We start from the raw sequence: 221,925 nt of genomic DNA, 5'->3' as shown, positions 1-221,925 counted from the left end.
GTCGTCTCGCAGCGATCAGGGCCAGCACGATGACCACCACGGCCACCGCACCACCCGTCGCGGTGCCCGTCTTCGAATCGCCGTCACCGCCCTCTTCCCCGGGTGCCGTCCCGCCACCCCCTCCGTTCGGCGAGGGCGCCTTCCTGCCGCCGCCCTCCACCTCCACGCGCACCACTTCGCTGTGCTCGCCCTCGGAGCCGAACATCATCGCCGAGCCGTCCGCTGTGTAGGTCACCGACTCGGACTGCCCCTGGAGCGGCACGCTCACCGCGTGGTCCTCCCCGAGCCTGCCGTTCTCGAAGGCGTAGCGCCGGGCACTGAAGTAGGAGCGCAGAACCAGTTCCTCGCCGTCCGGCGAGAACGCCCCGTCGGTCACCCACGGCACCTCTCCGACCCGCCGGAACACGTTGGCCCCGCCGGCCGTCAGCTTCTCCGGGCCCTCGTAGAGTCCGCCGCCGTCCTCGTTCTTGGAGGCGATGTAGACCCGGCCCGTCTTCGGGTGGACCATCATGGCCTCGGCGTTGCGCGCCCCGTCCGCGTACGTCACGTCGAACTGTGTCGCCCGTACGGTGGCGTCGGCGAGCCTCTTCGGCTCCGGGAAACGGTAGATCCACACGTGGTCCCAGGAACCGTCGAGGTTGTCGCCGATGTCCCCCACGTACAGAGCGCCGTCGGGGCCGAGCGAGATCGCCTCCACGTCACGGGGCTCCCCGACCCCCTTCATGGTGAGGGTCGCGACGGTCTTCCCGGTCCGGGAGTCGACGGCGTAGACGTAAGGGCCGTCCTCGCTGTCGTTGTGCGTCCAGTAGATCCCCGGGTGGAGCTTGCTGGCGGCGAGACCGCTGGACTCGGTGATCCGGGAGTCCTCGACGGTGAAGGTCCGGTCGGCGCCCTCACCGTCGTCCGCGAGGGCCGGGACCGTCCCGGTCACGAGCAGCAGGGCGGCGGCGGAAAGGGTCAGCAGCGATCTCATGGCACAAGTGTCCACCGTCACGTCGCAGGCCGGAGTGGTGATCGGCCATGATGTCGCCATGCGTTTTCTCTTCGTCGGCGACAGCATGACCGTGGGCAGGGCCGGCGACTTCACCTGGCGCTACCGCATGTGGCAGCACCTGGAAGCGACCCTCGGCGAGGGCGGCTACGTGATCACGGGCCCCCGCACCGAGTTGTACGACGCCGAGGCGAACGCCCCGCTCTCCCACGCCTACGGCGATCCGTCGTTCCCCGCACCCGCGCGCCGGCACCTGTCCGGCTGGGGCGAGGGCTGGCTGCACATGGCCCCCGTCATCGCGGACACGGTCACGGCGACGCGCGCGGACGTCCTGCTGGTGTCACTCGGCCTGATAGACCTCGGCTTCTACACGGACAGCGCGCAGACGGCCGCCAACGTCCGGACGTTCATCGCCGCCGCCCGCACCGCGAATCCTCGGATCAGGATGGTCCTCCTCCCGGTCATCCCGAACATACGGGCGGAGTCCGATCTCCCCTTCGCCGCCGAGTGCGCCGGATTCAACGCGCTCCTGGAACAGGCGGTGGCCGAGCTGGACACTCCAGCGTCCCCGGTCCTGCTGACCTCGCCTCCGGCGGGCTACGACATCCACACGGACACCTACGACGGCACCCACCCCGGCCCCACCGGTGAACACAAGCTGGCCGGCGCCTTCGCGGACGCGATGTACGAGGCCTGGGGCGTGGGCGGCCCGTACGCGGGAGCGCTGGCGGCGGTCTGACCCCCGCGCCCACCGCAACCGGATCGGCGGCCTCCGCGTCCTCGTCACGAGACGAGTGACCTCAGGGAGAGGTGCCCGGAACGGAGCGGGAGCGAGTGACGAGGAAGACGGAGAGACGGCCGGCCGGCTGGAGTCGGAAGCGGGGCCGCGTGACCGCCGCGTTCTGCCTCCTGGTGGCCGTCCTGCTCGTGTTCCCCGGCCTGGTCCCCAACACCCCCGGCCGGGTGGGCAGTCTGCTGGAGACCTTCCTCCCCTGGCTCGGACTGGCCGTACCCGTCCTGCTCGTCCTCGCACTCCTGCGCCGCTCGCCGCTCGCGACGTGCGCGGTGCTGCTGCCCGCCACCGCATGGTGGGGCCTCTTCGGCGGCCTGCTGCTGTCCGGCGGGGCGGCCGGCGAACTCACGGTGATCCAGCACAACATCAGCGACGTGAACCCGGACCCGGCGGCCACCGCACGGGCGCTGGCCGGCACGGACGCCGACCTGATCGCCGTGGAGGAGCTGACGGCCCCGGCCCTGCCCGCCTTCGAAGCGGCCATGGCGGCGGGCCGTCCCCACCACGCGACGAGGGGCACGGTCGGCCTCTGGTCGAAGTACCCTCTCAGCGGCGTACGGCTGGTGGACATCAGGCCGAAGGGTGTCGGTGAGGGCTGGAACCGCGGCCTCCGGGCGACCGCCCGCACCCCGTACGGGGATGTCGCCGTGTACGTCGCCCACCTGCCCTCCGTACGGATCGGTCCGGCCACCGGGCTCTCGTCCGGGCCGCGCGACGAAAGTGCCGGGCTGCTCGCCGAGGCACTGGCCGCCGAGCCGCTGGACCGGGTGATCCTCCTGGGGGACCTGAACAGCACGCTGGACGACCGGGGTCTGGAGCCTGTCACCTCGCTGATGGAAGAGCCGGGACCGGGCTTCGCCTTCAGCTGGCCCGCGAGGCTGCCGGTGGCCCGGATCGACCAGGTCCTGGCCCGCTCGGCGACGGTCACCCGGGTCCGGTCGCTGCCCGCCACCGGGAGCGACCACCTGCCCGTGGCCGCTGACATCAGGCTCTGAGTGCCAGGCCTTCAGGCAACCTTCTCCACACCCAGCATCGCGAGTCCCAGCTTGGTCAGCTCCTCCGACACCTCGTCGGGCCGGGCCCTGCGCGGGCGGCGGGCGTGATGGGCCATGAGCTCGTGGACCGTACCGACCATCACCATCACCACCACGCGGTGGTCGCGCTCCTCCACCTCGCCGCGCACCGCGGCCCGTTCGGCCTCGCCGTTCAGGAAGTCGGCCCACAGGTCACGCCACCGCTTGCAGTGGGCGTCCACGGCCGGGCTCACACCCAGCACCTCGACGAACGTCACCCGCGCCTCGCGCAGGTCCCGCGTCACCGCGGCGACGTACACGTCGAAGAGCCGCCGGAAGCGCTGCTCCAGCGGACAGTCGTCCATCCCCTCGGAGAGCAGGGCCTGTTCGGCCGCCCGCAGACCGCTGGTCGTGATCTGGTTGTGCAGGGCCATCAGCAGCCCCTCGCGGGAGCCGAACTCCTCCCAGAGCACCTCCTCGGGCACTCCGGCCATCACGCACACGGCTTGCTCCGAGGTCTGGGCGTAGCCGTACACGCCGAAGAGCTCCAGGGCCGCGTCGAGGAGTTTCGCGCGGGCCCGCGTACGCGCACCGTCGACCGTATCGATCAGCTGGTCCACCGGGACATCCACCACGGGTCCTCCTTCGTCGGCCACATCTCCGGTGCGTGCGACGGCAGGTGAGCGAGTCGCGAGGGCCGAAGAGGGCTTGGTCGCGTCTGGATGGCGCATGCGCCATTCTCCCGTTTCGTCCTGCCGCACGCGTCCCGCGCCGCGCCGTCGCCGGCACAGACCGCCCGCTCCGGTGACTGCTCGCACAGCCGTGCGGTCACTTCCCGGGGCCCGCCCCGGTGGCTGCTCGCACAGCGATGCGGTCACTTCCCCGGTCGGACGTCCCGGAGCACGGCTGTCACGGCGTACGCACGCCCAGTTCGGCGAGGAGCACCCGGACCCTGCGCTCGATCTCGTCGCGGATCGGCCGGACCGCGTCGGTCCCACGCCCGGCCGGATCGTCGAGCTGCCAGTCGAGGTACCGCTTGCCGGGGAAGACGGGGCAGGTGTCGCCGCAGCCCATGGTGATCACCACGTCGGACGCCTGGACGGCCTCGGCGGTCAGGACCTTCGGCGTCTCGGCGGACATGTCGATGCCGACCTCCGCCATGGCCGACACGGCGGCCGGATTCACGGCGTCCGCAGGGGCGGAGCCCGCCGAGCGGACCTCCACCGCGTCCCCGCCGAGATGGCCGAGGAAGGCGGCGGCCATCTGCGAACGGCCCGCGTTGTGGACGCAGACGAACAGTACGGACGGCACGGACTCAGACACGCGCGGACCCTTCCGGGAGGACGGCGGATTCGCCCGCCGCGACAGGAGGACGAGGGAAGAAGCGGCGTGCGGCCAGGGCGACATGGACCAGGCCGATCAGGACGGGCACCTCGATGAGAGGGCCGACGACTCCGGCGAGCGCCTGCCCCGAGGTCGCGCCGAACGTGGCGATGGCGACCGCGATGGCCAGTTCGAAGTTGTTGCCCGCCGCGGTGAACGCCAGCGTCGTGGCCTTCGGATGGCCCAGCCCGACCGCGCGGCCGACCGCCATGGATCCCGCCCACATCACCGCGAAGTACACCAGCAGCGGCAGGGCGATCCGGGCGACGTCGAAGGGCTTCGAGGCGATGGCCTCACCCTGGAGGGCGAAGAGCAGGACGATCGTGAACAGCAGCCCGTACAGGGCGAACGGACCGATCCTGGGGATGAGTTGCGTCTCGTACCATGTGCGGCCCCTGGCCCTCTCGCCGAGCCGCCGGGTCAGGAAACCGGCCAGCAGCGGGATGCCGAGGAAGATCAGCACGGATCGGGCGATCTCCCAGGCCGAGACGTCGAGGACCGTCTGCTCCAGTCCGAGCCAACCGGGCAGCACGGACAGGTAGAACCAGCCGAGCAGGCCGAAGGCGAGCACCTGGAAGACCGAGTTGATCGCCACGAGGACGGCGGCTGCCTCACGGTCGCCGCACGCGAGGTCGTTCCAGATGACGACCATGGCGATGCAGCGGGCGAGGCCGACGATGATCAGCCCGGTCCGGTATTCGGGCAGGTCGGGCAGGAAGAGCCAGGCGAGCGCGAACATCAGCGCCGGACCGGCGATCCAGTTCAGGGCGAGGGACGGAATCAACAGGCGCCGGTCGCGGGTCACGGTGGTCAGACGGTCGTAGCGGACCTTCGCGAGGACCGGGTACATCATCACGAGCAGGCCCAGCGCGATGGGCAGCGAGATCCCGGTGACGGTGACCTTCGCCAGCGTGTCGCCGAGGCCCGGGACGAGTCGGCCGAGTCCCAGTCCCGCAGCCATCGCGATCAGGATCCACACCGCGAGGAACCGGTCCAGGAAGGAAAGCCGCCCGGGAGCCGGGCGCACGGCGGCATCGGCACTCACAGGGCGATCCCGGTCCCGGTGCCTGCGGGACGGGTGAGCACCGCGGCGAGGCGGTCGGTCGTCTCGGGCAACAACCGGTAGTACACCCAGGTCCCCCTGCGCTCCGAGTCGATGAGCCCGGCCTGCTTGAGCAGCTTGAGGTGGTGGGAGATCGTCGGCTGGGACAGGTCGAAGGCCGGGGTGAGGTCGCAGACGCAGACCTCCCCGCCCGCCCGTGAGGCGATCATCGAGAGCAGCCGCAGCCGCACGGGGTCGCCCAGGGCCTTGAACACCTTGGCCAGCGTCTCGGCGTCATCCTCGCCCAGCGGGGCGGTCAGCAGGCCCGGGCAGCAGCCGTCGCGGCCGTCCTGGCCGAGCACTACCAGCTCTTGTTTCGACATTCCTCTATGTTGACGTTTTTCGATCCAAGGCGCAAGCTTGTATCGAAAGAGATCGATACAGCCTGATCGAGGAGACGGTCATGTCCCGTGCCCAGCTCGCGCTCAACGTCGCCGACCTCGAAGCCTCGGTGACCTTCTATTCCAAGCTCTTCGGCGTGGAACCCGCCAAGCGCCGCCCCGGCTACGCCAACTTCGCCCTCACCACCCCGCCCCTCAAACTCGTCCTCATCGAGGGCGACCCGGGCCAGGAGACCCGCCTGGACCACCTGGGCGTCGAGGTCGGCACGACCGAGGAGGTCGAAGCCGCGACCGCCCGGCTCAAGGACGCGGGCCTCGCGACGTTCGAGGAGAACGACACGTCGTGCTGCTACGCACTCCAGGACAAGGTGTGGGTGCACGGCCCCGGCAAGGAGCCCTGGGAGGTGTACGTCGTCAAGGCCGACGCCGAGCGGATGGGGAAGAGCCCCGCCCTGGACGCCCTCGCTCCGGCCGGCGGGAACTCACCGGCGGGCGCAGCCGACGGGGAACCCGCTGCCGCGGGCTGCGCGTGCGGCAGCCGGTGAGCGCACCGTGGTGACCCGGCAGGCGCCGTGCTGCTGACGGTCGGCGGGCCCGGTCCCGGGACCGCCGGATCGCCGTCGCCCCTCTAGCGGACGGCGATGCCCCTGGCCGCCAGGATCTCCAGCGCGTCCGGGATCATGTGCTTCAGCTCCCACTCCCCCGTGAAGAGTTTGAGATTCGGTACGAGGTCCAGGTCGTCGAGGCTGCGCACGTCGAAGAGGTCGTCCTCGCCGTCCCAGACGGGAGCGCACTCCTGGTAGACCTGGTGCCCTCCGTCGAACGTCAGCTCCTCCACGGTGGCGAGGAGTTCGGCCGGTATCTCCAGCGCCTCGAAGTACGCGCGCGCCTCGTCGAGGACGGTGTACTCCAGCTCGTTGTCCTGGACGTGCGCGTCGAGGTCCTCGACGCCGCGCTCCCGCATGTGCTCCCTCAGATCGAAGGCCGGAGTGAGCGTCTCGTCCCAGTACATGAGCTTCTCGACGACAAGGAGCTTGAAGTTGAAATCACGGAAGACTGTCATGCCGCATGTATACCGGCAGGGTCGGACAGCCCTTCCGTGCGCGGCCCCTTCATACGCGGCCCCTCCCGGCGCGGAAGGGCGGCGCACCACCGTCACGCCCGGGCCCAGCTGGTAGAAGGATGAACGAACGGCGAGCCATGGCCGGTTGGGTCCGGAGGCCCGGGTTTCCGGCTCGGGGACGGCCCGAGTTGCGGGATGGGACGAGGGCGCCAGAGTGGAAATGACGCCCGTGCGCTGTTGAGCTGTGGATCTCCGGTGGTCGTGGTCGTGGGGCGTCACGAGAGAGCCAGGCCCACGAGGGCAGAGCTACGCGTCGCGAGTGCACCTGGAGCCAAGCATGGCCACGTTGTCCCGACGATGGATCTCCCGCACTGTCGGCACGTCCTGCCTGGCCGCCGCGATCGCCCTGCCGGGCGTGGGCTCCGCCTGCGCGGCGCCCACTGCGGACCGCGCCGCAGTGGGCGCCGCGCACGGCACGGACCCTCCACCGAGCCCGGAACCGCCGGGCACGCCAGAACCCCCGGAACAACCGTCGCCTCCGCAGGAGGAGAACACGGACCAGGGCACGGAGTCACCGGGGACGCCCCCACCCTCGGACCGGACGGACCCACCTGACTCGGACCCGCCCTCCGACCCGGGGAAGACCCAGGAGCCGGAGAAGCCCGCCGAACTGAAGAAGGAGGTCCAAGAGGCGGTGGCGAACGCGCCGAAGGAGGTGAAGAAGCAGGTCGAGAAGGCACTGACGCAGATGCTCGACCTCATCGACGACCCGGACACGACACCCGCGGAACGGAAGGCGTACGCGCAGATCGTCACAGGCATGACCGAAACGCTGAAAGCCATCGCGGATCCCGACACGCCACCCGAGGAACGGGCCGCGTACACGAAGATCATGAAAACGATGTCCGAGGCGGTGACCCTGAGCCAGGAGCACCCTCCGGCCGCAGGCACCCAGGAATCCAGGCCGGCCCGCGCCCCGGTCGCGCTGGGACTGCTGGCCTCGTCCGGTGAGGCGCTGGGAGCTCTCCAGGACCCGGGCACGGCCCCGACGGATCCGAAGGACAGGAAGAGGATCCAGCAGATCGTGGCGGAGGCCTGCGAGGCATCGAAGACGATCGCTGATCCGGAGGCCTCGGAGGAGGAGAAGGAGGAGGCGAAGAAGGTACTGGCCAGCCGGGCCGCGGTCTTCAAGAACGCCCAGTACCTGGATCTCATGAAGGAGATCAAGCGCTACAAGGCCCGGGCGGCCTGCGTGGACACGGTGGAGAACCGGACGCGCCAGGCAGGCTGGGCCGATGGGTCCCTCTGGGGTCTCTCCGACCCCGCCTGCGCCGCGTCGGTGGCCGAGGGTGCCCGCCAGGAGAACTCGCAGTGGCACGCCCTCATGGCCTGCGTGCTGCGGGACCCCTTCTCCACCTGCGCGAGTGAGGTGCCCAAGGACTGAGCGCGCGGCCACCGCACCGGGACCACACCGGGAGCCCACCTGCGGACCCCGGCCTCACGACGTCACGACGGCGGCAGCCCGCGGGCGCCCTTCAGCTTCGCTCCCGTGAGGCGCGCGTCGAGCAGGGTCGCTCCGGACAGATTCGCGCCGGTCAGATCGGCGCCCGAGAGGTCCGCGCGCGTCAGGTTCGTGCCGTTCAGTTCGGCGCGGGACAGATCCGCACCTCTCAGGTCCGCGTCGCTCAGATCGGCGACCGTCATCTCCGCGGACCGTAGATCCGCCCCCGACAGGTCCGCCTTCTGGAGGCCGGCATTGGTCAGGTAGGCGCCGGACAGATTCGCGTCGCGGAGGATTGCCCTCTTCATCACCGCCTGGCTCAGCGTGGCACCGCTCAGCTCCGCCCCGTCCAGACGTGCGGCGCCCAGAGACGCGGAGGTGAGGTCCGCGGCGGTCAGCCGCGCACCGGACAGGATCGCCTTCGTCATCGCGGCGCTGGGCAGGGACGCGTGGGCCAGATTCGCACGGCGCAGGATCGCGCCTTCCAGGATGGCGCCGGACAGGTTCGCGCGCGCCAGCTCCGCCCGGCTCAGGTCCGCCTGACGGAAGACCGCGTCGGCGAAGTGGCTCCTCCCCTGCCCTGCCGTCAGACCGCTCAGATCGGTCCGGGCCAGGTCGAGCACAGGCATCCCACCGGCACCGAGCGGCCGTTCGCCCAGGACGTGCATCACCGCTTCGATGTCGGTCGGCGGCTTCCCGTCCGGCGAGGCGGACCGCTCCTCCTCCTCGCCCTTCGCGGGAAAGGGGGCGTGCCGGCGTACGTACGCGGTGAGGACGGAGACGACCGTGGCACGGTCACGGACCGAGTCCTGCATGATGCGCTCCAGGGCGTAGATACCCCCCATGCGCACATCCAGGGAGTCCGATCCCAGGTTGGTGACCGCCGCGTTGAACCGGTTGGTGATCTGCCCCTGCTCACTGATGCGCAGTTCCTTGTTCGCCTGATCCACCTGCATCCAGGTGAACAGCAGTGCGGCCAGCGCCGCCAGTCCCGGCAGACTGACCACCGCCAGCCCGATCCACTCCGCCCGGCTGCGGGCCGGCGGCCCTTCCTTCCCGCTCCGGCGCGTGTTTCCGTGCTCCCGACGCCGCTCCGCGGTCCGGCGCAGCCGTCCGCTGCCAAGCTTCCTCGTCACGCTCCCCATGGCACGCGACGAAGCGGGAGCGGCGCCGACGCCACACCGCCGGGACACACGAACGGGTGTGCACCGTCCGCAGGTGCCACAGGAGTCCTCGTGGTGCCCGAAGCCACCCTGCACTCCCTCGCCGGGTACGGCCGCAGCCGGTGGGACGGGGCGGACGCCGGACGCCGACCGGAGGAGCCTGCGCCGGGCCTGTGCGCACGACGGTCACGGTGTGCAGGGCGCCGCCTCGCCACCGGAGGCGGACGCACCGATGCGTGCGAAGCGTTCCCGCCACGGCAGGGGGTCGGGCTCGGCTTCGGCCAGAGCCCGCTGCCGCTCCCAGAGCTCCCGTGCGGCCTGCCGGCGGCACGGGCCGCACTCGGTCTCGTCCGAGAGCGGCCGGAAGACGTGCTCCTCCTCCCCCGGAGCCGTGCAGACCGTCAGCTCCGCGACAGGCGACGGGGCGGTGGGCTGCGGAGAAGGGCTCACGGGGAGCTCCGGCGGCATCTTGTGCAGCAGCCTGAACCGCAGGAACCCGACCGCCGACCGGACTCCATCGCCCGGTAGTTCGCTGGTCAGTACGCGTCGCAGCTCGCCCTCCGACACCCCGCGCAGCAGCCACCGGGAGGCGAGTTCGGCGAGGCTCCGTGCCTCCTTCACCCCGAGGTACAGCTCCCGCCGCACATGCCGCAACGACAGCAACACGCGCTCTCCGTCCGCGACTTCCGGCGCGAGCTCGATGCCGACCTCGGGGCCGGGCCCGGGCCCGGCCGCCCACCCGGTGCCGGTCGCACACTCGGGTCCCGTCGCGCCCGCAGGCCCTGCCGGGCACGCGGGCCCGGTCGCCGCCACACGTTCGCGCTCGGCTTCGGAGGGTGGGTGGGGAGAGTTCTTCTCCCGTTCTTCCTCCACCGGTAGTTGATGACCGGCCATCCGAACGGCTGGTTCACCGACCGTCGGTTTCGGCACACTCGGAGACGCCGGGGCACACCCCGGGCGCAGGGCTGCGGCCTCCTCACGGGTGAGGGGCACGTTGGACAGCAACTGCTCCGTCACCCAGCGCCCGCGCTCCCCCTGCGCACGCCACTCATGGACGTAACCGTGCGCCACCAGCAGTTCCTTCGCCTTCTGGTACGCCCGCCCGGTGATCCCGAGCTTCCGCGCATGCTCGCTGAGCGGCCGTCCGGCCTGTTCGTCGGGGAGCCCCTGCACGACGAGGAGCAGAATCTTCGCGTCGCTGGTCAGCCGCACATGGCGGACCACGTCGTGCGAAGCCTTCGTGAAGCGCCGGGAGGGCGCGATAGCATGCCGAAGCATCTCGGTGGAGGTCCATCCACTCGTGGGTGAAGGCCCTCGGGCTGGTGTTGGTAGCACCTCCGGGGGCCGCCCGCGCGCTGCGTGCGCACGGAACGTGATGACGCGATTACGGTACCGCACCGCACGGGGTGCCGTTTCGCATATGCCCCGGCTTCCCGATCACCGGCCGACGCCCGGGCCGGGCGCCCAAGGAGCGTGCGAAAGAGGCGGGTTCGGCCCCCGGACGGGCGGCCGGCCGCGGATCCCGCTGAAGATCGCGGTGGCCGACGGAGCGGGTGACGGCACGGGCCTCCCGGGATCATCGCGCGGCTCCCTGAGTGACGCGGCGTCACCACCACCGGGGACGGGCGGCCCGGCCGCGTGCCGGCGCGGACGGGCAGGCGGCCTCGCCGCGAAGTCGGTTCCTCCGCACCGACGTTCACAGCAACAGCACGCACCGTTCCGCCGGACTCCGCGTACCGGCTGCGGAATGGCCGACCGGTCCGGAAGACAAGAACGGGGAGGGCGGATGACGGACGGCGCACAGGAGCTGGAGAACTGCCGGGAGTGCGGCCACCCCCGCTTCCGTCACGCGCACGCTTCGGGCCGTTGCACATGGGAGTCCAGGACGGGCTGCCCGTGCACCGTGTTCCGGCCGGAGCGGGTGACCGACCTGGCGTCCGGCCCCTGCTCCCTGTGCCCGCACGCACGCCACTTCCACCGCGGCGCCCCTGCCAGGAACCGAGCTGCCACTGCGGCCGGACCGAGGACCGCCGTGGGAACGCCAGGACCCCTGGGCCTGACGGCGTCACCCCGTACGGAACAGCGTGGCGTGCCCCGTACCGGGTGCCCTGCTCTACGCCCCCGTGAATCCGGGCCGGCAGCGCTCGCGGAGGACTTCCACCCCGTCACCTCCGAGTGCGTCGCAGTGCCCCGCGCGTCCCGTCATGGCCATCACCAGGGCCAGGGTGGGGCCCGTCACGAGCGGCCCGGAACCCGCAGCGAAGGGACCGTCGTCCGCGACCAGGCGCAGTCCGTCCACGCGCCCCCGGGCGAGGACCACCATGTCCGAGCCCTGGTAGTACTCGGCCACCTGCGTGAGCACCTCTATTGAAAACCTGTGGTGGATGCCCAGCGGACGCCGGATGTCCTCCCCGTGCACGATCACCTCGCCCAGCATGGCCACCACCGGCAGAGGCGGCTTGGTCCTGCTCGGGACCGCACGCCGGAACCGTTCGAGCGTCTCGGCAGGGGATCCGCCCAGTTGCTCAGCCAGCCGCATGGCGACCTGCTTGTCGAAGTCGAACCGGCAGCGGATCACCCCCGCCATCCAGCGTACGGAGTTGAGACTCGCCCCCGCCGTGATGTGGGCGAGCACCTCACGCACCGTCAGTCCGGCGCAGAGCGAGGGGATCTCCCACCGGTCGTCGTCCAACGCCGCGAGGTCGGCAGCGAGCGCCGCCCGCTCGGCGTGGATCGCGGGCCAGTTCCCGGCCCGGTCCCGTCGACCGGGGGCCGCAGGCGTCTCGGGGTTGCTCATGTGGATCGGGTCTCCTGTCACGGGACGGTCTCCTGTCAGAGGCACGCGTCGCACCCCCGCGCCATGGCGGGAGCGTCCGTCGGGCCTGCTGGAACAGACTCCCGCGCCACCACGAAATCATCGCCTCGCGGCACCCGGTCCTTGAGGAGGCGCGGTGGGGACGCGACTCCCCGACGCGGCGCGGTTTACCGGCGCGGCGCGGTGGAGGCGGCTCACCGGTGCGACGGCGTCGTCCACCGTCCTCTGCGCGGCGCGGGACCCCGTCCCCGTGCACCTCACGACGTCCACCCGGCCACGCACAGCGCCATCGCTCTCGCCACCGGGCTCTACCGGGGGCGAGAGCGGGACCACGGCCCGTCAGGACGGTTCACGCGGCCACGGTGACGGCGTCGACGGCCGGCGTACGCAGTGTCCTGCGCGCGGTGCCCAGGCTGGTGCCGAGGGTCACCACCGTGGCGACGGCCATGATGGCCAGCCAGGTCGCCGGCCCCTGGTCGGGGACGACCTGGTCGGTGCGCACGGTCGTGAAGGGGATGATGCCCGCGATGCCCGCCACGGTGCCCAGGAACAGCCCCGTCAGCGTGAGGATCACCGCCTCCAGGCCGACCACCCCGAGGACCTGGCCGGGCGTCGCCCCGGCGAGGCGCTGCTGCCCGAACTCCCGCCGGCGGTAGGAGGTCGCCGCGTACAGGCTGTTGACGAGCATGATGCAGGAGAAGACCACGATGATGCCGACGACGACCAGGTTGAGGGTCTCCAGGTTCTTGTCCTCGACGGTCTTGTCCAGGCCTGACGACGTCACCCAGTCGCTCTCGACGCCCTGCATGTAGAGGGTGGCGGTGGCCATACCGGTGAAGATGATCATCGGCATGAGGATTCCGGCCAGCTCCGCACCGCGCCGGCGCAGGTTACGGGAGCCGAGATAGCCGCCCGCGCCGCCCACCGCGGCCAGCGGCCGGCTCAGGAGTTGCAGCATCCGGCCGAGCAGGGACGGGGCGAGGACGGCGAAGCCGACGGAGAGCAGGATGGCCCCGTAGGCGGGGAACGCCATCAGCATCTCCTCGGTGCTGTCGACGGCGTACGTGGTCAGGACCCCGCCGGCCCCCGCCACCAGCGCCGCGCACCCCGCCAGGGTGCGGCCACGGCCGCGCGACGGCTTACGGGCCCCGGAGGGAGCCCTGGTCGCACGGCGTACGGCGAGGAAAGCGGCGCCGACCGAGGCGAGGAGCGCGATGCCGAAACCGGATCCGAGCGCCATCGCGCCGAAGACGGGATCGATCCTGTCGGCGACCTGACCGCTGTCCTTGAACAGGTCGAGCAGGAGCCGGCCGCCGAGCACGGCGGGCCCGATGGCGAGCAGTGTGCCGACCAGAGCCACCACGGCGGACTCGCCGACGACCATGCGCGTGATCTGGGCGGGGGTCGCTCCGGTACAGCGCAGGAGATGGATCTCCTCGGCACGCTGGCGGACGGAGACGGTCAGGGTCGAGGCGATGGCGAAGAAGACGAGGAGGGAGCCGTAGCCGCCCACGACGCCGGCGGAGATGGTCATGGACTCCGAGCTCACCGCGTCGACCCCGGGGGCCGCAGCCGTGTCGTGCAGGGAGCTGAACGTCATGATGACGACCGCGCCCAGGAACGCGGACAGGAGGGTGGCGAGGAAGCGTCCGGGACGCTTGCGGACCGAGCGCAGGGCGAGGAACAGCATGGCTCACACCTCCATCAACGGGCTGTCGCCCACGTGCCGTGCGGCGACGCGGTCCCCGAGGTGGGTCATCCGTTCGGCGACGGCCTCGGCGGTGGGGGCCGGCAGGCTCCCCGCCAGCCGCCCGTCCGCGAGGAAGAGCACCGTGTCGGCGTAGGAGGCGGCCACCGGGTCGTGGGTGACGAGCACGACGGTGCTTCCGTGGACCCGGACGGTCTCCCTCAGCAGGCCGAGGACATCGCGCGCGCTGCGGGTGTCCAGAGCGCCGGTCGGCTCGTCGGCGAAGACCACGCTCGGCCGGGTGACCAGGGCGCGGGCGATGGCGACGCGCTGACGCTGACCGCCGGAGAGCTGGTCGGGGAGGTGACCGAGCCGGCGTCCGAGCCCCACCTGCGTGAGGATCGCGCGGACCCGCTCCGGGTCGGCCCGGCGGCCGGCGAGCCGCAGCGGCAGCGAGGTGTTCTCCTCGACGGTCAGGGTGGGCAGCAGGTTGTACTGCTGGAAGATGAAGCCGATCCGCTGCCGCCGGAACTTCGTCAGCGCCGCCTCGCTGCCGCCGCCCATCTCCTCACCGTCCACGAGGATGCGCCCCTGGTCGGCGCGGTCCAGACCGGCAGCGCACTGGAGCAGCGTCGACTTGCCCGAACCGGAGGGGCCCATGACCGCGGTGAAGCTGCCGGTCGGCAGGCTCAGGGTCACTCCGTCCAGCGCGGTCACCGCGCCGTCCCCCGCCCCGTACACCTTGGTCACCGATTCCAGCCGGAGCGCCTCGGCTGTCCGGCTCGGGGGCTGCCTCTTGCGATCGAACATGGCCATCACCCTTTGCTCGTCGGACGCACTCTGCGTCACGTAGACGACGCTACGGACACGGGAGGACGAGCACAGTGGCGTGCACACCCGAGTACGGGGTGGGGCTGAGGCCACCCTCGGCCGGGGGGGTACGCCGGGGCTAACATACCCCCTGGGGTATGAGCCACCCGGGTGGTACACGCCGACCCGCAGACGACACCGGAGGAACCGTGCAACTCGACATCGCGGCCGACGAGCTGAAGTCCGTACTCAACCGGCTGCGCCGCGCACAGGGGCAGATCGCCGGGGTGATCAGGATGATCGAGGAGGGCAAGGACTGCGAGGACGTGGTGACCCAGCTCGCCGCCGCCTCCCGGGCCCTGGACCGGGCGGGCTTCTCCATCATCGTGACGGGGCTCGAGCAGTGTCTTGCCGACGAGGCACGGACACCCGCCGACAAGGACCGGATGCGTGCCCGCCTGGAGAAGCTGTTCCTCTCCCTGGCCTGACGCTCCGGCCCGAGTGGGCTGACGAACTGGGCTGACCGGGCTGACGAACCGGGCTGACGAACTCAGCCGACGAGGCGGCCCGGCGAGTCCGGCCCGCCGGGGGTGGCCCGGCAAGCGGGCCGGTACGGCGAGTTGCTCCGACCCGGGCCCGGTCCGACGGACCGCGAACCCGGAACTACCGCTCCGGGAAAGCCTCCCCGCACGCGCTGCAGAACGTGGGTGCCCGGTCCGCCGACAGCCTGCCGCACTCCGGGCACACCAGGTCCAGCATGCAAGGAGCCTCGCCGCCCTCGTACGCGGGAGCCCGTACGGCCGGCTTGACGGTCAGTCCGGGACGGCGGCGGTGGACCGTGAGGTAGGTCAGCCCCTCCGGCCCCGCGAGGAGGGAGCGGCGCGAGGTGCGCGGGAGCCACAGGACCGTGGTCGGTGCGAGGCGCAGCGTGTCACCGGCGCCCGTACGCAAGGTGCCGTCACCCGCGAGGACGACGAACAGCACGTCCAGGACGTCCTCCTGGTGCTCGCCCACCCCGGCGTCCGGCGGCAGGTGGACGACGTTGGCATCCAGCTCGCGCCCCTGCTCGGCGAGATGCCACAGCGCACCGCGGCGATCGGGAGCCACGGAGGCGAGCAGTTCGTCCAGCACCGCCAGTACCTGCGGGGTCGCGTTCACGCCACGGCCTCCTCGTCATAGCGCTCCCGGGCCTCGTGGACCTGGTCGAAATGCGTCTCCGCCCAGGTTTTCACGGCGAACAGCAGGCCGCTCAGGCTGTGGCCGAGCTCGGTCAGTTCGTAGTCGACGCGCACGGGCACGGACGGAGTCACGGTGCGCGTGACGAGGCCGTCCCGCTCCAGGGTCCGCAGCGACTGGGTCAGCATCTTCTGGCTCACCCCGGCGATCTTGCGGCCGAGATCGCTGTACCGCATGGGGCCGTCGCGCAGGGCGCTCACGATCAGGCTGACCCACTTGTCGCCGAGCCGTCCCAGCAGTTGGTTGGTCGGGCACTCCCGGAGGAACGCGTCGTACGCGAATCGGGCTTCCTCGCGGCGCTGGGCCGCGGTGCGGGTCGCCATGGGGTCCTGCCTCCGGTCCTACCTGGGGGTGGCCTACGCACCTGGAGGTACGTACTTACGGAAAGAGAGTAACTCTTCCTAGGTTTGTGGAGGCGGGAGAAACCCGCCCCCCATACCGAGGAGTTGTCGACATGCGTGCTGTTGTGGTCAAGGCGTTCGGTGGTCCCGAGGCAGTGGAGCTCGTGGAGACCGCGGTCCCCGAGCCCGGCCCCGGCCAGGTGCGGATCAAGGTGGCGGCGGCTGCCCTGAACCCGGTGGACGCGGCGTACCGCGCGGGAATCCTCGTCCCGCTGCCCGAGGGCGGCGCGCTGGGGCTCGGCTGGGACGTGGCGGGGACCGTGGACGCGGTGGGTGCGGGGGCGCAGTACGCCGTGGGAACCGAGGTCGTCGCGCTGGCGTACGGCCCCGCGCCGGTGAAGGCGCATGCGGACCACGTGGTGGTGGACGGTTCGGCGGTCGCCGCCGCCCCCTCCTCGGTGGACGCCGTCCACGCGGCGACCGTGCCGCTGAACACCCTGACCGCCGCGCAGGCGCTGGACCTGCTGGACCTGGCACCCGGCTCCACGCTGCTGGTCACCGGCGCGGCGGGTGCGGTCGGCGGATACGCGGTGCAGCTCGCCCACCGGGCAGGGATCACGGTCACCGGGGTGGCCGGCGCGGGCGACGAGGATCTCGTGCGGTCCTTCGGGGCGGACCGGTTCGTGGAGCGCGGCGCGACGGCGGGCGGGTTCGACGCCGTGCTGGACGCCGCCGTGATCGGCGCGGACGCGCTGGCCCATGTGAAGGACGGCGGGGACTACATCGGCGTCATCCCGCACGCGGGCCCGCCGAGCGTGCGGGGCATCCGGGTCCAGGTGGTGGAGGTGGCCGCCGACGGCAACCGGCTCGCGGAGCTGGTGAAGCTGGTCGACCAGGGCGTCCTCTCGCCCCGGGTGGCGGACACCTTCCCGCTGGAGCGGGCCGCCGAGGCGCACAGCCGTCTCGCGGAGGGCGGGGTACGGGGGCGGCTCGTCCTCGTACCGTGAAACGGGCAGGTCAGGGCGGTACGGGCCGGACGGCGAGCCTCCGCAAGTGGAGGCTCGCTCCGTCCGCCCGGAAACCGCCGGACGGGCACGGTGATCGTTGTACGGTCGCCCCCGTGACCCACCCGACGCCTTCGACGCCCTCCACGCCCTCGTCGCCCCGGGCGGCATCCGACGACGCCCTGTGCGCCGCACTCACCCGGAGCCTGCGGCGCAGGGGCACCGTCGTGCTGTCGGTGTTCGCGCTCGTCTGGGTCTTCGCCGGGGCGTCCGGCCTGGCGTCCTCGGGCGCCGCCCTGGCCGCCGAGATCATCGCGGTACCGGTCACCGCGGTGGCGATCGTCCTGGCGTACCGCAAGGGCGCCGCGCCTTCGCCCCGCCTGGTCGACCTGCCCGCGAACTGGGCGCGTTCGGTGGGGGTCGTCAACGTCGTCGAGCTCGCGGCCGTCTTCGGGGTGATCGCGGCGTCCAACGCCTCGGGCCACCCCGGGCTGATCCCTCCGGGCATCGCGCTGGTGGTCGGCCTGCACTTCGTCCCGCTCGCGCGGCTCTACGACCAGTGGCAGTACAAGGGGACGGCCGCGCTGATGAGCGCCGTCGCGGTCCTCGGCTTCGCGCTCGTCGCGGCCGGACTGCCGGATGAGAGCGTGCGCGTCGTGGTGGGGCTGGGCTCTGCGGTGACGCTGTGGGCCTCCGCGTACCACGTGGCCGTCAGGGGCTGACGGCCGTTCCGCATGCCCCTCGCCCCCGTCCCCTACCTGTCCGTCGTGCGCGCGAGCGCCTGCTACGACCTCGTCGTCACCACGGTGCGCGGCTGCTGTGGCTGTTCCTCGTCGTCGAGGTCGCCTTCGGGCTGGCTCAGCTGGTGCCGTGGCTCCGCCGGCCCGCCCGGCCTGCGGTCCCTCGGTAGGGTGGACGAGACAGACCGTCGTGAACCGGACCGAGGAGCAGACGTGAGCGAGTCGGCGAACATCGCCCTGCAACAGGAGATCGCCCGGGAACTGGAGGTCGCGGAGACCTTCGACGCCCAGCAGGAGATCGAGCGGCGTGTGGCCTTCCTCGCCGAACGGCTGACCTCCACGGGACTGCGCTCCCTGGTGCTCGGCATCAGCGGCGGCGTCGACTCCACCGCGGCGGGGCGGCTGTGCCAGCTCGCCGTCGAGCGTGCCCGGGACGCGGGCCACGAGGCGCGGTTCTACGCGATGCGGCTCCCCTACGGGGTGCAGGCCGACGAGCACGACGCGCAGCTCGCGATCTCCTTCATCCGGCCCGACCAGGTGCTGACCGTCGACATCAAGCCCGCGACCGACGCCATGCAGAGCTCCCTGCTCACCGGTGACGTGGCCTTCCGCGACCCCCACCACCAGGACTTCGTGCTCGGCAACGTCAAGGCGCGGCAGCGCATGATCGCCCAGTACGCAGTGGCCGGCGCGCACAACGGTCTCGTCGTCGGCACGGACCACGCCGCCGAGGCGGTCTCCGGCTTCTTCACCAAGTTCGGGGACGGCGCCGCCGACCTCGTTCCCCTGACCGGCCTGACCAAGCGCCGGGTGCGTGCCGTGGCCGACGCCCTGGGCGCCCCGGCGGAGCTGGTGTGGAAGGTGCCGACGGCCGACCTGGAGACACTCGACCCGGGCAAGGCGGACGAGCAGGCCCTCGGCGTCACCTACGACACCATCGACGACTTCCTGGAGGGGAAGCCGGTGGACGAGAAGGCCTTCGACACGATCGTCGGCCGCTACCGCCTCACCGACCACAAGCGCCGGCTGCCCCTCGCCCCGTGACGCGCGGGGGCCCGCGACGGCCGGCCGATTCCCCTCGCACCGGGGGGAATCGGCCGGCGCGCGCCATGTCCCGGTCGGTAGCGTGAGCGGCTTCGGTAGCGTGAGCGGCTTTTCACCCGCCTCCACGAACCCGCCTCGACGAACCCGCCTGGACGAACCCGCCTGGACGAACCCGCAGGGAGAACACCGCCGACACCCCGTTCACGTACACCGAGTAGCTTCACGCGCCATCCACAGGAAGGAATCGACGCAGTGGACAGGCTGCCGGACGAGACGTATCCGCCGATCGAGCCGTACGGCCAGGGGATGCTGGACGTCGGCGACGGCAACCGCGTGTACTGGGAGGTCTGCGGCAACCCCGACGGGAAGCCCGCCCTCGTCGTCCACGGCGGCCCGGGTTCGGGCTGCGGGACCCGGGCCCGGCAGTACTTCGACCCTGAGCTGTACCGCGTCGTGCTCTTCGACCAGCGCAACTGCGGACGCTCCACCCCGCACGCGAGCGACCCCTCCACCGACATGCGCCACAACACGACGGCGCACCTGGTCGCCGACATGGAGCTCCTGCGCGAGCACCTCGGCATCGGGCGGTGGCTGCTGTACGGGGGCTCCTGGGGCTCCACGCTGATCCTCGCGTATGCCGAACAGCACCCGGAGCGGGTCTCGGAGATCGTGATCTCCGCCGTGACGACGACCCGGCGCAGCGAGATCGACTGGCTGTACCGGGGCGCCGGGCAGATCTTCCCCGAGGCCTGGGACCTGTTCCGGGCGGGTGCGCCCGAGGCCGAGGGCCCGGAGGACCTCGTCGCCGCGTACGCGCGCCGGACGGAGAGCCCCGACCCGGAGGTACGGGCGAGGGCCACCGCCGACTGGTGCGCCTGGGAGGACGCGGTGCTCTCCATGGAGCAGTACACCGGACCCTCCCCGTACAGCGGCAGGCCCGGCCGCGACCAGCTGGCCTTCGTGCGGATCTGCGCGCACTACTTCGCGCACGCCGCCTGGCTGGAGGAAGGGCAGCTGATCCGCGACGCCGGACGCCTCGCGGGCATCCCCGGCGTCCTGGTGCACGGCCGCTTCGACCTGGGAGGCCCGCTGATCACCGCCTGGGAGCTGGCGAAGGCCTGGCCGGACGCCGAACTGACGGTGATCGACGGTGCGGGGCACCTCGGCGGGCCGGCGACCTCCCGGGCGGTGCTGTCGGCGCTGGACCGGTTCGCGTGGCACGTCTGAGAGCGGTTCGCTCGGTGCGTCCGAGAGCCGCTTGCGCGGCGCGCGTCCGAGATCATGCTTGCTTCGAGCCCGCTCGAAGGAGTTGGCTTGGGCTCCATGAAGTACACGCAGCTCGGACGCACAGGACTCAAGGTCAGCCGCCTCGTACTGGGGACGATGAACTTCGGCCCCCAGACCAACGAGAGCGACAGCCACGCACTCATGGACGCCGCCCTGGACGCGGGCGTCAACTTCTTCGACACGGCGAACGTCTACGGCTGGGGCGAGAACAAGGGCCGTACCGAGGAGATCCTCGGCACCTGGTTCGCGCAGGGCGGAGACCGTCGTGACAAGGTCGTTCTCGCCACCAAGGTCTACGGCAACATGGGCGCCGACGGCGAGGCCTGGCCCAACCACGACAAGCTGTCCGCCCTCAACATCCGCCGGGCCGTCGACGCCAGCCTCAAGCGGCTCCAGACGGACCACATCGACCTGTACCAGTTCCACCACGTCGACCGGGACACCCCGATCGACGAGATCTGGCAGGCCATCGACGTACTGATCCAGCAGGGCAAGATCCTTTACGCGGGATCGTCCAACTTCTCGGGCTACAAGATCGCCCAGGCCAACGAGCGGGCCGCCCGGCGCGGCAGCTACGGGCTCGTCAGCGAGCAGTGCATCTACAACCTGATGGAGCGCGGCGCCGAGATGGAGGTGATCCCGGCGGCCCAGGAGTACGGCCTCGGTGTCATCCCGTGGTCGCCCCTGCACGGTGGGCTGCTCGGCGGCGCGATCCGCAAGGAGCGTGAGGGCAGCGGCGCCCGGTCCACCTCCGGCCGCTCCGGCGACGCACTGGCCGACCCGAAGGTGCGGGCGCAGATCCAGGCGTACGAGGACCTGCTGGAGAAGCACGGCCTGGAGCCCGGCGAGGCAGGTCTCGCCTGGCTGCTGACCCGGCCCGGCGTCACCGGCCCGATCTCCGGTCCGCGCACGCGCGAGCAGCTCGACTCGGCTCTGCGCGCGGTGGAGCTGGAGCTGTCGGACGAGGTGCTGTCGGCACTGGACGAGATCTTCCCGGGCCCCGGCCCGTCGCCGGAGAACTTCGCCTGGTGACGGCCGGGCGTACGGCTTCCGCTCTCGGGGCTCAGCCTCCGAGGGCGGAAGCCGCCGCCACGACGACGAACATCAACACGAGCACGGCCGCCATGATGCGGTTTCTGGTCTTCGGGTCCACCCGACGAGCGTAACCGCCCCGCTCATCTCCCCAGCGGCCAGGCCCGCACCACCTCGTATCCCGGCTGCTGCCCCGGCACCCCGTCCACGGGCAGGTCGCTGCGTACGAGACTGAGCTCCCCGGCTTCCCAGTGACGGCCCTCGAAGCCCTCCAGCGCCGCCGCGTACGGGGTCAGGTCGGTCGGGACCCGGCTGCGGGCGAGGGTGAGGTGCGGGGTGTAGCGGCGGTGTTCCTCCATCGCCACCCCGGACCTGCGGGCGGCGGCGTGCGCGCGTTCCGCGAGCAGCCGCAGCGTGTCGAGGCCCCCCGCCGCCCCCGCCCAGAGCGCCCGCCCGTCGAACCTGCCGCCGCCGTGGACGCGCAGCGGGAAGGGTTCGGTCCGGTGCGCGGCGCGCTCCAGCCGGGAGTACAGCTCCGGCAGCAGCTCCTCGTCGACGCTCCCGAGGAAGGCCAGCGTGTAGTGCCAGCCGGCCCGCGCGGTCCAGCGGAGGTTCACGGCCCCCGGCAGCCGGTGCAGCGGAGCGACCGCCCGGGCCAGCTCGTCGGCGGCGGGCTCCGGCGGCAGGACGGCGGCGAAGAGTCTCTGGCTGCTCATGCGGCGAGTGTCCCAGCGTCCCCGCGTGTCCGGGGGGCCGGGCCTATCGTTGTACTACGCGGCTGCCCGCGCCCGTGCGGCAGCGGGGAGGAGCGGCACGATGACCGTCGTCGACGACAGGATCGAGATGGCCGACACCAGCGACGAGCGCACCTTGGACATGATGTTCGAGTGGCTTGAGCCCACCCCCGAGGGATTCAAGGTCGAGATCGTCGAGGGGAACGTCTACATGTCGCCGCAACGGGGCACTCACTGGCAGATCATTCTCGACCTCGTCGAGCAGTTGCGCGCCGGGTACCCCCGCAAGCGGCTGATGTCGGACGTCAGGATCGACTTCCCGGGCCGGCTCAACGGCTTCGCCTCGGATGTGGTGGCTCTCGCCGACGGCGCCGCGCCGGACGCCAAGGGCCACTGGCGCTACCAGGACATCGAGTTCGTCGCCGAGGTCATCTCCAAGGACACCGCCGCCAACGACTACGGCTCCAAGAAGTCCACCTACGCCACCGCGGGCGTACCGGCGTACCTCATCGTCGATCCGTACACGGGGACGTGGCACCTGCACACGATCCCCAAGGACGACGAGTACCGCAGCGTGCTCAGCCTGGACTTCGGCACTCCGGTCGACCTCACCGGGACCGTGGTCGGCCTCACCCTGGAGACCTCCGACTTCCCCCGGGACTGAACATGCGGCTGCCCTCCTCCCCGGCCGGGGAGGAGGGCAGCCGCATGTTCACCGGCGCTCAGGCCGCCGTCGCCAGCTGCTCGCGCGGAACTATTCGCACGTGCGGGCGACCCGGCCGCAGGTCGACCTTCAGGCGCAGGCCGCCGACGCGGGTCAGCATGAAGCCGACACCGAGCGCGGCCACCATCGAGATGGCACCGCCGGCCGCCATGCCGGTCCTGGCACCGTAGACGTCGCTGATCCAGCCGACGATCGGTGCGCCCACCGGCGTACCCCCGGCGAAGACCATCATGTAGAGGCTCATCACCCGGCCCCGCATCTCCGGGTCCGAGGCCATCTGGACACTCGTGTTGGCGCTGATGTTGGTCGTCAGGCCGATCATGCCGATCGGGACGAGCAGCAGCGAGAAGAGCCAGACGGACGGGGACAGCGACGCGGCGATCTCCAGGACACCGAACAGCGTGCCCGCGGCCACCAGCATCCGCAGCCGTGAGGAACGGCGGCGGGCGGCGAGCAGGGCTCCGGCCAGGGAGCCGGCCGCCATGAGGATGTTGAAGAACGAGTACATCCCGGCGCCGCCGTGGTAGATCTCGTCCGCGAAGGCGGTCAGCCAGATCGGGAAGTTGAATCCGAAGGTGCCGACGAAGCCGACCAGGACGATCGGCCAGATCAGCTCGGGTCTGCCCGACACGTACCGCAGCCCTTCGCGCAACTGGCCCTTGGCGCGCTTCACGGTGACGGACGCGTGGAGCTCGTCCGTACGCATCATGAGCAGGCCCACCAGCGGGGCGATGAACGACAGCCCGTTGAGCATGAAGGCCCAGCCGCTGCCGACCGTCGTGATCAGGACACCCGCGACGGCGGGGCCGATGAGCCGGGCGGACTGGAAGTTGGCGGAGTTCAGGCTGACCGCGTTACGCAGCTGCGCGGGGCCGACCATCTCGGAGACGAACGACTGGCGCGCCGGGTTGTCGACGACGGTGACCATGCCGAGCAGGAACGCGATCAGGTAGACGTGCCAGACCTCGACGACGCCGGAGAGGGTCAGGGCGGCGAGCGCGATGCCGCACAGGCCGAGCGCTGCCTGGCTGATGAGCAGCAGACGCCGCTTCGGAAGCCGGTCGGCGATGACGCCGCCGTACAGGCCGAAGAGCAGCATGGGGAGGAACTGGAGGGCCGTGGTGATACCGACGGCGGCGGCGGACCCGGTGAGGCTCAGGACGAGCCAGTCCTGCGTGATGCGGGACATCCAGGTACCGGTGTTGGAGATCACGGCGCCCGTGGCGAACAGGCGGTAGTTACGGATCTTCAGCGACGAGAAGGTCCCGCCGGTCTTGCTCTCGTGGGTGGAAGTCGGTGCGGGGGCGGAGTCTGCTCCGGATCCCGTACTCAAAAGGGTTCGCCTCCTCTGGCGTACACGACGTTCGGACTGACGGGGACGTGACTACGGGCGCCGCGAACCGTGGTTCGGCGGGCGCCCGCGGGGTCAGAGGTGGGCGAGCTTCTCCAGCACGGGCGCGGCGGCCCGCAGCTTCTCCCACTCGTCCTCGTCCAGGCCCTCGGCGAGGTTGGCCAGCCAGGCGTTCCGCTTGGAGCGGGACTCGGCGAGCATGGCTTCCGCCTGCTCGGTCCGGCTGACCCTCTTCTGCCGACGGTCATCGGGGTGCGGTTCCAGTCTGACCAGCCCCTTCGCTTCCAGCAGCGCGACGATGCGGGTCATCGACGGAGGCTGCACGTGCTCCTTGCGGGCCAGCTCACCGGGAGTGGCCGAGCCGCAACGGGCGAGAGTCCCGAGCACCGACATCTCGGTGGGGCTCAGCGACTCGTCGACGCGCTGGTGCTTCAGCCGCCGGCCCAGGAGCATCACGGCGGAGCGGAGGGAGCTCACGGCGGCGGCACTGTCACCGTCGTGGATCAGGTCAGGCATGTTCCTTAGCGTAACTCATTAGCTATGCTAAATACCACTCGATGGTACACGCGCGAGAAACTGATCACCCGAACGAGTGAGTATGGGGCGGAAAGAGCCACAGGAAGGCCGTGTGTGCCGCGACCCTGCTTGGCATGGGATCGACAGTGCTCAGCCTGCGCATAGACGGTGAGCTGCTCGACCGGCTCCGCCGGCACGCCGCCAGACGCGGCATGACCGTCCAGGACTACGTGGTCCGGACGCTCGTCCGCGACGATTTCGACGAGCGTTTCCACGCCGCCGTCGACGAGACGGAAAAGTTCTACGGGGCGGACCCCCGTCACGCGGACCCGGCCGACCGGGTCACATGACGGGGATCCGCCCCGTAGGGGTGCGGGCTCCGCGCGTACGCGTACGCGCTTACGTGAGGCCGAGCGCCGGCATCGCGTAGTAGAAGACGAAGACCGCGGACACCACGTACATGGCCACGGGGACCTCCTTGCCCCGGCCGGCCACCAGGCGCATCAGGCTGAAGGCGATGCAGCCGATGCCGATGCCGTTGGTGATCGAGTACGTGAGCGGCATCATCAGCATCGCGAGGAAGGCCGGGACGGCGAGCGTGTAGTCGCTCCAGTCCACGTCCCGCACGTTGCCCGCGAGGATCAGGAAACCGACCGCGATCAGGGCCGGGGTGGCCGCCTGCGAGGGGACCATGGTCGCCAGCGGCGTCAGGAACAGCGCCACCGTGAAGAGCAGCCCGCTCACCACGCTCGCAAGCCCCGTACGGGCGCCCTCACCGACGCCCGCGGTGGACTCCACGAAGCAGGTCGAGGCGGATGAGGAGCTGGCGCCACCCGCGGCGACGGCGACACCGTCGATGAGCAGGACCTTGTTGATGCCCGGGAAGTTGCCGTCCTTGTCCATCAGCTTGGCCTCGTCGCCGACGCCGAGGATGGTGCCCATCGCGTCGAAGAAGCAGGACAGCAGCACGGTGAACACGAAGAGGATGCCGGTCAGGTAGCCGACCTTGCCGAAGCCGCCGAAGAGGCTGACCTCACCGATCAGCCCGAAGTCGGGCGAGGAGACGGGGTTGCCCGGCCACTCCGGGACGGTCAGGCCCCAGGCACCGGCGGGCAGGTCCGCGATCGCGTCGATGGCCACCGCGACGATCGTCATGGCGACGATGGAGAGCAGGATCGCACCCGGCACCTTGCGGACGATCAGCCCGAGGGTCAGCAGCGTGCCCAGGATGAAGACCAGGACGGGCCAGCCGTTGAGGTGGCCGTCGCTGCCGAGCTGGAGCGGCACGGTGGTGTGCGCGGCGTCGGGGATGCGCGAGACGAAGCCGGAGTCGACCAGGCCGACCAGCAGCACGAAGAGACCGATGCCCATCGCGATGCCCTTGCGGAGCGAGCGCGGCACGGCGTTCATCACGCGCTCACGCAGCCCGGTCGCGACCAGCAGCATGACGACGATGCCCGCGAGGACCACCATGCCCATCGCGTCCGCCCAGCTCATCCGGGGGGCGAGCTGGAGGGCGACGACGGTGTTGACGCCGAGACCGGCGGCGAGCGCGATCGGCACGTTGCCGATGACGCCCATCAGGAGCGTGGAGAACGCCGCCGTGAGCACCGTGGCCGTGACGAGCTGCCCGCCGTCGAGCTGGTGCCCGTACATGTCCTTGGCGCTGCCGAGGATGATCGGATTCAGCACGATGATGTACGCCATCGCGAAGAACGTGGCGAACCCGCCGCGGACCTCCCGGGCGACCGTCGACCCCCGCTCGGAGATCTTGAAGTAGCGATCGAGGAATCCGTGCGGCGGCTGCGGCATCGGAGGCTGATCGACCGTGGCGGTGGCCGAGGAGGACATGTATGACCTTCAGTCGTGCATCGGGGGATGAAACCAGACAGACTTTGGATGTTCACACGAATAAATCGAGTCACCCATAAGCAGATTCAGTATGAATACATAAGTGGAAGATCGCTATCTCCGCGCGTAGACCCTTGCGCCGACTGGCCCGCACCACCCCCGGCTAGACTGGCCGCATGGAGAAGTGGACACCGAAGCACGAGGCACCCGAGCCCCTGGAGGGTCCCGTCGTCGCCACCATCACCGGCGGCACGATCCTCTGGTTCGTCCTCTTCCTCGTGCAGGTGCCCTTCTACGGCTGGTTCGACGACCGCGGCCACGCCTGGTGGATCTGGGCCTGCCTGGCCGGAGCCGGACTGGGCCTGATCGGCATCTGGTACGTCCGGGGGCGCGACGCCGCGATCAAGCGGGCCGCGGCACAGGCCGCCGCCGAGGACGCGGGCGCGGCGGCTCCGGGCGCGCGTTCCTGACGTACGACTCCGGTACCGTCCCCGTCCTCCCCCGGTCGGAACTTCCGGCCTCCGGCGGGTGAATCGTCCCTTCCGCCCGTACGGTCGGAACCATGACGCAGCGGGCACTCGACTCCTTCGGCGAGCAGCCGGACCCCCTCCGGCCCCCTCCCCCGCCCGCGCCACCGGGCGGGCTGAGCACCTCCGAGGTGGCCGAACGGGTCGCGCGGGGGGAGATCAACGACGTACCGGTCCGCTCGTCCCGCTCCGTCACCGAGATCATCCGGGCGAACGTCCTCACCCGGTTCAACCTGATCATCGGCGTGCTCTGGGCGATCATGCTGTTCGTCGCGCCGATCCAGGACAGCCTGTTCGGCTTCGTGATCGTCGCCAACACCGGGATCGGCATCGTCCAGGAGTGGCGCGCGAAGAAGACCCTGGACAGCCTCGCGGTGATCGGCGAGGCGAAACCCACGGTGCGGCGCGACGGGGTCTCCGCCGAGGTATCCGTCTCCGAGATCGTCCTCGGTGACCTGATCGAGCTGGGCCCCGGGGACAAGGCGGTCGTCGACGGCACGGTCTCCGAGGCCGACAACCTGGAGATCGACGAGTCGCTCCTGACCGGCGAGGCAGATCCCGTCGTCAAGCGGCCCGGCGACCCCGTGATGTCCGGCAGCTTCGTCGTCGCCGGCGGCGGCGCCTTCACCGCCACCAAGGTCGGGCGCGAGGCGTACGCCGCCCAGCTCGCAGAGGAGGCGTCCCGCTTCACCCTCGTCCAGTCCGAGCTGCGCAGCGGCATCAGCACGATCCTGAAGTACGTGACCTGGATGATGGTGCCGACGGCGATCGGGCTCATCATCAGCCAGCTGGTCGTGAAGGACAACAACTTCAAGGACTCGGTCGCCCGGACCGTCGGGGGCATCGTCCCGATGATCCCCGAGGGCCTGGTGCTGCTCACCTCGGTCGCCTTCGCGATCGGCGTCATCCGGCTCGGCCGCAAGCAGTGCCTGGTACAGGAGCTGCCCGCCATCGAGGGCCTGGCCCGGGTGGACGTCGTCTGCCTGGACAAGACGGGCACCCTCACCGAGGGCGGGATGGACGTCACCGAGGTCCGCCCGCTGAACGGCTCCGACGAGGGTTACGTCCGGCGTGTCCTGGGTGCGCTCGGCGCCTCCGACCCACGGCCCAACGCCAGCCTCCAGGCCATCATCGACGCCCACCCGGACGGCGAGGGCTGGACCGTCACGCAGACGCTGCCGTTCTCCTCTGCCCGCAAGTACAGCGGCGCCGCCTTCACCGAGGGCGACGGCCGCTCCTCCGCGTGGCTGCTGGGCGCCCCCGACGTGCTGCTGGCCTCCGACCACCCGGCCCTCGCCGAGACCGGTCAGCTCAACGAGCAGGGGCTGCGGGTGCTGCTCCTGGCCCGGGCGAGGGACGCGCTGGACGCCCCGGACGCCGCCTCCGGCGCCGAGCCCACCGCGCTCGTGGTCCTGGAGCAGCGGCTGCGGCCGGATGCCGGGGAGACGCTGGCCTACTTCGGCGACCAGAACGTCGCCGCGAAGGTCATCTCGGGCGACAACGCCGTCTCGGTCGGCGCGGTGGCCCAGAAGCTGGGGATGCCGGGCGCGGAACACGCGCTGGACGCCCGCCGGCTGCCCTCGGACCGCGACGACATGGCTTCGCAGATCGAGCGGAACGCGGTGTTCGGCCGGGTCACCCCGCAGCAGAAGCGGGACATGGTCGCGGCACTCCAGTCACGAGGGCACACGGTCGCGATGACCGGCGACGGCGTCAACGACGTGCTCGCGCTGAAGGACGCCGACATCGGGGTGTCGATGGGCTCGGGCTCGGAGGCGACCCGCGCGGTGGCGCAGATCGTGCTGCTGGACAACAGCTTCGCGACACTGCCCTCGGTCGTCGCCGAGGGCCGCCGGGTCATCGGCAACATCACCCGGGTCGCCACCCTGTTCCTGACCAAGACCGTCTACTCGGTGCTGCTGGCGATCCTGGTGGTGTGCTTCCAGGTGGAGTACCCGTTCCTGCCGCGCCACCTCACGCTGCTGTCCACGCTGACGATCGGTGTCCCGGCGTTCTTCCTGGCGCTCGCCCCCAACAAGGAGCGGGCCCAGCCGCACTTCGTACGCCGTGTCATGCGCTACGCGATCCCGTCCGGGGTCATCGCGGCGGCGGCCACCTTCACGACGTATCTGGTGGCCCGCCACCACTACGCCGGTACGGGGGCCCTGGACGCGGAGACCAGCGCGGCGACCCTCACGCTTTTCCTGGTCTCCATGTGGGTCCTGGCGATCATCGCCCGGCCGTACACGTGGTGGCGGATCGCCCTGGTGGCGGCGATGGGCCTGTGCTTCCTGGTCGTCCTCGCGGTGCCCTGGCTCCAGGACTTCTTCGCGCTGAAGCTGGTGGGCTCGGTGATGCCGTGGGCGGCGGTGGGGATCGCGGTGGTCGCGGCGGCCGTCCTGGAACTGACCTGGCGTGCGGTCGGCCGCCGCTTCCGTTCGTGAATCCCCCGTGCCGGAACGGCTACTTCACGTCGACGAAGTCACCCGCGGTCGTGACGGCCGGGGTGGTCGACGTACCGGCGAAGCTGTAGCGCCAGTAGCCGTCCACCGAGGCCTTGACCGTGGTCTTCAGCGCACCGGTGCTGTTCGAGTTGATGGTCTTGGCGGTGGTGTAGGTGCTGCTGGTCTTCTTGCGGAACTGCAGCTTGACGGGCTGCACGGTGTAGCCCTTGTAGGTGCCGGTCTCCCAGTTGGCCCGCGACAGCTTGCCGGTGGCCGTGATGGTCCCGCCCTTCTTGACGGGCTCCGGGGCGGCGTTGACGGTCAGCTTGGAGAGGCGCTGGACGCGAGCGGTGGTCTGGTAGTCGTTCCACGCGAAGTCGCTCCCGTCGCCGGCGAGCGCGCCCGCGGTGACGTGCCAGGTGCCGGCCAGCGCGTTCTTGTACAGGTCGTAGCCGGGGAGGATCGTGATCGTCATCTTGCAGGTCGCGGTCGTGGCGCTGGAGTCCGTGCAGGTGGCCGCCTCCTCGTTCGGGATCAGCACCCCGTCGAGCTCGGATGCCGTGCCGTGCCACAGGTCGATGTAGCCGTCGGCGATGCCGGACGGGTGCGAGGCCGTGACGGAGACGGTGATCTTCTTCGCGGCGGTGGTGCCGACCACGATGTCCTTGCCGCCGTTGATGACGACCTTGGAGATCACGGGGGTCGTCGCCGCCGCGCGCGCGGACGGGCGGGGGGCCTTGACCCCGGTGCCGAAGGCCTCGGCGGCGGTGGGCTTGTCCAGGTTCGGAACCACCTGGTCACCCGCCTGCGCTGCCGGTACGGCAAGGGCGGACAGGGCCAGGGCGCCGGAAACAGCGGCGACTGTGGCACGAATACGCATGAGGTCCCCTGTGGAGCAGGGGACCTGCCGGGGTGTGTTCCTCCCGGCAGGTCCCGTCTGGTCGTCGAGTCTGATGACTCGCACGTTCAGACGGTGTTCGCATGTGAATGGTTGTGCCCCTGGGGCGATCTTTCTGTGAAGATCACACGACTCAGTCGAACCAGCGGTCCCGGGCCAGTTCCTCGGTGCGGGACGGGTCCTCCAGGAGGGCCGCCACCTCGAAGCGGCGCGGCCACTGACCGGCCGCCCAGGCGAGACCGGCCGCGACGCCCTCCACGGTGGACGCGTGGACCACACCATCCGGGGTGCGGCGCCAGTCCAGCTCGACACCTCCCGCGCGCAGCTCCTCGTGCTCGACATAGCTGTCGGGCGTCCCGACCCCGAGCAGGATGCGCACGGACTCCGGCACCTCGTGCTCCTCGCCCGCCGTCGTCACCCCGGCCTCGACGCTCTCGCCGAGCCGCCGCACCTGGAACAGCTCCGCCAGCTCGGCCGCGCGCGCCGGGGCCACCGGAAGCAGCGGGAGCCCGCCGGTCAGCGGCAGCAGGTCGGGGGCGTCGGCGATCACGGCGTCGGCCGCGTCGACCACCCGCACCTCGTCGTCCACGACGGCCCGCAACTCGTCCGGCAGCGTGACCTGTTCGGGGTCGAGCTCGGCGAGCGCCGTGTAGAGGGAGTGCAGCTGTACGGGCCCGACGGGACGCTCCTCGTCCGCGAGCCGGGCCAGCAGCTCGGCCGCGCCGCCCGGCTCGTCCAGGAGTGCCGCCACCGAGGTCCGCACGCCGAGCGCGCGCAGCACCTGCGCGTCGTCGAAGCCCGTCGCGTCGGCCGGGTCGTACAGCCCCGCCAGGCGCGGGTCGCCGCCCGCCGCGCGCAGACCGGCCGGGCGGCGGCCGTCCAGGACGGGGTGGTCGCGCAGCCACCAGGCGGTGTACGGGCGCACCGACTGCGTGGTGCCGTCCGGCAGCAGCACCCGCACCGGCTGGGTCAGCGCGTCGCGCAGCGGGGGGCGGGCGAGCATCGCGAGGGCCTGCGGCCACGCCTCGTCGTCGACGAGGTCCAGATCGCGTACGGCGACGAGCTCCGTGGCGACCGGCGGCACCGGGGTGTCGGGGAGCTGGTCGAGGATGTCCTCGCACCACACGTCGACGGCGTCGAGCAGCCCGGCGTCGTCCGGTTCGGCGAAGTCGCTGTCCTGCGGCTCCAGTTCGTCGGGATCCAGGACGACGTCCGTGGCGCGCACGAGGGCGAAGGTAGCCAGCACCCCGCAGGCCGTCAGGGGCTGTTCGCCCCAGCGCTCGGCCAGTTCCGCGTCGCACAGGGCGAGTTCACCCTCGCGCATCACCTGGGCGAACGGGCTTCCCGGCAGCACGAGTTCGCCGGCGGGCGCGGCCTCGCCGTCCTCGTCGGGCAGGGCGAGGGCACCCAGCCAGGGCTCGTCGCCCGGCTCCAGGTCCGCGTCCCGCACGAGCGTCAGGACGGTGTCGGCGAGCTCGTCACCGTCCAGCCCGTCCTCGTCCCAGATCTCGCCCGCGTCCAGCGAACCGGCGACGGCGGCCCGCACCTGCGGGGTCGTCAGGACCGCGCGCGGAGTCGCGGGCAGGGCGCCCAGCTTCTCCAGCAGCGGATGGGCGGCGTCGGGGTGGGCGACCTTCAGTCCCAGCCGGGCCAGGCGCGCGAGCACCGGAGCCGTCAGCGCGTCCGGCATCGGCAGGAGGACCTGGCGGGGGCCGATGGTGGTGCGGGGCGGCGCGTCCGCCGGCCCCGCGAGGGGCACGGGCAGGCCGGAGAGCCGGTCGGGGTCGACGCCGGCCAGGCTGTCGTACAGCCGGTGCCACCAGTCCGGGTCGCGCTCCAGGCCGGCCAGCCGGTCGATGGCCTCGGTCAGCGGGACACGGGCGACGCCGAGCGTGCGCAGTTCGGCACGGCGCTCCAGTCCCGCGGGCAGCAGACAGGGCAGGACCTCGGCGAGGACCCGCACGGTTTCCGCGCCCGCGCCCTCGACCACCTCGGCCTCGACGGGACGCAGCGCGGTCGTGCCGTGCCCGGAGGTGGCGGGGTCGTCCCACTCGTCCCACTCACCCGTGGTCTCGGCGGGGTCCCTGGGGGCGGCGGGCTCCAGGAACGCCACCCGTGGCAGCCGCTCCAGGATCGCGGCGCGCAGCGCGCCGTCGAGCCGTCCCTTGCCCAGCACGCCGGGCACCAGGCCGATCGTGGCCACGGAGACGGGCTCCCACTCCGCGAGCAGTCCGGCGTACGCCTCGGCCGCCCGCTCCACCAGGAAGTCGGTCAGCGGACCCGGTGCGGGGTGCCGGCGGGTGGTGTCCAGCGGCAGCGAGGCGATCAGCAGCGCGGGGACGCCCAGCGGCTCGTCGGTGGGGGTCGGCGCGTGCACGACGGGTGCCGTACGCGGCTGCTGGGGCGCTCCGGCCTCGTCCACCGGCACGGCCCAGGTGACCGACCAGTGGGGACGCAGCCGCTCCTCCACGGGCCTGTCCGCCAGGAGTCCGGGCTCGACGGGGCCGTCGGCCGCGGCGGTGCGCCAGCGGTGGAGGCCGTGCGCCGAGTCGTCGATGTGCGTGTACGGACCGTGCTGCGAGCGGGTCAACGTCCTTACGCCGCCCGGGGTTTCGATCACGACCTCGTCGAGCCCGGACAGCGTGAGCAGCAGCGCGTCGTCCACCCCGTCGAGCAGCCTGCCGACGAGATCCTCGGCGACGCCGTCGCGGAGAGGCAGGACGACGACCGTGTCGTAGCCGTCGGGTGCGGTGCCCTCGGCCGGCAGCGGAAGCCTCAGCAGCGGTACGTGACCGTCGCGGCGGCGCAGCTCGTCACCGAGACCGGGGCTGCCGACGGCCGCCTGCCGCGCGAGGTCACGGGCCTCGGCGAGGGACCAGCGGACTCCTCCGTGACGGCCGATGACGGCGGGCTCGTCGCTGACGGCCAGCACGGCGGCGAAGCCGACGCCGAAGCGGCCGACGGACGACTCGTGGCCCTCACGCTTGGCGGAGGCCCGCAGCGTGCTCAGCGATTCGACACCCGTCGCGTCGAGCGGGGCCCCGGTGTTGGCGGCGGCGAGCACCGCCGGGCCGCCGGAGTCCGCGTGCAGGGTGAGGCGGAGGCGTCCCGGGACACCGGCCCGCGCGGCGGCGTCGGCCGCGTTCTGCGCCAGCTCGACGACGAGGCGGTCACGGTAGCCGCCCAGGACCAGGTCCTCCTCGGCGTTGGCGTCCTCGCGGAAGCGTGCGGGACCCGCGCCCCAGGCGTCGAGCACGCCGCGCCGCAGTCGCGCCGTCCCGAACGGATCGGCCCCCTCGGTCGCATTCATGCCCACGCTCGTACTCCGCTCTTCCGGTGACCCGTGACGCCCAGTGTGCGCCCGAAGGTACCGCGAGCGGAAAGCCGCCGTTTGCCGCCCCTGGTCAGCCCGGGAAGCGGCCCCCGCCCCTCCGGGCGGCCGGGCGGGAGCGTCAGGAGTGGCCCAGGTCCTCCGTCAGACCGTCCGGCTGGGACGGGACCGAACCGGAGTCGTCCGAGGGGCGCAGCGGGTAGTCGTCCACCTGCATGGTGTCCAGCGCGTGCGGCAGCGGCTTCGGCGGCTTCGGCATGACCGCGGCCTCGGAGTGCCCCCCGCATCCGTAGGAGAGGGAGACCACACGGCCGTCCGCCGGGGCGAACTCGTTCGCGCAGACCCCGAAGGCCTGTTTCAGCGAGCCGGCCATCGGGACGAGGAACGCACAGGTCACGCACGAGGCTGGGGCCGCCTGCGCCATGGGGGTCTTCGCGCCGAACTCCTCGTCCCAGCGGTCCGCGGCCACCCGCAGCCCGTACCGGGACAGCACCCGGGCACGGCGCGTGCCGAGCTCCTCGGCGACCGAGGCGATCGAGCCGCGGCTCGTCGCGGGCAGCGTGGTCAGCTCCGCGTCCTCCGCGTCGGCGAGGGCGGCCAGCTCCTGCGACACCTCGGAGACGGCGGAGTTCGGCAGGGGCTCGTCCTCGCCGGTCCAGCCCGGCTCCAGACGCGGGTCCTCCGCCTCGGTGGGCAGGAGGTCGCCGGGGCCCATGTCGCCGGGCCTCAGCCGCTCGCTCCAGGGCACCCACTCCGGGGCGAGGAGCGCGTCGGGCCCGGGGAGCAGCACCGTTTCGTCAAGGGTGACGTTCTTGGCGCGGGACGCCCTGGCGACCGTCACCGCCCAGCGCCAGCCCCGGTAGCCGGGCTCCTTGGACTCGAAGTAGTGCGTGACGACCCGGTCCCCTTCGGAGACCAGGGCCACGTGTTCACCGACCACCCCGGGCGCGGCAGCTTCCTCCGCCGCCGCGCGGGCGAGGTCTACCGCCTCGGCGCACAGACGGTCGGGGGCGGGGGTACGGGCCGTACGGCTTCGCGTCGTCGCAGCACTCACAGGTCTCGCTTCTCTCCATACGCCGTCTCACGAGCGCGCCAGCGGCTCCATCGATGTCCGATTTCGGCCAAGACGGATGTGAGCGGAGCGGACCTGGGGGCCGCGTCGACGTCCACACCCGTAGTGCCTGCCTCGGGCGCGCCTTCTGCCACCCATTCTGCGGGATCGCGGAGAGGCGCGCGGCCAAGAACAACCGCCGGTGGCGCGTGAGTGCACGCTACCCTCTCCGCCGCCCGGCGCCCACCTGCCCGTCCCAAACAGGACCGTAACGGGTTCGGAAAGGGTCGGATCCATGGCCGGAGCGGCTCGGATTCACGACGGATCCCTGTCGGATCCAAGCCATTTCCGGACCGATGCTGACTCACCCGACGGAGCGTCGGCCGCCGCGTCCCGCCCGATCTTGGGTTCGTGACGCCAGGGGGTGGGGCACTATGACCCCGTGGCCACCGCCAGGTCGTCCGACGGATCCGGCCCGCTCCGCAGGGCGGGCCGGGCGATGGGCCGTGCCCTGCGCGCTCCGTTCACGGGTACCGCCCGGGGGATCCGCAAGGCGACCCACGCCCATGGCGCGGGCGAGTCCGGTCTCGGCAAGCTCATCGAGCTGCACGCGGTGAACGGCGCCGGTGACGTCATGATCACCGTGGCGCTCGCCTCCACGGTCTTCTTCTCCGTACCCACCGACGAGGCGCGCGGGCGCGTCGCCCTCTACCTGGCCATCACGATGGCCCCCTTCACCCTGCTCGCCCCGGTGGTGGGCCCACTCCTGGACCGGCTGCCGCACGGGCGGCGGGCCGCGATGGCGGGTGCGATGTTCGCCCGTGCGGTGCTCGCGATCACGATGTCGTCCGCGGTGGCCACGGGCGGCCTGGAGCTCTATCCGGCCGCCCTCGCGGTCCTGGTCTGCTCGAAGGCGTACGGGGTCGTGCGCAGCGCCGTCGTGCCCCGTCTTCTGCCACCCCGCTTCTCCCTGGTGAAGGCCAATTCCCGGGTCACCCTGGCAGGGCTGCTGGCGACCGGCATCGCGGCGCCGATCGGCGCGGGGCTCCAGACCGTCGGCTCCCCGTGGCCGCTCTACGGCGCCTGCGCGATCTTCCTCGGCGGGACCGTCCTCGCCTTCACGCTGCCGCACAAGGTCGACTCCGCGAAGGGTGAGCGCAAGGCGCGCCTGGTCCTGCCGCACGAGGAGGCGATCCGCCCGCCCGCCCCCGCCGTCCGCAATGGGGGCCGGAGCGGCAGCACCCGGACCACCAGCAAGAACGGACGGGAGAAGCCTCCCGGACTGCGTTCCGTCGGCCCCTCCGTCCTGCACGGCCTCCAGGCCAACGCCTCGCACCGCGCTCTCTCCGGGTTCCTGATCTTCTTCCTGGCCTTCCTGCTGCGGGAGCACCCGCTCGCGGGCCAGAGCGCCGCCGTCTCCCTCGGCATCGTGGGCGTCGCGGCGGGCACCGGGAACGCCTGCGGGACGGCGGTGGGCTCATGGCTCAGGGCGCGCGGCCCCGAGGTGATCGTCGCGACGGTGCTGGGCCTCGCCCTGGCGGCGGCCGTGCTCGCGGCGGTGTTCTTCAGCACGGTGATGGTCGCCGCCCTGGCCGGGGTCGCCGGCTTCACCCAGGCCCTGTCGAAGCTGTCGCTGGACGCGATGATCCAGCGGGACGTGCCGGAGGAGGTGCGCACCTCGGCCTTCGCCCGGTCGGAGACGCTGCTCCAGATGTCCTGGGTGGCCGGCGGCGCGATCGGCATCGCGCTCCCCCTCAACGGCGTACTCGGCATGGCCGTCGCCGCCGGCATCCTCGCCCTCGGCGCCGGGGCCTCCGTACGGGGCCTCCTGGGGGCCGCACGGCGCGGCACACCGCACCCCCGCGTGGCGTGAGCGGCACCGACCGATAACCTTCGGCGCATGACCGTTGCGTTCTTCTCCGGTAAGGGCCGTCGAATCGGCGTCGCTCTCGGTGCCGTGTCCGCGGGACTCCTTGTCCTGTCCGCCTGCGACAAGCCGACGCCGCTCGCCACCGTGACGGTCGGCGACACCTCGGTGAGCACCGAGGCCGCCTGCTACAACGACGGCAAGGCCCTCAAGGAGTCCGAGATCCAGGGCTGCCTCAACAAGAAGGCGGAGAAGTCCGTCAAGGTCGCGATGGACGACAAGGTCCGCTTCGGCGTCGACCCGGAGGTCGCGGAGAAGGGCTGGACGCTCTTCATCAACGGCCAGCAGGCCGAGCAGGAGCCGTACAAGAAGACCTACCGCTCGATCCAGGGCAGCGCCTTCTTCGCGAGCCAGACCGGCGAGACCACGGCGGACAAGACGCAGGTCAGCATCGTCGAGACCAAGGGCCAGAAGCTCACGGGCATCTGGCACTTCCAGCTCAAGAAGACCTCCTGACCCCCTGACCGCGAGGACCACCGCTGTGCGGGTGCTTGTCGTGACCGCTGTCCCGGCCGAACGGGACGCGGTCACGCGTGCGTTCGGCGGTGAGCCGGAGGTCCGTGAGGTGCCCGGCGCGCAGCTGCACGGCGCCGGGCCGTTCGACGTCGTCGCGGGTGGCGCCGGCCCGGCCGCTGCGGCGGCCGTGACCGCCTTCGCCCTCGCCGCCGCCTCCGAGCCGTACGCACTCGTCGTCTCGGCCGGGATCGGCGGCGGTTTCGCGCCCGCCTCACCCGTCGGCTCCCTCGTCGTGGCGACGGACATCGTCGCCGCGGACCTGGGCGCCGAGACCCCGGACGGCTTCGTGCCCGTCACCGGTCTCGGCTTCGGCAGGGACACCTTCCTGCCGCCCGGATCCCTCGTACAGGACGTGGCGGCGGCCACCGGCGCCGTGCCGGGCCCCGTGCTCACCGTCTCCACCGCGACGGGCAGTGCCGCGCGCACCGCCGAGCTGCTGGCCGCCCACCCCGGCGCCGCGGCCGAGGCCATGGAGGGCTTCGGCGTGGCGGAGGCCGCCGCCGGGCTCGGAGTGCCGGCCCTGGAGCTCCGGGCCGTCTCGAACACCGTGGGGCCGCGCGACCGCGCGGCGTGGCGGATCGGGGACGCCCTGGCAGCGCTCACCGAGGCGTTCGGGAAGATCGCACCTGTAGTGGAAAGTTGGAACCGGCATGACCGACACGACCGACACCCTGACTGACACCGCGGCCGGATCCGCCGACGCGGCCCACCCGGCCCTGCGGATCGCCTTCTCGCCGTGCCCGAACGACACCTTCGTCTTCGACGCCTGGGCGCACGGAAGGGTCCCCGGCGCACCGGCCCTCGACGTCACCTTCGCCGACATCGACCTCACCAACGGCATGGCCGAGCGCGGCGAGTTCGACGTGCTGAAGGTGTCGTACGCCGTCCTGCCGTGGGTGCTGGAGGAGTACGCGCTGCTGCCGTGCGGCGGCGCGCTGGGGCGCGGCTGCGGGCCCCTCGTCCTCACCAGGGAGCCGGGCACGGACCTGACGGGGAAGACCGTCGCGGTACCGAGCGAGCGCTCCACCGCGTATCTGCTGTTCCGGCTCTGGGCGGCCGAGACCGTCCCGGGCGGCGTCGGCGAGATCGTCGTGATGCCCTTCGACGAGATCATGCCCGCGGTGCGTGACGGCCGGGTGGACGCGGGGCTCGTGATCCACGAGGCCCGCTTCACGTACCGGAACTACGGACTGCACAGCCTCGCGGACATGGGCGAGCACTGGGAGACGACCACCGGCCTGCCGATCCCGCTGGGCGCGATCATCGCCAAGCGCTCGCTGGGCGAGGAGACGCTGAAGCTGCTCGCGGAGTCGGTCCGTACGTCGGTGCGGATGGCCTGGGACGACCCGGAGCGCTCCCGGCCGTACGTCCTGGAGCACGCGCAGGAGATGGATCCGGCCGTGGCCGACCAGCACATCGGGCTGTACGTCAACGAATTCACCGCGGACCTCGGTGAGCACGGTTACGCGGCGATCCGCGGCCTGCTGACCCGCGCGGCGGCCGAGGGGCTCGTCCCCCCGCTGGCCCCCGACGCGCTGTCGTTCACCGCCGGCTGACCCTTCGGGCCCGCCCGGTGGGGCGGGCCCGGCGGCGTGGCTCAGACGTCGAGCTGGTCGGCGACGGCCCTGAGCAGGCCCGCGATCTTCGCGCCCGCGGCCTTGTCGGGGTAGCGGCCACGCTCCAGCATCGGCGTGATGTTCTCCAGCACCGTCGTCAGGTCCTGCACGATCGAGGCCAGCTCGTCCGGCCTGCGCCGCTGCGCGGCGGCGACGGACGGGGTGGGGTCGAGGATCACCACGGAGAGCGCCTGGTCACCGCGCTGGCCGGCGACCACACCGAACTCGACGCGCTGACCGGGCTTGAGGGCGTCGACGCCTGCCGGGAGCACCGAGGAGTGGACGAAGACGTCGGCGCCGTCGTCGCGCGAAAGAAAGCCGAAGCCTTTTTCCGGATTGAACCATTTGACCTTACCCGTGGGCACGTCTGTCCTCGTCCTCGTACTCGTCGGTGCGCGGGAGAGCCGCCATACGGCTCCGGATAGCAGTACAGCGGGTCACCGACCCGCCAGGTCCCAGGCTAATGGCCCGGAGGCCGGACACAAGACGTCGCCGGACGGTTCCGCCGAGCTGGGAACTACCCTGGCCGGGTGAGTACTACTCCTTCAGGCGCAGGCGACCGGCTCGTACAGGTCGGCGCGATCGTCTTCTTCGTCGGCGCGGTGGCCACTCTGGTCACCGTGGCCCCACTGTTCCTGGGCACCGAACCGTTCCCGTCCGTCGCCTACGCGGTGTGCATGCTGATGGGCGTGGGCTTCCTGATCGCCGCCGCGGGGGTGGTCCGCTCGGTGTGGAAGAACTCCCCGAAGCGCGCCGCCGCGCGGTAGCCGCCCGCCCCGGCCACGGCTGCGCCGGGGCGCCCATGCCGACCGCCGCCGTCGAGTGGTCGGGCAGGGGCCCGACAATGGCGCGAATCCGCTGCTCGGAAGCGGTCCGCGCCGCCCAGGCCCCGAGGGCGGGCGGCACTGCACCCTGTCAGGCTCCCGTGTGGCTCCGCAGCCAGGCGGGGAAGGCGGTGAGGTCCGGCAGGATCACCTCGGCTCCGGCCGCCCGCAGCTCCTCCTCGCCGCACGGGCCGGTGACGACGCCGACCGACATGGCGTTCGCGGCGTGCGCGCCCCGCACGTCCCCGGTGTGGTCGCCGACGTAGATTCCCGCGCCGTATTCGAGGAGCGCCTCCGCCTTGCCCTCGGCCCAGAGTCCGCCGATCAGCACGTCCGCCCCGATGCCGAGGTGTGCCAGGTGGAGCTTGGCGTTCGGCTCGTACTTCGCGGTGACGACCATCGCCCGGCCGCCGAGCGCCTGGACGGCCTCGACCGCCTCCCGGGCGCCGGGGAGCGCGGTCGTCGGCGCGATGGCCTCGTCCGGGTAGAGCGCGCGGTACCGGTCGCAGGCCTCCGCGACCGCGTCGGCGGGGAACCAGTTGGCCATCTCCTCCTCCAGCGGCGGCCCGAGCCGGCTGACGACCAGGTCGGTGTCGATGTACACACCCGTCTCGGAGGCCAGCGTCTCGTAGGCGGCTTTGATGCCGGGCCGGGAGTCGATGAGCGTCATGTCCAGGTCGAAGCCGACCGTCAGGGTGTGTGAAGGCATGGAACCATTGTGCCGACTGCCCCTGCGGGGCCGACCGGGCCGCCCCCGCAGGGCGGGCTCACCGTCCTCCGCCCCGGCGGACGGCTCCGCCGCCCCGACCGAGGACCGCGCCTTGACCCCGTACTCCCTGGCGTTCTACGTCGATGCCGTGCGCACCGGCACCGTGCTCGGCCTGCGCCCTGCCGACTCCCCCGACCGGGTCGCCGAGGTGATGGGGACGGACTTCGCCGAGAACCGGGCCGGGAAGCGGGCGATGTTCCGCGACTACGGGCTGGCGGAGTTCCACTGGCACCGGGCCGCCGGCGGTGACCCCTGGTCCGGGCACCACTTCAGCCTCCAGGTGCACCGGCTCGTCCACGGCGACCGCACCGCACCGGGCGAGGTGCTCCGGGCCCGGTACGGGAGGTTCGCGCCCCGGCTGCCCTTCGACAAGCTGCGGCGCCTTCTCGACAGGCGCGGGGTGCCGCTGGTGGAGATCCCGGAGCCCGCGGCGAACGCACCGCGGTTCCGGACGTTCTGGCAGCCCGGTTCGCTGACGGCCGTCACCTTCATCGGGGCCCAGGACCCTCACCGCACCCCGGGAGAACTGCGGGTCGGCGACGTCTGCCGGATCGAGGCGCCCGTGACGGCCCAGCAGGTGGCGTGGCGCGAGGAGCGCGCCCGGGGACGCGGCACGGGCGGCAGGTGAACGGCCCGCGTGCCGTGACCGGCCCACCGGGTGGCTCGCCGGCGGCGCGGGAAGGCAGAACCCGTGGGGTCCGGGGTCAGGTCCGGACCCCACGGGCAGTCGGGGGTGGCGCCGGGCGCCGGGTCGGGGGCGTCAGGCGCCGGGCGCCGGATCGGGTGCGTCAGGCGCTGGGCTCGGCCACCGTGGTCATCCTTCGTACCGCAAGCCGCGTCAGCTCGCGGTCCTGCGGCTCGGTGTCGAGTGACCGGTGCAGGGCGAGCCCTTCGATCAGCGCGTCCAGCTGACGGGCGGTGTCCGGGTCGAAGTGCTGCTCCAGCAGGCGGCGGCTGCGGTTCATCCAGGCGTGGGTGAGCTCGCGGTACTCGTCGCGTCGCGCGGCCAGCGTGTAGAGCTCCTGCGTGAGGACCAGCTCGCGGCGCGGCCCCTCGGAGAGCAGGTGGATGAGCTCGACGACCGCCTCCCGGGCCTCGTCGGGCGTGCCCGCGCGGCCCAGGTGCAGCTCGAACACGGCCACGATCTGGTCGGCGAACCGGGTGAAGGCCTCGCGCAGCAGATCGTCCATGCCGCCGAAGTGGTACGTCATCGACCCCAGCGGCACATCCGCGCGCAGCGCGATCTTGCGGTGGGAGACGCCGGCGACTCCCTCGTCCGCGATGTGGTCCAGGGTGGCGGCGATGATGCGCTCGCGACGCTGTGGATCCGTGCGCCCGGTGGCCATGACGCGGTCAGATCTCGCGCACGACGCGGGCGGGACTGCCCACGGCGACGACATCGGCCGGGATGTCCTTGGTGACCACGGCACCGGCTCCGATCACGGAGTTGTCACCGATGGTCACTCCGGGGCAGACGATGACGCCGCCGCCGAGCCAGACGTTGTCGCCGATGGTGATGGGGAGGGCGGCCTCCAGCTTGTCCCGCCGGGGGCCGGGCTCCACCGGGTGGGTGGGCGTGAGGAGCTGGACGTTGGGGCCGATCTGGCAGTCCTCGCCGATCGTGATCCGGGCGACGTCCAGCGCGGTCAGGTGGTAGTTGACGAAGGTACGGGCGCCGATGGCGATGTTGCTGCCGTAGTCGACGAACAGCGGCGGGCGCAGGTCGACGCCCTCGCCGACCGAGTCGAGCAGCTCGGCCAGAATCGTCCGGGCCTGGTCTGCGTCCTCGGTGTACGTGGCCTGGTAGCGCGCCGCGAGCTTCATCGCCCGCTGCTGCTGCCGGGCGATCTCCGGGTCGTCGGCGATGTAGAGGTCACCCGCGCGCATGCGCTCCAGGTTGGTACGCGGATCCTGAGCGAAGTAGTCCGTCGTCATGCGTACGATCGTACACCTGGAATGTACGAACGTACACTCCTGCGCTCACCCGGCCAGCCGCCGCGACCGCCACACCAGGTAGAGCGCCGAGGCCACCGCGGCCACCCGCACCACCACCGGCCAGACCTCCGTCATCGCGTCGCCCATCGCGTCCGCGGCCAGGGGCGCGCCCCAGCGGCCCTCCATGCGGCCCCACAGCCAGACGAAGGCCCCGGCCACCACGACGCCCGGCAGGCCCATGGCCACCCACTTCGCCTCCGCGCGCGAGAACCTGCGCGAGCTGTAGGCGAGCAGCCAGCCGCCCGCGAGCGCCAGCCACGATCCGAGCACCGCACCGGCCACCAGCAGCGCGGCGGCCAGCAGCAGCAGCGGGTTCGACAGCCGCACCCTCCCGGCGCCCTCGGCCGCCGCGGGCCCGGGACGCCGCAGCCGGAGCTTGTACCGGGGCCGCGCCTTCGCGCCGTCCTCGCCCTCCGGCCGCTCGGGCGCCGCCTCCTTCGCCTCGGTGGCTCCGGGCCCGTCGCCGTCCTCTTCCACCGGGACGCGCGGCCCAGGGGGCCTGGGCGTGGTCGGCATCCCGAACAGCTCCGGGCTCTCCAGCCCGCCCACGAACCCCGGCACGGCTGTGCCTGGGCCCGCCACGCCCTGTCCGGCCTCGCCGCCGAAGGGCCCCGGCTCGATCCGCCACCACTCGGGCTCACCTCCGGACGGCGCCTGGTCCAGCCCTGCCATGTGCGGCGCCGACGCGGACGGCCAGTCGGCGGCCCGCTCCTCACCCGGCGCCTCCGGCTTCACGCCGGCGGCCTCCGAAGACGCGTCCTTGCGTGGCGCGTCCTTGCGTGGCGCGTCCTTGCGTGGCGCGTCCTTGCGGAGCAGTCCCCGCCGCGCCCGGGGAACGGAGCCCGTGGCCGGACCTTCGGCCCCTGCCTTTCCGGCCCCTGCCCTCGGCGACGGCAGCGGGACCGTGCCGTCGCCCGACTCGGCTGCCGCGGCGACGAGTTCGTCCGGGGCGCCGAGTCTGCCGAGGATGCGCCGGACCGCCGCGGGAGAGTCCGAACCGTCCGTGCCGCGCTGCCGGTCGATCTCGCCCCGTACGGTCGCCACGAGCCTCATCCGGGCGCCCGATGACAGCTGTTGCTGCTGCGCCAGGTCACCGACCCGGCTGAGATAGTCGAAGACAAGCTGGTCGCTCTCGATCCCCACGCGATGGTTCTCCCTCTACCCGCCCTGCTCCGACGGTAGCGCTCCAGGGGCTACCGTGGGACGGATGGGGACGACCACACCACCGCGCACGCTCGCCGAAGCTCTGCGCGCCCGGGGCGACGAATCGCTGGCGGGGCTCCTGCGTGCCCGCCCCGACCTGCTCAGCCCCGTACCGAACGACATCACGCAACTGGCGACGCGCGCCGGTACGCGCGCCTCCGTGGTGCGCGCGCTGGAGCACCTCGACCGCTTCGCCCTGCAGACCGCGGAGGCGCTGGCCGTGGCGCCGGACCCGGCTCCGTACGACACGCTGCTCGCGCTCCTCACCGGTGACGGACAGGACGACGGCGACGCGCGCGACGACGCGGGTGCCGCCGTCACCGCCGCGCTGCCCGGCGCCCTGACGACCCTGCGCGAACAGGCCCTCGTCTGGGGCGAGGACGCCCGGCTGCACCTCGTGCGCACCGCGCGCGAGCTGCTGGCCCCCTCGCCGCAGCACCCCTCCCCCACCGGCCTCGGCCCGACCGTCGCCGAGGCCACGGCCGGCATGTCCCCGGGCCGGCTCCAGGAGATCCTGGCCGCGGCGGGGCTGCACGCCACCCACGACCCGGTGTCCGCCGTCGCCGCGCTGGCCGGGCTCTTCACCGACCGGACCCGGATGGCCGAGCTGCTGGACACCGCGCCGGTGGAGGCGCTGTCCGTGCTCGACCGGCTCGTGTGGGGTCCTCCGTACGGCGAGGTCACCCCCAATCCCACCCCGCCGGTGCAATGGCTGCGCGACCGCGGGCTGTTGCTGCCCGTGTCGACGCGCACGGTCGTCCTGCCGCGCGAGGCCGCGCTGCATCTGCGGGCCGGCCGCGCCCACCGGGTGCCGGAGCCCGTCCCGCCGGAGCTCGTGGCGGCGGCCGAGCGCGATCCCCAGGCTGTGGACAGGGCCGCGGCGGGCCAGGCGTTCACGGCGTTGTCCACCGTCGAGGAACTCCTGAAGCTCTGGAACAACGGCGGGCCGACCATCCTCAGGGCGGGCGGCCTGAGCGTGCGCGAGCTGAAGCGGGCCGCGAGTTCACTCGACGTGTCCGAGCCCGTCGCCGCCTTCTGGATCGAACTCGCCTACGCGGCGGGCCTGCTGGCGTCCGACGGCGAGACCGACGAGCGCTATGCGCCGACGCCCGCGTCCGACGAGTGGCTCGACCTCCCCGCCCAGGACCGCTGGACCCACCTGGCCACCGCCTGGCTCGCCGCCACCCGTACCGCGGGACTGATCGGCGGGCAGGACTCCAAGGGCCGGGCGCTGTCGGCGCTGGGCCCGGACCTGGACCGTTCGGCCGCGCCCGAGGTGCGCCACCGGGTACTGGCCCTGTTCGCCTCGCTCCCGCCCGGTACGGCACCCGATCCGCAGACCCTGCTGGCCCGGCTCCGCTGGGAGAGGCCGCTGCGCACGTCCCGGCCCGGTGAGGCTCCGCCGCCGGGCGAGGCCTCGGACCTGCGCTCGCGGCTCGCGCTGTGGACGGTCAACGAGGCGGAACTCCTCGGCGTCACCGGCCGCGGCGCCCTGTCCTCCCAGGCCCGCGCGCTGCTCGACGAGGACCCCGGGGAGGCTGCCGCCCGGCTCGCCCCGCTCATCCCCGAGCCGCTGGACCACGTGCTGCTCCAGGCAGACCTGACGGCGGTCGCGCCCGGCCCGCTGGAACGCCCGCTCGCCGACACGCTCTCCGTGCTCGCCGACATCGAGTCCAAGGGCGGCGCGACGGTCTACCGCTTCACCCCCGGCTCCGTGCGCCGCGCGCTCGACGCCGGGCGGGCCGCGTCCGACCTGCACGCCTTCCTCGCCACGCACAGCCGCACACCGGTTCCGCAGCCGCTGAGCTACCTCATCGACGACGTCGCCAGACGCCACGGCCATCTGCGGATCGGCGCCGCCTCGGCCTACGTACGCTGCGACGACGAAGCCGTGCTCAACGAGATCCTGGCCGACAAGCGCTCGGCCACCCTGCGGCTGCGCCGGCTCGCGCCGACCGTCCTGGCCGCCCAGAGCGACCCTGGGTCGCTGCTCGAAGGGCTGCGCGAGATGGGTTACGCCCCGGCCGCCGAGTCGGCCGAGGGCGATGTCCTGATCACCCGTGCGGGAGCGCACCGCACCCCGCCCCGGACACCTCCGGCCCCCGTACCCGAGGGCCCGCCGGTCCCGGACGCGACCCTGCTCTCCGCCGCTGTACGGGCCATCAGGGCCGGCGACACGGCCGCCACGGTGGTCCACAAGGACGCCCCGGCGGGCACCACCGCGGGGGGCTCCCTGCCCCGCACCACCCCCGCCGAGACCCTGGCCACGGTGCAGGCCGCCGCGATGACCGGATCGGCGGTCTGGATCGGTTACGTCAACGCCGACGGCGCGGCCAGCCAGCGTGTGATCGCCCCGGTCAAGGTCGAGGGCGGCTTCGTCACGGCGTACGACCACACGGCCGACGAGGTCCGCACGTATCCGCTGCACCGGATCACGGGCGTCGCGGAGCTCGCCGACGAGGAGCCGGCCTGACGCGGCCGGCTCCGGGGCGTCGGGCGCGGCCGGCCACGGGGAGTCAGGCGCGCAACGCTCAGGGGCGTCGGGCGCGTCCGGCATCGAGGGGTCAGGCGGGTTCCATGTCCCGGAAGCGCTCGTAGGTCTCCGTACCGGTCGCGCCCTTGTTCCACTCGACGGCCAGGGTGTTCCCGGTCTGTTCGAGGTTTCCGACGCGGTCCTTGTCCTCGGCCCGCACCCCGTCCTGCTCGCAGAGCAGCGCCACCTCCAGGAAGTCGCCGCTCGCGTCCTTCTGCCACCGGCCCTCGCACTCCAGGCCCTTGCCGTCGCTGAGGATCGCGTTGATCCGCGCCGGCTCGTCGAGGTACTCCTCGCCCAGCGCGAGCATCATCGCGGAGTCGTCGGCCCGCCACACGGCCTGGAGGCCGGTCCCGGTGGCCGAGGGCGCGGCGGAGACCGAGGGGGACCCGTCGGGCGTCTCCCCGCTCTCCCCGGTCTCGTCCGTCCCGCTCGGCTCGGGTGAGACCGCGCTCGGACTCACCTGCGCCACCGGTCCCTTGCCGTCCTCACCGTCACCGCTGCCGGCCGCGAACCACACCCCGCCGCCGATCACCACGAGCACCACGGCAGCGGCGGCGCCCACGATCAGCCCGGTACGCCGCTTCGGGGCCTGCGGAGGCGTTCCCGGGGCCTGCGGATGTGCTCCCGGGCCCTGCCGATGCGTTCCCGGGGCCTGCGGTGCCGGGTAGGTGCCGTACGGCGGGGGCGGGGGCTGCCGGGCGGTGTAGGGGTTGTCCTCCACGGGCTGCCCACCGTACGGATTCCCGAGCCCTGTCCCCGGCTGACCGTACGGCGGCTGGGCAGGCGGCTGGGCGCCGTACGGCTGCTGCGGCGGCCAGGGCGGCGGCTGTGACATGGAGGTCCTCCCCCGGACCGGCGACCTGCCGGCGCGGCCTCCTGTTCTACCAGCCGGTCCTGACCACCCGGCGGCCGAGGGCCGGGCGTTCAGGAAGCGGGGAGCCCGGCCACGGTCGCGGCCTCGCGGAGCACGCCCGCGAGCATCGGCATCGTCAGCCGGCCCGTGAAGGTGTTCCGCTGGCTCGGGTGGTAGGCGCCCAGCAGGTGCAGCTCCGGCCTGCGCGCGGTGGCGGGCAGGACGACGTGCGCGCCGTGGCCGAAGACGGGGCGTGGCCGGGGCAGTTGCCATCCGGCGTCGGCGAGCACCGGCAGCAGCGCCTGCCAGCCGAAGCCGCCGAGGGCCACCACGGCACGCAAACCCGGGCTCAGGAGGTCCAGTTCGGCCGCCAGCCAGGCCCGGCAGGTGTCGCGTTCGCCGGGAGTGGGCCTGTTGGCCGGGGGCGCGCAGTGCACGGGAGACGTGAGCCGTACGCCACGCAGGCTCAGCCCGTCCCCCGCGTGGACGGAGGTGGGCCGCGAGGCGAGGCCCACGGTGTGCAGGGCCGTGAAGAGGAAGTCGCCCGCCGCGTCGCCCGTGAACATCCGGCCGGTCCTGTTCCCGCCGTGCGCCGCGGGCGCGAGGCCGACGACCGCGACGGCTGCGTCCGGGGGCCCGAAGCCGGGGACGGGACGCCCCCAGTACTCCTGGTCCTGGAAGGCCGCGCGCTTCACCTGGGCGACCTCCTCCCGCCAGGCGACCAGCCGGGGGCAGGCCCGGCACCCCGTGAGCCGCGCGTCCAGCTCGGCGAGCCCGGCGCACCGGGGAGCGTGGTGGGCCGGGAAGCCCGGGTCTCCGGGCCCCGGCACCTGACCTGCCGCCGTCGTCGCGTCCATGCCTCCACGCTACGGCCCGGCCCCGGATCCGCCGGTCCGGCGCCGACGTGTGCGGCCTTCGGCGGCCTGCGCGCGCGGTGCCCGCCGGTGGTTCCGGCTCATGCCGCCGACGTAGCCGCCCGGTCCGGGCCCCGATGCGGCACACTGGACGTTTGGCCGTTCACGGCCGTCCCCGGCGGCGGATCCCAGCAGCAGGGCAGAAGCAGAACAGAAAGGGCTGACGCGCGTGCCCGGACCCCTCATCGTCCAGAGTGACAAGACGCTGCTCCTCGAAGTCGACCACGACCAGGCGGAGGCCTGCCGTCGTGCCATCGCGCCCTTCGCCGAGCTGGAGCGTGCGCCCGAGCACATCCACACCTACCGGGTCACCCCGCTGGGCCTGTGGAACGCCCGCGCGGCCGGGCACGACGCCGAGCAGGTCGTCGACGCCCTCGTGGAGTACTCCCGTTACCCCGTGCCGCACGCGCTCCTCGTCGACATCGCCGAGACGATGGCGCGGTACGGCCGCCTCACCCTGTCCAAGCACCCGGTGCACGGACTCGTCCTGACCTCCAACGACCGTCCGGTGCTGGAGGAGATCCTCCGCTCGAAGAAGGTCCAGCCGCTGGTCGGGGCCCGCATCGACCCGGACACCGTGGCCGTGCACCCCTCCGAACGCGGGCAGATCAAGCAGACGCTGCTGAAGCTGGGCTGGCCGGCCGAGGACCTCGCCGGATACGTCGACGGCGAGGCGCACCCGATCGATCTCGACCAGGACGGCTGGGCGCTGCGCCCGTACCAGCGGCAGGCCGTCGACGGCTTCTGGCACGGCGGCTCGGGTGTCGTCGTGCTCCCCTGCGGCGCCGGCAAGACCCTCGTCGGGGCCGGTGCGATGGCCGAGGCCAAGGCGACCACGCTGATCCTGGTCACCAACACGGTCTCGGCGCGGCAGTGGAAGCACGAGCTGGTGAAGCGGACCTCGCTGACCGAGGACGAGATCGGCGAGTACAGCGGTACGCGCAAGGAGATCCGGCCGGTCACGATCGCCACGTACCAGGTGCTGACCACCCGCCGTAAGGGGATCTACCCGCACCTGGAGCTGTTCGACTCCCGCGACTGGGGGCTCGTGATCTACGACGAGGTGCATCTGCTGCCCGCGCCCGTCTTCAAGTTCACCGCCGATCTCCAGGCCCGCCGCCGCCTCGGGCTCACCGCGACGCTCGTGCGCGAGGACGGCCGGGAGTCGGACGTCTTCTCGCTCATCGGGCCCAAGCGCTTCGACGCCCCGTGGAAGGAGATCGAGGCGCAGGGCTACATCGCGCCCGCCGACTGCGTCGAGGTCCGGGTGAATCTCACGGACACCGAACGCCTCGCGTACGCGACGGCCGAGGCCGAGGAGAAGTACCGGTTCTGCGCGACGACGGCGACGAAGCGGAAGGTCACCGAGGCGCTCGTACGCAAGCACCAGGGCGAGCAGACCCTCGTCATCGGGCAGTACATCGACCAGCTCGACGAGCTGGGTGAGCACCTGGACGCCCCGGTGATCAAGGGCGAGACGAGCAACGCGCAGCGCGAGAAGCTGTTCGAGGCGTTCCGCCAGGGTGAGATCAGCGTGCTGGTGGTGTCCAAGGTCGCGAACTTCTCGATCGACCTGCCGGAGGCGACGGTCGCCATCCAGGTGTCCGGGACGTTCGGTTCGCGCCAGGAGGAGGCGCAGCGGCTCGGCCGGGTGCTGCGGCCGAAGGCGGACGGGCACGAGGCCCGGTTCTACTCGGTGGTCGCGCGCGACACGATCGACCAGGACTTCGCGGCGCACCGCCAGCGGTTCCTGGCCGAGCAGGGGTACGCCTACCGGATCGTCGACGCGGACGAACTCCTGACGGAGAGCTGACCGCTCCGGGGTCCGGCGGAGGACGCGCCGGGCCGGGCACGGAGCCGGCCGGTCCGGGTTCAGCGGCGGCGGCGGACGAGGCCCGCCTCCTCCGCGTACTCACCGAGGACGGCCACACCGAACGCGGTGCGCACGAAGACCGACACGGCGCGCACCGCGTCCCCTGTGCGGTGGCTGTGCGGGTGACCGGAGGCCGCGGTCGCGCCGTGCGCGGGCCCGGTCCTGCGGGGGTCCAGATAGAGGGTGCTCATGCACTCCATGGTGCTCCGCCCGCCCGTACCCCGGCATCGGCCTGCGGGCGGAAGCGCGTGCACACGCGGGTATCCCGCAGGGCTGACGCCGTCCCCTACGGGACCGATGCCGCGTCCGGGCCGCGGCTCCCCTGCTCAGACGGTGACGACGATCTTCCCGACCTGATGGCCCTGCTCCAGGTACTCGTGCGCGGCCACGATGTCGTCGAGGCCGAACACCCGGTCGACGGTGGGTCGTAGCGGACGGGCCCGAAGGCCGGTAACCGGCAGCGGCGCCTACCGGGACGGGTCCGAAGACCGGTAGCCCGCAACGGCGCAGGACGGCGGGGACCACGATCTATTCGGTCGCCCCCCGCGGCGGGGGCCTATACAATCGCCGGTCTGCCCGCCTCCCGCACCGTGGTACCGGCCCGCCTCTCTGAGCGGCCGGCAGCCGGGGGAGCGCCGCCGACCGGACGGAAACCGGCCGACAGGAACCGCACGCGCCCACCCGCGTGCGCATCCGTGTGTGAACGTCCCCGAGCGGACCGGGCGGTGCGCCCTGTCCGCCGTCCTGCGTCGAAAAGCCGGAGGCAACACCGTGCCCGCGCACGAAGAATCAAGCAACCCACTGGTCAGGGAGCGGGCGCACCTCGCCGCGTCCCGTGCCGCGCTGCGCGCCATGCGCGAGGACGTGCAGGCGCTCGACATCCGTGACGTCACGGCGAACTGGGTCAACGCCGCCGTCCTGCAAGCCCAGATGGACGACCGCATCAAGGCGCTGGCCGACCTCTCCCACACCCCGCTGTTCTTCGGCCGCCTCGACTATTCGCACGTGGTCGGCGCCGAGAAGGCGGAGGGCTCGGAGGGAGAGCAGTTCTACATCGGGCGCCGACATGTCCACGACGCCCACGGCGATCCCATGGTCATCGACTGGCGCGCCCCCGTCTCCCAGCCGTTCTACCAGGCCTCCCGCACCAACCCCCTGGACGTCGACCGCCGGCGCCGCTTCGGTTACACGGGCGGCGAGCTGACCGCGTACGAGGACGAGCGCCTCACCGACCCGGCGGAGGAGGAGCAGACCAGCAAGCTCCTCCAGGCGGAGATCGAACGGCCCCGTGTCGGACCGATGCGCGACATCGTGGCGACGATCCAGCCGGAGCAGGACGAGATCGTCCGCGGCGACCTCGGCGGGACGGTCTGCGTGCAGGGCGGCCCCGGCACCGGGAAGACGGCCGTGGGCCTGCACCGTGTGGCCTTCCTCCTGTACGCGCACCGCGAGCGGCTGGCCCGTACGGGCACTCTCGTCATCGGCCCGAACCGTTCGTTCCTCCACTACATCGAGCAGGTGCTGCCCGCCCTCGGCGAGCTGGAGGTCAAGCAGGCCACCGTCGAGGACCTGGTGGCCGCACGCGTAGAGGTGCGCGGCACGGACGAGTCGGCCTCCGCCGTGGTCAAGGGCGACGCCCGCATGGCGGAGGTCCTGCGGCGGGCGATCCGCTCCCACGTCACACCCCCCACGGAGCCGGTCGTGGTGGTGCGTGGCTCCCGTCGCTGGCGGGTACCGGCGTACGAGGTCGAGGAGATGGTGAACGAGCTGCTGGCCCGCGACATGCGGTACGGCGCCGCCCACGAGGCCCTTCCGCAGCGCATCGCTCACGCCGTCCTCGTACGGATGGAGGAGGCGGGCGAGGCCCCGGACGACCGGGTGCAGAACTCGGTGGCGCGCAATCCCGCGGTGAAGGCGGCCGTTAAGGCGATCTGGCCGGCCGTGGACCCGGCGAAGCTCGTGCTGCGGCTCCTGACGGACGCGGACTTCCTCGCCACGCACGCGGAGGGACTCCTCACCGACGAGGAGCAGAAGCACGTGCTGATGGCCAAGCCCGCCCGCAGCGTGAAGTCGGCGAAGTGGACGGCGGCGGACGCGGTCCTGATCGACGAGGCGGCCGACCTCGTGGCCCGGACCCACTCGCTGGGCCATGTGGTCGTCGACGAGGCCCAGGATCTGTCCCCCATGCAGTACCGCGCGGTGGGGCGCCGCTGCTCGACCGGCTCGGCGACGGTGCTGGGCGACCTGGCGCAGGGGACGACGCCGTGGTCGACACAGAGCTGGGAGCAGGCGTTGTTCCATCTCGGCAAGGCGGACGCGGTGGTGGAGGAGCTGACGGCGGGCTTCCGCGTGCCGCGCGAGGTGATCGCCTACGCCTCCCGGCTGCTCCCTGCCATCTCCCCCGGTCTCGCCCCGGTGGAGTCGGTGCGTGAGACGCCCGGCTCGCTCTCGGTACGGCAGGTGACCGAGGCGGCCGCGCTGGACGCGGCCGTGGTCGCGGCGTGCGAGGAGTCGCTGCGCCACGAGGGCTCGACCGGCCTGATCGCCGCCGACGCCCGTATCCCCGCCCTGGCTGCGGCTCTCGCCGCGGCGGGCCACACGGTCCTCTCCCCGGGTGAGGAGACGACCGCCGACTCCCGGCTGACTCTCGTCCCGGCCTCGCTGGCGAAGGGCCTGGAGTACGACTACGTGGTCCTGGACGAACCGGCGGCCGTGGTCGACGGCGAGCCCGACGAGCGCACCGGTCTGCGCCGGCTGTACGTGGCGCTGACCCGCGCGGTCTCGGGCCTCGTGGTCCTTCACGCCGCGCCGCTGCCGGAGCAACTCGGCTAGCGGGCGCGCCCGCCTCCGAAGCGAACCGGAGATCCGGACTGGTCACGCCAGGTCAGGTCAGGTCAGGTCAGGCGGTCACCGCCGTGGTGGTGGCGACGGTGACCGCCACCACCACGGCCTGCATGGTGCGGATCGCCGTACGCACGTCTTCGCCCGCCCACTTCCGCCCACTTCCGCCCGCGACCGCCCGGCCCGCCGCCTGCCTGTCCCTCGCCGCTCCGGACTCGTCGTCCAGAGACGAGCGCCACACGCCACTCCCGTACGGCCATCTCAGCCCCCGAGCGCCACACGCCACTCCCGTACGGCCGCCTCGTCCACCGGGCCGTCCCAGCCGCCCGGCCGCGCCGCGCCCCCGATGTGGAAGGCCTCGATGCCCGCGGCGCGCAGGCGCGGCAGGTGGTCCAGGCGCAGGCCGCCGCCGACCATGATCTGCGGCTCGTAACCAGGCAGGTCCGAGCGTTCCGCCTCGGCCAGCAGGGTGTCCATCCCCGCGTCGACACCGTCGGGCGAGCCCGCGGTGAGGTAGGTGTCCAGCCCCGGCAGGTCCGCGAGGTGCTTGCGCAGCACGTCGCGGTCGGCCGCGCGGTCGATGGCGCGGTGGAAGGTCCAGTGGCAGCCGTTCACCTCGGCCACGAGCCGTTCGACGGCCACCAGGTCCGCGTGGCCGTCCTCGTCGAGGAACCCGAGGACGAACTCCTCGGCGCCCGCGGCGCGCATGGCGTGGGCCTTCTCCACCAGGACGCCGATGTCACCGGCGGCGAAGCCGTCCGTGACCCTGAGCATGACCCGCAGCGGGATGTCGACGGCGGCCCTGATCTCCAAGAAGGTCGCCACCGACGGGGTCAGGCCGTCGGCCGCCATGTCGGTGACCAGTTCGAGGCGGTCCGCACCACCCGCCTGCGCCGCGACCGCGTCCTCCGCGTCGAGGGCGATCACCTCCAGGACTGCACGGTTGCTCATGGTGTTCCATTCCCTCGGAGCGGCTACGGACTACAGGTCTAGTCCAATAACCAGACTACGGGCCTGCCCCCCGGCGCGCAGCTTCCCGGGGGAACGCATGCGTGAACATACGCGAGGCCGCGGCGGCATCCGCGGAACGGACACGCCGCGGCCTCATGGGTCACGGGGGTGGGACGTCAGGGCTGGATCGGCATCGACCAGCAGTTGGAGGAGGCCTTCTCGCCGGAGAGCCGGTCGGTCATCCAGGACACGGCGCTGCCCTGGTCGGTGAGGTAGGGGGCGAGGTGGTTGGTGAGGATCTTGTCGCCCAGGTCGGGCAGGTGCACAGCCTCGTACGTCACGCTCGCGCCCTTGCGGCACCAGTCCACCGCGAGCTGCCTCGCCTGCTTGTGGCCCACGATGTCGTCCTGGACGCCGGTCGCCAGCCGGACCGGGGTCGTCGGCTTCAGATTGCCGATGCGCTGCCGGTCCAGGACCGCCTGCAGCTTCGGCTCGGCCGCGATGATCTCGGCGAGGGACGCGCCGTCGGCCGTCCACTTCCTGGAGTTCGTGAACGCGTAGCCGAGGATCGCGTCGCCCACGCACATGGTCGAGATGTCCTTCAGGGCCGCCTTGCCGACGTCGTTGGTGTGCGCGTCGATCACCGGCCGGAGCGAGGGGTCGGTCTGGGCGAAGCCGTTGATGGACCAGCCCAGCGCCCCGGCCAGGGCGCTGCCGTCGATGCCCTTCATGACCTCGGTGAGGTCGGCGGGCGGCGCCCCCGCGTAGGTGCCCACCAGGTTGACGTCGGGGGCGTACGAGGGCTGGAGTTCGGCCGCCGACGCGCTGGCGCCACCGCCCTGGCTGTAGCCGTAGAGGCCGACCCGGGATTCGGGGGTGAGCGAGGTGCCGGCGACCGAACGGGCGGCGCGGGCCGCGTCCAGGAGGGCGTGGCCCTCGTCAACCCGGTTGACGTAGGTGTGGAGCCGGTCGGTGGCACCGAGGCCGGCGTAGTCGGTGACGACGACGGCGGCACCTGCGGCCAGGAAGCGGTAGACCGCGAGGTTGTCGTAGCCGATGGACACCGTGCCCGCGCCGATGATCAAAGGGTGCTGGAGCGAGAGCGAGGGGGCGCACTGGTCGCCCTGCCCCATCGTCCCCGAGGCCAGCGCGACCAGCGGGCGCGGGCCGCCGCCCTTCCAGGCGGCGGACGGCTCGATGTACGCACCGGTGACGGCGACCGGGCCGCCGCCCGCGTCGGTGGACTTGTACATCAGGCGCGTAGCGGTACCGGGCAGCCGACGGCCGTCCAGCCCGGGCAGGCTCAGCCCGAGGGGCAGCGGCTCCGTGCGGACGAGGGTTCCGTCGGTCGCGGGCAGCTGCGCGGGCGGGTTGTAGAAGGCGGGGATGGTCACACCCCGGGACACCACGGACTCCGACCCGGAGGACGAGGACGCGGCAGCCGAGGACGCGGCAGCCGAGGCGGGGAGGGCCGTTGAGGCCAGACAGGCCGCCGCAGCCACGGAAGCGGCGACGAGACGCCCCGCACGGCGTCCCCGCCGAAGGGGTTCCGGAACGTGGGGGGTGTTCTCGGTCGAGCTCGAACGGGTGGTCTTGCGCGGACTCACGGCTCACTCCTCGTTCTGCTCCGATGAAGGTGAGCGCAAGCTAGCACCGAGGAGTTACCCGAGGTAACTCATCGGTAAGTTACGCTTCGGTAACGTGAAATGGGAGGGCGGCCCGGCCCCCCGCACGCGCCCGCCCTCCAGCCCTTCACCGCGGCCGCCGCCCGATCTCGTCTCGGCCATCAGGTCGTCGGCCGTTCCCGTCACGCCCGCACGAATCTCACCGGTGTCCCCGGAACCGCCTGAGCCGCCCCGGCCAGCGCGGATTCCGCGACCACGCCGACCACCGGATAACCCCCCGTCGTCGGATGGTCGTTGAGGAACACCACGGGCAGCCCGTCAGGCGGCACCTGTACGGCGCCCAGCACCATTCCCTCGCTGGGCAGTTCACCGTCCCTGGCGCGCGCCAGGGCGGGACCTTCCGTACGCAGCCCGATGCGGTTGCTCCGCTCCGACACCCGGTAGGCGGCGCTCGTCAGCGTGCGCAGGGCGCCTTCCGTGAACCAGCCGTCACGCGGCCCCTGATGCAGGGGCAGCACCAGTTCGGCGGGCGCGCCCGGCCAGGGCACGGTGTCAGCGGCCGGCGCCCCGCGCGCGGGACCCAGCGGGAGCAGGTCGCCCTCGCGCAGCACCGGCGGGCCGAGTCCGGAGAGCAGATCGGCGGACCTGCTGCCGAGCACCGGCTCGGGCACCAGGCCGCCCGCGAACGCCAGATAGCCGCGCAGCCCGTGCACCGCGGGCCCCGCCTCCAGGACCGCCCCGGGCGGTACGCGCACGGGCGCGCCCCAGGCGACCGGGCGGCCGTCCACGGTCACCCGGCACCCCGCGCCCCCGACGACGGCGAGCACGGCCCGGTCGCCCGTGACCCGGACCGCGCACCCGGTGAGCATGGTCTCCAGGACCGCGGCGTCACGCGCGTTGCCGACGAGCCGGTTGGCCAGCCGCCGGGCGGGCCCGTCCAGGGCCCCCGCCCGGGGTACGCCGAGGTGCGCCCAGCCGCTGCGTCCCTCGTCCTGCACGGTGGTCAGGGCGCCCGCCCGGACCACTTCGATCCCCGCGCTCACCCACGCACCTCCGCCGCCACGAAGCGCACCCGGGCCCCGGGGCCGAGCAGTGCGGCCGGTTCGCGTGCCGGGTCCCACAGGGTGTCGGGCGCGGGCATCCGCCCGATGAGCTGCCAGCCGCCGGGCGACGGCCGTGGATAGACCCCGGTGTACGGCCCGGCCAGAGCCAGCGCCCCGGCCGGCACCCGGGTCCTGGGCGTGGCACGGCGCGGCACGCTCAGATGACCGGGCAGGCCGGTGAGGTATCCGAACCCGGGGGCGAAACCGCAGAAGGCCACCCGGAACTCCGTACGCGCGTGGATGCGCGGCACCTCCTCGACGGCGACGCCCCACGCCTCGGCCACGTCGGTGAGGTCCGGGCCGTCGTAGACGACGGGTATCTCGACGGCCTCGCCCGCCCCACGGCTCAGCGGCGGTACGGTCCACGACTTCAGCCGCGCCGCGAGCGTGCGGTCCTCGACCCCGTCCAGGAGCACCGTCCGGGCGCCGGGGACGATCTCGGCCACGGCAGGGAGCTCGCCGGCGGCCCGGCGGCGCAGCAGCTCCGCGTGGAGGGCCTCGGCGTCCTCGCCCGAGGCAAGTTCGACCAGGAGGGCGCGGGGTCCGGCCTTCAGCACGCGTATGCCGCTCTCGCGGTCCGAGGCCCCGGCGCCGCTCACGCGAACGCCCGTACGCGGACGCCGGCTTCCTCCAGCGCCGTGCGGACCCTCAGGGCGAGCGCCGCGGCACCGGGGGTGTCGCCGTGGACACAGAGGGAACGCGCCCTGACGTCTATCCGGCTCCCGTCCACCCCGGTCACGGCGCCGTCGACCGCCATCCCGACGCTGCGGCGTACGACTTCGTCCGCGTCGTGCACCACCGCGCCCGGTTCACCGCGCGGGACGAGCGTGCCCTGCGGGGTGTACGCACGGTCGGCGAAGGCCTCCTCGACGGCGGTCAGGCCCGCCGCCTCCGCCTGGGCCAGCAGCCGCGACCCGGGCAGCCCGAGCACAGCCGGGCGGCCTCCCGCGAGCAGCACCCCCTCGACGACGGCGGCGGCCTGCTCCTCGTCCCGGACGACGCGGTTGTAGAGGGCGCCGTGCGGTTTCACATACGAGACGGACGCGCCGGCCGCCTCGGCGAAGACCCGCAGGGCCCCGATCTGGTAGGCGATCTCGGCCGTGAGCTCGGACGCCGGTACGTCCATGGCGCGGCGCCCGAAGCCGGCGAGGTCGCGGTAGGACACCTGCGCCCCGATGCGCACACCCCGCTCCGCCGCCGTGTCGCAGACCCTGCGCATCACGGAGGCGTCGCCCGCGTGGAAACCGCAGGCCACGTTGGCGCTGGTGACACAGGTCAGCAGCGCCTCGTCCTCGGTGAGGGTCCAGCGTCCGAACCCTTCACCCAGGTCCGCGTTGAGATCGATGAGGTACGTGGATTCAGCCGGTTCCGTCACGGCCGCACGCTAACGACTGGCCACCCCGCCCGACAAGGCGCGACCGGCTCTACAGTCGCTGCATGACCGATGCCACCGCGCTCCGTGTCCGCTGGCAGGACGCCCTCGTCGCCGCCAGGGGCGGCGCACCGGGCCCCGACCCCCTGCCGTACGCCGACAATCTCCTGGACCGCTGGGCCGAGCCCCAGCGGCGGTACCACACCACCGCCCATCTGGCGCAGGTCCTGGACCGGGTCGACACCCTGGCCGGCCATGCCGCCGACCCGGACCTGGTGCGCCTTGCCGTCTGGTTCCACGACGCGGTCTACCGCCCCGACCGCACCGAGAACGAGGAGCGCAGCGCCGCACTCGCCGAGCGGGCCCTGCCCGAGGCGGGTCTCCCCGACACGGCGACGGCCGAGGTCGCCCGGCTGGTCCGGCTCACCGTCACCCACGACCCCGCGGACGGTGACACCAACGGCGAGGTGCTGTGCGACGCGGACCTCGCCATCCTCGCCGCGGCCCCGAAGGAGTACGCGGCCTACGCGGCGCAGGTCCGGGAGGAGTACGGCTTCGTCCCCGACGACGCCTTCCGCGAGGGACGGTCTGCGGTGCTGCGGCAGCTGCTGGAACTGCCGAGGCTGTTCCGTACGCCCTACGGCGCGGCGGAGTGGGAGCCGAGGGCCCGGCAGAACCTGACGACCGAGCTGGACCTCCTCAGCCACTGAGCGCGACCCCGCGCTGAACGCCACCACCGAATCGCTGCCGGATCGGCTCGCGCACCCACTGAACCACTGCCCCACCGCCCCTCTCACCCAGTGAGACGCGGGAATGACCGGACAACGGCCACTGTTGGGCACTGTCATGCCCGACTCTGCCTCCAGCCGCCGCATGCCGCTGGCCGTCTACATCCTCGGCCTCTCGGTCTTCGCCCTCGGTACCAGTGAGTTCATGCTGTCCGGGCTGCTGCCGCCCATCGCTGCCGACATGGACGTGTCGATCCCGAAGGCCGGACTGCTGATATCCGCCTTCGCGATCGGCATGGTGATCGGCGCCCCCCTGCTCGCCGTCGCGACCCTGCGGCTGCCACGCCGCACGACCCTCATCGCGCTGATCTCGGTCTTCGGGCTGGGGCAGATCGCGGGCGCGCTGGCGCCGACGTACGAGGTGCTGTTCGTCTCCCGGGTGGTGAGTGCGCTGGCGTGCGCCGGTTTCTGGGCGGTCGGCGCGGCCGTGGCCATCGCGATGGTGCCGGTGAACGCGCGTGCCAGGGCGATGGCCGTGATGATCGGCGGACTGTCGATCGCCAACGTGCTGGGCGTGCCGCTCGGCGCGTTCCTCGGCGAGAGCTTCGGCTGGCGCTCGGCGTTCTGGGCGGTCGGCGCGGCGTCCGCCGTGGCCCTGGTAGGTGTCGTCACCCGCATCCCGCGTATCCCGCTGCCGGACGAGAAGCCGCAGCTCAAGCGGGAGCTGGCGATCTACAAGGACCGCCAGGTGTGGCTGTCGATCGTGATCACCGCGCTTGCCGCGGGCGGGGTGTTCTGCGCGTTCAGCTATCTCGCGCCGCTGCTGACGGACGTGGCGGGGCTGAGCTCGGGCTGGGTGCCGTGGGTGCTCGCGCTCTTCGGTGCGGGCGCGCTGATCGGTACGACGATCGGCGGCCGGGTCGCGGACGCGCACCTCTTCGGGGTGCTGCTGAGCGGCATCGCCGCCTCGACCGTCTTCCTGGTGGCGCTGGCCCTGTTCGCGTCGAACCAGGTCGCGGTGGTGGGCCTGGCGTTCCTGCTCGGGCTGTCCGCGTTCTACACGGCTCCGGCGCTCAACGCCCGGATGTTCAACGTGGCGGGCGCGGCCCCCACGCTGGCCGGGGCGACGACCACGGCCGCGTTCAACCTGGGCAACACGAGCGGCCCGTGGCTGGGCGGCACGGTGATCGACGCGGACTTCGGCTTCCAGGCCACCGCCTGGGCGGGCGCCGCGATGCTGGTGGTCGGACTGGCGGCCGTGACGGTCTCCCTGCGGCTGCGCGGCGACGGCACGCCCTCCCGGCGGATCGCCGCGAGCGCGCAGGCGCCCGTCAGCGCGGAGCAGGCCGCCCCTTCGGCCTCCGCAGCCCCGCCTCAGTGAGCAGGCGCACGATCTCCTTCGACCCGACCTCACGCGCACCGGCGCGCACCGCGTCCGCGTATCGCACCTCGGGCACGTCGTAGTGGTCGCGCTCGAAGGCCCGGGGCGGGCAGCCGATCATGGCGGCGAAGGCGTGCAGTTCCTCGAAGGACACGTCGCTGACCAGGTGGGACCACATGCGCCCGTGCCCCGGCCAGGTCGGCGGGTCGATATAGACGGTCACCGGCCGAGCACCCGTGCCAGCGAGCCCACCGGTGCGACGGACACCGTCGCCTTCGTACAGACCCAGTGCGGATCGGGACCGAGCTCCGGCTCGACGTCCAGCGCGTGCGGCCCCTCCTCCGTACACACGGGGCACAGGGGCCAGCGGCCGTACGGCTCCAGCAGGGCGTCCTGGACGTCCTGTGCCACCAGTCCCGTGACGAAGGACACGCCCTCGGGCCACTGCTCGACCCACCACCGCCGGTGGGTCACCGCGTCCTCGACCATCGAGACGATCGTGGCCTCGGCGACGTCACCCGCGACGAGGTCGGCCATCACCAGCGCACGCGCGGTGTGCAGTGCCTGTTCCAGGCGGTTCAACTCCATGCCCCCATTGTCTCCCGCCTTCGGCGGCTCCTGACGTGATCCTTCAGAGGTAGGGACCAAAGGGGGGTTGACGAGGTTTCGTCGTGAAAATATCTTTCATGTGTGACCAATGACGTGAAGGAAAGTTTCAGCGCGGACTCGCCGCCCGCACCCGCCGCCCTGGCCGCCAAGGTGCGGACCCTTGCGCCCTCCATGACCCGCTCGATGCAGCTGGTCGCCGAGGCGGTCGCGGGTGACCCCGCCGGGTGCGCCGCCCTCACCGTCACCGGTCTCGCCGAGCTCACCGGCACCAGCGAGGCGACCGTCGTCCGCACCGCCCGCCTCCTCGGCTATCCCGGCTACCGGGATCTGCGCCTCGCGCTCGCCGGGCTCGCCGCGCACCAGCAGTCCGGCCGGGCGCCCGCCGTCACCGCCGACATCGCGGTCGACGACCCGATCGCGGACGTCGTCGCGAAGCTGGCCTACGACGAGCAGCAGACCCTCGCCGACACCGCCGCAGGTCTCGACACGGTGCAGCTCGGGGCCGCGGTCGCCGCCGCATCGACCGCCCGCCGCATCGACATCTACGGCGTCGGGGCGTCCTCGCTCGTCGGTCAGGACCTGGCGCAGAAGCTGCTCCGCATCGGTCTGATAGCCCACGCCCACATGGATCCGCACCTCGCCGTGACCAACGCGGTGCAGCTCCGCTCCGGTGATGTGGCCATCGCGATCACCCACTCCGGCTCCACGGGCGATGTCATCGAGCCCCTCCGCGTCGCCTTCGACCGCGGCGCGACCACGATCGCGATCACGGGCCGCCCCGACGGACCGGTCTCGCAGTACGCCGACCACCTGCTGACCACCTCCACCGCCCGGGAGAGCGAGCTGCGGCCCGCCGCCATGTCGAGCCGCACGAGCCAGCTCCTCGTCGTGGACTGCCTGTTCATAGGCGTCGCCCAGCGCACGTACGAGACGGCCGCACCGGCCCTCTCCGCGTCGTACGAGGCGCTCGCCCACCGCCACACCCCGCGCAGCCGCTGACCCGGCCCGCACCCACAGCCCCGCACCCACAGCCCCGCACCCGCAGAGCCGTACGAGCACGAGAAAGCAGAGCCGCTGTCCATGTCCTCCACCACCGACGCCGACGCCGCCACCCCCGGCGGCTACGGCGAACTGCGCGCCGAGCTCGCCACCCTCACCACCGAGGCGTTCCGGCCGGAGCTCGCCGAGATCGACCAGCTGCCCACCCAGGAGATAGCCCGCATCATGAACGGCGAGGACACCACCGTCCCCGCCGCCGTCGCGGAGAAGCTGCCCCAGATCTCCGCCGCGATCGACGCCACCGCCGAGCGCATGGCGCGCGGCGGCCGGCTGATCTACGCGGGCGCGGGCACGGCGGGCCGCCTCGGCGTGCTCGACGCCAGCGAGTGCCCTCCCACCTTCAACACGGACCCGTCCGAGGTCGTCGGCCTGATCGCGGGCGGCCCGTCCGCCATGGTCAAGGCCGTCGAGGGCGCCGAGGACAGCAAGGAGCTGGCCGCGGCCGATCTGGACGAACTGGGCCTCACCGCCGAGGACACCGTGGTCGGGATCTCCGCCTCCGGCCGCACTCCGTATGCCATCGGGGCCGTCGAGCACGCCCGCGCGCAGGGCGCGCTCACCATCGGCCTCTCCTGCAACGCCGACTCCGCGCTCGCCGCCGCCGCCGAACACGGCCTGGAGATCGTGGTGGGCCCCGAGCTGCTCACCGGTTCCACCCGCCTCAAGGCGGGCACGGCGCAGAAGCTCGTCCTGAACATGCTCTCGACGATCACGATGATCCGGCTCGGCAAGACGTACGGGAACCTCATGGTCGACGTACGCGCGTCCAACGAGAAGCTGCGTGCCCGCTCCCGCCGGATCGTCTCCCTCGCCACCGGCGCCTCCGACGAGGAGATCGAGGTGGCGCTCGCCGCCACCGACGGTGAGGTGAAGAACGCCATCCTCACCATCCTCGGCGGGGTCGACGGCCCCACCGCCGCCACGCTCCTGGCCGATTCCCACGGCCACCTCCGCGCCGCCCTCGCGGCCGTCCGCACCACCTGACGCACCACTCCCCGCACAGCAAGGCACCACGCACCATGGCTACTGAAGACAAGAACCGCGCCACCGCCGCCGCGATCCTGCCGCTTGTCGGTGGCGCCGCGAACGTCAGCTCGATCGCCCACTGCATGACCCGGCTCCGCCTGGGCCTGCACGACCGCTCCCTCGTCGACGACGAGGCCCTGAAGGCGGTCCCCGCCGTCATGGGCGTGGTCGAGGACGACACCTACCAGATCGTCCTCGGCCCGGGCACCGTCGCCCGGGTCACCCCGGAGTTCGAGCAGCTGGTCGAGGAGGGCCGCGCGTCCGAGGCCCCCGCCGTCCACACCGCCGAGGAGCTGGCCGGCAAGGGCGCGGCGCTGAAGGCACAGCAGAAGGCGAAGAACGCCACCCCCTTCAAGCTCTTCCTGCGCAAGATCGCGAACATCTTCGTCCCGCTGATCCCCGCCCTGATCGGCTGCGGCATCATCGCCGGCCTCAACGGCCTGCTGGTGAACCTCGGCTGGCTCACCTCCGTCACCCCCGCCCTGGCGGCGATGGCCTCCGGCTTCATGGCCCTGATCGCGGTCTTCGTGGGCTACAACACCGCGAAGGAGTTCGGCGGCACACCGATCCTCGGCGGTGCGGTCGCGGCGATCATCGTCTTCCCCGGCGTCGCGAACATCGACGCCTTCGGCCAGACCCTCTCTCCCGGCCAGGGCGGCGTCCTCGGCGCGCTCGGTGCGGCGGTCCTCGCGGTGTACGTCGAGAAGTGGTGCCGCCGCTGGGTGCCCGAGGCGCTGGACGTCCTCGTCACCCCGACGCTCACGGTGCTGATCTCCGGCCTCGTCACGATCTTCGGCCTGATGTACGTGGCCGGTGAGGTCTCCTCCGCCATCGGTACCTTCGCCGACTGGCTGCTCTCCACGGGTGGCGCGGGCGCGGGCTTCCTGCTCGGCGGCTTCTTCCTGCCCCTGGTGATGCTGGGCCTGCACCAGGCCCTGATCCCGATCCACACGACCCTGATCGAACAGCAGGGCTTCACGGTCCTGCTCCCGATCCTCGCCATGGCCGGTGCCGGCCAGGTCGGCGCGGCGGCCGCGGTCTACCTCCGCCTCCCGCGCAACGAGTCGATCCGCAAGACCATCAGGTCCGCCATGCCCGCAGGCCTCCTTGGCGTCGGCGAACCCCTGATCTACGGCGTCTCACTCCCGCTGGGCCGCCCGTTCGTCACGGCCTGTGTGGGCGGCGCGTTCGGCGGCGGCTTCGTGGGCCTGTTCAACCAGCTCGGCGACTCGGTCGGCTCGACCGCCATCGGCCCGTCCGGCTGGGCGCTGTTCCCGCTCCTGGACGGCAACCACGGCCTCGGCTCCACGATCGCCGTCTACGCGGGCGGCCTGCTCGTCGGCTATGTGGCCGGCTTCGTCGCCACGTACTTCTTCGGCTTCAGCAAGGCGCTGCTGACGGAGTTCAACGTCTCCCAGGAACCCGTCCCCTCCACGGTGGCCGCCACCGGACCGGCCGCCGCGTCGGGCGGCACCTCGGCGAAGGAACCCGCAGGGGTCTGAGCGAACGCCTGTTCGTGTTCGTGCGGTCACGGAAAGTCCTAGAAATTTTCCTCACGAACACGTGTGTGTAGGAAAAGGATCGCCGGGCACCAGAGGTCTCGGAGGTTGATAACAATGGTTCCCCTGCTTCTCGTTCTTCTGCTCGCCCTGATCCTTTTCGGTGCCGGTTTCGCACTCAAGGCACTCTGGTGGATCGCCGTGATCGTACTTGTGGTCTGGCTTATCGGGTTCTTCGTCCGCCCGGCGGCCAGCGGTGGTAAGCGCGGCCGGTGGTACCGCTGGTAAACAACTTGACGACCAGCAATAAACGCGGGTGGCGCAGGGCTTTCGAGCCCTGCGCCACCCGCGTTTTCCGCATTTCTCCGAAAGTCCCATGTGTGGACCGAAAAAGCCGGGGCAACCGATGAGTGAGCGGCGAAAAGCCCCCTCACAAGGGGGATTTGCCGCGCCGAATGAACCGTCGAGGAAGGAGCCAGATATGAGTGACAACCTGTGGGGCTACCAGCCTACGAGCGGGCACACCGCGGGCGCCGACCTGACCGGATTCTCGGTCGAGGCGACGGACGGAAGCATCGGCAAGGTCGACAAGCACTCCGACGAGGTGGGCTCCGCCTACATCGTCGTCGACACCGGTGTCTGGATCTTCGGAAAGAGCGTCCTGCTCCCGGCAGGCACGGTCAAGGGGATCGACACGGAGCACCGGACGATATTCGTCGACCTGACCAAGGACCAGATCAAGGACTCCCCGGAGTTCGACAAGCACAAGCATGCGGGTGACCCGGGCTATCACGCCCAGGTCGGCACCTATTACGACAGCTACCGCATCTGAGTACGCGACGCACGCGCACAGAGGCGGGGTCGGCTTCCATCAAGGAGCCGGCCCCGCCGCCATGTGTGCGCTGTGTGTGCCCGGTGCGCTCAGGCCGGGAAATCCGCCGTGGGCAGGGTGACGTCGAAGGGCTCCGGCAGCACGAGCGGCTTTCCGAAGGGCACGGGGTCGGAGCGCTTGTACGTCCCGTCCTCGTTCGGCTCGGTGAACAGCGTCGCCATCGCACCGCGTGTGTCGAACCTGTCCAGCAGCAGATACATCGGGACCCCGGCCCGCGCATACGCGTGGTACTTCTTCGTCCTGTCCTCCCGGGCGTTCCCCTTGGAGGTGATCTCGACGATCAGAAGTCCCTCGGACGCGTCCAGTGGGTCGCTGGTCTCCGGGTCGGCGGCCGCGATCAGCTCTCTCGGCATCACCACCAGGTCCGGGACGTACAGCTTGTCGAGAGGCGCGACGTGCACACCGAGCGTCTGGTAGATCCCCAGCTCATCAGGGAGGCCCCGGTACAGAACACGCTGCACCATCTCGGCGATGCCGTTGTGGTGCGCGTGAGGCGGCGGTACCAAGACGATCTGCCCTTCGTCGATCTCGGCGCGCCACCCCTCGGGCACGTCCAGTTCCTGCCAGGTGCGCAGCAGGTAGTCCCACGGGCGGCCTTCAGAGCCCTGATCGCTTTCGACCATCGCGGCGGTCATCGCAGGTTCCTCCTCCTGTGGCCGTGCGTGGGAGCGTAGATCGACTTCTTCACGGCAGTCCGCCGCTTCACCTCAGCGTCCCACGATCGTGTGACGCTCGCAGGGACCTCTCCGCAGGTGTCCCTGCGGGCTCGGCGCCAGGCCGGCCGAGGAACCGGCCCCCGGCTCCCCCGCATCTCACACCCCAGACGTTGATCTTCGACCGGTGGGCAGGACCCCGGGCAGCGACAGGCGGGCAGACATGACGAACGGCCGGGCGGGTGCCGACGGCCCACACTCAGCGGCCCCGGGCGAGGAGCGGCCGGCCGAAGAGGCGTGCGGGCCGCGACGCGGTGTCGTCCGCACGGCGCTCGCCGTCATGCGCCGCGACGGCGGCCGACTCCACGGCCGGGCGGCCCGCGTCGCCGGCCTGGTCACCCTGGGCGGACTGCTGCTGGCCGTCGTGGGATTCGTCGTCGCCTGGCCCGAGTTCACCGCGATGCGCCAGGGCGCGATACAGGCCCGTATCGACGAGGATTCCTACGCCCCCGACGGCAGCCGCGTGAACACCCTGTGGCTCATCCTCCTCGCCTGCCTCCCGTTCCTCATCCTCCTGCTCCACCTCGGATGCGCCGCGATCCAGACCGCCGCCGTCCGGGCGCACGGCCGCTTCCGCGCGGTCCTGGGCGTGTACGCCCTGCGCGGAGTGTGCGTGTGGGTGCCGGTGGTGCTCGGTGTCCTGGTGGAGGAGACGTTCACCACCACCCTGTTCAGGGAACACACGGTGATCGTGCCGAAGTGGGAGCACCCCGACCTGTTCGTCCTCCTGCGCTACGGTCCGCCTCTGCTGGGCGTACTGACCGCGCTGGTGCTCCGGCTCAGCTGGACCCTGGCCCCGGCAGTCGCGGCGACGGAGGGGCTCGCCCCCGTGGCCGCGCTGCGACGCTCCTGGTCCCTGGTGTGGGGCGGGGCAGCCGCCTGGTTCCGCACCGTGGCCGTCGCGCTCCCCCTGGGTGGGATCACCGTCGCCGTCTGTCTGTTGCTCCATCAGGCCGCCCGGCCCCTGCGCGCCGGCACGGTCTCGCTCTTCCTGGACCGGGGCCCGGACAACACCTACGCCGCGTACGTCGCCGGGCTCCTCGTCCCGATCGCCGTCGCCCTGCTGCTCACAGGTGCCCTGACGCTGCCACCGGCGCACACCACCTTCGCGGCACTCCACCAGCGGCTCGTCGCGGACCGGGAGCGGCGGACGGCGGTCACGGCGGCCTCCCGGTCCTGACTCCGCCGGCACGGCCCCGTCAGGGCAGCCGCCCCTCGCGGTTGATCTCCGTCACCCGCGCCCGGAGGACGAGTCCCGGCGGGGCGGGCCTGACGGCCTCCGGCGGGCAGTCCCACTCCGGGCCGCCACCCGGCGGACGCAGCTGCACGTACGGGCCGACGCGGCCCATCACCCGGCCCACCCTGCCGTCACGTCCGTCCATGGCGAACGTCCCGGGCTCCGGCCTACACGGCTCCAGGCCTTCAACTGTCATGTGCCGCCGCCGCTTCCAGCTGTGCGCTCAGCCGCAGTGCCGTCTCGATCGAGCACCGGCCGAGATCGACGAGCGGGCTGGGCTCGTTCCCCGCGCAGGACACCGGGTCGATGCGCAGCGACGGCAGCTTCACACCGACCCCCGCGAGACCCGCCCGCAGCCGCGCCACCGCATCCTCCGCCGCCCGCACTCTGCCCGCCGCCTCTTTGCGCCGTTCCGTAGCCGTCATCATGATCTTCCCCATTTCCACGCTGAGTAGTGACTATGCCTACTCAGCGTGGCCAATTCGTCGCTACCGTGGAAGAGGTGCAGTTCCAACATCCGCACGTGTGCCACTGGGAGACGCCTTGCCCGGACCCAAGAAGCTCGATCCCTCCTCCTCGCCCCGCGCCCTCCTGGGCGCCGAACTCCGCCACCGCAGGGAGGCGGCGGGCCTCTCGCAGGAGGATCTGGGCACCCCGCTCTTCGTCAGCGGCTCCTTCGTCGGCCAACTCGAATCCGGCACCCGGCGCATGCAGTTGGACCAGGCCCAGAAGCTGGACGAGGTACTGGGCGCGGACGGCTTCTTCGTACGGAACTGCGCGGCCCTGAAGAAGTCGAAGTACCCGGACCACTTCGCGGAGGCGGCGGAGGCGGAACGCCTGGCGATCGCGATCCGGGAGTACGCACCTCTGCTGATCCCCGGGCTGTTGCAGACCGAGGCGTACGCGCGGGCGGTGTTCCGGGCGGGTCGCCCGACAGCCACCGAAGAACTCATCGATGAATTGGTGGCGGCACGGCTGGAGCGAGCGCAGCTCCTCACCAATCCAACCGAGCCCATGTTGTGGGTGGTGCTCGACGAAGCTGTACTCCGCCGAGTCGTTGGCGGACAGCTCGTGATGGCTGAGGCACTGCGCCACGTCTGCAACCTCGCGCGACAGCACAGGATCATCCTTCAGGTCCTGCCATTCTCTGCGGGCGGGCATGCCGCAATGGGTGGAGGTCTCAAGCTGATGGCGTTCGCGGACGCTCCGCCGCTCGCCTACCTGGACAGCCTCGGGTCAGGGCAGCTCCTGGACGAACCACTGACGGTCCACGCACATGAACTGAACTACGATCTGTTGGTGGCCAGCGCGCTATCCCCAGGTGCGTCCCTGGCTCTGGTCCAGTCCGTGGCGGAGGATGAGGCTCATGAAGATCAGCAGCTCTGACTACGACCTCTCCGCTGCCACGTGGCGCAAGTCGTCGTACAGCGACGCAAGCGGCGGCAACTGCCTCGAGGTCGCCACCTGGCGCAAGTCCACCTACAGCGGTGGCAGTGGCGGCGACTGCCTCGAAGTCGCCGACGGCCTCCCCCACATCGTCCCCGTCCGCGACTCCAAGATGACGGACGGCCCGGCGCTCGTGTTCCGGGCGGCAGCCTGGTCCGCGTTCGTCGCCGGCCTCAAGCGGCCGTAGCCGCCCCGCGTCCCGCCGAGGAGGCGTTTCCGTGGCAGAGCTGGAGGGACTCCGCGGTCGACCCGCCGGCCGTGGCCGCGTACGGCGGGCCTGCCGAGCGGCTCCTGATGGTCGCCGCGCACGCCTGGGACCTGCGCGGCGCACAGGCGGTCGGCCTCGGCACCGCCTACGTCGCCCACCCCGCGGGGACCCACCCACCGCGACGGACCGGTTCGACCTGCACGCGCACGGCCTGGCCGACCTGGCGGGGCCACTGGAGTCGGCTTGAGGCTGCCCGGCTGGGCACGTCACACCACCCGCACCACATGCTTCCCCCGCACACCCCCCGCCTCCAGCGCCCGGTGGGCGGCGGCGATGTCGGAGAGTTCGTGGACGGTGTCCACGACGGGGCGGATGGCGCCGCTCTCCACGTAGGTGGCCAGCTTCGCGAAGAGGTCGTGCTTCGGGTTCCCGCTGAAGAAGCGGACCCGGCGCGGTCCGTGGACGGTGGAGGCGAGCAGACAGGAGAGGCTCGCGGCCGGATGGTCGATGTCGAAGGCGATCGAGACCATGCGTCCGCCGGGAGCCAGGAGCCGCCGGAAGGCCCGGTGTTCGGTGCCGACCGTGTCCAGGACGACGTCGAAGGGGCCCAGGTCGTCAGGGACCGTGGTCCTGTAGTCGAATGCCGCGTCGGCTCCCAGCTCCCGTACGAAGTCGAGGTTCTTCCCGCCGGCCAGCCCGGTCACCTGGGCCCCCAGCGCCTTGCCGAGCTGTACGGCGACACTGCCCACCCCTCCGGCGGCGCCGCGCACGAGCAGGCGCTCGCCCGCCTTCAGACGGGCCTTGGTCTCCAGCGCGGTGATGGCTGTCGTCCCGGCGGGCAGCGACGCGGCCTCGACGAGCGAGACGTTCGCCGGTGCGTAGGAGAGCTGACGGGGCCGGACCGCGACGTACTCCGCGGCGCTGCCGAACCTGCGCCCCAGGAGGCCCCACACCCGATCCCCCTCGTGCAGCCCCTTCACCCCGCCGTCCACGCGGGCGATCTCCCCCGCGAAGTCCATTCCCGTACGCAGGGGGAAACGGCTGCCCGTCACCAGGCGGGCGCGTCCGGCCCGGCCGTACAGCTCACCGCCGTTGACGCTCAGCGCGTGGACACGGACCAACACCTCGCCCGGTCGGAGTTCCGGGACGGGGACCCGGGCTTCGTACAGCACCTCGGGAGGGCCGTAGCTGTCGTGGAGCGCTGCGCGCATGTCGTCCATACGTCCCACGCTAAACGGGTAAGTGGATGGCACCGTCCATTTGAAGCGAAGTGAGAAACATGCCTGATCAGACCTCTCGGAAAGCCTCCGGGACACTGCGCTCCGATGCCCGGGAGAACCGCGAGCGCATCCTCGTCGCGGCCCGCGAGGCGTACGCCCTCCATGGGATCGACGTGCCCATGGCGGCGATCGCCCGGCGTGCGAAGGTCGGGGTGGCCACGCTCTACCGGCGCTTCCCGACACGCGCCGCGCTGGTGTCCGAGGCCTTCGCCGAACAGCTCGCCCACTGCGTGGGTGTCCTGCACGAAGGGCTGGCCGATCCGGACCCGTGGCGCGGGTTCTGCTCCGTCGTCGAGGACGTCTGCATGATGCAGGCGACGGAGCGGGGCTTCACCCAGGCGTTCCTCTCCCAGTTCCCGGACCACGCCGAGTACGCCGTGGAGCGTGACCGCGCCGAGGAGGGCCTGGCCCTGCTGATCCGGCGGGCCAAGGAGAGCGGGCGACTGCGCCCGGACTTCGACCTGCGGGACTTCACGCTGCTGATCCTGGCCAACAGCGGGGCCATCGCGGGGGCCGGCGACGACGCACCCGCCGCGTCCCGGAGGCTCGTCGGCTATCTCCTCCAGTCCTTCCGCGCCGAGGCGGCAGCCCCTCTGCCGCCCCCCGCACCGCTCGGACTCGACCGGATGTCCTCGTAGGATCCGCGCCGCCGCACGATGCGGCGCGGGCCCCGTGGCGCAGTTCCAAGGCGAGCCTGCGTCTCGTGGCCGTCATCAGGAAGCAGCAGCGAAAGAAGGCGTCGTGGGCGAGGAGGCTGACCCCCGGAGCTCAAGTCCTGGAGTCCGAGCGCTCTTTCAGAGGATCGGTTGGGAGGGCCTTTTCCCGCCCGCCCTCCCCTCCTCACCACGAACGACTGACGTTTCGTGACCGACTTGCCACGGATCGTGACGACGCTCTAGCGTGCGCAATGACACAGAACGACCCCCGCCGGTGCGCCAACACCGGACAGGGGTCTGACCACCTAGATCGAAAGCCCCGACCTAAATGACTGTCACCCAGCTTAGTGCCGCCCCCTCGCCCCAGCACGGACGCACGCACCCCATGGCCAACCCGGGCTACGGCAAGCGATCCGCCCCGGACCAGCGCCCCCGAGCCGCTGACGATTTCGGGCATCTGCCACCGCGCGAGGCCGCCATCGCGTCGTACATCGACCGACTGCCGGACGGGTCCGACATCTCCGTGAAGACGCTGGCGAAGATCCTCCCGTACGGGCAGTGCGCCCTGCGGACCGCGCTCAACAGGCTCCAGGCAGCCGGGCATCTGCGCCGGGGCAGCGAGTGCGTCGCCACCGACGAGGTGATGCTCTGGGTGACCCGCACGTTCTTCTCACGGACCGCGCGGGACGACGAGTGGTGGGCCGCGTTCGCCCGGGGTGACGTGCCCCCGGAGACGCCCCGCCGGCCCTCACGCTCCCGGGCGTTCGTGCTGCTGGCCGCCCTGGGGCGTACCGCAGCCGCCCTGAGCCTGTCGGCGGCGGAGTGCGCGAGCCTGGAGCCGCAGGTCGCCGAGTGGTTCGAGCGGGGCGCGACGGACGCCGAGCTGCTGCACGCCCTGACCGACGGGCTCCCCGTGCCCGTGCATCACGCGGCCTCACTGATCCGCAGGCGGCTGGCCGACAAGCTGCCGCCGCACCGCCCGGCCCCGGAGAGGCGGACGGCGCTGCTCACGCTGGAATGCGGGGAGTGCCGCGCGCCAGGCAGCCCCGAGGCCCTGGCGGGCGGACTCTGCGCGGGGTGCCGGGGCGAAGCCGCCCATGAGCCCACAGGTCCGCACGGCGCCGTACCCACCGACGGGGTGCAGGAGCGGATGGCCTCGGTTCGGGCGGGCCTGGTGCCCCGCTCGGACAGGACGGCGTGGGCCCGGGGCCGTCGCTGAGCCCAGCCGGGAGGAAACCCTCAGCCCTCCCCGCCCTCACCCTCATCATCGGCGTCGTCATCGGCGTACGGATCGTGGAGGACGACGGGATCTACATCCTCGACGCCCCGCTGAAGGTCAACTCGGAACCGCAGTCGGTCGAGCACCCTTCGCCCAACGGAGCCTGCACGCCGGCCCAGGCGCAGATCGACTTCCGGCCCCTCGTCAGCAGCGACGACATCGCGCGGTGGCCGCTGAGCACGGAGCACGCGAGCTGGACGCCGAAGCAGATGGGGACGCCTACATGGAGTCCTACACGCAGGGCGACTACAGCTGCCCCGCAACATCGCGGGCGAGAACAAGACCTGCGTCATGGGCGGCGTCGACTTCTCCAAGTCCCCCAAGCGCAACATCCCCCGGGTCCACTTCGACCTGGAACACCCACGCCTGGACAAGGACACGGACGTACGACGCCGGCCCCCGGGATTTCTCCCGGGGGCCGGCGTCGTACGCGTACTACGGGTGCAGCCGAGGCTGCGTGGAGCTCCGATCCGAGGATCAGAAGTCCATGTCACCGCCCGGCATGCCGCCCGGAGCGGCCGCGGAGGCCTTCTCCGGCTTGTCGGCGATGACGGCCTCGGTGGTGAGGAAGAGCGCGGCGATGGACGCGGCGTTCTGCAGGGCGGAGCGCGTGACCTTCGCCGGGTCGATGATGCCCTCGGCGATCATGTCGACGTACTCGCCGGTCGCGGCGTTGAGGCCGTGACCGATCGGCAGGTTGCGCACCTTCTCGACGACGACTCCACCCTCGAGACCACCGTTGACGGCGATCTGCTTGAGCGGGGCCTCCAGCGCGAGCTTCACGGCGTTGGCGCCCGTGGCCTCGTCACCGGTCAGGTCGAGCTTCTCGAAGACGGCCGAGGCCTGGAGCAGAGCCACGCCACCACCGGCGACGATGCCCTCCTCGACGGCGGCCTTGGCGTTGCGCACCGCGTCCTCGATGCGGTGCTTGCGCTCCTTGAGCTCCACCTCGGTGGCGGCGCCGGCCTTGATGACGGCCACGCCGCCGGCCAGCTTCGCGAGGCGCTCCTGGAGCTTCTCGCGGTCGTAGTCCGAGTCGGAGTTCTCGATCTCGGCACGGATCTGCTTGACGCGACCCTGAACCTGGTCGCTGTCGCCGCCACCGTCGACGATGGTCGTCTCGTCCTTGGTGATGACGACCTTGCGGGCGGTGCCGAGCAGGTCCAGGCCGGCGTTCTCCAGCTTGAGACCGACCTCCTCGGAGATGACGGTGCCACCGGTGAGGATGGCGATGTCGCCGAGCATGGCCTTGCGGCGGTCACCGAAGCCCGGAGCCTTGACGGCGACGGACTTGAAGGTGCCACGGATCTTGTTGACGACCAGCGTCGACAGAGCCTCGCCCTCGACGTCCTCCGCGATGATCAGCAGGGGCTTGCCCGACTGCATGACCTTCTCCAGCAGCGGAAGGAGGTCCTTCACGTTGCTGATCTTGGAGTTGACGATCAGGATGTACGGGTCGTCGAAGGACGACTCCATGCGCTCCATGTCGGTGGCGAAGTACGCCGAGATGTAGCCCTTGTCGAAGCGCATACCCTCGGTGAGCTCCAGCTCCAGACCGAAGGTCTGGGACTCCTCGACGGTGATGACGCCTTCCTTGCCGACCTTGTCCATCGCCTCGGCGATCTTGGCGCCGATCTCGGTGTCGGCAGCGGAGATGGAGGCGGTCGAAGCGATCTGCTCCTTGGTCTCCACGTCCTTCGCCTGCTCCAGCAGAGCGGCGGAGACGGCCTCGACGGCCTTCTCGATGCCCCGCTTGAGGGCCATCGGGTTGGCACCGGCGGCGACGTTGCGCAGGCCCTCGCGGACGAGCGCCTGGGCGAGAACGGTTGCGGTGGTCGTACCGTCGCCGGCGACGTCGTCCGTCTTCTTGGCGACCTCCTTGACCAGCTCCGCACCGATCTTCTCGTACGGGTCCTCGAGCTCGATCTCCTTGGCGATGGAAACACCATCGTTGGTGATCGTGGGCGCGCCCCACTTCTTCTCGAGGACGACGTTACGGCCCTTGGGGCCGAGGGTGACCTTGACGGCGTCGGCGAGCTGGTTCATCCCGCGCTCGAGACCGCGCCGTGCCTCCTCGTCGAACGCGATGATCTTGGCCATGTGAAGTGGTCCTCCCGGACAGGGGTGGATTTCTCCGGACCGAGAGGCGCCCGCGACGGACGGCCAGCGTGCTCACCGGTTCCTTGCCCCGGCAAGCGTGCGGGCCTCACCGGCCCGGTCCTAAGTTCTGTCACTCTCACCTGGAGAGTGCTAACGCCAATGATTAGCACTCGACCCCTGCGAGTGCAAGCGTGTCTCTCCCGTTGTGGACAACCGCGGGGACCCTGAGCGGTGCACGGGGACGCACGCGGGGCCCGTACCCCGGTGGGAGTACGGGCCCCGCGTGTGTGAGTAGCGTCGTTGGCCGACCGCGCCGAGCTCAGCCGACGGCGAGCTTGACCATGTCCGCCTGCGGCCCCTTCTGGCCCTGCGAGATCTCGAATTCAACTCGCTGACCCTCTTCGAGGGTGCGGTACCCGTCCATCTGGATCGCGCTGTAGTGGACGAAAACATCCGCACCACCGTCGACCGCGATGAAGCCGTACCCCTTCTCCGCGTTGAACCACTTGACGGTGCCCTGAGCCATGCCTAACTCCCCTATTACTGGCCCTTGCACGAGCGCCGCACTTCGCGGGCCCGGGTCAGAACTCACCCTCCGACAGGAGAGGGTGGCGTGCGCCGGAACGCGTCGACCGCGGCCGAATGTATCTGCCCAACTGCCCTCTGCAACAGGTCAATCGGACGAGAATTCTGGGCACACGTGAACGCCCGGAAGGGGGGATTTCGTGAGGATCCTGGGCAACTCGGGCCTGACAAAGGCCACTTATGGCGCAAGGAGCTCACGTACTTTGGCTGCTTCTTGACGCGGCCGGGCGCATTCTCATATGCGGGTGGCACGGGCGGCAGCGGGGGCTTCCCCAACTGTACCGTGCTCAACCATGCAGAATGGCCCCCTCCGCTTCTCTCGCGGAGGGGGCCACCCCGGTCACACATCGCAGTCGGGACCCCCGGCCCCGGTCCGTCAGCCTCCGGCGACGGCCGGGATGATCGAGACGCCGGCGCCGTCCGGCGTGGCCGCGTCCAGACCGCCCTCGAAGCGCACGTCGTCGTCGTTGACGTAGACGTTGACGAAGCGGCGCAGCTTGCCCTGGTCGTCCAGGACACGGGCACCGATCCCCGGGTGGTTCTGCTCCAGGGACGCGATGACCTCGGAGAGGGTCGCCCCCTCCGCCGGGACCTCGGCCTGACCGCCCGTGTAGGTGCGGAGGATGGTGGGGATACGGACCTTGACGCTCATGTGGGTGCCTTCCTTCGGTCTCGGGTGGTCAGTTGGCGGCGGCGAGGCCGGCGTCCCGGAACGCGTCCAGGCTGGGCCGGATCGTCGCCGACAGGCCGGTCGTGGGAGCGACCGCGTCGAGCGTCTTCAGGCCGTCACCGGTGTTGAGGACGACGGTGGTGAGGGACGGGTCGAGCAGGCCGGCGTCGATCAGCTTCTTCGTCACACCGACCGTCACCCCGCCCGCGGTCTCCGCGAAGATGCCCTCGGTGCGGGCCAGCAGCTTGATCGCGTCCACGACCTGCTCGTCGTTCACGTCCTCCACGGCGCCGCCGGTGCGCCGGGCGATGTCCAGGACGTACGGGCCGTCGGCCGGGTTGCCGATCGCCAGCGACTTGGCGATGGTGTTCGGCTTCTGGGGCCGGACGACGTCGTGGCCCGCCTTGAAGGCGGTGGAGACCGGGGAGCAGCCCTCGGCCTGGGCACCGAAGATCTTGTACGGCTTGTCCTCGACGAGGCCGAGCTTGATCAGCTCCTGGAGACCCTTGTCGATCTTCGTGAGCTGGGAGCCGGACGCGATCGGGATGACGAGCTGGTCGGGCAGCTGCCAGCCGAGCTGCTCGCAGATCTCGTACGCCAGGGTCTTGGAGCCCTCGCCGTAGTACGGCCGCAGGTTGACGTTGACGAAGCCCCAGCCCTCGCCGAGGGGGTCCCCGATGAGTTCCGAGCAGAAGCGGTTGACGTCGTCGTAATTGCCCTCGATGCCGACCAGTTCGCCGCCGTACACCGCGGCCATGACGACCTTGCCCTGCTCCAGGTCGTGCGGGATGAACACGCAGGAGCGGAAGCCGGCGCGGGCCGCGGCGGCACCCACCGCACCGGCGAGGTTGCCGGTGGAGGAGCAGGAGAGCGTGGTGAAACCGAAGGCGCGGGCGGCCTCGACGGCGATCGCGACGACACGGTCCTTGAAGGAGTGCGTCGGGTTGCCGGAGTCGTCCTTGACGTACAGACCGCCGGTCACGCCCAGCTCGCGGGCGAGGTTGTCGGCCTTGACCAGCTTCGTGAAGCCGGGGTTGATGTTGGGCTTGTCCGCGACATCGGAGGGGACGGGCAGCAGCGGCGCGTAGCGCCAGATGTTGTTCGGACCCTCGGCAATGCGCTTCTTCAGCTCTTCGGGGGAGCCGCTCGGCAGGTCGTACGCCACTTCGAGCGGCCCGAAACAGGACGCGCAGGCGAAAATCGGACCGAGCTCGAAACGCTCGCCGCATTCGCGGCAGGAAAGCGCGGCGGCGGGACCGAGGTCCACGGCGGAAGAATTGATGTCGGCTGCAACTGTCTGCACGGCCATGATGGCGGAGGCCCTTTCTCCTCATCTTCCTCGCGGCGTATTTCGCCACAAGACGGAATTGGCACCTTCCCCACCGTGACCTCGCGGTCGGCAGGAGGGTTGCCGGGACTTCAACGGGCCGTTCCCTCAGTCCCTCTGGATGAGCGCTATGGCACCGGACCAGTGGGTCCGGGCGTTTATCCGCGGACCGACCCCGAGATGCGAGGGTCCTCCGCGTTGTTCAAGACTGTAACCGAAGCACCGGACGATCGAGGTAGTCGTCCGAACCGCGAGATGGATCACATACAGGGAGTACCGACCGTGCTGGAAGAGGTGGAATGTTGGCTGACCAGGCGTTCCTGGTCCGCCGCCGACCGCCCGCTCGACCGTCTCACGGCGGCGCGGGCGAGCAATCCGCACCGCTCCCGCGTCAGCGTCGTCCTGCCCGCGCTGAACGAGGAGGCGACGGTCGGCGCGATCGTCGAGGAGATCCGGCGCGAGCTGATGGAGAAGGTCCGGCTGGTCGACGAGCTGGTGGTGATCGACTCCGGTTCCACCGACGGCACCGCCGATGCCGCCCGCCGGGCCGGCGCCCGGGTCGTGCACCGGGACTCCGTACTCCCCCGGATACCCGCCGTCCCCGGCAAGGGCGAAGTGCTGTGGCGGTCACTGCTGGTGACCAGCGGGGAGATCGTCTGCTTCGTCGACGCCGACCTCAAGGACTTCTCGGCGGACTTCGTCTCCGGCACCGTCGGCCCCCTGCTGACCGACCCCACGGTGCACTTCGTCAAGGCGATGTACGACCGCCCGCTCGGCGAAGCCGCAGGCCAGGGCGGCCGGGTCACTGAACTGGTGGCACGCCCCCTGCTCAACCTGCACTGGCCGAGCCTGTCCGGCTTCGTCCAGCCGCTGGGCGGCGAATACGCCGTGCGGCGCTCACTGCTGGAGCAGCTCCCCTTCCCGGTCGGTTACGGAGTGGAGCTGGGCCTGCTCGTGGACGCGCTGCACACGGTGGGCCTGGACGCACTGGCCCAGGTCGACGTCGGCGTACGCAAACACCGCCACCAGGACGGCCAGGCCCTCGGCAGGATGGCCGCCACGATCTACCGCACGGCGCAGCAGCGGCTCTCCCGTGGACCCCTCGTACGGCCCGAGATCACCCAGTTCGAGCGGGGGCCCGGCGGATTCGTCGCGCACACCCATGCGGTGGACACGCAGGAGAGGCCGCCGATGCGGGAGATCGCGGAGTACGCCTCACGCAACGCGGCGTAACGGTTCTTCGTGAGCCACTCCGCACACACATCACGTTTGGAGGGTTCCCGAACGGGCTAGGTTCGGGTACATGGTCTCCGAGCACGCTGCCCAGGTACTCGTCGCGTCCAACCGCGGCCCCGTGTCGTACGCACTGCGGGAGGACGGCACGCTCGAATCGAAGCGGGGCGGCGGCGGGCTCGTCTCCGGCCTCAGCGCCGTCGACGACAAGCTGTGGGTGTGCGCCGCCCTCAGCGACGGTGACCGCGAGGCCGTCCGGCGCGGCGTGTCCGAACCCGGCGTCCGGATGCTCGACATCGACGCGGGGGTCCACGCCGACGCGTACAACGGCATCGCGAACTCCGTGCTCTGGTTCGTCCATCACATGATCTACCAGACGCCTGTGGAGCCCGTCTTCGACGCGGAGTTCCGGCGGCAGTGGGCCTCCTACGAGACGTACAACCGGGCCTTCGCCGAGGCGCTCGCCGACGAGGCGGCCGAGGGCGCCGCAGTCCTGGTGCAGGACTACCACCTCTCGCTGGTCCCCGGCATACTGCGCGAGCTGCGCCCCGACCTGCGGATCGGGCACTTCTCGCACACCCCCTGGGCCCCCGTCGACTACTTCCGGCTGCTGCCCGACGACATCGGCGAGCAGTTGCTGAAGGGCATCCTGGGCGCCGACCGGGCCGCCTTCCTGACCCGGCGCTGGGCGGACGCCTTCATCAGCTGCTGCACGGAGATCCTCGGCGGCACGGGCCGCACCCGGATCGGGGCGCACGGGCTCGGCGCCGACGCCGACTTCCTGCGCCGCCGCTCCCACGAGGCTGACGTGGACGAGCGCATGGAGCTCCTCCGGGAGCAGGTGGGCGCGGACCGGCGCACGATCGTGCGGGTGGACCGCACCGAGCTCTCCAAGAACATCGTCCGGGGGCTGCACGCCTACCGGGCGCTGCTGGAGGAGCGGCCCGAATGGCGCGGACGCGTGGTCCACGTCGCCTTCGCCTACCCCTCCCGACAGGACCTCGCGGTCTACCGCGACTACACGGCGGAGGTGCAGCGGGTCGCCGACGCCGTGAACGCGGAGTACGGCACGCCCGACTGGACCCCGGTCCTGCTCCACGTCGACGACGACTTCGCCCGCTCCCTGGCCGCCTACCGGCTGGCGGACGTCGCCCTGGTCAACCCGATCCGAGACGGCATGAACCTCGTCGCCAAGGAGGTGCCCGTCGTCTCCGACAACGGCTGCGCACTGGTGCTGTCCCGTGAGGCGGGGGCCTACGAGGAGCTCGGCGACGACGCGATCGTCGTCAACCCGTACGACGTGTCGGCGACGGCCGCCGCCCTGCACGAGGCGCTGACGATGGACCACGACGAGCGCAGCGCCCGCACGAAGCGCCTCGCCGCCGCCTCGACCGCGCTGCCTCCGCAGCGGTGGTTCCTGGAGCAGCTGGACGCGCTGCGCGGATAGGGCCTCCCGAACGGCTTCCCGTCCGCCGGCCCTCCCCGGCCCCCGCTCCCCGTGGGCCGGGCGGACGTACGGGACGACCCCGTCCCGTCGTCGCGCCGCGTCGGCTCGTCCCGCTGTTCAGGACATCAGTCGGAATCCGGCCGGAGATGCCGGGCCAGGCTCCCCAGGAGATCCGCCACCGCCGCGGGACCGGACAGCAACAGGTCGGCCCGGTCGCCGAGTTCGGGTACCTCGGTGCCGCTGCACACGAGAAGTCCGGCCAGGCCCTGGGTGCGGAGCCTCTCCACAGCGGTGTAGGCGGCGAGGTCGCCGAGGTCGTCGCCTGCGTACAGCACGGTCTCGGCGCCCACCGCCCTCACGTACTCCTCCAACGCCACGCCCTTGTCCACGCCCGGGGGGCGCAGCTCCAGGACCAGGCGGCCCGGTTCGACGATCAGGCCGTGACGGGCGGCCAGGTCGGCCAGCGGGGTGCGCAGGGATTCGAAGGCGGCCTGGGGGTCGGCGGCGCGGCGGGTGTGCACGGCCACCGCCCTGCCGCCCTTCTCCTCGACCCAGGTGCCGCTGTCCGTCCCGGCGCCCCGCTCGTCCAGCACCGCGGGGAGCTCGGCCCGGACGGCCTCGACGCCGGGGTGCGGAGCAGGGGCGCTGACGGCCCCGGTGACGGCGTCCCAGCGTTCGGCACCGTAGTGCCCGAGGACGACGAGGTGATCCAGGCCCGGCGCACCCGCGAAGCCGCCGAACCGCACGGCGGTGCCGGCCGGACGGCCGGTGATCACGGCGACGCCGGCGACCTGCGGTGCGAGCGCGGAGAGAGCCGGGACGACGTCCGGGTGGGCACGGGACTGCTCCGGGTCCGGGACGATGTCGGCGAGCGTGCCGTCGAAGTCCAGCGCGACCACCGCGCGGGAGGGACGGGCGAGGAGTGCGGCGAGGCCTTCGCGGCCGGCCTGGGTGGACGGGGTCGGGAGGGGATGTGCCGGATTGCCCATGCGGGTGAGCGTAGCGGCCGGTCCACGGCGCCGCGCGGCTTCCCCCCGGGCTACGGCGCCGTCCGCCCCCGCTCAGCGGCGCCCGCGTCGCGCGTCCCGCACGCGGCGGAGGCGGTTCACCGTCACCGGGTCCTCCTCCAGCGCGCGGCGGTCGTCCAGGAGCGCGTTGAGCAGCTGGTAGTAGCGCACCGGCGAGATCCCCAGCTGCTCCCTGACCGCCCGCTCCTTCGCGCCGGGGCCCGGCCAGGAGCGCCGCTCCAGCGCCAGCACCGCGCGCTCCTGCCCGGAGAGCGGGGCAGGCGCATCGGGGACCTCGGCATCGGTCCCGGCGGGGCCGGGCTCTTCGGGGTCGTCGGGGTGGGCGGTCATATCAACCAACCTACCTACTTCGTGCTGTCCGCCTGCCGGGCCTCTGCCGCGATCTCCGTGAGCACGCCCTCGGGACTGCCCCCGGGCTCGACCGCGGAGCCGATCTTCTCCTTGATCGTCTCGCTGGCCTGCGCCCACGACGTCTTTCCGAACGGGTAGAGCTGGGAGTTCGGCAGTGCCGAAAGGAACTCGTGCAGCGAGGCGTGCTTGCTGTCGGCCTCCATCGCGGCGGACGCGCTGCTGGTCACCGGCAGGAGGTCGTACCGGTCGGCGAAGGCCAGCACGTTCTCGTCCTTGTAGGTGAAGTCGAGGAACTTGCCTATCTCGGTCCGGTGGCCGTTCTGCTTGAAGCCCATCATCCAGTCGGCCACACCCATCGAGCCCTTGGTCGGCCCGTCGATCCCGGGCAGCGGGACCATGCCCACCTGGACGCCCTTCTTCTCGGCCTCCTGCATGAGCGTCGGGTGGCCGTTCAGCATGCCGACCTCTCCGTCGGTGAACGCCTCGAACGCCTTCGCCCGGTCGAGCTTCCCCGGTGCGACGGGGCCGGTGAGCCCCTTGCCGACGAGGTGGTCCTTCAGCCACTGGAACGTGGCGATGTTGGCCGCCGAGTCGATGTCGTAGTTGCCGACCTCGTCGGTGTAGTTGCCGCCCCCGCTGAGCATCCACATCAGGGTCTCGGCCTGGGACTCCTCCTGGCCGAGCGGCAGGGCGAAGGGGTAGGTCACGCCCTTCCGGTCCAGCGCGGCTGCGTCGCTCTCGATGTCGTCCCAGGTCTGCGGCGCCCCGAGGCCCGCCTTGGCGAAGAGCCCCTTGTTGTAGAAGAGCAGCCGGGTGCTGGCCACGAACGGCAGGCCGTAGAGGTTGCCGTCGACCTCACCCGCGGCGGTCAGGGAAGGCAGGAAGTTGGACCCCGTCCGGATGGCGATCATCTCGTCGGAGGTGTAGAGCTTGCCTGCCGCCGCGTAGTCGGCGTACGCCCCGATCTGAGCGATGTCGGGAGCGTTGCCCGCCTTCACCATCTCGGCGACCTCGCGGTCGACGTCCTTCCAGGAGTAGACGCTCACGTCCACCTTGATGCCGGGGTTCTCCTTCTCGAACTTCCCGGCGACGTCGTCCCAGTACTTCTCGGAGCTGCTCTCGGCGTCGCTTCCGTAGTCCGCCGCGACCAGCTTCAGAGTGACGTCCCCACCTCCGGTGTCCGTCCCGCACCCTGACAACGTTGCCGTCAATCCGAGTGCGGCCACCACCGCGGTCAGTCCCACAAAGCGCCGCTGCACAGCCCGTCCATCCCTACATCTGCCGACTGCCGTCGCCGGGCGACGGAGCCACGTTCCGCCCCGCGTTCACCCACGGAGGTCTACACCACCGGTGCATCCGTCCGGCAATCTAGCAGGGCCGTTTTGTATGGGTGGTCAACAAACCGCGATAGTGGACTAGACCTTTTAGGGGTCGGCGGGCGAAACTGTCTCCCGTGAGACACGTCATCGCCCTCGATGTGGGCGGCACAGGGATGAAGGCCGCACTGGTCGGGGCCGACGGAACGCTGCTCCACGAGGCGCGCCGGGCCACCGGCAGGGAGCGCGGGGCGGCTGCCGTCGTGGAGACGATCCTCGACTTCGCCGCCGACCTGCACGCATACGGCACGGAGCACCTGGGAGAAGGCGCGGCAGCCGCCGGAGTCGCCGTGCCCGGCATCGTCGACGCGGAACGCGGAATCGCCGTCTACGCCGCCAACCTGGGCTGGAGCGACGTCCCGCTGCGCGAGCTGATCGGCGAACGGCTCGGCGGCATACCCGTCGCGCTCGGCCACGACGTCCGCACGGGCGGGCTCGCCGAGGGACGGATCGGCGCGGGCAAGGGCGCGGACCGCTTCCTCTTCGTGCCGCTGGGCACAGGGATCGCAGGCGCCATCGGCATCGCGGGCACCATCGAGGCGGGTGCTCACGGTTACGCCGGCGAGATCGGCCACATCGTGGTCAGGCCGGACGGCCCGGACTGCGGGTGCGGACAGCGCGGCTGTCTGGAGACGCTCGCCTCGGCCGCCGCCGTGTCCCGGGCCTGGGCCGCCGCGTCGGGCGACCCCGAGGCGGACGCCGCGGACTGTGCGAAGGCCGTGGTCTCGGGCGACCCCGCCGCACTGCGCGTGTGGCAGGACGCCGTCGGGGCACTGGCCGCAGGGCTGGTCACCGCGCTCACCCTGCTGGACCCCCGCACGCTCATCATCGGTGGCGGTCTCGCCGAGGCAGGGGAAACCTTGTTCACACCACTGCGTGCGGCCGTAGAGGAACGGGTCACGTTCCAGAAGCTGCCTCACATCGTCCCGGCGGCCCTCGGGGACACCGCCGGATGCCTGGGCGCAGGGCTGCTCGCCTGGGATCTACTCTCCACGGAGGTATCCGCCTGATGGCCGGACGCGCAGACAGCACAGTTCTCGCAGGTGCCCGGGTGGTGCTTCCGACCGGGACCGTCGAGAACGGCCGGGTGATCGTCGAGGGCGACCGGATCGCCGGCAGCACGACGGACGGCGCCCGGACGCTCGACCTGACGGGCCACTGGGTGGTCCCCGGCTTCGTGGACATCCACAACCACGGAGGCGGCGGCGCCTCCTTCGCCACCGGCACCGCCGACGACGTCCTCACCGGCGCGCGGGCCCACCGCGAGCACGGCACGACGACCGTCGTCGCCTCCACCGTCACCGGCGACATGGACTTCCTGGCCCGCCAGGCCGGCCTGCTCTCCGAGCTGGTCGAGCAGGGCGAGCTCGCCGGGATCCACTTCGAGGGCCCCTTCATCTCCCCGTGCCGCAAGGGGGCCCACAGCGAGGGGCTGCTCCGCGACCCCGACCCCGCCGAGGTCCGCAAGCTCCTCGACGCGGCACGCGGCACCGCGAAGATGGTCACCCTCGCCACCGAACTCCCCGGCGGCATCGAGTCGGTACGGCTGCTCGCCGAGCACGGGGTGATCGCCGCCGTCGGCCACACGGACGCGACGTACGAGCAGACCGTCGAGGCGATCGAGGCGGGCGCGACCGTCGCCACACACCTCTTCAACGCGATGCCCGCCCTCGGCCACCGCGCCCCCGGACCGATCGCGGCCCTCCTGGAGGACGAGCGGGTCACCGTCGAGCTGATCAACGACGGCACCCACCTGCACCCCGCCGCCCTGGAGCTCGCCTACCACCACGCGGGCGCCGACCGGGTCGCGCTGATCACGGACGCCATGGACGCGGCCGGAGCGGGTGACGGCCACTACGAGCTCGGACCCCTGGCCGTCGAGGTCAAGGAGGGCGTCGCACGCCTCGTCGAGGGCGGGTCGATCGCAGGCTCCACCCTCACCCTGGACACCGCTTTCCGCCGGGCCGTGACGATCGACAAGATCCCCGTCGAGGACGTCGTACGCTCCATCTCCGCGAACCCGGCCCGGCTCCTCGGCCTGTACGACAGGGTCGGCTCGCTGGACCCGGGCAAGGACGCCGACCTCGTCGTCCTGGACGCGGACTTCACGCTCAAGGGCGTCATGCGCCGCGGCGAGTGGGTCGTGGAACCCCACCTCGGCTGACGGCCCGCCACGCGCGCCCGGCCGGCTGTTGAACACGTAACGAAGAGACGGCGGTTGTCCCGGACCCCTGGGAGGGCCGCCGCCTCTTTGGCATGATCACCAAGGCAGTGCCGCAGGGAGACGGCGCGCGGGAGCGGACTACCAAGGAACCGGGGGCCGGTACAGGTGATACTGACCGTCACGCTGAACACGGCACTCGACCTGACCTACGCCGTCCCCGCCCTCGTCCCGCACACCGGTCACCGCGTCACCGCGGTGACCGAACGCCCCGGCGGCAAGGGCGTCAACGTGGCCCGGGTGCTCGCCGCGCTCGGCCACGACACCGTCGTCACCGGCTTCGCGGGTGGCGCCACCGGAGCCCTCCTGCGCCAGCTGCTCGGCGCGCTCCCCCACGGCCCCGCCGACGCCCTCGTCCCCGTCGCCGGAAACACCCGCCGCACCCTCGCCGTCGTCGACCGGTCCACCGGCGACACGACGCAGCTCAACGAGCCCGGCCCGCACATAACCGCCGACGAGTGGGCGGCCTTCCTGCGGACGTACGGGGAACTCCTCCCCGGGGCCGAGGCCGTAGCCCTGTGCGGCAGCCTGCCGCCCGGCATCCACGTCGGCGCGTACGCGGAACTGATCCGGCTCGCCCGCTCCGCCGGTGTGCCCGTGCTCCTGGACACCGGTGGCGAACCCCTGCGCCGCGGCATCGCCGCCCGCCCCGACCTCGTCAAGCCGAACGCCGAGGAACTCGCCGCACTCACCGGCGCCCGCGAGCCCCTGCGCGCCACCCGTGACGCCCGTCGCCGCGGCGCGCACAGCGTCGTGGCCTCGCTGGGAGCGGAAGGGCTCCTCGCCGTCACCCCGGAGGGCATCTGGCGCGCGGCACCGCCCTCCGCCGTGCGGGGCAACCCGACGGGAGCGGGGGACTCCGCCGTGGCCGGACTGCTCTCCGCCCTCACCGAGGGACTGGGCTGGCGGGACCGGCTGGTCCGTGCGGTGGCCCTGTCGACGGCGACCGTACTGGCCCCGGCGGCCGGGGAGTTCGACCGTGCCGCCTACGAGGACCTGCTGAACCGGGTCGCCGTCGAAGAGCACACCCCGGCCGCCTGAACGACCCGGGAAACACCGCGTCCCGGCTCGCTGGGCGAGGCCGGGACGACGGCGGTGCTGGATTCAGCGGTGGTGGGTCAGTCCTTGACGTGGCCCGACTTCAGCGACAGCTGGTCGAGATTGGCGTCACACGAGTCGCCCTCGTTGCACGACAGCATCAGCGAGTTCGACCCCTTCTTCAGCTCGACCCAGGCGTACGTCCGCGTCCAGCCCTTCTCCAGGTCGCCCTCCGCGGCCTGCGCGAAGTTCTTCATGTTGATGGAGCGGGGGTCCTGGTCGTTGACCGTCAGCGACGTCTTCGCGTCCTTGCCCGGCACGCCGTACGTCACGAACAGCGTGTACGCGCCGTCCTTGGGCACATCGACCGTCCAGGTGGCCGACCGGCCGACCTCGTTGAGGCTGATGTACTGACCGTTGGCGCTCTTGGCACCCTTGACGGTGTTGTCCAGCGAGGCCGTGCCCCCGAGCGTCAGCGTCGCGGCGTCCTGCTCGGGCAGGTCCACGGGCTCCTGGGACGCGTCGGCGGACTTCTCCGGCTTCGGGGACTCCTCGACCTCGTCGGCGGGACCCGCCGACGAGCCGGCCTCGTCCTTCTTGCCCTCGCTGTCGTCGCCCGTCATCAGCGCGGCGCCGATACCGATGAGCACCACCGCGACCACGGCGACGGCCGCGATCAGCAGCGCCTTGGTGTTGGGACCACCACGGCCGGAACCGGAGCCCCTGCCGCCGCCGTATCCCACGGAGCCGGACTGCGCGGTCGGCGCACCGCCCGGATAGGTCTCCGGGGCCGCGTACTGCGGGTTCGGCCGACCGTACTGCTGGGGCTGCTGACCGTACTGCGGCGGAGCCTGCTGGCCGTACGCCTGCTGCGGCGGGACCTGTCCGTACTGGCGCTCGCCGACCGTCCGCACCTGGTTGTACGACGTTCTGGGCACGCCGGGCTGAGCTGCCGGACCCGGGTAGCCGTAGCCGCCCTGCCCGGGGGGCTGTGCGCCCGCCGCCTGCCCGTCCGCGTACAGATAGCCGAACGGATCGTCGTCCTCGGGCTTGCTCGCGCCGTTGTTCCCGGCCGTCATCCCTGGGTCACTCCTCACCATGTCGCCAGCCGTCGCCGACCGGCCGAGCCTACCCCGAACGGAGCACGCGTCGAATTGCACTCGGCCCCCCGGGAAACCCGGCGGGATACGGGAACAGCCGGGGCGTGAACGTCAGCCGGCTCGGCGGTGAACCTTCGACCGGGACCGCTTTTCCACGTACATCCGCTGGTCGGCGGAGTGCAGGACCTCTTCCTCGGTCATGCCGCACTCGGCCCAGCCGATACCGAAACTCGCCCCGACCCTGACCGCCCGGCCGTCCACCCGGATGGGCGGAATGATGGCGTTACGCAAGCGTACGGCCAGATCTGCGGCATCTGCCGCCCCGAGGCCGTCCGCGAGGACGACGAATTCGTCACCCCCGAGCCGCGCGACGGTGTCCCCGTCCCGTACGCAGGTCGTCAGCCGGCGCGCGACCTCGATGAGAACCGCGTCACCCGCGTGGTGCCCGAAGCGGTCGTTGATGGACTTGAAGCCGTCCAGGTCGCAGAACAGCACCGCCAGCCCCTTGGTGCCGTCGTCCCGCTCCGCGTCGGGCGCCACGACGTGCACGTGGTGGTCGTACGGACCGACGCCCGGCACCGCTTCGCCCTCGTAGCCGTCCGCCCGGTAGCCGTGCACGGTGTCCACGTCTCCATAGGCGGCATCCAGTGCCTCGATCGCACTGGACGTGACGGAGTGAGGCCTCTCACAGAGCCGTGCGCCGAGCCGGGAACGGAGCTCCGCGCTGTTGGGCAGACCGGTGAGCGCGTCGTGCGAGGCGCGGTGCGCGAGATGGAGCTCGTTGCGCTTGCGCTCCTCGATGTCCTCGACGTGGGTGAGCAGGAAACGCGGGCCGTCGGTGGTGTCGGCGACGACGGAGTTGCGCAGCGAGACCCAGAGATACGTTCCGTCCCTGCGCGCGAGCCGCAGCTCGGCCCGGCCGCCCTCGGCCGAGGTGCGCAGCAGGGTGCCGATGTCCTCCGGGTGCACGAGATCGGCGAAGGAGTAGCGGCGCAGGACGGAGGCGGGGCGGCCCAGGAGCCGGCAGAGGGCGTCGTTGGTGCGCAGCAGCCTGCCGTGCTGGTCACCGCCCATTTCGGCGATGGCCATGCCGCTGGGGGCGTACTCGAAGGCCTGGCGGAAGGATTCCTCGCTGGCCCTCAGCGCCTGCTGTTCGCGCTCCAGCCGGACCAGCGCGCGCTGCATGTTTGCTCGGAGCCGGGCGTTACTGATCGCAATCGCAGCCTGGGAGGCGTACATCTGGAGGGCCTCACGGCCCCAGGCGCCGGGGCGGCGGCCGTTGCGGGGCCGGTCGACCGAGATGACACCCAGGAGGTCCAGACCTCCGCCGGAGGCGTACATCGGGGCGTAGAGGCGGTCCAGCGGGTGCCACTCGTCCTCGAAGCGGGGCTCCGGCCCGTCGGTGTGCCACTGCGGTACGTCGTCGTCGAGGAGGACCCAGCCCTCGGTGTGGGGTATGAACCGGAGCTCGTCCCAGGCCTCCCCCATCGAGAGCCTGCGCTCCCAGGACTCACGCGAGCCGACACGGCCGGTGATCAGGGATTCCGCGGCGGGGTTGCCGGCGAAAGCGGCGACGACGAGATCGCCGTCGGGGCGCACGAGATTGACGCAGCCCAGTTCGTATCCGAGACCGGTGACGATGCCGTCGGCCACGGACTGAAGCGTGTCCGCCAGGCTCCGCGCCGTGTTGAGATCAGCGACAGCCTTGTGCAGCTGCCGCATCGTCGCAAGGCGGACGTACGGCTCCGACTCGGCCTCCATTGCTCGCACTCCCTGAGACCTCGACAGCAACTCCAGGTTTCATATCGACGTACTTGTTGCACTGTCCCGGCCACTGAATCACAGTGAGCTGTGCACCCGGTACACAGGGTCAACAAATATTGCTCTCTGTGACTCATGTCACAACAGATGGTGAAGGCTTCACGAGCCCTGTCCCGCAACTCCTGTTATTTACCGAACGCAAATCGGCACAGTCGTTCCGGAGTCCTAGGACCCGGCTGGTCCCTCTGCCCGATGCGTCGGCGCGACCGGCGGCACTAGCGTGCCCATGTGCTGCAGAAGACTCCTCCCTCCCCGCGCCCCGAAGCCGTCCCCCATCCTGAAGGGGTGAGCAACGACGAATTCCGTGCCGCCCTGTCACGCCTGGCCGCGGGTGTGGTGCTGGTCACCGCGGAGGAGCCACCACTCGACGAGCACGGCCGCGGCGAGGACGTCGGGATGACGGCCACCGCCTTCGTGTCGGTCTCCCTCGATCCGCCCCTGGTCATGGTGAGCCTGCGCAACGACTCACGGATGGACGACCTGCTGTCCGAACAGCCCTTGTGGGCGGTGTCGGTGCTGGCGGAGAACCAGCGGCAGGTCGCCGGACGGTTCGCCATGAAGGGCCGGATCAGCGACCGGCTGCTGTTCCAGGACCTCCCCTGCATACGGGGCGAGGTCACGGGAGCGCCCCTGATGGGCGGAGCGCTGGCCACCCTGGAGTGCCGTACCGAACAGCGCGTCCTGGCCGGTGACCACACGCTGGTGATCGGCCGGGTGCTTACGGCGTCCCTGCCGAGCGCGGACGGGGAGCCGCTGACGTACTTCAAGGGGCGCTACCGGCAGCTGGGCTGAGCCACTCCCGCGCGGTCCGCGGGCCGCCCGCCGACGGGGAGTCCTCGCCGGCTACCAGTCGCGGCCGGAGCGTCCCCGCTTGGTGTCGCCGCGCTGCTTCTTCTCGCGCAGCCGCCGCTCGTTGATCCCGCGCGGGATCTTCTTCTTGAGCCGCGGCTTGGGCGGCGGCGCAGTCGCCTCGGCCAGGAGTGCGGCCAGCCGAACGGCGGCCGTCTCCCGGTTGCGCCACTGCGAGCGGTGCTCGGACGCCCGTACGGACACCACCCCGCCGACCAGCCGGCCCGCCAGCCGCTCCAGCGCCCGTGCCTTCCACACCTCGGGGAGGGCTTCGGTCGCCGCGAGGTCGAACCGGAGCTCCACCTGCGAGTCGCTGGTGTTGACGTGCTGCCCGCCGGGCCCCGAGGACCGCGAGAAACGCCACATGAGCTCGGCCTCCGGCAGGGAGACCGAACCGCGGATGACATAGGGCCCGGACATGACACCCATGTTCCCCGGCCCCCAGCCGGTTCGTCACCTTGTTTTGCGAGCGTTCGGCCAGAAGTTCGGCAAAGAAAGTAAAGCGAGCAGGAACCTCGTGGTCTCTTGTCTGCGTTAGGACGGGTGACGGTAGCTTTCGTGATGGCACGAAGCCCGCACATGACGAGGAAAGGGACTTCCCATGGCTGTAAGCCTGTCCAAGGGCGGCAACGTCTCGCTCACCAAGGAGGCCCCGGGCCTGACCGCCGTCACGGTCGGCCTCGGCTGGGACGTCCGCACCACCACCGGCACCGACTTCGACCTCGACGCCTCGGCGATCGCGGTCAACAACGCCGGCAAGGTCTACTCCGACGGACACTTCGTCTTCTTCAACAACAAGGCGACCCCGGACCAGACCATCGTCCACACCGGTGACAACGTCACGGGCCAGGGCGAGGGCGACGACGAGCAGATCAACGTCAACCTGGCGGGTCTCCCGGCGGACATCGACAAGATCGTCTTCCCGGTCTCGATCTACGACGCCGAGGCGCGCAGCCAGAACTTCGGCCAGGTGCGGAACGCCTTCATCCGCATCATCAACCAGGCCGGCGGCACCGAGATCGCCCGCTACGACCTCAGCGAGGACGCCGCCACCGAGACCGCCATGGTCTTCGGCGAGCTCTACCGCAACGGCGCCGAGTGGAAGTTCCGCGCGGTCGGCCAGGGTTACGCCTCGGGCCTGCGCGGCATCGCCCAGGACTTCGGCGTCAACCTCTGACGTAACGGCTCGTCCTCCGGGAGCCCCTGTCCGACCTCGGTCGGCCGGGGGCTCCCGCACGTCCGCACCACATAGCGGACACGGATGAACCACAGCCGGACAAGAACTGGTCAGGCCGCCAGAAGGCCTGGCAGATCTGGTACAAGGCCCTGTCGGTCTACATGACGTCGAGCACCGACTACACCGGAGCACGCGTCGCGACCGAGAAGGCGGCCACCGACCTGTTCGGCGCCGGCAGCACCGAACTCGCGGCGGTCGGCGCCGCCTGGACGGGCGTCAACGTCAAGTAACCCCGACGGGGGAGCCGGTCAGCCTCGGGCGGGCCGGCTCCCGCCGTTCAGCCAGGTGTCCCACAGCTCCGTCAGATCCAGACCGGACTCCTCCTCCACGAAGGCGGTGAAGTCGTCGGTCGAGGCGTTGCCGTGCCGGTGCGCCCGCAGCCAGCCCCTGACGAGGGCGAAGAACGCCTCGTCGTCGCCCATCTCCTGCCGGATCCGGTGGACCACCATCGCACCCCTGCCGTACACCGGAGGCCGGGACAGGTCGGCGGGGCCGGGCGGGCGCGCTGCGGGAAAGTCCCAGTTCGCCTCGTCCGCGTACGCCTCCGCGAAGCTCTCCGCGACGGGCACCCCGTCGTGCTCCGCGCTCCAGAGCCACTCCGCGTACGTGGCGAAGCCCTCGCTGAGCCACATGTCCCGCCAGGTCCGGGGCGTGACGGAATCGCCGAACCACTGGTGGGCCAGCTCATGGACGAGCAGCGCGCTGTCCGGCGGGCCGGGGAAGAACGGCCTGTTCTGGGTCTCCAGCGCATATCCCGCGTCGCCCGGCACGCCCACGATCGCCCCGGCCGACGAGAAGGGGTACGGGCCGAAGTGCCTCACCCCCCAGGCGACGACCTCGGAGATCCGGGCCGGAAGCGCCGCTGTCGCCCCGGCCACCTCCGGGTCGGCCGCTGTGACCACCGGCAGGCCGTCGGCGGTGGCGGTGCGCCGCACGCCGTACGGCCCGACCGCGACGGTCGCGAACGAGCTCGCCATCGGTTCGCGCACCCGCCAGTGGAAGGTGGTACGGCCCTCTGCCGTACGACGGGACGTCAGCTCACCGTTGGACACGGCACTCCGCCCCTCGGGCACCGTGATCCGCACGTCGTAGGAGGCCTTGTCGCTCGGGTGGTGGTTGCCGGGGAACCAGACCATCGACCCGGCGGGTTGCCCGAGCGCGACCGTGCCGTGCGCGGTCCTCAGCCAGCCCTCCTCGGAGCCGTCCGCATCGGTGACGGTACGGGGCACGCCGTCGTAGCGGACCACCGTGCGGAAGGTCCGTCCCGCACGGAGCCGGTCCGCGACCGGGGCGTCGGGACGCAGCGTCAGCTCCGAACCCGCCCGGTTCACTGCGGCCGGCCGCCCCTCGACCGTCACCGAACGAACCTCCATCCCGGAGAGGTCCAGATTGAACGCGCTGAGGTCCTGTGTGGCGCGCGCGGTGATCACGGCGGTGCCGCTCAGACGCCCTGCGCGCGGATGCCCCGCACTCGAATGCCCCGCACCCGGATGCCCTGACGCGCCGTCGACGCGGAGGTCCAGGTCGTAGTGCGAGACGTCGTAACCGCCGTTGCCGAGGCGCGGGAAGTACGGATCACGCACTCCCGCCGCGCCCGGAGTTCCCACGACCCCGCCCCGGCCGGGCGTGCAGCCGGCGGCGAGGGTGATCAGGGCCAGCAGCAGGGCGGCGCAGGGCGCGGAGCGGCGAGCCGCCGATCGTGGGTCCACCCCGCCGATCCTAGATACGCGCCGAGGCGCGGGCCGCGCGGTCGGTGCCGGGGGGACCCTGCTTGCCTCGCGTGGACCTACTTGCCGAGGGCCGCGACGCCCGCCGAGGCGAACTTCTCGTCGAGGTCACCGCTCGGCGCGCCCGCCACACCGATACCGGCCACCGGAGCGCCCTTGACCTGCACGGGCGCGCCGCCGGCGAGGAACAGGGTGCCGGGGATGTCCTTCAGGTTCGGAGCCTGCTCCAGGCGCTTGACCAGCTCGGAGGTGGGCGCGTTCCAGGAGACGGCGGTGAACGCCTTCTTCACGGCGGACTCGGGGGACTGCGGGCCCGCGCCGTCGCCGCGCAGGGTGACGACGGTGTTGCCGTTGCGGTCCACGACGGCCACCGAGATGCGCTGGTTCTCCTTCTTCGCGGCGTCCAGAGCGGCCTGCGCGGCCTTGGTGGCGGCGGCGACGGTCAGATGCGTGGACTGCTGGAGGTTCCGGTCGGCGGTGTCGGCCTTCACGGCAGCGGCAGGAGCGGCGGCCGGAGTGGACGCGCTCGCCGACATCGCGCCGAAGGTCCCGGCGCCCAGGGCAGCGGCGGCGACAGCACCGGTCAGGACACGGGTGCGCAGCGACATCTTCTTCATGGGGACTCCTCGAGTGACTTCGGGCCCGGACTCGAATGACTTCGGCCTCGAACCGTTCTGCTTCCGGTATCGATCCTCCGGCCGGATCCGGTCCCGCACGGTCGGCGTTCCGGCTCGAAGCCGCCCCCGGGTCGGCGGACGGCCCTGTCAGCCGATCGGTTGATGCGGAGGGGGGCCCGAGGGGTGACGATGGGATGTCCGCGCAGGTCAGCGGTGACGCGAGGCGACTCGTCGGCGGGGCTTGTGCTCCGGCGGGGCGGGGTGAGTGCTCCGGCGCGGGCATGCGCTCGGGTGGCGCAGGGGCGGGCGCTCCGGACGCGCGGAGGTGGGCGCTCCGGCCCGCCGCGCGCGGCAGGGCGGGACTGCACGGCAGGGTGGCAGAGCAGGGCACAGCAGGACACGGCACGGTCGAGGGAACGCGGGGTCACGAGGTGCGGCGGAACGGAACCGGTCCCGACACGGACCGGACGACGGCGGCCAACACGGCGGCGGGACCGGTCGGGGACCCTGAGCACGACCCGGCCCCGGAGGAGCCGGCCTCCACCGGCTCACGGGCGGCGACGACAGCGGGTGACCCCGACGCCCGCTGGCTGGCCCTCCTCATGCACGCCGCGTTCTTCCTGCTCCTGGGCGCCTCACTCGCCCGTTTCCTGATGCGCCACCCCGGTGAGACCCGTACCCCGTGGATCATCGCGCTCTCAGCCGTGCTCGCCGTGCTCTATCTCCTCGGCCCGGTGTTCGGCTCCCGCCGCACGCCCCGGCGGCTGGCGTGGCTCGGCGTCCTCGTCGTCGTATGGATGATCCTGGTCGTCCTCGCCCCGAGCTTCGCGTGGTGTGCCGTCCCGCTCTTCTACACAGGGCTGCGGATCCTGCCGCCCCGCGCCGCCCTGGGGCTGGTCGCCCTGCTCACCGTGTTCGTCGTCGCGGCCCAGCTGCGGCTCGCCACGGGCTTCGACCCGAATCTCGTCCTGGCCCCGCCCGCCGTCGCGGCGGTCGCCAGCGCCGTCTTCGTCCACATGCAGCGCCAGGCCGTACGCCAGCGCGACCTGGCCGCGCGCCAACGCGAGCTCATCGACGACCTGCTGCGCACCCGGCGGGAACTCGCGGCGACGGAACGCAGGGAGGGCACCCTCGCCGAACGACAGCGGCTCTCCATGGAGATCCACGACACCCTGGCCCAGGGCCTCTCCAGCCAGCAGATGCTGCTCCAGGCCGCCGACCGCTCCTGGGACACCGATCCCGCGACCGCCCGGCGCCACGTCCTGACCGCGACCGGCATCGCCGAACACAATCTCGCCGAGGCCCGCCGCTTCGTGCACGACCTCGCCCCGGCCGACCTGGCGGAGGGCGGTGGTCTGGAGGCGGCGCTGCACGCGCTCGCCGCCCGCGAGACCGCGCAGGGGGCCGCACACCTCACCGTGCGCTGCCACGTCGAGGGCGTGCCGGCCGCGCCCCTTCCCGACCGCGTGCAGTCGGCACTGCTCCGGATCGCGCAGGGCGCCCTCGCGAACATCGCCGAGCACGCCGAGGCCACCATCGCCGCGCTCACCCTGACCCACCTGGACGACCGGGTCGTCCTCGACATCGCCGACAACGGCCGGGGCTTCAGCCCCGCCCACCAGGCGGCCCACCCGTCCGAAGGCGTACGCGGCCACGGGCTGCCGGCGATGCGGGCCCGGGTCCAGCAGCTGGGCGGCACCCTGACCATCGAATCGGCGCCCGGCGAAGGCACGGTCCTGTCCGCCGCCGTTCCCCTCCCCCACACCCCCACCCCCGCCGCCACGGAGGAACGCGCATGAATCCGACCGTACGGACCCTGCTCTGCGACGACCACGCCGTCGTACGGGCCGGACTGCTCGCCCTTCTCGGCGGCGAGCCGGACATCGAGGTCGTCGGCGAGGCGGGCAGCGGCGAGGAGGCCGTCGCCCTCGCCTCCCGGCTCGCCCCTGACGTCGTCCTGATGGACCTCCAGCTGGGCCCTGGTATCGACGGCGTCGAAGCCACCCGCCGCATCGCCGCCGCCGGAAGCGTGCACGTCCTCGTCCTCACCACGTACGACACCGACGCCGACATCACCCGCGCCATCGAGGCCGGGGCCACCGGTTACCTGCTGAAGGCCGAGCGCCCGGAGGAGTTGTTCGCCGCGATCCGCGCGGCGGCCCAGGGACGCACCACGCTCTCCGCTCCGGTGGCCAGCCGCGTCATGGCCCGGATGCGCAGCCCCCGCCCGACCCTGACCGACCGCGAACGCGACATCCTGGGCCAGCTGTCCCAAGGGCTCGGCAACCGTGACATCGCGCGCGCCCTCTTCATCAGCGAGGCCACCGTCAAGACCCACCTGGGCAGGATCTACGAGAAGCTCGGCGTGGACACCCGGGCGGGAGCGGTCGCCGTCGCCAAGGAGCAGCGACTGCTGCCGTAGGGCGGCGGCTCCCGCAGGGCGCAGGCACTTCGCGTGGCATGACACCATCGAACCGTGCTCGACATCGGCTACTCCCTCTCCCGGCGCTTCCCGGACCCCCCGCAGACCGACTACCGCCGCGCGGACGTCCACGCCCTGCGGCACGACCTGTTCTCCGGGGACGTCTACCTCGCCGACACCAAGGCCGACCGCGAAGTGTCCACAGCCTGGGGATGGGTCCCCGTGCTCGACTTCGCCTGGGCCCTCTGCGACATCGTCGAGCAGATCGACCGCGACCCCCGCGGGAACCGCTCGCACCGCCAGCAGTACGCCGAGCTCGACTTCACCGAATCGTCCGACCGCATGCTCTTCGAGCGGCGCTTCGGCTGGGTGGACGTCGAGGCCGACTGGATGCCCGGCGACGAACCCCCGCTGACCTTCAGCCACTCGCTGCTGCGCCGCGAGGCCCGCGACTTCCTGCACGACCTCATCGCCGACCTGGCCGACATGCACGAGGGCCTCGCCGACAACCCCGTCATCTGGGATCTCCAGGCCCGCTTCCCCCGCATCTGAGCACCCGGGCACCTGGTCGCCCGCCTCTGCGCACCGGGCACGTGGTCCCCCGCATCTGAGCACCGGCCGCCCACCTCCCCGCAGACGACGGACGCCGGCCGCCCGCTCCTCACGCCTCCACGCGCACCCCGATCTGCGCCGCGAACGCCGGAGCCAGCTCCATCAGCTGGAGCGGACTGATCACCGCGCCCGCAAGCCGCTCCACACCCCGCGCGATGTCGAGCTCGGCCACCGTCCGCAGATCCACGGAATCCATCCGCGTGGAGCTGAAGTCGGCCCGCTTCAGCACACAGTCCCGGAACTCCACCCGGACCAGCTGCGCCTCCCCGAAATCCGGCTCCGAGAGCACACAGCCCTCGAACACCACGTCCTTCAGCCGCGCCTTGCGCAGATTCAGGTAATCGATCTTCCCGCCCCGCACGAGCACCCGCTCCAGCACCGCCCCGTGCAGCTGTACACCGCCCAGCCGGGCGTCCACGACTTCCACGTCCCGCAGCGATGCCCCCGCGAGATCCGTGCCCACGCCCCGCACGCCCGTCAGCACCGAGTCCATGAACCTGGCCCGCCCCAGCTCCGTACGGTCCAGGACGCAGCCGCTCAGCTCACAGTCCATGAAACGCGCGCCCGGACCCGACGCGTCGGCGAGATCCGTGCCCTCGAACCGCAGACCGTCGTAGTCCCCGTCCGGCTCCAGCTCCGTCCCGTCGAACTCCGTGAGCGGGGGCAGCCGGACCTCCGGCCGACGTGCGGCCGCCACCCCGTCCTTCGCGCCCGCGCCCCCGCTGCTCCTGTTGCCTGTGCGTGCCATGCCCACCATCGTGACGCACAGCACTGACATCGCCTCCCGGCCCGATGTCACAGACCGCCCCACCCGACCGTCCCCTGTGCAGAAGCGCCCACCGCGAGGAGACCAGTCATGCAGCGCATCCACATCGTCGGCGGCGGTCTCGCCGGGCTCACCGCCGCCATCACCGCCGCCGAATCCCGCGTCCAGGTCACCCTCCACGAGGCGCACCACACCCTCGGCGGGCGGGCCAGGACCTCGGACGGCCCCTACCTCACCAACGAAGGACCGCACGCCCTCTACCGGCGCGGCCCGCACCGGACCTGGCTCCATCAGCGAGGGCTCCTGGGCCCGCTGGCCTCCGTACCGCCCCTCGAAGGCGCACGCTTCCTCTTCCACCGCGGCGGCACACTGCGCAGGACCCCGCCCGTGGGCATGCTGCGCCTCGCCCGCCGCGGCACCGCACCCGTGGACAGCGACTTCCTCAGCTGGGCCACCGGCCAGGTCGGCGGAGCGGGGGCCCGCGCGGCGGCCCACTACATGGGCGTGGCGCTCTTCCACCACGACCCCGGATCACTCTCCGCGGCGTTCGTCCAGGAACGGCTCCGCCGCGCCACGGCCCTCCCGCCCGAGGCCCGCTACCCCGTCGGCGGCTGGGCGCAGCTCATCGACCGGATGGCCGCCCGGGCGTGGGATCTCGGCGTACACATCAAGACCGGCACACGCGTCGGCCCCCGCGAACTCGCCGGGCTCCGGCGCGGCGGGCCGGTCATCGTCGCCACCCACCTCGACTCCGCCCGCGCCCTGCTGGAGGACACCACCCTGGCCTGGGACAGCGGCCGGACCGCCCTGCTCGACCTGGCCCTGCGGACCCGGCGCGGAGACCCGTTCATCGTCTCCGACCTCGACGCCCCCGGCTGGATCGAACGGTTCACCGCCCAGGACCCGACGCTCGCCCCGCCCGGCGAACAGCTCATCCAGGCCCAGATCCCCCTCGCCCCGGACGCGGCGCGCGCCGACGCGGTCCGCCGGGCCGAGGACATGCTCGACCTCGGCTTCCCCGGCTGGCGCGACCGCACCACCTGGCGCCGCGAAGCCCTCGCCTCCGGCCGCACGGGCGCCGTCGACAAGCCCGGCACCACCTGGCGCGACCGGCCCGCCGTCGACCGGGGGGACGGAATCCTCCTGGCGGGGGACCAGGTCGCCGCGCCGGGGCTCCTGAGCGAGGTCTCGTTCAACAGCGGCATCGCGGCGGCGGTCCTGGCCATGAAACTCCTCGGCACAGCACGAACCGGAGCCCGCACCACGTGAGCACCTCGGCACGGCACGGCAGCCCCGTACCCGGGCCGCGAACCGCATGAACAGCTTGACCTCAACCGTGCTCGAGGTCGAAAGCTGGTGGCACCAGCCGCGAAACCAGCCCCGGGGAGCCCCGCCATGTACGCCATCCGCCTCCACGCCTTCGGCCCTGCGGAGAATCTCGTCCACGAGTGGACCGAAGACCCCGTCCCCGCTCCCGGCCAGGTGCGGATCGCCGTCGCCGCGGCCGGCGTGCACCTTCTGGACACCCACCTGCGCGAAGGCAGACCCGGCCCCTACCGGTCCACCGCCGACGAACTCCCCACGATCCCGGGCCGCGAGATCGCGGGAACCGTCGAAGCCCTCGGCGAAGGGACCGACCCGGCCTGGCTCGGCCGCGCAGTCGTCGCCCACATCGGCCAGGCCCCCGGCGGCTACGCCGAACTGACCGTCGTCGACGCCGAACGACTCCACCCACTCCCCGAAGGCCTCACCCCGGCCGAGGCCGTGGCCATGATCGGCACCGGCCGCACCACGCTGGGCATCCTCCAGTACACCGAACTCGGCCCCGAATCCGTCGTCCTCGTCACCGCCGCCGCCGGGGCATGGGCACGCTCCTCGTCCAGTACGCCAGGAACGCCGGAGCCACGGTCATCGGCCTCGCCGGCGGGCCCGCCAAGACCGCCCGCGTCACGGCGAACGGAGCAGACCTCGCCGTCGACTACACCCTCTCCGACTGGCCACGCCGCGTCCGTGCCCACCTCGACGCCCTCGGCCGCCGGGCCACCGTGGTCTACGACTCGGTCGGCTCGATCACCGCGCGCGCCGCCGTCGACCTGCTCGGCGAGGGCGGCCTGCACATCGTCTACGGCAGTTCGGGCGGACAGGCTCTCTCCTTCAGCGAGGAGGAACTTGCCGCACGCGGCATCACGTCCCGGAACGTCCTCGGCCCCGCCATGATCGAGAAGGGCGGCGGCATGAGGGCCCTGGAGACCCGGGCCCTGGCCGAGGCCGCCGCGGGCCGCCTCCGCCCTGCCGTCACCCGCTTCCCGCTCGCCGAAGCGGCTGCCGCCCACCGCGCACTGGAGACACGCGGGACGGTGGGCAAGGTCGTCCTCGTCCCGTAGGAACCGCTCCCGTCCAAAACCGCTGCCGCTGACCGCTCCCTTCAGGAAACCCGCCCCAGAGGCCGCTTCCGCCAGGAACCCGCTCAGACCGCCCCGAGCTCCGCCAGCGCCCCGTCCGTCAGCCGGTACACCGTCCACTCGTCCTGCGGACGCGCACCGAGCGACTCGTAGAACGCGATGGACGGGGCGTTCCAGTCCAGCACCGACCACTCCAGCCGCCCGTACCCGCGCTCCACACAGATCCGCGCCAGCTCCGTCAGCAACGCCTTCCCGTGACCGCCGCCGCGCCGCTCCGGGCGTACGTACAGGTCCTCCAGATACACCCCGTGCACCCCGCGCCACGTCGAGAAGTTGAGGAACCACAGCGCGAACCCGACCACCTCGCCGTCCTCGTCCGACACCGCCATGTGCGCGTACGCGGCAGGCCGCTCACCGAACAGCGCCTCGTGGAGCTGCTCCTCGGTGGCGTTGGCCTCGTCGAGGGCCTTCTCGTACTCGGCGAGTTCACGGACCATGGCATGGATGGCAGGGACGTCTTCAGCAGTGGCTGTACGAATCATGGGCGCAGCCTAGACAGACAGGCCCGCCCCGCGCCCTTCAGTTCCGTCCCAGCAACCGCCGGGCGATCTCCGCGTGGTCCGCCGGCAGCCGCCGCGCCCCGCCCCGGATCCCCCAGAGCCCGTTCTGCAGCACCCGCCCCAGCGTCCACGCCCGCGCGCGCTGCCGGTCCAGCCCCAGCACCCCCGTCAGCAGATCGAACCTCCACAGCACCTCGGACGCGTCGAACCGGTTGTCCAGCGCCGGGAACAGCTCGAAACCCGGATCCCCGCTCAGCGGCTTGGGGTCCAGCGCGACCCACTCCCCGGCCCGGCCCTCCTCCGCGCGCCCGGCCAGGATGTTGTCGTAGTGCAGGTCCCAGTGCAGCAACCGGTCCCCCGGCTCCCCCGCCACCTCCCGCACCGCCGCCGCACAGTCCAGGAGCAACCGCCGCTGGTCCACGTCGGCCAGCCGCGCAGCCGCCCCGGGCGCCGCCTCCAGCATCCGCGCGGCCGCGTCCCCGAGCCGTCGCATCCCCGGCGGGGCAGGGACACGGACCAGCCGCGACAAGGACTCCGCGAGCACCCTCACCGCAGCCCGCGCGTCATCCACCCCGGTCAACGGGCGCCGCTCGTCCAGCCGTTCCAGCAGCATCACGCCCGTAGCCGGATCATGGTCGAGCAGACCCACCGCGCCCGCGCCGGCCTCACCCCAGACCCGTAGCGCGACCGGTTCCCCCGCCGTCTCCTCGTTCACCCGTTGCAGCTTCAGCGCCGCCCCGCTGCCGTCCTCCCGCACCACCGGAAGCACCAGCGCGCAGAGCCCGTACATCGCCGGACCGTCCAGCCGCAGACCCCATGCGTCGAGGTACGCGGCAGCCGTCCCTGGCAACGCGTCGGCGAACACCCGGCCCTCCGCACCACCATGGGTGCACAGGCTCACGACCAGCTCGTCCGGAACCTCGATCACAGCCCGAGCGTAGAGGTAACGTCCCTCCAGCGACACGGCTGCACACGGCTGCACACGGACAAGCAGGGGACACATGAGCACCGTCAGTACCGTCAACGGCGGCATATCGTTCTGGTACGCGAGCGAGGGCACCCCAGCCCCCCGCGAACCCCTCCCCGGCGACAGCACCGCCGACGTCTGCATCGTCGGCGGCGGCTACACCGGGCTCTGGACGGCGTACTACCTCAAGAAGGCCGTCCCGTTCCTCAACATCACCGTCCTGGAAGCCAAGTTCTGCGGCTACGGCGCCTCCGGCCGCAACGGCGGCTGGCTCTACAACGGCATCGCGGGACGCGACCGCTACGCCAAGCTGCACGGCCACGACGCCGCCGTCCGCCTCCAGCAGGCCATGAACGACACCGTGGGCGAGGTGATCCGGGTCGCCGGCGAGGAGAACATCGACGCCGACATCCACCACGGCGGCGTGCTCGAAGTCGCCCACACCCCGGCCCAGCTGGCCCGCCTGAAGGACTTCCACTCCGTCGAGATCGCCTTCGGCGAGACCGGCCGCGTCCTGCGCGGCGCCCGCGAGACCGCCGAGCGCATCCGCGTCTCCGGTGCCGTCGGCTCCAGCTGGACCCCGCACGGCGCGCGCCTGCACCCCGCCAAGCTGGTCAAGGGCCTCGCCGACGCCGTGGAGGCCCTCGGCGTCACCATCCACGAGTCGACGCCCGTCACCGAGATCAAGCCCAAGCACGCCGTGACCCCGTACGGCACGGTCCGCGCTCCCTACGTCCTGCGCTGCACCGAGGGCTTCACCGCGGGCCTCAAGGGCCACAGACGCACCTGGCTCCCCATGAACTCCTCGATGATCGTCACCGAGCCCCTGCCCAAGGCGCTCTGGGACACCATCGGCTGGGACGGCCGCGAAACCCTCGGCGACATGGCCCACGCCTACATGTACGCCCAGCGCACCGCAGACGACCGCATCGCCCTCGGCGGCCGGGGCGTCCCGTACCGCTACGGCTCGGTGGCCGCCAACGTCCACGGAACGGCCCGCACCCAGCCCGCCACCATCGAGGCCCTCCGCGACCTGCTCGTCCGCTTCTTCCCCACCACGGCGGGCACCCGCATCGACCACGCCTGGTCCGGCGTACTCGGCGTCCCCCGCGACTGGTGCGCCACCGTCACCCTGGACCGCAGCACGGGCCTCGGCTGGGCCGGAGGTTACGTCGGCTCAGGCGTCGCCACCGCCAACCTCGCGGCCCGCACCCTGCGCGACCTGATCCAGCAGGACTCCGGCCAGGCGGGCCCCACCGAGCTGACCACACTGCCCTGGGTCAACCACAAGGTCCGCCGCTGGGAACCCGAACCCTTCCGCTGGCTCGGGGTCCACACCCTCTACGCCGCCTACCGCACCGCCGACCGCCGCGAGACCACTTCGTCCCGCCCCACCACGGACCCCCTGGCAAGAACGGCGGACCGCATCGCGGGACGCCACTGAGACCGTCGGGCTTTCACGGGCACGTCCGGCTGCCGGGCCGGCGCATGGGCGTGGGTGTACGAAAAGCAGAAAACCCCAGGTCACACCGGAGTGACCTGGGGTTTCTCGGAGCCCCCTGTCGGATTCGAACCGACGACCTACGCATTACAAGTGCGTTGCTCTGGCCGGACTGAGCTAAGGAGGCGTGCGGGAGCAGTGTAACCAACACCGCGGCCGGAAGCCGCGCCATATTCGAGACCTCAGGCCTACTGACAGATCCCAAAACGCCAGGTAGCGTCACCTCAGGTTCACTCCAGTGGACCACACCACTCCCTTACTCGGATCGTCCGGCACGTTCCTGCCGGTTGAGGAGAAGCATCGTCATGGCCAGTGTCACGTTCGACAAGGCGTCCCGCGTCTACCCCGGCTCCACGAAGCCGGCTGTGGACCAGCTCGAGATCGACATCGAGGACGGCGAGTTCCTCGTCCTCGTCGGTCCTTCCGGTTGTGGCAAGTCGACCTCCCTGCGCATGCTCGCGGGTCTCGAGGACGTCAACGGCGGTGCGATCCGCATCGGTGACCGCGACGTCACGCACCTGCCCCCGAAGGACCGGGACATCGCCATGGTGTTCCAGAACTACGCGCTCTACCCGCACATGTCCGTCGCGGACAACATGGGCTTCGCGCTCAAGATCGCCGGTGTGAACAAGACCGAGATCCGCGCGAAGGTCGAAGAGGCCGCCAAGATGCTGGACCTCACCGACTACCTGGACCGCAAGCCGAAGGCGCTCTCCGGTGGTCAGCGTCAGCGTGTGGCGATGGGCCGCGCCATCGTGCGTGAGCCGCAGGTCTTCCTCATGGACGAGCCGCTGTCGAACCTCGACGCCAAGCTCCGTGTGTCGACCCGTACGCAGATCGCCTCGCTGCAGCGCCGCCTCGGCATCACCACCGTGTACGTCACCCACGACCAGGTCGAGGCCCTCACCATGGGTGACCGCGTCGCGGTCCTCAAGGACGGTCTGCTCCAGCAGGTCGACTCGCCGCGCAACATGTACGACCGCCCGGCGAACCTCTTCGTGGCCGGCTTCATCGGCTCCCCGGCGATGAACCTCGTCGAGGTCCCGATCACCGACGGCGGCGTGAAGTTCGGCAACAGCGTCGTCCCGGTCTCCCGCGAGGCGCTCACCGCCGCCGCGAACCGCGGTGACACCACCGTCACCGTCGGCATCCGCCCGGAGCACTTCGACATCGTCGAGCACGGTGGCGCCGCCGCGACCGGCCTCTCCAAGGCCTCCTCCGACGCCCCGGCCGGCCTGGCGGTCTCCGTCAACGTCGTCGAGGAGCTCGGCGCCGACGGCTTCGTCTACGGTGGCGCGCAGGTCGGTGGCGAGCACAAGGACCTGGTCGTCCGCGTCGGCGGCCGCGCCGTCCCGGAGAAGGGCACCGAGCTGCACGTCGTGCCCCGCCCGGAGGAGCTGCACGTCTTCGCGACGTCGACCGGTGAGCGCCTGACGGCCTGACCTCTCGACTGGCCGGCCGCTCCACGGCCCACCGCTCCACCGCTTGATCGCTCGACTTCCTGATCATGCTGCTACGGCCCCGCGTCCTCTCCAGGGCGCGGGGCCGTCTGCGTGGTGCGGGCGGAATCGGGTTTTGGACCGGCGCGGCACCAAATACCCCGACACACCGGTCAATTCGACCCGGCGCGTCAACGCGCGATTCGAAAAGACCTCTCGAACCATCCCCCGCAGGGGTGACGAAATGTCGCCGAGTCATCACTGCCCGCTACGCTCGCCTGCGTGACCCACACCGCGCGCCGAATCGGCCGAACCCTCGCTCTCGTACTGCCCGTCGTCATGGTCCTGTCCGGGACCCTCGCGGTCACCCGCGTGCAGTGGTCGGGGCAGGACACCGAGACCCAGTTGCTGACCGCCGCCTCGGAGACCGTGTCGAAGCAGGCGAAGGCCCGTGCCCCGCAGGACGTCCTGCGCGACAAGCTCCTCCTGGAGCTCCGCGAGAAGGACCCGGGTGCCGCGCTGACGAGCCTGCAGCGCACCGTCGAGGGCCGCCCCTCGCTCGCCAAGCACTGCATGTCGATCGCCAAGGCGCTGGGCAAGGCCGCCGTCGACCAGTACGGCCCGACGCGCGCGCACCGCTTCTCCCGCCCGGTCTGCGACACCTCGTTCGCCTCGGGCGTCGCACAGTTCAGCTGAGCCGGGTGCGTCCGGGCACGGCATATCGTGCCTGGCATGCATACGTATCCGACGCAGGCCGTGATCCTGGCGGGTGGTCAGGGCTCGCGGCTTCGCCCGTACACCGATGACCGCCCCAAGCCGATGGTCGAGATCCCGGGGACCGGGACCCCGATCATCGGCCATCAGCTGTCCTGGCTGGCCGCCGAGGGCGTCACCGACGCTGTGGTCTCGTGCGGCCATCTCGCCGATGTGCTGCAGGACTGGCTGGCCTCCGCCGATCTTCCGTTGCGTGTCACGACCGTCGTCGAGACCGAGCCCTTGGGCCGGGGCGGCGGTCTGAAGCATGCCGCGACGCGGCTGCCCGACCCTTCACAGCCGTGGTACGCGACCAACGGCGACATCTGGACCCGCTTCTCGCTGCGGGAGATGGCCGCCTTCCACGCGGAGCGGGACGCCACAGCGACGCTCGCGCTCGCTCGCCCGCGGATCCCGTGGGGCGCCGTGGAGACGGACGCCTTCGGGCACATCACGGACTTCATCGAGTCGCCGCCCTCGCCGTATCTGATCAACGCGGGGGTGTACGTCTTCGCGCCCGCCTTCACGTCGATGCTGCCGGACCGCGGCGACCACGAGCGGACGACGTTCCCCCGGCTGGCCCGGGAACGCCGACTGGCCGGATACCCGCTTCCCAACGGGGCGTACTGGCGGGCGATCGACACCGCGAAGGACCTCACGGAAGCGGCGAAGGAGCTCGGCGCGCACGCGGGCACCTGAGCGCGCTCGGCGGCCGGAACACCCGTGGGGCTGCCCGAACGCCCGGGGGGCGCTCGGAACACCCGTATGCGGCGGCCCGAGCGCCCGCCGACGTAGCCGAGGGCGGCCACCGGATGTCCGGTGGCCGCCCTCGTGGGGTGCGGTGCGTCCGTCAGCCGAGCAGGCCGCCGATGGGGTTCTGGCCGGCGCCTCCGGAGGAGGAACCGCCGTCGGACTCGCCGCCGTCCGAACCACCGGTGGTGCCACCGGAACCGGTGGACCCGGAGGAGCTGGGACCGGCGTCACCGGTCGGGGGCTCCTGCGGGGCCGGCTCCTGCGGAGGCTCCTGGCCGGTGCCCTGGGTCTGGCTGGGCCCCGCGCTCGCGCCGGCCGTGGGGGCGGACTCACTCGCCGGGCCGGAACCCGGTGTGGACTCCTCGGCCGAGGGGGTGCCGGGGGCGCTGGAGGGGGCCGTCTCCGGGGTGCCGCCTTCCGGGGTCCGGGAGGGCTCGCGCTTCTTGCCCTTGGTCTCGTCGGGGAGCGGCGAGCCGGGCAGCTGGTTGGTCGGGTAGCTGTCGGGGCCCGGCACGGTGACGACCTCGGTGGAGCGGACGGCGCCGCCGAGCATGGAGCCGACCAGCAGGGTCAGGCCGACGACGACCGTGGCGACCACGGCGCCGCGCCGGAGCACCCGCCGGCGGAGGTCCCAGATCTCCGAGCGCGGGCCGAGGGTGCGCCAGGCCTCTCCGGCGAGGCGTCCGTCCAGGGAGTAGACAGGGGCGCCTGCGATGACGAGAGGGCTCCAGGCGGCCAGCAGGATGATGTCGGGCGTGTTGTACGCGGCGGCTGTGCGCCAGCTGACCGTGACCAGGAGGGCGGCGGAGAGCAGGGCCCCGAAGGCCGCCGCGACTCGCTGCCAGAGGCCGAGGACGGTCAGGACGCCGACGATGACCTGGAGGAAGGCGACCGAGAGACCGGCGCCGACGGGGTGGGACAGCGCGAAGTCACGCAGAGGTTCGGCGAGGGCCCAGGGGTGCAGCGAGGTCAGCCACTTGACCATGGAGCCGCGGTCGCCGCCGTCGAAGTAGGCGGGGTCGCAGAGCTTGCCCATCCCGGCGTAGACGGCGAGGAATCCGAGGATGACGCGCAGCGGGAGGAGGACGACGCCGAGGTTCATCCGGCGGCCCGGGTAGTACGCGTGCCGGACGGTGTCGGCCTGGCGTCGCTCGCCGGCGGTGGCGCCGCTCCTCGCCTCGTCGCCGGGGCCTTCGTAGGTGACGTCGTAGGCGTCGTCGCCCGGGGTGTCGACGTCGTAGGCGCCGACGGCCTGTCGCATGGGCGGCAGCAGCGGTCCGTTGCGGCCGCCTCCGGCCTGGTGGGGCGCCCGGATGACGGGGTTGGGCTGGGTCTCGTCGAGGCGCGGGATGACCTGCGTGCCGCCGCCCGCTTCGTCGTAGCCCGTGCCGTAGCCGGCGCCGGGGCGGGTGTCGAGGTGGCCGGCGGTGGAGTTCCGTACGGCCTGCAGGAGTCCGGTCGCTCCGGGGTCGCCCGGCTCGGACCTGCCGCTCCAGACGACGGGGGCCCGCCTCCGTCCGCCCGCACCACTCATGGCGGGGATCCTGACCGGTCCGGCGGGGCCGCCCACCGGGCGCAGCCGGGTGCGCTGACCCGGGGCGAGCTGTACCCGGAAGCTGGCGTGGCTGACGATGACCTGCGCGGGGTCGCTGTCCACCTTTGTCATGCTCAGGGCGGGTTGGTCGTCGAACCGAGGCGTTCTGGTGTCCACACTCATCTAACCGAGTGATGTGTGATTAGGACACTGCCTTGACGCGTCCGAAGTGTCCGAGACCCGTCAATACGTCTCCGTGCGGACGGAGTCCGTGTACGCGGCGCACGCAAAACAAAAGGGACCGTGCCCGCCTCGGCCGCCTCGCGCGGGGCCGGGGCCGCGGAGTCCTTCTCGGACAGCAGCAGGGGGGACGCGACCCGGCCGGTCGATGGCGAGGTCGGGATCCAGGGGGTGGACACCGCGTTCCCGGTCCGGCGCACAGCCCTCGGAGCAGAGGTACCTGACGGTGATGTCGTCCTCGGGCGCCAGGAAAGCGTGACCCGAACCCTCTGCCAGGTACAGGGAGTTCCGGTCGGCCGCGCGCAGTCGGCGCTGCCCAGCGCCCGTACGTGGATGATCCGGTGCGGAGACCGACTGCCACTTCGAGTACGGCGCCCCGCAGACAGCTGACGTACTTCGCCTGGTCGGGCGGCACTTGGGCGTAGTGGATTCCGCGTAGCACCCCGCGCCGGGAGACCATGGGTCTGCTCCGTTGCGGTCGGCCTCGCGCGGGTGTGGTGCTGAGCCCGCACGGCCGTCCTGGGCCGCCGCAACGAGGGCGGCGAGGAGTTTTCCCGCCCTTGACGACGAGTACCGCGCGCCCTGAAGGACTCGGGTGCGGGGCCAATTCCGCGCCGCTCACACCACGACGGCCCCGCTCTCCCCCGAAACCCTCGACTCAGGCCGGTTGGCGTCACCCGTGCATGGCCGTGGAGCACCGCCGTGGGGCCGAACGGCTCCGGCCCCCACGGCGTCCAGGGGGTCACGCCCTGCGGCGTGCCACCTCGTAGAGCACGATGCCCGCGGCGACACCGGCGTTCAGGGACTCCGCGCCGCCCGGCATGGAGATCCGGACCCGGTAGTCGCAGGTCTCGCCGACCAGGCGGCCCAGGCCCTTGCCCTCGCTGCCGATCACGATGACGACCGGACCCGCCAGCTCCTCCAGGTCCTCGACGGTGTGCTCGCCGTCGGCGGCGAGACCGACGACCGTGAGGCCGGCCTTCTGGTAGCCCTCCAGGGCACGCGTGAGGTTGGTGACCCGGGAGACGGGGGTCCGGGCCGCGGTGCCGGCCGAGGACTTCCAGGCCCCGGCCGTCATCCCGGCCGCCCGGCGCTCGGGGACGACGACGCCGTGGCCGCCGAACGCGGACACGGAGCGGACGATCGCGCCGAGGTTGCGGGGGTCGGTGACACCGTCGAGGGCGACGATCAGCGGGTCCTCGTTGTTGTCGTACGCCGCGGCCGTGAGGTCCTCGGGGTGTGCGTACTCGTACGGCGGGACCTGGAGGACGAGGCCCTGGTGGTTCAGGCCGTTCGTCATGCGGTCCAGCTCGGGGCGCGGGGCCTCCATCAGGTGGATGTTGCCGCGCTCACCGGCGAGCTGCAGCGCCTCGCGGACCCGCTCGTCGTTGTCGATGTACTGCTGGACGTACAGGGTGGTCGCGGGGACGCCGTCGCGCAGCGCCTCGAAGACCGGGTTGCGGCCGACGACCATCTCCGACGTGCCCTTGGCGCCGCCACGACGCGGGGCGGGGCGGCGGGCCGCTGCCTGCTTGGCCTGGGCGTTCGCCACCCGGTTCTTCTTGTGTCCCTTACGGGCGGAGGCGGGCGGCGTCGGTCCCTTGCCTTCGAGACCACGGCGTCGCTGGCCACCGCTGCCGACCTGCATGCCCTTCTTGTTGGACGTGCGGCGGTTCCTGCGCTGGCTGTTCCCGGCCATGACCTACCTGTTTCGTTGCTTCAGAAATACGTCGTCAAGTGAAAGTGTGCCGCCCGGACGGCCGGGCGGCACATTTGCGCTGCTCACGCATGGTGCTGGTCCGCTCAGCGCGGCCCGAGGGTCCACCGGGGTCCGCTGGGGCTGTCCTCGATGACGAGGCCGGACTGGTTGAGCTGGTCGCGGATGGCGTCGGCGGCGGGCCAGTCCTTGCGCTCGCGTGCCGACTGGCGCTGGTCGAGGACGAGCCGTACGAGGGTGTCGACGACGCCGTGCAGGTCCTCTCCGCGGTCGCTCTCGCCCGCCCAGTGGGGATCGAGCGGGTCAAGACCCAGGACGCCGAGCATGGCGCGCACCTCGGCGAGGCGGGCGACGGCGGCTTCCTTGTCGTCGGCTGCGAGGGCGGAATTGCCCTGCCGGACGGTGGTGTGGACGATCGCGAGCGCCTGCGGGACGCCGAGGTCGTCGTCCATGGCCTCGGCGAACGCGGGCGGCACCTCGGCGGCGGCCTCGACCGGCCCCCCGGCCTTCTCCACCACGCGCTGGACGAAGCCCTCGATCCGCGCGAACGCGGACTCGGCCTCCCGCAGGGCTTCCTCGCTGTACTCGATCATGGAGCGGTAGTGCGGGGTGCCGAGGTAGTAGCGCAGGACGATGGGCCGCCACTGCTTGACCATCTCGCTGACCAGCACGGAGTTGCCGAGGGACTTCGACATCTTCTCGCCCGCCAGGGTGACCCAGCCGTTGTGCACCCAGTACTTCGCGAAGTCGTCGCCGAAGGCCTTGGCCTGAGCGATCTCGTTCTCGTGGTGCGGGAAGATCAGGTCGATGCCGCCGCCGTGGATGTCGAAGGCGGAGCCGAGGTATTTGTGCGCCATCGCGGAGCACTCGAGGTGCCAGCCGGGACGGCCGCGGCCCCACGGGGTCTCCCAGCTGGGCTCGCCCGGCTTGGTGGCCTTCCACATGGCGAAGTCGCGCTTGTCCCGCTTGCCGGTCTCGTTGTCCCCGGAGGGCTGGCGCAGGTCGTCGAGATCCTGGTTGGACAGCTCGAGGTATCCCTCGTACGAGCGGACGTCGAAGTAGACGTTGCCGTCGGCCTCGTAGGCGTGGCCGCGCTCGATGAGACCGCGCATCATCTCGATCATCTCGGGGACGTGCCCTGTGGCGCGCGGTTCGTACGTGGGCGGGAGGCAGCCCAGGGCGTCGTAGCCGTCGTTGAACGCGCGCTCGTTCTCGTAGCCGATGGACCACCAGGGGCGGTTCTGCTCGGCGGACTTCTTGATGATCTTGTCGTCGATGTCGGTGACATTCCGGATGAACGTCACGTCGTAACCGCGGTATTCGAACCAGCGGCGCATGATGTCGAAGTTCAGTCCGGACCTGATGTGCCCGATGTGCGGAGCGGCCTGGACAGTCGCGCCACAGAGGTAGATCGAGACACAGCCCGCGGTGAGCGGGACGAAGTCACGGATCTGCCGGGCGTTGGTGTCATGCAGGCGAATAGTCACTCCTCAAGGGTAGTGGGCCCGCACCAGTGCCCAGCGCCCCCTGTGGAAAACGTGTCACAACTGATCGGTGTCGGCCCCGGCGGGTCCGGGCGCGCCCCGGCCGGAGGGCAGGGTGAGGGCCAGTCCCGCGCCGGCCAGGGGGACGGCGGCGAGGACCGCCCACAGGACGGGTCCTGGCGTGTCGAGGAGCGTTCCGGTGGCCGCGCTGCCCACGAGGACGGCGAGGCCCGAGACCGAGGAGAGGGCACCCGTGGCGAGCCCGAGCCGACGGTCGTCGACCAGGTCGGGCACCAGTCCCCGCGCGGCCGGGACCAGCAGCATCTGGCCGAGCGTGAGCAGGACGACGAGCGCGGCCCCGGGGAGCAGCCCGGCGGGCCCGCCGGGGGCGAGCGGCACCGCGGCGAATCCGGCGGCCACGACCGCGAGACCGGCGACGAGTGCGGTACGCGGCGCGATGCGGCGCACGGACCAGCGGGTCAGGGGCAGCTGCGCCACCACGACGAGCAGCGAGGAGAGCGCGAACAGCCCGCCGAGCGCCCCCTGCGAGCCGGTGGCGCGCTCCACCTCGACGGGCAGGGCGAGGTACAGCTGGTTGTAGGAGACGAGGTAACAGCTGTAGGCGAGGCACAGGACGAGGAACGGCCGGTCGGACAGGATGCCGAGAGGCGGACGGGGACCCGCTGCGGCGGCCGGGACGCGTCGGGGCCTGCGCGGCATGAGGCGGGCGTGTCCCGCGAGTACGCCGACGAAGACCACGGCCCCGGCGAGACAGGCGGAACGGAATCCGCCGCCCAGGAGCAGCAGCAGACTGCCGAGGAGCGGTCCGATGAAGGCTCCGGCCTGTCCGGCGGCGGAGAACACCGCCAGGACCTGGGCGCGCGGGGTGCCGGAGGCGTGTTCGTGGGCGACGGCGGCCCTGGCGGTCTCGGATTCGACGGCGGGCGAGAAGAGGGCCGCGGCGAAGCCGATGAGCAGGACCGCGCCGGTCACGGTGGGGGTGGAGCCCGCCTGGGCGAGCCAGCAGAAGCCGGCGATGCGCAGGACACAGCCGGTGAGCACGACGGGCCGTGGGCCGTAGCGGTCGGTGAGGGCTCCGCCGACGACGAAGAGGCCCTGCTGGCTGAAGGTGCGCAGGCCCAGCACGAGCCCGACGAGCCACCCCGCCATGCCGAGCCCGTCGCCGAGGTGGGCGGCGAGGTAGGGCAGAACGGCGTAGAAGCCGATGTTGAAGGCGAACTGGGTGGTGGTCAGGAGCCGGATGTAGGGCTTGAGCGCCGGGGCGCCGGTGTCCTTGGTGGCCGTCGTCATCCGCGGCCCCTGCCCCGTACGGACGCCGAGGTCAGCACCGCGAGCGCGCCGAGGGCGGCGAGTGCTGCGGCGGGGGCGAGGACGGCCCAGGGGGCGCGTTCGGCGTAGGCCGTGTTCTCCGAGAGCATGCGGCCCCACTCCGGGGCGGGGGCCGCCGTCCCGAGCCCGAGGAAGCCGAGGGAGGCGAGCGCCAGTGCCATGGCCGGGATCCGCAGCACCGCGTGGCGTACGACCGGCGGGACGACGCCCGGCAGGATGTGGCGGCGCAGCCGGTGCCACCGCCCGGCCCCGAGGGACCGGGCCACGGCGACGTGGGGGGCGGCCCGCTCCTGCGCGGCGAGCGCGGCGGTGTGCGCGGCGAGCGGTGCCCAGGAGACGGCCGCGACGGCGCCTGCCGCGCCCCAGGGTCCGGGGCCCACGACGCCCGCGACGACGAGACCGGCCAGAACGGCGGGCAGCGCGTTGGCCGTCTCGGTGAGGGCGCCGGCGCGGACGGCTCCGGCGAGCAGTCCCAGGAGCAGGGTGACGGCGCTGACGGCGACGGCGGTGAGCACGGTCCTGGCGGCGCCGTGGGCGAGGCGGGCGAGGACGTCGCGGCCCAGGGAGTCGGTGCCCAGCGGATGGGCCGTCGAGGGTGAGGCGAGCCGGGCCGCGGCGTCGGCGTAGAGGGGGTCGCGCGCGAGGCCCGCGAGGACGACGGCGACGAACAGCGCCGCCAGGACCATCGCGGCGACGGTCACCGCGCGGCGCGCGGGGAGGGCCGGTGCGGCCAGTGGAGGCAGGGCGCCGTCGGTACGGGCCGGCCCGAGCAGCGCCCGGGAGCCGATCCGGGCCGCGAGTCCGGCGCCGACGCCGAGCAGGAGCAGCAGCAGCACGCAGGCCTGGAGGACGGGCAGGTCCTGGGCCAGGGCGGCGGACAGGGCCGTCCCGCCGAGCCCGGGAATGGCGTAGAGCGTCTCGACGGCGACCGCGCCTCCGGTGAGCCCGACGGTGACCAGGCCGAGTTGGGGCAGCAGGACGGGCAGTACGCGGCGCAGTGCCTGGACGGCGATCCGGCGGCCGGGCAGCCCGTGCGCGGTGGCCGCGCGCGCCCAGGGTTCGGCGAACGCCGCGGGCAGCGCGTCGTCCAGCAGCCGCCCGAGCAGCGCTCCGGCGGGGACGCCCATGGCGAGGGCGGGCAGGACGATCTGCTGGGGGCCGCCCCAGCCGAGGGCCGGGAACCAGCCCAGCTGCACGGCGAGGACGGTCGCCAGGACCGCGGCCAGGAGGAACTCCGGCAGTGCGGCGAGCACGGCGGCGCCGGCTCCGGCCCGGGTGGTGACGAGCCCGCGGCGGGCCCCGCGACGGAGGGTTCCGCCGGCGAGGGCGAGCGCGAGGAGGACGGCGACGCCGAGCGAGACGCCCATGAGGGTGAGGGAGACTCCGAACGCGGAGGTCACGTCGGGGCCGACCGGCTGCCCGGAGACCCAGGACTCACCCAGGTCGCCGCGGAGAAGCCCGGCGGCCCAGCCGCCGAGTACGTGCAGCGGGCCGCCGTCGAGTCCGGTCTCGGCGCGGATCGCGTCGAGCACCTCGGGTGTCGGCGGCCGGTCCGCGTACCGGGCGTGCAGGATCGTCAGCGCCGGGTCGGTACGGGTGAGCCGGGGCAGCAGCCCGATCACGGCGACGACGGCCAGGAGCGCACCGAGCCGTCCGGCCAGGTACCTCACGCGGGTCAGCCGAGGCGGGTGTCGGCGGTGATGAGCGTGCGTTCCATCGGGTCGAGTGCGACGCCTTCGACGCGGGCGTCGTCGTACCCCTGCACGAAGCGCTCGTGGACGAGCGGTACGAGTGCGTCGCTGCCCAGGACAGCGGCCTCGGCGGTCATCTCGGCGCGGTGGCGGGCGTCGGTTCCGGTCTGCGCCGCGGCCTTGCCGACGGCGGCGTCGACGCGCTCGTCGCAGAGCTGGGAGATGTTGAAGCTGCCGTCACACGTGAAGTCGGAGGCCAGGTAGGAGAGGGGGTCGGCGGTGTCCAGCAGGGTGTTGCGGGCCTGGATGAAGGCGTCGTACTTCCCTGCGAGCGCGTCGGCCTCCAGCTGCGCGTAGTCACGGACGACCTGCTTGACGGTGAAGCCGCGCTTCTCCAGCTGCTGCTGGACGAGCGTCGCGACCTCGGGGAGTTCGGGGCGGTTGGTGTAGGTGGCGAGGACGATCTCCTGCGTCCCGGCCACCTCGTCCCGGCCTGCCGCCTTCGCCCGGTCCGTCGGGGCGGTGCGCTGCTCCGCGGCCCAGGGGACGCCGGGGCCGAGGAGCCCTTGCGCGGTGTCGGCCCGTCCCTCGTACACCCCGTCGACCAGGGCCTTCGAGTCGATGGCCTCGCGGGCGGCGGCGCGCATGGCCGGGTCGGCGAAGACACCGTGCTCGGTGTTGAGCGAGAGGCCGTTGGTCCGGGCGGAGGGGAATTCGTGGACGTATGCGTCGCCGAGCAGCGCCGCCTGCGATATCGGCACGTATTCGGCCACGTCGACGCTCTTCGTCCGGAGCGCGTTCGCACGGGCTGTGCCGTCGGCGACGAAGGTGACGTCGACGCCCGGGGACTCGGCCTTGTCGCCCCAGTAGTCGGCGTTGCGCTCGAGGGTGGCGGCGACCGCGCCCTTGACCTCGGTCAGGGTGAACGGTCCGGTCGCGTGCCCGGCCGGGTTCACCTTGCCGTTCTTGTAGGCGCCGGCGGACAGGATCGTGAGGGAGGGGTTGGCGAGCCGCTGCGGGAGCAGCGGGTCCGCGTCCTCGGTGACGATCCGTACGGTGTCGGGGGCCGTGGCCGTCGCGACCAGGCTGGTGTCGGACAGCACCCGGGGCAGCGGGGACGCCTTGCCCGCCGCGGAGAGTGAGCGGACGACGGCGTCGGCGTCGACCTTCGCGCCGTCCTGGAAGACGGCGTCGCGGAGGGTGAACGTCCAGGTGGTGGGGTTGTTCCGCTTCCAGGACGTGGCGATCGCGGGCTGTGCCGCGCCGTTCTTGTCCAGTGTGGTGAGTCCCTCGATGACGGCGAGCCGGCTGAGGGTGACCGCGTCGTCCCCGTACGGGGACATGGCCTGGGCGGGCGGGAAGGCCATGACGACCCGGAGCCGCTGCGCGTCACCGGAGGCTCCGGAGCCGCTGGACGAGGAACAGGCGGCGAGCGGGAGCAGCAGAGCGGCGGCGATCACCGGCAGCGTGGCGCGGCGGTTTCGGGGCAGAGGCATGACGGAGACCCTATATGGAAACGATTATCATCAGATGTTCGAGGTGGCGTGACCATCGCCGGCATCGGGCATCGGCAGCTCGAAGTGGACGATGCCCTGTCCGCCTCCCGGCAACCGGCGTTCGTCACAGACCTCGTGGGCCAGGGACCGCCAGAACGGCTCGGCGCCCGGCACCGCCGGGTCGGTGTGCAGGTAGAGCGAGGTGTAGCCGCCCACCCGCGCGGCGAAGTCGCCGAGCTCCCGCACCAGCGTGCGGGCCAGGCCGTGCCTGCGGTGCTCGGGACGTACGTAGATCCGGCACAGCTGGGCCGTCGTACCGGAGGGGAAGCGGTCCGCGACCCACTGGGGGTTGGGCGGCGCCTGCGGACCGCGGTCCCGCACCGCACCTGTCGCGACGACCTCGTCGCCGTGCAGCGCGACGAGGAGCGTGCAGCGCCGGGGCAGCAGGTAGGCGCCCTCGAGGTCGATGATGTCGGCGTGCCAGCGCGGCACGTAGCCCGACCGCAGGTCGTGGTACACGGTGTCGAGCATCACGGCCCTTGCGCCGCCGATGTCCTGCGCGGTGGCGGTCCGCAGGACGTATCCGTCCGCCGACGCGTTCGGTTCGGTCCTCGCACCGGCGATCGCACTCAACACTGACGCCACCCTCGCTCCCGGCCCGTACGGCACATCACTTGCCGCATCAGCGTACGTGCAAGTGATGTGCAATAAGGCGGCGGGGTGCGCACCGGGGAGTCATCCGTGTGTCCGGGCCGGAGAGGCGGCCCGGGCACACCGCGCAAGGGCCCCCGCGTCAGCCCTCGGTGCGGTGGACCAGGGCGGTTGCGATGCCCGCGATGCCCTCGCCCCGGCCCGTGAACCCGAGGCCGTCCGACGTCGCCGCGGAGAGCGAGACCGGGGCTCCCACCGCCTCGGACAGCACCTTCTGGGCCTCTTCGCGCCGCTTGCCGATCTTGGGGCGGAGTCCGACGACCTGCACGGCCACGTTGCCGATCTCGAAGCCCTCGGCACGCACGATCCGCGCGGCCTCGGTGAGCAGGGTGACGCCCGACGCACCTGACCACTCGGGCCGGCCGGTGCCGAAGTGCTGTCCCAGGTCACCGAGTCCGGCGGCCGAGAACAGGGCGTTGCAGGCGGCGTGCGCCACGACGTCGGCGTCGGAGTGCCCAGCCAGTCCGGGGCCCTCGCCCTCCCACAGCAGCCCGGCACACCAGAGCTCGCGGCCTTCCTCGAAGGCGTGGATGTCGGTCCCGATGCCGACACGCGGGATCACGGGGGCGGGCTGCCGCCGCACGGTCTCAGAATCCATCGTTCGCCCTCCGGCGTGCGAGAACGGCCTCGGCCAGCACCAGGTCGAGCGGCCGGGTCACCTTGAACGCCTCCTCGTGGCCGGGCACGACGACGACGGGCGAACCCGTCCGCTCGACCATGCCCGCGTCGTCGGTCGCGCCCTCGCCGTCCACGGCCACGCTCTCGTGCGCCAGGACCAGCGCGTCCCGGGCGAAACCCTGAGGAGTCTGCACGGCCCGGAGCCTCGCCCGTACGGGAGTCGAGAGCACCGGTTCCGGACGGCCCGGCTCCCCCGGCTCGACCTCCTTGACGGTGTCGGCGAGCGGAAGCGCGGGGACGACGGCCGGAGCCCCGTCCCGCACGGCCTCGATGACGGCGTCCACGGTGTCGACCGGCACGAGGGGCCGGGCGGCGTCGTGGACGAGCACGACGGAGACGTCGTCGGGCAGGACGTCGAGGCCGAGCTTCACGGACTCCTGGCGGGTCGCGCCACCGGGGACGACGACGTAGTCGGTGCGCTCGGGCAGGGCGTGCCCGTCGATGAGGTTCTTGACCTCCTGCGCGCCGTCCGGCGGAGCGACCACGACGACGAGACTCACGGCGCGGGACGCGGCCATCGCCCGTACGGCGTGGATCAGCATGGGGGTACCGCCGAGCGCGCGGAGCGCCTTGGGGGTACCGGGGCCGAGCCGGACGCCGCGGCCGGCCGCCGGGATCACCGCGGCGGTGCGGGAGCGGCTCGGTTCAGCAGGCGTCGGTGACATCGATGACATCGGTTGCACTCCGAAGCTTCGGCAGGTTTGTTTCCACGGCCGACATGGGTATGGCCTGGGCGTGCCCCCGACCGTAGGTTGGGGGGAGGGCCTGGCGCGACGCCTTGACCTGACCGGGAACCCTTCCGTGACCCCCGGTCGGCCGAGCCGCGCAGGGCTCGGTGGGGCTTGCTGAGGGGGACGGCGCCGAAGGCGACCCGCGCATCCCGGTGGATTCCTTCGAATCCGGCGTCCGGACCCGGGTCCGAAACATGTCCCGGACCGGCTCCGAACATGCCGCGGCGCCCGACGACTTACCGTAGAAACGGCTGGTCAGCGGGCACCGCGGCACAATGTGTTACGACCGGATTCGTCAGCCGGTGGCACCGGTCGCCGGCGTCGTCCGGGTCAGGACGCGAGAACCTCGTCGAGCAGGGCCTCGGCCTTGTCCTCGTTCGTGTTCTCCGCGAGAGCGAGCTCGCTCACCAGGATCTGGCGGGCCTTGGCAAGCATGCGCTTCTCACCTGCGGAGAGTCCGCGCTCGCGCTCACGGCGCCACAGGTCACGCACGACTTCCGCGACCTTGATGACGTCGCCCGAGGCGAGCTTCTCGAGATTTGCCTTGTAACGTCGGGACCAGTTCGTCGGCTCTTCGGCGTACGGCGCGCGCAGCACCTCGAAGACCCGGTCCAGCCCTTCCTGCCCGACGACATCGCGCACGCCGACGAACTCCGCATTGTCCGCCGGTACACGAACCGTCAAGTCGCCCTGGGCGACCTTGAGCACCAAGTAGGTCTTGTCCACGCCTTTGATCTGGCGAGTTTCGATAGCCTCGATCAGCGCGGCCCCGTGATGGGGATAGACCACGGTGTCGCCAACCTTGAACGTCATGTGACAGGTACCCCTTCCGTGGCTATCCAGAGTAACACGAGAACGGCTTCTCCTGAATGGCGTTTTCGCAGGTCAGGGCATATCTCGGGGCTTGACAACTGCGCCACGAACGTGCTGCGCGAGGCTTCCCGAAGGCGATATTCGCAGGTCGGAGCGGGCGTACGGCCGAGCGGAAACACCTGCGTCACACACGCCGGAAGGCCTCCAGAAGGGGCCGAACGTCCCGTTTTGTCGGATTCCGGATGGTGAACTTTCCGTACCCCGTTCGGACATCGATCACCCGTACGGACCTTAGCGTCCGTGGCCATTGAAATTGATCACCGCCCGGACCCCGGGTGGATTATGCGCGGGAAATGCGCCACGGCCGGTAAATCGATCACCCGCCGATCAAGATGCCGGTCACCCGCGTTTTGTGAACGGCGTGCGAAACAGCATGGCCAGGAGGGGTACGGCGCGCCTACGAGAAGCGTCGCGTCCCCGTACGGGAGACGGACGGAGCGCGGCCGGCGGCCCGCCCGGGCGTGGCGGGAGCTTTCGGTCCACAGCTCGGCCGCCCACAGGGGCGGGTCGGGTGCGGACCCGGGAGGGCGGCTCGGTAACCTGAGCCCGCTGACACACACTTAGGGCGGCTTTACGGCCGCTCGGGCCTTCCTGTCCGCAGAGTCCGAAGTCCGCAGTCCGATCGTTCAAGGAGTTGCCGCCGCCGTGAGCCGCAGCCTTCGACACGGCGCCCTCGCCGCCACTGCCCTCGTGTTCTCGATCGCCACGCTGTCGGCCTGCGCCGCCGGCAACAACGCGCAGACGCTTCAGGTCAGGCCGGACAACGCGGCCACCGCCGTCGGCTCCCTCAAGATCCAGAACCTGAACGTCATCACGCAGCCCGGGCACGAAGCCGAGGGCCCGGCCGTCATCGCCGGCACGCTGTTCAACGACAGCGCGAAGCGTGAGGTCCTGGAGAAGATCACGCTGCCCGGCAGCAACGCCACGGTGAAGCTGAACGCCGCCAAGGGCAAGGGGCCGCTCGTGGTCCCGGCCGGCGGACGGGTCATCCTCGGCGGCGCGAACAACGCCTCCGCCGTCATCGAGAACGGCCGCCAGGTCGGGGCCGACGGCAGTGTGCAGACCGTCGTCTTCACGTTCAGCGAGACCGGGGACGTCGAGCTCGGTGCCGCCGTCGTGCCGGCGACCAGCTTCTTCGAGGACTTCGGCCCGGGCACGCTGCCCACCCCGAAGCCCACGCCCACTCCCTCGGAGTCCGAGTCCGGCGCCACGGGTGAGCCGACCGACGGGACCTCCGAGAGTCCCTCGGAGACCGGCTCGGCCTCGCCGGAGGGCGACAGCGCCGCCGCCGACACCCACTGATCACGCGGTTGGGGGGTGTCTCCGGCGGAGACACCCCCCAACTCAGCCCGCGCACCCGCCGCCCAGCGCGCTCAGTTCCGCTGTCTCGCCGCTCTCCGGCACCGGGCCGGTTTACGGCTCGAACTTGTAGCCCAGGCCACGCACCGTCACCAGGTACCTAGGCGCGCCGGGGTCGGGCTCGATCTTGGCGCGGAGCCGCTTGACGTGGACGTCCAGGGTCTTGGTGTCACCCACGTAGTCCGCGCCCCAGACCCGGTCGATCAGCTGCATACGCGTCAGCACGCGCCCCGCGTTGCGCAGGAGCATCTCCAGCAGGTCGAACTCCTTCAGCGGGAGGTCGACCTTGCCGCCGGAGACCGTGACGACGTGGCGGTCCACGTCCATCCGGACCGGTCCGGCCTCCAGCGCTGCCGGAGTGACCTCCTCCGGCTCGCCGCGGCGGCGCAGGACCGCGCGGATGCGGGCGACCAGTTCCCGCGAGGAGAAGGGCTTGGTGACGTAGTCATCGGCTCCTATCTCCAGGCCGACGACCTTGTCGATCTCGCTGTCCTTCGCGGTGACCATGATCACCGGGACGTTGGACCGGACACGCAGCTGCCGGCAGACCTCCGTACCCGGCAGGCCGGGAAGCATCAGGTCGAGCAGGACGAGGTCGGCGCCGTTGCGCTCGAACTCGTCGAGGCCGTCCGGGCCGGTGGCCGCGATGGCCACCTCGAAGCCTTCCTTGCGCAGCATGTAGGAAAGGGCGTCGCTGAAGGATTCCTCATCCTCGACGACAAGCACTCGGGTCACGGAAGAGCCTCCGGGGCAGGAAATGGTTCGTAAGAATCGGTCTCGTACGGTCCCTCGTCGTCAACTGCACCGTTGACGACGAGCGCTCCGCCGGTGGTACGTCCCCGTACGACGCCCGACTCGGGCAGTCGCAGGGTGAAGGTGGAGCCCTGGCCTTCCGAGCTCCATACGGTGACCTCCCCGCCGTGCGAGGCGGCCACATGCTTGACGATGGCGAGGCCGAGACCGGTGCCACCGGTGGCCCGTGAGCGGGCCGGGTCGACTCGGTAGAACCGCTCGAACACGCGCTCGCGGTCCTTCTCGGAGATGCCGATGCCCTGGTCGGTCACGGCTATCTCGATCAGATCCCCGCCGGGCGCGGACAGTTTCCGCGCCGCGATTCCGACGCGCGTGCGTGCGGGGCTGTAGTTGACGGCATTCTCCACGAGATTGCCGAGGGCAGCGGCCAGCTGACTGCGGTTCCCCCAGACCGTGAGGTCCGCCGCGCCGCCCGATGCCATGGTGATCTGCTTGGAACCGGCCTGCTGGCGGCACCGGTCGACGGCCTCGGCGACCAGCTGTTCCACCCGTACGGGTTCGGCGTCCTCCAGCGGGTCGTCGTTCTGCACCCGGGAGAGGTCGATCAGCTCCTGGACGAGGTTGGTCAGCCGGGTCGCCTCGATCTCCATACGGCCGGCGAACCGCTGCACCGCCTCCGGGTCGTCGGACGCGTCCATGACCGCTTCGGAGAGCAGGGAGAGCGCGCCGACCGGGGTCTTGAGCTCATGGCTGACGTTGGCGACGAAGTCGCGCCGTACCGCCTCTATGCGCCGGGCCTCGGTGAGGTCCTCGACCAGCAGCAGAACCAGGCGTGAGCCCAGCGGGGCGACCCTCGCCGAGACGGCGAGCGCCTCGCCCCGGCCCGTGCCGCGGCGCGGGAGGTCCAGTTCCACCTGTCGTATCTCACCGTCACGCCGGGTGTCCCTGGCCATGTGGAGCATCGGCTCGACCGCGAGGCGTCCGCCCCTGACCAGGCCGAGCGCGTAGGCGGCCGAGCTGGCCTTGACCACGCTGTCGCTCTCGTCGAGCACGACGGCCGAGGAGCTGAGCACGGACAGGACCGTGTCCACCCCCGGGGGCAGGGCGGCGTTGCCGTCGGGCCGCAGGGACGTACGCGTGGGGCGCTTCTGCTCGCGTTCGCTCCATCGGAACGCCAGCATGGCGATCACACCGGTGCAGAGCCCGGCGATCGCGGCAGCTGCGGCGACCGCCGCGTTCACGTCCATGCTTCAAGGTTATGCGGGCTCGCCGACACTCTCCCAGCCATCCGGGTGCCTTCTCGAACACTCGTCGCCCAGAGTTCACCAAGGGGATAGTGCCGGTTCACTTGGGTGGTCGGATCCCGACGCGTAGGCCCCGCACCGTGGCACCGTGGGGGTCGGCCCTAGACCCCGGCCTCAGCAAGGATCTGGAGAGGGACTTCCATGCGCGACGCTTACCACGAGGAACTCGATTCGATCGGCGAAGGCCTGGTCGAGATGGCCCGGCTCGTCGGCTCGGCGATCGGACGGGCCACGACCTCCATGCTGGACGCCGATCTCAAGCTCGCGGAGAGCGTGATCGCCGCGGACCAGAAGGTCGACGACCTCCAGCACGACCTGGAGGCACGCGCCATCGCGCTCCTCGCCCGCCAGCAGCCCGTCGCCACCGATCTGCGGATCGTGGTCACCTCGCTGCGCATGAGCGCCGACCTGGAGCGCTCGGGCGACCTCGCCCAGCACGTCGCCAAGCTGGCACGGCTGCGCTTCCCCGCGTCCGCGGTGCCGCACGACCTGCACGCCACCATCCTGGAGATGGGTCAGCTCGCGCAGCGGCTGATGGCCAAGGCCGCCGAGGTCATCATCACGAAGGACGTCGATCTGGCGCTCCAGCTGGAGCAGGACGACGACGAGATGGACCTGCTGCACCGCACGCTGTTCCAGCACCTGATGGACGACCGCTGGAAGCACGGCATCGAGACCGCCGTGGACGTGACGCTGCTGGGCCGCTACTACGAGCGCTTCGCCGACCACGCGGTCTCGGTCGCGAAGCGCGTCGTCTACCTGGTCACCGGCGAACACGCGGACGAGATCCAGGCGGCCACGCCGGTGGAGGGGGCGTAGGGGGGCGCGAGCGCCAGGGTGGTCGTACCTCTGTCCCCACCCTCGTGCGCCGTTGAAGCGCCCTCAGGGCTGGGCATGCAATGGGTGCGGGGGCGGCGCGGCATGCCTGCGGCCCCCGTCGTCGGCATGTGTGGCCCACGCATGTGCCGTACGCCGTCGAGTCGTACGCCCTGAGGAGGGACCATGGCCGATTCCCCCGTGACCGAACCCCAGCAGGAGACCCCGACCGAAGTGGTGCACCTGCCCGTGCTGGGAGCCTGCGGTTGCGGCTCGGGCTGCGGGTGCGGCTGCCAGTCCGGCGCGCCGTGCCAGTGCGGCGGCTGAGCCCGGCCGAATCCTGCGGCGGGGCCCCGTCACGGACGCGTGTCCGTCGCGGGGCCCCGCCGCGGCGCGCTGCTCGGACCGCGGGCGCGACATCTGGGACCGCGGGCTCGGGCCCTCAGACCGCGGGCTCGGGCGCCGTGCGGTCCTCGGGCGCCGCCTGATCCTCGGGCGCCGCCTGATCCTCGGACGCCGTGCGGTCCTCGGACGCCGTCGACGCCGCGACCACCGGCTCGGGCAGTTCCAGGTTCCGCATCAGCAGCCAGTAACCCGCCGCGGTCACCGTGCCGAGCACCGCGCAGGTCCCCCAGAGCCAGGCCGCACCGTAGTGGTCGATCACGAAGCCCGACATCAGGGGCGCGATGAGCGCCGCGACCGACCAGGACATCGTGTACATGCCCTGGTAACGGCCCCTGCCGTGCGCCGGGGCCAGCTGTACGACGAGCCCCGTCTGCGTCGGCGCGTTGACGATCTCGGCGAGGGTCCAGACGCACACCGTCAGCGCGTACACCCCCACCGATCCCGCGAAGGCGGTCAGCCCGAAGCCGTAGCCCGCGAGGGCGGACGAGATGATCAGCAGCCGTCGCGGATCGCGGTGCTGGATGAAGCGGGTGACCGGGATCTGCAGCGCCACGATCAGCACGCCGTTGACGGCGATGGCCGTGCCGAAGTCGGAACTGGACAGCCCGTCCGTACCCATGGCCACCGGCAGACCCACGTATCCCTGCTGGAAGATCAGCGCCACCAGGAAGGACAGGCCGACGACTCCCATGTAGCGCCCGTCACGCAGGACGGTGCTCAGCCGCACATCGTCCGGCGCGGCCTCCCCGGCCTTCCGGGGCTCCTCCTCCGGCCGGGATTCCGGCACCTTGAGGAAGACGACGACGGCGCACAGCAGCGTCAGGAGGGCCTCTCCCAGGAAGCCGGCCATGTAGCTGTACTCCGCGATGAAGCCGGCTCCGGCCGAGGAGACCGCGAACCCGAGGTTCACCGCCCAGTAGTTGAGCGAGAAGGCCCGCACCCGGTCCTCGGGCCGCACGATGTCGGCCATCATCGCCTGCACGGCCGGCCGCGAGGCGTTGCTCGCCATTCCCACGACGAAGGCGACGCCCGCGATCGCGACCGGGTGCACCATGAAGCCGAGCACGGCCACCGACACGGCGGTCGAGAGCTGCGCGATCAGCATGGTGGGCCGACGCCCCAGCCGGTCGGTCATCACCCCGGCACCGAGCGACGAGACGACCCCGCCGAGCCCGTGCAGCGAGGCGACGAGACCGGCGTACGAGGCGGAGTAGCCCCGGTCCAGGGTCAGGTAGAGGGCCATGAAGGTGGCGACGAACGCCCCGAGGCGGTTGACCAGAGTGCTGGTCCACAGCCACCAGAACTCCCTGGGGAGGCCGGCGACCGTCTCGTGTGCCGCCTTTCTGAGACCGGCGACAGACATAGGGCTTCCCCCCGGGGACGTGCGTGTACGGATGGGTGCGGGCGGACTCTGTAAGCGGCCCAACAGCTGTCCGAACATTACGAAAGCGGGTTCCCCGGCCGCCACTGGATTGACGCCGACCGTCAATCGTGGCTTCACCGTCCCGCCCCGTGTCCGCCCTGTGACCGAGCGCGCGGAGCTCGCGCGGGTTCGATTACGCTCGGACCCATGGCCGACGCACCGTACAAGCTGATCCTCCTCCGCCACGGCGAGAGCGAATGGAACGCGAAGAACCTGTTCACCGGATGGGTGGACGTAGACCTCACCGACAAGGGCGAGAAGGAGGCGGTCCGCGGCGGTGAGCTGCTCAAGGACGCCGGCCTGCTCCCCGACGTCGTGCACACCTCCCTCCAGAAGCGCGCGATCCGCACCGCCCAGCTCGGGCTGGAGGCCGCGGACCGCCACTGGATCCCCGTGCACCGCTCCTGGCGCCTGAACGAGCGCCACTACGGCGCCCTCCAGGGCAAGGACAAGGCCCAGACGCTCGCCGAGTTCGGCGAGGAGCAGTTCATGCTCTGGCGCCGCTCGTACGACACCCCGCCGCCCGCCCTCGAGGACGGCACCGAGTTCTCGCAGAGCGCCGACCCGCGCTACGCGACGATCCCGACGGAGCTGCGCCCGCGCACGGAGTGCCTCAAGGACGTCGTCATCCGCATGCTTCCCTACTGGTACGACGGCATCGTCCCGGACCTCCTCGACGGCAAGACCGTCCTGGTCGCCGCCCACGGCAACAGCCTGCGCGGCCTGGTGAAGCACCTGGACGGCATCTCCGACGACGCCATCTCGGGCCTCAACATCCCGACCGGCATCCCGCTCTCCTACGAGCTGGACGCCGACTTCCGCCCCCTGAACCCGGGCGGCACGTACCTCGACCCGGACGCCGCGAAGGCCGCGATCGAGGCCGTGAAGAACCAGGGCAAGAAGAAGTAAGAATAATGATCATGCCCCTGACCTGCGCTCACGGCGCAGATCGGGGGCATTTTCCTTCTCCGGGCCCCCGCTGGGCCCTCAGCACGGAGAGTCGTCCGGCCTCAGGGCCCTGCCGAACGCTCGCCGTGGCAGCACGGTAGGCACCCGGGCTCTCAGATCTCGTCCCGGGCGCGGCATCGGTGTTCAGGGAAGAGGCCACGGCTGCGTGGGCGGGCCGGTGGCCTCCCTTGCCCGGGAACGGCGGTCGGCGGTTGTGCTTTGACGGCCCCAGGGACGGCGTTGGGTGCCCCGTCTCCGTGGAGTTTGACGATTTTCACCGAAGATGACCGGTCAATCCTGATCAGGCGCGGGCGTCGAGCGGCCGGTCCTGTCAGGGGTGGAGGTTAGCCTGCGGCAAAGCCGAGGGTCGGCGACCAGGGAGGGTTGTGCTGTGGGTGGCAACGAGTGGACGGCGACCGGGCCCTACCAGGAGGATCTGGCGGCTGCGTTCCGGCAGGCTCAGGGCCAGGAGTTGGCGAAGGATGATCACGGTTTTCCGGGGCGGGGCATCGTCGAGCTGTGGGAGGACGAGGGCTGGCAGGAGTACATCCTGACCGGAGGCACCTGCACGGTGCTCGACTTCTACGAGCTGATCGACGCCGATGCAGGTGACGAGTTCGCCATGATGCGCCCCTTGACCGAGGACGAGATCCGCAGCTGGGCTCCCGACGGTCGACCCACGCGTGACCAGTGGGATGCCGCGACACGTCGACTGCTCGACCCGATCGGCCGTGGAACAGGCCGGTGCACAGTGCTGTATCGGGATGGCGAACCAGCCGAGGTCGCCTACTGGGGCTGTACCGCGGACTAGCGTCCAATGCTGGTCAGACTCCGCTGGGACTGGACAGTTGACGGCTGGATTTCCGGGCGCGGCAACGCAGGTGTGGGCGGCGACCTCCCCGCGGCTGGCGGGCATGGGCGGGGTGTACTGCGAGGACTGCGACATCGCCGAGCCGGCCGAGGAGGGCTCGGAAGGCGGCGTGCACGCGCACGCGACCGACCCCGAGCAGGCCGCGCGCCTGTGGGCCTGGCCGCCGAGCTCACAGGCGTCGACGCCTTCGCGACGGCGAAGTAGCAGCTGCCCGGCAGGGCCCGGAACTCCCGTGGCGGACCGCCGTCCCGCGAAGCCCGCGCCTCCCGCCTGCGGTCGGACGGCGTTCGCGTCACAGTGGAGGGATGGACGCACAACACGACGCAGATCTTCTGGGCGCCCGGGCGCTCGGCGTGGCGACCCGGCTGCCCGCGCAGGACCTGGAGCGGGCGCGGCGCTTCTATGCCGAGAAGCTCGGACTGGAGCCCGTCGACGAGCGGCCCGGTGGGCTGTTGTACCGGTGCGGGGGCTCGGAGTTCGCCCTGTTCCGGTCGGCGGGCGCCTCGCCCGGCACCTTCACCCAGATGGGCTGGCAGGTGGACGACATCGGAGCCGTCGTGGCGGAACTCGGGCGGCGCGGTGTCGAGTTCGAGGAGGTCGATCTGCCAGGGCTCCGCACCGAAGGTGGCATCGCCGAGATCGAGGGCAACTACCCGAGCAAGGGTGCAAGCGGTGAACGCGGCGCCTGGTTCCGGGACAGCGAGGGGAACATGCTGGGCATCGGCCAGGCCGTCAGTTAGGTGCCGTCCCGTTCGTCCCGCGCACCGGTGGGCACGGCGCCTCACGGGACCTGCGCCCCCGTGGGCACGGCGCCTCGCGGCAGCGTTCCGGTTGCCGCGGACCGGGGAAGAACCCTGGCATGCCGGGAAACGCTGCGGAGCCGCTCGCCGTCGACAGCCGGGGCAATCGCCTGGTCTCGTTCGTACGGGGTGGCGAGGACACGCCCCCGCAGGATGCGCTCGTGCCCCTGTCCCTGACCGCCCTCTGGTGCCGGGGCAGAGTCCTCCTGGTCCACGACCGTCACCGGGACACGTGGGAGCTTCCCGGGGGCAGGATCGAACACGGCGAGAGCCCGCGGCAGGCCGCTGTACGCGAGCTGCTGGAGGAGAGCGGGCACGAGCCGGACGGCGCCCTGGAGTTCGTCGGGCACGCGGAGTTCCTGCTGATGCCCGGCCGGAAGCGCGAGTACGGCGCAATGTTCACGGGCCACACGCTGCGTGTCACCGCCTTTGAGCCCAACGAGGAGATCTCCGCCGTCTGTTGGTGGGATCTGCGTACTCCACCGGATGGGCACGTCGCGCAGCTGGACGTCCACCTCGCCCGGTTGAGCCGTGCGCATGCCACCGGGGCCCGGGGCACCCGCTAACGTGACCTGCACAACAGTCCGTCACCCAGGGACGCACCCCCGCCGTGAGGGGCGGGCAGGGCGCGGAGAGCAAGGGGATCGGGGAGAGCGATCATGGGCGAGTCTCTGAAGACCTTCGTCGGCGGCGCCGAAGTCGAGGTGCCCAACAGCATTCCGGCGATCCGCGCCGCGCTTCCCGAGGAGAGACGCGAGGAGTTCGACCACGCGATCAACGAGGCCGGCGTCCACGAGATCCAGGCCGTCATGCGGCACTGGATGCTCGAATCCGTACCCGATCCCGAGGCCGAACAGATTCTGGACCGGCTGGCGCAGGACGAGGCCGAGAGGCGGAACGTCGCTTGAGTTTCCGCATCTCCTACGCACCGCCCGCCGATGACACCCTGGCCAAGATGCGCGACGGCGACTCGTTCCGGGCCGAGATGGCGCGCACCCTCGGCCTGGACCCCTACGGACACGCCTCCACCGCCGTCAAGCTCGAACGCGACCGGCGTGAGGCGACCGTGGCCGGGGCCATCGTCCTCTACTACGTCTCCAGGACCGTGCTGACGGTCACCGTCGTCAGGCTCGTACCCCTGCCGTGAGCCCGGCCCTCGAACGCGCCTGACCGCCGCCCGGGCCTGACCGTACGGCCGCCCCACACCCAGCGCATCACCGTACGAACCCGTCCACCACGCCGCACCGTGCGTCCGGCTCTCAACCGCGCGTCGCCGTACGCCCCGTGTCGCCCAGGGACTCCAGCAGACCGCGCAGCTCGCCCGCGATACGCCCGCGCTCCTCGCCCGTCAGCCCGGAAAGCATCCGCTCCTGGTTGTCCACATGATCGACCAGGACCCTGTCGATCAGCTCGCGCCCCGCGTCGGTGAGGGCGACGTGCACGCTCCGGGCGTCCTCCTGTCTGCGGATACGGACGACGAGGCCGCGGGCCTCCAGACGGTCGAGCCGCTGGGTGATCGCGCCGGACGTGACCATGGCGGACCGCATCAGATCCGCGGGGGTCAGGCGGTGGGGGGCCGGGCTGCGGCGCAGGGTGGCCAGGACGTCGAAGGCCGCCGCGTCGAGGCCGTGTGCGCCGAAGACGGCACGCTGCTCCGCCTCGACGATCTGTGCCAGCCGCTTGATGCGCCCGAACACCCCCATCGAGGAGGCGTCCAGCTCGGGGTACTGCTCCGCCCACTGGGCCAGCACGCGGTCCACATGGTCACTCATTGCTTCAGTCTACCTATGACTTAGCGTTGAGATACCTACTTGCTTAGCGCTAAGCAAACGCTGTACGTTCTTGCCCATGACGCAGGCTGCTGCTTCCTCGACCGCGCCGCAGGCGATATGTACGCGCTGCGGCTTCCACCCCCGCTCCGTCGGCGGTGCCAGGTGAGTGACCACCGGGTCGCCTCCGACGCCGCCCTCACCGTGCTCGCTCCGCTGATCTGGGGCTCCACCTATTTGGTCACCACGGAACTGCTGCCCCCGGACCGGCCCTTGCTGGCCGCCACGGTCCGCGCCCTGCCGGCGGGCCTGATCCTGCTCGCGTGGGGCCGGAAACTGCCCCGGGGCAGCTGGTGGTGGCGTGCCGCCGCCCTCGGGCTGCTCAACATCGGCGCGTTCTTCTACCTGCTCTTCCTCGCCGCCTACCATCTGCCCGGCGGGGTGGCAGCGCTGGTGATGGCGGTCCAGCCGACGATCGTCCTCGCCCTGTCCTCGCTGCTGCTGAAGACACGGATCACGACAGCGCACGCCGTCGCCTGCGCACTGGGCATCCTCGGTGTCGGCCTGCTGGCGCTGACCTCCCACGCGTCCCTCGACGCCGTGGGAGTCGGCGCGGGGCTTCTGGGCGCCGTGAGCATGGCGAGCGGGATCGTGCTCACCAAGCGCTGGGGGCGTCCGCCCGGCGTGGGACTGCTGACGTTCACCGGGTGGCAACTGACCTTCGGAGGCCTCTTCCTGCTGCCGGCCACCCTGATCGCCGAAGGGCTTCCCGGAGCCGTGGACGGACGGAACGCCGCCGGTTTCGCCTATCTCGGGATCGTCGGGGCGCTGTTCGCCTACACGATGTGGTTCCGCGGCGTGGAGCGACTGCCCGCCCTGGTCGTCTCCGTGCTCGGCTTCGCCTCGCCGCTCGCCGCGACGGCCCTCGGCTATCTCGTACTGGGCGAGACCCTGTCCCCGGCGCAGCTCGCGGGCTCGCTCCTGGTGGTCTGCGCCGTCGTGCTCGTCCGGCCCCGGGCGACGAGCGAGGGGCCGGGCGCAGGCCCGTCCGGCCCGCCCCCGGCCCCTCGCCGTGTGCGGATGATCAGCCGAGCTTCTTGACCTGCGCCGCGACGAGCTCGGTCGGCATCTCGAAGTCCGGGGACGTGCCGCCGGACACACCGAGGTTGAAGGAGAAGAAGGTGGCGACCGTGCCGCCCTGACGGAGGCTCACGAGCTTGAAGGGGACCTGCTCGCCCTCCTCGCCCATCAGCACCGTCCACGCGAGGGCCTCCTCGCCGCCGGTCACCTTCTCCTCGGTCAGCTTGGTGACCTTCTGCTTCGAGCCCTTCATCGTGAGGGTGAACCCGCCCTCGGCGCACGCGGCAGCCGACTCGCGCAGCTCGGCAAGGCTGTCGGCCGCACCCTCCCCCTCGTACGAGGCGAGCGTGACCAGCGAGGACGTGACGTCGAGCATGCCGGCGAGCGCGTCCTCGGGGTCCGCTGCCTCGTCCTTCTTGGGCTCCTGGACGACCTTGCGCCCTGCGTTGCCGACCGGCTCGCCGCGCTTCACACCGTAGAAGGCGTACCCCATGGGCTCGCACTCCTTCTTGTCCACGGTGAGGTCCGTGGCCTTGCCGATGTCCTCCGGGCCGGTCTTCGTGATCTTGTGGCCCGCGAGGTCGCCCTGCTCCAGCGACACCTTCTCCAGCTCGGCCGAGGTCAGCGCCTTGACCGCCGCGGGCTTGGATGCGGCGTCGTCCTTGCCTCCCGAGGTGCCGCCGTCACCCTTGCCACCGGAGTCCGAACCGCTGCATGCGGTGGCGAGCAGCGTCAGGGACGCCACGGTGGCGGCGAGGGCGGTACGGCGTACGGCAGTGGCGCGCATGGTTGTTCATCTCTCCGTCTGAAGGGGCAACAGCCCGCTCCGGGCGCGGATTTCGGCGCCGGCACGCAAGAACTGCCGCAGTGCGTGACACTCTACGATCGGACACCTGTCCGATGATCGGCCCGGACGGTCACGGCATGTGATCGTGACTTCGCTGTGATCACCTTGTGAAGCCGCTGTGGGTCCAGGTGCCCACCGGCCGTGAGCAGGAGAGGAGTCGACGCCGTGCCCGTCGACACGACAGCAGCGGTGCTCGAAGCGGTGGGGATCGAGGGCCACGAGATCACCTCCCGTACATCACTCGCCGGGGGCACCTACAACACCGTCACGCGCGTGACCCTCCAGGACGGCAGCGACTGGGTGGTGAAGGTCCCGCCCGGCCACAGCACCGGCATGAGCTACGAACGGCGGCTGTTGACCAACGAGGTGACCTTCTACGAGGCCGCCTCGGCGCACGGCGTCGAGGCGGTCCCCTCGGTCGTCCACAGCGAGCTCGACCCCGGGGCGCCGGCCGGGGCGTACGTCGTCATGACCGCGCGCCCCGGGCGTCCCTGGCACGAGATCGCAGGCGAGCTGACGGCCGGTGAGACCGCCGCTCTGCGCCATGAGTTCGGGCAGATCGTCGGCTCGTTGCACGACGTGACGGGCAAGGCCGGCTTCGGCTGTCCCGCCGAGCCCCTGGGCCCGCTCACGCGCACCTGGCGTGAGGCCTTCACCGCGATGACGGACGCCGTGCTCGCCGATGCCGAGAGGTACGGGGCGCGCCTGCCGCACCCCGTGGAACGCATCCGCGAGATGCTCCACTCGGCATCGGGCGAGCTGGACGAGGTGACCCGGCCCGCGCTCGTCCACTTCGACCTGTGGCAGGGAAATCTGCTGGTGACCGGGGAGCCGGGCGCCCGCCGCATCGGCGGGATCATCGACGGCGAGCGGATGTTCTGGGGCGACCCGGTCGCCGACCTCGTCTCCACCACCCTGTTCGGCGAGCCGGAGACGGACCTGGACTTCCTCGCCGGATACGCCTCCTCGGCCCGCGGACCACTCGACTTCACCCCGTCCGTACGCCGCCGGCTCAACCTCTACCGCAGCTACCTCTACCTCATCATGCTCACCGAGACGGTGCCCCGCGGCGCCGGACCGGACGCGCGGGCCTGGGCGTGGAAGGAGGTAGCGCCGCGGCTCGTGGCGGCGCTGGAAGAGGTGACCCGGCCGCGGTGACCGTGGCCCTCAGGAGGGGCGCTGCGTCAGATGCGCGAAGGCGTCCAGGTTGCGGGTGGATTCGCCGCGCTCCACCCGCCAGGCGTACTCCTTGCGGATCGCACTCGCGAAGCCCAGTTCCAGCAGCGGGTTGAAAGCGCCGTCCGCCGCCTCCAGGACAACGCCCAGCAACCGGTCGAGCTCCTCGGGCGTGACGACCGAGAGCGGGAGCCTGCCGACGAGATAGATGTCGCCGAGCTGGTCGATCGCGTAACTCACTCCGAACAGCCGGAGGTTGTGCTCCAGGAGCCAGCGGTGCACGGCCGCGTCGTTCTCGTCCGGGTGACGGATGACGAACGCGTTGAGGGAGAGGGAGTGCTGTCCGACGAGCAGGGAACAGGTCGTGGACAGCTTCCGGGTGCCTGGCAGCTTCACGACGTAGTTGCCGGGCTCGGGGCTCTCCCATTCGAGCTCCGCGTCGTTCAGCGTCGTCTCGATGACCTGTGCAGCTGCTGCTTCGTCGGATACGTCAGCCATGGTCCGAGCGTACGACAGCTCGCCCGGCACCTCAGTACGACTACGCCCCCAGGCCCTCAGCCGTGGTGCGAGCGGGCGCGGCGGCGGTGGTCGTTCATCGCCGCCGTGTACACGTCGGCGGTCGCCGACGCCGCCGCGCCCCAGCCGAACGACTGCGCATGCGCGGCGGCGGCCGCGCCCATCCGGCCGGCCAGCTCCGCGCTGTCCGCGAAGCGGCCCAGGGCCTGCGCGTACGCCTCCGGGTCGTGCCCCGGGATCAGGAAACCGCTGATCCCGTCCCGCACCGCCACGGGCAGGCCGCCCACCGCCGCCGCGACCACGGGCGTACCGGCCGCCTGGGCCTCGATGGCGACGAGGCCGAAGGACTCGCTGTACGAGGGCATGACCAGCACGGACGCCGCCCGGAACCAGTCCGCCAGCTGGTCCTGCCCGACCGGCGGGTGGAAGCGCACGACGTCGGCGATGCCGAGCCGGGCGGCCAGCTTCTGCAGCCCTTCCGGCTTGGCGAGCCCGCTGCCGCTGGGGCCGCCCACGACGGGAACGAGCATGCGCGAGCGCAACGAGGGATCGCGGTCCAGGAGCACGGCCACGGCGCGCAGCAGCACGTCCGGGGCCTTCAGCGGCTGGATGCGGCCGGCGAACAGCGGGATCAGGGCGTCCTGAGGCAGGCCCAGGCGCGCCCTCGCCGCCGCACGGCCGTCGGCGGGGCAGAAGCGCTCGAGGTTGACTCCGGGGTGCACGACGGCGACCGAGGCGGGGTCGGCGTCGTAGAAACGGATGAGTTCGTCGGCCTCGCCCGAGGTGTTCGCGATGAGCCGGTCGGCGGCGTGCACGATCTGCGTCTCACCGATGACACGCGCGGCAGGCTCGGGGGTGTCGCCCTCGGCGAGCGCGGCGTTCTTGACCTTCGCCATGGTGTGCATGGCGTGCACGAGAGGCACTCCCCAGCGCTGGGCGGCGAGCCACCCCACCTGGCCGGAGAGCCAGTAGTGCGAGTGGACCAGGTCGTAGTAGCCGGGGCGCTGCCCGGCCCATGCCTGCATCACGCCGTGCGTGAAGGCGCAGAGCTGCGCGGGCAGCTCCTCCTTGGCGAGGCCCTCGTACGGCCCGGCGTCGACGTGGCGGACCAGGACCCCGGGGGCCAGCTCGACCGTCGGGCGCAGCCCGCCCGTGGTGGCCCGGGTGAAGATCTCGACCTCGATGCCGATCGCGGCGAGGCGCGTGGCGAGCTCGACGATGTAGACGTTCATGCCGCCCGCGTCGCCGGTGCCCGGCTGGTGCAGCGGAGAGGTGTGCACGGAGAGCATCGCGACGCGACGCGGCTTGCGGTGTCCCGCGAAACCGCCCGGGAAGCGGAGACGGGGTGTCGCACGGCCGCTGCCGAGCCGGGAGACGTACTGGCTCACGAGTCCGCTCCTCCTCTTCGCTCAGGGCATGACACGCACCGGGCACAGAGACCCTTCGAAGGGCGGGAACAGCGGAACACTGCCTTTCATTTCCGTTTTGCCAAACCATTACGTTGCCTTCGGCGCGTCGACGGCCCTCCCGCACGCACCGTCGTTCTCACGGCCTCCGCCGCCCGTACGAGTGCGCCCCTATGAGTGCCCTTCGCCGCCCCTCCGAGTGCCTTCCGGCCGCCCGCACGACCGCCCTCTCCTGCTCGCACGAGTGCCCTCCAGGGCTTCGCATACGCTTTTCGTCATGCACCAGCGCCCCATCGGCACCGCGACCCGCGGGACCACCAACCCCAACAGGCTGCGCCGGATGGACCGCTGGATCGCCGCGACCCACGGCCCCGCTCTGCGCCGCAGCGACTCCCCGGTGGCGGTGGACCTCGGCTACGGCGCCGCGCCCTGGACCGCCGTGGAACTGCTGGAGCGACTGCGCGCCGTCGAGCCCCGCGCGGCCGTGGTGGGTGTCGAGATCGACCCCGAGCGGGTCGCTGCGGCGCGTCCGTACGAGCGTGAGGGGCTCACCTTCAAGCACGGCGGCTTCGAGATCCCCCTGGCCGTCCGGCCGGCGCTCATCCGGGCGGCGAACGTGCTGCGCCAGTACGACGAGGGTGAGGTCGCAGCGGTCTGGCAGCGGCTGTGCGCCCGTCTGGCCCCGGAGGGGCTGCTGGTCGAGGGCACCTGCGACGAGATCGGCCGCAGGCACGTGTGGGTCGCCCTCGGCCCGGAGGGGCCGCGCACGGTCACGTTCGCGACCCGGCTCGGCTCGCTGGAGCGCCCTTCGGACCTCGCCGAACGCCTCCCGAAGGCACTGATCCACCGCAATGTGCCGGGCGAGCCGGTACACGCCTTCCTGCGGGACCTCGACCGGGCCTGGGCCTCCGCCTCCCCCTACGCCTCCCTCGGGGCACGGCAACGCTGGATCGCCGCCGTACGCGCGGTCTCCGCCGACTGGCCGCTGACGGACGGCGTACGACGGTGGCGGCAGGGCGAGATCACGGTGCGGTGGTCCGCCCTGCGGCCGGGGGCGTAGGTCCGGGGGGGGGACGGGTCCCGGGGGGCGTGGCCCGGAACAGGGGGTACAGAGCGTGGACCCGGGCGCTCGGACAACCGCGCTCCGGACCCGGTGCCGAAAAGTGGCGGATCCGGGAACACAAACGGATCACCGTTCGTCCCCCTGTGTGACAAGACGGGTGACGTGCGCCTCTGTTGCTTTAGGGGACAACATGGCACGATCGCGTCGTCGACCTAACGTTACTGACGGTAAGTCACATGTCCGCGATCTGGCTTTCATCGCCTTTCGCCCGGAGGGGGAGCTTGTGAACCGACGCCACTGTGCCACTGCCGCGATCACTCTGGTCTGCGCACTGGCCCTGCTGACCGCGCCGGTCCAGGCAATGGCCGCCCCGGTCCCCGAGCCCACTCCGGCGGCCACCGCACCCGCCGTGCCCACCGCCGGGAAGAAGAGCCTCGAAGAGGTGCGCGAGGAGATCGACACCCTCTACCGCAAGGCGGGTGCGGCCACCGACGCGTACAACCTCGCCCAGGAGCAGGCCGAGAAGCAGTCCGGAGAGATCGTCAGGCTGACCAAGGCGATCGCCGACGGCCAGGCCCGCATCGCCGAGCTGAAGGATTCCGCGGGCGCGCAGGCTCGCGAGCAGTACCGCTCCGGTGGACTGCCCCCGGGCGCCCAGCTGATGCTGAGCGGCGACCCTGAACTCTTCCTGGACGGCGTCAACCAGGCCCGGCAGAGCCAGCAGGCCACCAAGGGGATGCTCACGGAACTCGAGCAGGCCCAGGACGACTTGGAGACGTACACCCAGGACGCGAGCCTCAACTGGGAGAAGCTCGAAGCCAACCGGGTCAAGCAGGCCAAGGCCAAGAAGAGCATCAATGCCCAGATAGCGGCGGCGAAGAAGCTCGAATCGCAGCTGGAGAAGGAGGAGCGGGCCAGGCTCCTGAAGCTGGAGCAGGACGCGGCGTCCACAGCCCAGGCCGCCTGGCTCTCCTCCGGCGCGCTCCAGGACATCAACCGCGAGGCGAGCGCCGCCGGGAAGCAGGCAGTGGCCTTCGCGACCGCCCAGATCGGCAAACCGTACGTATGGGGGGCCGAGGGCCCTGGTTCCTACGACTGTTCCGGACTGACGTCCCAGGCGTGGGCCGCGGCGAAGCGGCCGATCCCCCGGACCTCCCAGGAACAGTGGCGCCTGCTGCCGCGCATCCCCATCCAGGACATGCGCCCCGGCGACCTGATCATCTACCACAGCGACGCCAGCCACGTCGGCATGTACGTCGGCGACGGATCGATCGTCCACGCCCCGCGGCCGGGCCGCCATGTCACGCTGGCGGGAGCGGGTTCGATGCGGATCCTCGGAGTGGTCCGCCCCGACAAGTAGGGGCGGAGGCCCGGCCGGACGGGCCGGCCGGGACCGGGTGACGTGGGCCACGACGGACCGCGCGGAGAATGTGTGCGGGGCGTGTCCGGCGCGTGATGTTTGTCATGACCCCTTGTCCGTTTCGTGCGCACGCGGCACGTCGGATCCGTGGTGGGACGCGGCTTATGGCCGCGCATACGACACAGGATGATCACCGGGCGCCATTCCGTTCCCCCGCCGCGGACCGCTATCGTCCCCGTCGGCGGGTCGTCGATCGTCGTCCCGCCGCGCCCTCGGGGGGAGGGAAGGAAACCCGAACCGATGCCCGTACCCGTACCGCAGCAACGTGCCGTTCCCGCTGCGGAGACCACTCATGGCGCCGGCCTCACGCTCCTGGTGATCGAGGGCGACCCTTCGGGCACCTTCACCGTTCCCGAGCTGTCGTCCACCACCGGCGCGCGGGTCCGTGTCCGCACCGCCCGCAACCTCACCGAAGCGGGACGCCTGCTCACCGACGACGTCGACTGCATCCTGCTGGACCTCGACCTCGAACTGGCCCCGCCGTCCACCGCCGCACGCGCCGAAGGCCGCGACGAGGGGACGGCGCAGCCGGACGAGCTCGCCACCCTCAAGCACGTCCTGCGCATCGCCCCGCGGCATGCCGTCCTCGCGCTCACCGCCGAGGACGACGCCGAGCGGGCCGCGGAGGCCGTACGGGTAGGAGCCCAGGACTACCTCTTCCGCGACGAGCTGGACGGACGCCTCCTCAGTCGTGCCATCCGGTACGCCGTTGAGCGCAAGCGCGCGGACATCGCCCAGCACCAGCTGACCGAGTCCCGGCTGCGGGCCCAGGAGAACGCGCGGCTGGAACGCGGACTGCTCCCCACGCCCCTTCTCGAAGGCTCGGACCTCGCCTTCGCCGCCCGCTACCGGCCGGGCCGCAGCCGCGCCCTGCTCGGCGGCGACTTCTACGACACGGTCCGCACCCCCGACGGCACGGTCCACGCGATGATCGGCGACGTCTGCGGTCACGGGCCCGACGAGGCGGCACTCGGCGTCGAGCTGCGTATCGCCTGGCGGGCACTGACCCTGGCCGGACTCTGCGGCGACGCCCTGCTCTCCACGCTGCAGCAGGTCCTGGAGCACGAACGGCAGAGCGAGGAGATCTTCGCGACGCTCTGCACCGTCGACATCGCCCCCGACGGCCGCCGCGCGGGACTGTGCATCGCGGGCCACCCCGCGCCGCTCATCGCCCGCCAGGGCCGCGCGGCGCACCTGCTCCCGTACGAGGACGGCGGCCCGGCGCTCGGGCTGCTGCCGCACGCCCGGTGGCCGCGACGCCAGGTCGAGCTGGGCGGCTCGTGGAGCCTCATGATGTACACCGACGGGCTGATCGAAGGCCGCGTCGGCCCCGAGGGCACCCAGCGGCTGGGCCAGGACGGGATGGTCGCGATGATCAACGGCCGGCTGGACCAGGGGCTCGGCGGCGAGGCCCTGCTGGAGGCCGCGGTCGCCCAGGTGCGCGAGCTGAACGGCGGCGAGCTGACCGACGACGTGGCGGTCCTCCTGCTGGAACGTGACGAGGCCCGGATACGCCGAAGGGGCAGGAACGCATCGCGCTCCCGCCCCGGTGCCGCCTCGGCGGCGGGCGCTCAGCGCCCGCCGTTGTAGGGGCCGTACGGCCCGTCGCTGCTGGAGCCGCCCCGACGGCCGCCCCCGCCCGACACGGCCTTGATCGCCGGCCGCACGTCCACCATGAAGACGATGGACGCGATCACGCCCGCGATCTGCAGGAACAGGATCGGGATGACGAGGTTCACGAAGACGGTGATCCCGAGAATGATCAACCAGAACGACTTCTTCTGCTTGTCGGCGGCCCGGTAGGCGTCCTCGCGCGCTGTCACGGCGAAGACCAGCGCGACCACCGCCAGCACGAGCATGGCCAGATACAGCAGCTGGAGGAACGAGCCGAAAGCTTCGAGCAACACGGTGAGCACCGCCTAGTCAGTGGATGAGCGCCTCGCGGCCAAGGTACCGGGACAACGACCCGGGCACCCTCAAAGGTGCCCGGCCCGTTCTTCCGGTAGTCCCCGGACCGCTTCCGCCTACTTCGCGGAGGGCGGGGTGGTCTTCTTGGCAGCCGGCTTGCGCGCGGGAGCGGTCTTCTTCGCGGCGGGCGCGGCCTTGGACTCCACGGGCTTCGGCGCGCTCTTCTTCGCCACCGGGGTGGCCGGCTTCGGGGTGGTCACCGGCTTCACGGGAGTGACCGGCTTCGCGGCGACGTCGGACTTCTGCTTCGGCACGGACTTCGGCTCCGCCTCGACGACCGCGGCGATCTCCACGATCTCGTCGGCGGTCTCGCCGCGCCAGGTCCGCACGGTGTTCTCGCCCCGCTCGGCGACCTTCTCGTACGTCTCCCGGGCCCTGACCGCGTACTCTGCGGCCACACCCACGCCCCGCAGCGCCAGGTCCTGGGCGGTCTCGCCCAGCTTCTTGAGGTCGGTGTCCAGCGCACCGAAGACCTCGCTGACCTTCGCCTGCACGCTGGCCTGCGCCTCCTTGGCCTGCGTGGTGACACGCTCCTGCACGGCCTTGGGGTCGGTGTTGCGCACGGCCTCGATCCGCTCGGGCGCCTCGGCCCGCAGCTGCTCGATCAGCGCCGGCACCTTGCGCGCCTGCTCCACGGCGAGGTCGGCCGTGCCGGCGGCGAAATAGAGGGGGGTGGGGTCGGTGAGGGTCTTACGCAGGTCATCGGTGATGGCCATGACTGGGGTCCTCCCGGATCATCGGTTTCAGTTCAGGGGTGGGTCTGCATCACTGCCGTCGGCCGTGCGGGGGCCGCGAGCACCCGGACCGGCACCGTTCGCTTCTGCGGCACCGCTTTCCGCGTCGGCATCGATTCTGCTCTCCGCGTCCACGGCACCGTGGGACTCGGAGCCGGTGTCGGGCGCGACATCGAAACCGTTCTCCCGGCGGAAGGAGTCGTAGATCTGCAGCAGCACGCTCTTCTGCCGCTCGTTGATCGACGGATCGGCCAATATGACCGCCCGCGTCTCCAGCTCCTCCCGCTCCCGCTCGTCGAGGATCCCGGCCCGCACGTACAGCGTCTCGGCGGAGATGCGCAGGGCCTTGGCGACCTGCTGCAGCACCTCGGCACTCGGCTTGCGCAGACCGCGCTCGATCTGGCTGAGATACGGATTCGACACTCCGGCGGCGTCGGCGAGCTGCCGCAGGGAGAGCTGCGCGGTACGCCGCTGCTCACGCAGGTACTCGCCAAGATTGCCGACGTTGAGTGATGCCATGCCTCGATGGTGCCCCATCCTTGCTAACTTTTGCAAGCGATCGCTTGCAAAAGTGTTCGCACCATGGTGTGACGGAGCGGTGACCTCCAGCGACGTGGGAAGCAGCCATCGACCTGTTTCTGCTCAACAGGGGCAACGCCCATGACGGCCTCGCTCGTCTCTTCGGCAGCGGAACGCGTCGCGGCGTCGGGCACTCAGTCGGCGTGCCGTGAGGCCTTCGGGGCACTCGGTCATCGGTGGGCCCTGCACCGTCGGCGCCATCGTGATCTCTCATCTGGGCTGTGCTCTGCGGGGGTGGTTGATCAGCAGCGGCATTCACCGTGGCACGATCTGGTCGGATGGCCGGGCGGACGACGTCGACCTGGTGCCGCGCCTCGACGATGACGGGAAGCCGGTGACCTTCGCCCGCTGGTACACCGACTGGCTGGAGCAGACCGAGCGTCCGACGCTGCCGTCTCCATCGGATCTCTGAACCCTGTTCTGAAGCTTGCGACGAGCGGCGCAGAACCCTGAGCGCGCTGCTTGGCCTGTGGGGCTGACCAGCGTTCAGCCAGTCACGAACTCGGCTGAGCGTGCGACACCCGGCCGGTAGGGTCTCGTGCATGTGGGTGGGGTTGGATGCGGTCGACTGGGCTCGGCTGAAGCACAACTACGGGTCTGCCGAGGACGTACCCGGCCTGCTCCGCCGATGCGGGGGTCCGGATCCGGACGATGCGGGCGACGCCTCGTCCGAGCTGCTCAACCTGCTGTTCCATCAAGGCGGCTGGGTCTGTTCCGCCGCCTCGGCCGCACTGCCCTTCGTGCTCCGCCTGGCTGCGACACCGCAGGTGCCGAGCCGCTGCGCGATGCTGGAACTGGTGGCGATGCTGGCAGCGGAAGCCGGTCGGATCGAAGCCCGGTTCCTCGATCCCGGCTGGGCCCTGGCTTGGAAACAGGCCCTGCCCGAGTTGCTGAGCCTGCTGGACGATCCCGAGCCGGAGATCCGGCGGGCCGCAGCCGACGTGCTCGCTGTCTGCGACAGCCCCGGTGAGTTGGTTCTGCCTGCGCTGCTGCGGTGCTGGGAGGCGGAGGATGATCTGGCAACCCGCCTTGAGCTGGTCCTCTCCCTGGGCCAGGCGGCCATGCGCGCGCCAGTCGGTGGGCATGGCGTCGAGGTCTTCGACCTGCTCCGTGGTCTGCTCGACTCTCCACAGGCTCAGATACGCCTGGCAGCAGTGCACGCGCTCGCCCCGAGCGACCCGGACCTGCCTGCCCGACGGCTCGACCTCATGCTCGAAGCGGTCCGGGACCCGACCATCGAGCTGTGGCGCCACACCAGCTCGGTACGAACTGGAGTGCTGGGTATCCACCGCTGGGCTGCGGGGCTGATAACCGGCCCCGCCCCCACGTTCACGCTCGGCCTGCTGGCAGACCATCACGACGCCGAACAGCGGATCGGGGCCTTGGCCCAGGCGGGCAGGCTGCTGGCTCAGTGGCGCTCCCCGACCGCCGCCCTTCTGCCACACCTCCTCGCACGATTGGACGATCCCGCCTCCGAAGCCCGCTTCCGGGCGGCCGAGCTGCTGGCCTGCGTCGGCCCGGCCGCCGCCGCCCACGCCGACGAGGTCGCCACGCTCCTCTCCGACACCGCCGCCCGCACCACACGTAAACGGCAGACCGTCGGCGAGGCCGCCCTGTGGGCCCTGGCCCGGATGAACGATCCGCGCTGCCTGCCGGGCCTGATCGAACTGATCGCCGGCACATGCTCCGGCTTCGCATCGACTTCCGCCCACTACCCCGCCACAGACCTCCACCATGTCGTCCTCCCCGCACTCCATGAGGTACTGGGTCATGTCCCGGACCACGCCGAGCTGCTCCTTCCGGCGATCTGCGGCCGGCTCGACACCGCTACGGATGAGCGCCTGCTCAACCGGCTCTGTGACGTACTCGCGGACTGGGGGCCCGTGGCAAAGGCAGCGGTTCCACAGCTGCTCGGCCTGCTGGAGGACGACCGGACCTGGATGGCGGCGGCGAAGGCCCTGGCAGGGATCGGCTTGGCGGGGAACGGAGCACGGGACCTGCTCTTGTCCCGATTGCGTGCCGCCGGGCCGCACACGGAACTCGCGGCTTGGGCGTACTGGAGAGTCGGCGGCGAACCTGGGCCGGTCCTGGAAGTACTCGGACGCAGCGTTGAGGAACGAAGGTTCCGCCATCCCGCCCTGCGCAAGCTCGCCGGCCTCGGATCGCATGCCGCCCCCTACGCGGACCGGCTCAGGGCGCTGACGGCCGACACCGACCCCTGGACTCGCGTCGAGGCAGCGCACGCCCTGTGGGCTGCAACCAGCGACACCGAGACCGCTGTCCCGGTGCTCACGGCGGCCGTGCTGGATCTGACCAAGGGCACTTACCTGCCCGTCATGCTTCCCGCACTGGGCCACCTGGCCGAGCTCGGGCAGGCAGCCCAACCTGTCGCACACCTCTTGCGCGACATACCCGACCGTGACCGGCGGCTGCGTACCAACGGCGGCTGGCGAGGCTTCGTCCAGGACGAGAACATCCGCGCCGCCGTCGGGGAGTTGCTCAGCGCCTCCGGCCCATCCGCGTGAGGTTCAGATGCGGGCCCTGGCCGGACCGTGCGGGAGCAGACTCCTCAGGGATGGCGGGCACCGGTTGTTCAGGCGGATCACGTGGGCGCTGCGGGGGTCCGCCTTCGTCGAGGCTGCGAGGAGCTGTTGTACCCCCTTGGGGGAGCCCCGCCCCCGGCCGGAGCGGTACCGGTCCGCTGCCGTACGACTCGTCCGCCGGACAACGGGCCGCTGTACACGTCTTGTGACGTCGCCGGCGCAGGGCCCCGGCTCGCGCGGCGTTAGCGTCGGACCCATGATCGTATGGCTCAACGGCACCCACGGCGCGGGCAAGACGACGACCGGTGCGCTCGTACAGCCGCTCCTCCGCGACGCCCGGGTGCTCGACGCCGAGAAGGTCGGCGAGACGCTCATGGACATCACCCCCGGGCTGCCGGGGACGGACAACTTCCAGCACTGGCCGCCGTGGCGGCCGCTGGTCGTCGAGACGGCCCGGCGTGTACTCGACTACACCGGCGGCATCCTGGTGATGCCCATGACGGTCCTGGTCGAGGAGTACTGGCGCGAGATCAGCGCGGGTCTCGCCCATCACTCCGTCCCGGTGCGGCACTTCGTCCTGCACGCCGACCAGGACACCCTCCGCCGGCGCATCGCGGGCGACACCGTCCTCGGTCCCGACTCGCCGTTCCGGCTCCGGTATCTGGAGCCCTACGCCGAGGCAGCTCGCACGTGGCTGCACGACGCGGCCGAGGTCGTGGACACCACGCACCTCACACCCGCCCAGGCCGCCCGGCGGATCGCGGAGGCGGTCGACGGCTGAGCGGCTGCCGCCCTTCACCCCGCTGCCCGGGCGGAGTTGCCCACACGCGTGGCTCGTCGGACAGCACCGCGGCCTGCCGCGTGACCACCGGGAGGCGGGGCGTTCCGCACGCCGTGGAAAAGCCGTCGCCGAGAACCGCCCGGACGGCAGACTTGCCCCCATGACGACCACGGACCCCAAGGCCGACCTGCTCTTCTACCTGCAGTCGGCACGCGAAGCCCTGCTGTGGAAGCTCGAAGGGCTCTCGGAGTACGACGCCCGACGCCCGCTGACCCCGACCGGCACCAACCTCCTGGGCCTGGTGAAGCACGTCGCCAGTGTGGAGCTGGGCTACCTCGGCGACACCTTCGGTCGGCCGTCCGGCGAAGCGCTCCCCTGGATCGAGGAGGGGGCCGAGGACAACGCGGACATGTGGGCCACCGCCGACGAGTCGCGTGAGCAGACAGTGGGGCTGTACCGCCGGGCCTGGAGGCACGCGGACGCGACGATCGAAGCCCTGCCGCTGGACACCGTCGGCAGGGTTCCCTGGTGGCCGGCCGAGAGGGCCGGGGTGACCCTGCACCACGCGGTGGTCCGCGTGATCGGGGACACCCACCGGCACGCGGGGCACGCCGACATCGTGCGCGAACTCATCGACGGCGCCGTGGGGATGAACAAGGGCAACGACAGCGTCCCGCCGGGCGACGCGGCGTGGTGGGAGGCCCACCGGAGCCGGGTGGAGCGCGCGGCCCGGGATGCCGGCCGGGAGGCGTGACGCAGTAGGGGAAGGACATCCCGATGGCAGCGGCGCCCGTGCCGGGACAGCAGTGCCGGCGCAGCCCTCCGCCATCGATGACGCCTCACAGAGGTGCCAGGCATGCCGGCCGCCCCTACGCAGGCCCCTCCCCACCCGCACCTCGCAGGTCCGGCCTCCACCACCCGCACCTCACAGGGCGCGCAGGCCCCTGTCGGCGAAGGCGATCAGCCACTCGAAGCTCTCGTCGACGTCCGCGCTCCACCGGAAGCCGCCGGCCGCCTGCAAGGTGGCGAAGCCGTGGCAGAGGCTGCGGAGCATACGCAGGGCGTGGTCCACGTCGGGCTCCGCGATCTCGTAGCCGCGCAGGACCGCCGTGAACGCGCCGAGCAGCCTCTCCCCCGCGACGGCCAGCGGATCGTCAGGGCCGGTGGGTTCCATGCCGACCGTCGCGGCGTACCGGCCGGGGTGCTCCAGGACGAAGGCGCGGAAGGCGCGGGCCGCACCCGCCAGCGCGTCGCGGCCCGCACGTCCCTGGACCGCGCCGCCGACGGCGTCGGCGGCCTCGCTCAACGCCAGGGCCGCGATACGCCGGTTGAGGTCCTCCTGGCCGCGTACGTGCTTGTACAGCGACGGGGTACGCACTCCCACCCGTTCCGCCAGCAGACCCATCGTCAGACGGGCGATGCCCACCTCGTCGGCGAGGGCTGCACCGGCCGCGACCACGGCGGCCGTGTCCAGGCCCGCCCTAGGCACGAGCGGCGTCCGGGCGGAGGAAGGCCAGCACGAGCGCGACCACCTGGTCGGGGAACTGGTCGTGGGGGTAGTGACCGGCGCCCTCGACCATCTCCAGGTGACCGAGCCCGGACGGCAGCGCCCCGACGATCGCCGAGCCCTCGGCATGGGGGTCGGCCCAGTCGGGGTCGAGCGTGCCCATCACGACCAGAACCGGGCAGCGGACGTTGACGAGCTGGGCGCCCGCGTCGGCCGGGGCGCTCCGGCCCATGCCCTGCAGGGCCTTCATCCGGCCCGGCTCGCGGAGCAGGGACTCGATGCGGCCGAGACGTCCGGCCCAGTCGGCCGGTTTCACGCCGGGGTAGGCCACGTCCACGTACGAGCGCCAGAGCGGGACGCTGCCGAACAGGCCCGCCCCGAGCAGTCGCAGCATGCCGCGCCGGAACCGCTTCACCCGCAGATCGCCGAGGGCGATCGACTGCTTGCGGGTGAACGGCGCCAACTCCACGACCGCGGTGACCAGCGAGGGCTCCATCGCCGCGGCGATGGTGGCAGCGCCCCCGGAGAACGAGTGGCCGACGAGCACGGCCGGGCCGCCGAGGTGGCGGACCACGGCGAGCAGATCACGCGCGACGGCGGTACGGCTCCACTCGGGCCAGCCGGTGCTGGACTCGCCGCAGCCACGCATGTCGACCGCGGCGACCTTGTACCCCGCCGCCACCAGCTGCGGGACCATCGCCCGGTACGCGGCACGGCTGTCACCCATGCCGTGTGCGAGGACGATCAGCGGGCCGGAGCCCGTCACCTCGTAGGCGATGGTGCCGCCGTCGACGGCAAGGTGCTCGGTCATGACGTCCTCCAACTGGCTAATGTAATTAGCTAAAAGCTAATGCCAGTAGCCAGGCCTGTCAAGGATGACGCGCGCACGGCTGCTCACCTCCATGACCGAGGTCACCCGCCCGCTGACGGCCTCGACGGTCACGCTGGACGCCGTCGACCCCGACCACCCCGACGCACAGCACTGCCCGCACGCCTACTTCACCGAGCTCCAGGAGCGCTTCGACCCGGGCTTCGACCCGGCCCGCAGCCTGCTGCCCGACGCGGGCGAACTGCGCTCCCCGCACGGCGTGTTCCTCGTCGCACGGCTGCACGGCGAGCCGGCCGGCTGCGCCGGACTGAAGGTGCCGGCCGGGTCCCCGGCCGAGGTCAAACGCATGTGGGTCGCCCCCCGTGCCAGAAATCTCGGTCTCGCCCGCCGCTTCCTGCGCGAACTGGAGACACGGGCGCTCGCCCACGGACGCGACGTGCTGCGCCTGGACACCAACAGGGCGCTCGACGCGGCGATCGGGCTCTACCACTCCGCGGGATTCCAGGAGGTACCCGCCTTCAACGACGAGCCGTACGCCCATCACTGGTTCGAGAAGCGGATCGACGGAGGGACGCGGCCCTCTCAACAGGAAGCCCTCGGCCCCGTAGCGTCGGACTCATGAACGACCTCCTGCCGCTCCTGGTGCTCGCCGGAGCTCTCGCCCTCGTGCTGGGATTCCTCCGGTGGGTGATGAACCGAGTCCGGCGGCGCGGCACCGCCGGCGCGGCCGTCACCGCCGCGATGGCGGCGTACGACGAGGCCTTCAGGGTGACCGCGCACGACGCCCACCACGAGATCAGGGCGCAGGCCGAGCGCAAGGCCCCGCTGCTCTCGCCCGGCCGGCCGTGGGAGACCGGCCGCGGCGCGGCGGCTTCATGGGCCGGCCCCGCCCGGCGGCGGAGGCCGGGACTGCGGAGCCGGACGGTGCGCATGTGGCGCAGGCGGCGCACCGCTGCCGGATGATGCGGCGCGAGCCTGTCCGCAGGGACGGGCCCGCGCGAACCGCGCGAAGACGGTCCGCCCGAAGCCGGACCGCTCGAAGACGGGCCGCGCGAAGAAGACGGGCCGCTCGAAGACGGGCCGCCGCGCGAAGAAGACGGGCCGCTCGAAGCCGGACCGGGCGGGCGAGGCACCACGGACGCGACTGCGCATGTCGGGCGCCGTCGGCGGCGGGAACACAGGACCGAACCACCCCGTGCCGCCCGCGAAAACCGGTCGATCCGTCACCCCGCCGCCGCCTACCCTGGCCGCATGCCCCCCGCCAAGACCTCGTACGTCTGCCTTCCGTGCAGGGCCTCGTACAAGCAGCCCTACGACACGGAGCGGCAGCACCGCGTCTGCCCCCGGTGCACCGGCACGCTGATCCACGCCGGGTCCGCGTTCGCTCCTCCGCGGCGGCGGGACACCTCCGCATGGCGTGCCCTCGCGGTCGTACTGAACGCGGGCGTCCGCTTCCACAAGAGCTGCTGCGGCGGCCCGGGCTACCGCCCGCGCACCCTGCGCGAGGTGAAGGAGCGGATGGCGTACGCGGAGACCTCCGGGGAGCCGTTCGCACGGGCGCTGGTCCGGTGGGAGCTGCCGAATTAACGTCCCCTTCCGGACGATCTGCCACGGTACTAATTGTTACCCTGGCGGGCATGACCGCCCTGACTCCCGCGAACACCGCGCCTGACCTGTCCTTCCTCCTCGACCACACCAGCCATGTCCTGCGGACCCGGATGGCCGCCGCCCTCGCCGAGATCGAGCTGACGGCGCGCATGCACTGCGTCCTGGTCCACGCCCTGGAGGAGGAGCGCACACAGATCCAGCTGGCGGAGATCGGCGACATGGACAAGACCACGATGGTCGTGACGGTGGACGCCCTGGAGAGTGCGGGGCTCGCCGAACGCCGGCCCTCCAGCCGCGACCGGCGCGCCAGGATCATCGCCGTCACCGAGAAGGGGGCCGAGGTCGCCGTACGGAGCCAGGAGATCGTCGACCGGGTGCACAAGGAGACGCTGGGAGCACTCCCCGAAGGCGACCGCGAGGCCCTGGTGCGCATCCTCGGCCTGCTGGCCAAGGGCCACCTGGCCACACCCGTCGAGAACCCGCGCCCGGTACGGCGCGCACGACAGGGACAGAGGTGACCCGGGAGGCACGGGTGAACAAGGGGCTGGAGCAAGCGCCGCGAGAAGATCCGTAAAATATAGTCTGCAACAAAACCATCTGCTACGGTCACTCCTGTGGACCTTCCGACAGGAGAAGACCGATGACCGTCGACGCCCCCTGCGAGATCTCCAGCCCGCCCGGCACGCCCGGCACAGCCGGCCCACCCACCGCACCCGAGCCGACCGCCCGTAACCGCGCCCTCGCCCTCGGGGTGATCGCCGCAGGGGTGCTGACGCTCACCCTCGACGGCTCCATCGTCACGGTGGCGATGCCCGCCATCCAGCGCGATCTGGGGTTCACGTCCGCAGGTCTCAGCTGGGTGGTCAACGCCTACCTGATCGCCTTCGGCAGCCTGCTCCTGCTTGCCGGCCGACTCGGCGACCTGATCGGCCGCACGCGTATGTTCCTGGCCGGGACCACCGTGTTCACGGTCGCCTCCCTGCTGGCAGGCGCCGCCACTACCCCCGCGGTGCTCATCGCAGCCCGCTTCCTCCAGGGCGTCGGCAGCGCGATGGCCTCCGCCGTCGCCCTCGGCATCCTGGTCACGCTGTTCAGCGAGCCACGCGAACGGGCCAGGGCCATCGCCGTGTTCTCGTTCACGGGGGCGGCGGGCGCGTCGATCGGGCAGGTGCTCGGCGGGGTGCTGACCGATGCCCTCAGCTGGCACTGGATCTTCTTCATCAATCTGCCGATCGGTGTGGTGACACTGCTGGTCGCCCGCAGGGCCCTGCCCTCCGACCGGGGCATCGGGCTCGCCGCGGGCGCCGACGCGGTCGGCGCCGCCCTCGTCACGGCCGGCCTGATGCTGGGCATCTACACGGTGGTCAAGGTGGAGGAGCACGACTGGGTCTCCCCGCACACGCTCGGTCTGGGAGCGGTCTCCCTCGCGCTCCTCGCCGCCTTCGCCGTCCGTCAGGCAACCGCCCGGACCCCGCTCATGCCCCTGCGCATCCTGCGGTCCCGCAGCGTCGCCGGAGCCAATCTGGTGCAGGCCCTCATGGTGGCCGCCATGTTCTCGTTCCAGATCATCGTCGCCCTGCACCTGCAGAACGTCCTCGGCTACGGCGCCGCCGCGACCGGGCTCGCCCTGCTCCCGGCCGCCGCCGTCATCGGAGGCGTCTCCCTGGGTGTCTCGGCCCGCCTGAACGCCCGGTTCGGCGAACGCACCGTCCTTCTGACGGGGATCGTCCTGCTGATCGGAGCCCTCGGGTTCCTCACCAGGCTCCCCGTGGACGCCCGGTACGTCACCGACGTGCTCCCCGTGATGCTGCTGGCGGCCGGTTTCGGGCTCGCGCTGCCCGCGCTGACGTCACTCGGCATGTCCGGCGCGGGCGAGGACGACGCCGGACTCGCCTCGGGGCTCTTCAACACCACCCAGCAGATCGGCATGGCCATCGGCGTCGCCGTACTGACCACCCTCGCGGCATCCCGCACCGAGCGGATGCTCACGACCGGCCACAGCCGCGCCGAATCGCTGGCCGGCGGCTACCAGCTCGCCTTCACGGTCGGCACCGGCCTGCTCGTCGCCGCCTTCGCCGTCGCGTTCCTGGTCCTGCGCCCCTCCCCTTCCCGCACCAACTCCTGAAGGAGCACCACGTGAACACCACCGGAGCACAGGGGACGGCCGAGCCGAAGAGCAGGCCCGCGCCCCGCGCCCTCACCGAGCAGGAGGCGTCACAGATCCTCGCCACGCAGCAGTTCGGGGTACTCGCCGCCGTACGCGGCACCGGCCATCCGCACCTGTCGACCGTGCTGTACCGCTGGGACGCCGAGGAAAGGGTCGTACGCGTCTCCACCACCGCCGGACGCCTCAAGACCCGGATGCTGCGCCGCGACCCCCATGCCTCGCTGCACGTGCACGGCGGTGACGTCTGGTCGTTCGCCGTGGCCGAGGGCGAGGCCGAGGTCTCGGAGAAGTCCGTCCGCGCCGGTGACGCGGTGGGCCGTGAACTACTGTCACTGACACCCGGGTTCGATGACCCGGCGGACGAACAGGCCTTTCTCGCGCAGGCGGTGGCCGAGGAACGCGTGGTGCTCCGGATCCGGGTGTCGAGGCTGTACGGCACGGCCCTGGACGTGCCGGCCGAGGAGTGACCGGCCCAGCGGGCCCGACCCCGGCACCCCGGGATCGGCATGAGCGGCGGCGACGAAGCGGGCCCGCGCGGCCGGGACGGGCACCGTCGAGCGGCCTGCCCCACCTCGCGGCGCCGTGCTCCACCGCCGGCTCAGGCCCCTCCCCCGGGAGCCGCGCCGCGCAGGCCGTCCGCCAGCTGCCGGAAGGCGATGCGGGCCGCCGCCACGGCGTCGTCGTGCACCTGGCCGGCGGTCTCGCCCGCGTCGATCCGCCGCCAGTTCTCCATCGCCAGGATCCGCAGTACGGCGATGATCTGACCCGCCGCGAGCTGTGCCGTTACCCGGCTGCCGGGGTCCAGGGCCCGGGCGAGTGCGGCCTCCGACCGGCCCTGGTAGGCGTACATGCGGGCGACGAGCGACGGCGTCCCGTAGAGCAGCCGATGGAAGGCCAGTACCTGCGGGTTGTCACAGAGACCGGTCACCGGGTCGCGGCGGTCCAGGCCGTCCAGGAAGTGGTCACGCAGGGCCTCCAGCGGAGAGAGGCCGTCCGCCCGGCCCGAGACGACGCGCGCCGCCTCGTCCTCGTGGTCGGCGAACCGGTGCAGGACCAGGTCCTCCTTGGCCGGGAAGTAGCGGAACAGGGTCGGCTTGGAGATGTCGGCCGCCGCCGCCACCTCGGCCACCGAGACCTGGTCGAAGCCCCGTTCCAGGAACATCGAGATCGCCGCCTCGGACACCGCCTGGTAGGTCAGCTGCTTCTTGCGCTCACGCAGGCCGGTCCTCCTGTCGCTCATGACGGTGATCCCTTCTCGATGAGCGCCTCGACCCCGTCGAGGATCCGTTCGAGACCGAACACGAACTCGTAGTCGGGCTCGTCCGGTTCGCTCATGATCCCCGTGTCCAGCAGCGCCGCCAGCTCCGGATGCCGTGCCGGGTCGACGAGCCTGCGCACCGTCCGCTCCCACCGCGCCATGAACTCCTCGGCAGACACTCCCTTTTCCTCGACGGTGGTGGCGATGTCACTCATCAGCGTCGCCTCGTTCCGTACGTAACCCGAGACGAGGAGGATGACCGAGATCTTGTCGCCCGGGGACAGGCCGCTGCCCGACAGGGCCTGGAGCCCCTGTTCCCACCACAGCACCATGCGAGGGCTGGCGGGCGGACCACCGATCGGGATGCGCAGGGACCACAGGTTCCGCTGGAACATCCGGCGCTGCGCCCAGGCCCACTGGCTCAGCGCCTCTCGCCAGCCCGCTCCGTCCTCCAGCGCGGGCAGCGGCGAGGGGGCGCCCATGGCGGCCTCCTGCATGAGGACGAACAGCTCCTCCTTGGCGGAGACATAGCGGTAGAGCGCCATCGTGGAGGCGCCGAGTTCCTTGGCGACCCGGCCCATCGAGACGGCCTGGAGACCCTCCGAGGCGGCGACCGTCACGGCCGCGTCGACGATCCGGTCCAGCGTGAGGCCGGGCTTCGGCCCCTTGACCGGGCGCTCCCGCAGCCCCCACGCGGCCTCGATGCTGGCCGGCAGGCCCGTACCGCCCGACCCGCTGTTGTTCTCCGACACCCGAAGCCGCCTTCCGCAGTACTGGCTTGCCACCATCCTAGATTTGCGTAATGCTTACGCAGTAACGCGTATGCCATACGCACAAGGGGGATCATCGTGAACGACGACGTCATGATCGAGGCACACGGCCTCACCAAGTCCTACGGAAAACCCGGCGCCCGGGTCCGCGTCCTGGACGGTGTCGGCCTGCGCGTCGCCCGCGCCGGGATCCACGCCCTGCTCGGCCCCAACGGCGCCGGCAAGACGACGACGGTGCGCATCCTCTCCACCCTCACGACCCCCGACTCCGGGTCGGCGCGCATCGCCGGCCACGACGTCGTCGCGGACCGGCGCCGGGTGCGCCGGGTCATCAGCCTGACCGGGCAGTTCGCCGCCGTCGACGAGACGCTGACGGGCGAGGAGAACCTCCGGATGATGGCCCGGCTGACCGGGCTGAGCCGCCCCCGGGCCCGGCAGCGGGCCGACGAGCTGCTCACCCGCTTCGGCCTCGTCGACGCCGCCCGGCGCCTGGTGCGTACGTACTCCGGTGGGATGCGGCGCCGTCTGGACCTCGCGGCGGGCCTGGTCGGCTCACCGGAACCCGGTGTCTTCTTCCTCGACGAACCCACCACCGGCCTCGATCCGCGCAGCCGCCGCGAGCTGTGGCAGGTGGTCCGCGAGCTCGCGGGCCGAGGCGCGACGGTTCTGCTCACCACCCAGTACCTGGAGGAGGCCGACCAGCTCGCCGACCGCATCGCCGTCCTGGACAAGGGCCGGATCGTCGCCGAGGGCACCCCGGACACTCTGAAGGCGCGGGTCGCCGGACACCGCCTGGACCTTGTCCTCGGCAGCCGCGAGGCCTACCTCCGGCTCGCCACCCGCGCGGTCCACCACTCCCCCGAGACCCTCACGCTCGGCATCCCCACGGACGGGACGGCCGCCCACGCGCGCGCCCTGCTCGACGACATCGACCCGCACCGCACCGACGTGGAGCGCTTCTCCCTGCACAGCGCGACCCTCGACGACGTGTTCCTCGCTCTCACCACCGGCACCACGGAGGCACCGGCCCATGTCTGACGCGCCCGGAATCCTCACGCACGCCACGGTCCTGACCGGCCGCAGCCTCCTCGTCAGCCGTCGCAACGTCGACGCCGTCATCACCTCGATGATGCTGCCGGTCCTGCTGATGCTGATCTTCGTCTACTTCTTCGGCGGGGCGATCGACACCGGCGGCGCATACGACTCGTACGTCATGTACGTCGTCCCCGGCGTCCTGTTCCTCTGCGCCGGCTTCGGCTCGGCCACCACCGCCGTCGCGGTGAGCGAGGACATGAAGGGCGGCATCATCGACCGCTTCCGCTCCCTGGACATCGACGGCACGTCCATCCTGGCCGGGCACGTCGTGGCGAGCACCGTACGCAACCTGGTCTCCACCACGCTGGTGTTCGGCGTCGCCGTGCTCATCGGCTTCCGCCCCGCCGCCACACCGGCCGGCTGGCTCGCCGTCGCCGCGGTGCTGCTCGCGTGCATCGTGGCCCTGTCCTGGCTCTCGGCCGCCATCGGCCTGCTCGCCCGCACTCCGGAGGCCGCCGGCGGGTTCACCTTCTTCATGTCGTTCCTGCCCTACCCGAGCAGCGCGTTCGTCCCCGTCGACACCATGCCGGGCTGGCTCCACGGCTTCGCCGAGCACCAGCCGGTCACCCCGGCCATCGAGTCGCTGCGCGGCCTGCTGCTGGACCAGCCGGTGGGCAACACCCCCTGGCTCGCTCTGACATGGGCGGCCGGGACCCTCGTGGTGGCGGTGGCCCTGTCGCGGGTGCTCTTCAGGACGCGGACCCGCTGACGCCGGAGGACGGGCCCTGGATCCAGCGGGCGTACGCGCCCATGACCCGGCGGAGCGAGGGGACCGCGTCCAGGCCGAGCGGCACCCGGGCCCGCGACAGCACCTCGCGGACCCGGTGCGCGGTCACCGGGAGCCGGCCCAGGACGGGCCCGGCTCCCGGCTGCTCCAGCGCGATGGCTCCGCGGATCACATCGGTGTAGACGGACTGGACGCGCTTGTACGCCAGGAGCGTCGCCAGATCCTCCCGCCAGCCCCTCGCGCACTCCGGCCGTACGCTCTCCACCGCACCGGCCCAGAGGCGGGCGGTCCGGGCGGCCTCCTGGGGGGAGTACCGCATCAGGTGCAGATGCGTGGCGAGGTCGTACAGCGGATCACCGATCACGGCGAGCTCCCAGTCGATGGTCCAGAGATCGTCCGCCGCGTCCACGACGAAGTTCAGCCGGTGCAGATCTCCGTGGACGAGCGTGAACGGCCGGCCGGTGAGAGCACGCGCCCGGCCCCTGAGTGCGTCCAACGCCTCTTCACGGACACCGAGTTCACGGAAGAGCGAGCCGAAGCGTTCCTGGTGGAGGCGGTAGACCCGCTGTTCCGTGAAGGTGATCAGGCTGTCGAGGAAGGCGCCGGTGTCCCCGTCGGCCGGCGGGTCCGCCGGGTCGTGGAGCCGTCTCGCACCGATCGAACCGGTGTCGAGGGCCACCAGCTCGCCGAAGAGCTGCCCGAGCTGAGCGGCATGACGGGCGGAGAGCGTCCCGGCCAGGCTTCTGCCGAGCGTGCGCCCCTCGATGAACCCCTGGAGCAGGACGTGCTCGTCGAGGACCGTGATCTCGGGTATCCGGCTCACCCGGCCCCGCAGGTCCAGGAGCAGCCGGTCCTCGGAGACGAAGCTCGTACGGTCGAACCGGAAGAGCTCCGAACGCGGTTCGTGCACCTTGCACCGCAACGGGCCGCCCGGCAGGGCGAGGACGTACGTCTCGCGGTAGTGCCCTCTGTACGGGCCCTCGATGGCCGTTCCGTCGGAGACCGGGCCGGGGCGGCCCCTCGGACTCCCGCGCATGTCCACCGTGGTGGCGACTGTCACCGCCTGCTCCCTCGACCGTGAACGGGGGCCGCGAGCGGCCACCTGGCCGGTTCCCGCACGGGCAGAAGCTGCCTCTACCCGTGGACCCCGGCCGTCAGCGGCCCCTCTCCCGGCTCCCTCGACCGCACACGCTGCCGGGCCGTCTCCAGCAGACCCCGCAGCGAGCGCACCGAGCACCGGGCACCGACGTCCTCGAGTGCCCGGCGCTTGCGCTCATTCACCGCATAGCCAATGAACGGTACACCGACCGCTGTGGCGGCCAGGCAGTCCGCGGGGGAATCCCCGATCATCACGGCCGCCGCGGCGACCGTGCCGGTCGACTCCAGGGCGCGGACCAGGCAGTGGGGATCGGGTTTGAGGAGCGCGGGGTCGGACGTACGCCCGTGGATGTGCTCGGCCACCAGGACGGAGGATTCGTGCCGCCGGAGGAAACGGGCCACCGCCACGGGAGAGTTGTTGGTCGTGACGGCCTGCTTCCAGCCTCCGGAGCCGAGGGCCCCGATCAGCTCCAGCGCGTGCTCCGTCGGTGTGGCCCCGGCGGCCGCCTCGGCCTCCTCCGCCGTCAGGAGCTGCTCGGCGTGGGCCGTCACCGGGCCGTCGCCGTGGTGCTTGGCGACCTCCTGGAGCAGAGCCAGCGGGTCGTCCGTCCTCGAGGCCAGCACCTCGGGGTCGCATCCGGACGCGCGCAGCTCCTCGGCCAGCCGGGCCGCCACGCCGGCGGCCGGGCGGGCGGCGAACAGACGGCACAGGGGGCCGTCGAAGTCGAAGAGGACGCATTCCGCCGCCGAGAGGAGCGCGGCGGCCCCGGGCGCCTCTGCGGGCATGGCTCCGGGCTCGGCAGTCATGTCGTCGGTCCTCTTCGCGGCGCCCGTCGGCGGGATCGTCGTACCGTGCACGGTCAGAACGTCACCTTCGTGGCGAGGTTGTCCCAGTTGGCGTCGAAGAACTTCCGTGCCGCCCGCACCACCCCGGCCTGCTCGGGCGTGGAGTCGGCCGAGGCCCGGAAGGGATACAGCGTGGCGCCGGTGCCGTACGCGTCGTACGTCGCCACCTCCTCGCCGTCCTCCAGGGTCGCCGTGCCCTCCTCGGGGATGTAGAAGCCCTGGAGCACCACGCGGTTGTTCAGGATGTACAGCTTCATCTGGGGTGCGAAGGGGACCATCCGCACCTGCACCGCCACCTCCTCCACCAGCTTGAGCCGGCGGAGTTCGTAGAGGGCCGAGCGCAGCATCGTCACATGGCTCCGCAGGATGCCGCCGAGCCGCTGACGCACCCGCGGATCGTCCTCCCCCGAGACCTGCCGGGGGATCGCCAGGGCGGACGAGTCGGTGTCGGGGAGCAGCAGCCGCGCCGTGATGCTGCGGGGCGGACTGATCTCACCGGCGACGATGCGGTCCTTCTGGTCGACGACCCGGGCGGCGAGCGACTCGGTGGTCATCGAGAAGACGTCGAGCTTGACCACGTTGGCCTCGAACGCCTCCACCAGATACGGCTTGAGCAGCACGGGCGGCACGCGCTCCGAGACGACGGCCCACACCTTGTTCTCCGGGCTCCTGGAGGGCCCCGGCACATGGGCGGGCTCCCCGGGCTCGGACGCCACGAAGGACCCGCTCCCCTGCCGGGTGACGATCAGCTCCTCCTTGCGCAGGACGGAGAGCGCCTGATTGACCGTCGCGCGTGACACGCCGAAGCGCGTGGCCAGCTCCTCCTGCGTCGGAAGGCGCTCGCCGGGCCTGTGCGCCTCGCTGTTGATCTCCTTGCGCAGCTCGTCTGCGACCCAGAGGTACTGGAACTTGGCATCACGCGGGGCGGAACCATGACTTGTCACACCGCAACCCTACAACTTCCCTACCGACAAGGTCAGATGCCACGCACAACCATGACGCCCGACATCCACAGAACCTACAACTAACCAAATAACCAGACAAGTTTGCGGCGCGTCCCTCAGAGGCATAAGTACGACAAGTCAAAACGGGGGACTTGTACGGCAGTTGTTCGGTTCTTGCGCAGCGTCGCGCGAAGTCGCCGGTCTCCCCCACCCAGAGGCGCGTCCGCGCCTGTCCCGCACCTGGGAAGGAGTGACCACCATGCCCCTGTTCACCCTGGGCCTCGAGCAGATCATTCAGTGGAAGTACGGCGTCATGGGCACCGTCGGTGTCACCCTGCTGAGCTTCGGCCTCAAGGTCGGCAACGCGAACCTCGCCTGCGCCGGAGCACTCGTCCTGGCCCTGCTGTTCGCGCCTGGCGACTGAGACCTGTTTCGCCGGCGGTCCACGCCGGCGAAACAGGTCCCGGCGGCGGAAGGGCCGAAGGCCCGCCGCGCGCCCGAAATGCACCCTGTGTCGCGATGTGGAAGATGGGACGGGGACCCGTGAACGCGCGCCACACCCTGCCCGGCGGCCTCGGTCCGTCGGGTGCGCCCGTCCGACAGGGGCCGCCGCCCGGTGACCGGGCTGCCACAGAGCCGAAAGGTACGCCATGCCGATCTGCACGACCCGCGACGGTGTCGACATCTTCTACAAGGACTGGGGCAACGGCCGCCCCGTAATCTTCATCCACGGCTGGCCGCTGAACGGCGACGCCTGGCAGGACCAGCTCAAGGCGGTGGCCGACGCCGGCTTCCGGGGCATCGCCCACGACCGCCGCGGCCACGGGCGCTCCACGCCGGTCTACGACGGCTACGACTTCGACACCTTCGCCGACGACCTGAACGACCTCGTCACCCGGCTCGACCTCCGGGACGTCACCCTGGTGGCCCACTCCATGGGCGGCGGCGAGCTGGCCCGCTACGTCGGCCGGCACGGCACCGACCGCGTCCGGTCGGCCGTCCTGCTCTCCGCGGTCCCGCCGCTGATGCTCCAGGGCCCGGACAACCCGGAGGGGGTGCCCCAGCAGGTCTTCGACGACATCAAGAAGGGCATCCTGACCGAGCGTTCGCAGTTCTGGAAGGACACCGCCGTCGGCTTCTTCGGCTCGAACCGGGCCGGCAACAAGGTCACCCAGGGCAACCTCGACGCCTTCTGGTACATGGCCATGGCCCAGACCATCGAGGGCGGCGTCGACTGCGTGGACGCCTTCGCCTCGACGGACTTCCACGAGGACCTGAAGAAGTTCGACATCCCCACGCTCGTCGTCCACGGTGACGACGACCAGATCGTGCCCATCGACGCGACCGGCCGCAAGACCGCGAAGCTGGTGCCGGACGCGAAGCTCAAGGTGTACGAGGGCGGCTCCCACGGCATCGCGCTCGTCCCGGGCGACAAGGAGAGGTTCAACAAGGACCTGCTGGACTTCCTCAGGAGCTGACGCGGTCAGGTGTCAGGTGCCCCCGTCACCGGCGCGGGCACCTTCGTACGTCTCAGAAGATGTCCGGACACCACGCCCGCCGCGGCGCGCGGAACAGCGTGTCCGCCAGCACAGCCGCACCCGGCCGGTGCTCGTCGAGCCGTCCCAGCGCCGCCAGCCGCACCGGCGACTCGTCACCCAGGAGCAGTGCGCCCAGTTCCGCGACGTCCAGGGCGAGATCCGCTCCCCGGGTCGTGGGCGTGCAGGAAGCCCCGGACGGGGTCGCCTCCAGCAGGAAACGGCCGCCCGACAGGCCCGACGCGTCCCGCACGTCCAGGACCAGGGCGGCCTCGCTCGCGTACGTACGTGCTTCCAGGGCCCGGCAGACGTCCAGGACACGCAGCCACAGCCAGTCCGCCTGGGTCACGGGACGGGCGGCGCGCGGGTCGGGGAGGAACAGCGGGAGCAGGTCGTCGGGGGCCCGGTAGCCGGTACGGACCGTCGTTATCCAGTCGATGGAGCAGACGAACCGCCACAGGGCGCGCTCCGCCTCCGGACTTGCGGCGATCATGTTGGCGACCCTCGCCGTGTTCAGCGGCTGCTTCCGGTCGCCCCAGTGGTCGTCGGCGCGATAGGTGATCAGGCCGTCCGTCTCTCCGTCCGCCGACCGGTACACCGCGTGGAAGGGTTCCTTCCACCCGTCGGCCGCCGGGACATCCACCCCGGTACCGCGCTGCCACCAGCGCTCGTCGCGGGAGACGACGCCGTGCTGCCGGGCCGCCAGCCGCCCGTGGAGCTCGGGCCCCAGCTTGCGTACGTCAGCTCCGTCGACCAGTTCGATCCGCCCGCCGTCCGCCTCGGAGGGGACCCTCGCGCGCGGGTCCAGACCCGCGCGCGGCACGTCGATCTCCCACTCGGTGGTCCAGGAGGCCGGGCCGAAGCCGTACCGTCCGTAGATCGGGTACTCCGCCGCGATCAGCGAGGCGACCACGTCGCCGCGCTCCTTCGCCGCCGCCAGGTCCGCGGCCATCATCCGGCCGAGCAGCCCGCGGCGGCGGTGCGTGGGGGTCACCGTCACGCCGGTGATCGCGTCGGCCGGCACCGTGGCGCCGCCGACCACGGTCAGCTCCTGCGCGAACGACCGGAAGGTGGCCACGCACCGCCCGGCATCGAACACCCCCTGCACGCGGGACAGATCGACGTGGGCCATCCGCACCGCGATCTCCTCCTCCGGCACCGGATCCGACCTCAGGAACCCGGTGCCCACAGCACGCGTCCAGTCGGGGAACTCGGCGGCGGAGACGGTACGCGGATCAAGGCTCATACGGCCCACGCTAGGCACAGGCGGCCCGGGATGTCGCGCGCTTTTCCGGCCGCCGCCCTTGCCGGGGCCGTCCCTCAGAACGCCGCCCGGACCTCGCCGACCTCAGCCGCGCCGCCCAGCAGCGGCGCGCTTCCGATGCGGGAGACCACCGGGCCCTCGATGCCCAGCAGCCCGAGCGAACGGGCCAGCACCGGCCCCAGGGCGCGCGTCGCACCGTCGTCGATCTTGAAGGCGAGCGCCCTGCCGTCCGGAAGTGCCAGCGCCTGGACCGCCTCCGCACCCATCTTGGAGAGCGCGCCCGGCACCTCCCGCATCAGCCAGGTGTCCGGCCTCCGGGTACCCGCGACGTATTCCGGGTGCGCCCGCATCGCGTCCGCGACCCGGCGCTCCGCCGTGCCCGGCTCGGCCAGCACGAACGAGCGGAACGCCCGGGCCAGGCCCACCAGTCCGATCGCCATCAGCGGCGCCCCGCAACCGTCCGTGCCGACCGCCGCGACCGGCTCGCCGGCCGCCTCCGCGACCACCTCGCCCACCAGCCGCTGCAAGGGGTGCGCCGGGTCGAGATAGCCCTCCGTGTCCCAGCCGTTGCGTACGCAGACGGCGAGCATCGCCGCGTGCTTGCCCGAGCAGTTCATCGTGAGCGGCTCCCGCACTCCCCCTGCCGCGAGGTACGCCTCCGCCTCGACGGGGTCCAGCGGCAGATCGGGCGGCGTCCGCAGGTCGTCCGGCTTCAGACCGTGCTCGGCGAGCATCGTGCGCACCAGCTCCAGGTGGAAGGCCTCGCCCGAGTGGCTCGCGGCCGCCAGCGCCAGCCGCTCCCCCGAGAGCTCCAGCCCGGCGCGCAGGATCGCGGCGGCCTGCATCGGCTTGTTGGACGAGCGGGGGAAGACCGGCGCCGCCGGATCGCCGAGCGCGAGTTCGACGCTCCCGTCCGCGGCCAGTACCACCAGAGAGCCCCGATGGTGGCCCTCGGTGAATCCGGACCGCACCACCTCGGCGAGCACCGGGAGCACTGGCGACGAGGGCGGGCGGGGGGCGGACGACGCTATGGAGGAGGTCATGGGGTGGCGGCCTTCCGGGGACGGGCGTGACCCGCCCCCGGAAGGGTCACTTCAGGCGAGCAGGTCCTCTACTTGTGCTTCTCCGTCACGGTACCTGCGGGCGATCTCCGCGCTGCAATCGTCGACGGTCCGCTGGAGCCGGTGACGGCGCCGGGAGACCTGCTGCTCGTAGCGGACGAGCCGCCCCATGGCGGTGAGCAGCTCTTCGTCCGTACGGGCGTCGAGGTCGGAGAGCCCGACCTCCGCCAGCGTGTCCTCCGCCAGCTGCCGGTACTCGTCGCTGCGCGGTGTGGTGAGGGTGACGTGCCGCACCGAGGAACGGTGCACCGACGGGGTGTCGGCGAGGATCTCCGAGAGCCGGTCCACCACGGGCGACTGGGGACCCCCTCGGCGCGCCAGCTCGGCCCGCAGGATGTCGATCCGGCCCTGGACCAGCCGGCGGACATAGCTGAGGTCCGCCTCGTCACGCTGCGCCTCACGCCGCCGGGTGCGCAGGTCCGGCAGGCCCAGCCCGCCGAACTCCGGCTGCGCGCGCAGGGAGGCCAGGCCCTCCCCCGCTCCGCCACCGGTCTGCCCCGGCACGGACACCGCGCCCGGCAGCTGTACGGGCGGCGCGGAGAGCTGGCCGGGAGCCTCGACGGTCCGCTGCACCGGGGGCCGCGGACTGCCGGATGTACGTGTCACTGGTACGGCACCGGGCGATGGCCCGGTTCCACGTGTCGTCATGATGTTCCGTCCCCTCGACCGGTGCGTCGGCACACCGACATCGTGCATGGTGCCACTACGCAGGGTGTTCACGCAGGTGCTCTGTACCCGTTCAGCCCAAGATAGGTTGGTCTGTATGCGTGCAGTGATACAGAGAGTGGACGGCGCGAGCGTCACCGTCGCGGGCGCCGCGGACGATTCCCCGGGGACCGGGACGGTCGGCGAAATCGTCGGCGAGGGGCTGTGTGTGCTGGTGGGGGTCACTCACGGCGACACGGCGGAGAAGGCGGCGCAGCTCGCCCGCAAGCTGTGGACCCTGCGGATCCTGGAGGGCGAGAAGTCCTGCTCGGACGTGAATGCACCGCTTTTGGTCATTTCGCAGTTCACTCTCTACGGGGACGCCAGGAAGGGCCGCAGGCCCACGTGGAACGCCGCCGCGCCGGGCGAGATCGCGGAGCCGCTGGTCGACGAGGTCGTGACCCAGCTGCGTGCGCTCGGCGCCCAGGTGGAGACGGGCCGGTTCGGAGCGGACATGAGGGTCTCGCTCACGAACCACGGCCCGTTCACCGTGCTGGTCGAGGTCTAGCACCGCGAGCGGTCCGGCTGGACGGCGGTGCGTAGGACTCCTACGGCTCGACGACCGTCTCCTGGGCCGCAGCCGTGTCACCGGCGATGAGTTCCGCGTCCACGGCGACGTTCCGCTTCACCAGCGCCAGGGCGATCGGGCCCAGCTCGTGGTGACGGGCGGACGTGGTGACGAACCCGAGCTGGCGGCCCTCCTCACCGTCGGCCGCGAGCCGGATCGGCGTGCCGTGGCCGGGCAGGTGGACCTCGCTGCCGTCCAGGTGCAGGAAGACGAGGCGGCGCGGCGGCTTCCCCAGGTTGTGGACGCGGGCGACGGTCTCCTGCCCCCGGTAGCAGCCCTTCTGGAGGTGGACGGCGGTGCCGATCCAGCCGAGCTCGTGCGGGATCGTCCGGTGGTCGGTCTCGAAGCCCACACGCGGGCGGTGTGCCTCGATGCGCAGCGCCTCGTAGGCCAGGATCCCGGCCACGGGGCCGTGCGCCGCCGCGTAGGCCTCCAGGTCTCCCCGGGGCAGGAAGAGATCACGGCCGTGCGCCGTCTCCCGTACGGCGATGCCGTCCGGCACCTCGGCGATGGAACCGGCGGGGAGGTGCACGACGGCGAAGTCCTCCGTGCGGTCGGCGACCTCCACCCGGTAGAAGAACTTCATCGACTCCAGATACGCGATCAGCTCGCCCTGGGTCTCCGGCTCGGTGTGCATCCACACCGTCGCGCCGTCGTCGACCAGGTAGAGGGCGTGCTCGATGTGCCCGTTGGCCGAGAGGATCAGCGCCTCGGTCGCCTCGTTCGGCGCAAGGTCGCTGACGTGCTGGGTGAGCAGCAGGTGCAGCCAGGTCAGCCGGTCGTCGCCGGTGACCGTGACGACACCGCGGTGCGAGAGGTCGACCAGGCCACCGCCGTCGGCGAGTGCGCGCTGCTCGCGGAACAGGTCGCCGTAGTGCGCGGCGACGCCTTCGTCGCGCCCCTCGGCGGGGACGGCGCCGGGCAGGGACAGCAAGGGGCTCTTCATGCGACCAGCGTACGACCCGGACCGGCGTACGGACCGGGCCGTCCGGGCCTACCGCTCGCCGGCGGTCTCCCCCGGCGCTGCTGGACCCGCCTCCGCCGCCTTCGCAGCGCAGTCGGCGCAACGCCCGAAGATCGCGAAGTGCTTCATGTCGGTCTCGAAACCGAAGGTGTTCCGCAGCTTCTCGGTGAAGTCGGCGACCACGTCGACATCGGCCTCGATGACGTCCGTGCAGTCACGGCAGACGAGGTGGATGTGGTGGTGGCGGTCGGCCAGGTGGTACGTCGGGGCGCCGTGCCCGAGGTGGGCGTGGCTGACGAGCCCGAGCTCCTCCAGGAGCTCCAGGGTCCGGTAGACGGTGGAGATGTTCACCCCCGACGCCGTCTTGCGCACCTCGCAGAGGATGTCGTCGGGGGTCGCGTGCTCGAGGGCGTCCACGGCCTCCAGGACGAGCTGACGCTGAGGCGTCAGCCGGTAGCCACGCTGCCGAAGATCTGTCTTCCAGTCGGTGCTCACCACAGCCCCAGTGTAGGGCGGGGCGAGCACCGGTCCGCCGGATCCGGCCGGAGCGGCCGGGACGGCCTACTTGAAGAAGGCGATGCCGTCGTCCGGCATGTCCCCGAGGCTCTTCGCCATCGCGGCGACCTCTTCGGGGGTGACGACCTTCTTGAGGTGCGCGGACATGTACGGCCGCAGCTCCACGTCGGGGGTGGCCTTCTCGCCGACCCACATCAGGTCGCTGTTCACGTAGCCGTAGAGCCGCTTGCCGCCGCTGTACGGGCCGGAGGCCGCCGTGCGGGCCACCGCGTCCGTGACCAGGTCGATCTGCGGCTTCTGCTTCGCCAGCTCGCCGTACCAGACCTCGACGATGCCCTGGTCGCGGACCATGACGATCTCGACCTTGCGGTCCTTGTCGATGCGCCAGTAACCGGACTCGGACTCCAGCGGCTTGACCTGCTTGCCCTCGGAGTCCAGGACCCAGGAGTGCGAGACGTACTCCAGGAAGTCACGGCCGTCGTGGCTGAAGGTCACTTCCTGGCCGAAGTTGCACTTCTCGGCACCGGGGAAGTCGGAGACTCCCGCACCCGCCCAGTTACCGAGGAGGAAGGCCAGCGGCACGAGGTCCGGGTGGAGGTCGGACGGAATCTCGATCATGAGCGGCTCAGACGATCTGTGAGGGTGTACGGAAGGTGTTCGGCGAGGGTCAGCGCTGGCCCTGGTACAGCTTCTTCACGGTCACCGCTGCGAAGGCGAGCACGCCGACACACACCAGGACCAGCAGGGCGGAGAAGAAAGCCTCAAGCACGGGAGCTCCTCGGGACGAACGACATGACGGCAGCGGACGGCCGGGCCCCCAGCCTAATGGGTGGGGGCCCGGCACGGCGGCCCGGGGTTTCCCGGGCGCGGTCAGCCGAGCAGCTGGTTCTGGAGGATCAGCGTCTGGTGGAAGGGAACGGCCTCCGTTCCGGCCTCGCCCTTGCGGCTGTGGACGATCAGGGCGACGGTGTCCCCCGCCAGTACGTAGGCGAAGCGGACCTGCTCGGCGCCGTACGGCTCGGGCTCCGAGTAGACATGCGCCGTGGTGAATTCCGCCCCGGCCGTGGCGGTCCAGTCCTCGTCGAACACGGGCTCGGTGGTCCCGGCGAGAGGGAGCGGCAGCGAGTCGAGCGACTCGTGCTCGTAGATCTCGTCGTGGAAGGCCGTGGAGTACGCGACCGAGTTGAACTGGAGCAGATAGACGCGGGACGACGTGCCGTCCGGCATGGTCCAGCCGCGCGCGGCTATGTGCCGCAGGGCGGAGTCCTTCAGGTGCTGGGTGAGAGCGGCCCGGTCGCCCTTGCCGTACTCGGTGACGTACCGGGCGGTGTCCACCCACCCGCCGTCGAGGCCCTTGACCGCGGTGGCACCGGCAGGAGCCGGCACCAGCAGGCGCCGCAGGTCCGCGTGGTGGACCTCCGCGATATTGGAATCGCTGAACGGACGGGGCGCGTCGGCAGGCAGGGCGGGCAGGGTCAGTGCCGGGAAGTCCCACCGCCCGTCGTCGCGGGTGGCGAGGCCCGGTACGTCGGTGCGCTTCATCGACGTGATGCCGGCGACCGTGCCGGCTCCCAGCCCGCCCATGACGAGCACGGCGGCCGTCCACCGGGCCACGGCGCGCAGGACGCGGCGCGGCGGACGGGGTGCGGTGGGCGCGGGGTGCTCCTCCTGCACGGGAGGAGGCGGCGGGCCCTCCGGGACCGGCGGGAGGGTGGTCGTGGCGGGAACGGCCACGTCGGCCGGTGGGGCCGTCTGCTCGGTCATACGTACTCCCCCGGGGACGTGATGTGGTCCAACTGGTCCTTCAGCAGTGCGGCGACGGCGGCCTTGTCCACGGGCTTGATGCCTGTAGCCCGGTAGGTGATGCTCAGCTCGCCGTCGTACGCCGCGCACACCATGTCCTCGATGCCGCTCTTGCTGTCTTTGGGCTGCACGTAACAGGTCGCCTTGCGGGTGTGACCCTTGACCTTCGGGCCGTCGCGGAAGATCCCCAGGAAGTCGAACAGCTCTGTCTGGAAGGTGTAGAAGTTCCGGACGGCGTTCGTGTCCTTCATCCGCACGATCTCGGCGTGCACCTCCAGGTCGTTGGTCGCGGAGACGTACGACCGGAGAGCGAGGCCCTGCACGCGGAGCTTGTCGATCCGCTTCTCGTACTCCCGGCGCTTCTTGCCCGCCAGCCCTCGGCTGGACTCCTTCATCGTGGCGACGGCTCGCCTGCCGTCCACCTCGTCGTCGTTGCCGTACCCGGCGTCGTCCGGACCGAGCCGGTAGCCCTCGGGCACCGGCAGCAGGAGCTTGCTGAGTTCGGTGTCGGAACGGCCCCGGTCGATGGCGCCCGCGGGGTCCTTGCCGGGCTTGCGCTCGGACACCTCCCAGAGCGTGGTCTCCACGGTGCGATCCGCGCCGTCGACCGTGACCTTCGTGTACGCGGCGGCGCCTCCGACTGCGCCCAGCACCAGGACGAAGGGCAGGGCCGTGAGCAGGATCCGCCGGGCCCGGCGGGACCGCGAGGGTGCGACCGGGGTGCCGGCGGCGTCCGGGGTGTCGAGCGGTGCCGTGCCGGAGTGCTCGGGCGGGGTCATGTCGTTCACACGCGCTCCAACTGCCGCTCGGCCAGCGTCCGGATGTCCTTCTTGCTGATCGGCCGGGTGTCGTAGAGATTGACCTCGATCATGATGTCGCCGCGGTGCATGACGGCCCTGGCCCGGTAGAAGGGCAGATAACCGGGTTCCCGGTCGACTCCGTAGACGTAGTAGCGGCCCTCGCCACTCCCCTTGACCGCGTCGCCTTCGTTGCCAGCGCCCCGTTCGGCCCCGGACATGTACGAGCGCTGCCCCTCGGCGAAGTCGGCGGCCCTGGTGTCCGCCCCGGAGGAGAACTGGACGAGACGGATCTCCGCCTCGCCGTGCGCGCCCTTCTTCCAGGCGGCCGCTGCGATGCGGCGTATGTCGGACTCCAGGAAGTACTCGTACGTGGTGTCGTCGCTGGTGAATTCGCGCGCGAGGTCCCCCACGCTCACCCAGCCGTCGTCCAGCCAGTCCGCGTCCTTGTTCTCGCTCCAGCCCGCCGGGCGGTCGATGAGCAGCTTGCGCAGGTCACCGTCCGTCCTGACCTGACGGTCCTGCGATGCGGGCAGCGGGGCCGGCACCTTGTCCGCGGGAAGCGCCTTCGCCGGGTAGGCCAGCACCTTCTGCGACAGTGCGGGCAGCGGCGTCGGGGCCCGCTCGGCCTGGATGCCGTATCCGACCGCCGTACCGCCGGAGATGCCGAGCAGCGCGGCTGCCGCGATCAGCAGGGCCGTTCGCCCGCGTGGACGAGGACGCGCCGGGGCGGCAGGCGCGACGGCCGGCACCTCGGGAATGGTGTCGTTCGCTTCCAAAAGGGTCCCCCCAAGAGACCTGAAGCCCAGGTTCGATCACCTGCGCACACAACTGACTCACAGGTCTCAGGGGAGGTTGCCCGCCCGCGGATTACAGTTCGGTACATGTCGAAGAAGCTCGTGATCAAGGTGACCGCCGGAGCCGATGCCCCCGAGCGCTGCTCGCAGGCCTTCACCGTGGCAGCGGTCGCCGTCGCCAGCGGGGTCGAGGTCTCGCTGTGGCTGACCGGTGAATCCGCCTGGTTCGCCCTGCCGGGCCGTGCCGCCGAGTTCGAACTGCCGCACTCCGCACCGCTGCCCGACCTGCTGGACTCGATCCTGGCGGGCGGACGGCTCACGCTCTGCACCCAGTGCGCGGCGCGGCGCGACATCACGGAGAAGGACGTCCTGGAGGGTGTACGGATCGCGGGCGCCCAGGTCTTCGTACAGGAGGCCATGACGGACGGCACCCAGGCGCTCGTCTACTGAGCCCGCCCTGGGGCTGTCCCGGCAGCCCTCAGCGGCGCTTCCTGCCGTCGAGTTCGTCCCACCAATCGTCCGACTGCGGGTCGCCGGAGGGATCGTCCCACCAGCGGTCGTCCGGCCCCCGCCGGTTGGCGATCACGGCGGCGACAGGCGGCACGACCATGGCGACCACGCACATCGCCACCGCCGCCGGGACGGACCACAGGCGCACGAAGGCCCAGGCGGACACGAAGAGGAAGAGGCATCCGCCCATCATCAGGAAGTAGAGGCGCCTACGCCGGGCGTACATACCTCCAGCGTAGAACTCCCGGGCCCGGAACTCTCCTTGCGCGCGGCACCCGCGCGGCACCCGTCGGCCGCCCGAGCAGCACCCCGCCGACCGCCCGCGCGGCCGGGGCCGGATGCCCGTGGACGGCACGAAGGGCCGCACCCCGGTACAGGTGGCGTCCAACCCCCTGGGGTGCGGCCCTCCGGCCGTTCGTGCGCGTGAACTACACGGCGATGGCGACCTCGGCGAGGCCACCGGTCTGCGCCACGACCGTACGGTCGGCGGTGCCGCCCGGAACCAGGGCGCGCAGCGTCCAGGTGCCCTCGGCCGCGTAGAAGCGGAACTGTCCGGTCGCCGAGGTCGGGACCTCAGCCGTGAACTCACCGGTCGAGTCCAGCAGACGGACGTAGCCGGTGACCGGCTCGCCGTCGCGGGTCACGCTGCCCTGGATCGTGGTCTCGCCCGGCTTGATCGTCGAAGCGTCGGGGCCGCCGGCCTGTGCTCCACACATGGTGTTCTGTCCTTCTGGTCGGGGTCCTGCTGATCGGATCCTGCGGAATTACTTGTTGGCGCCGAGCTCGATCGGCACACCCACGAGGGAGCCGTACTCGGTCCACGAACCGTCGTAGTTCTTGACGTTCTCCTGGCCGAGCAGCTCGTGCAGCACGAACCACGTGAGCGCGGAGCGCTCACCGATGCGGCAGTAGGCGATGGTGTCCTTCGACAGGTCGACCTGCTCGTCCTCGTAGAGGGCCTTGAGCTCGTCGTCCGACTTGAAGGTGCCGTCGTCGTTGGCGTTCTTCGACCACGGGATGTTGCGGGCGCTCGGCACGTGGCCGGGGCGCTGCGACTGCTCCTGCGGGAGGTGCGCCGGGGCGAGCAGCTTGCCGCTGAACTCGTCGGGCGAGCGCACGTCGACGAGGTTCTGGTTGCCGATCGCCTTCACGACGTCGTCGCGGTAGGCGCGGATCGACTCGTCCTGGGGCTTGGCCTTGTACTCGGTGGCCGGGCGGGTCGGGACGGCGTCGGTCAGGTCGCGGGAGTCGAGCTCCCACTTCTTGCGGCCGCCGTCGAGCAGCTTGACGTTCTCGTGGCCGTACAGCTTGAAGTACCAGTACGCGTACGAGGCGAACCAGTTGTTGTTGCCGCCGTAGAGGACGACCAGCGTGTCGTTGCCGATGCCCTTCTCGGACAGGAGCTTCTCGAAGCCGGCCTGGTCGACGAAGTCACGGCGGACCGGGTCCTGGAGGTCCTTGGTCCAGTCGATCCGGATCGCGTTCTTGATGTGGTTCTTCTCGTACGCCGAGGTGTCCTCGTCGACCTCGACGATGGCGACCTGCGGGTCGTCGATGTGGGCCTCGACCCAGTCGGCGTCGACCAGAACGTCTGCGCGGCTCATGTGTTTCTCCTCCGGGGCAGTCTGCGGCGGGGTGGTGCGGTGTGCGGGTGCGGGGTGTACGCGCAGGTGCGTGCTGGAACGCGTACGGAAGGCACGGGCTCGGCCCTGAGAGAGTCGAAGGACCGGGGGGGAAGACGGGAGAGGTCCCGCTCAGAAGGTGCGACAGAGCATGGCGGCGACGCGGCACAGGTCTACTGCCCGCCGCTTCGTGAGGTCCGCCTGTCGCTTCATGCGTCCGATCGTAGGGAGGTACGGGCGGAGATGTCACCGTCGTGTCGCATGATGAGACACGATCGTCCGCCATACGAGACGCGCTGACCCTGAACCCCACCCCCGGCCCGGAGAGGGGCGGCGGGTAGCGACGGATTTCTACGGATCGGACCCGGCCGTCTCATCATCCGGATCGACTGTCCGGTCGCCCGTGCGGTCCCCTACCCCGCCCGTCCGGCCCCTACCCGCCGGGCCGGGGCCGTCCGCGAGGACCGTGGCGCCTGGCCTCAGCCGGCGAGGTCGATGTCGGCGCCCGTCATCGATATCTCCAGTCCGCCGGGCGCCACCTCGATCTTCTCCAGCTTCAGACCGTCCGGGAGGCCGCTGATGCCCCGCTCGAAATCCGTCTTCTGCCTGACCAGACCTTCGAGACCGGGGATTCCCTCGCCCGGCACCTCGTCGGCGTGGACCTTGACGGTGTCGCCGTCGACCAGGGTGACGGTCGACAGCACGCTGCGCGTGAGCTCGCGGTTCAGCAGGGGGATACGGACCGAACCGGTGACCTTGACCTTGCCGTCACCGCCGTAGGCGACCGTGACCCCATCGTCGGCCGCCGCGGTGAGCGCCGCGTACGAGACGACGGCCGTCCCGGTGGCCCGGGAGGCCGTCGCACTGGTGTAGCCGGCGCCCAGGGTGACCTGGTGCAGCTCGGCGCGGATCTCACCGATCCGCAGCTCCCGGCCGGCCGCGCTGGCCCGGATGTCCTTGACCGTGACGTCGACCTGGTCGAGCTCCGAACCCGCCACCTGCGTCAGGAAGGGGAAGCCCTTGATGGACACCTCGGTCGAGCCCGCGTCGGCACCGGCGAAGGCGACCCGGTCCTCGGCCTCCGACTCGGCGAAATACACGGCGGCGCGGTCCACGGCGACGAAGACGCCGCCCAGCACCACAGCGATGATCAGCAGTATTCGCAGTGCGCGCATGCCTGTTGTTCCCCCACTCGGACCGGCCGGACCTCTGGTGCCGTGAGCCTACTGCCGCCACGCGCCGCACCCGGAGTGATCGACGAGCGGAAGGCCCGGCCGGTTCCCGACGAGCGGGAAGGAGGGGAAGCACGGGGGTCAGGCGATCGCACGGCCGATCAGATAGACGGCGGGAGCCGCGGCCGTCAGCGGCAGCGCCACCCCTGCCGTCATGTGCACGAAGCGGGACGGGTAGTCGTAGCTCGCCACCCGCAGCCCGATCAGCGCGCAGCCGCCGGCCGCGAACCCGAGGAACGCCGCCTGCGCGCCGAAGTCCGTGAACGCTCCGGCGGCCAGACCGGCACCCGCCGACGCGAGCAGCGCCACGACGACCGAGACGGGACCGGGCAGCGGAAGGGCCCGCACGAGCACGCCCACGGCGACCGCGATCCCGCCCACCGTCACCGCGTCGGGGACGGCCGCCAGATGCCCCGCGGCCAGGACGGCCAGCGCGGCCGAGGCGACGGTGGCCGTCAGGCCGTACATCCGCTCGTCGGCCCCGGCATGGCTGCGCAGCTGGAGGACGAGCGTCAGCAGCACCCAGACGCCGAGCGTGCCCAGGATGGCCGCAGGGGCGTTGCTCCGGCCCGCCACGAGCAGGACGACGTCCGCCACGAAGCCACCGGCGAAGGCGAGTGCGATGCCCTGCCTGGCCGGCCACATGCCGTTGAGCCGGAACCAGCCGGCTGCGGTCACGGCCTGGAGCAGGATCAGGGGCACGAGCAGGGCGTACGCCCCGATCGCGGCGCCGAGCGCGAGCAGCAGACCGAGGGCGGCGGTGATCGCGGCGGGCTGGAGGCCCGGCGCGATGATCGGCGAACGCCCCTCGGCTCGGGCCCGCTGGGCCGCGGTGAGCCTGTTGCCGCCAAGGGTGGTGGGCGCACCGTAGCCGGACGTGCCGGACTCGCCAGGTGCGGCGGCCGGTGCCTCGGGAGCGGCGGGAACAGCCGGGGCTGCCGGAGCGGCCGGGGCCTCGGGCGGCAGCGGACAGGCGGCCTGCGCGGGAGCGGGTGCCGGTGCGGCGTGCTGGGGCCGGATCGTCGGCTGGTACTGGGTGTCCCAGGTCTGGCCCTGCCAGGTCTGGGCCACTCCCTGGTCGTCCTGTCCACCCTGTGGGACGCCGTGCTCCGGATACACGACCGGCTGCGGCTGCTGCCCGTACTGCTGCCCGCCGTACGCCGGCTGCCCGTACTGCTGGTGCTGCCCGTACGCCGGGTCGTTCACCTGCTGTCCGTTCACCTGCTGCCCGTACTGCTGCGGCTGTCCGTACGCCGGGTCGTACGGCTGCTGCTGCCCGTACGCCGGCTCGTTCGCCTGCTGCCCGTACGCCGGGTCGTACGGCTGCTGCTGCTCGTGGCCCGGGTCGTACGGATACTGCTGATCGCTGTTGCTCATGGTCTGCGGTTCACCCTCCTGCGAACGGCGGGAGCACCTCGACCGTGCCGCCCTCGGCAAGCCGTACGGTCTCATGACCCCGGGTCCCGACGGGATTCCCGTCGATCAGGAACGAGCACCGCAGCAGCACCCGGGTGAGTTCTCCCGGGTGCCGCTCGCGTACCCCGTCGAGCGCCTCGGCGAGCGTCTCCGCCGCGTACGGCTCCTCCGCGGTCCCCGCGGCGGCCTTGGCCGCGGCCCAGTAGCGGATCGTTCCCGCTGCCATGGCGGCACCCCTTTCCTCGTCCGTCGGCTGTCCATCATGAATCACGCCGGCTCCGTCCAGTCGGCGATGCGGGTCAGGAGTTTCTCGTCCGCCGCGTTCTCGGCGTGCCCCATGCCGTGCTCCAGCCAGAAGTCGGCGTGCCCCCGTGAGGCTGCTTCCAGCATGCGGGGGTGGTCGACCGGGAAGTACGGGTCACGGTCGCCGTGCACGATCAGCAGCGGCACGGTGATCAGGGGGACCGCCTCGACCGGGGAGAGCGGGACGGGGTCCCAGTCCTCGCGGTGGATCCGGGTGCGGAAGCCGAGGCGGCCGACGAGCCGGCCCGTGGGGCGGGTGACCACCCAGTGCAGGCGGCGCATCGGAGCCGTGCCCCGGTAGTACCAGCGCGCCGGAGCACTCACAGCGACGACAGCGTCCGTGTGCGCCCCTGTGCGCTCCCCGTGCGCCTCGATGCGCTCTCTGCGCCGCCCCACCCGATCGGCCCCCGGCGTCTCCTCCTTCTCCGTGGACTTCTCCGCCACCTTCCCGGTGGCCCTCTCCGCGACTTTCTCCGTGCCGGGTTCGCCTGCTTCAGGCGCCGTATACAGAGCGGCGTGCCGGAGTACGACGGAGCCGCCCATGGAGAACCCGACCGTAACGATCCGCCGGTGTCCGAGCGACCGCGCCCACGAGACCGCGGCCGCCAGATCCAGTACCTCCCGGTCGCCCACCGTGGACCGCCCCCCGGACCTCCCATGCCCCCGGAAGGAGAAGGTGATCACAGCCGCACGCTGGGCGAACACCTCCGCGGCCCGCAGCACGGCCGGGCGGTCGACCGACCCGGTGAACCCGTGTGCGAGGACCACGGCCGTTCCTCCGGAAGCGGGGCCTCCATCGGCCTCGGCACCTGCCGTACACGGCGTGTACACCGCCTCGATACGGACCCCGTCACCGGTCAGCAACGTGGTGCGCCGGGGGGTGGGCGTGATCGAGGGAACAGAAGAACTCGGGAAACGACCCTCGGACACAGAACTCATGTGGGCTATTCTGCTGCGAAGAGGATCCGGGCAAAGCAGCCCCCGGGTCCTTTTGTGCTTTCCGAGCGTTGTTACAGCAGCGTTTCCACAAGCTCAGCGGTCCCCTGGCGCGGGACCGCACGGTAAAAACCGTATGACGGCCCTCGCAGGTGATGGCCGTACGGCAGTACGAAGCAGTGCCGCATACTCCCCCGGGTCCGACCCGGGAGTGCCCCTCTCGCAGGGAACGAGGAGGACCGATTAATGGGCGAGCCAACCGTGCACGATCGACCGACGACCCAGGCAGGTGGGCGGCGATGAGTTCACTGCTGCTTCTGACGAATGCCCTCCAACCGTCGACGGAGGTGCTCCCCGCCCTCGGCCTTCTGCTGCACAGCGTGCGGGTCGCCCCCGCCGAAGGACCCGCGCTCGTCGACACCCCGGGTGCCGACGTGATCCTCATCGACGGCCGCCGCGACCTCCCGCAGGTGCGCTCGCTGTGCCAGCTGCTGCGGTCCACCGGACCCGGCTGTCCGCTGATCCTCGTGGTGACCGAGGGCGGCCTCGCGGCTGTCACCGCGGACTGGGGCATCGACGACGTCCTGCTGGACACCGCGGGTCCCGCCGAGGTCGAGGCCCGGCTGCGGCTGGCCACCGGCCGCCAGCAGATCACCGCGGACGACTCACCCATGGAGATCCGCAACGGCGACCTGTCGGTCGACGAGGCGACGTACAGCGCCAAGCTCAAGGGCCGGGTCCTCGACCTGACGTTCAAGGAATTCGAACTGCTCAAGTACCTCGCGCAGCACCCGGGCCGGGTCTTCACCCGTGCGCAGCTGCTCCAGGAGGTCTGGGGCTACGACTACTTCGGCGGCACCCGGACGGTCGACGTCCACGTACGGCGGCTGCGCGCCAAACTCGGCCCCGAGCACGAGTCGCTGATCGGCACCGTCCGTAACGTCGGCTACCGCTTCGTCACCCCCGAGAAGGCCGAACGGAACTCCGACGACGCCAAGGCCAAGGCGGCAGCGAAGGCGGCGACGGAGGACGTCACCCGTCCGGAGCAGTCGGCGGAGGCCGAGATCACCGAAGAAGCCCCGGTCCGGCCTGCCTAGCGGCAGGTCGATCCGCGTAGACTGCCGCGCGTGGCCAAGGTGACGCGGGACGATGTGGCGAGACTGGCGGGGACCTCGACAGCGGTCGTCAGCTACGTCATCAACAACGGACCCAGGCCGGTTGCCCCGGCCACGCGCGAGCGGGTGCTCGCCGCGATCAAGGAACTGGGGTACCGGCCCGACCGGGTCGCCCAGGCGATGGCGTCGCGGCGCACCGACCTCATAGGCATGATCGTGCCGGACGCCCGGCAGCCCTTCTTCGCGGAGATGGCCCACGCGGTCGAACAAGCCGCCGCCGAGCGCGGAAAAATGGTGCTCGTCGGCAACTCGGACTACCGCGACGAGCGCGAGGTCCACTACCTGCGGGCCTTCCTCGGCATGCGCGTCTCCGGGCTGATCCTGGTCAGCCAGGGACCCAGCGAGCGGGCGGCGGCCGAGATAGAGGCCTGGGACGCCCGCGTCGTCCTGCTGCACGAACGCCCCGAGGCGATCGACGACGTCGCGGTCGTCACCGACGACATCGGCGGCGCACAGCTCGCCACCCGGCACCTGCTGGAGCACGGGAACGCCTATGTGGCGTGCCTCGGCGGCATGGAGTCGACCCCGGTGGTCGGTGACCCCGTCGCCGACCACATCGAGGGCTGGCGCAGGGCGATGCAGGAGGCCGGACGGCCGACCGAGGGGCGGCTCTTCCACGCCCCCTACAACCGTTACGACGCCTACAAGGTCGCCCTGGACCTGCTCTCCGGTCCTGACAGGCCCCCGGCCATCTTCTGCTCGACGGACGACCAGGCCATCGGGGTGCTGCGGGCCGCGCGCGAGCTCCGCATCGACGTGCCCGGAGAGCTCGCGGTCGCCGGCTTCGACGACGTCAAGGAGGCGGGCCTCACCGATCCGCCGCTGACGACGGTGTTCTCCGACCGGCCCGCGATGGCCCGGGCGGCCGTGGACCTCGTGCTCGACGACTCCCTGCGCGTCTCGGGCTCGCGGCGCGAGCGGCTGAAGCAGTTCCCGTCCGCGCTCGTGGTACGACGGTCGTGCGGCTGCGGTGAACCCACGGTCACCACGCCGTAGCGGGGCGCCCCCTTACATCGGGCATACACGGTTCTGCCGGGCTTCTCAGGGGGCACTCAGGCTGTTCTCATGTTCGCTGTCCACTCTCGTAGACATGACCGACAGCCACCGCCCGAGCGGCGAGTACCCGATGTCCCCCTCGAACGACAACGGTTCGTACGACAACGGTTCGTACGACAGCTCTTCGCACGGCAGCGCCGAGTACGGCAGTGGCGGGGCGGCCTGGCCGCCGCCCCCGGCCTACGAGCCCGGACGGCCGGCCGCCGGGTCCCCCGCCTACGCCTGGCCTGCGCCCGCGCCCGCCCCCGTCGCGGAGGGCCCGGACGACGCGCAGCCCCGGCGGCGGGTCAAGCGGCCGTTCGCCCTGCTGGCGGCCGTGGCCATCGCCGCGGCGGCGGTCGGCGGCGGTACCGCCACCCTCATCGGCGAACTCGCGGGCGGCGACTCCGCCAAAGCCGGTTCCGGCAGCGTCGTCAGCGGCACCACCGTCTCGCAGAGCAGCGCCGGTACCGTCTCCGGTGTGGCCGCGGCCGTGTCGCCGGCGATCGTCGAGATCACCGCGACGTCCTCTGCGGGCGACGCCACCGGTTCAGGCGTCGTCATCACCACGGACGGCGAGATCGTCACGAACAACCACGTCATCTCCGGTGCCTCCGAGATCAAGGTGGCCCTCAGCACCGGCAAGACGTACACGGCCGACGTCGTCGGCACCGACCCCGACAAGGACCTCGCGCTCATCAAGCTCCAGAACGCGAGCGGACTGAAGACGGCCTCGCTCGGCGACTCCTCCTCGGTGAAGGTCGGCGACCAGGTGGTGGCGATCGGATCCCCGGAGGGCCTCACCGGCACGGTCACCAGCGGCATCGTCTCGGCGCTCGACCGCGATGTCACGGTCGCCAAGGACGACGAGCAGGGACAGCAGCAGCAACAGGGCGGGCAGCAGTGGCCGTTCGAGTTCGGCGGCCGGCAGTTCAACGGTGACACCGGCTCGTCCACCACGACGTACAAGGCCATCCAGACCGACGCCTCACTCAACCCCGGCAACTCCGGCGGCGCCCTCATCAACATGAACGGCGAGATCATCGGCATCAACTCCGCGATGTACTCCCCCAGTTCGTCCACCGCCTCCGGCAGCACGTCCGCGGGAAGCGTCGGCCTCGGCTTCGCCATCCCGGTCGACACCCTCAAGGCCGACCTGGACACCCTGCGCTCCGGCGACGGCTCCTGACGAGGAGGGTCCCATGAACCCCACGCCCGGCCCCGTACGCGCGGGCCCGTCCGACCTGGCCCTGCCGCTCGCCCTGGTCGTCGAACTCGCCCTGTCCGCACCCGCCGCGGACGCTCCCCGTCCGCCCGAGATCGGCAGCGGCACGAGCCGTGGGCGCCGCGCCGCGCGACGCCGTGCGCCGGCCGTGCGAGGCTGAGGACGCAAGCCCGCCGCAACCAGCACGAGACGAAGAGGACGAAGCAGCGATGAGCCCCGCCGAAGACGATCCGCAGCGCGTCCTGATCGTCGACGACGAGCCCGCCGTTCGCGAGGCACTGCAACGCAGCCTCGCCTTCGAGGGCTACGGAACCGAGGTGGCCGTGGACGGTTACGACGCCCTGGCCAAGGCCGAGGCGTACGCCCCCGACCTGATCGTCCTGGACATCCAGATGCCCCGCATGGACGGCCTCACCGCGGCCCGGCGCATCCGGGCCACCGGATCGACCACCCCCATCCTGATGCTCACCGCCCGGGACACCGTCGGCGACCGGGTCACCGGTCTCGACGCCGGCGCCGACGACTACCTCGTCAAGCCCTTCGAGCTGGACGAGCTCTTCGCCCGCATCCGGGCCCTGCTGCGCCGTAGCTCGTACGCGGTCGCGGCGGGGGGAACCGCCCCCGACGACGACGTGCTGTCCTTCGCCGACCTGCGCATGGACCTGAACACCCGCGAGGTCACCCGCGGCACCCGCCGCGTCGAGCTGACCCGCACCGAGTTCACCCTGCTGGAGATGTTCCTGTCCCACCCCCGTCAGGTGCTGACCCGCGAGCAGATCCTCAAGGCCGTCTGGGGCTTCGACTTCGAACCCAGCTCCAACTCCCTGGACGTGTACGTGATGTACCTCCGCCGCAAGACGGAGGCCGGCGGCGAGGCGCGCCTCGTCCACACGGTGCGCGGCGTCGGCTACGCCCTGCGCGCCGGCGGCGGTGACGGGTGACCGGGCTGTCCCGCAGGCTGCGCGCCCTCCCGCTGCGCTCACGGCTCGCCCTGCTGGTCGCGGCGGCGGTCGCCATCGCGGTGGCCGCGGTGGCCGCGGCGTGCTGGTTCGTGACGCAGCAGCAGCTGGAGCAGCAGTTGGACAGGACGCTGCGCGGTTCCAAGGTCGACCAGCTCTACCTGTCTCAGCTGTACACGTACTGCCAGGGCGGGACCTCCCAGGAGCCCCGGCCCTTCACCGGCGTGACGGTGCAGCTCATCGACTCCCAGGGCACGGTCTGCATCGCCTCCGAGGCCGCGACTTCGAGGCTTCCGGTGACCCCCGAAGACCTTGAGGTGGCCAAGCGGCAGCGTCCCTACGCCCTGCACACGGAGACGGCCGAGAACGGCGCGGACATGCGGGTCTACACCACGCCGCTGGAAGTCAGGGGCCCCGGGGCGCAGGCCGGGAGCCTCGCGGTCTCCACCGCCCGCCCCATGAGCGAGGTCACCGACCCGTTGTCCACGCTCGCCTGGGTCCTGGTCCTCGTCGCCGGGGTCGGCGTCGTCGGCGCGGGCGCGGCCGGCCTGTGGATCGCCCGTACCGGTCTGCGCCCGGTCGACGACCTCGCGCACGCCGTCGCGCACGTGGCCGAGACCGAGGACCTGACCATCCGGATCCCCGCGGAGGGCGAGGACGAGATCGCGCGCCTCTCCCGCTCCTTCAACTCCATGACCAGCTCGCTGGCCACCTCACGCGACCGCCAGTCCCAGCTCATCGCGGACGCCGGGCACGAGCTGCGCACCCCGCTCACCTCGCTCCGCACGAACATCGAACTGCTCGCCCGCAGCGACGAGACGGGCCGCGCCATCCCGCCCGACGACCGCAAGGCGCTGATGACCTCGGTCAAGGCCCAGATGACGGAACTGGCTGCCCTCATCGGCGACCTCCAGGAGCTCTCCCGCCCCGACGCCGCCCAGCCCGGCCCGCTCCAGGTCGTCGCGCTGCACGAGATCACGCGCACCGCCCTGCGGCGCGCCCGGCTGCGCGGCCCGGAGCTGACCATCACCGCCGAGCTGGCCCCCTGGTACGTCCGCGCCGAACCCGCGGCGCTGGAGCGGGCGGTCGTCAACGTGCTGGACAACGCGGTGAAGTTCAGCCCGGAGCGCGGGACGATCGATGTGGCCCTGCACCGGGGCGAGCTGACCGTGCGGGACCACGGCCCGGGCATCCCGGCCGAGGAGCTCCCGCACGTCTTCGACCGCTTCTGGCGCTCCCCGTCGGCCCGCCAGCTCCCGGGCTCGGGCCTCGGCCTGTCCATCGTGGCCCGCACGGTCCAGCAGGCGGGCGGCGAGATCGCCCTGACCCCGGCGGACGGCGGCGGCACGGTCGCCTCGATCCGGCTGCCGGGGGCACCGCAGCCGCCGCCGGGGCGGTGAGCGGCGCTCAGGCCGCCGGATTGTGCCGGATCAGTGACTCGACCAGGCCCGAGCGGGTCGCCGGGTAGTCCAGTGGGACGATCCCGAGACCGGTCCAGCCCGTGGCCTCCGGCCCGTCGAGGAACGCGTGGACCTGCGGGTTGAGCCGGTCGGAGTTCCAGCGGGGCGGCATCAGGGCCGCGGTGCTCACGTAGTTCATGAACAGCTTCCCGGGCTGCTGCGCGGCCTTGCGGAACTGCGCCTCGATCTTCGGGTACTTCCCGAAGGGCTCCGCCATGTAGTCGTCCTGGATGTCGAAGACCGCCGGATCTGCGTACCGGACGCCGGGCAGGCCGCCGTTGTCGGCGAGCAGCACGACCTTGCCACGCGCGCCCCCGAGGTCCGGCAGCGTGGAGTCCAGGCGCAGGAGCGGGCGCCAGCCCTTGCCGTCGAGGTAGATGTCGAAGATCCGCCGGAACGCGGCGTCGCTCTCCTGGGAGTACTCCTGCTTGACACGCATCAGCACGGTCTCCGAGGGGTGCGCGGCGAGGAAGTCCCGGCAGGCGACCAGCACGTCGCCGAACATCAGGTTCTGGTACGAGGCTCCGTGGTGGATGGCGAACGCGTCGCCGGTGATCCGGCACCGGACATCGAGGAAGCGGATGCCGCTGTCGAGTTGCTGGGCCACCGTCGTGTTCTGGCACTCCGTCCAGGGGCCCCCGTAGCGCGCGCCCGCGTTGTGCGTCCCCGGGATCGTGAGGCGCCCCAGCGCGGTGGCGTCGGGAACGGCGCTCATCCAGTCCTGGGTGCCGATGGCCCTCGCGGGGGCCGCGAGGGCATGGCCGCCGACGACCGCGGTGGCGGAGAGCGCGAGCGCTCCGGTCAGAAAGCCTCTGCGGGTGGTCAGGGGTGTGGACATGCGGGAGCGCCTCCGTCTGCCGTGGGGGGTCAGCCCCCGCAGTATGACGCGCACACGTCACGCCGGGAAGGCCGTCCGGCGTCATCGGGAACCTGAGGACGGTCCGGCCCCCGCCAGGGGCTGTTTCTCCGTCCGTGATCTCCCGATGACGCCTCGGCGCACGGAGCTACTGCACGACCGTGATCCGGCCCGTGGCCGGCGGGGCCAGCGGTGCCGAAGCCGTGGAGTGGGCCGCCAGGTAGGCGTTGAACAGGTCCAGGTCGGACGGGCCGACCAGCTTGTTCGTGCCCTGGCCGAGGGCGGCGAAGCCGTCGCCGCCACCCGCGAGGAACTCGTTCATCGCGACCCGGTAGGTCTTCGCCGGGTCGATCGCCTCACCGTTCAGCAGGATCGAGGAGGCGACCACCCGGTCGGCGCCCGACTTCGTCATGTCCAGCGTGTAGGTGAGGCCCTTCGAGATCTGGAGGATCTTCGGTGACGCCTCGTTGGAGCCGCTGACCTGCTGCTGGAGGGCTGCCACCAGCTGCGCACCGGTGAGGTCGACGACGTTCATCATGTTGGTGAACGGCTGGACCGTGAACGCCTCGCCGTACGTCACCACCCCGTCGCCCTCGCTGCCGGACGCCGTGTACACCAGGTCGGAGCGGATACCACCGGGGTTCATGAACGCGACGACCGCGCCGCCCTTGTCCGCGGGGGCCAGGCCCTCCAGCTGGGCGTCGGCGATCAGGTTGCCGAGCGGCTTCTCGGGGGCCGTGGAGCCACGGCCGTTGATGTCGGCCGAGATGTAGCCCTGCGGGCGGCCCGCGATCGGGGCGGCCAGCGTGTTCCAGCGGGCGATCAGCGCCGTCATGTCCGTGGCCTTGGCCTGGTCACGGCTGACGATGTGGTTCGCCGACTCCACCGACGTACGGACGATGTCCTTGGTGCGGCGGTCGTAGGTGAGGGTCGTGTCCGTGTAGACCTTGCCGAACGACGACGCAGAGGTGACCATGCGCGGCTGACCCGAGGGGTCCGGGACCGTGCAGACGTACGCCTGGTGGGTGTGGCCGGTGACCAGGGCGTCGACCTTGGGCGTGATGCCCTTGGCGATGTCCACGATCGGGCCGGAGATGCCGTCACCGGCGCCCGGGCTGTCGCAGTCGTAGTTGTACGCGGAGGAGGCCGGGGCCCCGCCCTCGTGGATCAGCGCGACGATGGACTTGACGCCCTGACGGTCCAGTTCCTTGGCGTACTTGTTGACCGTCTCGATCTCGTCGTGGAACTTCAGGCCCTTGACGCCGTTGGCCGTGACGATGTTCGGCGTGCCCTCCAGGGTCACACCGATGAAGCCGATCTTGACACCGTTCTTCTTCCACACGGTGTACGGCTTGAGGACCGGCTTGCCGGTCCTCTCGTTCGTCACGTTGGCCGCGAGGTACGGGAAGTCCGCGCCCTCGAACTCCTTGCCCTCCTCGTAGCAGCCCTCGACCGGGTGGCAGCCGCCGTTCTGCAGACGGGCGAGCTCCGTGGCCCCCTCGTCGAACTCGTGGTTGCCCACGGCCGTCACGTCGAGGTCGAGCCCGTTGAGCGCCTCGATGGTGGGCTCGTCGTGGAAAAGCCCCGACAGCAGCGGGCTCGCGCCCACCATGTCACCGCCGGCCGCCGTGACGGAGTACGCGTGCCCCTTGCGCGCGGTGCGCAGCGAGGTCGCGAGGTACTCGACGCCACCGGCCGGGATCGACTTCACCGTGCCGTCGGCCTGCTTCTCGCTGACCGTGCCGGCGGAACCGGCCGGCGGCTCCAGGTTGCCGTGCAGGTCGTTGAAGGAGAGCAGCTGCACATCGACGGTGCGGGGCTGGGGGTGGCCATGGCCGTGGCCCTTGTCCTGGGCGCCCGCCGGCATCGCGGCGACGAGCGCGCCGACGGTGACAATTCCGGCCGTGGCGGCGAGCACCCGCCGGGGCACACGGTTCTTCTGCGGAGTCGCTGACATCGGTCCCCTTGTAAGTGTCTGGATCCTGCTGCGGCAGCCTAGAGTCAACGCGCGTAGCGCGACAGATGTTTGTGGTTACGAACTGGTTGCCGCCCGATCAGAAAGGGGTCGATCACCCGTCGGGCGTACATATCCGAGCAGAAACGTCACCGCGCCCGTACGCGCACCCGCGCCGTTGCCGGCCCCGGTCGGCCGGCCCGGCGCCGTACGCTCGTACTCATGACGACTGACGCACCCCTCCCCTCCCCCGGGCGCGAGATCGAGACCCTCGACGCGCTCACCCCCGAGCAGGCCGACGCCGTTCTCGCGCTCCTCGGTGAGGCGGCCGAGACCGACGGCCGTCAGGCCGTGTCCGAGCAGGGGCGGCTGCAGTTGCGGGGCGGGCACCGCGAGGGCGTCCGGCACTTCCTGCTCCGCGTCGACGGGGTACTGGCCGGATACGCGCAGCTGGAGGACACCGACCCCGTCGAGGCCCCGGCGGCCGAGCTGGTCGTGCACCCCTCCCACCGCGGCCGGGGGCACGGCCGCGCGCTGGGCGCCGCCCTGCTCGCCGCGACCGGGAAGCGGCTGCGGGTCTGGGCGCACGGCGGCAAGTCGGCGGCCCGGCATCTGGCCCAGGTTCTCGGGCTCTCGCTCTTCCGCGAACTGCGTCAACTCCGGCGCCCGTTGACCGGCCTCGACATCGCCGAGCCGGTCCTCCCGGAGGGGGTCACGGTCCGCACCTTCGTGCCGGGCCGGGACGACACCGCCTGGCTCGCCGTGAACAGCGCCGCCTTCGCCCACCACCCCGAGCAGGGCTCCCTCACCCAGCGGGACCTCGACGACCGCAAGGCCGAACCCTGGTTCGACCCGAAGGGCTTCTTCCTGGCCGAGCGCGACGGCGAGATCATCGGCTTCCACTGGACGAAGGTGCACGCCGCGGAGGAGCTCGGCGAGGTGTACGTCGTCGGCATCCGCCCCGACGCGCAGGGCACCGGCCTCGGCAAGGCGCTCACCGCGATCGGGCTGCGCCACCTGGCCTCCCAGGGCCTGCCGACGGCGATGCTCTACGTGGACGCCGACAATCCGGCCGCCCTCTCGGTGTACGAGCGGATGGGCTTCGCCACGCACGAGGTCGACCTGATGTACCGCACGGAGTCCTGAGCACCCCAACCCCTGCCGGGGCGGCGTCACTTGACGCCGCCCCTCTCTTACGCCACCCTTTCACTACTCAATTAGTGAAAGGGTGGTGAACATGGCAGAGTCCGCAGCGGTCGAGTTCCGCATCGACCGGCGCAGCGGCGTCGCCACCTACCTCCAGATCGTGCAGCAGACCAAGCAGGCGCTCCGCCTCGGTGTGCTGGAGCCGGGCGACCGGCTGCCCACGGCACGTGAGGTCGTCGAGGCCACGGCCATCAATCCCAACACGGTGCTCAAGGCCTACCGCGAGCTGGAACGCGAAGGCCTCGTCGAGGCCCGCCGTGGCCTCGGCACCTTCGTCCGCCGCACCCTCGGCAGCGCGGCGGCCACCACCGATCCGCCCCTGCGCGCCGAACTCACCGCGTGGACCCGCAGGGCCCGCGCCGCCGGACTGGACAAGGACGACGTGAGCGCGCTCTTCAACGACGTACTGGACAGCACATTCAAGGGGGACCAGGACTCATGACAGGCGCCGCGATCGAGGCGAACGGCCTCGGTATGACCTACGGGCACAAGAGCGGGTGGGCGCTGCGCGACTGCTCGTTCCGGCTGCCCGCCGGGCGGATATGCGCCCTCGTCGGGCCCAACGGCGCAGGCAAGTCCACGCTGCTCGCCCTCGCCGCCGGCCTGCTCCGGCCCTCCGAGGGCTCGGTGCGGGTGCTCGGCCACACCCCTGCCGAGGCGCGGCCCCGCATCGCGTACGTCTCCCAGGACAAGCCGCTGTACCCGCAGCTCACCGTGGCCGGCACCCTGTGGGCGGGGGCCCGGCTCAACCCCGCCACCTGGGACCGCGAGGCCGCCGCCCGGGTCGCCGGACCGCTCCCGCAGGACGCCAAGGTCAAGGCGCTCTCCGGCGGCCAGCGCACCCGCCTCGCCCTCGCGCTCGCGCTGGGCAAGCGGCCCGAACTGATGCTGCTGGACGAGCCGATGGCCGACCTCGACCCGCTCGCCCGGCACCAGCTGATGGGCGTCCTGATGGCCGAGGCCGCCGAGCACGGGACCACGATCGCCATGTCCTCGCACATCCTCACCGAGCTGGAGGGCGCCTGCGACTACCTCCTGCTCGTCGACGGCGGGCGGGTCCGCCTCGGCGGCGAGAGCGAGGACATCGTGGCCGCGCACGCCGTGGTCACCGGGCAGGTCCGCGACCTCGCCCCGCACACGGTCGTCGAGTCGCGCACGACGGGCCGTCAGCTCACCGCGCTCGTACGGAGGGAGGGCCCGGTGGACACTGCGGCCTGGGACGTCACGGAACCCTCGCTGGAGGAGCTGCTGCTCGCCCACCTCCGCTCGCCGGAGGCACCCGTCCTGCTCACCGCGAGCGCGCACGCGGGACAGGAGGTGGCCGCGATATGAGCACCCTCACCGCGCTGCGCGGGCCCGCCCGCGTCGTCGTACGCCAGCACCGGTGGACGCTGTGGATCGCCGGCGGGCTCGCCCTCGTGGCCGTCGCCGGCATGATCGCCGTCGCTCTCCGGTCGTCCCACGTCGCCGAGGTCTTCGCGGCGAGCGACTGCCCGGTGAACGGAGGCGCGGGCCGGGCCTGTGATGTGACGGCCCGCAGCTACCTGGACAGCATGTTCAAGTACCGCGGCGTCTTCGACGACCTCGCCCTGGGCCTGATGGCCCTGCCCGCGATCGTCAGCGGCTTCGTCGCCGGCCCTCTGATCGCCAGGGAGCTGGAGAACGGCACCTACAAGCTGTCCTGGACCCAGTCGGTGTCACCCGCGCGCTGGCTCACCGCCAAGCTCGCCGTGCCCGCCGTGCTGTTCCTCGCGGGCACCGCCGTGCTGTCGGCGGGCCTCCACTGGGCTCGCTCCGGTTCCGACAATCCCTACGCGTCCGAGTGGTACACCGCGTACGTCTTCGCCACCACGGGACTCGCGCCGGCAGCCCACCTCATCTTCGGCATCTGCGTCGGAGCACTCGCCGGACTGCTGATCCGCCGGACCCTCCTGGCGCTGACCGTCTCCGCGTTCGTCACCGGCGCCGCGGGCGTGACCTTCACCTACCTCCGCGCGGGGCTGTGGCCCCGGAGCACGCTGACCGGCAAGAGCCTGGACGTGAGCTCGAACATCTGGTGGGTGGAGACGGGCCACCTCACCGGCGACGGCGAGCGGCTGTCACAGGGCCTGTGCGACCAGGCCGTGTCCGAAGGCGACCGGACCCGGTGCTTCGCCGACCACGACATCACCGGCCACTACCTCGACTACCACCCCTCCTCCCATTTCTGGCCCCTCCAGCTCGTCGAGACCGGCATCCTGCTCGCCCTGGCCGCCGTGGCCGTCGCCGTCGCCTTCCGGGTGCTGCGCCGCCGCACCGGCTGAGAGCCACCCCTGTCCGGGCCCCGCGGGGAGTCCGGGCAGGGGATTCACCTACGGTGAACGGCGAGGACGGCGAGGACGGCGAGGACGGGGACGGCGCGGACGGGGACGGCACCGCAGTCACACCGCTTCCTGTACGTCATGTCACCGTTACCGGCCATTCAGACAGCCTTGCGACCCTCACGGGATGCAGCCAGCTCTGCCCACCCCCCGCAACGCGAGAGGCCCCGGTCCGGGGACCACGCCCGGATCTTCCGCGCTCTTTGACGGCTCCGACGCGCCTGAGGAGCCGAACGCGCGGAAGAATAGGTCCATGAGCCAGCAGCCCAGCTCCGAGGTCCCGGTCCAGCCCGCCCAGCCGTCGGTGGGCTCCCTCGCCGCACACCGGCCCCACGCCGTGGCCGGCACGGCGCCCGCAGGCCTGTCCACAGCCGCCGATCTCGATCCCGATCTGGACAACGACGCGGACACGTACGAACCCGAGAGCGACGGTGACGAGCTCCCGCACGGCCGTTTCCTGGACCGGGAGCGCAGTTGGCTCGCGTTCAACGAACGGGTTCTGGAACTCGCCGAGGACCCCGCCACACCGCTACTCGAACGGGCTAATTTCCTGGCGATCTTCGCCTCGAACCTGGACGAGTTCTTCATGGTCCGGGTCGCCGGTCTCAAGCGCCGCATCGCGACCGGTGTCGCCACCCGCTCCGCGTCCGGCCTCCAGCCCCGCGAGGTCCTCGACCTGATCTGGACCCGCTCCCGCGAGCTCATGGCCCGGCACGCCGCCTGCTACCAGCAGGACATCGCGCCCGCCCTCTCCGACGAGGGCATCCAGCTGGTCCGCTGGCCCGAACTGACCGAGAAGGAACAGGCCCGCCTGTTCACCTTCTTCCGGCAGCGGGTCTTCCCCGTGCTGACGCCCCTCGCCGTCGACCCCGCGCACCCGTTCCCGTACATCTCCGGGCTGTCGCTCAACCTCGCCGTCGTCGTGCGCAACCCCGTCAGCGGCCACCGCCACTTCGCCCGGGTCAAGGTGCCCCCGCTGCTCACCCGCTTCCTGGAGGCGTCCCCGCAGCGGTACGTCCCGATAGAGGACATCATCGCGGCGCACCTCGAAGAGCTCTTCCCCGGCATGGAGGTCCTCGCCCACCACATGTTCCGGGTCACCCGGAACGAGGACCTGGAGGTCGAGGAGGACGACGCCGAGAACCTCCTCCAGGCCCTGGAGAAGGAGCTCATGCGGCGCCGCTTCGGCCCGCCGGTCCGCCTGGAGGTCGAGGAGTCCATCGACCCGTACGTCCTGGACCTGCTCGTGCGCGAGCTGAAGATCTCCGAGACCGAGCTCTACCCGCTCCCCGGCCCGCTCGACCTCACCGGGCTGTTCGGCATCGCCTCGCTGGACCGGCCCGAGCTGAAGTACCCCAAGTTCATCGCCGGCACCCACCGGGACCTCGCCGAGGTCGAGTCCGCCTCCGCGCCCGACATCTTCGCCGCCCTGCGCGAACGCGACGTGCTGCTGCACCACCCGTACGACTCCTTCTCCACCTCCGTCCAGGCCTTCCTGGAGCAGGCGGCGGGCGACCCCGACGTCCTCGCCATCAAGCAGACCCTGTACCGGACCTCGGGCGACTCCCCCATAGTCGACGCCCTGATCGACGCCGCCGAGTCCGGCAAGCAGGTCCTCGTACTCGTCGAGATCAAGGCACGCTTCGACGAACAGGCCAACATCAAGTGGGCCCGCAAGCTGGAGGAAGCCGGCTGCCACGTCGTCTACGGCCTCGTCGGGCTGAAGACCCACTGCAAGCTGTCGCTCGTCGTCCGCCAGGAGGGCGACACCCTGCGCCGCTACTCCCACGTCGGCACAGGCAACTACCACCCCAAGACGGCCCGGCTGTACGAGGACCTCGGCCTGCTCACCGCCGACCCGCAGGTCGGCGCCGACCTCTCCGACCTCTTCAACCGGCTCTCCGGCTACTCCCGCCGCGAGACCTACCGCCGGCTGCTGGTCGCCCCGAAGTCCCTGCGCGACGGACTGATCGCCCGCATCAACAAGGAGATCACCCACCAGCGCGCCGGCCGCCCCGCCTACGTACGCATCAAGGTCAACTCGATGGTCGACGAAGCGATCATCGACGCCTGTTACCGGGCGGGCCAGGCAGGGGTGCCGGTCGACATCTGGGTGCGCGGCATCTGCGCGATCCGCCCCGGCGTCACCGGTCTCTCCGAGAACGTCCGGGTCCGCTCGATACTGGGCCGCTTCCTCGAACACTCCCGGGTCTTCGCCTTCGGCAACGGCGGCGAGCCCGAAGTCTGGTTCGGCAGCGCCGACATGATGCACCGTAACCTCGACCGCCGGATCGAAGCACTGGTCCGCGTCACCGACCCCGCGCATCGCGCCGCCCTCAGCAGGCTCCTGGAAACAGGCATGTCCGACGCCACCTCCTCCTGGCACCTGGGCCCCGACGGAAACTGGACCCGGCACTCCACGGACGCGGACGGCCAGCCGCTGCGGCACGTACAAGAGATGCTCATCGAAGCCCGGAGGCGCCGGCGTGCGACGCCCTGACCACCAGACGACGGCGCTCCCCGCGGAAGCGGTCCTCGCGCCCTACCTGCGCGAACAGGCCGCCTCCTTCCTCCGGGGCCTGCGCCTGCACAGTGAGCACATCGCCCCGGCCGACGCCGGTACGCAGGGTGCCGACGAGGCGGCCCGCACACTGCGCCAGGCGGCCCGCCGGATCAGCGGCACCCTGCACACCTTCCGCGCGGCGCTCGAACCCGCCTGGGCCGACCAGCTCCGCGCGGAGCTGGCCTGGCTCTCCGGCACCCTGGCCCGCGAACACGCGTACGCCACCCGGCTCGGCCGGCTGCTGGAGGCGCTGCACCAGCTCTCGGGCGCCTCGCTCCCGGCCGCCCGCCCCCCTTCCGGGCAGGTCCAGGACGGGAGCGACAAGGAGCGGGCGGCGCTCGGAGTCGGCGCGGCCCGGGCCGGAGCCCTGCTGGAGCGCCGGCTGACCCTCGCCCGGACCCGGGCCCACTCGGCCGCACTCCAGGCGATGGGTTCCTCCCGCTTCCACGCCGTCGCCGACGGGGTGGCCCTGCTCGCCTCCGAGGTCCCCTTGTCGGCCTCGGCCGCGGAGCCCGCCGCCGAGGTGCTGCACGGCCCCGCCGAGCTCGCCGAGCAGCGGATGCTGGACGCGGTGGCCGCGCTGCCGCCCGACGAGGCGTTCGAGCCGTACAACGAGGCCCACGACGCCCTCTGGCACCAGGCCCGCCTGCTGCTGCGGCTGCACCGCTACGCCCACGAGGTCGTACGGGGCGGCCCCGACCCGGCCCTCGCCGGTCCCGGCCACGCGCTGGACCTGCACCGGGACGCGGCGGAGGCCACGGCAGCGGCGGCGGCAGCGGCCCGCACCCCCCGCATCGCCCCTGCGACGGCGTACGCCCTGGGCGTGCTCCACGCCGACCAGCGGCACGAGGTGGAGGCGGCACGCGGCGTGTTCCGGGAGACCTGGCCGCACGCGGCGGCCGTGACCGCACCGTGAGCGGCCCCGTCCGCGCGGCGGGCTGCGTGCTGTGGCGCCGCGCGGCAGAGGGCGGCGGCCTGGAGATCTGCCTCGTCCACAGGCCGCGCTATGACGACTGGTCCTTCCCGAAGGGCAAGCTGAAACGCGGCGAGACGGCCATGGAGGCCGCCCTGCGCGAGGTGCTGGAGGAGACGGGGCACCACTGCGCGCCGGGGGCCGCCCTGCCGACGGCCCTGTACATGGCGAACGGCCGCCCGAAGGAGGTCAGCTACTGGGCTGCGGAGGCGACGGGGGGAACCTTCGTACCCAATGACGAGGTCGACCGGCTGGCGTGGGTCTCTCCCGACACCGCCCGCCACCGGCTGACGCGCCCGGGCGACCGTGTACAGCTGGACGCCTTCCTGCGGGGCACCGCCGGCGACTGACGACGGGGCCGGGCCGCCCCGCCCCACCGGGCCGTGCGGCATGCGCCGCTGAGCCGCCGCCCGGGACACCCGTGCCGCGCGTGCCGCGCGTGCCGCCCTGTGCCGCACGTCTCGCCTGTGCCGCCCGCGCCAGACGGGGCATCCGTGCCTCCCGCGCACGAGATCTTCCCGCTGCTCACCCGCGCCACGCGGCGGAACCAGCCCGCCCAGCACGGTTCACCTGCCGTTCACTCTGCCCCGTAGGCCGCTTCACCTGTTCTGCCTAATTTCGGACGTACACGGTGCACGGCGCCAAGCCATCGCACCTTTCCTCATCGCACGCCGCCACGAACCAAACCACCGCGGCGGCTCCTGGAAGGAACACCCCGAAAGTGAAGCTTCAGCGCAAGAACCGGCTTCGTGCCACCGCGCTCGGTGCCCTCGCCGTCTCCGGCGCCCTGGTCCTCACGGCGTGCGGTTCGGACGACAACACCGGCACCGAGACCGAGGGCGGCAAGACGAGCGCCGCGGCGTCGGACGTCAAGTGTGACGGCGCCGAGGGCCAGCTTCGCGCCTCCGGGTCCAGCGCCCAGAAGAACGCGATGGACCTCTGGGTCAAGAACTACATGGCCGCCTGCTCCGGCGTGGAGATCAACTACAACTCCTCGTCCTCCGGCGAGGGCATCGTCGCCTTCAACCAGGGCACCGTGGGCTTCGCCGGCTCCGACTCGGCCCTGAAGCCCGAAGAGGTCGCGGACTCCAAGAAGATCTGCAAGACCGGCCAGGGCATCAACCTCCCGATGGTCGGCGGCCCGATCGCGATCGGCTTCCACGTCGAGGGTGTCGACAGCCTGACCCTGGACGCCCCCACCCTCGCCAAGATCTTCGACTCGAAGATCAAGAAGTGGAACGACCCGGCGATCGCCAAGCTCAACGAGGGCGTCAAGCTCCCGGACAAGGCCATCCAGGCCTTCCACCGCTCCGAGGACTCCGGCACCACGCAGAACCTCGGCAAGTACCTGAACGCCGCGGCGCCGAGCGACTGGAAGTACGAGGCCGAGAAGAAGTGGCCCGCCCCCGGTGGCCAGGCCGCGTCCGGCTCCTCCGGTGTCGCCTCCCAGGTCAAGGCCGTAGACGGCTCGATCGGTTACTTCGAGCTCTCCTACGCCGCCTCCCAGGACATCACCACGGTGGACATCAACACCGGTGGCGCCGCCCCGGTGAAGGCCACCTCGGAGAACGCCTCCAAGGCCATCGCCGCCGCCAAGGTCAAGGGCACCGGCAAGGACCTGGCGCTCGACCTCGACTACACCACCAAGGCCGAGGGTGCCTACCCGATCGTCCTGGTGACGTACGAGGTCGTCTGCGACTCCGGCAACAAGGCCGAGACCCTCGGCACGGTCAAGTCCTTCCTCACCTACACCGCCTCCGACGAGGGCCAGAAGGTCCTGACGGACGCCGGTTACGCCCCGATCCCGGCCGAGATCAACGCCAAGGTCCGCGAGACCATCAGCGGCCTCTCGTAACCACTGATCGCACGACACACAGGGCGGGGGCGGTCCGGAACACCCCTCCGGACCGCCCCGGCCGCCAGCCCCATCCGGTGCACCGCCGCCAGGGGAGCCCGCGGCTCCCCCACACAGACCGGAAAGATCATGGCTTCCACCACTCCCATTGACATCCCACCGGCCCCGCCGGTCCAACGACAGCGCCCCGGCTCCAGCGGGCGCGCGGGCGACAAGATCTTCCTGAGCCTCTCGCGGGGTTCGGGCATTCTGCTGCTCGCGCTCATGGCGTCGATCGCCGTGTTCCTCAGCTACCGGGCCGCACTGGCCATCTCGAAGGACGAGGGCAACTTCCTCACCACCTTCGACTGGAACCCGGCCGGCGACCCGCCGGTGTTCGGTATCGCGGTCCTGCTCTTCGGCACCGTCGTCAGCTCGATCATCGCGATGGTCATCGCGGTCCCGATCGCTGTCGGCATCGCCCTCTTCATCTCGCACTACGCGCCGCGCAGGCTGGCCGCACCGCTGGCCTACGTCATCGACCTGCTCGCCGCCGTACCCAGCATCGTCTACGGCATCTGGGGCGCCCTCGTCCTCGTGCCGTACCTGGAGGGCCTGAACCTCTGGCTCGACCAGTTCTTCGGCTGGACCTACATCTTCGAGAAGACCGAGATCGGTGTCGCGCGTTCGCTCTTCACCGTCGGCATCCTGCTCGCGATCATGATTCTCCCGATCGTGACCAGTGTCAGCCGCGAGGTCTTCCTCCAGGTCCCGAAGATGAACGAGGAAGCGGCGCTCGCCCTCGGCGCCACCCGCTGGGAGGTCATCCGCCTCTCGGTACTGCCGTTCGGCCGCTCCGGCATCATCTCCGCCTCGATGCTCGGCCTGGGCCGCGCGCTCGGCGAGACGATGGCCGTCGCCACGGTGCTGTCGCCGAGCTTCCTCATCTCGCTGCACGTGCTCAACCCGGGCGGAGGCACCTTCGCCCAGAACATCGCCGCGAAGTTCGGCGAGGCGGACGCCTTCGGACGTGACGCCCTGATCGCCTCGGGCCTCGTCCTCTTCGTCCTCACCCTGCTGGTCAACGGCGCGGCCCGGCTCATCATCGCCCGCCGCAAGGAGTACTCGGGGGCCAACGCATGAGTCACGCACCCACCACCGTGCAGGACCGGCCCACGCCCGTCCCCACCGGCGTGAAGTCCAGCCTCAGCAGCCGGTCGCTCCCGCGCTGGGCACCCCTCGGCTTCGCCGCGGTCGCGATCGCGCTCGGCGTCGGCACGAGCCTGGCCGCGGGCTGGCAGAGCCGCATCCAGTGGGGCCTGATCTCGGCCCTCCTGTTCGTGATCATCTCGTACGTCGCGACCACCGTCGTCGAGAACCAGCGCCAGGCCAAGGACCGCCTCGCCACCAGCATCGTCTGGGTGTGCTTCCTGGTCGCCGTCGTCCCCCTCGCCTCGCTGCTCTGGACGACGATCAGCCGCGGCTCCGAGCGGCTGGACGGCTACTTCCTCACCCACTCGATGGCCGGAGTCCTCGGCTCCGAGGCCAGCGGCGGCGTCTACCACGCGCTGATCGGCACCCTGGAGCAGGTCGGGATCGCCACGGTGATCTCCGCCCCGCTCGGCCTGCTGACCGCCGTCTACCTGGTCGAGTACGGCAAGGGCGCGCTCGCCCGCGCCGTCACCTTCTTCGTCGACGTGATGACGGGTATCCCGTCCATCGTGGCCGGTCTCTTCATCCTGTCGATCATGCTGATCGCGTCGATCGAGCCCTCCGGCCTGATGGGCGCGCTGGCCCTGACCATCCTGATGATCCCGGTCGTGGTCCGCTCCACCGAGGAGATGCTCAAGCTCGTCCCCAACGAGCTCCGCGAGGCCTCCCTCGCCCTGGGCATCCCCAAGTGGCGCACGATCCTGAAGGTGGTCCTGCCGACCGCGATCGGCGGCATCACGACGGGCGTCATGCTCGCCATCGCCCGTATCGCCGGTGAGACCGCGCCGATCATCCTGCTGGTCTTCGGCAGCCAGCTGATCAACACGAACCCCTTCGAAGGCGCCCAGTCGTCGCTGCCCTTCTACATCTACGAGCAGTACAAGATCGGTGAGGCAGCCTCCTACGACCGTGCCTGGGCCGCCGCCCTGGTCCTGATCGCCTTCGTCATGATCCTCAATCTCGTGGCCCGCGGCATCGCCCGCTGGAAGGCCCCGAAGTCCGGTCGCTGACGCGGCCATCAGCGACCTCCCGAAAGAAGCAGTGATTCACATGGCCAAGCGCATCGACGTCGGCGGGCTCACCGCCTACTACGGCTCCCACAAGGCCATCGAGGACATCTCGATGACCGTCGAACCCCGCTCGGTGACCGCCTTCATCGGCCCGTCCGGCTGCGGCAAGTCCACCTTCCTGCGCACCCTGAACCGCATGCACGAGGTCACCCCCGGTGGCCGCGTCGAGGGCAAGGTGCTGCTGGACGACGAGAACCTCTACGGCACCGGGGTCGACCCCGTGACCGTGCGCCGCACGGTCGGCATGGTCTTCCAGCGTCCGAACCCCTTCCCCACGATGTCGATCTTCGACAACGTCGCGGCGGGACTGCGCCTGAACGGCTCGTACCGGAAGAACCAGCTGTCGGACATCGTCGAGAAGTCCCTCCGCGGCGCCAACCTCTGGAACGAGGTCAAGGACCGCCTCAACAAGCCCGGCTCCGGTCTCTCCGGCGGCCAGCAGCAGCGCCTGTGCATCGCCCGCGCCATCGCGGTCGAGCCCGAGGTCCTGCTGATGGACGAGCCGTGCTCGGCGCTCGACCCGATCTCGACCCTCGCCATCGAGGACCTGATCGGCGAGCTCAAGGAGCGCTTCACGATCGTCATCGTGACGCACAACATGCAGCAGGCGGCACGTGTCTCGGACCGTACGGCGTTCTTCAACCTCGCGGCGGTCGGCAAGCCCGGCCGGCTGATCGAGATCGACGAGACGGAGCGGATCTTCTCCAACCCGTCCGTGCAGGCGACCGAGGACTACATCTCGGGCCGCTTCGGATAACCACAGACGGCCTTGGGGTGCTGCATGGCGGTGCCACCACAAGGCAAAGGGTCCGCCCCCGCTCTCCGGTGGAGAGCAGGGGCGGACCCATTCCCGGACTGTCGCCATCGGATCCGGACGCATGGACCGGGCATCCCGGACCGGCGGTCAGCCGAAGAGCAGCACGACGATCCCATAGCTCGCCGCGGCCACCAGGGCCGCCGCGGGCATCGTGATGAACCACCCCAGGATGATGTTCTTGGCGACCCCCCACCGCACGGCGTTCACCCGCTTCGTCGCGCCGACACCCATGATCGCCGAGGTGATCACGTGAGTCGTGGAGATCGGGGCGTGGAAGAGGAACGCCGAGCCGAACATGATCGAGGCGCCGGTCGTCTCGGCCGCGAACCCCTGCGGCGGGTCCAGCTCGATGATCTTGCGGCCGAGGGTCCGCATGATGCGCCACCCGCCCGCGTACGTCCCGAGGGACAGCATCGTCGCGCAGGCGATCTTCACCCAGACCGGGATCTCGTCGTTCGGACCCTCGACATCGGCGATGACCAGGGCCATCACCACAATGCCCATCGTCTTCTGGGCGTCCTGAAGACCGTGCCCCAGCGCCATACCCGCCGCCGAGACGGTCTGCGCGATACGGAAGCCGCGCTTGGCCTTGTGAGGGTTGGTCTTCCGGAATATCCACATGATCCCGACCATCACCAGATAGCCGACGACCAGGCCGATGACCGGCGACAGGAACATCGGGATGACGATCTTCGAGAGCACGCCGTCCCAGTGCACCATCGTCCCGCCGGCCAGAGCCGCGCCGACCATGCCGCCGAACAGGGCGTGCGAGGAGGAGGACGGCAGGCCGTAGTACCAGGTGACCAGGTTCCAGATGATCGCGCCGACCAGCGCCGCGAAGAGGATGCCCATCCCCTTCTGGCCCTCGGGCGTGGCGATCAGGCCTTCGCTGACGGTCTTGGCGACCCCCTGGCCCAGGAAGGCGCCCGCGAGGTTCATCACGGCAGCCATCGCCAGAGCCGCACGCGGGGTCAGCGCCCGGGTGGAGACCGAGGTGGCGATGGCGTTCGCCGAGTCGTGGAAGCCGTTCGTATACGTGAAGCCGAGCGCGACCCCGATGGTCACGACCAGCGCAAAGGTGTCCACGAGGTTCAGGACTCCTTGACCGCGATGGTCTCCACGGTGTTGGCGACGTGCTCGAACGCGTCAGCCGCCTCTTCCAGCACATCCACGATCTGCTTGAGCTTCAGCACGTCCATGGCGTCGTACTTGCCGTTGAAGAGCTGGGCCAGCAGCTTGCGGTGGATCTGGTCGGCCTGGTTCTCCAGACGGTTGACCTCGATCCAGTACTCGGTGAGGTTGTCCATGGTCCGCAGACTCGGCATGGCTTCGGCGGTCAGTTCCGCCGCCCTGGCCAGCACCTCGATCTGCTGCTCGACACCCTTCGGGAGTTCGTCGATCTGGTACAGCACGACCAGGTCGACGGCCTCCTCCATGAAGTCCATGATGTCGTCGAGCGACGACGCGAGATTGTAGATGTCCTCGCGGTCGAACGGCGTGATGAAGGAGGAGTTCAGCTGGTGGAAGATCGCGTGGGTGGCATCGTCCCCCGCGTGCTCCGCTGCCCGCATACGCTCCGCGATCTCGACTCGGGAGGCAGAATCCGCCCCGAGCAGTTCCATCAGGAGTTTCGAGCCCGTGACGATGTTGTCCGCGGACGCGGAAAACATGTCGTAGAAGCTCGTCTCCCTGGGGGTCAGACGAAAGCGCACGTGGGGTCCTCGGGGTGCTTTGGATTCGGTCAGGCTGATGCTAGGCGCATCATCCGGCCACGGCTAACCGGCATTCTTCAGTGTCGCGCATCAGGCACAGTGATCAGCACGGACCCCCGGTCACGTTTCGGCTGGATTCGTTACGATATACCCGGCAGGGGTATACAGGCGGCACAGAACGGCACGCTCACCGCAGGCCAAGAGGACAACGGGAGGACTCCATGACCACCACCGAGGCCACCGAGCCGGCCGGTACGGATGCGGTCGTCACCGACCACGACCGCGGCATCCACGGCTACCACCACCAGAAGGACGAGCACCTCAAGCGCCTGCGCCGCATCGAGGGCCAGATCCGCGGCCTGCAGCGGATGGTGGACGAGGACGTCTACTGCATCGACATACTCACCCAGGTCTCGGCCTCCACGAAGGCCCTTCAGTCCTTCGCGCTGCAGCTGCTGGAGGAGCATCTGCGCCACTGCGTCGCGGACGCCGCCGTCAAGGGCGGCGACGAGATCGACGCGAAGGTCGAGGAGGCCACGAAGGCGATCGCCCGCCTCCTGCGCACCTGAGGGCGGTGGGGGTCGGAGAGACGAAGCTCACCGGTTCGCCTCCGGTTCCGGCTCCCGGTGACGGGTGCGGCCGGGCATCGCCGGAAGTGGATCACCCCCGGTGTCGGGCCTGGCGCGGAATCGTCGGCGCCGGCTCGGCCGCATCCGTCCCGACGTCGAGCAGGTCGTCCGTGGCATCGAGCGCGTCGGCTCTGACGTTGAGCACCTCATCGATACGGTCCGAACTGAGCCGGTCCTCGATCGCGTCCGCTGCCGCGATCATGAGCTCGCCGCACAGCTCGATCTCGGCGAGGGCCACACAGTCCTGAACGTTCGGAGCGCTGAGCGTCACCACCTGCGTCACCTCTCTCTGCTGTCGCCGACTCCTGGCGCACCGACTCCCTAGCGTAGGGAGCGCGGTACGCACCGCGCATGGCACGGACGGACCATTTCGGCCTCCCCCCCTACGGCGTTTCCGGGCCACCGCGCCCCTGCTGCACCCGCCCCGTGTAGAGGTCGCCCTCGGGCGGCAGCGCCACGGAGACCGGCACCCCGAAGCCGTAGAGCAGCAGCGTCGACACCACCGCCACCCCGGGCCCCTCGGTCGCGAAGGTGAAACGGTGGCGGACCTTGCGCAGCAGACCCTCGTCGTCCAGATACGCCTCGAAGGGCACGGCGTCCGTGCTGAACCCTTTCGCCGCAGCGGTCAGCGTCGCCCGCGAGGACGGTGACGCGGCTCGCGCCGCCCGGCCGATGTCCGCCGTCCCCCGGTAGTGCCGGACCGGCACCCCGGCCAGTTCCGTCCTTCCCACGTACGACACCTCGCCCGCGCCGCGCAGCAACTCGGCGGCGGCCGTCGGGTCGGTCACACCCCCGGTGACCAGATTGCCGTCCTCCAGGGTCGTCGTGTCGATCCGCACCCACTTGTCGTCGGGCACCCCGGCACCGCGGTTCTTCATGTACAGCGCCCCGGGCGCCAGCAGCTCCGTAATCGGCCGGTGCCCGTCGGCCCCGGCCGCGTCCTTGGGCAGGACGACCCTGATCCGGCCGAGCTGCCTGCGGAAGTCGTACGTCCCCTCGCCCCGGATCGTGACCCGGGTCCCGCCGGAGGCCGTCTCCATCGATGTCCGCGTCTCGGCGCTGCCCGCTCCGGCCAGCGCCTGGGCGGCTCCCCGCACCACGGACGCCGGGGAGCCGGCCGGGCCCTCGCGGGCCACCGCCCGCTCACCGGCACCGCCGCCCGCGCCGGAGCATCCCGTACCCGCCGTCATCACGCCGGCGACGGCCAGGGCGCACACAGCCAGTGCCCCGCGTCCGCACCTGTGCTGTCGCGCCACCATCGCCTGCCAACCCCTACGACGTACACCTGACCGAGTTCCCGCCCGTCTCGCCTAACGACGGCCGACGCGCGCCGTCACGCCACAGGGGGCTGAGGGGAAGCCGATCGGCCCACACCCGACCGCCCGCGCACGGGCCCAGTACCGTGTAGGCGTGTATCAGGACCCCATGGACCTCCCCGTCCACAGCCCGTCTCCGGCACACAGCACCACGACCGTCGAGCGGGGCTCGTTCTGTATCGCGCGCTGCGCCTGCGGGTGGTCCGGCCCGGCCCGGCGCTCTCGCGACCGCGCCCGCACCGACGCCGAGGAACACAGCGCGGCCCCGGACCGCTGAGCCACGGCCTGGGCACGGTGGCCTGGCGGGCCGATGGGGTTGGCAGGGGCCAGTGGGGCCTGGGAGAGCTGGTGGCCGTTTCACGCCCCCTGTGCGTCCACCTGGGCGTCCACGGCCCTCAGCGCCTCCTCCAGCTCGCGCACCAGAGGTTCGGCACCCGGGTCCGCGGAGCGCAGGACGTCACGCAGGATCCCGAGGTCGTCCAGCGGGCTCCTGACCCCGTAGAGCTCGGACATCTCCTCCGTGGTCCCACCGTCCGCCTCGGCCGAAAGCAGCCCGATCGCGCGCCGGAAGTGCGCTTCCGCGTCCTGTTCCTCCCCGGCCAGGCGCAGGGAGAAGGCGTACAGCGCCGCGAACCATCCCGCCTCGGGGTGGATCCGGACAGCCCTGACGCAATCGGCGACCGCCTCCTCGTGACGGCCCAGGCACAGATACAGCTGCGCACGGCCGGCGAGCAGCCACGCGGCCTGCTCGTCGTCGTCCAGAGCCAGGCCGTAGTCGGCCAACGCGTCCTCGTACCTGCCCAGACCCCGGTTCATCTCCGCGCGTACGGCGACGAGCTCCAGCGAGGGAGGGGAGATCTCGACCACCCGCGTGCAGTCCGCCACCGCCTCCTCGTCCCTGCCAAGCAGGCGGTACAACAGGCCGCGACAGGTGAGGGCCCAGTCGTACGCGGGGTCGAGCTCGATGGCCCGGGAGTAGTCGGCCAGCGCCTCCTCGTGCCTGCCCAGGGCCCGGTACAGCTCGCCACGGCTGGTGAGCGCCCACTCGTACCGCGGGTTGATCTCGATGGCCCGGGAACAGTCGGCCAGCGCCTCCTCGTACCTGCCCATCGCCACGTACGTGTCCGCCCGGCTCGCCACCGCCCACGCGTAGTCCGGATCGAGTTCGAGGGCACGGGCGAAGTCGGCGAGAGCGTCCTCGTGACACCCCATGAGGTGGTGGACCCGCGCGCGGCTGGCGACGGCCCACTCGTACTGCGGATCGATGTCGATCGCCGCGGTGTAGTCGGCGAGTGCCTCGGTGAGGCGGCCCGAGGTCTGGTGGACGTACGCCCGGCTCCCGAAGGCCCACGCGTACTGCGGATCGAGGCCGATGGCCCGGGTGTAGTCGGCCACGGCGTCATCGGGGCGGCCCAGGGCCTCGTACACCTGGGCACGGCTGCCGAAGGCCCACGCGTACTGCGGGTCGAGCTCGATGGCGCGGGCGAAGTCCGCGAAGGCCTCGTCGTAGCGGCCGAGGCCGCGGTAGGCGTCCCCGCGACTGCCGAAGGCCCACTCGTCGCGCGGGTCGATCTCCACCGCACGGGTGCACGCGGTGACCGCGTCCTCGAAGCGGCCCATGACCCGGTACGTCTCCCCCCGGCCCGCGTACGGGCGTGAGGCGTCCGGATCGATACCGATGGCCACCGCGTAATCCGCGAGGGCGCGTTCGTGATCGCCCGCGACCCGGTACTCCCTCGCCCTGACCGTATGGGCCAAGGCCCGCCCGGGCGAGCTGAGTTCGGGGGCGGTCAGCAGAACGGTCAGCACCGCCGCGCCTGTTCCGTCCTGCTCCGCCGCGGCCTCCAGGCGGTGGCCCCAGGAACCGAGCGCCGGCGCCCCGGTGTCCTGCCCGGCCTGACCCAGGATCTGGGCCCAGCGGCGCAGCGTCGCGACGTCGTGGTCGATGGCGTGAACCGCCCCGTACAGCGCCTCGGGCAACGCCGCACGGGGATCGGCACACAGCCGGTGGTACGTCTCGTTGAGCCGGTGCTCCCGCCAGGTCGCGTCCTCCCAGTGCCTGTCCGCATCCGGCCCGATCCCGGCCTCGACGCCCTCGCGCCACTGCCGGAACAGCTCGGCGAGGCCGAGGTGCGCCCGCTGCCAGCGGGTGGGCGACTGTGTCCTCTGCAGGCGGAGCATCGCCGCCCGGACCACGTCGTGGTAGCGGCACCTTCCCGCCTGGGTGGAGACGAACGCCAGCGCACGCAGCCAGGGATAACCCTCGGCGGCCTCCTCCGGCACAGCGGCACGGTAGACGTCCTCGTTGAGCTGCAACGGAAGCGCGCACGCCAGCGCCGCCTCACGCCGCCCGGCATCCGGTTCCCACTTCAGGAACCTCTCGACGGCCGTCTCCGACGGATCCCCGATGCCGCCCGCGGCGCTCGCGTCGCTACGGGCCAGCATGTCGACCAGGAGCGGCAGGCGCCCCGAGAGCCGCAGGACCAGCTCGACGCTGGGCTCGTCGGTGACCCCGTGGGTGGCGAGCAGCGTGCGGGCCTCCTCCTCGGTGAACACCTCGAGGCACACCTCGGTGACCTGGCCCAGCCGATCGCCCCAGGCCCGGGCGTCCAGACGCAGCTGCCCCGAGAGCACCACCTGCACGTTGACCGGCAGGTTCCCGTGCTCCTCGCCGAAGGTGATGTCGTGCAGCCACACGTCGAGCACGGGCCCGGTCCGCTCGTACACGTCGAAGAACAGCACGACCCGTTCGCACCGCTCCGCGGCATCGGCCAGGTCGTCCAGGAAGAACGGAGCCAGTGCGGCCACCGGATTCATCACCAGCTGCACGTCGTCATGGCTGCGCAGCCGCATGTTCAGAGCCGAGCGCACCCGGTCCGCGCCCAACGCGACCTGCTGCGGATCGACCGCGCCGACGAACGCCCCGACCCCGGGCAGCATGCCCAGGCCGGCCAGGCCCACCTGCGCGGCCACCGTGCTCGACGCCGAAGCCACCGGCGTCGGCGCCGGCTGTTCGCCCCCGGGGCCGGGCTGCGGGGCGGGCGCCGTGCTCTCGGCCTGATGCCGGCGCTGCCGGTAGACCGCGAGCTGCTTGTCGAACTTCTTCAGCGGGTGGCCCTGCTGCGCGAGCCTTGCGCTGACCGCCTCCATGGCCTCGATCGGGTCGTGCACGTCGTCGTCCACGAACGCCGTGACCACGGACGGCTGTTCGCGGGCCATGTTCTCCCACTGGCGCACGAGGGTCGACTTGCCCACGCCGCCGTTGCCCCGTACGTGGAAGAGGAACGGGAAGTCGGGTTCCTCCGGATCGCGGGCGAACGTCTCCCGGAAGACCGCCAGCTCTCCGCGGCGCCCCACGAACCCCGTACGCTCCCGCCGCCGGTTTACTTCCTGCCGTGTCGGCCGCCGCCCAGCCACATGTGCCTCCCCCGGATGCCACGCCACGATGCGGCCATGATGCCCCGTCAGCGGGGCTTCGGGTACGGCCCGATCCAAGTCGGCCAGGAGACGGTGCTGCCCCCGCATGCGTGAGGGGGTGCCCCGTACGGGACACCCCCTCACGCACGTCCTGCCGGCCGCCGCCTACGCGGCCAGATCCTTCTCGCCCGGCGCACCGCCACGGCCGGCACCCGGGCGCGGCTCGGGGATCCCTCGCGTCTCGTCACGTCCGTCGGCGACGGCACCCGCCCGGCGCGAGCGTACGAGCCGGCCGACGGTACCGGCGCGGGCCACGGCCCCCACCAGCGGCGTCAGCATCATCATCGCGAGCGGGGCGAGCAGCAGCGCCACGGCCGTGCCGAGCGCGAAGCCGCCGATCACGTCGGTCGGGTAGTGCACACCCATGTAGACACGGCAGAGACCCTCCAGGAGGGCCAGCGCGATCGCCGCCAGACCGAACTTCTTGTCGGCCACGAAGAGCCCGACCGCGATGGCCATTGCCATCGTGGCGTGATCGCTCACGAAGGAGTAGTCCGTCTTCCCGGCGACCAGGACCTCCAGTCCCTTGTGGTCGAAGAACGGGCGCGGCCTCTCCACGAAGCCCCGGATGGGGATGTTGATGAGCAGCGCGATCCCGGCGGCCAGTGGCGCCCACACGAGCCCGGCAACGGCGGTCACCGAGTCCTCCGGCGTCCCACGCCTGCGCACGCTCCACCAGCACCACAGGCACACCAGGACCAGGCCGAGCATGATCCCGAACTCCCCGACGAACTCCATGACCCGGTCGAACCAGGTCGGAGCGGCCTTCGCCAGCCCATTGATGTCGTAGAGCAGGCTGACGTCGGGGTTCGACCCATCGAGTGCGAGTCCAGCCATCTGCCGCGGCCCCTTGCCTTGTCTTCTGCTGCGACGCACAACGGCGTACGTCGCCTTGGTCTGACCCCCGTGGTCGGTGCGGATTCAGTACCGCGCGACGCCATCATGCCGTCACGCCCGACTGGTCCGGGCAGTCACGCTCGGTCACCAGCGCAGGCTGTCCCAGTCCAGGGAACGGCCTTCGCGCTGCGTACGTTCCGGTCTCCACCGAATGATCACCATGACGTTATCGAAGAGTGACTCATCGTCGCAGCTCAGGGCCCAGGCTTCACGGAGAGTTCCGGCCATCGCCGACTGACCGTCAGCTCTCCGGAAGCGCGGTCGGAAGCGCTGCGGCACCGTCCTTGGTGACGCGGGTCGCACCGAAGTAGTCAGGGGTGTCGATCTTGTCGAAGCGGATCACCGCACCGGTGTAGGGGGCGTTGATCATGTACCCGCCGCCGACGTAGAGCCCCACGTGCCGGATGGCCCGCGAGTTGTTCAGGTCGTCCGAGAAGAACACCAGGTCACCGGGGAGCAGCTCGTCCCGCGAGGGGTGCGGACCGGCGTTGTACTGGTCGTTGGCCACGCGGGGCAGCTCGATGTCCACCGTCCGGTACGCGGCCTGCGTCAGCCCGGAACAGTCGAACCGCCCGCCCTGAGCGGCGGTCCCGTTCCCGCCCCAGAGGTACGGAGTACCGAGCTTCTTCTGCGCGAAGTAGATGGCTCCGGCCGCCTGCTGCGAGGGCTGCACCCGGCCGACCGGCTTGGCGAAGCTCTTCTCCAGGGAACGGATGATCTTGACGTAATTCTGCGTCTCACTGATCGCGGGCACCCCACCGGCCCGGATCACCCGGTAGGCACCGGCGTTGTACGCGGCGAGCATGTTGTCGGTCGGGTCGCCGGGCACCTTCTTGACGTACCCGGCGAGTTCGCAGTCGTACGAGGCGGCAGACGGAATGGCGTCGGCCGGATCCCACACGTCCCGGTCGCCGTCGTTGTCCCCGTCGATGCCGTGCGACGCCCAGGTCCCGGGGATGAACTGCGCGATGCCCTGCGCGGCCGCGTGACTCTGGGCGCGCGGGTTCCAGCCGCTCTCCTGGTACAACTGGGCGGCCAGGAGCGCCGGGTTGATGGCCGGGCACAGGTTGCCCCACTTCTCGACCAACGGCTGGTACCGCGCGGGCACAGCCCCCTTGGCCAGCCCGACGGCCCCACTCGCCCCGGCGATCCCGGCGGCGGCGGAGTACGTACCGACGAGGAGCAGGGCGATGAAGCACAGGCCCAGCCCGATCCCACCGCCGACGAACACCCAGTATTTCCGCACACCCCAACCATCCCCCATTCGGGCGCGGTTCACGATGCGATTCGCTGGTGTGTACGGGTGGATGGAGGCATGAGGGGGCGTCAGGGGCGGCTGCGGGGGGGTCAGGGGGCGCCGGCGGACCAGAAGGGCGAGCGGATGTTGGGGCGGGGGATGGGGTAGACGCCCTCGTACGTCGGACCGTTTGGCTGTGTGGTTGGCTCAGCGACCTCGGACTTGTCCACGCAGGGACTGTCAGCCTCGAAGAAGGCCTGCCCTTCGCCACCGAAGCTCAGACTTACTCCGAAACCATCCCTGGTCTCAGCATAGATTGCCGGGAATTCGGAATCCGCGTTAACCGCCTTAATTCGATAGTCACTCTGCCGCCAAAATCGTTCCACCAGACCAAGAACGTTTCCACGTCGCTCAGCCGCAATGATAGTCATCACTGCACGCATACGGGAAACATCACAGGCGCCTGTACTGGTAGGCCCGTGCGCCCATTCCATGGCAGGCCGAACCTCCTCGAGCACAGAATCGAGAATCTGGTCTGCACGGTTTGCCGCAGCTTGCATGTCCACGCGAGCCTCTCGTTCATCCTTGTTCGATGCACTGTCGCCCATACAGCCAATGAGCGCCCCACAGGCCATGAAGACAGCCGCTACGCGCCAACCCCTGAGCCTCATCGCGGATTCTCCGTCCTAACTCTATTTCCATGCCCCGCAACAACCATCGCAATGTTGTCTGCCGACGCGTTATCGCGTTCCGGCCTAGCATCGAAGTACTGCGAGTGCGCATCGAAGCCGCCTTCCAGCAACGAGGGGCCCTCGTGCGCGTGGAAGCGCCGGGCACCGAATGCCTCACTCGCAGGGTCTTTCCCGAACCACACATCGTCGTCATCGCGATCGAGTAGTTTCCCAGCCACAAAACCAACCGGTCCGGCAACTGCCGTCAAGTTTCCCTGCAATTTAGAAGGTGACTTTGTCACCAAATCATTCTCGGCTGCGCCTACAAAGACATGGCTTCTACCCACTCCTAGCTCGTCCGCGCGATCGACTCCCACCCCCGGACTACCGACGAGAATAATGTCGTCAACCCCCGGGATTCCGTCGCCCTGTTGCGTTGCAGCCCCGACAGTGCGCGAGCCGTAGGAATGCCCAATGGCTGTCATGTGGGGGTCATCATGAGAATTCGTCGCTGCGAGCCCACCCATGAATGAGGTGAAGGCCCTACCGCCATTTTCCGCCCGCTCGTCGCCCATCACGTCAGCACTGTCGAGCCCGTCTGGAAATTGTGGCGCATCATATCCAAGCCATACCATCGCAGCACTGGAATGGTCGTACTTATGTGCGCCCTTGGCGGTGTCCCACGCCCGCTTCAGATCGCCTTCGGCGAACCCCCTGTCAAGCGCCGTCCCCAACCCCGGCACATACGCCGCCACATTCTTCGCAGTGTCAGGGTTGCCGTACGACACGATGGCCCGCCCGTTCCCCTCATCCCCGATGCCGAGCAGGTACATCGGCGGCTGCGTCCCCGCCCCCAACTGCCGGTCGATCTCCCGCAACCCCGCCAGCTGCGTGATGGACTTGTCGTCGTCGCGCCCCTCCAGCTTGCCGATCAGCAGCTGCAGGTTGTCCCGGTTGGCCGCGTCCCGGACCAGTGCCGGGATTCCGTCCAGGTTTCCGATCTGGTCCGGGTACACCGCCAGGTACTCCTCGCGCTGTTCCTGGGTCAGCCCCGCCCACCAGTCGCGCCGCTCCGCAGGCGTCGCGTCGTGCGGGATGGCGTTCTTGAGGTACGTGCGGGCCGCGTCCCGGACCGCAGCCGCATCGCCCGCGGCGTCCTTCCACGTGGCATCGGGGACCTTGAGGCCCTCCTCCGCCTTCAGCTGCCGCAGGATCCCCGCGTACCGCCAGTCGATCTCGCCCGCCGTGCGCACCGCCCCGGTGATCCGATCCGCGATGTCCTGCGCCTTGGCGGTGTGGGGGTTCGGCGCGGTCAGGCCGGAGGGCGGCACCAGTATCCGGGCGGCCACGGACGATGCCGTTCCGCCCTTCAGCGGCGAACCGTCGACCAGTCCTTCGCCCGCCGCCGGGTAGGTGACCGAGCCGTCCGGGTGCACGGTGAACTTCAGGGTGGCCGCGTCCTCCAGGGCCTCGGTGAGCACCCGCTGCTGGGCCTTCATCTCGTGGGCCAGGGAGTTCAGCGTCGTGCGGACGAGCCCGCACTCGGTGTACACGTACTGGAAGTTCCGCCCCAGCTGCCGCAGCCGGGCGACCGCCGCCTGTGCCGCCTCGCCCTCCTGCGAATCGCGGAGGCCCGTCAGCAGGTGCTGCTCGATGCGGTCCCGCGCGGCGTCGGCCCGGTTGCTCGACCGTCCCCAGCCGTCCGCCGCGCCCTCCAGTTCGGCGCACTTCAGGTCACGTAACTGCGCCCAGTTCAAGGTGGTCCTCACCGCACGTCACCGTCCGGAGCGGGCGCCGCCGCCGGGGCGAACGACGAACGCACGGCCTCGTTCGTGGCGCCCTGGGCCCGCGCCACGGCCCGCAGCTTGCCCGCGAGGCTCCCGCACTCCCCCTGCGCGGCCTGGATGCGCCGCTCCCAGGACTCCCGTACGGCCGCCAGCTCCGCGAGCGCCGTCAGCCGGCCCGCGCCCGCCAGCAGGCCTTCGTGCGCCGCAGCCAACTCGCCGCGGACCGGAGCCAGATGGACCACCAGCTCATCCGCGCCCCCGGCGGCCCGCAGCCAGGGGCCGTCGCTGTGCTTCAGCCCTTGCCCGCGGTCACCGCCATCCGATGGCCCCGCAAGATCACTCAGCCTGCGCACCACGGTCATCCCCGCTCACCCCGTTCCTCGATCACGGAGCGGCACTGTGCCAAACCAGGCGTACGCGACACGCCGGGCCCATCTGCCCCCGGCAGCGGGATCCCCGCCCCCGCAAGGACCGCTGCGCCAGGACTTCACCCGAACGCGCGACGCGCGACGCGGAACCGGCCGCAGGGCCACACCGTCCCCACGGGCATCCGTACGACCTGCAGAAAGAGGTCCCATGACCGCGTCAGCCACCCGCTACCTCTACGTCGCCCGGCACGCCGAGGCCTCGCCCGACGAGACCGAACTGACAGAGCGAGGACGCCTCCAGGCGGCCCTGCTGGGCGAGCGGCTCCGGCACACGCCCATATCGGCCGTCCACCACGGCCCGCTCCCCCGCGCCACGCAGACCGCCCGGCTGGTCCACGAGCGGCTGCGCCCGGGCACACCCCTGCGAGCCGAGGAGCCCGCCGGTGACTACGTCCCGTACGTCCCTGGGCCGCAGGAGCTCCCGGAGGACTCGGCCGAGCGGCTGAACGCCTTCGTCGAGCAGGCCCTGGACGGAGACCGCACCCGCGGCCCGGAGCTGGCACGCACCGCCCTCGCGCGGTTCACCGGGCCCGTGGAGGGCGACGAGCCCCGTCACGAACTTGTCGTCACCCACGCGTTCCTGGCCGCGTGGCTGGTACGGGACGCCCTGGACGCGCCCGCATGGCGCTGGCTCGGTCTCAACCACGCGAACGCCGCGCTCACCGTCATCCGGTACACCCCTGGCAGACCCGCGGCCCTGGTCATGGTCAACGACATGGGCCACCTGCCCCCGGAGCTCCGCTGGACCGGATTCCCGCCGGAACTCCGCGTCTGAGCCGGTCACTGTCCCTCGGACGGATGGTTTACGGGGCGCCACCCACGCGGCCCGGCGTGACCCGGCCCGGTTCTCGTGATCATGCAGGACGTGATCGTGAAATCCGTACACCGCTCATCGCGTACCCGCCGGTTGCTGACGGCCGCGGGACTCGCCGCGACCGCCCTCGCCACCTCACTGCCCGCCGCATCGGCGGGAACCCCGTCGGCGGGAGGCGCATCCGCCGCGCCGCCCGCCTCCCGGCCGACGACCGCCGCCGAGGCCCGTACCGCCGCCTGGCTGGAGGCCCATCCGGACGCGACGGCCCGCTTCTTCCGGGATCTGCCCAAGGGAGGTGACCTGCACAATCACCTCTCCGGTGCGGTACGGACCGAGTACCTCATCCAGCTCGCAGCCGATGACGGGCTGTGCATCGACGTCACGATGACCGCCGTCGCGCCGCCCTGCGCCGGCGGCGCCCGGCCGGCCGCCGACGCCCGCACCGACGCGGACTTCCGGCAGGAGATCATCCGGGCGTGGTCGATGCAGGACTTCCCGGAGGGCGAGTCGGGGCACGACCACTTCTTCGCCACGTTCGGGAAGTTCGGGGCGGCGACCTCGCACACCGGGAAGATGCTGGCCGATGTGGCGGGTACCGCGGCGGCGCAGAACCAGTCGTACCTGGAAACCATGGTCACCCCCGCCTCCACCGGGGCCAAGAAGCTGGCGGACGACGTCGGCTGGGACGCGGACCTGGCCGCCCTCCACCGCAAGCTACTCGCGGGCGGCAGGCTGGACCAGCTGGTCGCCGAGGCCGGCCGCTCGGCGGACACGGCGGGCACGGAGTTCCGCGAGACCGCACGCTGCGCGAGTGCACGGCCGGCGCCCGCCTGCCGGATCACGTACCGCTGGATCTCCCAGGTCTCCCGTAACAGCGCCCCGGAGCGCGTCTTCACGCAGATCGCGCTCGGCCTGAGGCTCGCCGAACGGGACCCGCGCTTCGTGGCCGTGAACCTGGTCCAGCCCGAGGACGGCGAGATCTCCCTGCGGGACTACCGCCTGCACATGCGCATGCTGAACTACCTGCACGGCGTCTATCCGCGCGCCCACATCACCCTGCACGCCGGCGAACTCGTCCCCGGCCTGGTCAAGCCCGAGGACCTCACCTTCCACATCGACGACGCCGTACGCACCGGCCAGGCCGAACGCATCGGCCACGGCGTCGACCTGGTGCACGAGGACGACTGGCGGCGCCTGGCACGCGACATGGCCCGCCGCCAGATCGCCGTGGAGGTGCCGCTCACCAGCAACGCGCAGATCCTCCAGGTCGAGGGTGCCGAGCACCCCTTCCCGGTCTACCGGAAGTACGGCGTCCCGGTCGTGCTGTCCACCGACGACCCGGGTGTCTCACGCGGTGACATCGGCCAGGAGTACAACCGCGCTGCCCGCACCTACGGACTCGGCTACCCCGAACTGAAGGACCTGGCCCGCGCGTCCCTGGAGTACGCCTTCCTGCCGGGCCGCAGCCTGTGGCGTCCCGACCCCGTACGCAAGGGCTTCCGTCCCGTCCAGGAATGCGAGGCACCGCAGTCGGCCCGCTGCGCCCGGCTGCTGGAGAACAGCACCAAGGCCCGCCTGGAATGGCGCCAGGAACAGGCCTTCCGCGCCTTCGAGGCGCGCTACACCGGCTGACCCCCTCCCCGCGGGGACGTGGCGCGGTCGGCCGCGCCCCCGCCGACGGACACCGGGCGGGTGCCTGACCGGCTGACGAGCGGACACCGTGACGAAGCTCAGCGGGCAGCAACCGGGACCGGGCCAGCAGGTCGTACAGGCCTTACCCAACCGTTGACACCGGCGAGCGCCGCTTGCTTGGCTGGGGAACCAACGAGCACCACCAGAACCGCAAGAACCACGAGTACGGGTACATGCGCCTGCATCCTGACTCCGGAGCGTGCTGATGGAGCTCTCGCGTCGTTCCGCACTGTCCGTCATACCCGCCGCCGCCCTCTGGGCCCTGGCGCGGACGCCACGGGCCGAGGCGGTGCCCGAGCGCGATCCGGCCGCCGCGACACCTGACGGCGACGCGGCCGCCCTCCTCCGTAACACCGTCGCGGTCTTCGCCGGCACCGCCGAATCCAACGCCCGCCCCGAGGTCGCACCCAAACTCGCCTCCCTCCGGACGACGGCCCACGCCCGGCTCACCGCGATGGACGGCGCCGGGCCGGACGAGCTCTTCGCGGGCGTACCGCTCGGGACGAGCGACCCCAACCTGAGCACCTCGTACCAGTACCTCTACGAGATCGCTCTCGCCACCTGCCTCCCCGGCCCCGGGCCCGGTCCCTCAGTGCCCGCCGAGGACGTGACGGCCGTCCGGCGGCGCGTCGTCGACGGGCTGGCCCGGCTCCACGACCGCTGGTTCGGCGACCAGTCCACGGGTTATTACGGCAACTGGTTCCACTGGGAGATCGGGATCCCGGCCTACGCGACCAAGACCCTGGTGCTCCTCAGGGACGAGCTCGCGGCCCGCCGGCCCGGCCTCACCGCCACGTACATCGCCTCCATGGACGCCTACCTCCGCAACGGCAGGGACGGCGACGTCGATCTCGACTCGCGCTTCCACACCGGCGCCAACCTCGCCGACATCACGACCAACCGCATCCTCCAAGGCGCCCTGCTCGGCGACGAGTCCCGCATCACCAAGGCCATCGCCGACCAGCTGACCGTCTTCTCGACCGTCGACCCCTACCGGCCGCGCCACGGGGTCACCGACGGCTTCTACGAGGACGGCTCCTTCCTCCAGCACGCCTCCGTCGCGTACACCGGCTCCTACGGCAAAGGGCTGCTCACGCGCATCGTCCAGACGGTCAAGATCCTCGACGGCACCGGCTACGTACCCGACAACAGCCTCGTCGAGGTCGTGCTGGGCTGGGTCACCGACGGCTTCGCCCCTCTGATCTTCGAGGGCTGGATGATGGAGATCGTCAAGGGACGCGCGGTCTCACGCACCGGCACCGGCTACGCGGACGTCACCGCCGTGGTGGAAGCCGTCGTCGACCTGTCCGCGCACACGGCCGCAACCGACACCGAGGCGCTCACGGGCTACGTCAAGTACGTCCGGCAGACCTCGAAAGCCGGACTCGATCCGGCCTCCTTCGTCTCCCCGCTCAGCATCGCCCGCTACGCCGACCTCCTGAACTCCCCCGTACCCGCGAAGGATCTCGGCCCAGCCTCCTCGCACACCGCGTTCAACGCGATGGACCGGACCGTCCACCGCCGGCCCGGATACGCCTTCGCCCTGGCCCGCAGCTCCGCACGCATCAGCGCCTACGAATACATGAACGGCGAGAATCTGATGCCGTGGTTCCAAGGGAGCGGCACCCACTACCTCTACCTCTCCGGGGCCGACCAGCGACAGGCGTTCGGCATCGACTACTTCACCGCCGTCCCGCCCCACCGCCTCGCGGGGGTCACCGCCCCCGTCGAGACACGGCGCAGCGTCCCCGAGCTCTACGGCACCCTCTGGTACGACAACCCGGAGCGCGGCTTCACGTCGTCCTCCGAGTCCCAGAACGCCTACGTCTACTTCCCCCGTGCCACCCACGTGTTCTCGGGCGGCGCCCGGCTCGGCACGTACGGGCTGGCCGGCCTCGTACAGTCCGACGACGCCGCGTACGCCGCACAGCAGGCGGGAACGCTCCCCGAGGACTTCGTCGCGTACCGTGCCGCGAGCGCCACCAGGTCGTGGTTCATGTTCGACGACGAGATCCTCGTGCTCTCGGCCGGCGTGAGCGGTCTGGCGGGCCGCGCGGCGACCACCACGGTCGACAGCCGCATCGCCGCCCCCTCCTCAACGGTCACCCTCACCGGCGGGCTCCGCGACGGGACGCCCTGGCAGCGGACCGGAACCGCCCCGCCCGCCTGGCTGAGATACGCCGACGAGGGGCAGCGGACCACGGTCGGATATGTCTTCCTCTCCGGGCCGCCGCCGGTCGTCGCGCTGGACACCGCCACCCGCAGCCGGCGGCTCGTGCGTCTCGCGAACGCGGACACCCCGGTGACCAAGCAGGTCTTCACACTGTCCTACGAACATGCCGCCGGAGCGCCACCCGCGTCCATGGCCCACGCCCTGGTCCCCAACGCCTCCGCGGAACAACTGGCGTCCTACGCCCACGGCCCTCTCTCCGTGCTGTCCAACACGGCCCGCCTCCAGGCAGCGGCACACGCGCACCTGGGCATCACCGCCGCCAACGCCTTCACTCCCGGGAAGCACAGGGCGGGGCGGCTCGCCATCGACGGCCCCGCCTCGGTCGTACTGCGCCGGGGCGAGGGCGGCACGTACTCCCTCGCCGTCTCCGACCCCACGACCATGCGGCACACCGTGTCCGTGACCCTCCACGGACGACACCTCCGGCCCGTCTCGGCCGACTCCGGGGTCCGCGTCCGCCGTGGCCCCGGCGGCACCCGCGTCGATGTCACCACCCACCACTCCTACGGCCGCAGCTTCACGGTGACTCTGACGGAGAGGCCCTGAACACTCACCACGGAGGGTCACAGCTGACGGGGCACAGCTGACGGGTCACCGCGGACAGCAAAGGCCCTGCTCCATTCCCAGGGGCGGTGAAAGAATCCGACGATGTCTTCGTCCTCACCTTCATCTCCGCCACGTGAAACGTCATCCCGAAAGCCATCCGCAGCACCACCATCCGGAACACCATCCGGAACGGTCACCGCATCGGCCTCCGGCACCTGGAAGCTCGGCGACCTGACGGTCAACCGCCTCGGCTTCGGCTCCATGCGCCTCCCCCAGAACGGCACGGCATTCGCCGACAGCGCACCCAGCGACCGGGACCGCGCCCTGCGGGTCCTGCGCCGCGCCGTCGAACTGGGCGTGAACCACATCGACACTGCGGCCTTCTACTTCTCGCGGCTGCGGTCCGCCAACGAGCTCATCAACAGCGCGCTCGCCCCGTACCCCGACGATCTGGTCATCACCACCAAGGTCGGTCCCGGCCGCGACCCTTCCGGCAACTGGGTCTGGGCCACTCCGGACCAGCTCCGCGGCCAGGTCGAGGAGAATCTGCGGCAGCTCGGCCGCGACCATCTGGACGTGGTGAACCTGCGCCTCGCGCAGAGCCAGGCATCGACGTCCGTCGCCGAACTCTTCGGCGCCCTGGCCGACCTCCGCGAAGCCGGCCTCATTCGCCACCTGGGCATCTCCAACACCACACCGGACCAGCTCGCCGAGGCACGGAGCATCGCGCCCGTGGTCTGCGTGCAGAACGCCTACGGCATAGCCGCCCCGGCCGAGGAGCACGCCTTCCTGCGCAGCTGCGGTGAACAGGGCATCGCCTTCGTGCCGTTCTTCGCCATCGTCGGGGCCGGGCGCGAGGAAGGGGTCACCGGCACCGAACCCGATGCGGTCCTCACCGTCGCCCGTCACCACGGCGTGACGCCCGCGCAGATCCGGCTGGCCTGGACGCTTCACCAAGGGGCCCATGTGCTGGCCATCCCCGGTACCGGCAACCCGGACCACCTCGTCGAGAACGTGGCCGCAGGCGCCTTGCGGCTCACCGCCGACGACCTGGCCCTCCTGACGCCATGACCGGGCCCCTGGGCGGCTACGGGGGCGGGGACAGTGGAGAGGGCGGGAGCGGCAAGGAGGGCGGGGGCGGCGACGGGTCCGTTGCGGGGCGGATTCTTCGCTGGAACCTCTTCATCGGCGGCCACCTGAGCAGCTCCGTGCCCGTGCGCCTGGTCGAACGCACAGACGCGGCCCAGTTGGTGTGGCTGGAGACCGGCACCCCGATGTGGCGTACGGAACTGCCTCGCGGGGCCCACCTCCGGGACATCCCGCCCGAGAACCGCCCGGCCCAGGGGTATCCGGCGGTGGCCGACCGGTGGCCCATGGGCAGCGCGCTCATCCACCAGCCGTTCAGCGCGGGGCACGCGGTGTTCTGGTTCTTCGGGCGGAAGCAGAAATTCCGCGGCTGGTACGTGAACCTCGAGCACCGGTCCCACCACGGCGACGACATCGACGTCACCGACCACGAGCTGGACATCACCGTCGCCCCGGACCGCAGATGGCGATGGAAGGACGAGCGGTCGTTCGCCGAGAAGACGGGCCACCCGGCCTACTGGTCGGCGCACGAGGCGGCGGCGATACGCGCCGAGGGCGAACAAGTGGCACGGCTCGCCGAAGCGAAAGCCTTCCCCTTCGACGGCTCCTGGCGCGAATTCAAGCCACCCGCCCACTGGGCGACCCCACCGCTCCCCGCCGCCCCTGCCCGCACGGTGCTCTGACCCCCATCGCGACGAGGCTTCCCCGCGCGCGACCTGATGACGCGTCGAGTGGAAGCCACCGGCGCGCTCACGGCTCTCGAACAGCGCGTACGAACGCCACGCCGGCCGTGAACGCATCAACCGCATCGGGAACCCATGGCCACCGTCGTTGCTAGCGGTCACCCAGCGTGATACACAGAGTAACCATGCATATGCGGGCAGATCTCCACACGAGCCGCAGGTCAGGGCGGCTTCTCCGGTCAAACGTGCGAGATCCGGGTAAAGAGACCCGGGAAGGCGTCGTGCGATGCCGGTTTCATCAGCGAAGATAGAGACCGACTCGTGTCGCACGGCGCGGGCGGCGAACTACCCAACAGGGGCGGTGACTTACATGATCCTGGCAGCGGAAAAGGGCGACATCACCACCATCATCGGCGGAATCGCCCCGAACTGGGGGCCGTTCGGGACCCTGGGCAATGAGGCACGCATCATGATCGAGGTGGTGATGGCGGTCGCCATCCTGCTCTGCCTCGGCATCGCGATCTGGGGTGCGGCGAAACAGCGCATCGGCGCGACGGCGCTGCGCGACACCTTCAGCGCCGAGCAGGGCAAGGGCCTGATCGTCGCGGGCCTGACCGGCGTCTTCATCATCGGATCACTGGGCACGCTGTTCACCATCGTGTACGGCATGGCTGTCTGACCCACCGCCGGCCCTGCGCCCGGTAACGGACACCGGGCCGTCCCCGTCCACCCACACCATCCATCCGTCGTGCCCACCGGCAGAGGTTGCGTTCCCTGATGTCGAGTCACCACACCGCATCCACGCGGAAACCAGCACCACTACGGTCGTACCACGCGGAACAGCACACGGCCGAGGGGGCGTACGCGGCATGAGCCAGGGCGATGAGCGCGGCTACGGCGGCAACGACGCGGGGGGCCGTACGGACGATGCGTACAGCACCCTGGGCGGGACACGACAGACGCGCACGCGGCTGCCCGGAGGCGGCGACGACGGCGACGGCTACGGCCGCCGGCCCGCGCGGAACTCCCGCTCGCTGATCATGGCTGTGGGCGTGGTGGTGCTGCTGATCGCAGCCATCGCGTTCGCGAACCAGGGCGGCGGGAGCGACGGCTCGGGCAGCGGCAACGAGAAGAAGCCCGAAGCCGCCGGAGCAGGCCCCACCGCCGCCACTGGCACGAAGCCGGTCCAGGGCAAGAACGGCACGATCGCGGCCGGCTTCGCGCACGACGAACAGGGCGCGCAGAGCGCGGCGGCGAACTACGCGGTGGCGTTGGTCTCTGCCGAGATCCTCCAGCCTGATCGCCGCAGCGAGATCGTGCGGCAGATTTTTATCCCCGAGAGGGTGGCCGAACTCGAAGCCAAGTTCGATCAGGCCTACGACAAGAACTTTCTCGACAAGGTGGGCTTGGACGAGAAGGGCATTGCGGCCCCGGGCATGACCTACGTCTCCAGGACTGCCCCGGTCGGGACGAAGACGACCGCCTCCACCGACTCATCCGCCACGGTGGAAGTCTGGTGCACCGGCGTTTTCGGAACGGCAGGAGTCAGCTCGACCAACCCTGTGAGCAACGACTGGTTCACCATGACGCTGGCGCTCCGGTGGACAGGCGAGGACTGGAAGGTCGACAGCTTTTCCCAGAAGGACGGCCCAGCTCCTGTGAACACCGACCGCACAGCTTCCGATGCCGACGAGATCGCCAAGGCTGTCGAGGAGTACGGAGGGTTCACATATGCCCGTTAGTTCACGCTTGGCACTCAAGGTCGGCGCTGTCCTGGCAAGTCTCCCAGCAGCACTGATCGTCCTGGCGGCCCGCGCAGCAGCAGCCCCCTCTCCAACCCCGACCCCTTCTGATCAAGACAAGTGTGACCTCATCGTCGGTCCCGCCAAGGACTACTGCGAGGGCGAAGCCGGTGGAAGCGCCCGCACCACCCCCACCGTCACCGACGACGCCCTGGACCCCCTCACCTCCCTCGCCCGCGGCTGCGCCGACGCCGCCGCCTACCTCGTCGGCAAGCTCAGCGAGGCCGTGGAGAGCACGGCGACCGTCGACTTCACCAACTCCACCTTCCGCACGCAGTACGCCGTCGTCTTCGCCGCGTCCACCATCCTCACCCTGGTCCTGTGGCTCTTCGCCGTGGCCAAGCGCGCCATCAGGGGCGTGCCGTTCACCACCGCGATCTCCGAAGCCATCGGTTTCCTCTGGCTCACGGTCCTGGCCTCGGCCTTCACCCCGCTCATCCTCTACGTGGTGGTCTCGGCCACCGACGGGGTCACCGAGGTCATCGCCGCGGCGACCGGCGGGCAGACCGACGTCTTCTTCGGGTCGTTCGCCGAGGCGCTCAAGAAGGGCACCGACATCGGCGGCGGGCCGATCATGCTGATCGTCGTCTCGCTCGTGTCGATCCTCGCCGCCGGCATCCTCTGGCTGGAGCTCGTGATCCGGGCCGCCCTGCTCTACGTGGGAGCCCTGCTCGGGGTCGTCGTCTACTCCGGGCTCGTCGACAAGAACATGTGGGGCCACGTCCGCCGCTGGGCGGGCATCATGATCGCTGTGATCATGGTGAAGCCGGTCATCGTGATCGTGCTCGGGCTCGCCGGGGCGCTCTCCGCCGACGACGGGCCCAACGCCTTCTCGGCCGTCGTGTCCGGCCTCGCCATCATCCTGCTGGCGATCTTCGCCTCCGCCATGATCTACCGCTTCGTGCCCGGCTTCGGCGACGAGATCCAGGGTGCCCGCACCAATCGCAAGCAGGCCACCGACGGCTCCCAGGCCGCCGCCCTGATCAGCTCGCCCGCCGCTCTGGTCTCCCAGGGCATCAAGACCCACAGCGGACGTGGCGGCGAGGGCGGTGGCGGAGGCGGCGGCGCACGGCCCGCCAACCCGGCCAGCGGTGGCGTCGCCGCTCACAGCTCCCGCACCTCCGGCGGGGGGAGCGCACCCTCGCCCCGCAGCGCGTCCGGCCCCACCTCCGGCACCCCCCACGGCAGCCGCTCCTCGCGAGCAGGCGGTTCAGGCAGCACAGGTAACACGAGCACAGGAGGTGGAGGGCGTTGACGACCCAGTCCCACACGATCGCGCCCCGCCGTACGTATCTCATCGGCCGCGCCCGGCCGAACGCGATCGTCGGCAAGAACCGTGAGACGGGCGAGATCGCGCTGATCATCGCCGGTGCGTTCCTCGGCATGATGAGCGGCCTCCTCGTCCCGGTCCTCTCCCTGCGGATCGTGGCGCTCATGGGCTTCCCCATGCTGGCCCTGGCCGTCGTGTACGTCCCCTACAAGGGCCGCACCTTCTACAAGTGGTTCGAGATCAACCGCAGCTTCAAGCGCACCCTGCGCCAGGGCACCACCTACCGCTCCGCCGCCATGGAGGCAGGGGTGCGCGGCGACGGGCGTGAGGTGGAGATCGGCCCCCCGCCCGGCATCGGCCGGATCAGCTGGCTGGCCGCACCGTTCGGCCCCGACGAGATCGCCGTCCTGCTGCACGCCGACCGCCGCACGGTCACCGCCGCCATCGAGATCGAGGGCCCCGGAGTCGGCCTGCGAGACAGCGAGGACCAGGAAGCCCTGGTCGACCGCTTCGGCACCCTCCTCAAGCACGTGGCCAACGGCGACGGCTTCGTGACCCGGCTGCAGATGCTGGCCCGCACCCTCCCGGCCGACCCCGACGCACACGCCAAGGACGTCGCCCAGCGAGGCGACCGGTCCGCCCCCGGCTGGCTCCAGGATTCGTACGACCAGCTCCAGTCGATGGTCTCCACCTCCAGCGAGCAGCACCGCGCCTATCTCGTCGCCTGCATGCACTACAGCCGCGAGCTGGCCGCCGAGGCCAACGCCATGGCCCGTGCCATGCGTCCCCAGGGCGGCCGGAAGATCGACCGTGACGCTGGCCTCGCCGTCGTCATGGCGCGCGAGCTGACCGACATCTGCGCCCGTCTCGCGGAGGCGGACATCCGGGTCCGCCAGCCGCTCGGCCAGAGCCGCCTGGCCTCGCTCGTCCACTCGATGTACGACCCGGACCACCCCATCGACCACATCCAGGCGATGACGAAGCGCAACGCCTGGCCGGCCGAACTGGACGCGGTCGAACCGACGTTCCTCCAGGCCAAGACCCGTGAGTCGACGACCCGCGCCCCCTGGTGCCACTCCACGGCCTGGGTGAAGGAATGGCCGATGACCCCCGTCGGCGTCAACTTCCTCGCCCCGCTCCTCGTCCACACGCCCGACGTCATCCGTACGGTCGCGGTCTGCATGGACCTCGAACCCACCGAGGTGGCCATCGAGCGGATGCTGACGGAGAAGACCAACGACGACGCCGAGGCGAGCCGCCAGGCCAAGATGAACCGCACGGTCGACCCGCGCGACATCGCCGCCCACGGCCGGCTCGACCAGCGGGGTGAAGATCTGGCGAGCGGCGCGGCCGGGGTGAACCTGGTGGGGTACATCACCGTGTCGTCCCGGTCCCCCGAAGCCCTCGCCCGCGACAAGCGGACGATCCGGGCCTCGGCCGGCAAGTCGTATCTGAAGCTCGAGTGGTGCGACCGCGAGCACCACCGCGCCTTCGTGAACACCTTGCCGTTCGCCACCGGCATCCGACGCTAACGAGAGGGCAGTCACGCCATGCGAGATCCGCTGTCCGCGTTGTCGGATGCCTTCACCGCCTTCCTCTTCGGGAAGGTGGAGACGACCAGGCTGCCGGTGCGTACGTCGACGGGCCAGGCCCAGGCCGTCTACCTGCCGACCGCCGCCCCCGGTCTCGGCGACTCCGGCGTGATCATCGGGCGTGAGGTGTATTCGGGCAAGGGCTACATCTACGACCCCTTCCAGCTGTACGGCCAGCAGCTCCCCGCCCCGCACTGGCTGGTACTCGGCGAGTCCGGCAACGGCAAGTCGGCGCTGGAGAAGACGTACGTACTCCGCCAGCTCCGCTTCCGCGACCGTCAGGTCGTCGTCCTCGACGCCCAGGGCGAGGACGGTGTCGGCGAGTGGAACCTCATCGCCCAGGAGCTGGGCATCACGCCCATCCGGCTCGACCCGACCGCCGCGCTCAACGACGGGATCCGCCTCAACCCCCTCGACCCCTCGATCACGACGACGGGCCAGCTGGCCCTGCTCCGCACGATCATCGAGGTCGCCATGGGCCATGGCCTCGACGAGCGGTCCGGCTTCGCCCTCAAGGTCGCGCACGCGTACGTCAACGAGATCATCACCGAGCGCCAGCCGGTCCTGATGGACATCGTGGAACAACTGCGGCACCCGAAGCCCGAGTCCGCGGAGGCGATGAACGTCGACATAGACGACGTACGCGCCTGGGGCCTGGACGTCGCCCTCGTCCTGGACCGGCTCGTCGACGGTGACCTGCGCGGCATGTTCGACGGACCGACCACCATCGGCATCGACCTCGACGCCCCGCTGATCGTCTTCGACCTCTCGCACATCGACCGCAACTCCATCGCGATGCCGATCCTCATGGCGATCGTCGGCGTATGGCTGGAACACACCTGGATCAGGCCCGACCGGAAGAAGCGCATCTTCCTGGTCGAGGAGGCCTGGCACATCATCAACTCCCCGTTCGTCGCTCAGCTCTTCCAGCGACTGCTGAAGTTCGGGCGCCGCCTCGGTCTGTCCTTCGTGGCGGTCGTCCACCACCTCAGCGACGTCGTCGACGGAGCGGCGGCGAAGGAAGCGGCAGCCATCCTCAAGATGGCCTCGACCCGCACGATCTACGCCCAGAAAGCCGACGAGGCCAGAGCGACGGGCAAGGTCATCGGCCTGCCCCGATGGGCGGTCGAGATCATCCCCACGCTGACTCCGGGCATCGCCGTATGGGACGTCAACGGCAACGTCCAGGTCGTCAAACACCTGATCACCGAGGCCGAACGCCCCCTGGTCTTCACCGACCGCGCGATGACCGAGGGCTCGACGGCGGACCTGCTCCCCGAGGACGTACGAGCCGCGGAGCTGGAGGCGGAGCAGCGAGCGGCACGGATCGAGCACCAGCAACGGCTGAACGAGTCGTCCGAGTCGACGGTGGCATGAGATGGCACGCCAGGCAGCACCCGGCACGGGGCGCAGCGAGGGCGGTATCCCGGACGGCCTGCTGATCGGCCTCCTGGTCTTCCTGTTCGGGCTCACGGTCCTCGCCTGGACGGCCACCGGCCTGGCAGGGCTGTTCGCCCACGGGGCCTGGCCCGGCGGCGTGAGCTTCGCACGGACGCCCCTGGCCCTCCGCGCCCTGGCCGTCGAACCGACGGACCTGCCGGGCGCCTGGCCGGACACCCCACGGGGTGAGCTCTCCGGATACGGCCTGTTCTGGGGCCTGTTCATCGGCGAGACGATGGTGATGCTGGTCCTGGCGGTCTTCGTGGCGGGCGTCGTGACCCGGTATCGACTGGTCCGGAACCGCAAGGCCGCGTCCTCGCACGAACCGCACGAGGAGCTCGGCCAGGAGCACGACCGGGGACCGGCCGGCGAACGGAGACCGGGCAGGGAACGGGCCTACGAGTACGACCGGGGGCCCCGCCGGGAACCAGCAGACGATCACGACCGCGTGACCGGTCGCGGCCGGCAGTACGACGAAGACCGGAGCTTCGCCCCGGAGCGGCAGCCCGTACGCACTCGGCCTACGGCCGCCAGGCAGCCCGCCGCCGTCGAGGTGACGCCCGCAGCCCCCGCGGAAGGGGCCCCCGTCGCCGCGTACCTGCCTGATCCCGCCGCCCCGGCCGTCGTCCCCACGCCCCGCGGCCCCCACGTCCTGTACGGCGCTTCCGCCACCCGCCGCCCCGCGGTCGTCCAGGCCATCCGGGACGCTGACGGCCCCGCACTCGTCGTCACCTCGGACCCCAGCGTCTGGGCCGAGACGAAGGACGCCCGCAGCAAGCTGGGGCCGGTCCTCGTCTACGACCCGGGGCACCTCTGCGACACCCCGGACCGCCTTCACTGGTCCCCGACCGCCGGTTGCGAGGACCCCGCCACGGCGGCGGCGCGGTCCGCCGCACTCCTCACCCCCGTACGCCCCCCGGCCAGGGCTGACGCGGCGGTGGCCGACACCGCGCAGACCCTCCTGCAGTGCTGGCTGCACGCCGCCGCCGTTGACGGCCGGCCCTTCCGGCAGGTCCACCGCTGGGCCTCCGGATCCGGCGCCCACGAACCGGTGCGCCTGCTGCGTACCCACCCCAAGGCCGCCTCCGGACTCGCCGGCCTGCTGGAGTCCGCGCTCACCGCCTATCCCGAACGCCGGGAGATCGCCCAGGAGCTGACGGTACGGGCCTTCGCGGCTCTCTCCTCGGTCCACATCCGCGAGGCCTGCACACCCAACCGAGCCGATGCGCTCGTGCTGGAATCATTTGCCCGCGAGGGGGGAACGCTCTATGTGGTCGGTGAACCCATCGAGGATCCCCGCCACCACCCCGGTGCGATGCCCCTGCTCACCGCACTCGCCTCGCACGTGGTCGAGCACGGCCGCCGCATGGCCGCACGGTCAACCGACGGTCGGCTCGACCCACCAATGACGCTCGTCCTGGACGACGTCGCCGCCGTGGCGCCACTCCCCCAGCTTCCGGAGCTGCTCTCAGCCGGCCAGGACCAGGGGATGCCCGCCCTGGTCCTGCTCCGCTCCGAGGAACAGGCCCGCGCCCGGTGGCAGGAGCGCTTGCCGACTCCCTGACGCCGTGAACCGGCCCTCAGGTGCTTCTGACCGCACGGCTTCGCGGGACGCCCCCGCTCCGCCACAACCAGGCCGGGCCGAACGCCGGCACTCCCACGGGGCCTGATCGAACGGCCCGGCGCAGCACGTCAGATGCTCGTACCGCGCGCGATGCGGTACACCACGTTCGGACGCAGTGGCCCCTCGGGCACGGTGGGGTCGTCGAAGTCTTCGGCCGGCTCTCGGGTCATGCCGATCCGGCGCATCACCGCCTGGGAACGGAGGTTGGAAGCCGTCGTCACGGCAAGGATCTCGGGGAGCTCAAGAGCGTCGAAGCCGTAAGCCAGAACACGCAGCGCGGCCTCGGTGGCGTAGCCCTGGCCCCAAGCCGGGCGGGCGAGCCGCCAGCCGATCTCGACCCCGGTGAACGGCATGTAGTCATCGACCTGGTCCAAGCCCGCGAAGCCGATGAACTCGCCCGTGGCCTGCACCTCTACCGCCCACCACCCGTAGCCCCGCTGCTCGAACTCGGCCTGGAACCGTGCCACGGAGGCATCGCTCTGTTCGCGGTCGAGCAGGTCGCCCAAATGCTCCCGCACTTCGGGATCGGCATTCATCGCCGCCCACGGTCCAAGGTCGGAGTCCCGCCATCGACGGAGGACGAGGCGATCGGTACGAAGTTCAGCCATGCAACCCAGCCAATGTGACCCCCGGCCTCAGGGCAATCGCTTTTCCCGCAGGTGCCACCCCGGGAGAACCGAACGCGGTCACAGCACTAGCGGCGGATCTCGAACTCCAACTCCAGAGCCTCCGGATCATCACCCATGGGCATCGTCTGCCCGGACGGGACGAAGCCGATCCTCCGGTAGGACGCCGCGGCACGCGCGTTGTCCTCGTGGACGTGGAGCCGAATCCGTTCCACCGGCGGGTCTACCAGAGACCAGGACCAGTCGATCGCCTCCCGGAAGAGCGCGTCGACCACCCCTCGCCCCCGGTGCCCGGGGCGGACGTACACCCCCACCACATGCGTCTGGTCCACCTCCGCCGCCTCCCCGAATCCCGGCTCGCCCCCGGGCCGCTCGACGAGGACCGACACGGTCCCCGCCCACTGCCCTTCGGGCCCCTCGGCGATGAACTGACGGCTGTGCACCCCCTCGGCAGCACGCGCCGTCCGCTGCTGCCAGAACTCGTCCGGCCTGGTTCGCGCCTGCTCGTAGGTCTCCAGGAAGGCGAGGTGCGCCACCGGATCCCGCAGCGCCTCCAGCCGTAGCTCCCTGGCCCGCGCCCACTCCTCTGCCCGCACCGCACGCACGACGTAGTCCATACGCCGATCGTGCCCCCGCCGTCCCCGACTCGGCAAACGAAATCGACCCGGGCCTCAGTCCTCCAGCGACACAGCGTTCTTGGCACGGTCGACGGAGGCCTCGGGGGCAGGCCCGCCAGGGTTCTCGGTGGCCAGCGCCTGATTCAGCCTGACGAAGGCGCGCATCCGCTCCTCGTAGCGGACGAACGCGGCCCGGTGGTCTCCTGGCGCCCCCGCGAGGCAGTCGGCCAGCACATGAGCGCCTACGAGTGCCAGGCTGGTGCCCTGACCCGAAAGCGGCGAAGGGCAGTAGCCGGCATCACCGAGCAGGGTCACCCTGCCCTTCGACCAGCGGTCCATCCGGATCTGCGCCATGGCGTCGCAGTAGAAGTCCGGCGCGGCAGCAGCGGCTTCGGCAAGCCGCCGCCCCTCCCAGCTCAGCGCCGCTAGCCGCTCCGTGACAAGACGGCGGAGCGCATCCGTGTCACGGGCGAGCGGGGCGGACTCGAAACCGAACGCGACCCTGACCTCGGCGTTGTCGCGTACGGGCATGATGCCGAAGCCGGCATCGCCGTCGCGAAGCCAGACCTGCCAGTCCTCCAGACCGAGGAAGTTCTCCGCGCTGAACACCGACAGGTAGCTGCCGAGGTGGTGCGCGAAGCGATCCTCGGGCCCGAAGACCAGCCCTCGCACCGTCGAGTGCAGTCCGTCGGCGCCCACGACGACATCGAAGGTGCGGGGCACCCCGCGGGCGAACTCCACCCGCACGCCGCTCTCGTCCTCGTCCAGCACGGTGACGGTGTCCCCGAAGACGTACTCCACATCACCCCGCGTGCGCTCGTACACCAGGTGCACCAGGTCCTCACGCAGCACTTCGATGTCCTCGCCGTCCAGTCGGCCGCTGCTGTAGGTGGACTCGGTGGAACGGTGGATCTCCTTCCCTTCGGGATCGAGCACCGACATGCCCCGCATACGGGTACGTACCTTTCGCGCCGGCTCCAGCAGGCCCATCCGCTCGATCACATCGAGCGCGACTCCCCGCACGTCCACGGCCTGTCCGCCGGGCCGCAGCCCGGGCCCCCGCTCGACGACGGTGACCGCGAACCCATGACGGTGCAGCCAGTAGGCCAGAGCGGGCCCGGCGATTCCTCCGCCGGAGATGAGAACAGTGCGCATCAGAAGCTCCTCTCGTACGCTGTACTCAGCTGAACGTACGGCGTACGCGCGGCCCCGCACCAGGAGGCCATACACGCGCCTGCACTAGGACAGGGGCCCTGCAGCCACCATCGGCGCGGCTCCGGGCTGCACTAGTACAGCAGAAGAAAGAGACTTCACGTGACCGACATCACATCCCTGCGGGACGAGCCGCCGTACCTGCGCATCGCCTCCGAGATCCGGCGACGCATCAGCGCGGGTGAACTCGCCCCCGGGGACCGCGTGCCCTCCACCCGGCAGATCGCCAGGGACTGGGGCGTGGCGCTCGCCACCGCCACCAAGGCCCTGACCACCCTCCGCATGGAGGGAGCCGTCGAGACGAAACCGCGTACGGGCACGGTGGTGGCAGCTGCACCGACGACGGCACGGACCCGCGGGCGCCGGCCCCAGGGCCCGTCCGCCGGCTCCCCCACGCAGCCTCCCGCCGAGCAGGAACTCACCCTGGACCGGATCGTGCGCACCGCCATCGACATGGCGGACTCCGAAGGTCTCTCGGCCCTCTCGATGCGGGGCATCGCCTCCCGGCTCGGCGTCGCCGCGATGTCTCCGTACCGGTACGTGACCAGCAAGGACGAACTCATCCTGCTCATGGCGGACGCGGCCTACGGCGAGCAGTTCTACCCGGCCACGGCGCCGACGGGCTGGCGTGCCCGAGCGGAACTCGGTGCCCGGACGCTGTGGACCCTCCACCGGCGCCACCCGTGGCTGGCCCAGCTGGAGTCGCTCACCCGCCCGTTGCTCGTGCCCAACCTGATGGTGCACGGCGAATGGTCACTGAGCGCCCTCGACGGCCACGGCCTCGACCCCACCACACTGTTCGACATCCACGTCCTGCTCTACAGCCACGTCCAGGGGCTGGCGGTCCATCTGGAGCGGGAGGCGCACGCGGCGGCGACCACCGGCCAGTCCGAGGACCAGTGGATGGACAGTCGCGCCACGGAGCTCCAGAGCCTTGCCGATTCCGGCCGCTTTCCGACCTTCGCGCGCGTGGTCGCGTCCTTCGGCGACGGCTACGACCTCCGCCTCGACAACCTCTTCGAGCTCGGCCTCAAGGCTCTCCTCGACGGACTGACCCCGACGATCGAAGCCGGCGGAGGTGAGCCCAACAGATAGCAACACTGTGGGGCCCCGCGCCGTGGGCCCCAGAGGCCTCTGGAACGCAGAAAAGCCCCGTGCCACAAGGGCACGGGGCTTTCCCGGAATAATTGTTCGGCGGCGTCCTACTCTCCCACAGGGTCCCCCC

The 221,925-nt window shown here is 71.3% G+C and carries 223 protein-coding genes, 1 tRNA gene, 7 pseudogenes and 1 riboswitch (1 of these 232 only partly in view); of the genes and pseudogenes, 115 read left to right on the top strand and 116 right to left on the bottom strand.

The features are described 5' to 3' along the window. Positions 1-973, bottom strand: the 5' portion of a protein-coding gene (locus tag ABZY45_RS07110) for a WD40 repeat domain-containing protein (RefSeq protein ID WP_356737017.1). The gene continues 11 nt to the left of window position 1, outside the view; only the first 973 of its 984 coding nucleotides appear in the window; it begins with the start codon at positions 971-973; the stop codon falls past the left edge of the window. Here ABZY45_RS07110 and ABZY45_RS07105 point away from each other — a divergent pair. Further along, positions 972-1,730 (top strand): GDSL-type esterase/lipase family protein, encoded by a 759-nt coding sequence (locus ABZY45_RS07105; protein WP_356737015.1) that lies wholly within the window; start codon positions 972-974, stop codon positions 1,728-1,730. The two genes, ABZY45_RS07110 and ABZY45_RS07105, sit on opposite strands and share 2 nt — an antisense overlap. Before the next feature lie 149 nt (positions 1,731-1,879). Then, the gene (locus ABZY45_RS07100; protein ID WP_356737013.1) at positions 1,880-2,779 is read left to right on the top strand and encodes an endonuclease/exonuclease/phosphatase family protein; all 900 of its coding nucleotides are present in this window, start codon (positions 1,880-1,882) and stop codon (positions 2,777-2,779) included. Positions 2,780-2,790: 11 nt separating this feature from the next. Here the strand turns inward: ABZY45_RS07100 and ABZY45_RS07095 are convergent, their stop codons facing one another. From ABZY45_RS07095 to ABZY45_RS07080, 4 genes are all read right to left on the bottom strand, one after another. After that, positions 2,791-3,432: a TetR/AcrR family transcriptional regulator gene (locus ABZY45_RS07095; RefSeq protein ID WP_356737011.1), complete on the bottom strand. Its 642-nt coding sequence runs from the start codon at positions 3,430-3,432 to the stop codon at positions 2,791-2,793. Between the two features lie 274 nt (positions 3,433-3,706). Beyond that, positions 3,707-4,060 (bottom strand): arsenate reductase ArsC, encoded by a 354-nt coding sequence (locus ABZY45_RS07090; RefSeq protein WP_356738701.1) that lies wholly within the window; start codon positions 4,058-4,060, stop codon positions 3,707-3,709. Positions 4,061-4,112: 52 nt separating this feature from the next. Further along, a complete protein-coding gene (arsB, locus tag ABZY45_RS07085; RefSeq protein ID WP_356737009.1) occupies positions 4,113-5,225 on the bottom strand; it encodes an ACR3 family arsenite efflux transporter in 1,113 nt (370 codons plus the stop codon). Next, positions 5,222-5,605, bottom strand: coding sequence for a metalloregulator ArsR/SmtB family transcription factor (locus ABZY45_RS07080; protein ID WP_356737007.1), 384 nt, complete (start codon positions 5,603-5,605; stop codon positions 5,222-5,224). Before ABZY45_RS07080 ends, arsB begins: the two co-directional genes overlap by 4 nt. An 80-nt stretch (positions 5,606-5,685) precedes the next feature. Here ABZY45_RS07080 and ABZY45_RS07075 point away from each other — a divergent pair, with 80 nt between their 5' ends. Continuing rightward, positions 5,686-6,168 carry an ArsI/CadI family heavy metal resistance metalloenzyme gene (locus ABZY45_RS07075; protein WP_356737005.1) on the top strand — a complete coding sequence of 161 codons (483 nt, stop codon included), beginning with the start codon at positions 5,686-5,688 and terminating at the stop codon, positions 6,166-6,168. 83 nt (positions 6,169-6,251) lie between these two features. Here the strand turns inward: ABZY45_RS07075 and ABZY45_RS07070 are convergent, their stop codons facing one another. Next, positions 6,252-6,686 (bottom strand): hypothetical protein, encoded by a 435-nt coding sequence (locus ABZY45_RS07070; protein WP_356737003.1) that lies wholly within the window; start codon positions 6,684-6,686, stop codon positions 6,252-6,254. A 337-nt stretch (positions 6,687-7,023) separates the two neighbouring features. Here ABZY45_RS07070 and ABZY45_RS07065 point away from each other — a divergent pair, with 337 nt between their 5' ends. After that, complete coding sequence (locus ABZY45_RS07065) at positions 7,024-8,130, top strand: hypothetical protein (RefSeq protein ID WP_356737001.1); 1,107 nt, start codon at positions 7,024-7,026, stop codon at positions 8,128-8,130. A gap of 62 nt (positions 8,131-8,192) precedes the next feature. Here the strand turns inward: ABZY45_RS07065 and ABZY45_RS07060 are convergent, their stop codons facing one another. From ABZY45_RS07060 to ABZY45_RS07040, 5 genes are all read right to left on the bottom strand, one after another. Next, positions 8,193-9,323, bottom strand: a complete 1,131-nt coding sequence (locus ABZY45_RS07060; protein ID WP_356736999.1) for a pentapeptide repeat-containing protein — start codon at positions 9,321-9,323, stop codon at positions 8,193-8,195. A gap of 213 nt (positions 9,324-9,536) precedes the next feature. Beyond that, on the bottom strand, positions 9,537-10,628 hold the full coding sequence (locus tag ABZY45_RS07055; protein WP_356736997.1) for a hypothetical protein: 1,092 nt from the start codon (positions 10,626-10,628) through the stop codon (positions 9,537-9,539). An 835-nt stretch (positions 10,629-11,463) separates the two neighbouring features. Next, complete coding sequence (locus ABZY45_RS07050) at positions 11,464-12,147, bottom strand: maleylpyruvate isomerase family mycothiol-dependent enzyme (protein WP_356736995.1); 684 nt, start codon at positions 12,145-12,147, stop codon at positions 11,464-11,466. Between the two features lie 367 nt (positions 12,148-12,514). After that, positions 12,515-13,855 carry an ABC transporter permease gene (locus tag ABZY45_RS07045; protein WP_356736993.1) on the bottom strand — a complete coding sequence of 447 codons (1,341 nt, stop codon included), beginning with the start codon at positions 13,853-13,855 and terminating at the stop codon, positions 12,515-12,517. 3 nt (positions 13,856-13,858) lie between these two features. Beyond that, positions 13,859-14,668, bottom strand: coding sequence for an ABC transporter ATP-binding protein (locus ABZY45_RS07040; RefSeq protein WP_356738699.1), 810 nt, complete (start codon positions 14,666-14,668; stop codon positions 13,859-13,861). A gap of 203 nt (positions 14,669-14,871) precedes the next feature. Between ABZY45_RS07040 and ABZY45_RS07035 the strand changes: the two genes are divergently transcribed. Next, positions 14,872-15,150, top strand: coding sequence for a metal-sensitive transcriptional regulator (locus tag ABZY45_RS07035; protein ID WP_356736991.1), 279 nt, complete (start codon positions 14,872-14,874; stop codon positions 15,148-15,150). Positions 15,151-15,325: 175 nt separating this feature from the next. On the opposite strand, the gene ABZY45_RS07030 is transcribed toward ABZY45_RS07035, so the two are convergent. Both ABZY45_RS07030 and ABZY45_RS07025 read right to left on the bottom strand, forming a co-directional pair. Beyond that, complete coding sequence (locus ABZY45_RS07030; RefSeq protein ID WP_356736989.1) at positions 15,326-15,820, bottom strand: cupin domain-containing protein; 495 nt, start codon at positions 15,818-15,820, stop codon at positions 15,326-15,328. Further along, positions 15,817-16,221, bottom strand: coding sequence for a helix-turn-helix domain-containing protein (locus ABZY45_RS07025; RefSeq protein ID WP_356736987.1), 405 nt, complete (start codon positions 16,219-16,221; stop codon positions 15,817-15,819). The genes ABZY45_RS07030 and ABZY45_RS07025 overlap by 4 nt, the downstream gene beginning before the upstream one ends. A gap of 131 nt (positions 16,222-16,352) precedes the next feature. On the opposite strand from ABZY45_RS07025, the gene ABZY45_RS07020 reads away from it, so the two are divergent. From ABZY45_RS07020 to ABZY45_RS07000, 5 genes are all read left to right on the top strand, one after another. Continuing rightward, on the top strand, positions 16,353-17,246 hold the full coding sequence (locus ABZY45_RS07020) for an NADP-dependent oxidoreductase (protein WP_356736985.1): 894 nt from the start codon (positions 16,353-16,355) through the stop codon (positions 17,244-17,246). Between the two features lie 113 nt (positions 17,247-17,359). Next, positions 17,360-17,965 carry a hypothetical protein gene (locus ABZY45_RS07015; RefSeq protein WP_356736983.1) on the top strand — a complete coding sequence of 202 codons (606 nt, stop codon included), beginning with the start codon at positions 17,360-17,362 and terminating at the stop codon, positions 17,963-17,965. A gap of 231 nt (positions 17,966-18,196) precedes the next feature. Then, a complete protein-coding gene (nadE, locus tag ABZY45_RS07010; protein WP_356736981.1) occupies positions 18,197-19,027 on the top strand; it encodes an ammonia-dependent NAD(+) synthetase in 831 nt (276 codons plus the stop codon). Between the two features lie 252 nt (positions 19,028-19,279). Beyond that, positions 19,280-20,254, top strand: a complete 975-nt coding sequence (gene pip, locus ABZY45_RS07005; protein WP_356736979.1) for a prolyl aminopeptidase — start codon at positions 19,280-19,282, stop codon at positions 20,252-20,254. Positions 20,255-20,350: 96 nt separating this feature from the next. Then, positions 20,351-21,346 carry an aldo/keto reductase gene (locus ABZY45_RS07000; RefSeq protein ID WP_356736977.1) on the top strand — a complete coding sequence of 332 codons (996 nt, stop codon included), beginning with the start codon at positions 20,351-20,353 and terminating at the stop codon, positions 21,344-21,346. 143 nt (positions 21,347-21,489) lie between these two features. On the opposite strand, the gene thpR is transcribed toward ABZY45_RS07000, so the two are convergent. Further along, positions 21,490-22,062, bottom strand: coding sequence for an RNA 2',3'-cyclic phosphodiesterase (gene thpR / locus ABZY45_RS06995; RefSeq protein ID WP_356736975.1), 573 nt, complete (start codon positions 22,060-22,062; stop codon positions 21,490-21,492). A 100-nt stretch (positions 22,063-22,162) separates the two neighbouring features. On the opposite strand from thpR, the gene ABZY45_RS06990 reads away from it, so the two are divergent. Then, complete coding sequence (locus tag ABZY45_RS06990) at positions 22,163-22,744, top strand: Uma2 family endonuclease (protein ID WP_356736973.1); 582 nt, start codon at positions 22,163-22,165, stop codon at positions 22,742-22,744. A 58-nt stretch (positions 22,745-22,802) separates the two neighbouring features. Here ABZY45_RS06990 and ABZY45_RS06985 read toward each other — a convergent pair whose 3' ends face one another. Both ABZY45_RS06985 and ABZY45_RS06980 read right to left on the bottom strand, forming a co-directional pair. Further along, positions 22,803-24,137, bottom strand: a complete 1,335-nt coding sequence (locus ABZY45_RS06985; protein ID WP_356736971.1) for an MFS transporter — start codon at positions 24,135-24,137, stop codon at positions 22,803-22,805. 93 nt (positions 24,138-24,230) lie between these two features. After that, positions 24,231-24,671, bottom strand: a complete 441-nt coding sequence (locus ABZY45_RS06980) for a MarR family transcriptional regulator (RefSeq protein ID WP_356736969.1) — start codon at positions 24,669-24,671, stop codon at positions 24,231-24,233. Positions 24,672-24,805: 134 nt separating this feature from the next. Here ABZY45_RS06980 and ABZY45_RS06975 point away from each other — a divergent pair, with 134 nt between their 5' ends. Then, on the top strand, positions 24,806-25,021 hold the full coding sequence (locus tag ABZY45_RS06975) for a hypothetical protein (protein ID WP_356736967.1): 216 nt from the start codon (positions 24,806-24,808) through the stop codon (positions 25,019-25,021). 49 nt (positions 25,022-25,070) lie between these two features. On the opposite strand, the gene ABZY45_RS06970 is transcribed toward ABZY45_RS06975, so the two are convergent. Then, a complete protein-coding gene (locus ABZY45_RS06970) occupies positions 25,071-26,522 on the bottom strand; it encodes an NCS2 family permease (protein WP_356736965.1) in 1,452 nt (483 codons plus the stop codon). Between the two features lie 176 nt (positions 26,523-26,698). Between ABZY45_RS06970 and ABZY45_RS06965 the strand changes: the two genes are divergently transcribed. After that, positions 26,699-26,992 carry a DUF2530 domain-containing protein gene (locus ABZY45_RS06965; RefSeq protein ID WP_356736963.1) on the top strand — a complete coding sequence of 98 codons (294 nt, stop codon included), beginning with the start codon at positions 26,699-26,701 and terminating at the stop codon, positions 26,990-26,992. 92 nt (positions 26,993-27,084) lie between these two features. Beyond that, the gene (locus ABZY45_RS06960) at positions 27,085-29,493 is read left to right on the top strand and encodes an HAD-IC family P-type ATPase (protein ID WP_356736961.1); all 2,409 of its coding nucleotides are present in this window, start codon (positions 27,085-27,087) and stop codon (positions 29,491-29,493) included. Positions 29,494-29,512: 19 nt separating this feature from the next. Here the strand turns inward: ABZY45_RS06960 and ABZY45_RS06955 are convergent, their stop codons facing one another. From ABZY45_RS06955 to ABZY45_RS06945, 3 genes are all read right to left on the bottom strand, one after another. Then, positions 29,513-30,373, bottom strand: coding sequence for a calcium-binding protein (locus ABZY45_RS06955; RefSeq protein ID WP_356736959.1), 861 nt, complete (start codon positions 30,371-30,373; stop codon positions 29,513-29,515). A gap of 151 nt (positions 30,374-30,524) precedes the next feature. After that, a complete protein-coding gene (locus ABZY45_RS06950; RefSeq protein ID WP_356736957.1) occupies positions 30,525-33,701 on the bottom strand; it encodes a molecular chaperone Hsp90 in 3,177 nt (1,058 codons plus the stop codon). 142 nt (positions 33,702-33,843) lie between these two features. Beyond that, positions 33,844-34,776 (bottom strand): DUF3027 domain-containing protein, encoded by a 933-nt coding sequence (locus ABZY45_RS06945; RefSeq protein WP_356736955.1) that lies wholly within the window; start codon positions 34,774-34,776, stop codon positions 33,844-33,846. Between the two features lie 439 nt (positions 34,777-35,215). On the opposite strand from ABZY45_RS06945, the gene ABZY45_RS06940 reads away from it, so the two are divergent. From ABZY45_RS06940 to ABZY45_RS06925, 4 genes are read left to right on the top strand one after another with little or no spacing between them, the layout of a single operon-like run. Then, a complete protein-coding gene (locus tag ABZY45_RS06940; protein ID WP_356736953.1) occupies positions 35,216-36,646 on the top strand; it encodes an MFS transporter in 1,431 nt (476 codons plus the stop codon). Positions 36,647-36,673: 27 nt separating this feature from the next. Beyond that, positions 36,674-37,156: a DUF2771 domain-containing protein gene (locus ABZY45_RS06935; protein WP_356736952.1), complete on the top strand. Its 483-nt coding sequence runs from the start codon at positions 36,674-36,676 to the stop codon at positions 37,154-37,156. Positions 37,157-37,181: 25 nt separating this feature from the next. Next, positions 37,182-37,895, top strand: coding sequence for a futalosine hydrolase (locus tag ABZY45_RS06930; protein WP_356736950.1), 714 nt, complete (start codon positions 37,182-37,184; stop codon positions 37,893-37,895). Beyond that, the gene (locus ABZY45_RS06925) at positions 37,867-38,772 is read left to right on the top strand and encodes a 1,4-dihydroxy-6-naphthoate synthase (protein WP_356736948.1); all 906 of its coding nucleotides are present in this window, start codon (positions 37,867-37,869) and stop codon (positions 38,770-38,772) included. Before ABZY45_RS06930 ends, ABZY45_RS06925 begins: the two co-directional genes overlap by 29 nt. Before the next feature lie 41 nt (positions 38,773-38,813). Here ABZY45_RS06925 and ABZY45_RS06920 read toward each other — a convergent pair whose 3' ends face one another. Continuing rightward, the gene (locus ABZY45_RS06920) at positions 38,814-39,197 is read right to left on the bottom strand and encodes a cold-shock protein (protein WP_145804395.1); all 384 of its coding nucleotides are present in this window, start codon (positions 39,195-39,197) and stop codon (positions 38,814-38,816) included. 165 nt (positions 39,198-39,362) lie between these two features. Here ABZY45_RS06920 and ABZY45_RS06915 point away from each other — a divergent pair, with 165 nt between their 5' ends. Continuing rightward, the gene (locus tag ABZY45_RS06915; protein WP_356736945.1) at positions 39,363-39,599 is read left to right on the top strand and encodes a hypothetical protein; all 237 of its coding nucleotides are present in this window, start codon (positions 39,363-39,365) and stop codon (positions 39,597-39,599) included. A 148-nt stretch (positions 39,600-39,747) separates the two neighbouring features. On the opposite strand, the gene ABZY45_RS06910 is transcribed toward ABZY45_RS06915, so the two are convergent. Beyond that, a complete protein-coding gene (locus ABZY45_RS06910; protein ID WP_356736943.1) occupies positions 39,748-40,365 on the bottom strand; it encodes an HAD hydrolase-like protein in 618 nt (205 codons plus the stop codon). A 112-nt stretch (positions 40,366-40,477) separates the two neighbouring features. Between ABZY45_RS06910 and ABZY45_RS06905 the strand changes: the two genes are divergently transcribed. After that, positions 40,478-41,053 (top strand): hypothetical protein, encoded by a 576-nt coding sequence (locus tag ABZY45_RS06905; RefSeq protein WP_356736941.1) that lies wholly within the window; start codon positions 40,478-40,480, stop codon positions 41,051-41,053. Between the two features lie 160 nt (positions 41,054-41,213). Here ABZY45_RS06905 and ABZY45_RS06900 read toward each other — a convergent pair whose 3' ends face one another. From ABZY45_RS06900 to ABZY45_RS06890, 3 genes are read right to left on the bottom strand one after another with little or no spacing between them, the layout of a single operon-like run. Beyond that, complete coding sequence (locus ABZY45_RS06900) at positions 41,214-41,771, bottom strand: TetR family transcriptional regulator (RefSeq protein WP_356736939.1); 558 nt, start codon at positions 41,769-41,771, stop codon at positions 41,214-41,216. A gap of 7 nt (positions 41,772-41,778) precedes the next feature. Then, positions 41,779-42,360: a sugar O-acetyltransferase gene (locus tag ABZY45_RS06895; protein ID WP_356736937.1), complete on the bottom strand. Its 582-nt coding sequence runs from the start codon at positions 42,358-42,360 to the stop codon at positions 41,779-41,781. Positions 42,361-42,405: 45 nt separating this feature from the next. Next, a complete protein-coding gene (locus ABZY45_RS06890) occupies positions 42,406-43,563 on the bottom strand; it encodes a hypothetical protein (RefSeq protein WP_356736935.1) in 1,158 nt (385 codons plus the stop codon). A gap of 64 nt (positions 43,564-43,627) precedes the next feature. On the opposite strand from ABZY45_RS06890, the gene ABZY45_RS06885 reads away from it, so the two are divergent. Next, entirely contained in the window at positions 43,628-46,096 is a 2,469-nt protein-coding gene (locus ABZY45_RS06885) for a helicase C-terminal domain-containing protein (RefSeq protein ID WP_356736933.1), read from the top strand. 91 nt (positions 46,097-46,187) lie between these two features. Here the strand turns inward: ABZY45_RS06885 and ABZY45_RS06880 are convergent, their stop codons facing one another. Together ABZY45_RS06880 and ABZY45_RS06875 are read right to left on the bottom strand one after the other, a co-directional pair. After that, complete coding sequence (locus tag ABZY45_RS06880) at positions 46,188-46,994, bottom strand: hypothetical protein (RefSeq protein ID WP_356736931.1); 807 nt, start codon at positions 46,992-46,994, stop codon at positions 46,188-46,190. 89 nt (positions 46,995-47,083) lie between these two features. Beyond that, complete coding sequence (locus tag ABZY45_RS06875) at positions 47,084-47,869, bottom strand: uracil-DNA glycosylase (protein ID WP_356736929.1); 786 nt, start codon at positions 47,867-47,869, stop codon at positions 47,084-47,086. Positions 47,870-48,095: 226 nt separating this feature from the next. Here ABZY45_RS06875 and ABZY45_RS06870 point away from each other — a divergent pair, with 226 nt between their 5' ends. Continuing rightward, complete coding sequence (locus ABZY45_RS06870) at positions 48,096-49,739, top strand: DNA repair helicase XPB (RefSeq protein WP_356736927.1); 1,644 nt, start codon at positions 48,096-48,098, stop codon at positions 49,737-49,739. A gap of 59 nt (positions 49,740-49,798) precedes the next feature. Here ABZY45_RS06870 and ABZY45_RS06865 read toward each other — a convergent pair whose 3' ends face one another. Further along, complete coding sequence (locus ABZY45_RS06865) at positions 49,799-49,990, bottom strand: hypothetical protein (protein WP_356736925.1); 192 nt, start codon at positions 49,988-49,990, stop codon at positions 49,799-49,801. A 135-nt stretch (positions 49,991-50,125) separates the two neighbouring features. Next, positions 50,126-50,209 carry a zinc-binding dehydrogenase gene (locus tag ABZY45_RS06860; protein ID WP_356738697.1) on the bottom strand — a complete coding sequence of 28 codons (84 nt, stop codon included), beginning with the start codon at positions 50,207-50,209 and terminating at the stop codon, positions 50,126-50,128. A gap of 361 nt (positions 50,210-50,570) precedes the next feature. On the opposite strand from ABZY45_RS06860, the gene ABZY45_RS06855 reads away from it, so the two are divergent. Continuing rightward, positions 50,571-52,631 carry an ATP-binding domain-containing protein gene (locus ABZY45_RS06855; protein ID WP_356736923.1) on the top strand — a complete coding sequence of 687 codons (2,061 nt, stop codon included), beginning with the start codon at positions 50,571-50,573 and terminating at the stop codon, positions 52,629-52,631. 67 nt (positions 52,632-52,698) lie between these two features. Here ABZY45_RS06855 and ABZY45_RS06850 read toward each other — a convergent pair whose 3' ends face one another. The 6 genes from ABZY45_RS06850 to ABZY45_RS06825 form a co-directional block, all read right to left on the bottom strand. After that, positions 52,699-52,881, bottom strand: a complete 183-nt coding sequence (locus ABZY45_RS06850; RefSeq protein WP_356736921.1) for a hypothetical protein — start codon at positions 52,879-52,881, stop codon at positions 52,699-52,701. A 20-nt stretch (positions 52,882-52,901) separates the two neighbouring features. Beyond that, positions 52,902-53,591: a copper homeostasis protein CutC gene (locus ABZY45_RS06845; RefSeq protein WP_356736919.1), complete on the bottom strand. Its 690-nt coding sequence runs from the start codon at positions 53,589-53,591 to the stop codon at positions 52,902-52,904. 176 nt (positions 53,592-53,767) lie between these two features. Next, on the bottom strand, positions 53,768-55,198 hold the full coding sequence (locus ABZY45_RS06840; RefSeq protein ID WP_356736917.1) for a lipase family protein: 1,431 nt from the start codon (positions 55,196-55,198) through the stop codon (positions 53,768-53,770). A gap of 200 nt (positions 55,199-55,398) precedes the next feature. Then, positions 55,399-56,259, bottom strand: a complete 861-nt coding sequence (locus ABZY45_RS06835; RefSeq protein ID WP_356736915.1) for a biotin-dependent carboxyltransferase family protein — start codon at positions 56,257-56,259, stop codon at positions 55,399-55,401. After that, positions 56,256-56,918: an allophanate hydrolase subunit 1 gene (locus tag ABZY45_RS06830; protein ID WP_356736913.1), complete on the bottom strand. Its 663-nt coding sequence runs from the start codon at positions 56,916-56,918 to the stop codon at positions 56,256-56,258. Before ABZY45_RS06830 ends, ABZY45_RS06835 begins: the two co-directional genes overlap by 4 nt. Beyond that, positions 56,915-57,664: a 5-oxoprolinase subunit PxpA gene (locus ABZY45_RS06825; protein WP_356738695.1), complete on the bottom strand. Its 750-nt coding sequence runs from the start codon at positions 57,662-57,664 to the stop codon at positions 56,915-56,917. Before ABZY45_RS06825 ends, ABZY45_RS06830 begins: the two co-directional genes overlap by 4 nt. Before the next feature lie 92 nt (positions 57,665-57,756). Here ABZY45_RS06825 and ABZY45_RS06820 point away from each other — a divergent pair, with 92 nt between their 5' ends. Together ABZY45_RS06820 and ABZY45_RS06815 are read left to right on the top strand one after the other, a co-directional pair. Beyond that, positions 57,757-58,401 carry a hypothetical protein gene (locus ABZY45_RS06820; RefSeq protein WP_356736911.1) on the top strand — a complete coding sequence of 215 codons (645 nt, stop codon included), beginning with the start codon at positions 57,757-57,759 and terminating at the stop codon, positions 58,399-58,401. A gap of 163 nt (positions 58,402-58,564) precedes the next feature. Next, positions 58,565-59,800 carry a Cmx/CmrA family chloramphenicol efflux MFS transporter gene (locus ABZY45_RS06815; protein WP_356738693.1) on the top strand — a complete coding sequence of 412 codons (1,236 nt, stop codon included), beginning with the start codon at positions 58,565-58,567 and terminating at the stop codon, positions 59,798-59,800. Here the strand turns inward: ABZY45_RS06815 and ABZY45_RS06810 are convergent. Further along, complete coding sequence (locus ABZY45_RS06810; RefSeq protein ID WP_356736909.1) at positions 59,751-60,023, bottom strand: DUF4031 domain-containing protein; 273 nt, start codon at positions 60,021-60,023, stop codon at positions 59,751-59,753. The genes ABZY45_RS06815 and ABZY45_RS06810 overlap by 50 nt on opposite strands. Next, positions 60,020-60,388, bottom strand: coding sequence for a hypothetical protein (locus ABZY45_RS06805; RefSeq protein WP_356736907.1), 369 nt, complete (start codon positions 60,386-60,388; stop codon positions 60,020-60,022). Before ABZY45_RS06805 ends, ABZY45_RS06810 begins: the two co-directional genes overlap by 4 nt. A gap of 102 nt (positions 60,389-60,490) precedes the next feature. Between ABZY45_RS06805 and ABZY45_RS06800 the strand changes: the two genes are divergently transcribed. The 5 genes from ABZY45_RS06800 to ABZY45_RS06780 all read left to right on the top strand — a co-directional run bounded on the left by ABZY45_RS06800 (position 60,491) and on the right by ABZY45_RS06780 (position 64,825). Further along, positions 60,491-61,408 carry a MurR/RpiR family transcriptional regulator gene (locus ABZY45_RS06800; protein WP_356736905.1) on the top strand — a complete coding sequence of 306 codons (918 nt, stop codon included), beginning with the start codon at positions 60,491-60,493 and terminating at the stop codon, positions 61,406-61,408. Positions 61,409-61,489: 81 nt separating this feature from the next. Continuing rightward, positions 61,490-62,452 carry an N-acetylmuramic acid 6-phosphate etherase gene (murQ, locus tag ABZY45_RS06795; protein ID WP_356736903.1) on the top strand — a complete coding sequence of 321 codons (963 nt, stop codon included), beginning with the start codon at positions 61,490-61,492 and terminating at the stop codon, positions 62,450-62,452. Positions 62,453-62,487: 35 nt separating this feature from the next. Then, the gene (locus tag ABZY45_RS06790) at positions 62,488-63,996 is read left to right on the top strand and encodes a PTS transporter subunit EIIC (protein WP_356736901.1); all 1,509 of its coding nucleotides are present in this window, start codon (positions 62,488-62,490) and stop codon (positions 63,994-63,996) included. Positions 63,997-64,110: 114 nt separating this feature from the next. Continuing rightward, on the top strand, positions 64,111-64,281 hold the full coding sequence (locus ABZY45_RS06785) for a hydrophobic protein (protein ID WP_104787922.1): 171 nt from the start codon (positions 64,111-64,113) through the stop codon (positions 64,279-64,281). Positions 64,282-64,474: 193 nt separating this feature from the next. Then, positions 64,475-64,825 carry a PRC-barrel domain-containing protein gene (locus ABZY45_RS06780; protein WP_356736899.1) on the top strand — a complete coding sequence of 117 codons (351 nt, stop codon included), beginning with the start codon at positions 64,475-64,477 and terminating at the stop codon, positions 64,823-64,825. A gap of 89 nt (positions 64,826-64,914) precedes the next feature. Here ABZY45_RS06780 and ABZY45_RS06775 read toward each other — a convergent pair whose 3' ends face one another. Next, complete coding sequence (locus ABZY45_RS06775; protein ID WP_356736897.1) at positions 64,915-65,520, bottom strand: Uma2 family endonuclease; 606 nt, start codon at positions 65,518-65,520, stop codon at positions 64,915-64,917. 241 nt (positions 65,521-65,761) lie between these two features. On the opposite strand from ABZY45_RS06775, the gene ABZY45_RS06770 reads away from it, so the two are divergent. Further along, positions 65,762-66,778, top strand: a complete 1,017-nt coding sequence (locus tag ABZY45_RS06770) for a hypothetical protein (protein WP_356736895.1) — start codon at positions 65,762-65,764, stop codon at positions 66,776-66,778. A 19-nt stretch (positions 66,779-66,797) separates the two neighbouring features. On the opposite strand, the gene ABZY45_RS06765 is transcribed toward ABZY45_RS06770, so the two are convergent. Next, the gene (locus ABZY45_RS06765; RefSeq protein ID WP_356736893.1) at positions 66,798-67,031 is read right to left on the bottom strand and encodes a hypothetical protein; all 234 of its coding nucleotides are present in this window, start codon (positions 67,029-67,031) and stop codon (positions 66,798-66,800) included. Then, positions 67,021-67,260 carry a hypothetical protein gene (locus ABZY45_RS06760; RefSeq protein ID WP_356738691.1) on the bottom strand — a complete coding sequence of 80 codons (240 nt, stop codon included), beginning with the start codon at positions 67,258-67,260 and terminating at the stop codon, positions 67,021-67,023. Before ABZY45_RS06760 ends, ABZY45_RS06765 begins: the two co-directional genes overlap by 11 nt. A 118-nt stretch (positions 67,261-67,378) precedes the next feature. On the opposite strand from ABZY45_RS06760, the gene ABZY45_RS06755 reads away from it, so the two are divergent. The 3 genes and pseudogenes from ABZY45_RS06755 to ABZY45_RS06745 all read left to right on the top strand — a co-directional run. Then, positions 67,379-68,221 carry a helix-turn-helix transcriptional regulator gene (locus ABZY45_RS06755; RefSeq protein ID WP_356736891.1) on the top strand — a complete coding sequence of 281 codons (843 nt, stop codon included), beginning with the start codon at positions 67,379-67,381 and terminating at the stop codon, positions 68,219-68,221. Then, complete coding sequence (locus ABZY45_RS06750) at positions 68,202-68,468, top strand: DUF397 domain-containing protein (RefSeq protein ID WP_356736889.1); 267 nt, start codon at positions 68,202-68,204, stop codon at positions 68,466-68,468. Before ABZY45_RS06755 ends, ABZY45_RS06750 begins: the two co-directional genes overlap by 20 nt. Before the next feature lie 83 nt (positions 68,469-68,551). Next, positions 68,552-68,736, top strand: a pseudogene (locus tag ABZY45_RS06745) (haloacid dehalogenase type II); the annotation flags it as partial. A 19-nt stretch (positions 68,737-68,755) separates the two neighbouring features. On the opposite strand, the gene ABZY45_RS06740 reads toward ABZY45_RS06745, so the two are convergent. Next, a complete protein-coding gene (locus ABZY45_RS06740) occupies positions 68,756-69,709 on the bottom strand; it encodes an NAD(P)-dependent alcohol dehydrogenase (protein WP_356736887.1) in 954 nt (317 codons plus the stop codon). Between the two features lie 59 nt (positions 69,710-69,768). Between ABZY45_RS06740 and ABZY45_RS06735 the strand changes: the two genes are divergently transcribed. Together ABZY45_RS06735 and ABZY45_RS06730 are read left to right on the top strand one after the other, a co-directional pair. Next, on the top strand, positions 69,769-70,407 hold the full coding sequence (locus ABZY45_RS06735) for a helix-turn-helix domain-containing protein (RefSeq protein WP_356736885.1): 639 nt from the start codon (positions 69,769-69,771) through the stop codon (positions 70,405-70,407). A 346-nt stretch (positions 70,408-70,753) separates the two neighbouring features. Next, entirely contained in the window at positions 70,754-71,644 is an 891-nt protein-coding gene (locus ABZY45_RS06730; RefSeq protein WP_356736883.1) for a hypothetical protein, read from the top strand. Positions 71,645-72,181: 537 nt separating this feature from the next. Here the strand turns inward: ABZY45_RS06730 and groL are convergent. From groL to thrC, 4 genes are all read right to left on the bottom strand, one after another. Continuing rightward, the gene (gene groL, locus ABZY45_RS06725; protein ID WP_327116111.1) at positions 72,182-73,804 is read right to left on the bottom strand and encodes a chaperonin GroEL; all 1,623 of its coding nucleotides are present in this window, start codon (positions 73,802-73,804) and stop codon (positions 72,182-72,184) included. Between the two features lie 319 nt (positions 73,805-74,123). After that, the gene (locus tag ABZY45_RS06720; RefSeq protein WP_003967346.1) at positions 74,124-74,330 is read right to left on the bottom strand and encodes a cold-shock protein; all 207 of its coding nucleotides are present in this window, start codon (positions 74,328-74,330) and stop codon (positions 74,124-74,126) included. 435 nt (positions 74,331-74,765) lie between these two features. Beyond that, complete coding sequence (locus tag ABZY45_RS06715; protein WP_145804483.1) at positions 74,766-75,041, bottom strand: MoaD/ThiS family protein; 276 nt, start codon at positions 75,039-75,041, stop codon at positions 74,766-74,768. A gap of 28 nt (positions 75,042-75,069) precedes the next feature. Continuing rightward, the gene (thrC, locus tag ABZY45_RS06710; protein WP_356736880.1) at positions 75,070-76,368 is read right to left on the bottom strand and encodes a threonine synthase; all 1,299 of its coding nucleotides are present in this window, start codon (positions 76,366-76,368) and stop codon (positions 75,070-75,072) included. An 18-nt stretch (positions 76,369-76,386) separates the two neighbouring features. Continuing rightward, a riboswitch (SAM riboswitch) is annotated at positions 76,387-76,514 on the bottom strand. 154 nt (positions 76,515-76,668) lie between these two features. Here thrC and ABZY45_RS06705 point away from each other — a divergent pair. Together ABZY45_RS06705 and ABZY45_RS06700 are read left to right on the top strand one after the other, a co-directional pair. Then, entirely contained in the window at positions 76,669-77,619 is a 951-nt protein-coding gene (locus ABZY45_RS06705; RefSeq protein WP_356738689.1) for a glucosyl-3-phosphoglycerate synthase, read from the top strand. Between the two features lie 70 nt (positions 77,620-77,689). Beyond that, positions 77,690-79,066, top strand: a complete 1,377-nt coding sequence (locus ABZY45_RS06700; RefSeq protein ID WP_356736878.1) for a trehalose-6-phosphate synthase — start codon at positions 77,690-77,692, stop codon at positions 79,064-79,066. A gap of 125 nt (positions 79,067-79,191) precedes the next feature. Here the strand turns inward: ABZY45_RS06700 and otsB are convergent, their stop codons facing one another. The 3 genes from otsB to ABZY45_RS06685 all read right to left on the bottom strand — a co-directional run bounded on the left by otsB (position 79,192) and on the right by ABZY45_RS06685 (position 81,704). Then, positions 79,192-80,055, bottom strand: coding sequence for a trehalose-phosphatase (otsB, locus tag ABZY45_RS06695; RefSeq protein ID WP_356736876.1), 864 nt, complete (start codon positions 80,053-80,055; stop codon positions 79,192-79,194). Between the two features lie 72 nt (positions 80,056-80,127). After that, on the bottom strand, positions 80,128-80,424 hold the full coding sequence (locus tag ABZY45_RS06690; protein WP_356736874.1) for a DUF3263 domain-containing protein: 297 nt from the start codon (positions 80,422-80,424) through the stop codon (positions 80,128-80,130). A gap of 14 nt (positions 80,425-80,438) precedes the next feature. Beyond that, positions 80,439-81,704 carry an extracellular solute-binding protein gene (locus ABZY45_RS06685; protein ID WP_356736872.1) on the bottom strand — a complete coding sequence of 422 codons (1,266 nt, stop codon included), beginning with the start codon at positions 81,702-81,704 and terminating at the stop codon, positions 80,439-80,441. 194 nt (positions 81,705-81,898) lie between these two features. On the opposite strand from ABZY45_RS06685, the gene ABZY45_RS06680 reads away from it, so the two are divergent. The 3 genes from ABZY45_RS06680 (at position 81,899) to ABZY45_RS06670 (ending at position 85,083) form a co-directional block, all read left to right on the top strand. After that, positions 81,899-82,831, top strand: coding sequence for an ROK family protein (locus ABZY45_RS06680; protein WP_356736870.1), 933 nt, complete (start codon positions 81,899-81,901; stop codon positions 82,829-82,831). After that, positions 82,831-83,985: an N-acetylglucosamine-6-phosphate deacetylase gene (nagA, locus tag ABZY45_RS06675; RefSeq protein WP_356736868.1), complete on the top strand. Its 1,155-nt coding sequence runs from the start codon at positions 82,831-82,833 to the stop codon at positions 83,983-83,985. Before ABZY45_RS06680 ends, nagA begins: the two co-directional genes overlap by 1 nt. Before the next feature lie 165 nt (positions 83,986-84,150). Then, a complete protein-coding gene (locus ABZY45_RS06670; protein WP_356736866.1) occupies positions 84,151-85,083 on the top strand; it encodes a 1-phosphofructokinase family hexose kinase in 933 nt (310 codons plus the stop codon). Positions 85,084-85,160: 77 nt separating this feature from the next. On the opposite strand, the gene ABZY45_RS06665 is transcribed toward ABZY45_RS06670, so the two are convergent. Together ABZY45_RS06665 and cdgB are read right to left on the bottom strand one after the other, a co-directional pair. Next, positions 85,161-86,159: a carbohydrate-binding protein gene (locus ABZY45_RS06665; protein WP_356736864.1), complete on the bottom strand. Its 999-nt coding sequence runs from the start codon at positions 86,157-86,159 to the stop codon at positions 85,161-85,163. 132 nt (positions 86,160-86,291) lie between these two features. After that, positions 86,292-87,941, bottom strand: coding sequence for a diguanylate cyclase CdgB (cdgB, locus tag ABZY45_RS06660; protein WP_356736862.1), 1,650 nt, complete (start codon positions 87,939-87,941; stop codon positions 86,292-86,294). A 345-nt stretch (positions 87,942-88,286) separates the two neighbouring features. Between cdgB and ABZY45_RS06655 the strand changes: the two genes are divergently transcribed. Beyond that, a complete protein-coding gene (locus ABZY45_RS06655; protein ID WP_356736860.1) occupies positions 88,287-88,793 on the top strand; it encodes a flavin reductase family protein in 507 nt (168 codons plus the stop codon). Between the two features lie 51 nt (positions 88,794-88,844). Here the strand turns inward: ABZY45_RS06655 and arfB are convergent, their stop codons facing one another. After that, entirely contained in the window at positions 88,845-89,279 is a 435-nt protein-coding gene (gene arfB, locus ABZY45_RS06650; protein ID WP_069171362.1) for an alternative ribosome rescue aminoacyl-tRNA hydrolase ArfB, read from the bottom strand. 172 nt (positions 89,280-89,451) lie between these two features. Between arfB and ABZY45_RS06645 the strand changes: the two genes are divergently transcribed. Together ABZY45_RS06645 and ABZY45_RS06640 are read left to right on the top strand one after the other, a co-directional pair. Next, complete coding sequence (locus tag ABZY45_RS06645) at positions 89,452-90,027, top strand: TerD family protein (protein ID WP_103516378.1); 576 nt, start codon at positions 89,452-89,454, stop codon at positions 90,025-90,027. 113 nt (positions 90,028-90,140) lie between these two features. Beyond that, positions 90,141-90,317 (top strand): annotated as a pseudogene (locus ABZY45_RS06640) (M4 family metallopeptidase); the annotation flags it as partial. Positions 90,318-90,335: 18 nt separating this feature from the next. Here the strand turns inward: ABZY45_RS06640 and ABZY45_RS06635 are convergent. After that, positions 90,336-91,796, bottom strand: coding sequence for a M1 family metallopeptidase (locus tag ABZY45_RS06635; protein ID WP_356736857.1), 1,461 nt, complete (start codon positions 91,794-91,796; stop codon positions 90,336-90,338). 77 nt (positions 91,797-91,873) lie between these two features. After that, on the bottom strand, positions 91,874-92,431 hold the full coding sequence (locus ABZY45_RS06630) for a heme-binding protein (RefSeq protein ID WP_356736855.1): 558 nt from the start codon (positions 92,429-92,431) through the stop codon (positions 91,874-91,876). 431 nt (positions 92,432-92,862) lie between these two features. Between ABZY45_RS06630 and ABZY45_RS06625 the strand changes: the two genes are divergently transcribed. The 3 genes from ABZY45_RS06625 to ABZY45_RS06615 are packed head-to-tail and all read left to right on the top strand — an operon-like array spanning position 92,863 to position 95,405. After that, positions 92,863-94,230 (top strand): sensor histidine kinase, encoded by a 1,368-nt coding sequence (locus tag ABZY45_RS06625; RefSeq protein ID WP_356736853.1) that lies wholly within the window; start codon positions 92,863-92,865, stop codon positions 94,228-94,230. Continuing rightward, positions 94,227-94,853 (top strand): response regulator transcription factor, encoded by a 627-nt coding sequence (locus tag ABZY45_RS06620; protein WP_356736851.1) that lies wholly within the window; start codon positions 94,227-94,229, stop codon positions 94,851-94,853. Before ABZY45_RS06625 ends, ABZY45_RS06620 begins: the two co-directional genes overlap by 4 nt. A 54-nt stretch (positions 94,854-94,907) precedes the next feature. Beyond that, positions 94,908-95,405 carry a hypothetical protein gene (locus tag ABZY45_RS06615; RefSeq protein ID WP_356736849.1) on the top strand — a complete coding sequence of 166 codons (498 nt, stop codon included), beginning with the start codon at positions 94,908-94,910 and terminating at the stop codon, positions 95,403-95,405. 109 nt (positions 95,406-95,514) lie between these two features. Here the strand turns inward: ABZY45_RS06615 and ABZY45_RS06610 are convergent, their stop codons facing one another. After that, positions 95,515-96,222, bottom strand: a complete 708-nt coding sequence (locus ABZY45_RS06610) for a pentapeptide repeat-containing protein (RefSeq protein ID WP_356738687.1) — start codon at positions 96,220-96,222, stop codon at positions 95,515-95,517. Positions 96,223-96,321: 99 nt separating this feature from the next. Between ABZY45_RS06610 and ABZY45_RS06605 the strand changes: the two genes are divergently transcribed. Continuing rightward, positions 96,322-97,500 carry an NAD(P)-binding protein gene (locus ABZY45_RS06605; protein WP_356736847.1) on the top strand — a complete coding sequence of 393 codons (1,179 nt, stop codon included), beginning with the start codon at positions 96,322-96,324 and terminating at the stop codon, positions 97,498-97,500. 126 nt (positions 97,501-97,626) lie between these two features. Beyond that, a pseudogene (locus ABZY45_RS06600) lies at positions 97,627-98,615 on the top strand (zinc-binding dehydrogenase). Between the two features lie 83 nt (positions 98,616-98,698). On the opposite strand, the gene ABZY45_RS06595 reads toward ABZY45_RS06600, so the two are convergent. Together ABZY45_RS06595 and ABZY45_RS06590 are read right to left on the bottom strand one after the other, a co-directional pair. Then, positions 98,699-99,175: a GNAT family N-acetyltransferase gene (locus ABZY45_RS06595; RefSeq protein WP_356736845.1), complete on the bottom strand. Its 477-nt coding sequence runs from the start codon at positions 99,173-99,175 to the stop codon at positions 98,699-98,701. Between the two features lie 37 nt (positions 99,176-99,212). After that, positions 99,213-100,121, bottom strand: a complete 909-nt coding sequence (locus tag ABZY45_RS06590; RefSeq protein ID WP_356736843.1) for an aminoglycoside phosphotransferase family protein — start codon at positions 100,119-100,121, stop codon at positions 99,213-99,215. Between the two features lie 73 nt (positions 100,122-100,194). Between ABZY45_RS06590 and ABZY45_RS06585 the strand changes: the two genes are divergently transcribed. After that, positions 100,195-101,604, top strand: a complete 1,410-nt coding sequence (locus tag ABZY45_RS06585; RefSeq protein WP_356736841.1) for an FAD-dependent oxidoreductase — start codon at positions 100,195-100,197, stop codon at positions 101,602-101,604. Positions 101,605-101,713: 109 nt separating this feature from the next. Here ABZY45_RS06585 and ABZY45_RS06580 read toward each other — a convergent pair. After that, positions 101,714-101,788, bottom strand: a tRNA-Thr gene (locus ABZY45_RS06580). 178 nt (positions 101,789-101,966) lie between these two features. On the opposite strand from ABZY45_RS06580, the gene ugpC reads away from it, so the two are divergent. The 3 genes from ugpC (at position 101,967) to ABZY45_RS06565 (ending at position 104,552) form a co-directional block, all read left to right on the top strand. After that, positions 101,967-103,103, top strand: a complete 1,137-nt coding sequence (gene ugpC, locus ABZY45_RS06575; RefSeq protein ID WP_356736839.1) for a sn-glycerol-3-phosphate ABC transporter ATP-binding protein UgpC — start codon at positions 101,967-101,969, stop codon at positions 103,101-103,103. A gap of 279 nt (positions 103,104-103,382) precedes the next feature. Beyond that, a complete protein-coding gene (locus ABZY45_RS06570; protein WP_099174121.1) occupies positions 103,383-103,796 on the top strand; it encodes a hypothetical protein in 414 nt (137 codons plus the stop codon). A gap of 36 nt (positions 103,797-103,832) precedes the next feature. Continuing rightward, a complete protein-coding gene (locus tag ABZY45_RS06565; RefSeq protein ID WP_356736837.1) occupies positions 103,833-104,552 on the top strand; it encodes a nucleotidyltransferase family protein in 720 nt (239 codons plus the stop codon). A 151-nt stretch (positions 104,553-104,703) separates the two neighbouring features. Here ABZY45_RS06565 and ABZY45_RS06560 read toward each other — a convergent pair whose 3' ends face one another. The 11 genes and pseudogenes from ABZY45_RS06560 to ABZY45_RS06510 all read right to left on the bottom strand — a co-directional run bounded on the left by ABZY45_RS06560 (position 104,704) and on the right by ABZY45_RS06510 (position 117,051). Next, on the bottom strand, positions 104,704-106,323 hold the full coding sequence (locus ABZY45_RS06560) for a DoxX family protein (protein WP_356736835.1): 1,620 nt from the start codon (positions 106,321-106,323) through the stop codon (positions 104,704-104,706). Between the two features lie 204 nt (positions 106,324-106,527). After that, positions 106,528-106,837: pseudogene (rfbC, locus tag ABZY45_RS06555) on the bottom strand (dTDP-4-dehydrorhamnose 3,5-epimerase); the annotation flags it as partial. A 285-nt stretch (positions 106,838-107,122) separates the two neighbouring features. After that, positions 107,123-108,079 carry a 23S rRNA (guanosine(2251)-2'-O)-methyltransferase RlmB gene (gene rlmB / locus ABZY45_RS06550; protein WP_356736833.1) on the bottom strand — a complete coding sequence of 319 codons (957 nt, stop codon included), beginning with the start codon at positions 108,077-108,079 and terminating at the stop codon, positions 107,123-107,125. Between the two features lie 104 nt (positions 108,080-108,183). Next, complete coding sequence (cysS, locus tag ABZY45_RS06545) at positions 108,184-109,584, bottom strand: cysteine--tRNA ligase (protein ID WP_356736831.1); 1,401 nt, start codon at positions 109,582-109,584, stop codon at positions 108,184-108,186. 54 nt (positions 109,585-109,638) lie between these two features. Further along, positions 109,639-110,892, bottom strand: a complete 1,254-nt coding sequence (locus ABZY45_RS06540; protein WP_356736829.1) for an MFS transporter — start codon at positions 110,890-110,892, stop codon at positions 109,639-109,641. After that, the gene (locus tag ABZY45_RS06535; protein ID WP_356736827.1) at positions 110,889-112,601 is read right to left on the bottom strand and encodes an ABC transporter permease subunit; all 1,713 of its coding nucleotides are present in this window, start codon (positions 112,599-112,601) and stop codon (positions 110,889-110,891) included. Before ABZY45_RS06535 ends, ABZY45_RS06540 begins: the two co-directional genes overlap by 4 nt. 5 nt (positions 112,602-112,606) lie before the next feature. After that, positions 112,607-114,118 (bottom strand): ABC transporter substrate-binding protein, encoded by a 1,512-nt coding sequence (locus ABZY45_RS06530; RefSeq protein WP_356736825.1) that lies wholly within the window; start codon positions 114,116-114,118, stop codon positions 112,607-112,609. A gap of 30 nt (positions 114,119-114,148) precedes the next feature. Beyond that, positions 114,149-114,754, bottom strand: coding sequence for a GNAT family N-acetyltransferase (locus tag ABZY45_RS06525; RefSeq protein WP_356738685.1), 606 nt, complete (start codon positions 114,752-114,754; stop codon positions 114,149-114,151). Between the two features lie 157 nt (positions 114,755-114,911). Next, positions 114,912-115,427, bottom strand: a complete 516-nt coding sequence (gene ispF, locus ABZY45_RS06520; RefSeq protein ID WP_356736823.1) for a 2-C-methyl-D-erythritol 2,4-cyclodiphosphate synthase — start codon at positions 115,425-115,427, stop codon at positions 114,912-114,914. Further along, complete coding sequence (gene ispD, locus ABZY45_RS06515; RefSeq protein WP_356736821.1) at positions 115,417-116,181, bottom strand: 2-C-methyl-D-erythritol 4-phosphate cytidylyltransferase; 765 nt, start codon at positions 116,179-116,181, stop codon at positions 115,417-115,419. The genes ispF and ispD overlap by 11 nt, the downstream gene beginning before the upstream one ends. A gap of 387 nt (positions 116,182-116,568) precedes the next feature. Next, entirely contained in the window at positions 116,569-117,051 is a 483-nt protein-coding gene (locus ABZY45_RS06510; protein ID WP_006380568.1) for a CarD family transcriptional regulator, read from the bottom strand. A gap of 705 nt (positions 117,052-117,756) precedes the next feature. Between ABZY45_RS06510 and ABZY45_RS06505 the strand changes: the two genes are divergently transcribed. After that, positions 117,757-118,413 carry a DUF461 domain-containing protein gene (locus ABZY45_RS06505; RefSeq protein ID WP_356736819.1) on the top strand — a complete coding sequence of 219 codons (657 nt, stop codon included), beginning with the start codon at positions 117,757-117,759 and terminating at the stop codon, positions 118,411-118,413. 111 nt (positions 118,414-118,524) lie between these two features. Here ABZY45_RS06505 and ABZY45_RS06500 read toward each other — a convergent pair whose 3' ends face one another. Both ABZY45_RS06500 and ABZY45_RS06495 read right to left on the bottom strand, forming a co-directional pair. Continuing rightward, a complete protein-coding gene (locus ABZY45_RS06500; protein ID WP_014047499.1) occupies positions 118,525-119,205 on the bottom strand; it encodes a response regulator transcription factor in 681 nt (226 codons plus the stop codon). Further along, positions 119,202-120,470, bottom strand: coding sequence for an ATP-binding protein (locus tag ABZY45_RS06495; RefSeq protein WP_356736816.1), 1,269 nt, complete (start codon positions 120,468-120,470; stop codon positions 119,202-119,204). Before ABZY45_RS06495 ends, ABZY45_RS06500 begins: the two co-directional genes overlap by 4 nt. Positions 120,471-120,668: 198 nt before the next feature. On the opposite strand from ABZY45_RS06495, the gene phoU reads away from it, so the two are divergent. Together phoU and ABZY45_RS06485 are read left to right on the top strand one after the other, a co-directional pair. Continuing rightward, entirely contained in the window at positions 120,669-121,346 is a 678-nt protein-coding gene (gene phoU, locus ABZY45_RS06490) for a phosphate signaling complex protein PhoU (protein ID WP_356736814.1), read from the top strand. 183 nt (positions 121,347-121,529) lie between these two features. Then, entirely contained in the window at positions 121,530-121,670 is a 141-nt protein-coding gene (locus ABZY45_RS06485) for a hypothetical protein (protein WP_167748631.1), read from the top strand. Positions 121,671-121,785: 115 nt separating this feature from the next. On the opposite strand, the gene ABZY45_RS06480 is transcribed toward ABZY45_RS06485, so the two are convergent. Beyond that, positions 121,786-123,111: an MFS transporter gene (locus ABZY45_RS06480; protein ID WP_356736812.1), complete on the bottom strand. Its 1,326-nt coding sequence runs from the start codon at positions 123,109-123,111 to the stop codon at positions 121,786-121,788. A 207-nt stretch (positions 123,112-123,318) separates the two neighbouring features. Between ABZY45_RS06480 and ABZY45_RS06475 the strand changes: the two genes are divergently transcribed. The 7 genes and pseudogenes from ABZY45_RS06475 to ABZY45_RS06445 all read left to right on the top strand — a co-directional run bounded on the left by ABZY45_RS06475 (position 123,319) and on the right by ABZY45_RS06445 (position 126,937). Beyond that, positions 123,319-124,080, top strand: a complete 762-nt coding sequence (locus ABZY45_RS06475) for a phosphoglyceromutase (RefSeq protein ID WP_356736810.1) — start codon at positions 123,319-123,321, stop codon at positions 124,078-124,080. A gap of 430 nt (positions 124,081-124,510) precedes the next feature. Continuing rightward, on the top strand, positions 124,511-124,930 hold the full coding sequence (locus ABZY45_RS06470) for a hypothetical protein (protein ID WP_356736808.1): 420 nt from the start codon (positions 124,511-124,513) through the stop codon (positions 124,928-124,930). A 55-nt stretch (positions 124,931-124,985) separates the two neighbouring features. Then, positions 124,986-125,194, top strand: a pseudogene (locus ABZY45_RS06465) (oxidoreductase); the annotation flags it as partial. Between the two features lie 101 nt (positions 125,195-125,295). Then, positions 125,296-125,730, top strand: coding sequence for a VOC family protein (locus ABZY45_RS06460; RefSeq protein WP_356736806.1), 435 nt, complete (start codon positions 125,296-125,298; stop codon positions 125,728-125,730). 119 nt (positions 125,731-125,849) lie between these two features. After that, complete coding sequence (locus ABZY45_RS06455; RefSeq protein WP_356736804.1) at positions 125,850-126,356, top strand: NUDIX hydrolase; 507 nt, start codon at positions 125,850-125,852, stop codon at positions 126,354-126,356. A 93-nt stretch (positions 126,357-126,449) separates the two neighbouring features. After that, positions 126,450-126,698: a hypothetical protein gene (locus ABZY45_RS06450; RefSeq protein WP_145804569.1), complete on the top strand. Its 249-nt coding sequence runs from the start codon at positions 126,450-126,452 to the stop codon at positions 126,696-126,698. Continuing rightward, positions 126,695-126,937: a hypothetical protein gene (locus ABZY45_RS06445; RefSeq protein WP_356736801.1), complete on the top strand. Its 243-nt coding sequence runs from the start codon at positions 126,695-126,697 to the stop codon at positions 126,935-126,937. Before ABZY45_RS06450 ends, ABZY45_RS06445 begins: the two co-directional genes overlap by 4 nt. A 112-nt stretch (positions 126,938-127,049) precedes the next feature. Here ABZY45_RS06445 and ABZY45_RS06440 read toward each other — a convergent pair whose 3' ends face one another. Next, complete coding sequence (locus ABZY45_RS06440; RefSeq protein WP_356736799.1) at positions 127,050-127,562, bottom strand: MarR family transcriptional regulator; 513 nt, start codon at positions 127,560-127,562, stop codon at positions 127,050-127,052. A gap of 162 nt (positions 127,563-127,724) precedes the next feature. On the opposite strand from ABZY45_RS06440, the gene ABZY45_RS06435 reads away from it, so the two are divergent. After that, on the top strand, positions 127,725-128,660 hold the full coding sequence (locus ABZY45_RS06435; protein ID WP_356736797.1) for an EamA family transporter: 936 nt from the start codon (positions 127,725-127,727) through the stop codon (positions 128,658-128,660). On the opposite strand, the gene ABZY45_RS06430 is transcribed toward ABZY45_RS06435, so the two are convergent. Further along, positions 128,644-129,426 (bottom strand): hypothetical protein, encoded by a 783-nt coding sequence (locus ABZY45_RS06430; RefSeq protein WP_356736795.1) that lies wholly within the window; start codon positions 129,424-129,426, stop codon positions 128,644-128,646. The two genes, ABZY45_RS06435 and ABZY45_RS06430, sit on opposite strands and share 17 nt — an antisense overlap. 201 nt (positions 129,427-129,627) lie before the next feature. Here ABZY45_RS06430 and ABZY45_RS06425 point away from each other — a divergent pair, with 201 nt between their 5' ends. Further along, positions 129,628-130,644 carry an aminoglycoside phosphotransferase family protein gene (locus tag ABZY45_RS06425; protein WP_356736793.1) on the top strand — a complete coding sequence of 339 codons (1,017 nt, stop codon included), beginning with the start codon at positions 129,628-129,630 and terminating at the stop codon, positions 130,642-130,644. A 9-nt stretch (positions 130,645-130,653) separates the two neighbouring features. On the opposite strand, the gene ABZY45_RS06420 is transcribed toward ABZY45_RS06425, so the two are convergent. Both ABZY45_RS06420 and mshA read right to left on the bottom strand, forming a co-directional pair. Beyond that, positions 130,654-131,160, bottom strand: coding sequence for a YbjN domain-containing protein (locus ABZY45_RS06420; RefSeq protein ID WP_356736791.1), 507 nt, complete (start codon positions 131,158-131,160; stop codon positions 130,654-130,656). 56 nt (positions 131,161-131,216) lie between these two features. Continuing rightward, complete coding sequence (gene mshA / locus ABZY45_RS06415; RefSeq protein WP_356736789.1) at positions 131,217-132,566, bottom strand: D-inositol-3-phosphate glycosyltransferase; 1,350 nt, start codon at positions 132,564-132,566, stop codon at positions 131,217-131,219. 295 nt (positions 132,567-132,861) lie between these two features. Here mshA and ABZY45_RS06410 point away from each other — a divergent pair, with 295 nt between their 5' ends. The 3 genes from ABZY45_RS06410 to ABZY45_RS06400 all read left to right on the top strand — a co-directional run bounded on the left by ABZY45_RS06410 (position 132,862) and on the right by ABZY45_RS06400 (position 136,657). Further along, positions 132,862-133,644, top strand: a complete 783-nt coding sequence (locus ABZY45_RS06410; RefSeq protein ID WP_356736786.1) for a class I SAM-dependent methyltransferase — start codon at positions 132,862-132,864, stop codon at positions 133,642-133,644. A gap of 286 nt (positions 133,645-133,930) precedes the next feature. Next, the gene (locus ABZY45_RS06405) at positions 133,931-135,007 is read left to right on the top strand and encodes an NlpC/P60 family protein (protein ID WP_356736784.1); all 1,077 of its coding nucleotides are present in this window, start codon (positions 133,931-133,933) and stop codon (positions 135,005-135,007) included. A 300-nt stretch (positions 135,008-135,307) separates the two neighbouring features. Continuing rightward, positions 135,308-136,657, top strand: a complete 1,350-nt coding sequence (locus ABZY45_RS06400; RefSeq protein ID WP_356736782.1) for a fused response regulator/phosphatase — start codon at positions 135,308-135,310, stop codon at positions 136,655-136,657. On the opposite strand, the gene ABZY45_RS06395 is transcribed toward ABZY45_RS06400, so the two are convergent. The 3 genes from ABZY45_RS06395 to ABZY45_RS06385 all read right to left on the bottom strand — a co-directional run bounded on the left by ABZY45_RS06395 (position 136,639) and on the right by ABZY45_RS06385 (position 138,288). Further along, positions 136,639-136,974 (bottom strand): DUF2516 family protein, encoded by a 336-nt coding sequence (locus tag ABZY45_RS06395; RefSeq protein ID WP_356736780.1) that lies wholly within the window; start codon positions 136,972-136,974, stop codon positions 136,639-136,641. The genes ABZY45_RS06400 and ABZY45_RS06395 overlap by 19 nt on opposite strands. Positions 136,975-137,091: 117 nt before the next feature. Continuing rightward, positions 137,092-137,751 (bottom strand): hypothetical protein, encoded by a 660-nt coding sequence (locus ABZY45_RS06390; protein WP_356736778.1) that lies wholly within the window; start codon positions 137,749-137,751, stop codon positions 137,092-137,094. Between the two features lie 27 nt (positions 137,752-137,778). Next, positions 137,779-138,288 (bottom strand): helix-turn-helix transcriptional regulator, encoded by a 510-nt coding sequence (locus tag ABZY45_RS06385; RefSeq protein WP_356736776.1) that lies wholly within the window; start codon positions 138,286-138,288, stop codon positions 137,779-137,781. Positions 138,289-138,514: 226 nt separating this feature from the next. Here ABZY45_RS06385 and ABZY45_RS06380 point away from each other — a divergent pair. The 4 genes and pseudogenes from ABZY45_RS06380 to ABZY45_RS06365 form a co-directional block, all read left to right on the top strand. Beyond that, positions 138,515-138,760 (top strand): annotated as a pseudogene (locus ABZY45_RS06380) (hypothetical protein); the annotation flags it as partial. A 130-nt stretch (positions 138,761-138,890) separates the two neighbouring features. After that, positions 138,891-140,873: a HEAT repeat domain-containing protein gene (locus tag ABZY45_RS06375; protein ID WP_356736775.1), complete on the top strand. Its 1,983-nt coding sequence runs from the start codon at positions 138,891-138,893 to the stop codon at positions 140,871-140,873. A gap of 274 nt (positions 140,874-141,147) precedes the next feature. After that, a complete protein-coding gene (locus tag ABZY45_RS06370; RefSeq protein WP_356736773.1) occupies positions 141,148-141,672 on the top strand; it encodes an AAA family ATPase in 525 nt (174 codons plus the stop codon). Positions 141,673-141,832: 160 nt separating this feature from the next. Then, on the top strand, positions 141,833-142,426 hold the full coding sequence (locus tag ABZY45_RS06365; protein ID WP_356736771.1) for a DinB family protein: 594 nt from the start codon (positions 141,833-141,835) through the stop codon (positions 142,424-142,426). A 171-nt stretch (positions 142,427-142,597) separates the two neighbouring features. On the opposite strand, the gene ABZY45_RS06360 is transcribed toward ABZY45_RS06365, so the two are convergent. After that, entirely contained in the window at positions 142,598-143,131 is a 534-nt protein-coding gene (locus ABZY45_RS06360) for a TetR/AcrR family transcriptional regulator (protein ID WP_356738683.1), read from the bottom strand. A gap of 22 nt (positions 143,132-143,153) precedes the next feature. Then, positions 143,154-143,990 (bottom strand): alpha/beta hydrolase, encoded by an 837-nt coding sequence (locus tag ABZY45_RS06355; protein ID WP_356736769.1) that lies wholly within the window; start codon positions 143,988-143,990, stop codon positions 143,154-143,156. A gap of 70 nt (positions 143,991-144,060) precedes the next feature. Between ABZY45_RS06355 and ABZY45_RS06350 the strand changes: the two are divergent. From ABZY45_RS06350 to ABZY45_RS06325, 6 genes and pseudogenes are all read left to right on the top strand, one after another. After that, positions 144,061-144,630 (top strand): annotated as a pseudogene (locus ABZY45_RS06350) (GNAT family N-acetyltransferase); the annotation flags it as partial. Beyond that, on the top strand, positions 144,627-144,971 hold the full coding sequence (locus ABZY45_RS06345) for a hypothetical protein (protein ID WP_356736767.1): 345 nt from the start codon (positions 144,627-144,629) through the stop codon (positions 144,969-144,971). The pseudogene ABZY45_RS06350 and the gene ABZY45_RS06345, both read left to right, overlap by 4 nt. Positions 144,972-145,259: 288 nt before the next feature. After that, complete coding sequence (locus ABZY45_RS06340; protein WP_356736765.1) at positions 145,260-145,595, top strand: deoxyxylulose-5-phosphate synthase; 336 nt, start codon at positions 145,260-145,262, stop codon at positions 145,593-145,595. A gap of 50 nt (positions 145,596-145,645) precedes the next feature. After that, a complete protein-coding gene (locus ABZY45_RS06335) occupies positions 145,646-146,134 on the top strand; it encodes a MarR family winged helix-turn-helix transcriptional regulator (RefSeq protein WP_356736763.1) in 489 nt (162 codons plus the stop codon). 122 nt (positions 146,135-146,256) lie between these two features. Then, positions 146,257-147,741: an MFS transporter gene (locus tag ABZY45_RS06330; protein WP_356736761.1), complete on the top strand. Its 1,485-nt coding sequence runs from the start codon at positions 146,257-146,259 to the stop codon at positions 147,739-147,741. An 11-nt stretch (positions 147,742-147,752) separates the two neighbouring features. Then, positions 147,753-148,250, top strand: coding sequence for a TIGR03618 family F420-dependent PPOX class oxidoreductase (locus tag ABZY45_RS06325; RefSeq protein ID WP_356736759.1), 498 nt, complete (start codon positions 147,753-147,755; stop codon positions 148,248-148,250). A 131-nt stretch (positions 148,251-148,381) separates the two neighbouring features. Here the strand turns inward: ABZY45_RS06325 and ABZY45_RS06320 are convergent, their stop codons facing one another. Next, positions 148,382-149,023, bottom strand: coding sequence for a TetR family transcriptional regulator (locus ABZY45_RS06320; RefSeq protein ID WP_356736757.1), 642 nt, complete (start codon positions 149,021-149,023; stop codon positions 148,382-148,384). Next, positions 149,020-149,793, bottom strand: a complete 774-nt coding sequence (locus ABZY45_RS06315; protein ID WP_356736755.1) for a TetR/AcrR family transcriptional regulator — start codon at positions 149,791-149,793, stop codon at positions 149,020-149,022. The genes ABZY45_RS06320 and ABZY45_RS06315 overlap by 4 nt, the downstream gene beginning before the upstream one ends. A 111-nt stretch (positions 149,794-149,904) precedes the next feature. On the opposite strand from ABZY45_RS06315, the gene ABZY45_RS06310 reads away from it, so the two are divergent. Continuing rightward, on the top strand, positions 149,905-150,849 hold the full coding sequence (locus ABZY45_RS06310; protein WP_356738681.1) for an ATP-binding cassette domain-containing protein: 945 nt from the start codon (positions 149,905-149,907) through the stop codon (positions 150,847-150,849). After that, positions 150,842-151,615 carry an ABC transporter permease gene (locus ABZY45_RS06305; protein WP_356736753.1) on the top strand — a complete coding sequence of 258 codons (774 nt, stop codon included), beginning with the start codon at positions 150,842-150,844 and terminating at the stop codon, positions 151,613-151,615. Before ABZY45_RS06310 ends, ABZY45_RS06305 begins: the two co-directional genes overlap by 8 nt. Here ABZY45_RS06305 and ABZY45_RS06300 read toward each other — a convergent pair. The 3 genes from ABZY45_RS06300 to ABZY45_RS06290 all read right to left on the bottom strand — a co-directional run bounded on the left by ABZY45_RS06300 (position 151,596) and on the right by ABZY45_RS06290 (position 154,521). After that, positions 151,596-152,693, bottom strand: a complete 1,098-nt coding sequence (locus ABZY45_RS06300) for an aminoglycoside phosphotransferase family protein (protein WP_356736751.1) — start codon at positions 152,691-152,693, stop codon at positions 151,596-151,598. The genes ABZY45_RS06305 and ABZY45_RS06300 overlap by 20 nt on opposite strands. A gap of 74 nt (positions 152,694-152,767) precedes the next feature. Beyond that, positions 152,768-153,589, bottom strand: coding sequence for an HAD family hydrolase (locus tag ABZY45_RS06295; protein WP_356736749.1), 822 nt, complete (start codon positions 153,587-153,589; stop codon positions 152,768-152,770). Between the two features lie 2 nt (positions 153,590-153,591). Continuing rightward, the gene (locus ABZY45_RS06290; protein WP_356736747.1) at positions 153,592-154,521 is read right to left on the bottom strand and encodes a GntR family transcriptional regulator; all 930 of its coding nucleotides are present in this window, start codon (positions 154,519-154,521) and stop codon (positions 153,592-153,594) included. Positions 154,522-154,780: 259 nt separating this feature from the next. Here ABZY45_RS06290 and ABZY45_RS06285 point away from each other — a divergent pair, with 259 nt between their 5' ends. Then, complete coding sequence (locus ABZY45_RS06285; RefSeq protein ID WP_356736745.1) at positions 154,781-154,945, top strand: hypothetical protein; 165 nt, start codon at positions 154,781-154,783, stop codon at positions 154,943-154,945. Between the two features lie 226 nt (positions 154,946-155,171). Further along, positions 155,172-155,999 (top strand): alpha/beta hydrolase, encoded by an 828-nt coding sequence (locus tag ABZY45_RS06280; protein ID WP_356736743.1) that lies wholly within the window; start codon positions 155,172-155,174, stop codon positions 155,997-155,999. 52 nt (positions 156,000-156,051) lie between these two features. On the opposite strand, the gene ABZY45_RS06275 is transcribed toward ABZY45_RS06280, so the two are convergent. The 3 genes from ABZY45_RS06275 to ABZY45_RS06265 form a co-directional block, all read right to left on the bottom strand. Further along, a complete protein-coding gene (locus tag ABZY45_RS06275) occupies positions 156,052-157,302 on the bottom strand; it encodes a GNAT family N-acetyltransferase (protein WP_356736741.1) in 1,251 nt (416 codons plus the stop codon). A 74-nt stretch (positions 157,303-157,376) separates the two neighbouring features. After that, positions 157,377-158,363, bottom strand: coding sequence for an asparaginase (locus tag ABZY45_RS06270; RefSeq protein WP_356736739.1), 987 nt, complete (start codon positions 158,361-158,363; stop codon positions 157,377-157,379). Positions 158,364-158,414: 51 nt separating this feature from the next. Next, positions 158,415-159,089 carry an ABC transporter substrate-binding protein gene (locus ABZY45_RS06265; protein ID WP_356736737.1) on the bottom strand — a complete coding sequence of 225 codons (675 nt, stop codon included), beginning with the start codon at positions 159,087-159,089 and terminating at the stop codon, positions 158,415-158,417. Between the two features lie 115 nt (positions 159,090-159,204). Between ABZY45_RS06265 and dtd the strand changes: the two genes are divergently transcribed. Further along, positions 159,205-159,654, top strand: a complete 450-nt coding sequence (dtd, locus tag ABZY45_RS06260) for a D-aminoacyl-tRNA deacylase (protein ID WP_356736735.1) — start codon at positions 159,205-159,207, stop codon at positions 159,652-159,654. A 40-nt stretch (positions 159,655-159,694) separates the two neighbouring features. Here dtd and ABZY45_RS06255 read toward each other — a convergent pair whose 3' ends face one another. From ABZY45_RS06255 to ABZY45_RS06230, 6 genes are all read right to left on the bottom strand, one after another. Beyond that, entirely contained in the window at positions 159,695-160,660 is a 966-nt protein-coding gene (locus ABZY45_RS06255; RefSeq protein ID WP_356736733.1) for a folate-binding protein, read from the bottom strand. Positions 160,661-160,708: 48 nt separating this feature from the next. Beyond that, positions 160,709-161,176, bottom strand: a complete 468-nt coding sequence (locus ABZY45_RS06250) for a transcriptional repressor (RefSeq protein WP_356736731.1) — start codon at positions 161,174-161,176, stop codon at positions 160,709-160,711. Positions 161,177-161,239: 63 nt separating this feature from the next. Further along, positions 161,240-161,812 carry an FABP family protein gene (locus tag ABZY45_RS06245; protein WP_356736729.1) on the bottom strand — a complete coding sequence of 191 codons (573 nt, stop codon included), beginning with the start codon at positions 161,810-161,812 and terminating at the stop codon, positions 161,240-161,242. Positions 161,813-162,064: 252 nt separating this feature from the next. Beyond that, positions 162,065-162,958 (bottom strand): hypothetical protein, encoded by an 894-nt coding sequence (locus tag ABZY45_RS06240; RefSeq protein ID WP_356736727.1) that lies wholly within the window; start codon positions 162,956-162,958, stop codon positions 162,065-162,067. Then, entirely contained in the window at positions 162,955-163,785 is an 831-nt protein-coding gene (locus tag ABZY45_RS06235; protein WP_356736725.1) for a hypothetical protein, read from the bottom strand. The genes ABZY45_RS06240 and ABZY45_RS06235 overlap by 4 nt, the downstream gene beginning before the upstream one ends. Continuing rightward, positions 163,782-164,573, bottom strand: coding sequence for a hypothetical protein (locus tag ABZY45_RS06230; protein ID WP_356736723.1), 792 nt, complete (start codon positions 164,571-164,573; stop codon positions 163,782-163,784). The genes ABZY45_RS06235 and ABZY45_RS06230 overlap by 4 nt, the downstream gene beginning before the upstream one ends. Before the next feature lie 105 nt (positions 164,574-164,678). Here ABZY45_RS06230 and ABZY45_RS06225 point away from each other — a divergent pair, with 105 nt between their 5' ends. Continuing rightward, entirely contained in the window at positions 164,679-165,041 is a 363-nt protein-coding gene (locus ABZY45_RS06225) for a DsrE family protein (RefSeq protein ID WP_073743536.1), read from the top strand. Positions 165,042-165,069: 28 nt separating this feature from the next. Here the strand turns inward: ABZY45_RS06225 and ABZY45_RS06220 are convergent, their stop codons facing one another. The 8 genes from ABZY45_RS06220 to ABZY45_RS06185 all read right to left on the bottom strand — a co-directional run bounded on the left by ABZY45_RS06220 (position 165,070) and on the right by ABZY45_RS06185 (position 170,613). After that, positions 165,070-165,327: a DUF3099 domain-containing protein gene (locus tag ABZY45_RS06220; RefSeq protein ID WP_356736720.1), complete on the bottom strand. Its 258-nt coding sequence runs from the start codon at positions 165,325-165,327 to the stop codon at positions 165,070-165,072. Between the two features lie 202 nt (positions 165,328-165,529). Next, positions 165,530-165,817, bottom strand: a complete 288-nt coding sequence (locus ABZY45_RS06215; RefSeq protein ID WP_014154938.1) for a DUF1416 domain-containing protein — start codon at positions 165,815-165,817, stop codon at positions 165,530-165,532. A gap of 48 nt (positions 165,818-165,865) precedes the next feature. Next, complete coding sequence (locus ABZY45_RS06210) at positions 165,866-166,705, bottom strand: sulfurtransferase (protein ID WP_356736718.1); 840 nt, start codon at positions 166,703-166,705, stop codon at positions 165,866-165,868. A 150-nt stretch (positions 166,706-166,855) separates the two neighbouring features. Continuing rightward, entirely contained in the window at positions 166,856-166,936 is an 81-nt protein-coding gene (locus ABZY45_RS06205) for a putative leader peptide (RefSeq protein ID WP_350310325.1), read from the bottom strand. Positions 166,937-167,202: 266 nt separating this feature from the next. Then, entirely contained in the window at positions 167,203-167,898 is a 696-nt protein-coding gene (locus ABZY45_RS06200; RefSeq protein WP_356736716.1) for a DUF2993 domain-containing protein, read from the bottom strand. Positions 167,899-168,036: 138 nt separating this feature from the next. Beyond that, positions 168,037-169,332 (bottom strand): hypothetical protein, encoded by a 1,296-nt coding sequence (locus ABZY45_RS06195; RefSeq protein WP_356736714.1) that lies wholly within the window; start codon positions 169,330-169,332, stop codon positions 168,037-168,039. A 10-nt stretch (positions 169,333-169,342) separates the two neighbouring features. Further along, on the bottom strand, positions 169,343-169,597 hold the full coding sequence (locus tag ABZY45_RS06190; RefSeq protein WP_103516063.1) for a MoaD/ThiS family protein: 255 nt from the start codon (positions 169,595-169,597) through the stop codon (positions 169,343-169,345). 41 nt (positions 169,598-169,638) lie between these two features. Next, the gene (locus ABZY45_RS06185) at positions 169,639-170,613 is read right to left on the bottom strand and encodes an alpha/beta hydrolase (protein WP_356736712.1); all 975 of its coding nucleotides are present in this window, start codon (positions 170,611-170,613) and stop codon (positions 169,639-169,641) included. Positions 170,614-170,909: 296 nt separating this feature from the next. Between ABZY45_RS06185 and ABZY45_RS06180 the strand changes: the two genes are divergently transcribed. From ABZY45_RS06180 to ABZY45_RS06155, 6 genes are all read left to right on the top strand, one after another. Continuing rightward, entirely contained in the window at positions 170,910-171,707 is a 798-nt protein-coding gene (locus ABZY45_RS06180) for a response regulator transcription factor (protein ID WP_356736710.1), read from the top strand. Between the two features lie 30 nt (positions 171,708-171,737). Then, complete coding sequence (locus ABZY45_RS06175; protein ID WP_356736708.1) at positions 171,738-172,781, top strand: LacI family DNA-binding transcriptional regulator; 1,044 nt, start codon at positions 171,738-171,740, stop codon at positions 172,779-172,781. 94 nt (positions 172,782-172,875) lie between these two features. Beyond that, the gene (locus ABZY45_RS06170; RefSeq protein ID WP_356736706.1) at positions 172,876-174,009 is read left to right on the top strand and encodes a trypsin-like peptidase domain-containing protein; all 1,134 of its coding nucleotides are present in this window, start codon (positions 172,876-172,878) and stop codon (positions 174,007-174,009) included. Between the two features lie 13 nt (positions 174,010-174,022). Further along, positions 174,023-174,205, top strand: a complete 183-nt coding sequence (locus ABZY45_RS06165) for a hypothetical protein (protein WP_356736704.1) — start codon at positions 174,023-174,025, stop codon at positions 174,203-174,205. A 49-nt stretch (positions 174,206-174,254) separates the two neighbouring features. Continuing rightward, positions 174,255-174,986, top strand: coding sequence for a response regulator transcription factor (locus ABZY45_RS06160; protein WP_356736702.1), 732 nt, complete (start codon positions 174,255-174,257; stop codon positions 174,984-174,986). Then, positions 174,983-176,404, top strand: a complete 1,422-nt coding sequence (locus ABZY45_RS06155) for a HAMP domain-containing sensor histidine kinase (protein WP_356736700.1) — start codon at positions 174,983-174,985, stop codon at positions 176,402-176,404. The genes ABZY45_RS06160 and ABZY45_RS06155 overlap by 4 nt, the downstream gene beginning before the upstream one ends. A gap of 7 nt (positions 176,405-176,411) precedes the next feature. Here ABZY45_RS06155 and ABZY45_RS06150 read toward each other — a convergent pair whose 3' ends face one another. Together ABZY45_RS06150 and ABZY45_RS06145 are read right to left on the bottom strand one after the other, a co-directional pair. Continuing rightward, positions 176,412-177,302: a phosphatidylinositol-specific phospholipase C gene (locus tag ABZY45_RS06150; protein WP_356736698.1), complete on the bottom strand. Its 891-nt coding sequence runs from the start codon at positions 177,300-177,302 to the stop codon at positions 176,412-176,414. 166 nt (positions 177,303-177,468) lie between these two features. Continuing rightward, positions 177,469-179,277 (bottom strand): bifunctional metallophosphatase/5'-nucleotidase, encoded by a 1,809-nt coding sequence (locus ABZY45_RS06145; protein WP_356736696.1) that lies wholly within the window; start codon positions 179,275-179,277, stop codon positions 177,469-177,471. 219 nt (positions 179,278-179,496) lie between these two features. Between ABZY45_RS06145 and mshD the strand changes: the two genes are divergently transcribed. From mshD to pstB, 11 genes are all read left to right on the top strand, one after another. Beyond that, positions 179,497-180,420 carry a mycothiol synthase gene (gene mshD, locus ABZY45_RS06140; protein ID WP_356736694.1) on the top strand — a complete coding sequence of 308 codons (924 nt, stop codon included), beginning with the start codon at positions 179,497-179,499 and terminating at the stop codon, positions 180,418-180,420. Positions 180,421-180,511: 91 nt separating this feature from the next. Next, positions 180,512-180,922, top strand: coding sequence for a GntR family transcriptional regulator (locus tag ABZY45_RS06135; RefSeq protein WP_356736692.1), 411 nt, complete (start codon positions 180,512-180,514; stop codon positions 180,920-180,922). Beyond that, entirely contained in the window at positions 180,919-181,812 is an 894-nt protein-coding gene (locus tag ABZY45_RS06130; protein WP_356736690.1) for an ABC transporter ATP-binding protein, read from the top strand. Before ABZY45_RS06135 ends, ABZY45_RS06130 begins: the two co-directional genes overlap by 4 nt. Beyond that, positions 181,809-182,783, top strand: coding sequence for a hypothetical protein (locus tag ABZY45_RS06125; protein ID WP_356736688.1), 975 nt, complete (start codon positions 181,809-181,811; stop codon positions 182,781-182,783). Before ABZY45_RS06130 ends, ABZY45_RS06125 begins: the two co-directional genes overlap by 4 nt. 310 nt (positions 182,784-183,093) lie before the next feature. Continuing rightward, positions 183,094-185,340, top strand: a complete 2,247-nt coding sequence (locus tag ABZY45_RS06120; protein WP_356736686.1) for an RNA degradosome polyphosphate kinase — start codon at positions 183,094-183,096, stop codon at positions 185,338-185,340. Then, the gene (locus tag ABZY45_RS06115; RefSeq protein ID WP_356736684.1) at positions 185,327-186,319 is read left to right on the top strand and encodes a CHAD domain-containing protein; all 993 of its coding nucleotides are present in this window, start codon (positions 185,327-185,329) and stop codon (positions 186,317-186,319) included. The genes ABZY45_RS06120 and ABZY45_RS06115 overlap by 14 nt, the downstream gene beginning before the upstream one ends. After that, positions 186,316-186,726 (top strand): NUDIX hydrolase, encoded by a 411-nt coding sequence (locus tag ABZY45_RS06110; RefSeq protein WP_356736682.1) that lies wholly within the window; start codon positions 186,316-186,318, stop codon positions 186,724-186,726. Before ABZY45_RS06115 ends, ABZY45_RS06110 begins: the two co-directional genes overlap by 4 nt. A 371-nt stretch (positions 186,727-187,097) precedes the next feature. Beyond that, on the top strand, positions 187,098-188,231 hold the full coding sequence (gene pstS / locus ABZY45_RS06105) for a phosphate ABC transporter substrate-binding protein PstS (protein WP_356736680.1): 1,134 nt from the start codon (positions 187,098-187,100) through the stop codon (positions 188,229-188,231). Between the two features lie 129 nt (positions 188,232-188,360). Then, entirely contained in the window at positions 188,361-189,353 is a 993-nt protein-coding gene (gene pstC / locus ABZY45_RS06100; RefSeq protein WP_356736678.1) for a phosphate ABC transporter permease subunit PstC, read from the top strand. Continuing rightward, a complete protein-coding gene (gene pstA, locus ABZY45_RS06095) occupies positions 189,350-190,432 on the top strand; it encodes a phosphate ABC transporter permease PstA (protein ID WP_356736676.1) in 1,083 nt (360 codons plus the stop codon). Before pstC ends, pstA begins: the two co-directional genes overlap by 4 nt. 40 nt (positions 190,433-190,472) lie before the next feature. After that, positions 190,473-191,249: a phosphate ABC transporter ATP-binding protein PstB gene (pstB, locus tag ABZY45_RS06090; RefSeq protein ID WP_145804685.1), complete on the top strand. Its 777-nt coding sequence runs from the start codon at positions 190,473-190,475 to the stop codon at positions 191,247-191,249. 147 nt (positions 191,250-191,396) lie between these two features. Here pstB and ABZY45_RS06085 read toward each other — a convergent pair whose 3' ends face one another. Together ABZY45_RS06085 and ABZY45_RS06080 are read right to left on the bottom strand one after the other, a co-directional pair. Continuing rightward, entirely contained in the window at positions 191,397-192,395 is a 999-nt protein-coding gene (locus tag ABZY45_RS06085; protein WP_356736674.1) for an inorganic phosphate transporter, read from the bottom strand. A 5-nt stretch (positions 192,396-192,400) separates the two neighbouring features. Then, positions 192,401-193,021 carry a DUF47 family protein gene (locus ABZY45_RS06080; protein WP_104787723.1) on the bottom strand — a complete coding sequence of 207 codons (621 nt, stop codon included), beginning with the start codon at positions 193,019-193,021 and terminating at the stop codon, positions 192,401-192,403. A gap of 221 nt (positions 193,022-193,242) precedes the next feature. Here ABZY45_RS06080 and ABZY45_RS06075 point away from each other — a divergent pair, with 221 nt between their 5' ends. After that, a complete protein-coding gene (locus ABZY45_RS06075) occupies positions 193,243-193,590 on the top strand; it encodes a metal-sensitive transcriptional regulator (protein ID WP_356736671.1) in 348 nt (115 codons plus the stop codon). A 91-nt stretch (positions 193,591-193,681) separates the two neighbouring features. Here the strand turns inward: ABZY45_RS06075 and ABZY45_RS06070 are convergent, their stop codons facing one another. Further along, the gene (locus tag ABZY45_RS06070) at positions 193,682-193,924 is read right to left on the bottom strand and encodes a hypothetical protein (protein WP_356736669.1); all 243 of its coding nucleotides are present in this window, start codon (positions 193,922-193,924) and stop codon (positions 193,682-193,684) included. Between the two features lie 109 nt (positions 193,925-194,033). Then, complete coding sequence (locus ABZY45_RS06065; protein ID WP_356736667.1) at positions 194,034-194,909, bottom strand: hypothetical protein; 876 nt, start codon at positions 194,907-194,909, stop codon at positions 194,034-194,036. 151 nt (positions 194,910-195,060) lie between these two features. Here ABZY45_RS06065 and ABZY45_RS06060 point away from each other — a divergent pair, with 151 nt between their 5' ends. After that, positions 195,061-195,243, top strand: a complete 183-nt coding sequence (locus ABZY45_RS06060) for a hypothetical protein (protein WP_356738799.1) — start codon at positions 195,061-195,063, stop codon at positions 195,241-195,243. Positions 195,244-195,323: 80 nt separating this feature from the next. Here ABZY45_RS06060 and ABZY45_RS06055 read toward each other — a convergent pair whose 3' ends face one another. The 5 genes from ABZY45_RS06055 to ABZY45_RS06035 all read right to left on the bottom strand — a co-directional run bounded on the left by ABZY45_RS06055 (position 195,324) and on the right by ABZY45_RS06035 (position 203,397). Then, positions 195,324-198,323 (bottom strand): tetratricopeptide repeat protein, encoded by a 3,000-nt coding sequence (locus ABZY45_RS06055; protein ID WP_356736665.1) that lies wholly within the window; start codon positions 198,321-198,323, stop codon positions 195,324-195,326. A 225-nt stretch (positions 198,324-198,548) separates the two neighbouring features. Beyond that, entirely contained in the window at positions 198,549-199,280 is a 732-nt protein-coding gene (locus ABZY45_RS06050) for a phosphatase PAP2 family protein (protein WP_356736663.1), read from the bottom strand. 301 nt (positions 199,281-199,581) lie between these two features. Then, complete coding sequence (locus ABZY45_RS06045) at positions 199,582-200,571, bottom strand: bifunctional lytic transglycosylase/C40 family peptidase (protein ID WP_145804899.1); 990 nt, start codon at positions 200,569-200,571, stop codon at positions 199,582-199,584. Between the two features lie 673 nt (positions 200,572-201,244). Then, positions 201,245-203,005 carry an alpha/beta hydrolase gene (locus ABZY45_RS06040; RefSeq protein ID WP_356736661.1) on the bottom strand — a complete coding sequence of 587 codons (1,761 nt, stop codon included), beginning with the start codon at positions 203,003-203,005 and terminating at the stop codon, positions 201,245-201,247. An 8-nt stretch (positions 203,006-203,013) separates the two neighbouring features. After that, complete coding sequence (locus ABZY45_RS06035; RefSeq protein WP_356736659.1) at positions 203,014-203,397, bottom strand: hypothetical protein; 384 nt, start codon at positions 203,395-203,397, stop codon at positions 203,014-203,016. Between the two features lie 214 nt (positions 203,398-203,611). On the opposite strand from ABZY45_RS06035, the gene ABZY45_RS06030 reads away from it, so the two are divergent. From ABZY45_RS06030 to ABZY45_RS05980, 11 genes are all read left to right on the top strand, one after another. Next, positions 203,612-204,238 (top strand): histidine phosphatase family protein, encoded by a 627-nt coding sequence (locus ABZY45_RS06030; RefSeq protein ID WP_356736657.1) that lies wholly within the window; start codon positions 203,612-203,614, stop codon positions 204,236-204,238. A gap of 81 nt (positions 204,239-204,319) precedes the next feature. Next, on the top strand, positions 204,320-205,909 hold the full coding sequence (locus ABZY45_RS06025; protein ID WP_356736655.1) for an adenosine deaminase: 1,590 nt from the start codon (positions 204,320-204,322) through the stop codon (positions 205,907-205,909). Between the two features lie 265 nt (positions 205,910-206,174). Further along, positions 206,175-208,748, top strand: coding sequence for a polysaccharide lyase family 8 super-sandwich domain-containing protein (locus ABZY45_RS06020; RefSeq protein ID WP_356736653.1), 2,574 nt, complete (start codon positions 206,175-206,177; stop codon positions 208,746-208,748). Positions 208,749-208,850: 102 nt separating this feature from the next. Then, complete coding sequence (locus ABZY45_RS06015) at positions 208,851-209,819, top strand: aldo/keto reductase (protein ID WP_356736651.1); 969 nt, start codon at positions 208,851-208,853, stop codon at positions 209,817-209,819. Next, on the top strand, positions 209,816-210,517 hold the full coding sequence (locus ABZY45_RS06010) for a DUF402 domain-containing protein (RefSeq protein WP_356736649.1): 702 nt from the start codon (positions 209,816-209,818) through the stop codon (positions 210,515-210,517). Before ABZY45_RS06015 ends, ABZY45_RS06010 begins: the two co-directional genes overlap by 4 nt. 370 nt (positions 210,518-210,887) lie before the next feature. After that, positions 210,888-211,196: a hypothetical protein gene (locus tag ABZY45_RS06005; protein WP_014047394.1), complete on the top strand. Its 309-nt coding sequence runs from the start codon at positions 210,888-210,890 to the stop codon at positions 211,194-211,196. 190 nt (positions 211,197-211,386) lie between these two features. Then, positions 211,387-212,259: a hypothetical protein gene (locus ABZY45_RS06000; protein ID WP_356736647.1), complete on the top strand. Its 873-nt coding sequence runs from the start codon at positions 211,387-211,389 to the stop codon at positions 212,257-212,259. Continuing rightward, positions 212,249-213,574, top strand: a complete 1,326-nt coding sequence (locus ABZY45_RS05995) for a hypothetical protein (RefSeq protein WP_356736645.1) — start codon at positions 212,249-212,251, stop codon at positions 213,572-213,574. The genes ABZY45_RS06000 and ABZY45_RS05995 overlap by 11 nt, the downstream gene beginning before the upstream one ends. Next, complete coding sequence (locus ABZY45_RS05990) at positions 213,571-215,121, top strand: SCO6880 family protein (protein ID WP_356736643.1); 1,551 nt, start codon at positions 213,571-213,573, stop codon at positions 215,119-215,121. The genes ABZY45_RS05995 and ABZY45_RS05990 overlap by 4 nt, the downstream gene beginning before the upstream one ends. Before the next feature lie 18 nt (positions 215,122-215,139). Further along, complete coding sequence (locus tag ABZY45_RS05985; RefSeq protein WP_356736641.1) at positions 215,140-216,558, top strand: ATP-binding protein; 1,419 nt, start codon at positions 215,140-215,142, stop codon at positions 216,556-216,558. Between the two features lies 1 nt (position 216,559). Next, positions 216,560-218,185 carry a type VI secretion protein gene (locus ABZY45_RS05980; protein ID WP_356736639.1) on the top strand — a complete coding sequence of 542 codons (1,626 nt, stop codon included), beginning with the start codon at positions 216,560-216,562 and terminating at the stop codon, positions 218,183-218,185. 128 nt (positions 218,186-218,313) lie between these two features. Here ABZY45_RS05980 and ABZY45_RS05975 read toward each other — a convergent pair whose 3' ends face one another. The 3 genes from ABZY45_RS05975 to ABZY45_RS05965 all read right to left on the bottom strand — a co-directional run bounded on the left by ABZY45_RS05975 (position 218,314) and on the right by ABZY45_RS05965 (position 220,643). Beyond that, positions 218,314-218,853 carry a GNAT family N-acetyltransferase gene (locus tag ABZY45_RS05975; protein ID WP_356736637.1) on the bottom strand — a complete coding sequence of 180 codons (540 nt, stop codon included), beginning with the start codon at positions 218,851-218,853 and terminating at the stop codon, positions 218,314-218,316. 86 nt (positions 218,854-218,939) lie between these two features. Further along, a complete protein-coding gene (locus ABZY45_RS05970) occupies positions 218,940-219,488 on the bottom strand; it encodes a GNAT family N-acetyltransferase (RefSeq protein WP_356736635.1) in 549 nt (182 codons plus the stop codon). 54 nt (positions 219,489-219,542) lie between these two features. Next, the gene (locus ABZY45_RS05965; protein ID WP_356736633.1) at positions 219,543-220,643 is read right to left on the bottom strand and encodes an FAD-dependent monooxygenase; all 1,101 of its coding nucleotides are present in this window, start codon (positions 220,641-220,643) and stop codon (positions 219,543-219,545) included. 159 nt (positions 220,644-220,802) lie between these two features. Here ABZY45_RS05965 and ABZY45_RS05960 point away from each other — a divergent pair, with 159 nt between their 5' ends. Further along, positions 220,803-221,795, top strand: a complete 993-nt coding sequence (locus tag ABZY45_RS05960) for a GntR family transcriptional regulator (protein ID WP_356736631.1) — start codon at positions 220,803-220,805, stop codon at positions 221,793-221,795. Positions 221,796-221,925 lie beyond the last annotated feature (130 nt).

The sequence above is a fragment of the Streptomyces sp. NPDC006516 genome, assembly GCF_040611875.1.
Lineage (GTDB): Bacteria > Actinomycetota > Actinomycetes > Streptomycetales > Streptomycetaceae > Streptomyces.
Note: the sequence above shows the minus strand (reverse complement) of the source record. Positions and strands in the feature narration are given on the sequence as shown.

Coding starts and splice junctions, on each gene's coding strand:
- ABZY45_RS07105 (WP_356737015.1), top strand. CDS start 972: ATGGCACAAGTGTCCACCGTCACGTCGCAGGCCGGAGTGGTGATCGGC.
- ABZY45_RS07090 (WP_356738701.1), bottom strand. CDS start 4,060: ATGGCCGCCGCCTTCCTCGGCCATCTCGGCGGGGACGCGGTGGAGGTC.
- ABZY45_RS07080 (WP_356737007.1), bottom strand. CDS start 5,605: ATGTCGAAACAAGAGCTGGTAGTGCTCGGCCAGGACGGCCGCGACGGC.
- ABZY45_RS07075 (WP_356737005.1), top strand. CDS start 5,686: ATGTCCCGTGCCCAGCTCGCGCTCAACGTCGCCGACCTCGAAGCCTCG.
- ABZY45_RS07070 (WP_356737003.1), bottom strand. CDS start 6,686: ATGACAGTCTTCCGTGATTTCAACTTCAAGCTCCTTGTCGTCGAGAAG.
- ABZY45_RS07065 (WP_356737001.1), top strand. CDS start 7,024: ATGGCCACGTTGTCCCGACGATGGATCTCCCGCACTGTCGGCACGTCC.
- ABZY45_RS07055 (WP_356736997.1), bottom strand. CDS start 10,628: ATGCTTCGGCATGCTATCGCGCCCTCCCGGCGCTTCACGAAGGCTTCG.
- ABZY45_RS07050 (WP_356736995.1), bottom strand. CDS start 12,147: ATGAGCAACCCCGAGACGCCTGCGGCCCCCGGTCGACGGGACCGGGCC.
- ABZY45_RS07045 (WP_356736993.1), bottom strand. CDS start 13,855: ATGCTGTTCCTCGCCCTGCGCTCGGTCCGCAAGCGTCCCGGACGCTTC.
- ABZY45_RS07040 (WP_356738699.1), bottom strand. CDS start 14,668: ATGGCCATGTTCGATCGCAAGAGGCAGCCCCCGAGCCGGACAGCCGAG.
- ABZY45_RS07025 (WP_356736987.1), bottom strand. CDS start 16,221: ATGGCGACCCGCACCGCGGCCCAGCGCCGCGAGGAAGCCCGATTCGCG.
- ABZY45_RS07020 (WP_356736985.1), top strand. CDS start 16,353: ATGCGTGCTGTTGTGGTCAAGGCGTTCGGTGGTCCCGAGGCAGTGGAG.
- ABZY45_RS07000 (WP_356736977.1), top strand. CDS start 20,351: ATGAAGTACACGCAGCTCGGACGCACAGGACTCAAGGTCAGCCGCCTC.
- thpR (WP_356736975.1), bottom strand. CDS start 22,062: ATGAGCAGCCAGAGACTCTTCGCCGCCGTCCTGCCGCCGGAGCCCGCC.
- ABZY45_RS06990 (WP_356736973.1), top strand. CDS start 22,163: ATGACCGTCGTCGACGACAGGATCGAGATGGCCGACACCAGCGACGAG.
- ABZY45_RS06980 (WP_356736969.1), bottom strand. CDS start 24,671: ATGCCTGACCTGATCCACGACGGTGACAGTGCCGCCGCCGTGAGCTCC.
- ABZY45_RS06975 (WP_356736967.1), top strand. CDS start 24,806: ATGGGATCGACAGTGCTCAGCCTGCGCATAGACGGTGAGCTGCTCGAC.
- ABZY45_RS06970 (WP_356736965.1), bottom strand. CDS start 26,522: ATGTCCTCCTCGGCCACCGCCACGGTCGATCAGCCTCCGATGCCGCAG.
- ABZY45_RS06965 (WP_356736963.1), top strand. CDS start 26,699: ATGGAGAAGTGGACACCGAAGCACGAGGCACCCGAGCCCCTGGAGGGT.
- ABZY45_RS06960 (WP_356736961.1), top strand. CDS start 27,085: ATGACGCAGCGGGCACTCGACTCCTTCGGCGAGCAGCCGGACCCCCTC.
- ABZY45_RS06955 (WP_356736959.1), bottom strand. CDS start 30,373: ATGCGTATTCGTGCCACAGTCGCCGCTGTTTCCGGCGCCCTGGCCCTG.
- ABZY45_RS06950 (WP_356736957.1), bottom strand. CDS start 33,701: ATGAATGCGACCGAGGGGGCCGATCCGTTCGGGACGGCGCGACTGCGG.
- ABZY45_RS06935 (WP_356736952.1), top strand. CDS start 36,674: ATGACCGTTGCGTTCTTCTCCGGTAAGGGCCGTCGAATCGGCGTCGCT.
- ABZY45_RS06925 (WP_356736948.1), top strand. CDS start 37,867: ATGACCGACACGACCGACACCCTGACTGACACCGCGGCCGGATCCGCC.
- ABZY45_RS06910 (WP_356736943.1), bottom strand. CDS start 40,365: ATGCCTTCACACACCCTGACGGTCGGCTTCGACCTGGACATGACGCTC.
- ABZY45_RS06900 (WP_356736939.1), bottom strand. CDS start 41,771: ATGGCCACCGGGCGCACGGATCCACAGCGTCGCGAGCGCATCATCGCC.
- ABZY45_RS06895 (WP_356736937.1), bottom strand. CDS start 42,360: ATGACGACGGACTACTTCGCTCAGGATCCGCGTACCAACCTGGAGCGC.
- ABZY45_RS06885 (WP_356736933.1), top strand. CDS start 43,628: ATGGGGACGACCACACCACCGCGCACGCTCGCCGAAGCTCTGCGCGCC.
- ABZY45_RS06880 (WP_356736931.1), bottom strand. CDS start 46,994: ATGTCACAGCCGCCGCCCTGGCCGCCGCAGCAGCCGTACGGCGCCCAG.
- ABZY45_RS06875 (WP_356736929.1), bottom strand. CDS start 47,869: ATGGACGCGACGACGGCGGCAGGTCAGGTGCCGGGGCCCGGAGACCCG.
- ABZY45_RS06865 (WP_356736925.1), bottom strand. CDS start 49,990: ATGAGCACCCTCTATCTGGACCCCCGCAGGACCGGGCCCGCGCACGGC.
- ABZY45_RS06845 (WP_356736919.1), bottom strand. CDS start 53,591: ATGAGCAACCGTGCAGTCCTGGAGGTGATCGCCCTCGACGCGGAGGAC.
- ABZY45_RS06820 (WP_356736911.1), top strand. CDS start 57,757: ATGACCGATGCCACCGCGCTCCGTGTCCGCTGGCAGGACGCCCTCGTC.
- ABZY45_RS06815 (WP_356738693.1), top strand. CDS start 58,565: ATGCCGCTGGCCGTCTACATCCTCGGCCTCTCGGTCTTCGCCCTCGGT.
- ABZY45_RS06805 (WP_356736907.1), bottom strand. CDS start 60,388: ATGGAGTTGAACCGCCTGGAACAGGCACTGCACACCGCGCGTGCGCTG.
- murQ (WP_356736903.1), top strand. CDS start 61,490: ATGTCCTCCACCACCGACGCCGACGCCGCCACCCCCGGCGGCTACGGC.
- ABZY45_RS06790 (WP_356736901.1), top strand. CDS start 62,488: ATGGCTACTGAAGACAAGAACCGCGCCACCGCCGCCGCGATCCTGCCG.
- ABZY45_RS06785 (WP_104787922.1), top strand. CDS start 64,111: ATGGTTCCCCTGCTTCTCGTTCTTCTGCTCGCCCTGATCCTTTTCGGT.
- ABZY45_RS06780 (WP_356736899.1), top strand. CDS start 64,475: ATGAGTGACAACCTGTGGGGCTACCAGCCTACGAGCGGGCACACCGCG.
- ABZY45_RS06775 (WP_356736897.1), bottom strand. CDS start 65,520: ATGACCGCCGCGATGGTCGAAAGCGATCAGGGCTCTGAAGGCCGCCCG.
- ABZY45_RS06770 (WP_356736895.1), top strand. CDS start 65,762: ATGACGAACGGCCGGGCGGGTGCCGACGGCCCACACTCAGCGGCCCCG.
- ABZY45_RS06765 (WP_356736893.1), bottom strand. CDS start 67,031: ATGACAGTTGAAGGCCTGGAGCCGTGTAGGCCGGAGCCCGGGACGTTC.
- ABZY45_RS06760 (WP_356738691.1), bottom strand. CDS start 67,260: ATGACGGCTACGGAACGGCGCAAAGAGGCGGCGGGCAGAGTGCGGGCG.
- ABZY45_RS06750 (WP_356736889.1), top strand. CDS start 68,202: ATGAAGATCAGCAGCTCTGACTACGACCTCTCCGCTGCCACGTGGCGC.
- ABZY45_RS06740 (WP_356736887.1), bottom strand. CDS start 69,709: ATGGACGACATGCGCGCAGCGCTCCACGACAGCTACGGCCCTCCCGAG.
- ABZY45_RS06735 (WP_356736885.1), top strand. CDS start 69,769: ATGCCTGATCAGACCTCTCGGAAAGCCTCCGGGACACTGCGCTCCGAT.
- ABZY45_RS06730 (WP_356736883.1), top strand. CDS start 70,754: ATGACTGTCACCCAGCTTAGTGCCGCCCCCTCGCCCCAGCACGGACGC.
- groL (WP_327116111.1), bottom strand. CDS start 73,804: ATGGCCAAGATCATCGCGTTCGACGAGGAGGCACGGCGCGGTCTCGAG.
- ABZY45_RS06720 (WP_003967346.1), bottom strand. CDS start 74,330: ATGGCTCAGGGCACCGTCAAGTGGTTCAACGCGGAGAAGGGGTACGGC.
- ABZY45_RS06715 (WP_145804483.1), bottom strand. CDS start 75,041: ATGAGCGTCAAGGTCCGTATCCCCACCATCCTCCGCACCTACACGGGC.
- thrC (WP_356736880.1), bottom strand. CDS start 76,368: ATGGCCGTGCAGACAGTTGCAGCCGACATCAATTCTTCCGCCGTGGAC.
- ABZY45_RS06700 (WP_356736878.1), top strand. CDS start 77,690: ATGGTCTCCGAGCACGCTGCCCAGGTACTCGTCGCGTCCAACCGCGGC.
- otsB (WP_356736876.1), bottom strand. CDS start 80,055: ATGGGCAATCCGGCACATCCCCTCCCGACCCCGTCCACCCAGGCCGGC.
- ABZY45_RS06690 (WP_356736874.1), bottom strand. CDS start 80,424: ATGACCGCCCACCCCGACGACCCCGAAGAGCCCGGCCCCGCCGGGACC.
- nagA (WP_356736868.1), top strand. CDS start 82,831: ATGGCCGGACGCGCAGACAGCACAGTTCTCGCAGGTGCCCGGGTGGTG.
- ABZY45_RS06665 (WP_356736864.1), bottom strand. CDS start 86,159: ATGACGGCCGGGAACAACGGCGCGAGCAAGCCCGAGGACGACGATCCG.
- cdgB (WP_356736862.1), bottom strand. CDS start 87,941: ATGGAGGCCGAGTCGGAGCCGTACGTCCGCCTTGCGACGATGCGGCAG.
- arfB (WP_069171362.1), bottom strand. CDS start 89,279: ATGGGTGTCATGTCCGGGCCCTATGTCATCCGCGGTTCGGTCTCCCTG.
- ABZY45_RS06645 (WP_103516378.1), top strand. CDS start 89,452: ATGGCTGTAAGCCTGTCCAAGGGCGGCAACGTCTCGCTCACCAAGGAG.
- ABZY45_RS06630 (WP_356736855.1), bottom strand. CDS start 92,431: ATGAAGAAGATGTCGCTGCGCACCCGTGTCCTGACCGGTGCTGTCGCC.
- ABZY45_RS06620 (WP_356736851.1), top strand. CDS start 94,227: ATGAATCCGACCGTACGGACCCTGCTCTGCGACGACCACGCCGTCGTA.
- ABZY45_RS06610 (WP_356738687.1), bottom strand. CDS start 96,222: ATGGTGGGCATGGCACGCACAGGCAACAGGAGCAGCGGGGGCGCGGGC.
- ABZY45_RS06605 (WP_356736847.1), top strand. CDS start 96,322: ATGCAGCGCATCCACATCGTCGGCGGCGGTCTCGCCGGGCTCACCGCC.
- ABZY45_RS06595 (WP_356736845.1), bottom strand. CDS start 99,175: ATGATTCGTACAGCCACTGCTGAAGACGTCCCTGCCATCCATGCCATG.
- ABZY45_RS06585 (WP_356736841.1), top strand. CDS start 100,195: ATGAGCACCGTCAGTACCGTCAACGGCGGCATATCGTTCTGGTACGCG.
- ugpC (WP_356736839.1), top strand. CDS start 101,967: ATGGCCAGTGTCACGTTCGACAAGGCGTCCCGCGTCTACCCCGGCTCC.
- ABZY45_RS06565 (WP_356736837.1), top strand. CDS start 103,833: ATGCATACGTATCCGACGCAGGCCGTGATCCTGGCGGGTGGTCAGGGC.
- ABZY45_RS06560 (WP_356736835.1), bottom strand. CDS start 106,323: ATGAGTGTGGACACCAGAACGCCTCGGTTCGACGACCAACCCGCCCTG.
- rlmB (WP_356736833.1), bottom strand. CDS start 108,079: ATGGCCGGGAACAGCCAGCGCAGGAACCGCCGCACGTCCAACAAGAAG.
- ABZY45_RS06540 (WP_356736829.1), bottom strand. CDS start 110,892: ATGACGACGGCCACCAAGGACACCGGCGCCCCGGCGCTCAAGCCCTAC.
- ABZY45_RS06530 (WP_356736825.1), bottom strand. CDS start 114,118: ATGCCTCTGCCCCGAAACCGCCGCGCCACGCTGCCGGTGATCGCCGCC.
- ispF (WP_356736823.1), bottom strand. CDS start 115,427: ATGGATTCTGAGACCGTGCGGCGGCAGCCCGCCCCCGTGATCCCGCGT.
- ispD (WP_356736821.1), bottom strand. CDS start 116,181: ATGTCATCGATGTCACCGACGCCTGCTGAACCGAGCCGCTCCCGCACC.
- ABZY45_RS06510 (WP_006380568.1), bottom strand. CDS start 117,051: ATGACGTTCAAGGTTGGCGACACCGTGGTCTATCCCCATCACGGGGCC.
- ABZY45_RS06495 (WP_356736816.1), bottom strand. CDS start 120,470: ATGGACGTGAACGCGGCGGTCGCCGCAGCTGCCGCGATCGCCGGGCTC.
- phoU (WP_356736814.1), top strand. CDS start 120,669: ATGCGCGACGCTTACCACGAGGAACTCGATTCGATCGGCGAAGGCCTG.
- ABZY45_RS06485 (WP_167748631.1), top strand. CDS start 121,530: ATGGCCGATTCCCCCGTGACCGAACCCCAGCAGGAGACCCCGACCGAA.
- ABZY45_RS06480 (WP_356736812.1), bottom strand. CDS start 123,111: ATGTCTGTCGCCGGTCTCAGAAAGGCGGCACACGAGACGGTCGCCGGC.
- ABZY45_RS06475 (WP_356736810.1), top strand. CDS start 123,319: ATGGCCGACGCACCGTACAAGCTGATCCTCCTCCGCCACGGCGAGAGC.
- ABZY45_RS06460 (WP_356736806.1), top strand. CDS start 125,296: ATGGACGCACAACACGACGCAGATCTTCTGGGCGCCCGGGCGCTCGGC.
- ABZY45_RS06455 (WP_356736804.1), top strand. CDS start 125,850: ATGCCGGGAAACGCTGCGGAGCCGCTCGCCGTCGACAGCCGGGGCAAT.
- ABZY45_RS06450 (WP_145804569.1), top strand. CDS start 126,450: ATGGGCGAGTCTCTGAAGACCTTCGTCGGCGGCGCCGAAGTCGAGGTG.
- ABZY45_RS06440 (WP_356736799.1), bottom strand. CDS start 127,562: ATGAGTGACCATGTGGACCGCGTGCTGGCCCAGTGGGCGGAGCAGTAC.
- ABZY45_RS06430 (WP_356736795.1), bottom strand. CDS start 129,426: ATGCGCGCCACTGCCGTACGCCGTACCGCCCTCGCCGCCACCGTGGCG.
- ABZY45_RS06420 (WP_356736791.1), bottom strand. CDS start 131,160: ATGGCTGACGTATCCGACGAAGCAGCAGCTGCACAGGTCATCGAGACG.
- ABZY45_RS06410 (WP_356736786.1), top strand. CDS start 132,862: ATGCACCAGCGCCCCATCGGCACCGCGACCCGCGGGACCACCAACCCC.
- ABZY45_RS06400 (WP_356736782.1), top strand. CDS start 135,308: ATGCCCGTACCCGTACCGCAGCAACGTGCCGTTCCCGCTGCGGAGACC.
- ABZY45_RS06390 (WP_356736778.1), bottom strand. CDS start 137,751: ATGGCCATCACCGATGACCTGCGTAAGACCCTCACCGACCCCACCCCC.
- ABZY45_RS06385 (WP_356736776.1), bottom strand. CDS start 138,288: ATGGCATCACTCAACGTCGGCAATCTTGGCGAGTACCTGCGTGAGCAG.
- ABZY45_RS06375 (WP_356736775.1), top strand. CDS start 138,891: ATGTGGGTGGGGTTGGATGCGGTCGACTGGGCTCGGCTGAAGCACAAC.
- ABZY45_RS06370 (WP_356736773.1), top strand. CDS start 141,148: ATGATCGTATGGCTCAACGGCACCCACGGCGCGGGCAAGACGACGACC.
- ABZY45_RS06365 (WP_356736771.1), top strand. CDS start 141,833: ATGACGACCACGGACCCCAAGGCCGACCTGCTCTTCTACCTGCAGTCG.
- ABZY45_RS06355 (WP_356736769.1), bottom strand. CDS start 143,990: ATGACCGAGCACCTTGCCGTCGACGGCGGCACCATCGCCTACGAGGTG.
- ABZY45_RS06345 (WP_356736767.1), top strand. CDS start 144,627: ATGAACGACCTCCTGCCGCTCCTGGTGCTCGCCGGAGCTCTCGCCCTC.
- ABZY45_RS06340 (WP_356736765.1), top strand. CDS start 145,260: ATGCCCCCCGCCAAGACCTCGTACGTCTGCCTTCCGTGCAGGGCCTCG.
- ABZY45_RS06335 (WP_356736763.1), top strand. CDS start 145,646: ATGACCGCCCTGACTCCCGCGAACACCGCGCCTGACCTGTCCTTCCTC.
- ABZY45_RS06330 (WP_356736761.1), top strand. CDS start 146,257: ATGACCGTCGACGCCCCCTGCGAGATCTCCAGCCCGCCCGGCACGCCC.
- ABZY45_RS06320 (WP_356736757.1), bottom strand. CDS start 149,023: ATGAGCGACAGGAGGACCGGCCTGCGTGAGCGCAAGAAGCAGCTGACC.
- ABZY45_RS06310 (WP_356738681.1), top strand. CDS start 149,905: ATGATCGAGGCACACGGCCTCACCAAGTCCTACGGAAAACCCGGCGCC.
- ABZY45_RS06305 (WP_356736753.1), top strand. CDS start 150,842: ATGTCTGACGCGCCCGGAATCCTCACGCACGCCACGGTCCTGACCGGC.
- ABZY45_RS06285 (WP_356736745.1), top strand. CDS start 154,781: ATGCCCCTGTTCACCCTGGGCCTCGAGCAGATCATTCAGTGGAAGTAC.
- ABZY45_RS06280 (WP_356736743.1), top strand. CDS start 155,172: ATGCCGATCTGCACGACCCGCGACGGTGTCGACATCTTCTACAAGGAC.
- ABZY45_RS06275 (WP_356736741.1), bottom strand. CDS start 157,302: ATGAGCCTTGATCCGCGTACCGTCTCCGCCGCCGAGTTCCCCGACTGG.
- ABZY45_RS06270 (WP_356736739.1), bottom strand. CDS start 158,363: ATGACCTCCTCCATAGCGTCGTCCGCCCCCCGCCCGCCCTCGTCGCCA.
- ABZY45_RS06265 (WP_356736737.1), bottom strand. CDS start 159,089: ATGACGACACGTGGAACCGGGCCATCGCCCGGTGCCGTACCAGTGACA.
- dtd (WP_356736735.1), top strand. CDS start 159,205: ATGCGTGCAGTGATACAGAGAGTGGACGGCGCGAGCGTCACCGTCGCG.
- ABZY45_RS06255 (WP_356736733.1), bottom strand. CDS start 160,660: ATGAAGAGCCCCTTGCTGTCCCTGCCCGGCGCCGTCCCCGCCGAGGGG.
- ABZY45_RS06245 (WP_356736729.1), bottom strand. CDS start 161,812: ATGATCGAGATTCCGTCCGACCTCCACCCGGACCTCGTGCCGCTGGCC.
- ABZY45_RS06240 (WP_356736727.1), bottom strand. CDS start 162,958: ATGACCGAGCAGACGGCCCCACCGGCCGACGTGGCCGTTCCCGCCACG.
- ABZY45_RS06225 (WP_073743536.1), top strand. CDS start 164,679: ATGTCGAAGAAGCTCGTGATCAAGGTGACCGCCGGAGCCGATGCCCCC.
- ABZY45_RS06220 (WP_356736720.1), bottom strand. CDS start 165,327: ATGTACGCCCGGCGTAGGCGCCTCTACTTCCTGATGATGGGCGGATGC.
- ABZY45_RS06215 (WP_014154938.1), bottom strand. CDS start 165,817: ATGTGTGGAGCACAGGCCGGCGGCCCCGACGCTTCGACGATCAAGCCG.
- ABZY45_RS06210 (WP_356736718.1), bottom strand. CDS start 166,705: ATGAGCCGCGCAGACGTTCTGGTCGACGCCGACTGGGTCGAGGCCCAC.
- ABZY45_RS06205 (WP_350310325.1), bottom strand. CDS start 166,936: ATGAAGCGACAGGCGGACCTCACGAAGCGGCGGGCAGTAGACCTGTGC.
- ABZY45_RS06200 (WP_356736716.1), bottom strand. CDS start 167,898: ATGCGCGCACTGCGAATACTGCTGATCATCGCTGTGGTGCTGGGCGGC.
- ABZY45_RS06195 (WP_356736714.1), bottom strand. CDS start 169,332: ATGAGCAACAGCGATCAGCAGTATCCGTACGACCCGGGCCACGAGCAG.
- ABZY45_RS06190 (WP_103516063.1), bottom strand. CDS start 169,597: ATGGCAGCGGGAACGATCCGCTACTGGGCCGCGGCCAAGGCCGCCGCG.
- ABZY45_RS06185 (WP_356736712.1), bottom strand. CDS start 170,613: ATGAGTTCTGTGTCCGAGGGTCGTTTCCCGAGTTCTTCTGTTCCCTCG.
- ABZY45_RS06180 (WP_356736710.1), top strand. CDS start 170,910: ATGAGTTCACTGCTGCTTCTGACGAATGCCCTCCAACCGTCGACGGAG.
- ABZY45_RS06170 (WP_356736706.1), top strand. CDS start 172,876: ATGACCGACAGCCACCGCCCGAGCGGCGAGTACCCGATGTCCCCCTCG.
- ABZY45_RS06165 (WP_356736704.1), top strand. CDS start 174,023: ATGAACCCCACGCCCGGCCCCGTACGCGCGGGCCCGTCCGACCTGGCC.
- ABZY45_RS06160 (WP_356736702.1), top strand. CDS start 174,255: ATGAGCCCCGCCGAAGACGATCCGCAGCGCGTCCTGATCGTCGACGAC.
- ABZY45_RS06150 (WP_356736698.1), bottom strand. CDS start 177,302: ATGTCCACACCCCTGACCACCCGCAGAGGCTTTCTGACCGGAGCGCTC.
- ABZY45_RS06145 (WP_356736696.1), bottom strand. CDS start 179,277: ATGTCAGCGACTCCGCAGAAGAACCGTGTGCCCCGGCGGGTGCTCGCC.
- mshD (WP_356736694.1), top strand. CDS start 179,497: ATGACGACTGACGCACCCCTCCCCTCCCCCGGGCGCGAGATCGAGACC.
- ABZY45_RS06135 (WP_356736692.1), top strand. CDS start 180,512: ATGGCAGAGTCCGCAGCGGTCGAGTTCCGCATCGACCGGCGCAGCGGC.
- ABZY45_RS06130 (WP_356736690.1), top strand. CDS start 180,919: ATGACAGGCGCCGCGATCGAGGCGAACGGCCTCGGTATGACCTACGGG.
- ABZY45_RS06125 (WP_356736688.1), top strand. CDS start 181,809: ATGAGCACCCTCACCGCGCTGCGCGGGCCCGCCCGCGTCGTCGTACGC.
- ABZY45_RS06120 (WP_356736686.1), top strand. CDS start 183,094: ATGAGCCAGCAGCCCAGCTCCGAGGTCCCGGTCCAGCCCGCCCAGCCG.
- pstC (WP_356736678.1), top strand. CDS start 188,361: ATGGCTTCCACCACTCCCATTGACATCCCACCGGCCCCGCCGGTCCAA.
- pstA (WP_356736676.1), top strand. CDS start 189,350: ATGAGTCACGCACCCACCACCGTGCAGGACCGGCCCACGCCCGTCCCC.
- pstB (WP_145804685.1), top strand. CDS start 190,473: ATGGCCAAGCGCATCGACGTCGGCGGGCTCACCGCCTACTACGGCTCC.
- ABZY45_RS06075 (WP_356736671.1), top strand. CDS start 193,243: ATGACCACCACCGAGGCCACCGAGCCGGCCGGTACGGATGCGGTCGTC.
- ABZY45_RS06065 (WP_356736667.1), bottom strand. CDS start 194,909: ATGGTGGCGCGACAGCACAGGTGCGGACGCGGGGCACTGGCTGTGTGC.
- ABZY45_RS06050 (WP_356736663.1), bottom strand. CDS start 199,280: ATGGCTGGACTCGCACTCGATGGGTCGAACCCCGACGTCAGCCTGCTC.
- ABZY45_RS06035 (WP_356736659.1), bottom strand. CDS start 203,397: ATGACCGTGGTGCGCAGGCTGAGTGATCTTGCGGGGCCATCGGATGGC.
- ABZY45_RS06030 (WP_356736657.1), top strand. CDS start 203,612: ATGACCGCGTCAGCCACCCGCTACCTCTACGTCGCCCGGCACGCCGAG.
- ABZY45_RS06025 (WP_356736655.1), top strand. CDS start 204,320: ATGCAGGACGTGATCGTGAAATCCGTACACCGCTCATCGCGTACCCGC.
- ABZY45_RS06020 (WP_356736653.1), top strand. CDS start 206,175: ATGGAGCTCTCGCGTCGTTCCGCACTGTCCGTCATACCCGCCGCCGCC.
- ABZY45_RS06015 (WP_356736651.1), top strand. CDS start 208,851: ATGTCTTCGTCCTCACCTTCATCTCCGCCACGTGAAACGTCATCCCGA.
- ABZY45_RS06010 (WP_356736649.1), top strand. CDS start 209,816: ATGACCGGGCCCCTGGGCGGCTACGGGGGCGGGGACAGTGGAGAGGGC.
- ABZY45_RS06005 (WP_014047394.1), top strand. CDS start 210,888: ATGATCCTGGCAGCGGAAAAGGGCGACATCACCACCATCATCGGCGGA.
- ABZY45_RS06000 (WP_356736647.1), top strand. CDS start 211,387: ATGAGCCAGGGCGATGAGCGCGGCTACGGCGGCAACGACGCGGGGGGC.
- ABZY45_RS05995 (WP_356736645.1), top strand. CDS start 212,249: ATGCCCGTTAGTTCACGCTTGGCACTCAAGGTCGGCGCTGTCCTGGCA.
- ABZY45_RS05985 (WP_356736641.1), top strand. CDS start 215,140: ATGCGAGATCCGCTGTCCGCGTTGTCGGATGCCTTCACCGCCTTCCTC.
- ABZY45_RS05980 (WP_356736639.1), top strand. CDS start 216,560: ATGGCACGCCAGGCAGCACCCGGCACGGGGCGCAGCGAGGGCGGTATC.
- ABZY45_RS05975 (WP_356736637.1), bottom strand. CDS start 218,853: ATGGCTGAACTTCGTACCGATCGCCTCGTCCTCCGTCGATGGCGGGAC.
- ABZY45_RS05970 (WP_356736635.1), bottom strand. CDS start 219,488: ATGGACTACGTCGTGCGTGCGGTGCGGGCAGAGGAGTGGGCGCGGGCC.
- ABZY45_RS05965 (WP_356736633.1), bottom strand. CDS start 220,643: ATGCGCACTGTTCTCATCTCCGGCGGAGGAATCGCCGGGCCCGCTCTG.